This is a genomic window from Bradyrhizobium sp. Kon69 (assembly GCF_055807515.1).
Genome location: NZ_JBVVOS010000006.1, coordinates 113,459 through 278,379, shown reverse-complemented (window position 1 = coordinate 278,379; position 164,921 = coordinate 113,459). Strand labels below are relative to the sequence as shown.

Below are 164,921 nucleotides of genomic sequence, written 5' to 3'. Positions count from 1 at the left end.
GGCTATTACGTCAATCTCGGCATCGGCATCCCGACGCTGGTCTCGAACTACATCCCGGACGGCATGGACGTCAGCCTCCAGAGCGAGAACGGCATGCTCGGCATGGGCCCGTTCCCCTATGAGGGTGAAGAGGACGCCGATCTCATCAACGCCGGCAAGCAGACCGTCAGCGAGCTGCCGTCGACCTCGTATTTCTCGAGCGCGGATTCCTTCGGCATGATCCGTGGCGGCCACATGGATCTGTCGATCCTCGGTGCCATGCAGGTGGCCCAGAACGGCGATCTCGCCAACTGGATGATCCCGGGCAAGATGGTCAAGGGCATGGGCGGCGCGATGGATCTCGTCGCCGGCGTCAAGCGCGTGGTCGTGGTGATGGAGCATTCGGCCAAGGACGGTCCAAAGCTCCTGAAGCAGTGCAATCTGCCGCTGACCGGCGAGCGCGTGGTCGACATGGTCGTGACCGACCTGGCCGTCTTCACCATCGACAAGCACGGCAATGGCGGCATGGCGCTGATCGAGCTCGCCGACGGCGTCTCGCTCGACGAGGTCAAGGCCAAGACCGACGCCGAATTCCGCGTCGCGCTGAAGAACACGTAAGGTTTTCGCAAAGGGGGCGCGCATGACGATACGGTCTGCGCGTCCCGAAGACGCTGATTTCATCGCACAAACCATCCTGTCATCGCAGCGCGGCTACCGGCCGCGCGGCTGGTTCGACGTTGCGCTCGGTTGGCCTGAAACACAGTGCCGCGATTTCATCGCGCGCGTCGCAGCCGCCCGTGCGGTGTCGATGTGGCACGTCTCGCAATTTCTGGTCGCGGAGATCGATGGCAAGCCTGCTGCCGCCTTGTGTGCGCTACCGGCGGCCGGCACGGGACCAGCGGCCTGGCGTGCGATCGAGGAAGTCGCAGCCGCGTCCGGGCTCGCCGCGGCAGAGCTGGAGGCCATTCGTCAACGTGGCGGCTACACGCGCGCCTGCTGGGTTCAGGGCGGCGAGGGCGACTGGATGATCGAGCATGTCGCGACCGATCCCGCATATCGTGGTCGCGGTCTCGTGCAGTCGCTGATCACCCACGCACTGGACAAGGGGCGGGCGGCTGGATTTGCCCGGGCGACAATATCGTTCCTGATCGGCAACGAGCCCGCCGAGCGCGCTTATGCCAAGGCCGGCTTCGTCTTTGCCGAGGAGAAGCGCGATCCTGCCTTCGAGGCGATCATCGGTGCGCCCGGCTTTCGCATGTTTGCGCGGGCGATCTGAGCACGCCGCGCGAGCGGTGACGATTGAGCGCCGGGCGCGCGCCGCAATCTCGTCATTGCGAGGAGCTCTTGCGACGAAGCAATCCAGACTGTCTCCGCAGAAAGATTCTGGATTGCTTCGCTGCGCTCGCAATGACGGAATATGAGGCGCCGGCGTCGATCTTCCGTCGCGTCCAGATCCGCTACGACCTCGCCGCCCACGTCTTGCTCCACCGCGCCGATACGCTGGCGACCCAGGACGTTTCCTCTCGCACCAGGCGGAAGCCGAGATTGGCGGGCGGCACGCCTTGCGCGCAGCCGCCGGCGCGGGCGTCGCGGATGAAATCGGTGACATAGGCGCGGTGGGCACCTTCGGCGACGCGCACGCCGCAGTTCACGGTCGGTTTGCCGGTATTGCCTGAAACGTCGGTGCGCGAGCGCACGAAGCAGGTCGACGTCCACTCCCAGACATTGCCGGCGAGATCTTCGATGCCGTGCTCGTTCGAACCGAACTTGCCGAACGGATAGGCGGTCGTGTCGAAGAGGTCGCGTTCGGATTCACGCTCGTAGCGGCCGATCCAGCGCTTCGATGGATCGGCTGCGTCCACCGGAAGGCCGTCATCCCTGAATCTTGAGCCGGCCGCAAAAGCCCATTCCGCGTCGCTCGGCAGGCGGTAGCTGTGACCGGTCTTGCGCGAGAGCCAACCCGCATAGGCTTCGGCGTCGTGCCAGCTCACCTGCACCGCGGGTCGATCGGAGGCGACGGCCACGCCGCGATCAAGCGCGCGGCAAGCTCCCTCCTGCACGCAGATCTGATAGTCGGATGACGAGACCTGATGCCGCATGATGTGCAGCGGCTTCTCGAAGCGCATCGCGCGCAGCGGCGCTTCCGCCTGCTGCCCGGCGCGGGTGAAATCGCCGGCCTCGCGATAGGACAGGCTGCCTGGCGCGACCCTGACGATGGCGGGCTCCGTCGCGGTGCCGTGGGTCCGGATGTCCGATACCAGCGGCGCCACTGCGATCGGCCCCGCAAGCCCGGCGGCGCAGGCGAGCAGCAGCTTCAGCTTGAATGCGATCAGCATGGTCATCCCCCAAGGAAGAAGGGGCCGGTCATCACCGGCCCCTCGTCGCGTCTAGTTGGTGTTGGGGGCCGGGATATCGGCAGGGGCCTTCACCTGCGTCATCAGATCGTCGTTCCACTTGCCTTCGACCTTGAAGTGCGCGGTGGCGCCGAGGTCGGCGGCCTCGATCAGATTGTGCGTGACATAGGCGTAGATGCCGGGCTGCATGAACTTGTACAGCGCAGCGCCCGCCGAGCCGCCGCGGATGAACCAGGTCTCGAGCCCGGTCTCCGGCGCGTTGGAGAACTTGCCGGTCTCCCAGACATAGTCGCCATGGCCGCCGATCAGATGCGGACGGCTGTCGCGATTGGCCTGCGAATGCACGATCAGCACGTTCTCGCCGACATTGGCGGTGAGCGCATTCTTGCCGGTGAGCGCGCCGACCTTGCCGTTGAACACGACATGGGAGGGGATCAGCTTCTTCATCACCTCTTCGGTGTCGGTGAAGGCTTCGCCCGGCGATTCATAGGATTTGAAATTGCCCTTGTCGTCGCGCGGCACGTACATGTCCTGCTCGCCGACATAATAGACCTTGTCGTATTTCAGTGCGTGGCCCTTGCCATCGTTGAGGCCGTCGCGCGGCAGCACCATCACGGCGCCGTTCATGCCGGAGACGACATGCCAGGGGATCATCGGGCCGCCCGGTGCGCAATGGTAGACGAACACGCCGGTCTTGGTCGCCTTCCAGCGCAAGACGACCTGCTCGCCGGGATTGACCAGCGTGAGCGCACCGCCGCCGAGCGCACCGGTCGCGGAATGGAAGTCGATGTTGTGCGGCATGGAGTTGGTTGCGGGATTGACCAGCGTCGTTTCGACGTAATCGCCCTCGTGCACGACCATCATCGGACCTGGCATCGAGCCGTTGAAGGTCATCGCCTGGAAAGTGGTGCCCTTCTCGTCGATGACGACCTTCTTCTCCTCGATCGTGAGCGTGAACTCCACGATCTTGGGGCCCTGCTTCGTCGCTTGCTCGTGCGCGTGCACGAAGGGAGGAGCGACCAGCTCGACCTTCTGGCGCGGCAGTTTGAGATCGTCGGCAGCCAAGGCGGGTGTCGCCAGCATCAAGGCGGTGACGGCGGCGCTGATCAATGCGGCTCGGCGGGTGAACATCGGAAGCATCCTTCATCTGAAATGGTCTTGATGACGGAATGCAGTGTGCGCCGATCGCAGCAAGCGTGTTTGCGCTGCGACAAGCTTTTGCCGTATTCGCCTCCGGTAAAATCCTTAGGAGTTTGTCGAAGATCGCATCGCGATACCAAAGACGCGTTGGCGCCCGACGTCAGCCGCCTCGGCCGCAAATCGTTCGCATGTTCAACTGTGTTTGTTGCGAATGGATTGTTGTCGACTAGAGCAACTGGATCGCAATCCAGACCGTGCCCCAGACCGCGAGCGACAGCGCGGCGAGAACCGCGGCCGTGATGACCATTACGCGTACCAGGTGGCTGGCGCCAACGGTGGGCGTGGAGGGAACGGGACGAAAATCGTCGAAGCGCGGGATATGGCCGCGAACGCCGGTGAGCCACAAAACGAGATCGAGCGCGAACAACGCCATAACCTGTCTCCAGAGGGCAATAATCAAATGTCACCATGGCGCCGATCCCGTGCTCGGACTTTGAGCGAGCGCAAGGTAGCGCACCCGAAAACGGGTAATTTCGTGCCATCCGGGATGCGCCGCCCCGCTGCGCAGCATTGATTGACGAATGGGTAAGATATGAGGGCCGATCTTGCGGCGAGCTACGGCGAGGAACGACTGCCGCGCTACACGAGCTACCCGACCGCACCGCATTTCTCGCCGGCGATCGGCGAGGGCGCCTACGCCCAGTGGCTGGCGGAGCTCCCGGCGGCGGCCAGCGCGTCGCTTTATCTGCACGTGCCGTTCTGCCGCGAGATGTGCTGGTATTGCGGCTGCCATACCCAGATCGTTCGTCGAGACGGTCTCATCACGGCCTATCTGCGTACGCTGCGGAGCGAGATCGCGCAGGTGTCCGAGACGATCGGCCGGCGCATCAAGGTCGAGCACATCCATTTCGGTGGCGGCACCCCGACGATCATGGCGCCGGAGGCTTTTGCCGAGTTGATGGCGGCGATGCGCCAATCGTTTTTCGTGCTGCCGTCGGCCGAGATTGCGGTCGAGATCGATCCTCGCACGCTGACGGCCGACATGGTCGAGGCCATGCGGCTCTCCGGGGTCAATCGCGCGAGCCTGGGCGTGCAGAGCTTCGACCCCGTCGTGCAGCGCGCGATCAACCGTGTGCAGAGTTTTGAGCAGACGGCTTCCGTCGTCGACATGCTCCAGCGCGCCGGCATCAACGGGATCAATTTCGATCTGATCTACGGACTGCCGCACCAGACCGTTGCTTCGTGCCTGGATACGGTGCGACGTTCGCTCGAGCTTGGGCCCGACCGCTTCTCGGTGTTCGGCTACGCGCATGTGCCTGCTTTCAAGAAGCACCAGCGCATGATCAACGAGGCCGTGCTGCCCGACGGCCTGGCGCGCCACGACCAGGCCTGCGCGATCGCCAATGCGCTGAAAGAGGCCGGTTATATGCAGATCGGGCTCGATCATTTCGCGCGGCCGGACGATTCCATGGCTGTGGCCTTCGAGCAACGCACGCTGCGGCGCAATTTTCAGGGCTACACCACCGACAAGGGCGAAGTCCTGCTCGGCTTCGGCGCGAGCGCGATCGGACATTTGCCGCAGGGCTATGTCCAGAACGAGGTGCAGATCGGCGCCTATGCGCAGAGCATCGCCGCGGGCCATTTGGCCACCGCGAAAGGCTATGGGCTCACCGACGACGACCGGCTCCGCGCCGACATCATCGAACGCATCATGTGCGAGTTCAGCGCCGATCTCGGCGACATCTGCGCGCGTCATGGCGCGGAGGCCGGGGCAATGCTGAAATCGGCATCGCGTCTGAAGCCGCTGATTTCCGACGGCGTCGTGAGACTGGACGGCGACCGCATCGCAGTCGCAAAGGACTCGCGCTTTCTCGTGCGCAGCGTCGCAGCCGCATTCGACGCGCATCTGGATCCGGCGAAGCAGTTGCACAGCCGGGCGGTGTGAGATCACCTTACCATCATGCCGGAATGACGGGCCAGCTTGCGCTTCGGCAAAGAGACTCTCGCCCGCTCCGCTATCGTGGTTTCGGAACGGAGTTGTTGTCCATGCCTTTTGGATCCGACGATCTGGTCGATGACATCATGCGCACGGCGCCGCACACGATCCGGGTGTTTCTCGCCTTCAGGATGGCTTGCGTGGGCTGTCCGATCGCAACCTTCCACACGGTCGATGACGCCTGCCGCGAGCATGGCATCGATCGCGACAAATTCCTCGCCGCGCTGTGCGACCGCGTGCCGGCGTGAACCGGTCAGGAATTCGCGCGGGCCGCGCGCGGATTCCCGGTTGAGGGGCGCTTTCGCCGTAAGCGGAAGCACCCTTCGCCCCTATTTTCCTTTTTCACCTCTCCCCGCTTGCGGGGAGAGGTCGGATCGCCCTTGCGATCCGGGTGAGGGGGTACAGGTCTCTCGACGATCTCATACGCGGAGAGAGGGCCCCTCACCCCGACCCTCTCCCCGTAAGAACGGGGCGAGGGAGAAGAGCTAAGCCGCGCCGCTGTCGGGGCTCCGCTCCGCCAGCACGACGATCCCATGCGGATCGCGCAGGATGATGCGCTGACGGCCGCTCTCGACCAGCCCCTGCTGTTCCCAGCCGCTCAGGATGCGGCTCACGGTGTGCAGCGTGGTGCCGGTCATCTGCGCGATGTCCTGGCGGCTGATCGGGAAATCGATCTCGATGCCGTGGTCGAGCTTCTTGCCGGATTGTTTGGCGAGGCGCAGCAGCGCATGCGCGACGCGCTGCTCGACCTGCTGGGTCGACATTTCCAGGATCCGGGTGTGGCTCTCCTGGAGCCGCGTGCCGACGGTCTGGAGCGTGTTGGCGGCAAGCGAGGGAAATCGCTCGACCAGTCGCGGCCATGCGGAAGTCGGCCAGATCAGTGCGACGCTGTCGTCGACCGCGATCGCCGTGGCCGGATAGCGCGCGGCTCCGATCGCCATCGCGAGACCGAACGTTTCGCCCGGCGCGACATAGCGCACCACGATCTGCTCGCCGGTCCGTGTGGTCTTGGCCGCGCGAACATGGCCGTGCAGCAGCAGGAAGAACGATTGCGCGTCCGTGCCTTGCTCGAAAATGGCGCTGTTCTTGGGGTAACGCACTGAGCGGGCCTCGCGCAGGATCTCCTCGAGGTCCTCCGGTTTGACACCCCCAAACAGCGGCAAATGCGCAACCAGCGATGTGTCGACTTTGGCCATTCTGCCTCCTTGGCGCTGGAAGTGTGATGACACCTGCAATCGTCAGGGTGTTTGCGATAGCTCAAAAACGAGCCGGCCGGACGGCAGTATTTTTCCAGGCGACGATTTGAATCGACTGGAGTTGACCCATGGCTGGCGTCCGATCCCGCAACTTTGAGGGCTGGCCGCTGTTTGCGAACAGCTTTCGGCCCTTTTTCCTGCTTGCCGCCATCCAGGCAGGGCTTTCGATCCTGGCTTGGCTGCCGATGTTCTACGGCGAATTGTCGGTGACGTCGGCTTTTGCGCCGCGCGACTGGCACGTCCATGAGATGCTCTACGGCTTCTTGCCGGCGGTGATCACGGGATTCCTGTTCACGGCGATCCCGAACTGGACCGGGCGGCTGCCGATCCAGGGGACGTCTCAGGGCGCGCTGCTGGCGGTCTGGATCGCTGGCCGGGTCGCGGTGACGCTGTCTGCCGATATCGGCTGGCTGTTTGCACTTGCCGTCGATGCCGCCTTCCTGACATTGGTCGTCGCCGCTGCAACGCGCGAGGTCATCGCCGGCGGCAACTGGCGCAACCTTCCTGTGGTGGTGCTGGTGCTCGTGCTGCTCGCCGGCAATGTCGCCTTCCACCTCGAAGCGCATTATGCGGGTGGGGCCGATGTCGGCATCCGCCTCGGCATCGGCGTGGTCGTTGTGATGATCTCGCTGATCGGCGGCCGCATCATCCCAAGCTTCACCCGCAACTGGTTGGTCAAGTTCAACCCTGGCCGTCTCCCGGTGCCATTCGGTCGCTTCGACGGTCTGGTGATCGGCTGCAGCGCGCTGGCGCTTGTCTCATGGATCGTCGCGCCGTTGAGTACGGTCACCGGGGCGGCCATGGCGCTCGTCGGCGGGCTCCATTTGGTGCGGCTTGCGCGCTGGGCCGGTGACCGGACCTTCCGCGAGCGGCTGCTCCTGCTTCTCCATGTCGGCTATGTCTTCGTGCCGCTCGGCTTCCTCCTGCATGCTTTTGCCGTCTTCGGCACGTTGCCGCCGAGCGCGGGCATCCACGCCTGGACGGCGGGTGCGGCCGGAACCATGACGCTCGCGGTGATGACCCGTGCGAGTCTCGGCCATACCGGACAGGCGCTGACGGCTTCGCCGGCGACACAAGCCATCTATGCCGCGATCATCGTCGCGGCGCTGGCGCGGGTCGCGGCGGTGGTTTGGCCTGCGTACGGCGATGCGTTGCTGCACCTTGCCGCCTGCGGCTGGATCGTTGCGTTCCTCGGCTTTGCCATCGCGTTCGGTCCGCTGCTTGCCGGCAGCCGTCGCCGTGCCCTCGCCATCATGGGCGTGCCCGTCCCGGCACGCTGAATTCAAGCCGCGGTCGCCGCGGTCGGTGATTCCAATGGCCGGACGCCTTTGCGCCACGCGGTGATGGTGCAGCCGAAGCGGCCGCGAAACCAGCGGGCCATGGCGCTCTGTGCGGAGAAGCCGAGCTGCTGGGCGATCTCCGCCAGCGGCCGGCCGGGGTCGTCGATCAGCTCGACCACGAGATCGGCGCGCTGCGCGTCGTGAATGGCCGAGAAGCTGGTGCCGGCTTCGGCGAGGTGGCGGTGGATGGTGCGGCGGGTGCAGGCGAGGTGCTCGGCGACGCGCTCGACCGTGCAGTCGCCGCCGGCGAGCAGGAGACGCACGACCTCGTCGACCTTCTCCTCCCAGCTTGCCGGCCGCGTCTCGATCGCCTCGATCCGCTTGCGCAGATAGCTCGCAATCAGCGGATGCGCGCTCGGGATCCGGCGCTCCATGTCGTGTGCCGACAACAGGATCGAATCGTCCTCCGCATTGAAGGTCACACGGCAGCCGTAGAACTCGCGGTAGCGCTTGCGGTCGAGCGGCGGTGGGTAATGCAGGTGCACTTCCTGCGGCCGCCAATCGCTGCCGAACAGCGACTGGATGATGCGATGGACGCTGCCGAGCGCCATGTCGATCGACTGGCGCGGCGCGGTCGGCTGTCGGCCGCGCAGGTGCAGCGTGACGGTGACGGTCTGCTTGTCGCGGGTGACGTCCAGCTTCATGCCGTCGTGATGGATCGGGATGAAGCGCGAGAAGGCTTCGATGGCTTCACCAACGGTCGCCTGTTCGCGCACGATCAAGCCGACCGCGCCGAAATTGGTCAGCCCGCCGCGCTCAGCAAGCCGCAAGCCGAAATCTTCGGCTCCGGACGCCTCTGCCGACAATTCGAGCAGACGCCGCAGACCGGTGACGGCAATGGGCGTGTCGGGCTTGTCGAGGCAGGCCAGAGGCAGCCTGACCTTGCGCATCATTTGTTTGGGGTCGAGCCCGACCGACCGGGCGACCTCCGGGTAATAGCTCAAGCCTGCGCTACGAATGAGGTCGGTCATGCGACCCGTTCCTGCCAGCCATCCCGCAGATGTCCCGAAATGTAAAGTTTATGTCCCGATCCGTCAAATCCGGGAACCGGGTGGAACATACATAAGTGAAACCGAAGCACGGGCGTGAATGCCGTGCATATGACGGCGCGGCGCGACGAGGCCCCGCTGCCGTCTCGGACCATTTGACCAAAGACATTGCTGGATCGGAATTATGCCGGGGAACATGCTTTCCAAGGGTGAGGTATTCGTCATCGACACCGATGCCGCCTCCCGCGAACAATTGTCCACCGCGCTCCAACAGAGCGCATACCACGTGATCTGCTTCGCCGACGGCGCGTCTCTGCTCTCGGAGGCCAAGGCGCGGATGCCGGCCTGCGTGCTGCTGGAGATGCCGCCCTATCGCTCCGGTCTCGACGTGCTCAAGCGCCTGCGCGAGGAAAACTGCATGGCGCCGGTGCTGGTGACCGCGACAAACGGCAGCATCGCCATGGCGGTCGATGCCATCAGGAGCGGCGCGGCCGACTTCATCGAGAAGCCGTTCCGCACCCGCGACATCGTCGATCGGATCGATGCCGCCATCGACGAGTTCGCACAGCCCGGCTCCAGCCGGCAGCGCTGGCTGCCCGGCTGCGAACCCCTGACCGCGCGCGAAGGCGACGTGCTCGAGCATCTCGCCGCCGGCCTGACCAACAAGGAGATCGCCCGGCGCATGCATCTGAGCGCACGGACGGTCGAAGGCTATCGCGCCGGCATTCTGAGGAAGGCGGGCGCCAAGAACGTCACCGATCTGCTCCGCCGCATCTTCGGGCAGGGCTCGCTCGCGCAGGATTAACGGCTCCGTCGCGGCCTGACGACACGTTCCGCGGCCATGGTGCCGCCGCGGCGGCGCCCCACGGAAACCCCAATCGAACCAGTTCCTTCCCTGCCGCGTCCAAACATGTTGGCGAGGCATTGGATCGTACGCCCGGCTGGCGGCGGCGATGACTTGGAGGAGGGACTTGATGCGCATCACCGCAAGATGTTTGACGACGACGAGCCTGGTTCTGGTGACCACGGCATTCGCGTCGTCGTCATGGGCCGCCGAATTGGACGCCACATCGGCCATCGATACCGTCACCGTTTACCCCGATGGCGCGACCGTAACCCGAATCATCGCGGTGGACCTGCCGTCTGGTGATTCGACGCTCATTGCCAAGGACTTCCCGCTTGGTCTCGACACCTCCTCGATCCGCGTGGAGGGTGAGGGGGGAGCGAAGCTCACCATCGGCACGATCGATGCGCGAACGCCGCGTGCGGCGCCGGTCAATCTGCCGGAGCTGGACAAGCGCATCGAGGCGCTGAACGACCAGCGCGCCGACCTGCAAGGCGCGATCGACTCGGCCAACGCGCGGCGCAAATTCGCGGAGCATTTTGCGGAAGCCTCGCCCGCCGCCATCGGCGACAAGGGCGAAGCGCGGCCGATTGCCGAATGGCGCACGGCCTTTGCCACCGTCGGCGAGGAAATTGCGAGCGCCGACACCGCCGTTCGCGACGCCACGCGCAAGATGCGCGAGATCGATCGGCAGATCGGCCAGCTCGAAGTCGAGCGCAAGGCCAAGCCGCCGAGCAAGCTCGAAGTCCGCATGGACATCGCCGCGCCGGCAGCAACCAAGGCGACGTTGAGGGTCACCTACAATGTGCGCAATGCGCGCTGGCTGCCTCTCTACGACGCCCGCCTCGACACCGGCGCGAAGGATCGCAAACCGCAGATCGAGCTTGTTCGCCGCGCCGAGGTCACGCAATCGACCGGCGAGGACTGGTCGAACGTCGCGCTCGGTGTCTCCACGGTCCGCATCGGCCGCGGCGGCAGCGCGCCGGAGCTGAATTCGCTGGTCGCGCAGTATCCGCAAGTGCCGAGGCCGCGGGCGCTGGGTTCGCTTTCCGATTCGGCAATGCCTGCGGCGGCGCCGATGCAGCGTAAGATGGAAGCTCCGGCCTATGCCAGCCGATCCAGGGAAGATCTTGCCGAACGCGCCGAAGAACAGCAGGCCGTTGCCGAAATCGGCGACTTCCAGGCCACCTACAAAATTCCCGGCCGCATCAGCCTCGGCGCCGCCGAGGGCGCCAAGAGCCTGCGCATCGCCTCGATGACCGTGCCCGCCGATCTCATGGTGCGCGCGGCACCGGTGATGGACCCCACCGCCTTCCTCGAAGCCAGCTTCAAGCAGACCGACGACACGAGTCTGTTGCCGGGCAAAGTCGCAATCTATCGCGATGGGACTTTCGTCGGTCGCGGCAAGCTCTCGGCTTCGGCCAAGGACGATATCGTGCGGCTCGGCTTCGGCGCCGACGACAAGGTCCGGATCGAGCGCGCGGTGCTCAAGCGCAACGAAGGGTCGGCAGGCCTCCTGGTCACGACGTCGAAGACCGACGAGCGATCGTTCAAGACGACGATCCGCAACGGTCACGACTTCCCGATCAAGGTCGCGATCGAGGATCAGTTGCCGGTCAGCGAGAACGAGGACATCCTCGTCGAGATGTTGCCTGCGACCACGCCGCCGACCGCAAGCAACATTCGGGACCGGCGCGGTGTGCTGGAATGGTCGTTCGACGCCAAGCCCGGCGAGGTCAAGGACATCAATTTCGCCTGGCGCGTTCGCTGGCCGAAGGACAAGAGCATGGTGATCGTGCCGGCGGGTTAGAGAGTTATTCACCTCTCCTCGCTCGCGGGGAGAGGTCGGCGCGAAGCGCCGGGTGAGGGGGACTCACAGGCCTGTCAGGTGCTTACTGCCCGAACGACTTCTCCCTTTGGGGGATAATGGTGATGACGGCTCATAAATCACCGCAGGCGTTCGATTAGTTTTGGGGGAAGCCTAACGTCGCACAATGTATATTGTCAGACCCGACGCACAACTTGATAAGCAGAAGGGGACTAGACAATAGCGGAGCTAGCTGATGGAAACAGTTGAACTGAAGCTTGTTGCAAAACTGCTCGCTGCTCACGGCTATAGGAACAATACACCCATCGAGGACATACACGCAGGCCGTTGGCCAAAGAACACCAAAGGCGAGTATGCCGATCCTTCCGAAGTCATCGTGACAACCATCGACGGTGGAGACAAGATATCGTGGACTGAATGTTCGCGGATCAGCGACGACGAAATGAGGGAGATTAATAAGTCTGTCGTCAACAACATCTACTCGATTTTGTCGCTGCTAGCTGAGTTCGGTCATTTACCCATGCAGCCGCCCCACAATTGGGATGAGCCGAAGCATGCGCGTTGGTACAATCTCATTCGGAAACGACTACGAGCTACTTCGCGGCCGCCCTCGGCTCGCTAATCCGATCGGCCGGCGGACCGATATGTTGGCGAAGCATAAAAATGACGATCAGTACGATAAGGGCCAGGCGAGGTCCCAGCCATGCTGTCGATGAATTGGAGCCAGCTCATTGCAGGTTCAAGCTCGGCGCTGAAAGGATACGTGACCAGTACGTGTGAGAACATTGGCGCTCACGTGAGCGATATTATGCTCAGCTAGTGCAATCGCGCGCCATAGTACTACAGGCGAACCGGGGAGAGGGAACGAGAGAGTGGAGTTACTCCTTTACCGCGCCCGTCAGCGACGACACGTAGTAATCGACGAACAGCGAGTAGAAGATCGCAACCGGCAGCGAGCCGAGCAGCGATCCCGCCATCAGCGCGCCCCACTGGTAGACGTCGCCGGTGACGAGCTCGGTCAGGATCGCGACCGGCACCGTCTTGTTGGCGCCGCTCTGGATGAAGGCCAGCGCGTAGATGAACTCGTTCCAGGACAGCGTGAAGGAGAAGATGCCGGCCGAGATCAGGCCGGGCACCGCCAGTGGCAGTGTGATCCGGCGCAGGATCTGGAGCCGCGTGGCGCCGTCCACCAGCGCGCATTCCTCGAGCTCGTAGGGGATCGACTTGAAATAACCGATCAGGAGCCAGGTGCAGAACGGCACCAGGAAGGTCGGGTAGACCAGGATCAGCGCCAGCGGTGAATCGAATAGACCGAACTGCACGACCACGGTTGCGAGCGGAATGAACAGGATCGACGGCGGCACGAGATACGCGAGATAGATGCCGAGGCCGACATAGGGACTGCCGCGGAAGCGCAGGCGTTCGATCGCATAGGCGGCCAGCGTGCTCGCGATCAGCGACAGCGTGGTCGCGCCGACCGCAACCAGCATCGTCGTCCATAGCCAGCGCGGATAGGCGGTATTGAACAAGAGGTGCTTGATGTGCGCCAGCGTCGGCGAGGAGATCCAGAATGGGTTGTGCTCCTTGTAGTTCATCAGCTCCGCGTTCGGCTTGAACGACGTGATCGCCATCCAGTAGAACGGAAACAGCAGGATCAGCACGAAGCACCCGAGCGGCAGATAGATCATCATCAGCCGCCGCAGCCCGGAATCCCAGGCCATGGTGTCCGGCGGTGTGGTGGCGACGGCGGCCGGTTGGGCGGCGGTATCAGTCATTGCTCTCTCCCTGCTGCCATTTGCGGCGCGCCAGGCCGAAATAAGAGAACAGCGTCGCGAACACGAGGAACGGGATCATCGACACCGCAATCGCCGCGCCCTCGCCGAGCTCGCCACCGGCAATGCCGCGCTGGAAGGCCAGCGTTGCCAGCAAATGGGTCGAGTTGCCCGGGCCGCCACGGGTGATGGCGTAGACCAGCTGGAAGTCGGTGAAAGTGAAGATGATCGAGAAGGTCATGACGATGGCGAGGATCGGCATCATCATCGGGAAGGTGATGTAGCGGAACCGCTGCCAGGCGCTGGCGCCGTCGAGCATTGCGGCCTCGTAGAGCGAGGGCGAAATGGTCTGCAGACCGGCCAGCAGCGAGATCGCGACGAAGGGAATGCCGCGCCAGATGTTGGCGGCGATCAGCGAGAAGCGCGCCGGCCAGGGCGAGCCGAGAAAGTCGATATTGGTCGTGCGCCAGTGCAGCACGTCGACCAGCAGGTAGGAGATGATCGAGAATTGCGGATCGTAGATCCACCAGAACGCCAGCGCCGAGAGCACCGTCGGCACGATCCAGGGCATCAGGATGATCGCACGCAACAGGCTCTTGAACGGGAAATGGTTGTTGAGCAGCAGTGCGAGCCAGAAGCCCAGCGCGAACTTCCCGAAGGTCGCGATCCCCGTGTAGACCACGCTGTAGAACACCGCGTTCCACCACAGGGAATCGGTGAGCAGATACTGGAAGTTCTCCAGACCGACGAAGACGCCTTTTCTGCCGATCGTGGTGTCGGTGAAGGCGAGCCAGATGCCGAGGCCGAGCGGATAGGTCAGGAACACCGTGAGCAGCCCGATCGCGGGTGCGAGGCACATTACGATCAGGAACGGCTTGTAGTCGAACAGGCGCACCAGCCAGGAGGGCTGCCGTCGTGCGAGGGCGAGAGTGGGAAGTGTGGTCACGGACATCGGGTCGTTGTCCTGTCGTTGAATGTCGCCACACCGTCATTGCGAGCGAAGCGAAGCAATCCAGTCTGTTTCCGCGGCTGCAGTCTGGATTGCTTCGTCGCTACGCTCCTCGCAATGACGGCCGTCTTGTGCTCTGGCCTTACTTCTGCCGCCGGAAGTACCGCTTGCAGCGCTGCTCGGCTTCCGCGGCCGCGGCTTCCGGTGTGGCAGCGCCGGTCGCGACGGATGCGAACATCTGAATCAGCACGTAGTCGGCGCTCACGGCACCGGTCGCGGTCGAGATCGGGCCCGCATAGCCGTCGTAATAGGTGCTGTTCATGGTGTCCTTGAACAGCTTCACCTTGGGGTCCTGCGACCACACGGCGGCCTCGGCATAGGCGGCCAGCGGCTGGGACCAGTAGCCGGAATTGGCGTTGAGCCAAGGTTCGTACTGGTCCTTTTCCAGCATGTATTGCAGGAAGGCCTTTGCGGCGTTGGGGTACTGGCTGTGCTTGAACACCATGGCGTTCAGCGTCAGGCCCGCCATCGGCGACACCTTGGCCAAGCCCTTCGGCAGCAACTGATGCTCGCTGTCGTCGGCGATCGCCTTGGTCGCCGGATCGTTCTTCAGCGAAAAATACAGCGAGACGCCGTTGGCGGTCAGCGCGATCTCCTGCGCCGCGTAGGCGCGGTTGTTGCTGACGTCATTCCAGGACGTCGTGCCGGCGATGAAAGTCGGGTAGAGCTGCTTGACCCAGTTCAGCGCGGCGATCGTCTCCTTGCTGTTGATGATGACGTTGCCCTCTTCGTCCAGCAGGGCCGCGTTGTGCGACCATAGCGCCCAGCTTGCGAACCCGTTGCCGTCTCCCTTGGCATTGCCGAGGGCGAAGCCCGCCGGCTTGCCGGCCTTCTGGAGCTTCTGGCACAGGTCGAGGATTCCGGCATGGTCTTCCGGCACCTTGTCGAAACCGACCGATTGCAGGATCGACTTGCGATAGATCACGGGACCCGCGGTGGCTCCGAACGGCAGCCCGATCCAAATGGGGCTCTTGTTCTTCTTGCCGTAGCGCTGCGCCAGCGGCAGCCAGCCGCCGTAGCGTTTGCCGAGATAATCGGCGACGTCGGTCAGTTCGACCAGCTTGTCGACATAGATGTGCGGTGCGTCGGAAAAGCCGATGATGATGTCGGGACCGGCGCCGGAATTCGAGGTCACCGCGGTCTGCTGGTTGATGTCCTCCCAGCCGACGAAATCGACCTTGACCTCGACGCCGGTCTCCTTGGTGAATTTTGCCGCATTGGCGCGGAACACGTCCTCGTCGGCCTGGACGAAACGGACCGGTCGCAGCATGCGCAGGGATGCGCCTTTCTCGATCGGCAGTTTCGGTGTGGGGACGTCCGCGGCCTTGATCGCGGATTGCGCATTTGCCGGAGCACCGGTTGCCGCGATTGCCGCAGCGGACAGGCCCAGCGCCAAGGCATCACGACGTGTGATGTCGTTCCTCATCGGTTCCTCCCTATGTGTTTCCCTTCCCGGCGTTGATCGCCGGTGAAGGGTCGTTTTCAGTCTTTTGCCGGTTGCCGGCGCGCCTTCGCGGCCGTCCCGCCTAGCTGTTCGGGCCGCGGTCCATGCTGACAGGCTGCCAGCGGCGGAGCGCGGTGTCTTGCAGCACCGACGGATTGACGCAGCTTACCGGCCACATGCCCTGAAGCACCAGTGACAATTCGTAGCCCACCCGGCGCTTGCGCGCCTCGTCAAACCGTGCCGAGGCGGAGGCGACATGGGCGGTCAGGGTGACGTTTTCCATGCCGAGCAACGGATTGTTGTGCGAGGGCGGCTCCTTCTCCAGCACGTCGAGGGCGGCATGGGCGATCCAGCCCTCCTGCAGCGCCTTGATCAGGCTTTCCTCGTCCACGGTGGCGCCGCGGCCCGTGTTGATGAAGACCGAGCCCTTCTTCATCTGGCGGAAGTGCTTCTCGGTGAGCATGTGATGCACCTCGGGCCGGGCGGGGGCGTGCATCGAGACGAAGTCGGATTGCGACAACACCTCGTTCAGCGTCGCCGGAATCACGCCGTGGTCGGACATCAGCGTTTCCTGGATGAAGGGATCGTAGGCCATCATCCGCAGGCCGAACGGAGCTGCGCGTTTCGCCACTGCACGCGCGACGCGGCCGAACGAGATGAAGCCGAGCGTCTGGCCCATCAGCCGCGGAATCTTCGACAACGCCGGCCTGCCCTCGGCCCAGCGGCCGCTGCGCACCATCCGGTCCTGCTCGACCAGCCGGCGGAAGCCCGCGAGCAGCAGCATCATGGCGTGGTCTGCGACCTCCTCGATGAAGGTGTCGGGGATGTTGGTGACGGGAATGCCGCGCGCGGTCGCGGCCTTGATGTCGACGCTGTCGACGCCGACCGAGCCGAGCGTAATGACCTTGCAGCTCTCCAGCGCGTCGATGATGGTCTTGGTGATCGGGATGCCCTTGGCGTAGATGGCGTCCGCCGTCTTGGCGACGGCGATGAACCCGGCCTCGTCGGCCGGCGCCTCGACGATCTCGGCGTCGATCGGATCGAGCGCCTCACGCTCGTAGGAATAATCGCTGCTCGCGACCGTGAAGCTCGCGCCCTTTGGCGTCACCACCCTGTATGTCGGCATATCCTGCTCCCGATTTGGTTTCTTGTTGTGACCCGGACTTTGCGCGGGCCTTTGCGTCTTTTACGCGAAATCGGGGCGGTTGCGTACAATCGGCGGTTGCCGTCGCGTCGATTGTGCGACGGCCCCGACGTTTCCTCCGGGCTTTTACGGGGCGCTCCGTAACAGGTTGCTAAGGGCTCGCCACTAAAAGTTGATTCAATTGCGATCGATTCCCTCGCGCGTCCTTATCCCTTTGTTGCCGGAGCATCCCGTGAAATTGAGCAATATGAAGATCGCCCCCAAGCTCGGCATCCTTGTCGGCGTCACTTTGTTCGGCTTGTGCATCTCCGGGGTTCTTTCCGGCTATCTGATGAAGCAGGAGATGGTGAACGCGCGCATCGAGCAGGCCAAGGCCATCGTCGACATGGGCCGCAACTATGCGGTGGCGCTGAAGAAGCGGGTGGATGCGGGCGAGATGACGAAGGACGCCGCGATGGCTGATCTTCGCCGCTACGGCAACGCGATGACCTATGACAAAGGCGCCGGTTATCTCTTCGGAACATCCTATGACGGTATCACGCAGCTGGCGCCAGATCCGAAGCAGATCGGCAGCAACCGCATGGAAGTTCTGACCAATGGCCGCAAACTGTCTTGGGAGCTGATGAACGGTGCGAAGGCTAACGGTTCGATCCTTTTGACCTATGAATACGCGAAACCGGGCCAGGAAGGCTTGATCCGGAAGATGGGCTATGCGGTGGCCGTTCCCGAACTCGAGATGTATCTCGGCACCGGCGCCTATCTCGACGACATCGACGCAAAGATGGGCCCGGTCTACTGGCTGCTCGGTCTTGCCATGTTCGGCATCGTGATCGTCGCCGGAAGCGTCGCCTGGCTGCTCGGCCGCAGCATCAGCGGTCCGCTGGTTCTGCTCGGCGCCCGCATGAAGGATCTCGCCGAGGGCAAGCTCGACGGCGACATTCCCGGCGTCGGCCGTGGCGACGAGGTCGGCGCAATGGCGTCGACCGTCCAGATCTTCAAGGACAACGCACTGCGCATTCGCGACCTCGAGAAGACCGAAGCCGATGCCAAGGATCGTGTCGCGGCGGAACGTCGCAGCGCGATGGAGGGCATCGCCAGCGACTTCGAACGCAGCGTCAACGGCATCGTCCGCTCGGTCTCCTCGGCCGCGACGGGCATGCAAGCCACGGCTCAATCGATGACCGCGACCGCCAGCGACGCCTCTTCGCGTGCGGCGACGGTCGGCGCGGCCTCGCAGAGAGCGTCGGGCAATGTCGGCACGGTTGCCGCCGCCGCCGAAGAGCTGTCGAGCTCGGTTGCGGAGATCTCCCGCCAGGTCACCCGCTCGACCGAAGTGGCGAGCCGTGCCGTCAACGACGCCGAGCGCACCAATGCCACGGTGCAGGAGCTCTCCACCGGCGCCGAGAAGATCGGCGAGGTGGTCAAGCTGATCCACTCGATCGCGGCACAGACCAATCTGCTCGCCCTCAACGCCACCATCGAGGCGGCGCGTGCCGGTGAATCCGGCCGCGGCTTCGCCGTCGTCGCTTCCGAGGTCAAGGCGCTTGCCAACCAGACCGCCAAGGCCACCGAGGAAATCTCCGCCCAGGTCGCGGCGATGCAGACCTCGACCAGCGATGCGGTCGCCGCCATCGGCGGCATCACCCAGACCATCGCCGAGATGAGCGAGATCACCGCGGGCATTTCCGCGTCGATCGAGCAGCAGGGCGAGGCGACCCGCGAGATCGCCCGCAACATCCAGTCGGTCGCGGCCGGCTCGAGCGAGATCAACGCCAATATCGGCAGCGTCACCTCGGCCGCGGAAGCGACCGGCACGGCGGCAAGCGACGTGCTCACCAACGCCCGCGAGCTCGACAGCCAGTCCGGCGCGCTGCGCAGTGCAGTCGACGGCTTCCTCGCCAAGATGCGCGCGGCGTAAGTTCTTGCACTGAATTTGTAGGGTGGGCAAAGACGCGAAGCGTCGTGCCCACCTTTTTCTTTTTGAGTTCGCGGTAATTTCTCGGTGGGCACGCTTCGCTTTGCCCACCCTACGAGACCGCCCTACTGCTTCTCGATCCCCGCCTCGCGGATCAGCTTCTCCCACAACACCAGCTGTTCGTTCACGAACGTGCCGAGCTGCTCCGGCGTGCCCGAAAACGCGTCCATGCCGAGGGTGGCGAGCTGGGCCTTGATCTCCGGCTTCTCGACGATCTTCCGGATCTCGGCGTTGAGCCGCGTCACGATCTCCTTGGGCATGCCGGCGGGGCCGAAATAGCCCTGCCACGACGAGATGTCGAAGTCCGGCACGCCGGCCTCCTGCATCGAGGGCAGGTTCGGCACCAGCGAGGAGCGGTCCTTGGTCGTGACGGCGAGCGCGCGTAGCGCGTTGCCCTGGACATGCGGCAGGCCGGTCAGGATGTCCACGAACATCATCGAGACGCGACCACCCATGACGTCGTTGAGCGCCGGCGGCGAGCTCTTGTAGGGCACGTGCAGGAGGTCGAGCCCGGTATTGTGCGCGAAGGTCGCACCCGACACGATCGCCGAGGACGAGCCCGAGGCGTAGCTCAGCTTGCCCGGATTGGCCTTGCCGTAGGCGATGAGTTCGCCGACGGTCTTGGCCGGCACCTCCGGGTGGATCACCAGCATGAAGGGCAGGTCGCCGGTGCGCGCGATCGGGGTGAAGTCCTTGACCGGATCGTAGGTCAGGCTTTTGAGCAGATAGGGATTGGCCGAATGCGTGGTGTTGGTGGTCACCAGCAGCGTGTAGCCGTCGGGCGCGGCGCGCGCGACATAGGTGGCGGCGATCATGCCGTTGGCGCCCGCCTTGTTCTCGATGACGATGCCGACGCCGAGTGCCTGCGACAAATGCTGCGAGATCAGCCGCGTCGTGGTGTCGGTGCCGCTGCCGGCCGCGAACGGCAGCACCAGCGTGATGTTGCGGCTCGGATAATTGTCGGCCTGCGCAGCGGACGCGGCGGCGAGACAAAGGACGGCCGTGCCGATGGCACGCAGGTTTCGGTTCAACGCTGAAAGCATGTCGGTTCGTTCCCTCTTTTTTCGTTGGCGGGGAACCTAGCGTCTCCTCGTCGAAATCGGAAGGCGCGAGTTTGTCGCCTCGTCTCGCGGCGCGGAATTACTTCACCGCAGAGCCCTGGCGCGAGGCGATCACGACGCCGGCGAGCACCAGCAGGTAGCCGATCAGGTGGAATGGCTGGATCTTTTCGCCGAGCAGCAGGATCGCCATCGCCGAGCCGAACACCGGCACCAGATGGAAGAACGGCGCGGCGCGGTTCGGGCCGATCAGCGCCACGCCCCGGTTGAAGAACAGATAGGCCAGCGTCGAGGGAAAGATCAGGATGTAGCCCAGCGTGGCCAGCGTCACCGCGTCGAGCTGCAGGACGCGGCCGCTCCAGGCTTCCCAGATCGCGGTCGGCAGCAGCATCGTCGCGCCGCAGCAGGTGGTGAAGGAGAGAAAGGAGAGTTGGTGGATCTTCGGCCGCCGCGGGATGAAGGCGGAGTAGATCCCGAACGCCACCAGCGAGGAGGCGAACATGATGTCGCCTCTGTTGAAGCTGATGCTTGCGAGCGCGGCGAGATCGCCGCGCAGGATGATGATCAGCACGCCGAGAAGCGAGATCCCGATGCCGGCGAGCTGCGCACCGGTCAGCCGCACGCCGAACAGCACCAGCGACCACAGCGCCACGAACAGCGGCCCGGCCGACTGGATCAGCAGCGCGTTCAGCGCTTCCGTGTACTGCATCGCCCAATACGAGATCGCGTTGTTGAAGGCAAAGCCCACCAGCGACAGGAACAGCATCAGCGGCAGGCTCTTGCGCAGATTCGGCCAGTCGCGCTTCAAATGCGGCCAGGCGAACGGCAGCAGGATCAGGAACACGCCGAACCAGCGGATCGTGGTCACCGTCAGCGGCGGCACATGCGCGCCGACGTGGCGCGCGAGCACGATGTTGCCGGCCCAGAACAGCGAGCTCAGGCTAAGCAGCAGATAAGGCTGGTTGTTGAGCCAACTGGCTGGATTGGAGGCCGGTGGCGCGGGCGGAGCGATCGTCATTGGCGTTGGTTAGAAGCTTGCGCCGGATTTATGTCGTGACACAAGACACGCGGCCGCAATGCTACAATGCAGGCATGACCAGAGGAGGCGGCATTGGCGGTTAGTATGTTGAACATCGATGGCCTGGAGCGGCTCGATCGGCATGCACCGGTGGTGATGCTGAACCTGATGCGCTTCCACGCGCGCTCCGGCGACGGCGACGGTTCCGGCTGGGACGCCTATTTGCGCTACAGTGCGGTCACGGTGCCGATGATCAAGGCGCGCGGCGGTACGCTGCTCTGGACCGGCGACGCCAAGGCGGTCGCGCTCGGCCCGCAGCAGGGCAACAACTGGGATTTCGCGGCGCTGGTCTATTATCCCACCGTCACGGCTTTCGTCGACATGATGACGTCGGAGGCCTACGAGACTGAGGCCGATCCGCACCGCGTTAACGCCTGCGCCGAGCACGTCATCATTGCGATGAACGAAGCGTACAGCAAGTTCAAGACGAAATAGCGCCGCCTGCCGCCGTTTTACTTCAGTCCGTCTGCAGCCGCGTGACACGCCTTCTGCAGCAAGCGACAGACCTCCTCCGTCGACCGCTGTCGGCTCAACACCGCAAACGTCGGATAGCTCGTCAGCACGAAGATCAAATCGACCGTGTCCCGCATGGCGCGCTTTGCCGCGTGCTTGCCGACGATCCGCGACAGCAGCGCGGTCAGCAGTTCCCGGCGGCGCTCGTTACGCTCGATCAGCGCCTCGCCGAATTCCGGATCGGTCGCGATGGCCTGGTTGAGTCCGCCGATGGCGGGATCGCGCCCCCAGAACGTACAGAAGATTTCGATGACGCGGTCGAGCGCGGCGCGCGGATCCGCCATCGTCATCACCCCGGCCAGTTCGAACAGTCCGCCCTGGTGCGCGATGTCGTCGAACACGGCCTCCAGCAATCCCCGCCGCGATCCGAACTGGTTGTAGACGGTCAACCGCGTGACGCCGGCCGCCTTCGCGACGACGTCGAGGGAGAAGTTCGCAATGCTCGCGTCCTCGCGCAGGAGCCGCGCGCCGGCGGCGATGATGCGCTCGCGCGTCGCCGCCGCCGCGGAAGCCCGTGCGGAGCTCACATAACTGCGCTTAGGCATCGCCTCGCCATTCTGTTGACGTATTGACTATACATGTAGTATATCTAATTTAGAAGCCGGTTCGGAGCTTGCCATGCAGACTGCCCTCGTGATCGCCTTGTCACTTCATGTGTTGTCGTCCGTGTTCTGGGCGGGATCAAGCTTTGCGCTGGCCCGCATCGGCGGAGTTGGCGGTGAGCAACTGGTCTTTCCACAACTCGGCGCGGCGACGATTGCCATCCTGACCGGCGGCTATCTCGGGCATCTCGTTCATTCCCACAGCTTCGGCACGACCGAACAGGTGCTCGCGGTTGGTGCTGTCTGCGCACTGATCGCGGCCGGTGTTCAGGCTGTCATCGGGCCCCGTGCGCTCGTGGCCTTGCGTCGTGGCGCCGGCAAGCCGGAGGACCTCCGTGCACGTATCGCCGCCGCCCAACGTGCGGCGGCGGGCCTGCTGGGCATCGCCGCGCTCTGCATGGGCGCCGCGCGCTACATTTGAATGCAGTTTCGGGGAGGAGTGTTGAGAGCTCTCCGTTCCCAATGACAGACCCTGGCGCGGCTTGCAGTCGCTTTCGAAGGAAAAGCAATGTCCAAGATGATTCTCGTCAACCTGCCTGTACGCGACCTCGCCGCCTCGACGGCGTTCTACGTAGCGCTGGGTGGCGCGGTGAACCCTCAATTCTCCGGCGCAAATTCGACCTCGCTCATGTTCACGGACGCGATCGGCGTGATGCTGCTGACCCACGACCAGTATCGTGAATTCACCCAACGCGAGATCGGCGACGCGCGGCGCCACAGCCAGGCTATGTTCGCCCTGACGGTCGACGACCGCGATGCCGTCGATGCAACGCTGGCCCGCGCGGTGGCTGCGGGCGGTCGCGCCGATCCCAATCCGGCGCAGGATCTCGGCTTCATGTACAACCGACACATTGAAGACCCGGATGGATATGTTTGGGAGATGGTATGGATGAACGCGTCGGCAAACGCTTGATCGCGGGCGATCGAACCGGGCCCCAAGCCTAGCTCGCCTGCTTCCGTGACGCCACGAACACCCCGGCCAGCACCAGCGCGAAGCCGATGAAGTGGAACGCCTGCGGGTGCTCGCCCAGAAATGCCATTGCCATGATCGAGCCGAACACCGGCACGACATGGAAGAAGGGCGCGGCGCGGTTGGCGCCGATCAGCCGGACACCGCGATTGAAGCAGAGATAGGCGAGCGTCGAGGGGAACACCGCGACATAGAACAGGGTCAGGAGGTTCGGCCCGTCGAGCTTCATCACGGGACGCGCGGACAACTCCCAGATCTCCAGCGGAATGAGACAAGCAGCGCCGCAGCCGAACGTGAAGGCGAGGAACGACAGGCCGTGCATCGGCGGTCGCTTCAAGGTCAGCACCGAATAGAGCGCGAAGATGATCAGCGCGACGATGAAGATGAGGTCGCCCTTGTTGAAATCGATGTTCGACAGCGTGGTGAGATCGCCATGCAGCAGGATGATCAGCACGCCGCACATCGACAGCAGCACGCCGAAGGCCTGCGCCGCGGTGAGCCTGATGCCGAGGATGGCGAGCGACCACAGCGCCACGACGAGCGGCGCGGCTGACTGAAGTAGCAACGTGTTGAGCGCCTGCGTATGCTCGAGCGCCCAATATTGCAGCGTGTTGAAGGCGCCGATGCCGGTGATCGAGAGCGTGACCATCAGGCCGATCTTGCCGCGGATCGCGGGCCAGTCCTGCGCAAGGTGTTTCCAGGCGAACGGCAGCACCAGCAGGAAGGCGAAGAACCAGCGCAGGAACGACAGCGTCACCGGCGGGATGTGACCGGCGGCGAGCCGTCCGACGATGGCATTGCCGGCCCAGCACAGCGCAGTGATGCTGAGCAGCAGATAAGGCTGGTTGGCGATCCAGTTCTGGGCCGACGTGGCAGCGCCGGTGGTCTCGTCGGTGGCGGACATTGGAGTGTTGTGGCCCCGCGTCATGCGCCAAGCCTCCAGCCCGGCGGCACCCGGGCCGGTTCGGACCCGGCCCGTTCAAAGACACGGAAATCGAGGTTGCATCAACGGGGGCCGGATGCATCGCGACCATGCAGCGGCGGAAGCAGCCTCTCACGCTTTGGTCGAAGCATTGCACCGGTCGCGAAGGTTTCTGGATTTTCAGGGATATCAAAGGGTTGGAGTGCGCTCACGGCCTCGAAAAAGTCCCGTTCTTGCTTGCCTAGAGGGGCTGCATCCTTTATCCGGTTGGCTGCCTCGCGTTCGAGCGGCCCCGGCCGTGATTGGGCTGGGCGCATCTAACAGATTGCATAGGGATTACCCGCGAATGGCCAATGTTGTCGTCGTCGGCGCCCAGTGGGGCGACGAAGGAAAGGGCAAGATCGTCGACTGGTTGTCGGAGCAGGCGGACATCGTCGTCCGTTTCCAGGGCGGCCATAACGCCGGCCACACGCTGGTGATCAACGGCAAGACCTACAAGCTGGCGCTGCTGCCCTCGGGCGTGCTGCGCGAGCAGAAGCTGTCGGTGATCGGCAACGGCGTCGTGTTCGATCCCACCGCCTTCCTCGACGAGGTCACCAAGCTGCGGTCGCAGGGCGTCGCGGTCAGCCCGGACAATCTGCGGGTCGCCGAGAACGTCACGCTGATCCTGCCGCTGCACCGCGAGCTCGACGCGCATCGCGAATCCGCCAATGCGGCGACCGCGATCGGCACCACCCGACGCGGCATCGGCCCGGCCTACGAGGACAAGGTCGGCCGCCGCGCCATCCGCCTGATGGACCTCGCCGATCTCGACACGCTGCCGCACAAGATCGACCGGCTGCTGGCGCATCACAATGCATTGCGCCGCGGCCTCGGCCTGCCGGAGTTCGACGGCAAGGAGATCCTGAAGGAATTGACTGCGCTCGCGCCGCAGCTCCTGCCCTATGCCGAGACGGTGTGGCGGTTGCTCGACATCAAGCGGCGCGAGGGCAAGCGCATGCTGTTCGAGGGCGCGCAAGGCGCGCTGCTCGACGTCGATCACGGCACATACCCTTACGTCACCTCGTCCAACACGGTGGCGGCGCAGGCGGCGACCGGGTCGGGCCTCGGCCCCGCCGCGGTCGGCTATGTGCTCGGCCTCTGCAAGGCCTATACGACCCGCGTCGGCCAGGGCCCGTTCCCGACCGAGCAGGACAACCCGACCGGCCGCAAGATCGGCGAGCGCGGCCGCGAGTTCGGTACCAATACCGGACGGCCCCGCCGCTGCGGCTGGTTCGATGCGGTTCTGGTTCGCCAGGCGGTCCGGACCTGCGGCATCAACGGTCTGGCGCTGACCAAGCTCGACATTCTCGACGGCTTCGACACGATCGAGGTCTGCACCGGCTACAAGCTCGACGGCAAGGAGATCGATCATTTCCCGGCGGGCGAGGGCGCCCAGGCCCGGGTCGAGCCGATCTACGAGACCATCGAAGGCTGGAAGGAGCCGACCGCCAATGCGCGGTCCTGGGCCCAGCTGCCGGCCCAGGCGATCAAATATGTCCGCCGGATCGAGGAATTGGTGGGGTGCCCGGTCGCACTGCTTTCCACCAGCCCCGAACGCGAGGATACTATCCTGGTACAAAATCCGTTTGAGGCTTAACGATCTCTTACCGGGACGCGCGTATAATTGAGTAGAAATGGCTGATTACTATCCGCTGATCGCCCGCGCTATTGCCGCCCTGGACCCCAACGCTCCCGGCGAGAGCCGTCGCGCGCTTTACGAGCGGGCGCGCACGGCGCTGATCGCGCAGCTCCGCAGCGTGCAGCCGCCGCTCTCCGAATCCGAGATCACGCGCGAGCGGCTCTCGCTGGAAGAGGCCGTCCGCAAGGTCGAATCAGAGGCTGCCCAGCGTGCCCGCGAGGCCTCGCGCCCCGGTGGCGGCGCCCGCAGCAGCGGCAGCGGCGATGCCTTCCGCCGCGCCAGCACCCGCGCCACTGAGGGCAATGCGCCCGCGCCCCAAACTTCTGCCCCGCCGCGCGCCCGTCCGGCTCCGCCGCCGCCGCGCGCCGACCGGCCCTCCTTCAACGTCGATGACCAGGGTAACGCCCCGCGTGCGCCGCGGGCTCCGCGTTTCGACGCGCCGCGGCAGCCGGGTCCGTCGGCACCGCCGGCGATGCCGGAGCCTCCGCCGGCCGGACGTGATCGCGCCGGTGGGCGCCGTCCGCCGGACATGGGACCTCCGCCGCCGCTGCCGCCGGCACCGGGCGTGCGCGGCTTCCGCGACATCACGGCCGACGCCAACGATCTCGGCGGCGCCGCCGCGCAGGCCAACCGCGCCGCGCGCCGCACCTACGCTAACGTGCCTTCGCCCTCGCCGGAATTCGACCGGCTCGAGCCGAGCCTGGAAAATCGCGCAGCCGGGACGGACGCGCCCTACTCCTACGACGAATCGATCGAGGAGGCCGAGCGCTACGCGCCGCAGTCGCAGCCGCCGTCGCAGCGTCCGCACATCCCCGTTCTCGACCGCGAACCCAAGAAGAAGCGCGCCCGCACCGGCTCCGTGTTTCCGTTCAAGAGCGCGATCGCCGTCGGCATCGCGCTGATCCTGGTCGGTGCCGGCATCCTCTGGGGCAAGCAGCTGGTCCAGACCGCGACCAACCTGTTGAAGTCTTCGCCGACGCAGGTGGTGGAGGCGCCCAGGGATTCGTCGCAGCCGCAGAGCAGGCCCAAGATTCCGGATCGCGTCGGCCAGCCCTCGGCCAGCGACCAGCCGGTCGCGCCGGTGGCGCAGAAGGTCGTGCTCTATGACGAGGATCCATCCGATCCGAAGGGCAAGCAATATGTCGGCTCGGTGGTGTGGCGGCTCGAGCCGATCAAGGCGTCGGGCAACCAGAAGGCCGACGTCGCCGTGCGCGCCGACATCGAGATCCCCGACCGCAAGTTCAAGATGACGATGTCGTTCCGCCGCAACACCGACTCCTCGCTGCCGGCGAGCCACACCGCGGAGCTGACCTTCGTCCTGCCGGCGGACTTTTCGGGCGGCGGCGTCGCCAACGTGCCGGGCATCCTGATGAAGTCGAACGAGCAGGCACGCGGCACGCCGCTCGCAGGCCTCGCGGTCAAAGTCACCGACGGCTTCTTCCTGGTCGGCCTCTCCAACGTCGACGCCGACCGCAGCCGGAATGTCCAGCTCCTGAAGGAGCGCTCCTGGTTCGACGTGCCCCTGGTCTACGCCAACCAGCGCCGCGCCATCATCGCCATCGAGAAGGGCGCTCCCGGCGAGCGCGCCTTCAACGACGCCTTCGCGCAGTGGGGCGATTAGATCTCTAAACCGTGAGACCTCGGCCCGCATGGTTCGAGACGCCCGCCTTGGCGGGCTCCTCACCATGAGGGCTTGATATCTCGCCGCGAAACGAGACCTCATCCTGAGGGCCCGCCCCTTGGGCGGGCGTCTCGAAGGATGCCGCAGCTACGCTCTCTCTACTGCGCCGTCGCTTCCCGCTTGCGCGATGTCGCGGCGGCGTGCTCGCGGTCCATCACGGCGCGGCAGCCGGGGCTGACCTGAGCTTTCTTCTGCACCATGCAGGCCCTGATCCTGGGGATGTCGGGGATCTCGCTCGAGCACAGCCGCATGGCATCGCCGGAGCACATCTGCTGCGCTTCGGACGAGAAGGAAAGGCCGGGCGATGTCTGGAATGCGATGGCTGCGGTTGTGACGGCGAAGAGAGTTGCGATGGTCTGGTAGCGTGTCATGCGGAATGCGTCCCCGAGTTCCGTGGGTTGAGCCACTTGGTTTTGGGGCGCCGCACGCGGCTTGATCTGCCGCATGTCACAGCCTTCACGCCGGGACCTCAATCCCGGATGTGGTCGCTCGATCTCTCGTGATGTTCGAATCGAAAAGTGCTGCGCCGCCCGAATCAAGTATGCGCCATTGTCACGCGGCTGCAATGGCAGGCGAAAAGGAATTCGCAATTGTTGCGCGCACGTCACGCACAATGCGACTCGCGTGCGATCAGATCAATCGATCGGAGGATACGCTCGCTTGTTCCGTATCGCTTGCGCCAAGCGCTGCGTGCTCCTCGACCGCCGTAACGCCCTTTGCCGTGAGCTCGAACAGATCGCCGTCCTTCATCACGTAACCGTCGGCGATCAGCTCGCCTATCTTGCCGTGCCGGTCGTCGGCAAACGCGATGGACTGGCTGATGTCCCTGAGAATCGAGAGCTGTTCGTCGCGCAACATGGCTTCACTCTCCATTATCCGGGGATGGTTCCGGTCCTCACATGCCGTGGCTCTGAAACACCTTGCTGCAAGACCGCGACAGCTTGGCCCGGTTGGCTTGCAAGCAGCCTTGCACCGCCATGTCGTTGCCGAGGTCCTTGCGGCAGAAGCGCGAGGCGTCCCGCGAACAGGCCTTCTGCTCCTGCGGCGTACCCATATGGCCTTGCGCGAAAGCGGGCGCGTTCGAGAGGCCGCTGACGGCCGTCAGCGCGATCGTCGCCAGGAAGAACAGTTTGCGGGACATCGGCGGCTCCAAATCTGACAGGTGAGTTTCAAGTCCGTCGCTATGCCGCTTGTTCCCAGCGCGGAGCCCGCACCTCCCGCTATTCAAGGTTCCCGCGGCGCTGCTATAACGGGGCGAAGGATGAGGGTGCCTGATGAAACGCTATCTTGTGTTTGCGCTGGTCGGCCCGTTCGTGGGCGGGTTCCTGCTGCTGCTGACGACGACCTATCAGTCCGGCTATTGGACCCAGACCAATCTCGCTGAGGTCGGCAAGCTGTTCGCGGTGTTCTTCAAGTCCCTGCAATACAGCTATCTGTTCGGCTTCCTGCCCTCGCTGATGATCGGTGCGGTCGACGATATCCTGGTCCACATCCGCCGGATCGGCCCGGTGCTGCGGATGCTGCTGGTCGGCGTGTTCGCCTTCATCCTGGCCTCGCTGACCTACAGCTCGCGCGGGCCGGATTCGGGCGCGGTGCAGTTCATCCTGTACGGCCTCGTCGGGTTCGTGCCGGCGGTGATTTCATCCTGGCTCGTGCATAGATATGTCCCGGAGCCCCAGCCGGCGGCAGCACAGACTTGAGGGCGCGACCTTCGATCACGCCGCAGCAACCTCCGCCGCGCTGGCGCGTTCCCTACAGGCCATGACCATGTCCGATGACGATATCCTTGCTCCACGTCGCTCCCGTTCGGGAAGCCGCCCGGGTGCGGCCTCTTCGGGCACCGAGGGGCGTGGACCGATCATCGATCAGGACGGTCGCGAGATCCGGCCCGAAACGCTGGAGCAGGGCTTTCGCGAGTTTCGCTTCGAGTTCGGGAAGGACAGTCCCTTCGCCGGCAACCCGTTTGGCAATCTGACGCGCGAGCAGCGGATCGCGCGGATCGAGGCAATCGCAAAGCTGCTCGACGTCGCCTTCGTGCTGCCCGGAACCAATATCCGCTATGGCATCGACGGCTTGATCGGACTGATCCCCGTCGTCGGCGACATCATCACCACCGCGATCTCGCTCTGGCTGGTGCGAGAGGCGAGGGCGCTCGGGGCGCCCTGGTACATCACCGCGCGCATGCTCGGCAATGTCGCCCTCGACGGCGTTGTGGGAATTGTGCCGTTCGCGGGCGACGCCTTCGACGTCATGTTCCGTGCCAACATGCGCAACGTGCGCCTGCTTCGCCGCTGGCTCGACAAGCAGCCTCGCATCTGACACTCCCCAAGTCTGACACTCCCCAAGACTGACACTGCCCAAAACGCAAAAAGCGCGACGGCCTTTCGGCCATCGCGCTTTCAGCGCACATCGGAGCGCGTTACGAAAATTTATGCCGCGTCGGCGGCGTCGGTGCTAGCTTCCACCGGCTTGCGGTGGCGGGGCAGCGGGAAGGCTTCGCTCTCATACAGCGAGCGGATGCCGTTCTGGTCGAAGCGCGCTTCCTCGACCTGGAGATAGGCGCCGTTCAGCGAGTCCGTCGGCAACTGCTCCATCGCGAACTGGACGGCTTCGGCCGCGGTGCCGAACCGGCGATAGGTGAAGCCTGCACGCTTCTTCTTGCGGATCGCAGCGGGGAAGAGTTCGGCGGAAGTGTTGAAGTTGAACGGACGCAGTGGACGCATGGTCAAAGACCTCGTGATCTCTCTGGGGCTTTAAGCGCGTGGGGTTGGGACGGGCAGAGGCCACCATTGAGTGGGCGCCGCACATGTCATTTTCGTCCTCTAATATAGCCCGTTTTGACAAAATTGCGACCCCCGCGATGCGAGATGATGAATCCGCGCATGGCAGCTCCGCAACTGGGAAAGTTACAATAATATCAGAGGTTTGAATGGTTTATAGCTTGCCAAGGAGCAGCAGCACGAGCAGCACCACCAGGACAAGGCCGCCGATCCCCATGCCGGAATGACCCATTCCGTAGCCGTAGCCACCGACGCGGCCCGACAGGCCGCCGACGAGATAAATGATCACCAGGATGATCAGGATGGTCCCAAGCGTCATGGCATCCTCCCTGGCGGCCGCCGCAACGCCATGGCCGGCCGCACCACCAGGGAAGAAAAGCACATCGCGCCGCCGGGTTCCATGACGGAACCCGGCGGCGCGCAAGGTTTATTTGGGTTCGAGCTTCAGCGCGGCGGAATTGATGCAGTAACGCAAGCCCGTCGGCCCAGGGCCGTCGGGGAAGACATGGCCGAGATGGCCGCTGCACTTGGCGCACAGCACCTCGGTGCGGATCATGCCGTGGGTGACGTCACGCTCCTCGTCGATATGGCCCTCGACGGCGGGCTGGGTGAAGCTCGGCCAGCCGCAGCCGGAATCGAACTTCGCGTCGGACTCGAACAGCACATTGCCGCAGCCGGCGCAGGTATAGGTGCCGGCGCGGTGGTCGTGCTCATATTCGCCGGAGAAGGGACGCTCGGTCGCCTTCTCGCGCAGCACTGCGTATTGCATCGGCGACAACTCGCTGCGCCATTGCTCTTCGCTCTTGATGACCTTGTCGTCCGTGGTTTTCGTCTTGGTGTCGGGCATGGGTCTCCCGTTCGATGATCTTGTTTTCGATGATCTTGTTCAGTGATCTTGCGATCAGTTGGTGGCCTTGCTGGCGCTCACCAGCGTCGGCTTCTCGATATAGTTATCCGCGAATAGCTTTTTGAGGTTCTCGACCTTCGGAAGGTCGTTGTAGGCGATGTAGGGCTGGTTCGGGTGCAGCGTCAGATAATCCTGGTGATAGGCCTCCGCCGGATAGAACGCCTCCAGCGCGCCGACCTTGGTCGCGATCGGCTTATTGAAGACCTTGGCGCCGTTGAGCTGGGCGATATAGGCCTCGGCCACCTTCTTCTGCTCGTCTGAGGTGGTGAAGATCGCCGAGCGATATTGCGTACCGGAGTCGGGGCCCTGCCGGTTGAGCTGGGTCGGGTCGTGCGCCACCGAGAAGTAGATCTGGAGGATCTTGCCGTAGGAGATCTTCTTGGGGTCGTATTTGATCTCGACCGATTCCGCGTGGCCGGTCCGGCCACTCGAGACGGTCTGGTAGTCGGCTGTCGCCTTGGTGCCGCCGGCGTAGCCGGAGACCGCGTTGACGACGCCTGCGGTGTGCTGGAACACGCCCTGCACGCCCCAGAAGCAGCCGCCGGCGATCACGGCGGTCTGGATCCCGCTGGCGGGGGTCGCATCAACGGTGGGAGCGGGGATCACGACCGCATCCTCTGCGGCCCGGGTCGGCGCGGCAAAGGCCAGCGTCAGGGCGGTGGTTGCGGCGAGCAGGGACAGGATGGCAGGTCGGCGCATGGCGATCCTCTTTCCGAAGGTCTGACAGTCTAGGGCGGTTGGGGCCGGGCGAACAGCCTGCCCGGCATTTTCGGATAGTCGAGATACGGGCCGGCCGGGCGATTGTTACGGCCGGACGGACACGAGTCTGTGAAACGCGCCGCCCCGAGCGGCCCGGCTTGGCGAGGACAGGAACTCCGGGCTAGATGAACCGGCACGATCGGTGATCGACCTAAAGAATGATGGCTGGAGCTGACCTGACACCATGCTGCGCGTCGCATCCCTGACCCTCGTCGCCCTGCTCGCCATCCTGGCCGGCTGGAGCTCGATCGCGGCGGCCGATCCGAAACCCGGCGACGACCTCGCCATTTGCCGCGACCGCCAGGCGGATGCGCAGGCGAGGGCGCAAGCCTGCGACAATTTGCTCAACGCCGACCGGCTCACCGGCAAGGACAAGGCCATCGCGCTCTCCGTGCGCGGCAATACGCTGATCAACAAGCGCGACTACGTCCACGCCATCGAGACCTTGTCCATCGCCGTCGATCTCGATCCCGACAACGTCGTCACGCTCAATTTGCGCGGCCTCGCCTATGAGCGGACGGGCCAGGACGACCATGCGATGACGGACTACAACCTCGCGCTCCAGAAGCGCCCGACCTACGGTGTCCCCTACAACAACCGCGGCATCATCCAGTTGCGCCGGGGGGCGCTGCAAAGCGCGCTCGACGATTTCAATCTGTCGATCAAATATGCGCCAAAATTCCTACTCGGCTACACCAACCGCGCCCGCGTGCGCACGCTGATGCAGGATTTTGACGGCGCGATCGCCGATTTCGCGGAGGCCGAGAAGATCGAACCGGGCGCGCAGCAGATCACCGCCAACCGCTGCATCACCTACGGCATGATGGGCAAGTACGACCAGGCCTTCGCCGACTGCAACGGCCTGATCGAGAAGCAGCCGAAGAACGCGTACGCGATCAACAATCGCGCCGACGTCAACATGTTGAAGGGCGATTTCGAAGCGGCGCTGAAGGACTACAATACGGCGATCCAGATCAACCCGAACAATGTCCGCGCACATTCGGGTCGCGGCCAGATCTACGAGCGCAAGAAGGACCTCGCCCAGGCCCGTGCCGACTATCGTGCGGCGGCCTATTCGTTGACGAAGTTCGACGAGCTCGACGTCGCGCGTGCCCGCGCGATCGCGCAGGAGCGATTGGCCGCGCTGACCCCGCAGGCGCCGCCCGGATCCACCGGGCGCCGCGTGGCGCTCGTGATCGGGAACGGCGCCTACAAGAACGTCCACGCCTTGCCCAATCCGCCACGCGACTCGAAAATGATCGCAGCCGCGCTGCGCGATGTCGGCTTCCAGACCGTGATATCCGTCAGCGATCTCACCCGCGACAAGTTCTTCGAAGCGTTGCAGACGTTTGCGGCCGAGGCAGAGAAGGCCGATTGGGCGGTGGTCTATTACGCCGGCCATGGTTTCGAGATCGGCGGCGTCAATTATCTCGTTCCCGTCGATGCCAAGCTCGCCGCCGACAGGGACGCCGAGACCCAGGCGGTTGCGCTGGAGCAGGTGATCGCGGCGGTGGGCGCTGCGCGAAAAGTGCGGCTGGTGATGCTGGATGCCTGCCGCGACAATCCGTTCGCGCCGACCATGCAGCGCACGCTGTCGCTCAAGCTGGTGGACAAGGGCTTTTCCAACATCGAGCCCGGCGCCGGCTTCATGGTGGTCTACGCCGCCAAGCACGGCGAGACCGCGATGGACGGCGACGGCGGCGCCGACAGCCCGTTCGCCACCGCGCTCGCCCGCGAAATCAAGATGCCGCGCGTCGAGATCCGAAAGCTGTTCGACATCGTCCGCGACGACGTCTGGCTTGTGACCAAGCACCTGCAGCAGCCGTTTTCCTACGGCTCGCCGCCGGGAAGAGAGGATTTTTATTTTGTTGTGGGGAAGTGAGGGCCGGGCTCGAATTCGTAGCCCGCATGAGCGTAGCGACATGCGGGTCCTTCTGTCCCGGATATCGCTTCGCTCATCCGGGCTACGGCAGCCTCACACCACAATGCTCAGCCGCTTCGCCGCTCGCGTAATGCCCGTGTACAGCCACCGCGCGCGGCTCTCCTGAAACGCAAAACTCTCGTCGAACAGCACGACGTCGTCCCATTGCGAGCCCTGCGATTTGTGCACGGTCAGCACGTAGCCGTAGTCGAACTCGTCATAGGGCTTGCGCTGCTCCCAGGCGATCGCCTCGACGCCGCCCTCGAAGCAATCGGCACGCACCGAGACCTTGGTCACCTTGTGGCCGAGATCCTCGTCCGGCGACAGCCGCATGCTGAGAATGCGGGATTTCGAGCGCGAGGTGTTGCGCGACTTGACGCGCCACAGCCCGCCGTTGAACAGGCCTTTCTTGCGGTTGTTGCGCAGGCAGACCAGCTTGTCGCCGGCGACGGGGAAGACGTCTTCGATGTTCTGGCGCTGACGCACGCGCATATTGTACGCGCGCCGCGTGTTGTTGCGGCCCACCAGGACCTGGTCGGCGGCCATGACGCGATCAGGATCGAGCTCCTTGCGCGACACCACCTCGCTCTCGCCGTAACGGCCGATGTCGAGCTCGCGGCCCTCGCGGACGTCCATCGACATCCGCACGATCGGGTCGTCCTGGGCCTGGCGGTGCACCTCGGTCAGCATCGCATCGGGCTCGGTATTGGTGAAGAAGCCGCCGCCCTGGATCGGGGGCAGCTGCGCGGGATCGCCCAGCACCAGCAGCGGGCAGTCGAACGACATCAGGTCGCGGCCCAATTCGGCGTCGACCATCGAGCATTCGTCGATCACGATCAGCTTGGCTTTGGATGCCGGGGCGTCGTCCCACAGCTCGAAGCTCGGTTGTTCCTCGCCGGATTCGCGGGTGCGGTAGATCAGCGAATGGATGGTGGAGGCTTCGTCGCAACCCTTGTTGCGCATGACCAGCGCCGCCTTGCCGGTGAAGGCGGCGAACTTCACCTCGCCGTCGACGCCGTCGGCGATGTGCCGCGCCAGCGTGGTCTTGCCGGTGCCGGCATAGCCGAACAGGCGGAACACCGGCGGCGTGCCGTTGCGGCCGGGCTTGGCCTTGAGCCAGTCGCCAACGGCCTTGAGCGCGGCATCCTGATGCGGAGTGAATGTGGCCATGTCTGTCTTGAGGAGGGGGCGAAACGGAGCGATTCGCCGGCCCCAAAACTAACCATTCGCACCGCCGGTTCAAGCCGGGCGGGGCGGCCTATTGCCAGCCGGGAACGCCGCGCATGTCGGGCAGATGGTGGGCAATGCCCTTGTGGCAGTCGATGCAGGTCTTTTCCTTGGTGAACAGGAAGCGCTGATGCGCGACCGAGGCCCGCGGCGACTGCTTGGTGATGTCCATGGAATCGGCGCTGTGGCAGTTGCGGCATTCCAGCGAATCGTTGGACTTGAAGCGTGCCCATTCATGCGCGGCGAGCTCGAGCCGGTGATCCTGGAATTTCTCGCGGGTGTCGATCGTGCCGAAGATCTTGCCCCAGACCTCCTTGGAGGCCTGCATCTTGCGCGCGATCTTGTCGGTCCAGTTGTGCGGCACGTGGCAATCCGGACAGGTCGCGCGCACGCCGGAGCGGTTGGCGAAGTGGATGGTCGACTTCAGCTCGGCATAGACGTTGTCCTTCATCTCGTGGCAGCCGGTGCAAAATTTTTCGGTGTTGGTCAATTCCAGTGCGGTGTTGAAGCCGCCCCAGAAGATCACGCCGGCCATGAAGCCCGCCAGCACCAGCACGCCGAGCCCGAACACCGAGCTCGGACGGATCAGCACCTGCCAGAGCTCGCGCGCAAAGTCCAAGCTTCGCGCGACGAAGCCGCGTTTGGCCTTCATTCCCTCGTCGGGCTCATCAGCGGTCGTCGTCATCGGCGGCCACCGGGGCTTGCGCGCGACAGCAGCGTGTCGATGTCGGTGAAGTCGTTGCTGACGGGCGGTGTCGCGGTGTTCTGCGGCACGTGACATTCCGTGCAGAAGAAGCGGCGCGGCGAGATCGAAGCCAGGAACTGGCCGTCGCGATCCATGAAGTGGGTGATCGAGACCATCGGCGCCTGCGATTCCGCGATGCGCGCCCGTGCATGGCAGGACAGGCACTTGTTGCCGTTGAGGTCGATCTGGTAGCCGTCGATCGTATGCGGAATGACAGGCGGCTGTTCCGGATAGTTGCGCACTTCCCTTTCGGAGGTGTTGCGGTTCGGCAGCATCGGCGGCGCCGGCCCTTCGTCGTTGAGCGGCGTCGGGCCGCGCAGGCCTGACGTCACCGTCTGCGCGGTCAGCGAACTCGCGCCGGCTGCGATCACGACTGCGAGCAGCGCTACTCCAAATCGTTTCATCATGACACGTTCACCCGCTCGATGCGCACGGCGCACTTCTTGTAATCGGTTTGCAGCGAGATCGGATCGGTGGCATCCAGCGTCACCTTGTTGATCAGCTTGGATTCGTCGAACCACGGCACGAATACGAGGCCACGCGGCGGCCGGTCGCGGCCGCGAGTCTCGACGCGGACACGGATGAAGCCGCGGCGGGAGACCACCTTCACCTCGTCGCCGCGGCGGATCTTCGCCTCCTGCGCGTCGTCAGGATGCATGAAGCACACGGCCTCGGGGAACGCCTTATAGAGTTCGGGCACCCGGCGCGTCATGGTGCCGGAATGCCAATGCTCCAGCACGCGACCGGTCGACAGCCAGAACGGATATTCGTTGTCGGGGGATTCGGCCGCCGGCTCGTAAGGAAGTGCGAAGATGCGCCCCTTGCCGTCCGGATAGCCGTAGAACTGCACGTCCGTGCCCTGCTTGACGTAGGGATCGCTGCCTTCGCGGAAACGCCATTTCGTCTCCTGGCCGTTGACGACGGGCCAGCGCAGGCCACGCTCGCGGTGATAGACATCGAACGGCGCGAGGTCGTGGCCGTGGCCGCGGCCGAACGCGGCGTATTCCTCGAACAGGCCCTTCTGCACGTAGAAGCCGAATGCCTTGGACTCCTCGTTGGCGTAGCCTTCCTCGATCTCCGAACTCGGGAATTTATCGACCTGGCCGTTCTTGTAGAGCACGTCGAACAGCGTCTTGCCGCGCACGTCCGGCTTCTTGGCGATCAGCTCCTCCGGCCAGACCTCCTCGATCTTGAAGCGCTTGGAGAACTCCATGAGCTGCCAGAGGTCGGACTTGGACTCGCCGGGTGCAGTGACCAGCTGATGCCAAAATTGCGTGCGTCGCTCGGCGTTGCCGTAGGCGCCTTCCTTCTCCACCCACATTGCGGTCGGCAGGATCAAATCGGCGGCGAGCGCTGTCACCGACGGATAGGCGTCCGAGACCACGATGAAATTGTCGGGATTGCGGAAGCCTGGATAAGTCTCCTCGTTGGCGTTGGGACCGGCCTGGAGGTTGTTGTTGACCTGCACCCAATAGGCGTTGATCAGGCCGTCCTTCAGCATCCGGCTTTGCAGCACGGCGTGGGCGCCGGGCTTGTCGGGAATGGTGCCCTCGGGCAGCTGCCAGATGTGCTCGGCCTTGGTGCGGTGCTCTTTGTTGGTGACGACCATGTCGGCCGGCAGGCGGTGCGAGAACGTGCCGACCTCACGCGCGGTGCCGCAGGCCGAGGGCTGGCCGGTCAGCGAGAACGGGCTGTTGCCGGGCGAGGAGATCTTTCCGGTCAGAAGGTGAATGTTATAGACGAGGTTGTTGCACCAGACGCCGCGGGTGTGCTGGTTGAAGCCCATGGTCCAGAACGAGACCACCTTGGTCTTGGGGTCGGCATAGAGTTCGGCCAGCGCCTCCAGCCGGTTGAGCGGCACGCCCGACATCTCCGCCGCCTTCTCCAGCGTGTACTCGGAGACGAACTTGACGTACTCGTCGTAGCTCATCTCGGTGGAATCATTGGCCTTCGCCGCGCCCGTCGCCTTCTTCTGCAGCGGATGCTCCGGCCTCAAACCATAACCAATGTCGGTCTGGCCGCGCCTGAAGATGGTATGCGCGGCAACGAAGTCCTTGTTGACCCGGCCCGTCTTGATGATGTGGTTGGCGATGGCGTTGAGAATGTAGAGATCGGTCTGCGGTTTGAACACCATGCCGATGTCGGCGAGGTCGAACGAGCGGTGCTCGAAGGTCGAGAGCACGGCGACGCGGACATGCGGTGCGGAGAGCCGCCGGTCGGCGAGGCGCGTCCACAGGATCGGATGCATCTCCGCCATGTTGGAGCCCCACAGCACGAAGGCGTCGGTGGCCTCGATGTCGTCATAGCAGCCGGCCGGCTCGTCGATGCCGAAGGTGCGCATCATGCCGGCGACGGCCGAGGCCATGCAGTGGCGCGCATTGGGATCGATATTGTTGGTGCGGAAGCCGGCCTTGAACAGCTTCACGGCCGCATAGCCTTCCCAGACCGTCCACTGGCCGGAGCCGAACATGGCGACGCCGTTCGGCCCGCGCTTCTTGATCGCCTCCTTCCACTTCACCTCCATGATGTCGAAGGCTTCCGTCCAGGAGATGGGCGTGAATTCGCCGTTCTTGTCGTATTTGCCGGCCGTCTTGCGCAGCATCGGCTGCGTCAGGCGGTCGTGGCCGTACATGATCTTGGAGAGGAAATAGCCCTTGACGCAGTTGAGGCCGCGATTGACCTCGGCCTTGATGTCGCCGTGGGTGGCGACGACGCGATTGTTCTTGGTCGCGACCATCACGGAGCAGCCGGTACCGCAGAAGCGGCAGGCGGCCTTGTCCCATTTCAGTTCGGCCACGTCGCGCTCGGCGACGAGGTTCGCGGCGAGCGCCGGTGCCGGCATGCCCGCAGCGGCGGCCGCGATGGCGGCGGCCTCGAGCTTCAGCATCTGGCGGCGGTCGAGCTTTGGCGATGTCATGACGACTCTCCCGGCCTTAAGCCGTTTCGATGGCGTGAAAGACCAGCGCCGCCGAATAGACGTCGGGCAGCGACTGGATGGTGTTGAGCAGGGTGCCGAGGCTGCCGGAATCAGGCGCCTCGGTCACGACGATGAGCTTGCCACGCGGGTCGCGGCCGTGGATCTCGCAGCCGGCAAGGGCGGTGATCGCGGCTTCCAGCTGGTCCAGACGCTCGGGGCGCGCCTGCACGATGATGCTGGCGATTTCGCAACCGGGCGGCGCGACGATGCGGTCGGCGCTGAGCACCCGGCCGGTGATCAATGCGCGGCGGTTGAGTTTGGATTCGGCCATGATGCCTGTCTTTCGCTTTAAGGGATCAATGCTGGGAGGGCGGCGGGCCGGGAGGGCCGGCGAACATCTGGTAGATCCAGACGCCGAGCCCGTAGGAGCCGACCGTTCCGACCGCGAGGACGGGCATCACGATTGCGGTCAGGAAGAGGAAAGCGAAAATCTCCATGCGCTTACGGCGCACGCGCGAAGTCGCGTCGTCAGGGGCCGACATATTCGGTCTCGTCTGAAATGTGGGGATTGGGACGGCATCCGGGCCGTTGCCTTGCCGCACCTTAGATGCAGCAGGGCCACTGACGCCTTGATCTGGATCAATCCGTCCAGTTGCGATGCTGGCTGCCGCCAGACCACAAGCACAAGTTTGGGTTGTGCCCGTGCGAAGGCGATGCGACAATTTGGCATCGAACGGGGATACGAGCTGTGACCGCGACGGGGCTGACGGCGATCGATCTCGGACTTCGCGGCGCGGCGAGCGGCGTGTTCCTGTTGATCGTTCTCGTGGCCTTGCTGCGTCGTGCGACCGGCCAACAGGCTTTGCTGGGCATCGCGATGTGCGCAGGCGGCATGTTCTATGCGATCGCGACGGCGCCCAACCTCCCCAAAACGGCTTGGTGGTGGGTGTTGCCGATCCTGTCCGCGCAGCCTGCGGTCTTCTGGCTGTGGGCGCGCGCGGCGTTCGACGACGATTTTGTGCTGAGGCGTTGGCACGGCGCTCTGTGGCTGAGCATCGTGGCTTTCGGGTTTGCGATCACGCTGGGCTGGGCGAACTGGCCCGCTTTGGCCGGCGCAGGCGGGCGAGTCCTGGCTTTGGCCACCCTCGTGCTGGCCCTCGCTGCCGCGATTCAGACGGTCAAGACCTGGCGCGCCGATCTGGTCGCGCGGCGACGCCGACTGCGGCTGGCGATGCTTGCGATCAATGTCGTGCTTATCGCGACCGTCGCCGTCGCCGGCTTCGCCGCAATTCCCGTCGCGGTTCCCGGTGCGCCCGGCAGTCTTCCGACCGCGCTCGGGCTGTTCGTGGTGGCCATGCTTGCCGCCATCGGCCTGTTCAGCGCGCCGGCGATGGCCGTCGATGAGGCCACGGCCGCGATCGCATCCGGCGAGACGGGAAGGCAAGCCCGGGTCGCCGATCGCGCCGCCGCGGGGCGGGTGGTCGTCGACCCGATCCTGCTCCGGCGCCTTGATCATCTGATGACGGTGGAGCGAACCTACCGCCAGGAAGGCCTTGCGATCGGAGCGCTCGCGGCGCGGCTCGATGTTCCCGAGCACCGGCTGCGCCAGGCGATCAATGAAGGGCTGGGCTATCGCAACTTCAATGCTTTCCTCAATCGCTACCGCATCGAGGACGCCAGGCTGGCGCTGTCCGACGTGATGCAACGGGAGGTCCCGGTGCTGACCATCGCCATGGATGCGGGCTTCCAGTCAATCGGGCCTTTCAATCGCGCGTTCAAGGCGGAGACCGGCATGACTCCGACCGAATTCCGGCGTGAGGCGCTGAGCAGGCCCGACAGCGCCGAACTCAGCCAGCCGCGCCGCGAAATCGGCTAGCCGATTTTTGGATCAGGCGAGAACGCGCTGTGCCGATTGGTTAGACCGTCCAGCATAAACTCCCATCCAGCCGGAACGAGCCTATCCATGTCCCACCCGACCGCCGCCGCCCCTGTATCGGAGAGGCTCCATGCTCTCGACGCAGTCAGGGGTAGCGCCCTGCTGCTCGGCATCGTCCTGCACGCGACATTGTCGTTTGTGCCGGCCTCGCCCCGGTTCTGGATCATCCAGGATACCCATCCAAGTGTCGCTCTGGGCCTGCTGTCCTTTACGATCCACGTCTTCCGGATGACGACCTTCTTCCTGATGGCCGGCTTCTTTGCCCGCATGAGCTTTCAGCGCCGGGGGAGTTGGGGCTTCGTCAGCGACAGGCTGCAGCGGATCGGCCTGCCGTTGGTGATCGGCTGGCCGCTCGTGTTCATGCCGATCGCTCTGATCGTGATCTGGGCATCTCACTTTCCAAATGGCGGTCCGATCCACCCCACGTCCGGCTGGCTGCCGGCATTGCCCAAGTTCCCCCTGACCCACCTCTGGTTTCTGTATGTGCTGCTGGAGCTCTATGTCGCGATGCTGCTGCTGCGCGGTGCAATGGTCTGGCTTGATGCATCAGGTTCGCTACGCACAGTGTTTGACCGTGTCTTCGCGCGGATCATGCGAAATTCGCTGGCTCCCCTGGTTCTGGCAATCCCGATCGGCATCGCCTTCTGCCTCGACCCACGATGGATCAACGTGATGGGCGTGAGGACGCCGGATCAATCGCTCATCACCAATGCGCAGGCCTGGATCGGCTTCGGCACCGCATTCGGCGTCGGCTGGCTCCTGCATCGGCAGATCGATCTGTTGCGGCTCATCGAGCGACGCTGGCTGACGCATGTCCTGCTCGCGCTCGGCCTGATCCTGGTCAGCTTCGCGTTGTCAGGCGTGATGCTGTCGTCGCCTGTCGCACCGAAACTGCCGGTCAGCTTCGCCACGCTCAGGCTGATCTCCGCCATCCTCTATGCACCGGCGATTTGGGTGTCCACATTCGCGGTCCTCGGCCTCGCCCTCCGCTTCATGTCAGGCTTCAGTCGGACGTGGCGCTACCTCGCGGATGCATCCTACTGGCTCTATCTGATCCACCTGCCGATCGTGATGGCGCTGCAGGTCGCGCTGTCGCAGCTCGACTGGCCCGGGCTGATCAAGTTCGCGATCATTCTGATCGTCGCGCTTCCTCCGATGCTGGCGAGCTATCATCTGCTGGTCCGCTTCACCTTGATCGGTGTGGTCCTCAATGGCCGCCGCGCCGAAAAGCACCTTCTCCCGCAAGGCGGAATTGCGACTGCGTAGACAGCGCCGCCCCACCCATTAAGATGCCCGCAACAAAAATATGAGCGGCAAAAACACTTGGGAGAGGCGTCATGAAGTTCGGCATCTTCTATGAGCTGCAACTGCCACGTCCCTGGGTGGCAGGCGACGAACTCAGCCTCTACCAGAACGCGCTCTCGCAGATGGAACTCGCAGACCAGCTCGGCTACGACCACGCCTGGGTCGTCGAGCACCACTTTCTCGAAGAATACTCGCACTCGCCCTCGCCGGAATCGTTTCTCGCAGCCGCAAGCCAGCGCACCAGGAACATTCGGCTCGGCCACGGCATCCTCCAGCTCACCACCAACCATCCGGCGCGGGTCGCCGAGCGCATCGCGGTGCTCGACCTGCTCTCCAACGGCCGCTGCGAATTCGGCATGGGCGAGAGCGCATCCATCACCGAGCTCACACCGTTCGGCCGCGACATGGAGACCAAGAAAGAGGTGTTCGAGGAAGCCGTCGCCGCGATCTTCCCGATGTTCAAGGACGCGGGCAGCGAGCATCACGGCAAATATTTCGACATCCCCTTGCGCAACGTCGTGCCGAAACCGGTGCAGAAGCCGCATCCGCCGCTGTGGATGGCCTGCTCGCAATTGCCGACCATCGAACGCGCGGGACGGCACGGCTTTGGCGCGCTCGGTTTCCAGTTCGTTAGCGCGGATGCCGCGCACGCCTGGGTGCACGCCTATTACAACGCCATGACCAAGCGTCTCGCCAAGCTCGCCGACTACGAGATCAATCCGAACATGGCGCTGGTGTCGTTCTTCATGTGCGCGAAGACGGACGAGGAGGCCCGCGCCCGTGCCGACGGCGCCACCTTCTTCCAGTTCGCGTTGCGCTTCTACGGCGCCTCGCAGAACCGCCAGCGTCCGGCGCCCTACACCGTCAACATGTGGGACGAGTACAACAAGTGGAAACGCGACAATCCGGAGGCGCAGGAGGCCGCGCTGCGCGGCGGTTTGATCGGCTCGCCCGAGACCATCCGCAGGAAGCTGAAGCGGTTCCAGGGCTCGCACATCGACCAGGTCATCCTGCTGAACCAGGCGGGCAAGAACAGCCACGAGCACATCTGCGAATCGCTGGAGCTGTTCGGCCGCGAGGTGATGCCGGAATTCCAGAACGATCCGGCGCAGGCGGCGTGGAAGCAAGGCGTCATGAGCGGCGAGATCAAGCTCGAGGAAATCGACACCGAGGCGTTCACCGACCGCTACGGCAAGCTCGCCGTCAGCGTGGCGCCGGCAAAGGCGGCGGCGGGGTAAGGTGTTGTCACATCCCGCAACAAGCGATCCCGGAGTGCTCATGACAAAACACCGGATCTACACCACCAGCTTCGCAAGCGTTTACCCGCTTTACGTTGCGAAGGCGGAGAAGAAAGGACGCACCAAAGCAGAGGTCGATCAGGTCATCTCCTGGTTGACAGGCTATGGTCAGAAGGAGCTGGAAGCCCAACTGGAACAGCGGACGGACTTCGAAACCTTCTTTGCGAAAGCCCCCAAGATCAATCCTTCGCGAGCCCTGATCAAAGGCGTGGTTTGCGGCGTCCGGGTCGAGGATGTCAAAGAGCCGACGATGCGAGAGATCCGCTACCTGGACAAGCTGATCGATGAGCTGGCCAAGGGAAAAGCAATGGACAAGATTTTGCGGACAAGTGCTGACTGAGGGGTCATCCTTCGTCCGCCTGGCTTGGCGACGTTACGGCAGATATCCGGCGACACCCGCCTTCCGCTGCGCGGCCATTGCTGATAAATTTCGTCAAAAGGCGATGGGGAGAAAACGATGCGCCCTCACGGGACGCCCGCAAATCCGGCAACCGGCGATGTCACGCCCGCGGTGCTCGCCATCGGTCGCCCGGATTTCCCTGATATCCTGATCGATACACTGCGCCGGCAGGCCGGGGTCGGGCATTGCATGGTGTTCGCGCTGAGCCGCGCGGGCGCTGCACACTGCCTGCTCGACGCCGGCAACATCCCGATCGGCGGCGATCTCGGCGCCGCCTATGCCGGGCAGTTCCACCAATCCGATCCCAACCGCGATGCGCTGTTCGAAGGCGAGGGCCGCGCGACGCTCGTGCTGCCCGCCTTCGCGCCGCGCATGTACGGCGCCCGCTACCGCAAAATGTTCTTTGTGGATTCCGGCATCGTCGACAAATGCGCGACCGCGATCTGGGTCGACGACACCTGCTTCTACGTCAATTTCTATCGCATCGCCGTCCAGGGCCGCTTCAGCGACGCCCAGCGTGCGCGGCTTGAGGCCATCGCACCCGCCATCAGTGCGAGCGTGGCGCGCCATTTCCAGCACGGCTCGGCGGCGACGACCGAGCAGTCTCTCGCCGCGCTCTTCGCGACGCGCGCGCCGCTCGCCAGCCTCACCCCGCGCGAGCAGGACGTTTGCCGGCGCATCCTCTCCGGCTTCAGCTCCGAGGCGATCTCGCAGGCGCTCGGCATCAGCCTGCATTCGACGCTGACGTACCGCAAGCGCGCCTATGAGCGGCTCGGCATCTCGTCACAGAGCGAGCTGTTTGCGATCGTGCTGCGCCTGCTCGCCGGCCCGCGCGGCCTGAACTGAAGCTGTCCCAATCGCTGGGGACAGACGGCGCCTCCTGAAGCCGCTAACGTTGGCGGTGATCAGCAATGGAGCGAAGCTTGAGCACCGCGCCGCGCATCGACATCGACCCGGCCTCATTCTGGGCCGACCCCTACCCGATGCTCGCGACAATGCGCAAGGAGGCGCCAATCGCCTTCGTGCCGCAGCTCGGCTCGACGCTGCTGACGAGCCGCGACGATATCTCGATCTCCGAGAAGCAGATCGACGTGTTCTCCTCGCACCAGCCCGCGGGCCTGATGAACCGGCTGATGGGCCACAACATGATGCGCAAGGATGGCGAGGCGCACCAGGTCGAGCGCCGCGCGATGTTTCCGACGGTGTCGCCGAAGACGGTGAAGGCCCACTGGGCCGCGCTGTTCCAGGCCCATGCCGACCGCATCATCGACGCGATCGAGCCCGGGCGGATCGATTTCATGCGCGACTTCGCGTTGCCGTTCTCCGGCGAATGCCTGAAGTCGATCACCGGCCTCACCAATATCGGCTTTGCGGATATGGACGCCTGGTCACAGGGCATGATCGAGGGCATCGCCAATTACAGCGGCGACGCAGCCGTCGAGGCGCGTTGCCATGCGGCGACATCGGGCATCGATGCGGCGATCGACGACATCCTGCCGGTGATGCGCAAGCATCCCGACCAGAGCATCCTCGGCGTGCTGCTCGCCTCGGGCATGGCGATGGAGAGCGTGCGCGCCAACGTGAAACTCGCGATCTCCGGTGGCCAAAACGAGCCGCGCAAGGCGATCGCCGGCACGGTGTGGGCGTTGCTGAGCCATCCCGACCAGCTCGATCTCGTGCGCAAGGGCGAGGTGACGTGGCTGCAGGCCTTCGAGGAATATGCCCGCTGGATCTCGCCGATCGGCATGTCGCCGCGACGCATCGCAAAGCCGTGGACCATCCGCGACGTCGCGTTCGAAACCGATGAGCGGGTGTTCCTCATGTTCGGCTCCGCCAACCGCGACGAGAAGCATTTTGAGCGCGCCGACCAGTTCGACGTGCGGCGTGATACGGCCAAGAGCGTCGCGTTCGGCGCCGGCCCGCATTTCTGCGCCGGTGCCTGGGCCTCGCGCGCCATGATCGCCGACGTCGCACTGCCGACCTTGTTCGCCCGTGCCGGCCGGCTCGAGATCGCCGACGACGAACCGGTGCGGATCGGCGGCTGGGCCTTTCGCGGGCTGCAAAATCTGCCGGTGAGGTGGCTGCATTAGGCCGGCAGGGACCGGTCCATCCGCAACGCCGCCATGATGCCATCCTGCTCCTGTTTTGCCCGACGAGTCAAAGCAATTTCGGATAAGGCGTAAGTCATTGTTTTCGCACGCCCCGGCTACTGTGCATGGGGTTGTTTTCGCGATTTTTTTTATTCTCGGTCTGGCGCGTGCGTTTTTCACATTCGCGTGCGGAAAAATATCCCCTGCATTCGCTCAATGGATTGAAAGATTAATCATGCGCTCTGCCACGCCTGCAGTGCTTGCATCGCTATTTTTCCGCGCGTCTCGACACCTCCGATAAGCCGCACCATCATTCCCGAACACGAATGAGGGACGGCCGCACGCGGCCGGGAGTGTCGGATGCAACGTCGGGACTTTCTCAAACTATCCGTTGGAACTGCGGCAGTCGCCGCATTCGCTTCGCATGCCAACGCGCAAGCAGCGTCACAAGGCGCTGTGAAGGAAATTCGTATCGGCTACCAGAAGACCGGCGTGCTGGTTATCACGCGTCAGCAGGCCGCCCTGGAAAAACATTTCGCGCCCTTGGGCATCGACGTGAAATGGGTCGAGTTCTCGTCGGGACCTCCGATGATGGAGGCGATGAATGTCGGCAGCGTCGATTTCGGCGCGGTCGGCGATTCCCCGCCGGTGTTCGCCCAGGCCGCGGGCGCGGCGATCGTCTATGCCGCCGGCCAGCCCATCACCAACGGGCAGGGCATTCTGGTGCCGAAGGACTCGCCGATCCGCGGCATCGCTGACCTGAAGGGCAAGCGCGTCGGCTTCACCAAGGGCTCCAGCGCCCACAACATGGTGGTGCAGACGCTGGAGAAAGCGGGCCTCACCTATGCCGACATCACGCCGGTCTATCTGACGCCGCCGGATGCCGGGCCGGCCTTTGCTAATGGCAGCATCGAGGCATGGGCGATCTGGGATCCTTACTTCGCGATCGGCGAGACCAAGCAGGGCGGCCGCATCCTGATCAATGCGCGCGAAATCACCAAGACCAATTCCTTCTTCATCGCCAACCGCGATTTCGCGAGGAATCACGGCGCCATCCTGCAACAGATCATCGATGTGACGACCGCCGCCGGTCAATGGGCCGAACAGCACCGCGACGAGGTCGCGAAATCGCTCGCCGCGATCACCGGCGTCCCGTTGGACATCCAGACCCTCGCCGCCAATCGCGCGAATTTCGTGGTCGGCCCGGTCACCGACGACGTCGTCACGACGCAGCAGGGCGTCGCCGACCGCTTCCACAAGCTCGGCCTGATCCCGAAGCCGATCGTGATCCGCGACATCGTCTGGCGCAACCCGGCAGCCTGATCGTGCCCACCAGCCTTCCCATTAAAAAGGGTTTGAACATGAGGCGTATCATCCAGCGTCTGATCGCGGCCATCGTGCTGTCGATCGGTATCGTCGCCGCCGCGGTCGGCACCTCCTACGGTCAGGACAAGGTGGTCCGCATCGGCTACCAGAAATACGGCAAGCTGGTGCTGCTCAAGAGCAAGGGCACGCTGGAGCCGAAGTTAGCTGCCGAGGGCTACAAGGTGGTGTGGACCGAATTCCCCTCCGGTCCGCCGCTGCTCGAAGCGCTCAATGTCGGCGCGATCGATTTCGGCAACACCGGCGAAGCCCCGCCGATCTTCGCGCAGGCCGCCGGCGCGCCGATCCAGTATGTCGCCTACGAGCCGCCGGCGCCGAAGGGCGAGGCGATCCTGGTGCCGAAAGACAGCCCGCTGAAATCGGTCGCCGACCTCAAAGGCAAGAAGGTCGCGCTCAACAAGGGCTCCAATGTCCATTACCTCCTGGTCAAGGCGCTGGAGAAAGCCGGCGTCAAATATTCCGAGATCGAGCCGGTGTTTCTGGCGCCAGCTGATGCGCGCGCCGCGTTCGAGCGCGGCGCGGTCGATGCCTGGGTGATCTGGGACCCGTTCCAGGCCGCCGCGGAAGCCGCCACCGGTGCTCGCACGCTCGCTGACGGCACCGACATCGTCGCCAACTACCAGTTCTATTTTTCCTCGAAGAAATTCCTCGAAGCCAATCCTGACATTGTCGACGCCGTGCTGGCCGAGCTGAGCGCGGTCGATGATTGGGCCAAGGGCGACATCCACGCGGTTGCCGAGCAGCTGGCGCCGTCGATCGGCCTGTCAGTTCCGGTGGTCGAGGTCGCGCTGAAGCGCCAATCCTACGGCATCAAGCCGCTGACCGATGCCGTCATCGCCGATCAGCAACAGGTTGCGGACGCGTTCTTCGCGCTCAACCTGATCCCCAAATCCATCAAGATTTCCGACGTGGCGCGGAGGCCAGGTTCATGAGCCAATCCAAGAGCAACATCCTCTGGTTCCTGCCGACCCACGGCGACGGCCGTTATCTCGGCACCGGCATCGGCGGCCGCGAGGTCAATTTCAACTATCTGCGCCAGATCGCGCAGGCCGCCGACCAGCTCGGCTATTTCGGCGTGCTGCTGCCGACCGGGCGGTCTTGCGAGGATTCCTGGATCGTCGCCTCCTCGGTCGCGCCGTTCACCGAGCGGCTGCGCTATCTCGTGGCGGTCAGGCCCGGCCTGCAATCGCCGAGCGTGGCCGCGCGCATGACCGCGACGCTCGACCGCATCACCAACGGCCGGCTCCTGGTCAACGTCGTCACCGGCGGCGATCCCGTCGAGAACAAGGGCGACGGCATCTTCCTCGCTCATGACGAGCGCTACGAGGTGACCCGCGAGTTCCTCAGCGTCTATAGCGAGCTGCTCGCCGGCAAGACCGTCAACGTCGAGGGCAAGCACATTCATGTCGAAGGCGGCAAGCTGCTGTTTCCTCCGGTTCAGTCGCCGCGTCCGCCGCTCTATTTCGGCGGCTCGTCGGATGCCGGCATCGATGTCGCCGTCGACACCGTCGACAAATATCTGACCTGGGGCGAGCCGCCGGCCTTGGTCGCGGAGAAGATCGCGAAGGTGAGGGAGGTCGCCGCTGCGCGTGGTCGAAAACTATCCTTCGGCATCCGGCTCCACGTGATTGTCCGCGACACCAATGACGCGGCCTGGCGTGCGGCCACCGAGCTGATCAAGCATGTCAGCGACGAGACCATCGCGACCGCGCAGAAGAACTTTGCGCGGATGGATTCGGTCGGCCAGCAGCGCATGGCGCAGCTCCATGGCGGCAAGCGCGACAGGCTCGAGATCGCCCCGAACCTGTGGGCCGGTGTCGGTCTCGTGCGTGGCGGCGCCGGCACGGCGCTGGTCGGCGACGCCCAGACGGTCGCGGCCCGCATCAAGGAGTATCAGGACATTGGCATCGATACCTTCATCATGTCGGGCTACCCGCATCTGGAGGAAGCCTATCGTTTCGCCGAGCTGGTGTTCCCGCTGCTCTCGCTGGAGCAGCCCAGCAACGTGACCAGGCTTCACTTCAACGGTGGCCCTTTTGGTGAAACGGTCGGCAGCGATTATCGTCCGCAGCAGCAGATGTCGCAATCATGAGCCTGATCGACAGCGTTTCACTCCCGCGCAGTTTGCGCCTGCCGCGCGTCGACGGCCTGATCCAGTGGATCGTGCCGCTCGCCATCATCGCGATCTGGCAGGTTGCCAGCGTCACTGGCTTCGTGCCGACGCGGGTGTTGCCAGCGCCGAGCGACGTCTTGCTTGCGGGCTGGAAGCTGCTGCTGTCCGGCGAGCTCGTGCGCAACATCTGGGTCTCGTTCTGGCGCGCCTCGATCGGCTTCCTGATCGGCGGCAGCATCGGCTTCGCCTTCGGCCTCGCCAACGGCCTGTCACAGCTATCGTCAAAGCTCACCGACACCACGTTGCAGATGGTGCGCAACGTGCCGCATCTGGCGCTGATCCCGCTCGTCATTTTGTGGTTCGGCATCGACGAAAGCGCGAAGCTGTTTTTGGTCGCGCTCGGCGTGTTCTTCCCGATCTACCTCAACACGCTGCACGGTATCCGCACCGTCGACCCGCAGCTGATCGAGATGGGGCGGATCTACGGCATGACTGACGGCGAGCTGTTCCGCCGCGTGATCTTCCCGGGCGCGCTGCCTTCGATCTTCGTCGGCATCCGGTTCGCACTCGGCATCATGTGGCTGACCCTGATCGTCGCCGAGACCATCGCGGCGTCCTCGGGCCTCGGCTACATGGCGATGCAGGCGCGCGAGTTCATGCTGATCGACGTCGTGGTGCTCTCGATCCTGATCTACGCGCTGCTCGGCAAGCTCGCTGACAGCGCCTCCCGCGTGCTGGAGCGCCTGACGCTCTCCTGGCACCCCGCTTATTGGAAACGCTGAGCAAACATACTGGGAATCACATGCAGACAGCCCTTCGTACCTCCCTTCCGGACACCGAACTCGCCCCCCGCGCCAACTTCGCGCCACACGCCCGCGTGGTGCGCGAGGAGCGCCCGGTGCAAACGAGCGGCCTGCCGCTCAGCATCCGTGGCCTGCGCAAATCCTACGGCGACAACGAGGTGCTGCGCGGCATCGACCTGCACATCCCGCCCGGCCAGTTCGTTGCCATCGTGGGCAAGAGCGGCTGTGGCAAGAGCACGCTGCTGCGCCTCATCGCGGGTCTGGAGAAGTTCGACGCCGGCAGCATCTCGCTCGGCGACGCCGTGAAGCCCGAGGATATTCGCGTGATGTTCCAGGAGCCGCGGCTGTTGCCTTGGGCCCGCGTTCTCTCCAATGTCGAGGTCGGCCTCGGCCGCGATCGCGCCTCGTCCGACGCGCATTCGCGCGCGGAGAAGGCGCTGACCGAAGTCGGACTGACCGACAAGCGCGACCAGTGGCCCTCGGTGCTGTCGGGTGGCCAGAAGCAGCGCGTAGCCCTTGCCCGCGCGCTGGTCTCGCGTCCCCGTGTGCTCGCCTTCGACGAGCCGCTTGGTGCGCTGGACGCGTTGACCCGCATCTCGATGCAGCGGTTGCTGGAGCGCGTCTGGCGCGACCAGGGCTTTACCGCGATCCTGGTGACCCACGATGTCGCCGAGGCGGTCGCGCTGGCCGACCGGGTGCTGGTGATCGAGGACGGGCGGATCGCCCACGACGTTGTGGTTAACACGGCCCGGCCGCGCGAACGTGGCTCGGCCGAGCTCGCGGGCCTCGAAGGCTCGATCCTGAGCCACCTTTTGTCGGCGGACGATCGTACCTAGATAGAGAGGGACCCCCGCTTCGGGGAGTATGCCATGAATGTAGTGCCCCGCGATCTCATGACTGAAATCCCCGTTTCGCCCGCCGATTTCCGCGGCGCCATGCGCCACCTCACCGGCGGCGTCAGCGTCATCACCGCCGGACGGGGCAAGGACATCACCGGCATGACGGTCACCTCGGTCAGCTCGTTCTCGGTCGATCCGCCGACGCTGATCGTCAGCATCAACCGCGACGCCTCCTCCTTCCCGCTGATCCGGCGCCACGGCGCCTTCGGCGTGAACATCCTCGCGGCCGATCAGCTCGATATCGCCGAGCGCTTTGCCGGCAAGGGCGGGCTCAAGGGTGCCGATCGTTTCGCGGGCGCCAGATGGGTGACGGCGGTCTCCGGTGTTCCGCTGCTGGTTGGCGCATTGTCCGCTGTCGATTGCGAGGTCGAGGAGATCTTCGAGCGCCATTCGCACGGCATCGTCATCGGGCGTGTCAGAGACGTCAGGAATTCGACCCGCAATGCTGCGCTGGCCTATTGGCACGGCCAGTACGTGGCGGTGGATCAGGACGAAGACGCACTCCGGCTTGCGGACGTCAGCGTTCCCACCCAGGTCCGGCGCGGCATTTGACCGCCGCCGCCCCCAGACCGTGCAGGCTGGCCTTTTCCCCGTCATCGCTCTAGAAGCGCTGCCTGAGCCTCCCGCCGGGACAGCAATGGAGCGCAATGATGAAACGCGTCGCGACCTGGGCCTTCTACGCGGTCGGCGCGCTCGCGATCGCCTATCTCGCGCTCTATGCCTATGCGATGTTCAGCGGCCATCCGATCGTGCCGGGCGACCCCATCCAGATCTTCCGCAGGCCGGATGCGCCGAGCTATTCGTGAGATTCGGGCGGTCTCGTAGGGTGGGCAAAGGCGCACTTGCGCCGTGCCCACCCTCTTTCCGCGTCCGCGAAAGAGCTGGTGGGCACGCTACGCTTTGCCCACCCTACGGCACCTGTTTTCACCCCCGCAAAATCGCCAGCGCCAGCGCCTGCGCGCGCGGCACGATGCTGTCGAGCTCGAGATATTCCTCCGGCGTGTGCGCGAGCCCGCCGACGGGGCCGAGGCCGCAGATGGTCGGCGTTCCGACCGCGGCGGTGAAGCCGGAATCGGCGCAGCCGCCGGAGAATTCGCCTTCAAGCGTGGTGAGGCCGGCCTGCTTTGCGGCGGCCTGATAGTTCTCGAACAGCGCCTTTGAATCGGCGCTCTGCACCACCGGCACGAACTCGCCCTTGACCGTCAGCGTCGCGCTGGTGCCAGGCACGTAAGGTGTCGCGATGATGGTCTCGATCGCGGCCATCACCCTCGCGCGATCGGCGGGATCGACATAACGCAGGTCGATCTGCCCTTCCGCGTAAGGCGCCGTGGTGTTGACGGACTGCCCGCCCGAGACCAGGCCGACATTGAGCGTGATGCCCTTTTCGAGATCGGTCAGCGCGTGGATCTGCACGATCTTGTGCGCGAGCTCGCCGATCGCGCTGACGCCGGCGGCGAAATTGGCGCCGGAATGCGCGGCTTTGCCGGTGATGGCGAAATGCATGAAGATGCCGCCCTTGCGGCCGGTGACGATATTGCCGGTCGGACGGCCCGGCTCGGAATTGAACACGGCGCGCGCGGCGCGTCCTTCGCGCTCGATCACCGGCCGCGAGGAGGGCGAGCCGATCTCCTCGTCCGAGGTGATCAGCAGCTTGATCGGGTGCGGATTGCCGCCGAATTTGTGGAAGGCGGTTGCCACGAATATGTTCATGACGACGCCGGACTTCATGTCCGCAACGCCGGGACCATAGGCGCGCTTGTCTTGAATCGTGAACGGACGCCGTCCGGCCTCGCCCTTGCCGAACACGGTGTCGCGATGTCCCATCAACAGCACCGGCTTCTCGTTGCTGCCGGGCTTTGCCACCTCGGCGTGGATCGCATCGCCGAAAGTACCGTGGCTTTCGCGCCGGAACGGAATGCCGTGCTCGGCAAAATGCCGCTCGAACCGCGCCCCGACCGCATCGACGCCTTCCTTGTCATAGGATCCGGAATCGATGTTCACGACATCGCGCAGCAGGTCGATCATCGCCTGCCGCTGCGTCGCCAGCCAGTCCGTGATTTGAGCTTGAGACATGTTGACCCTCGCGTGGTTCTCACGCGGGGTTATAGGGCCTGGCGCCGGTGTGACCTAGTCGGAGAACGCGGTGCGGCCATGTCGCCGGTCCACGGCATTGGACGCACCGTGCCTCCCATATCGTCCCGGCTTTCGCCAGAACGAAGTTGAGCGTGTGGCAACCGGCTAACGGCTCGGCTCCGCCATCGCTTCCACACCGCGAAGCTGCGTGGCGACGGTCAGCGCGCCGATCTTCCGGCCCATCTCCTTGCCGATCTCGGTCGAGAACCGATAGTGAAAGCCGGCCCAGATACGGGCGTTGGAGACTTCGTCGCTATAGTCCTGGAGCCGCGTCCATTTGCGGGTGACGCCTGGTGCCGTGGGGCTGGTCACCGAGAACTCGCCGAAATCTCCAACGATGGTCTGGAGCACGGTCGAAATCGCTGCCGACGTAATGCAGTGAGCACAGGGATATTCCGGATGCATCGGCGTGTCCCCCAGCGGCAGCCAGGATGCGTCGCGAGGCGTCGCTGCGTTCGACGTCAGGTCGGCGTTGCGTATGGCCGTGATCGGCCGCCAGAAATTGTAGTGGTACTTCGCGTCGAAAACGGCGACGAAGGCGTCGTTGCCGGCAATTGACGTCAGCGCGTACAGTCGGGCGCAGTCGACGAGATCCATGCCCTTGGCCGTTGCCGCCTGCCTCACGATCGGATTGTAGGTGCGGGCACCGACAAAGAACCAGAATCGACCGACCGTGGTTTGCTCGGGCGTCCGGGTCGCACTCGTTCGGCTGCCGACCTCACGGATTTCGTTGACGTCCCGGGTCCACACCTCTGAACCAAGCGCCGGCGGCGGGCCGGGGCGATACTGAGATCCGGACGTCATGACCCAGGGCGTCGTCGCGCCCGCGATCGAGAACAGCGGGACGGTCGTCGGAACGTAGGCACCCGCCGTCGTCAGGGGCCGGTAAGTTTCAAGGGCGGCGCTACCATCGTTGGCACGAAGTGCGATGATCTGCATCGCGGCCTCCTTGCCGAGGCCGATGCCCGCGATCTTGGACTCGCCGTCGGCGATCGGCACCAGAGAACTCGTCAGCGCCGCATCCAGCTCCGGCTTGAGGTCCGGATAGAGCGACAGCAGCACGTCGTGAGCCGCAACTGCGGCCGCAGCTTCCCGCGACGTCGAACGATCCGCGGATAGGGCAAGCTTGTAAGGCGCGTACCGGCGATCGATCGCGTTGACCGCCTCGAACATCGCGACGTGCATCATGGATAGGGCACGGCTGTGGGGCGCTGGAAGGATTTGCTTTTCAGTGGCGATCGCGTCGGCCTTTGCATTCCAATCCATAATCACATCGGCGCGCGCAAGCGGCGCCGAGGCCGCGATCAGCGTTACAATCAAAGAGAGGCGGAAGGTGGTCCACGACGAGTTCTTCATGGGATGCCCTTTCGATGTAAAGGACGTTTCGCGAGACCAATGCGGCTCTGCCCGACATCACGTCGCGCGGCTCCAGGACTCTAACCATCTTGTTGTGGTTTGATTGTGAACTGCTTCACGCGGCGGAAGAGCAGCTCCGAATGGGTCGGCGTGGCTTACCGTTCGCACTGAGTAATGGATCCTGACTTTCGCGGAAGCCACGGATTGTGGTGACTGTTTTGCGTTCTTCTCAAAGAAAAATGCCCGGGACCAGCCCGGGCATTCGTTTCTCTCAGTCAGCGTAGAGCGCCTACGCTCCCACCATCGGCATGCGCGGATATTCACCCGGCGTTCCCGCTGGCGTGATCGGAATGCCGCCGTCGGAATATTCGTTGAGCTTGTTGCGCAGCGTACGGATTGAGATGCCCAGGATATTGGCGGCATGGGTCCGGTTGCCGAGGCAGTGCTTCAGCGTCTCCAGGATCAGGTCGCGTTCCACATCGGCGACGGTGCGGCCGACCAGGGCCCGCGTCACCTGCTCGGCGGCCATGGTGGCATGGGCCACGGCCGGCACGGTCTTGGCGAGGTCGAGGCGGTCGCCGTCGGGCGTGAGGATCGCATCGGCGCCGATCTCGTCGCCCTGCGCCATCAGCACCGAACGGTGCATGGTGTTTTCGAGTTCGCGGACGTTGCCCTGCCAGCGGTTGGTGGAGAGCACGCGGCGCGCTTCCGCCGAGATCGGCCGCACCGGCACGCCGTTGGCTTCGGCGTATTTCTTCACGAAGTGCTGGGCGAGCTCGAGAATGTCGGCGGGACGGTCGCGCAGGGGCGGGATCTTCAGATTCACGACGTTGAGCCGGAACAAGAGGTCCTCGCGGAACGTGCCCTCGCGCACGGCCTCGACCAGGTTGCGGTTCGAGGTCGCGATGATGCGGATGTCCACCGGGACGGGCTTGGTGCCGCCGACACGGTCGATCACGCGCTCCTGGATGGCGCGGAGCAGTTTCGATTGCAGGCGGACGTCCATCTCCGAGATTTCGTCGAGCAGCAGCGTGCCGCCGGTTGCCTCCTCGAACTTGCCGATACGGCGGGCGATCGCGCCGGTGAAGGCGCCCTTCTCGTGGCCGAACAGCTCGGACTCCAGCAGATGCTCGGGGATCGCGGCGCAGTTGATCGAGATGAACGGGCGCTTGGCACGTGCCGAGCGGGTGTGGACGTAGCGGGCCAGCACTTCCTTGCCTGTCCCGGACTCGCCGGTGATCATCACCGAGGCGTCCGAGCCCGCGATCTGCTGCGCGAGCTTGATCACCTTGGCCATCGCCTCGTCGCGATAGACCAGCTCGCGGGAATCGTTGGCGACGGCAGCCAGCACCGCCGCGATCAGTTCCGGGTCCGGCGGCAGCGGGATGTATTCCTTGGCGCCGGCATGGATTGCGGCAACCGCGGCGCGGGCGTCGTTGGTGATGCCGCAGGCGACGATCGGGGCGTGGATGTGCTCGGCCTCCAGACGCATCACGAGGTCGCGGATGTCGAGGGCGACGTCCACGAGCAGCAGGTCGGCGCCCTTGCCGCCGCGCAGCACGCGCATCGCCTGTTCGTTATCCTCGGCGTGGGTCACGGTGGCGCCGTTCGCCATCGCGATCTTGGTGGCGGTGGTGAGCTGGCCCTTCAATGTGCCAACGATGAGAAGCCGCATGTCAGTCTCCTGTCCGTCTTGTCGCGCTGCCGCGCGTCGTCGCTTTAGGCGCGTTCAGTCTTGATGATTTCAGTCATGGTCACGCCGAGCTTGTCCTCCACCAGGACGACTTCGCCGCGGGCGACCAGCTTGTTGTTGACGTAGATGTCGATGGCCTCGCCGACGCGCCGGTCGAGCTCGAGCACGGTCCCGGGTCCGAGCTTCAACAGCTCGCTGACGTCCATCTTGGAGCGGCCGAGCACGGCCGAGACCTGCACCGGCACGTCGAACACGGCCTCGAGGTCGGCGGCGGCGCGCGTCGCGTATTCGTCCTCGTTGTAGCCGACGTCGGTGCCGGTAGGCGGCATCGGGCCGTTGAGATCGGGCAGCGGGACCTGTCCGTCAGTGTCGCTCATGGTTTAACTCCCCCTGCGGGACGCAACGTAGCGCCCCACCATTTCGTCGATCTTGGCCGCGATGGCGGCGCGCTCCAGCACGACGCCGCCATCGGCCCATTCGATCCGGCAGTCGCCGGTGGCAATCTCGGGCTCGGCCAGAATCACCAGCCGGCCTTCGAAGCCGTTCTGCCTGGCCAGCCGTTCGATGTTCTCGCGCGCGGCATCGTAGAGTGCGTCGTTGATGCGGACGACGAGATGCGGCGTCGCGACCAGATGCGAGAAGCAGTCCTTGACCAGCGCGACGATCTCGCCGAGCGGCTCGGCGGCGACCAGATCGGCGCACAGCTTGCGCGCCACCGCGACCGCGACGTCGACCGCCTCGGTCTCCATCTTGGATTCGATGTTGCCGATGCCCGAAGCGATGCCCCGGATGGCGATGTTGATCTCTTCCATGGCGAGCGCGACACGGCGGTCGCTCTCGGCCTTGGCCTCGCGCTGGCCGGCGGCGAAGCCGTCCTGATAGGCGCGCGCCTCGGCTTCCGCGACCTTCTGGGCGATCTCGGCCGCGGTTGCGGCCTTCTCGCGCGTCCGGTCGGGCGCCGCGAAGTCGTTGTCGAACAGGAATTTTGCCGGAGCGGCCATCAGTACACCAGCTCGTCGTCGGCGCGGTTCTTGGTCAGCATGATCTCGCCCTTGGCGGCGAGATCCTTGGCGAGGTTGACCAGCAGCGCCTGGGCCTCGTCGACGTCGCGCAGGCGGACCGGGCCCATCGCCGCCATGTCGTCCTGGAGCATTTTGGCTGCACGCGAGGACATGTTGCCGAAGAAGAAGTTGCGGACGTCCTCGTTGGCGCTCTTGAGCGCGACGCCGAGCTTGTCCTTGTCGACGTTGCGCATCAGGGTCTGCGCGGAGCCGGAATCCAGCTTCACGAGGTCGTCGAAGGTGAACATCAGCGCCTTGATGCGCTCGGCCGATTCGCGGTTGTCCTCTTCCAGCGAGGTGATGAAGCGGGTTTCGGTCTGGCGGTCGAAATTGTTGAAGATTTCCGCCATCACCTCATGGGCGTCGCGTCGGCGGGTCTGTGACAAATTGGACATGAATTCGGTGCGCAGCGTCTTCTCCACGCTCTCGATCACCTCCTTCTGCACCGCCTCCATCTTCAGCATGCGGTTGACGACGTCGAGCGCCAGATCCTCTGGGAAGATGCCGAGCACGCGCGCGGCGTGTTCCGGCTTCAACTTCGACAGCACGACCGCGATGGTCTGCGGATATTCATTCTTGAGGTAGTTGGCGAGCACCTCTTCCTGCACGTTGGAGAGCTTCTCCCACATGTTACGGCCGGCCGGGCCGCGGATTTCGTCCATGATACCGTTGACGCGCTCGGGGGCCAAATATTGCTGGAGCAGCCGCTCGGTGGCGTCGAAATTGCCCATCAGCGCGCCGGAGGCCGACATCCGCGAGACGAATTCGAGCAGCATGTCCTCCACGGTATCGACCTCGACGGTGCCGAGCGTCGACATTTCCAGCGAGAGCTGCCGTACCTCGTCGTCGTCGAGCAAGCCCCAGATCTTGCCGCCATATTGCTCGCCGAGCGCCAGCATCAGGATCGCGGCGCGCTTCGGCCCCGCCACCGCTTCGGTCTTCGCGCCCCCGCGGCTGCCGGCACGCTGACCGAGTGTGGAGATCACACTGGTGATGTCGTTGGAATTGGCGTTTTGCAGGGCGGCGGCCATATCAGATCACTTCTCGATTATTTCGTGGGTTCGGTCAGCCATTGGCGGATGATGGCGACGGTCTCGTTGGGATTGCGCTCGGCGAGTTCGCCGACGCGATGGACGGATTGGGCATGGACCTGGCCCTGGACGGTGGCGACGTCGATCGCGCTCGCAGCGCCGCTCGGCAGGAGCGGCTGGCTGGCGGGCGCGGCCTCGTCGCTCGCCGGACCGGTGAGGACGCCGGAGATGGCGGCCGCGACTTCATCCGATGCCAGGATGCGCTTGACCAGCGGCCGGATGACCAGGAACAGCACGACCAAACCGAGCAGCATCATCACGCCAAGCTCGACGAAGTACATGACGTCGTCCTTGGTGAACTGGAGCATGCCGAGCAAGCCGCTCGGCTCCGCGATCGGGGTGGTGGAGGGGGCGTCGGCAAAGCGCAGATTGACGACCTCGACCTGGTCGCCGCGCTTCTGGTCGAAGCCGATCGCCGATCGCACCAGCGTGGCGATGCGGTCGAGCTGCTCCTTGGTGCGGTCCTGGTAGGCCAGATCGCCCTTCTCGTTCTTGGAGTAGATGCCGTCGACCAGCACCGCGACCGAGATGCGGTTGACCCGGCCGGCCTCGGTCACCTCGGTCTTGGTGGTGCGGGAGATCTCGTAATTGTTGGTCTCTTCGCTCTTCTTGCTCTGGTCCTTGGCCGCAACGCCGCCGTTCTGCTGGTTGCCCGGCAACTCGTTGTTGACGGTGACCTGGCCGTTGTTGTCGGCGGTCATGCTCTGCTCTTCGCGGGTCTGGCTCGAGCGCAGCACGCGGCCTTCGGGGTCGTACTTGTCCGAAGTCTGGGTGATCTTGTTGAAGTCGAAATCGGCGGAGAGCTGGACCCGGGCGCGTCCCGTCCCCACCACGGAGGAGACGATGTCCTCGACCTGCTTGCGCATCCGCTTCTCGAAGGCGGTGCGGCGCTCGTCGCCCATCGCCTGCTCCGGATCGGTCTGGGCGCCGTCGGCGAGCAGCTGCCCGGTCTCGTCGACGATCGAGACCCGCTGCGGCTTCAGCCCGTTCACGGCCGAGGCCACGAGGTGGCGGATGGCGCGGATCTGCTGGGCTTCCAGCGCGCCGCGGACCCGAACCACGATCGAGGCCGACGGCTCCGGCGCCTCGCGCGAGAACAGCGGGCGCTCGGGCAGCACCAAATGGACGCGGGCGGCCTGGATGCGGTCGATGGCGCGGATCGTGCGGGCGAGCTCGCCTTCCAGCGCGCGGAGATGGTTGATGTTCTGGACGAAAGAGGTGGTGCCGAGCGCATCCGACTTGTCGAACACCTCGTAGCCGACGCCGCCGCCCTTGGGCAGGCCGCCCTCGGCGAGCTTCATCCGCAGGCGGGTGACCTTGTCCTTGGGCACCATGATGATGGTGCCCTCGTTGCGCAGCTCGAACTGGATGCCCTGGCGCTCCAGGTCCTTGATGATGCCCGAGGAGTCCTCGACGCTGAGGTCGGTGAACAGCGTCGTCATCTGCGGCGTGGTGACGCGCATGATGACGAACGCAAAGAAGCCGACGAGCGCGGCGGTGACCGCGATCATCGCCCCGAACCGGGCGGCTCCAATACCCTTCAGAAAGTCCGCAAGACCTTGCAAGCAACCGCCCCGACAGATTCGGCTGCTTTCACAGGAAAGGCCGACTGGGCAATTATTGCCTAGGTGATGGTTTCGATATGGTTAACGAAGGTTAAGAGCTGCGACAAAAGTAGCGCCAAAACGAAGCATGAAAAAAATCGGCCTCGCAAGGCGAGGCCGATTTTCGTCAAAAGCCGCAGATTTCCGGATTGCCTACTGGCGATATTGCTGGATACGGGTGGTGCGAAGTCCCGCCAGACCATGCTGGTCGATCGAAAACTGCCAGGAGAGGAATTCGTCAACCGTCAGGGTATAACGGCTGCAGGCCTCCTCGAGGGAGAGAAGACCGCCACGGACTGCGGCGACGACCTCGGCCTTGCGGCGGATGACCCAGCGTTTGGTGCCGGGTGCAGGCAGATCCGCAATCGTCAACGGACTACCGTCCGGCCCGATGACGTATTTTACCCTCGGGCGATGGGGTTCTGTCATGGCGTACTCACAAACTCTCAACCACTGAACTCACTCAGGAACCCTACGCCCGCCGGCTTAAAAATCCGCTAAGCCTAAGGCTTCAATACAATTCTCGTTGAAAATGGCTGGAACGCAGCCGTCTCGACCGGCGGGACGGTGCGTCCAGGCGGGCCGAGGGGGTGTTCGTAAATACTTTACTAAACGAACGAGGCCTGCGCGCGGCGCTGCGAGGCCCTCAACTGTCGTCCCGGCGAAGGCCGGGACCAATTACCCCAGGGAGTAGTCGCTACGACGACTCGGGGTTACTCCCTCGAACCAAAACGACTTTCGGTGGCAATGGGTCCTGGCTTTCGCCAGGACGACATGGAATGTGTGGTTCGCGCGCAGCCTTTAATTACTAGCCGTCGCGATGATGCTCTTGACCTGGCTCAGGGTGTAGCTGGCGCCGTCGATGGTCAGCAGCGGCGGCGACTGGGTGAGATCGACGGATGAGACCGTGCCCTGCACCTGCGCGGCAATGCCGACATTGTTGTTGGCGACATCCTTGCCCGTGGCCGAGATCGTGTACTTGCCGTCAGGCCATTGCGTGCCGTCATTGCCCTGACCGTTCCAGGTGAACGGAACGTCGGTGCCCGCGCCGGCGGTGTATTTGCCGGTGAACACGGTCTGGCCGCTGGCATTGGCGACGGTGATGTCGACGGTGGCGTCGCTGGGCACGTTGAGATGCCAGGTTGCCGACGAGTTCGTCATGCTTGCGGTCGTGCCGTCGACCAGGGCGGTCTTGCCGACGAAGCCGAGCGCCTGGGTCGCCTGCGTGGTCTGTTGCAGGGTGACGAGCTGGGACAGCGAATCGTTGGTCTTGAGCTGCTGCTCGACGCCGGCGAACTGCACCAGCTGCTGCGTGAACTGGTTGGTGTCGAGCGGATCGAGCGGGTTCTGGTTCTGCAGCTGCGTCGTCAGCAGCGTCAGGAAGGTCTGGAAGTTGCCGGCGAGCGTCGCGCCGGTGCTCGAGCCCAGGCTTGGGTTCGACGAGGATTTCGGCAGGTCGGTCGTGCCGGAGACGACGGAGGGGGCGGTGGCGGCATTCGTGGTGGTCATGATCGAATACTCCTCACACTCTGATATCGACGCCGCTGCTCGATCCGAGCATGCGGCCGTAGCTGCGCCCGACCGGGGTCGCGGGAACTGCGTCCTCGTCGCTGACGATCAGCCGGCGGGCATTGCCGCCATTGTCGTTGTTCTGGCCGGAGTTCTGGCCCGACGAGTTCTGGTCGCGCAGGCTGAAGGACAGCCCGTTGCTGCCGGTCTTGAGGCCGGCATCGTCGAGCGCGCGCTGCAATTGCGGCGCGTCCTGCCGCAGCATCTGCAGCGTCTCCGGCTTCTCGACGGTGAGATGCGAGGTGACCTGGCCGTTGCGGTCGACATTGATACGGACGTCGATGCGGCCGAGGTCGAGCGGATCGAGGCTGATGTCGAACCGGGTCTTGCCCGCGCGTGCGGCGGCGGCAATTTCGATCGGCACGCCGCTGATCGGTATGGCATTGGCATTCGCCGCGGTCGCCGTGAGCGTCGCGGTCGAAGCGGCCGCGGCCGAACTCGTATTGGTCAGCGGCGCTTGAATGGCGGAGGCCGCCTGCGCGCTGGTGTCGGTGGTGGGGATAGCGGCCTGCGTGCCCGCATGGGCATGCGGTGTTGCCGTCGCCGGTGCGGCATCGGCGGTGCGGTCGGACGTCCCGGCCTTGGTGTCGGCCGCGTTCGCGTCGATCGGCGGCTTGTCGGCTTGCGGATGCGCCGCGGTGGCGGACGCTGCCGTCGCTGGGGTCTGCGCGGTGTTCGTCTTGCCGGTGTCCTGGCCGATATTGGAGACGTCGCTCGCGCCTTGCGCAATGGCTGCGGCCTTGAACGAGGTTTTTGGCGTGCCCTGGTCGACGGCGGCGATCAGGCCGCCGTTGGTCTTGGCGTCGGTCGCGGTCGAATCGGTTGTGCCGGTCGTGCCGGTCGCTGCATCGGCCAGCGTCGCCGAAGTGTCGGCATCGACCTTGGCGCTTGCGGTCTTGGCGCTCTTGTCGCCCGGCGTCGCGGTATCGGTCTTGGTGCCGGCGATCTGCGCCGCGATGGATGCGCTGGCGGCGATGCCGGCGGCGGCAATCATCAGCGGCGAGGAGGCGGGTCCGGCGGCCTGGTTCGCAGCCGCGTTCGGGTCGACCGGCACGGCGACCACGAGTGCGTTCGGATCGGGCAAGGCCGCTTGCGTCGCGTCAATCTGCGCGGCGGCGGCGGTATCGACGGCGGCGGTGAGGCCATCGCTGCCGTCGGCCTTGTCCCCCTTGCTCTCGTCGGATTTGTCTGCCGATTTGGCGTCGGACGCCTTCGGCTTGTCCTTGGTCTTGCTATCAGCCTTGGCCGCATCAGCGGTCGAGTCGTTCTTGGCGTCGCTCTTGGCGTCGTTCCTGGCGTCGTTTTTGGCGGACGCGGAATTGTCGGCGTCGTCGCTGGCCTTGCTCCGCGAGGACGGGTCGCTCGCCGCGCGATCGCGCGGGCTCTTGTCCGAGGCGGAGGACGACGAATCGGGCCGCCGCGGGGTGTCCTGTGCGGAGGACGCCGCGCTGTCGCTGATCGCCTGGGTGTTGCTGTCCACCAGCGAGCCAAAGGAATCGTTGGCGGAGCTGTCTTTCGGCGCTTGCGACCGGGCAGGCTTTTGCTGCGCGCTTGGGACTTGCACGCTTGCCACGACATCTGACGTACGACCGACCACAGGCAACCCCTTGAAACATCTTCGCCATGAGAGGTAGCAAGGAGCGGGCCAGCCCCGCGCAGAGGTGTTTTATCTATTAAAATCAATCATTTGGAAATTTTGAGCCCCGCCGCGGGGCCCTCCGCGACCCCGCCATTTCTGCCTCCCCGGCAAGAATTGCCGTAGCCTGGCCGCCCCCGTGATTGCTTCACCGGAAGGCCGCCTATATTAAAGAGACAGCTCTCAGCCGCTTTCGACCGGGCAGGCCGCGCCATTCGGGAACTCTCAGTTCCCGCGGGTCGCCGTTGTCCCGCCGGAAGCACCCAGCGGATCGCCCAACGCCGCCGTCCATAACGCTTTAAGGCCCATGCTCAACAGTCTGGATCTCGAAGGCCGTCCTGAGGATACCAGGGTCGTCGTTGCCATGTCGGGCGGCGTCGATTCCTCGACGACGGCTGCGCTGTTGAAGGCCGAAGGCTACGACGTCGTCGGCATCACGCTGCAGCTCTACGACCATGGTGCGGCGACCCATCGCAAGGGCGCCTGCTGCGCCGGCCAGGACATCCACGACGCCCGTGACGTCGCGGCCAAGCTCGGCATTCCCCATTACGTGCTCGACTACGAGGATCGCTTTCGCGAATCCGTCATCGACAATTTCGCCGACAGCTACGCGCTCGGCGAGACGCCGGTGCCGTGCATCGAGTGCAACCGCTCGGTCAAGTTCCGCGACCTCTTGAAGACCGCGCGCGAACTCGGCGCCACCGCGCTCGCCACCGGCCATTACGTCGCCTCGCGCCGCCGCGACGACGGCTCGCGCGCGCTGGTGTGTGCCGCCGACGCCGATCGCGACCAGAGCTACTTCCTGTTCGCCACCACGCAGGAGCAGCTCGATTATCTGCGCTTTCCGCTCGGCGACATGACCAAGCCGGAGACGCGCGAGCTGGCGCGGCGCTTCGGTCTCGCGGTTGCCGACAAGCACGACAGCCAGGACATCTGCTTCGTGCCCACCGGCCGCTACACCGACATCATCACCCGCCTGCGGCCGAACGCGATGGACCCCGGCGACATCGTCGATCTCGACGGCCGCGTGCTCGGCCGTCACAACGGCATCGCCAATTTCACCATCGGCCAGCGCCGCGGCCTCGGCATCGCAGCCGCCGCGCCGCTGTTCGTGGTGCGGCTGGAGGCCGCCAACCGCCGCGTCGTCGTCGGCCCGCGCGAGGCGCTGAAGATGCACCGCATCGTGTTGCGCGACGTCAACTGGATCGGCGATGGCGACATCGACCGCGCCATCGGCAATGGCCTCGAAATGTTCGTGCGCGTGCGCTCGACCCGCGCGCCCCAGCCGGCGTGGCTGCGCGGCGCGAACGGCCATTACGAGGTCGAGCTCGTCGCCGGCGAAGAGGGCGTTTCGCCGGGACAGGCCTGCGTGTTCTACGACGCACCTGGCGGCCAGGCCCGCGTGCTCGGCGGCGGCTTCATTCAAAGCGCCGCCGCGAAGGCCGCAAGCAGCACGACGAGGCCGCTCGCAGAAGCGGTCCGCGGCTAGAAAAATATATAGGGCAGGGGCATGGCAGCAGACATCTCGCGGGCCGGGGTCGAGAAGGCCTATGGCCGCTGGGCGCCGGTCTACGATCTCGTGTTCGGCAAGGTGTTCGACGCCGGAAGGCAGTCGACCATCGCCGAGGCCGACCGCATCGGCGGCCGCATCCTCGACGTCGGCGTCGGCACCGGGCTGTCGCTCTCCGATTATGCGCGCACCACGAAGATCTGCGGCGTCGACATCTCCGAGCCGATGCTGCGCAAGGCGCAATCGCGCGTGCGGAGCTTGCGGCTCTCCAATGTCGAAGTGCTCTCGGTGATGGATGCGAAAAACCTCGCCTTCCCCGAAAACTTCTTCGACGCGGTGGTTGCGCAATACGTCATCACCGCGGTGCCCGATCCCGAAGGCACGCTCGACGAGTTCGTGCGCGTCTTGAAACCCGGCGGCGAGCTGATTCTGGTCAACCACATCGGCGCCGAAAAGGGTTTGCGAAAACTCTCCGAGCTTGCCTTTGCCCCGCTGGCCCGCCGTCTCGGCTGGCGCCCGGAGTTTCCGTGGGCCCGCCTGGTCGACTGGGCCGCCAAACACGGCGGCGTCACCCTGGCCGAGCGCCGCCCGATGCCGCCGATGGGGCACTTTTCGCTGATCCGCTACCTCAAATCGTGATCGGTGGCGCGGAACACGCGGGCTGACCCGCGCGTTTCCCTTCCATGCGCACCACATCAAACATCATTCTGGCCAGCCTCCTGATCGCCGCCTCCGGCAGCGCGATCGCGCAGGCCCCGCCCGCCCCGGCGACGCCGCCGCAACAAACCGCGCCGCCATCCCCGCAGCACGCGACCAATTGCACGCCGCAGGATCGCCCGAACCGCTCGGCCGACGGCACCACCACCGGCCAGTCCCGGGAACCGCTCGGCGACAAATTGGCAAAATCGGACGGCGTGCTCTGCCCGCCCTCCGGCGTCGACCCCGAGATGCACGCCCCGGCGCCCAGCACGAACGGCGCCATGCCCGTCATCCCGCCCCCCGGCAGCCCCGGCGGCGACCCGACGGTGCGGCCGAAATAGGGCCGTTCTTCCTTCGCCTCTCCCCGCCCGCGGGGAGAGGCGAAATCCGCGCAAAGCGCGAATTTCGGGTGAGGGGGACTCTCCACGAGTCTGGTGCGGAAAAGGGGTGAATTCGGCTCCGAAATCTCTAACTTTTCCACCCTCCCACGCCTTGTCGCGCCGAAGCCGTGGCGAAGGCGGATTGACAGCCCGCCGCCCCCTTCCTTATATGCCGCGCGTTCGCGAGATCGGCATGTTTCGGCCCTCGCGACCCTGTGGCGGGGTAGCTCAGCTGGTTAGAGCACGGGAATCATAATCCTGGGGTCGGGGGTTCGAGTCCCTCTCCCGCTACCACCTTTCCCCACACTCCCGTTACTCGGTTGGGGTAGGCGGCTTCTCCGAGCAGGGCATTTAGGCGCCCGGCTATCTCGACCGTTACTCCGCCTGATCTGGCTGGATCCCGAAACACCGTGACCGTATCGACAAGGTCTCGAATGGCTTCTGCGGCCTCCGCGTCGCGGGTTGCGACACTTTTTCCCAATGCGTCTTCCAGCCGATTGAGCTGTTCCTCATACCGGTTCAGGACAGCCGGATGCAGCGCGACTTCTTTTGGGATAGTTGGTTCGTTCTGCAGCGCTTGGATTATCCGCTTTCGTTCGGCGTCCAAAGCAGTCGACCGTGGTCCGAGAACAGAGGGATCGCCGTGCCCTTTTGCGATCGCATCTACCAGTCGTTCGATTTCCCTGTTGATTTGACCAAGCTGCTGCTCAAGGCGTTGCCGTTTTGCATTTGATGTTGCCGTGAGGCGCTTCCGCTCCTCGAGATATGTCCTTACGTACTCCGCAATAACCTTCGGCGCGCGCAATTCGGCCTTCAGTCCGCTGAGAACCGCACTTTCGACGGTGTCCAAATAGAAAGTCTTGGCATCAGGACACATGCCGCTCTCGGTCGCAGTCGAGCAGCGAATGCGAACACGCCCCGATTTGTCCCGCCCATTCGTTGCCATGCCCGAGCCGCATGAACCGCAGCGGAGCAAGCCAGACAGCATTCGACGGGGACGACGTTGATGACTCGGATGCGTGCAACTGCGCTCCTGTTTGCGCTGCTGAGCAGCCCTGAACAATTCTGAATCGATAATTGCAAGATGGGGCACTTCGGCTACCTGCCAATCGCTCCTTGCATTTGGTCGCGACAGTCGCTTTCCCGTGTCGGGGTCTTTCACCATCCTGACTTTGTTCCAGACGAGACGGCCGACATAGAGCTCGTTCTGCAAAATTCCGGCAGCTCTCTCACGATTGCCGTTGATGGTTGATGCATTCCATGCGCGTCCTCGCGGAGCAGAAACCCTTTCCTTGTTCAAATCGTGGGCAATTTCGCGAGGCGTTCGGCCACTCACGTATTCCTGGAAGATGCGTCGGATGACTTGTGCTTCGGCCTCGAGGATCACACGTTCACCGCTTCTTCCCGCGACTGCGGCGTATCCGACGTCAGGCCGCCGCCGGCCAAACCTTGCTTGACCCGTCCCGCTAGAGAACGATCAGCGAAGAATTCCTCGCACTCGCCGATATCGTTGACAAAGCTGAGGTCAACTTGATCTCGTCGAAGTGGAAAATGCTGCAGATGGCCGAGTGACTGTTTCTCGGTGCCGAAGCATTGAGCGCAACGCGAGCGGCCATTATCCTCCCCTGTCGAAGTAGGGATTGTCGCCGCTGGCGCCGGCAGAGACGTTCGCAGCCCTTCCGAGATGACTCTTAAGTCTTCCAAGTGCCTCGGCCGACCAATTTCGGAGATTGGCCACGGCAACCCATGCATCGACATAGTGTTCTGGCGCGTAGACATGGCCATAACCGAAGGGCGTGCCGGTTGCGACCCCCATGTCAACGGCGATCTGCAGCATGGTCACGACCGGATACCACCGCAGTTCAGGCGAAACGTCCGGTCCGCGCGGTGCATTCATCCAGGCTGGGTGCCGGTAGGCATACCGATAGTCAAAGAACACAATCGGGTCACTTGCATATTGCAGGAAGACGACGCGCATCGGCCCCCATGGCGTATCCGGGGCGACCGTCGGCCCGTTCTGGTTCATAAACCGCACGAAACGTCCGTCACGAAATTCGGGCAGCCAGGCGGGAGAGGCAACATTGCGATTCGCGGTGATCGAGCGCCAGATCCGGCTGGTGAAGGGTGAGCCGCTCCAGAGAGCCCCGGCGATCGGATCGCCGATTGTTTCGAACAGCTCAGCGGAGTTTTGCGAATTCATGGCGCCGAGGCTCAGGCCATGCAGGTAAAGTCTTGGGCGCCGATCCTTCGGTAGCGCCGTCCAATGTCCGTAGATGGCGGCAAACAGGGAGCGTGCGGATTCGGTCCCGTATTCCGGTTGAAACAGCAGGGACAGGGGACTGTTGAGATAGGAATACTGCACGGCAACGCTGGCAACGTCGCCATCGGTGAGATATTCGATCGCATCCATTGCAGCCGGGTCGATCCAGCCGGTTCCCGTCGGAGTAATGATGATGAGAACGGAGCGATCGAAGCCTCCTTGGCGCTTGAGCTCGTCCAACGCCAGTTCCGCGCGCCCACGCGCGGTGTCTGCGCCGCGCAATCCGACATAGACGCGGAGCGGATCCTGGGCAGGACGGCCGGTGAATGCGCCGATCTGGGCGGCGGTCGGTCCGGAAGCCACGAACTCTCGTCCAGCACGGCCGAGCTCATTCCATTTCACTAGCGACGCTGCGCTCCCCGTTCGGCTGGCTTCCGCTGGCTGTGGTCGCTCCGATTCAAGCAGGGCATCAAATTCCCGAAACGAGGAATCCAACGCGCTGAAGGCGGCACGGATGAGCAGATTGTCGGCGATCGACCAGATCAGCAGGACAGCGACGAGAAGGCCGACGAAGTTCGCGATCTTTCTCGGAATGAACCGCCGGATGCGGCCGGAGACAAAACTGGTTGCCAGCTTGAACGATTGCGTCAGCCAAAACAGCGCGAAAAATGTAATGAGCGCGATCGCGGAGACTTTGGCAGGATGCGCGGTTTCAACCAGCTCCATGTTCATGGCGATACGGATCGAATTCTGCCATTCCGCCGCCCACCAGAGAGACAGGATGATCGTCACGAAGCAGCCGACAGCGACCGCCATGTTGGCCGTCGATCGAATTTGGGGCGATGGCTCGGGGAGTTCGAGATAGCGCCATAGCCAGCGCCAGAGCACACCTAGCTCGTAACCGATCGCAAAGCAGGTGCCGGCAAGGGCTCCCTGGATCAAGTAGCTTCTTGGGACGAGCGTCGGCGTAAGTGCGGCTGCGAAGAACAATGCTCCCAACGCCAATCCGACGCCTGACAGAGATACCACGTACCGCCAAACAATCTGCGCGGGACTCTTGACGATCTTCATTTCGCCCTCTTTCCGATGCGGGCTTGTGATCGGGAAGCCGCAGCGGCAATTGAACCTGCGCGGACGTGAATTGCGGGAGCGAGCAAAGCCGGCAGCGCGCGCGAAACATCCCGCCCAGTCACGAGAGGGTCATTTCGGACCAACGTCCTTATAGATGATGCCATCCTTCATGATGACCAAGAATTTTTTCTCCGGATCCGCGATGAGGCGAATGTCGTCCAAGGGATCGCCGTCCACAAGAAGGAGATCCGCCAACGCGCCTTCTTCGACTACTCCGAGCTTGCCGGGATAGGGGTTGCGCGCACCGGAGAGGGCGAGCAACTCTCCGTTTGCCGAAGTCGCCATTGCCAATGCTTCCGCTGGAGTGAACCAACGTGTGAGATCCACGATGCCCTGACCCTGATGCTCGGCCAACGCCTTGGAGAAGAGAATATCAGTCCCGAACGCCGTCTTGATCTTATATTTTTTTACAAACCCGTACGTAGTGTCGGTGCCCGCAACCACTTGGCGCATCTGCGCTTGTTGCGCGGCAGGAAGCATGGCTGCGCCGCCAAGGTCCACGAACGGCTGTGTGCTCAGCCAGATCTTCTCCTCCGCAAGGAGACGTGCGGTCGGCTCATCCATCAAATGACCATGCTCGATCACCTTGACGCCTGCAGCAATGGAGCGGCGAATGGCGTTTGGCGTATAGGCGTGCGTCGCCACATAGGTTCCCCAATCGGTAGCTGTTTCGACGGCCGCCCGCAGTTCAGCTTCACTGAAGGTGGTCACATCGAGTGGACTGAAAGGCGAGGCAACGCCGCCGCCTGCCGTCAGCTTGATCTGCGATGCGCCCTGCATGAGCTGTTCGCGCGTGCGCTTGCGAACCTCGTCGGGACTATCTGCGATCATGCTTCCACCAAGCTGCTCGACGCGGCTCGTTCCGACGAGACTTTGCGGCAGCTCCCAGAGCTCACGGAAGTCGCCGTGGCCGCCGGTGACTGTGATGACGGCCCCCGACGGATAGATGCGAGGGCCTGCAACGACCCCCTCATCGATGGCGCGCTTCAGCGCGAAAGCTGGACCGCCCATGTCCCTTACCGTGGTGAACCCGCGCATCAGCGTAGCAGTGGCTTCCGCACCCGCGAGCAGCATCGTGTAACCCAAGTCGCTCGAAAGCAATTGAGCAGGGGTTGGACGAACCATCGTCGCATGCCAATGCATGTCGCTGAGCCCGGGCATCAGCACGCGTCCGCCGCCTGCTACAATGCGGGTGTCCGGGGAACGATCGACCGGAATGGGAGCGATCGCAATACGCTCGATTGTGTTGCCTCGGATGAGCACATTCGACGGAGCTGAGAGGGTCTGGTTCTTCCCGTCGAAAATGCGCACGTTCTCAAAAACCGTCACGGCAGAGCGCTCCTGCGCCAGCCCAGGACCGAGAGCGGCGCATGACGCAAGAATGGTCGCCACGCGCGCGGCTTTTTGCATCCGCACAACGACTTCGGAAAGCATGTCGTTACCTCCTGCTCTGTGGGCCTAACGGTCGCTCTGGCCTCGAAGTTCAGCCCTATTGATCGCTTTGCGGACAGCGGCTGGGGCGAAATATCCGGCCGCGACGAGGACCACGGTCGAGAAGGGCGGTCAGCCAGCCTTTTCGATTGCTTGCCATTGCCTAGACCGTCTCATCGATCGGTGATGTCGGCCCACGGGTTGCTTTGGACTTCCCCTTTGCCCGCTCGCGCAGGCGCTGAAACGCCACGTAGAGCATCGGCACCACGAAGATCCCAACAGAGCTCGCCGCAAGCATGCCTGCGAACACGGCTGTGCCGACGGCCCTGCGGCTGAGCTCGGCGGCGCCGGTCGCAATCACAAGCGGCAGGAGACCAAGGATGAAGGCAACGGAAGTCATCATCACTGCGCGGAAACGCATATGTGCGCCCTGGATCGCGGCTTGCTCGAGCGCCACGCCCGCCTCACGCTGCTCCTTCGCAAACTCGACGATCAGGATGCCGTTTTTGGCGGCGAGTGCGATCAGCACCACGAGCCCGATCTGACCGTACAGATCGAGATTGAGGCCAGCGACCTTGATGCCGACATAGGAGCCGAGCACGCCGACCAGGACCGACAACAGGACCGGGATCGGGATAATCGTGCTCTCATAGAGCGCGACCAGGAACAAATACGCGAACAGCACGGCAAGCGTGAGCACAATTCCGGTCTGGCCGGCGGCCTGTTGCTCCTGATAGGCGGTGCCGGTCCAGTCGAAACCGTAGCCGGCAGGCAGTACGGCATGAGAGACGTCGGCCATCGCTGTGAGGGCGGTACCTGAGGAGACACCGGGCGCCGGGCTACCGTTCACCGTCACCGAGCGATAATTGTTGTAGCGGGTGATCACCTGAGGTCCGGTCACGATCTTGATCCCGGCGAGCGACCTGATCGGCACCATTTGGCCGTTGGCGTTGCGCACGTAGATTTGCCAGATGTCCGAAATATCGGCGCGATCGAGCGCTTCGCCCTGAACGTTAACCTGCCAGGTGCGGCCAAATCGATTGAAGTTGTTGACGTAGATGCCGCCGAGCGTCGCCTGTAGGGCCGTGAAGATGTCGCTGATTGTCACTCCGAGCGTCTGGGACTTGCGACGGTCGATATCGAGATAGATCGACGGATTGGTCGCAGTGAAGGTTGAAAAGACGCGCGTGAGCCGTGGGTCGGCGTTGGCAGCGCCGATCAGCGCACCCGTGACGCCGGAGATTTGGGCTGGGCTCTGTCCTTCCAATGCCTGGAGTTGGTATTCGAACCCGCCGCCGGTGGAGAGCCCGATGATCGGCGGCAGATTGAACGGCAGGACATTCGCCTGCCGGATTTGCGCGCCGGCGGCGAAGATTTGCCCGATCAGCCCTTGCGCGGAATCAGTTGCAGCCTTGCGATCGGCAAACGGCTTCAGGCGCGTGACCACAAGTGCGCTGTTCGGTTCGGATGCGCCGTCGAGCAGGGAAAAGCCGATGATGGCAAGGACGTGATCGACGGCGGGCATCTGCTTCAGTATATGTTCGAGCTGTTGGGTGACTTCGCTGGTTCGTGCCACCGACGCGCCGTCTGGCAGTTGTACCGAGGTGAAGAAGGCTCCCTGATCTTCCTCGGGCAGGAAACCCGTCGGGGTGATCAGCGACATGCCGAAGATTCCGGCGCCGAATAGGGCAATCAGCAAGAGGGAGAGCCCCGCCTTCCGCACCAAGCGGCGCACGCCGCTGCTGTAGCGGTCCCGCAACCAGTCGATGCCGCCAAGCACACGACCGATCAAGCCACGCCGCGGCCCGGTGTGGCGCAGGAACAGAGCGCACAGCGCCGGCGACAGCGTCAGTGCATTCAGTGCCGAGATCATCATCGCGGCGCTGATTGTCACCGCAAACTGGCGAAACAGCGTGCCGGAAATGCCGGGAATGAAAGCGATCGGCACGAAGACGGAGAGCAGCACCAGCGTGATCGCGATGATCGGCGCCGTGATCTGCGTCATAGCCTTCTTGCTGGCCTCGGCGGGAGAAAGCGAGGGCTCGTCCTCCATGACCCGCTCGACATTCTCAACGACCACGATAGCGTCGTCCACCACGATGCCGATGGCGAGCACCATGGCGAGCAGGGACACCGTGTTGGCCGAATATCCGAGCAACAGCAGCACGGCGAAGGTGCCGACCAGGCTCACGGGAACGGCAACGGCCGGGATCACGGTGGCCCGGAGATTGCCGAGGAACAGGTATACCACGATCACGACCAGCACGAAGGCCTCGCCTAGCGTCTGCAACACTTCCGCGATGGTGGCGCGCACGAAGCTCGTTGAATCGTATTGTACTAGGTAGCTCAGCCCCGTGGGAAAATGCTGCGACAGCCGCTGCATCGTCGCTGTCACTGCCTGTGCGGTGGTCACGGCGTTGGCACCTGGTGACAGATAGATCGCGATCGGCACGGCCGCACGTCCGTCGATCCGCGCTTCGCTGTCGAGATTTTGCGCGCCCATCTCGACGCGGGCAACGTCGCCCACGAGCAGCGATGAACCGTCCGGATTGGCCCGCAGCACGATTTGGGTGAATTGATCGACGGTGGCGAGCCTGCCCAGGGTCTGCACATTGAACTGGAACTGCTGGTCGTCGCTGATCGGGCGCGCGCCGATGCGGCCGACCGGGGCCTGGACGCTCTGCGTACGGATCGCGGCAATGACGTCTGACGGCGTGAGGTTGAGGCTGGTGAGCCGCTGCGTGTCAAACCAGATCCGCATCGAGTAGTTCATCTTCGCGAACAGGTTCGCCTGGCCGACCCCTGGCGTGCTGGCGATCGCATCAAGCACGTTGATGATTGCATAGTTGGTGATGAAGAGCGGGTCCTGTTGGCCATTTCCGCTATAGAGTACGAGGAACTGCAGGATCGACGAGGAGCGCTTGTGCACCGTCACGCCCTGCTGCTGTACTTCGGTGGGCAATTGCGACAGAGCACTCTGCACGCGGTTGTTGACGTTGATGGTATTGATGTCGGGGTTGGTACCGAGCGCGAACGAAACCGTCAGTGTGTAGCTGCCGTCATTGGCGCTAGTCGATTTCATGTAGAGTGCGCGGTCGCTTCCAATGATCTGCGCCTCCAGCGGCTGGGCGACACTACTCTCTACAACCTCGGCGGACGCGCCCGGGAAGATGCCGGCGACCGTGACCTGTGGCGGCACGATGTCTGGAAATTGCGCCACCGGGATTTGCGCCAGCGCCAGTGCGCCGGCAATCGTGATGATGAACGCGATCACCATCGAAAGCCGCGGACGATCGATGAAGAGGGCGGACATCATGGTTTGTTATCCGCCGGACGAGCCTTGCCGGCGGGGCCGTAATCGGTTTGGGGAGCCGTGCCATCTGCGGCGGCTTTCATGCTCGACAGGATCAGCGCGCTGGCCGGTCCTGGCGACACCGTCTGGCCGGGACGAACCCGCTGCAGGCCTTCGACAATCACCTTGTCGCCGGCCGCAAGTCCGGCGATCACCGCCGCGACAGTCGGGGTCGATTGCCCGAGCTGGATGCGACGCTGTTCGGCTTCGTTGTCGGCGCCGACAGCGAGAACATAGTTGCCCTGCTGATCGGAGAGCACGGCCGAGCGAGGGATCACCAGCACCTCGACCGGCTGAACGCCCTCCAGCACCACGGTCACGAACTCGCCATCGGTCAACTCGTGAACGGAGACACCGGCCGCCGAGGGCGCCCGCAGGATCGGATTGGCGATCTCGCCTCGCACGGTGATCGTATCAGTGCTCTGGGCGATGGTATTGTCGACGAAGTTCAGCTTGCCGGTTTTTTCGTACATTCGCCCGTTCGGCAGTCGCAGCCTGATGACCACGGCTTCCAGACCGCCTTGCGGCGCGTATCTTTCGCGCAGCTCCAGTCCCTGACGCACCGGCACGGGAAAGGTGACGTACATCGGGTCTTGGCTGACGATTCTGGTCAGTACCCCCGAGCTTGGACTGACGACGTTGCCCACCGTCACCGCCGTGCGTCCGATCTTGCCGGCGATCGGCGCGCTGATCACTGTGTAATCGAGATTGATCTGAGAGGCCTGGACCCCGGCTTGCGCGGCTCGCACCTGGGCTTCGAGGCTGCGCTGGCTCGCTATTGCTGCGTCGTAGGTGGACTGTTGCCCGGCAGGGCCTCCGAGCAAGGTCCGCGCGCGTTCGGTCGTCAGCTTGGCATTCTCGAGTGTGGCCTCAAGCTGGGACACCTGCGCCTGTTTCGATGCGAGATCCGATTCGAAGGGGCCACGCTCAAGCCGATAGAGCTCATCGCCTTTGCTGATTTCGGCGCCTTCCTCGAACAGGCGCCGTTCCAGAAATGCAGTGACGCGAGCGACGAGGTTGACCCGATTAATCGCCTCGATCCGCCCGAGAAATTCAGTGCTCTCGGTGATCGGCCGCTTGCCCGCTTCCACGATGCCGACCGCGGGTGGCGCGGCCGAAGTCGATTGGGTTTGGGCCGATCCGCCGGCGGTGACCATCAGGAGAGTTGCCCCCAGCAGCCTGATCGAGACGCTAGCAAAGTTCATTGTCCGCTCCTTACAACGGATCTGGAGCCGGGTCAGTGCTTCACCGGCGCCTCGCTACTCCCGCCGCATGCGATTGCTGCGCGCGGGTTCGTCGTAGCCCTTGCGGCGGCTGTAGAACATCAGCCCGATCAGTCCGCAGCCGGTGACCAGCATCAGGATTGCAGCGCCTCCCAGGATGACGTTGCGGTAAAGCGGCATGGACGGCGTTGCCTGCCATACCGCCACGCAATACCAGGTTGCCGCAACGAGAAGAGCTGCCAGAAAGGTCCCAACGACCCATCGATTGGTGATGCGCAAGGCTGCCTCCTTCGTCTGATTGGGACTAGTGCCGGCGTCGCGGCGAATCTGTCGACCGCGGATTGCGCGAGGACGCGTTGTTAGCGCCACCGCCATCCGCAACGGCGACGACCGCGATGCCACCAGCACACCCAGCGACGCCGGCGCGGCCGACCCCATCCCCGACGACGAGACGGCGGTCCCCATTGTGCTTGCGTCGGGAGGTCTGGTTGCTCGCTCGGCCGGCCGAGATCGTGAGCAATAGGCATTGCTTCCGCGGCCTCAATGAAACGAGCCCCGATGGCGCCGATCGCCACGGCAGCGACGGCATTCTGAGCAAAGCCAAGGAAAGCCCGACGGCTCGGTGTGTCCATCATGTTTCTTCTCCTTTGTTAGGCGGTTCGCCGCGCCGCCTGAAGCGCGTAAAGCAGCCAGGCGAGGCCGTGCGAAATCAGGTCGACGCCAAGCAGAAATCCGAGGGCCCAGACGCTGATGGTCGGAAAGCCGAATAGAATCAGCACGCCGGCGAGCAGCCCAAAAATGCCCGAGATCAGCATCATCCATCCGTTCTGCCGCCAATGGGCGAAGCTCAGCACGCATCGAATGACGCCTGAGGCGAACAGCACCGCGCCGAGGAGGTAGGTGAGGATCAGGGCACCCGAGGCGGGCTGGGTAAGCAGCACAAGGCCGAAGGCGGCGTAGAGCGCGCCGAGCAGGATCTGCCATAGGAACCCACCCCATCCCTTGGTCCAGAATGCATGGATGATCTCGAACGCCCCGGCCGCGATGGCCATCAGCCCGATGAACTTGACGCTGATGATGGTTGCGAACGCCACGTCGCTGAGAGCTGCGAAACCGGCGGCGATCATCACGATTCCGAGAAGGGCACAGACCCACAGCGGAGGGGCGCCCAAAGTCTCGATATCGGAGCGGTCATCATAAACTGTCATCCCATCCTCCTGGTCTGCGTGATCGTCGGCACGCTTGGGACGCTAGCGTCGAACCTCCGCTATCGACATCCGACGAAACCCTGAGCGATGGGGCGGGAATGTTCTCGTGGGCCACGAGCGGAGCGATTGTGTGCTCGATCGCCTTTGCAAGCTATCGCTGGCCGCGCGGACCCAGCGTCAGGTTAGTGACGCCGGCGGCCAGGTTGATCCCGATCGATCGCTCGATCGACAGGGGTTGCAACATCACGCTCCGTCGCGAGCCACCGATCAGGACGTTCGCGCCGAGCCCGGGGCCGAACGCAAAGCTGCCGCTCGCGCCGACATAGTTGCCGCGCAAGGTGGCGGATCCGATCCGCGAGTTTTTGGCGAGCACGGCCCAAGACAAGGTGCCTGCGCTGGTCACGCCGATATCAAGGCCGACACGCCGGATTCGTCCCTCATAGATGAACTGCCTCGGCGGATTTCTCGCAAAGAATGTGCAGCGCAACGACTGCACCGATCCGAGCACAAGCCCGACGCGCGGGTTGCTGAAGCACAGGAGCCGGCCGACCCTAAACGTCTCGGCGCGCGCAGGTGGGGTGGCGGCGCACAGCAGTGCGGATGCGCCGAAGACTGCAACAAGTCGTATCATTCGCAGGCCTCCACTTGACTGTTGGTATCGGAGGGCGCGCTCCTCGGTCGGCTGTCCTGGCGGAGCCAGAATGTGATGCCGAGTCCAATCAGCAGCACTGCGCCCAGCAGGAAGAAAAAGACTGACTGCTTCAGCCAGGATATCGCCGGGACGGCAATGCCCATGGCAAGGCCGAGGAAAGAGATCTGCAGCGATAGAAGGCTGACGCCAGCGAGGAACGTGCCGAGCGCAAGCAAAGTCAGCAGGACAAGGCCGGTCGCCGGGGTCGGAAGCAATTGCTGGACGCCCGAGACCAGAATGATGTTCATCGTGACCAGCACGGCGACCCAATGCAGCGCCTGGGTCCAGATCAAGCGGAGCCGGGCCTCCTTGCCTTGGGTTTCCGGCCATTTGGTGACGACGCACACGATGCAGATGGCAAGCGCCAGGAATTCCCAGTAGCCGACGAGAGGTTGGCGGGAAACGCTGGTATAGGCAACGCCCGCGATGGCAAGCACCAGCGCCACGACATAAGGAAGCTGCTGCCACAGGAATTGAGCCATTGTCGATTGAGGCGAGGGAGGATCGGTACCCTCCTGCCGTGGCGCACCGCTCTGGTTCATAGGCTCCTCACTCACGATTCACCGCTGTTGAACGTCTGCTTGAACTCGTCGCCGAGGTAGTCCTCGACATAGAATCGGATGATTGCGACACGGCCGATCGCCACCAGGGGCATGGCGAGCGCGATGCCGAGGACGCCGAACAGCGCACCGAGCAGGACGATGGCGACCAACGTCCAGGCAGGAGGGATCTCGACGGCCTGACGCTGGATCAGCGGACCGATCAAATAGCCTTCGACCGACTGGATGATCGAGTAAATGAGGACGGCCCAGATCAGCACGGAACTGCCGAGCGGCATTGCGACCAGTGCGATCGGTATTCCGGCTACGATCGGTCCGACATAGGGGATGAAATTCGAAAGGCCCGCCTGCAGTCCGAGCACGAAGGGGCCGGGCAGCCCGATGAGATAGAGCGCGGCCCAGACCCACAACGTCATGAGTACGACGCGGATGAACTGCCCGACGAGCCACAGCCGCATGACATTGCCCATCTCGTCCATGACCGTTCTCGTCCGCTGGCGCTGGGCGGGCTTCACCAGCATGATCAGGCTTTCACGGTGGCTGGTTGGGTCTAGACCAAAGAGGATCCCGAGGAACAGGACCACCAGGACACCGGTCAGAAGGCTCGACGCTCCGCCAAGCAGGAACTGAGCATGGCTGAGAAGCCGGCCTTGATCCGAGAACAGCCACTGCGCAAAGTCGCGGCCCCATTCCGGACCGAGCAGATCCACGCCATATGACAGAAGATGCTCCTGCAGGATGTCGAGCTGGTTGTCCATGACCTTCAGCAAGAGGCGCGTCTGCTCCGGCAGCTTGCCCGCGCCCCAGATCAGTCCAAATCCCGACAGAGCGGAGAACAGCAACAGAACCAGCGTCAGCCGCGAGGCGCGATTGAGCGGGAGGACGGCCGCCAGGGCTCTTGCGCAAGCATCCAGAAACGCGGCGAACAACACGCCTGCAAAGATCAGCAGGAGACTGGAGACTGTCTGCCACACCAGAAACAGCAAGACGCAGGCGGCCACCAGGCCGAGCCCGGTTGCGAGAATGCCGCGCCGTGTGCCGTTCTCCGGCACGACGGCGGAGTCATCGCGTGGAGCGATCCCGCAGAGTCTCTCCGGTGCTGTTCTGGACTCTTTCATGGTATCGGTTCAATCGCCGTCGCCTGTGGCACCTAGGTCCGGACGCGCCGGCTGCCAAAGTGCGGATGCTTTCCTCCGCGATGACGCCAGTAGCGGTGCTTCGTCGGGTTCGTATTGGTGTTGGGAGCTGTCTTCTCCGGTGGCGACGCGCCGGCGCCGCTTTGGGCAGAGACGCCGGTCTCAGTCAACTGGGCCAGCGACACGGTTGGAAAGGCGCAGACCGCCACCGATCCGCACATGATCAAGGCGCCACAGATGGCCCGTGTGCTCATATTCGCCTCCATGCAACTAGGGACAAAGAATCAAATCGATATGACTCCGATTGCGAGTGCGTAAACGCCGGCGCACGCGGCAATCGTGATCGCTGCAAAAAGCATAGCTTCGAATGGCCTGAAGATCGCTTCCTTGCGCTCGCGTTTTGCAAGCAGGAACAGCAGAGTGCCGGGTACATAGAGGATGGACGACAGCAAGAGAAATTTCGGTCCGCCGGCGTAGATCATGCCAGCTGCATAGATCGTTGCGATAGCCGATCGGATCCAGTCGGTGGTGCGAGCGCGCTCGCCCGCGCGGTAGGTATCGCCCGACCAGGCAAGCTTTAAGCCGTACGCCGCAACAAAGAAATACGGGATCAGCGTCATCGCGCTCGTCATCTTCAACGCGAGTGTGAACGCGTACTCCGCAAACCAGGCGACCAGCAGAAAGATCTGGATGACGCAATTTGTGAGCCAGAGCGCGCCGGCAGGGACCTTGTGCGCATTCACCCTGGCAAGAAAGGAAGGCATGGTGCGGTGGATCGCCGCTGAATGCAGGATCTCGGCCGCCAGCAGTGACCAAGATAGGTAGTTGCCGAGAACCGAGATCAGGAGCGCCAGGCTGATGAATACGCCGCCCCAGCGGCCGACAATCGCTTCCATCACGCCAGCCATGGATGGCGTCGGAAGATCGGCCAGTTCAGCCCTCGGCAACACGCCGTAGGACAAGAGCGTCACGAGAACGAGTAGGCCGAGCACCGTCAGAAACCCGGCGAGGGTTGCGAATCCGACGTCGGCACGACGCCGAGCGTAGCGGGAGTAGACGCTCGCGCCTTCAATTCCGACGAAAACGAACACGGTCAGCAGCATCGTGCCGCGAACCTGAGAAGACACACTCGACGCATCCGACTGCTCCGTTCCGTGGAAATTAACGGCGAACAGATCGCCATTAAAAGCAATGACGGCAGTGCCAATGAACAGCAAAATCGGGATGATCTTTGTGTAGGTCGCAATCGTATTGAGCGTGGCTGCGCTCTTGATGCCGCGCAGCAGCAAAATGTGCACTCCCCACAGCAGGACAGACGCCGAAGCGATCGCCATCGGAGTTGTCCCGTCGCCGAACACGGGAAAAAACTGCCCGAGCGTTGCCTTGATCAAGACGAGACAGGCGACGTCTGCAAGACAGCAACCGATCCAGTACCCGACGGCTGAAGCAAAGCCGATGTAGTCGCCAAATCCGGCTCTGGCATAGGCATAGATCCCGGCATCGAGGTCGGGCTTGCGGTGTGACAACGTCTGGAACACGAAAGCCAGCATCAGCATGCCGCTGCCCGCGATAGCCCAGGCGATCATTGCTCCAAGCGCACCAGTGGTTCGTCCGAACGCTGCAGGTAGTGCGAAAATGCCGGACCCCACCATCGAGCCGATCACGAGCGCGATGAGAGCATTCCGCGAGAGTTTCTGGTCGGCCGCATTCGGCGGGGGAGCCATGACGGGATGGCCTTCCAATCCGGGATGCGACGGGCACTGATGCCCGCCGCATTGGAGAGGACCCTAGACGTGGCTCTCCCCTTCGCACATCCGGGATTCTCTGTAGGCAGCGAGGGCAGGAAATTGACGTACTGTAAGGTTGGGCATCGCCCTCAAGTGTTTGGGGGAGGGGCAGTCGCGATTTGACCGGGACCGGATGATGGCCCGGAAGCGGCCGCCAAAAGCACGACGCTGAAACGGCAGAACTCGCCGGCCTTCGCGAGCTCAGCCGCTATGCATCGGGCATGCAGGGACGCTGCGTCCTGATCGGCGAGCTCGCATCCAGTCCTATCGGGCGAGAGACCGTATTTGTCGACGATATGAAAGTAGAAGCGCATACTGGCCGGATTAGGCCGGATCGCGGCCGTTTTCCAAGTGACAAACGCGTAACGCGTCTCCGCCCAAAGGAGGACACTTCCGGCGGTTTCGATTACCGGTTCGTAATCACCGTGCTCAGGTGCGCAGTAAAAAGCTGTGCGATAGGGTGATTGTCCTTGCCAACTCTCGGGTGATTGTCCGATGCCGTCTACTGATACCCAGAGATAGCATGACCTGATTAGCGAGCTCTGGCAGGAGACAGGCAATGTCGAACTATGATCCGAACGTGACGATGGCGGGAGCGGGCGGCGGCGCGGCAATCGCGGTCAATGCTGGACTGCGTAGCTACATGCTGCGCATCTACAACTATATGGCTGCCGGCATCGGCCTAACGGCCGTTGTCGCGTGGCTCACCTATCAGCTCACCAGTCCTGCCCTGCTGCAGAGCCCGTTGATGTGGGTCTTCATACTGGCGCCGCTGGGTTTGGTCTTCTTCATCGGCTCGCGGATCAATACGCTGTCGGTGTCGACCGCGCGTCTGCTGTTCTTCATCTATGCGGCGCTGGTCGGCGTGTCGCTCTCGACGCTGCTCCACATCTACACCAGCGCCTCGATTTCGCGCGTCTTCTTCATCACCGCGGCGACGTTCGGGGCGCTCAGCGTCTTTGGCTATACCACAAGCCGCGACCTATCCGGTCTCGGCACCTTCCTGTTCATGGGCCTTATCGGGATCATCATCGCCACCCTGGTGAATCTGTTCCTGCAATCCAGCGGGCTTGACTGGCTGATCTCGATTGTGGGCGTCGGCGTGTTTGCCGGGCTGACGGCCTACGACACGCAACGGATCAAGGCGATGCATGACAGCCGGGACGACGAAACAACCAGGGGCCGCAAGTCGGTGATTTCAGCGCTGTCGCTGTATCTCAACTTTATCAACCTGTTCATGATGCTGCTGCGTCTGGTCGGAAATCGCCGCTAAGTAGCTTCAGGCCGCCGGCCGCTCCGCGGCGTTTGCGAGTGCGTCGCGCAGAGCCTGTTCTTTGGCGTCGTCCAGGGACGTCTTCAGCACGGTCCCTCCGGCGTCCTTGATCTCCTTCAAGACCTTGTCCGCAGTCATATTCTTGATCAGCACGAACAAGGCGGCGTTGCCCGTGTGAAGTGATACTGATAATTCCTTCATGAAGGAGTCGTCGATGCCGAAATCGGACAGTGCGCCGCCAAGTGCGCCGGAAGCTGCGCCGACGGCGACACCGAGGATCGGATTGAGGAAGATCATGCCGATCAGAAGTCCCCAGAAACCGCCGGTCACCGCCCCCATCGACGTCGTGTTGACGAGCTGATTGAGCTTGATGCCGCCGGAATCCGTCTTCACGGCGATCACTGCGTCGCTGATGGTGATCAGATATTCCTTCTGCAGCTTGAGCAGCCGCTGACGCACTTCCTCGGCCTTCGCCTCGGATGGATACACGATCGCTACTAGATCTGACATGCAAACCTCCTGCTGGATCAAGCTCCGCCGCAGCCAAGACGATGCGCCAACCGGTGCAACCGTGCCACTGGCGGAACGCGCTGTTGAACACTAGCCTTCGATCGGTCGGCTTGGGATCGGAGAAAACCCTGAGGCGCGGGGATGGATGTTCCTGATCGTTGTTGCTGGAGGGGCGCCTGAGGCTGACCTTATCCCGGCCGAAAGGTGTGCCCCCCAACCATCAGCGCGCCAAACAGCAGCGCCAGGATGAGGAGGAACACGCTGGCCGCAGGCCACTGGCAGAGAACGTGATTGGCCCTCTCTAGGCAACCAACGGACCTATGGCAGCTGCGTTGAAATAGACCGAGTATGCTGGCGACCATTTTCCAGCGCATCAAATAGGCATCCGGATGCGGCCAGGGAGCGATCAGGATCGCCAGCACAACGCCGCCCAGGACGGAGGAGAGTGTTTTGGTGAGAGTCTCGACCGCAAAGAAACCTGACACCGAACCGTGCGAGACGGCTAGATAGGAATCCCAAGGCAACAGGCCGAGCGATAGCGAGCACAGGGCCAGCACAAGCGCCGCGATGTTCCGGACGTGTAGTGCAGGACCGGTCGATGCAATCCGCCCGTCCGTAGGCACCAGCGCGTGAGCCAGGACCAAGACAACGTAGGCCGCTGTAAGCATTCCGCCCGCCTCGAGCACGACCGCCCACCACCACTGCCCCCTTTCGGCTGCGGCACGAAGCAACAGCTCTTTTGCCAGCGACGCACCGCTCGGCTGTACGCCTACCAACGCGATGCCGGCGAGAGCAAAAGCTAAGACGCTCAACGGCATCGTTCTCACCAGACCATGCAAGTCTGTGAGGCGATCATGACCCAGCCTCGCATAGATCGATCCGGCAGCCATGAACATCGCCGCTTTGGCCGTGGCATGGGAGACGGCCTGCAGCAGACCGCCTGACAAAGCGTTGCCGTCCTCTAGCCTGCCCGAAGCCTCGAACGCGAGCGGAAACATCAGGAAGAGATATCCGAGCTGTGCTACGGTCGAATAGGCGACCAAGAGCTTCAGCCGTTGCTGGCGAAGAGCGAGAACGCTGCCGAAAATGATCGCCGATGCTCCCAGAGCGGCGAGCAGCTGCGTGGCTGGCAAACCAGGCAGCGCGGGCATCACCTTGAACCAGAGCCGCACGATGATGAAGAAAGATCCCTTCACGACAAGGCCAGACAGGATGGCGCTGGCGGCCGCCGGCGCGCCCGCGTGGGCGGGGGGCAGCCAGAGATGTAGGGGAAACAGTGCGGTTTTGGCCAGAAGACCCGCCGTCATCAATGCCGCCGCGAGGAATGAGGCGGGTTCTGCCTGGATCCGATGCGACAGCAGCGCGATATCCAGCGTACCATAGCCGCCATAGAGGAGCGCCGTGCCCAGCAGGTAGAGCACGGAGCCGAGCAATGCGAACAGCAGGTACCGTATCGCAGCTCGGAGCGTATCCGGATGGCCTTCCAGCGAGACCAGCGGCACTGCGGCGAACGTCAGCAATTCCAGGGCGACGTAAAGCGTGAAGAGGTCTCCGCCGACAAAGATCGTGTCCAGCGCCGCCCAGATCGCCAGCAGCAGGATCCAGAATGCGAATGGCGCGCGCGTCGCCGTATCCTTGAAATCAGCATGGGCATAGACGGCGACCGCGCAGATCACGACCGCGGTCGCCGCGAGCATCACCGCAGACACTCCGTCCGCGCGCAGAGCCACCCCCAATGGCGGCGGCCAAGCGCCCAGCAGGTAAACGAGAGGCCCTGCGCTCTGCCTAAGGGCCACCAGAATCGTCACCGCGATCGCCAGCCCCAGCGGGATTATCGCGTACGCGACCAGCCTGACGTATCGGTCACCAAGAACGAAGGCCAGCACAACGCCGATAAGGGGCATGGCAATCGACAGCACCAGCAGGAAACCGCTCGGAGTTGTTATGGCCTCGAGCCCGGGGGCAGGGGGCAGCATCAGCTACCGGCCCGATCTGCGTCATCGCCTGGGGCGGCACGACTGCTCGGCTCCAGAAAGGCGGTCGTCTGGAACAGCCGCAGCAGGATCGCAATCGCCAGAGCCGTCGCTGAAAACGCGACGACAATGCCGGTGATCACTAAGGCCTGCGGCACCGGATCGTTGCCTATCCCTGCCGCCGCACCGCGCCGCCCGACGACGCCGAACAGGAGAAACACGCCGCTGCCCAGCAAATTGAAGGCGATGATCTTCCGCAGCGGCCGCGGGTCCGTGATCAGACCGTAGAGTCCAAGACTGGCCACCGCAGCAGCGCACAGTCCGAACACAGTCACGGTGCTCATGGTCGTGCGCTCCGTTCTGGTGCGCCCGCGAGCAGCAGGCCAAGCGTTGCCGCGATCGTCAAAGTCATCGTGACCTCGATGCCGAGTATCAGCGGCTTGGCCAGCGCCGGCGGATAGGAAAGGAATGCGTCGCCAAACAGAAGTCCGACGAGGCCAACAACAAGGAATAGGCCGGGCCCGGCGACGAGGATCAGCCTTATCCAGCGAAGGCTCACGGATGGCGTGTCCGCCAGACCCGTCATGATGGCCAGCAGCCACATGGACGCGAGGATCGCGCCGCCCTGAAACGCACCGCCGGGCTGGTCGGCGCCGGCCCAGAGGACATGAATCCCGACGACGATGCCAATCGGGGGCAACAGGCGCGCAAGAAAGACGAGGACGCCGCGTGGATCGGCTTTGTGGCGCGGCCCGGGACGACCGCCCCAGGCAAAGTCGGATGCAAGTGACCAAACGCCGACGACGGCCAGCAGCAGTACGATTTTCTCGAGCATGGTATCCATCGTACGGAACGCCATCAGCACGTTCGTGACCGGATTGGACAGACTTGTCGCCCCGGCCTTTGCAACAGCCGCCGGAGCAAGCGTCGGAGCAGGATCGGGCAGCACCAGGACCGCACCGGCCAAGGCTGCGGCCATCAACACCGACAGCGCTGCCGCGCTCGCTCGCAGCAGCGTGCCCGGCGTTTTCTCCGCCATCAGGTCGGCATCACGCAATCGCGCCGCCGCACCCAGCAGCAACACGCCACCGAGCCCTCCGCCGATTGCGGCCTCGGTCAGCGCGACATCGACGGCGTCGAGACGTACCCAGACAAGTGCCACCAGCAGTCCATAGGCGACGAATCCGACCGTGGCCGAAAAAGTCTCAGGCACGACGATCGTCCAGACGCCAAGTCCCAGAACGACCGCAGCGAGCACAATTTCGAAGACCGTTGCAATGCTCATCGGTTCAATTGGCCATGGCGCGCCGCGCGCGCAATCAGTTGGGAGACTGTGGCGCCGGCGAGCAGGCCAAGCAGCCAGATGCCGACCAGCTTCAACCCGTCGCGAAGGCCCGCAGCTTGCGGGAGCAGTCCGAGCACGACGAGACCGAGGCCGAGATTGTCCGCCTTCGTGAGCGCGTGCAGACGTGTCAGGGTGTCGGGAAAGCGAAGCAGGCCGACCGTGCCGGCCAGGAAGAAGAACGCGCCGGCTGAGACGGCCGCAACTGTCATCATGTCGCGTGCGAGGCTCATTTGTCCTCCGCTGATGTGATCCCATCAGCTTCGAAGCGCGAAAGTCCCTTCTTGACGAACGCGATGGAGGCGAAGGTGGCGAGCAGTGCCAAGGTCAAGGCCACGTCGATTGCCGCGGGTGAGCCCGCCACAGTGCCGAGCAGCAGCAGCGCGGCAATACCTCCGGTCCCGATCAACTGCGTCGCCATCATGCGGTCGGCGTCTCCTGGACCTCGCAGGATAGACACCAGGCCAAGCGCCAGCATGGCCAGGATGAAGCCGACTGCGGCCGTCAGGAACTCAGTCATTGTACAGCGCTCGGACCAGAGCAGCCTCCTCTTCGGCAAGCTCGGCGACCACGGGATGTTCGATATTCAGACAGTGATAGAGGATCTGCGCGTCATCTTCTGCGGCCGGCACGGTGCCCGGTAGCAGGCTCGTCAGCGTTGCAAACACGTTACGACGAATGCCGCGGGGAAGACGGGTTGGATATGCGATAAACCCCGGGTGTAGCGGCAGCCGGGGGTCGAGTGCCCGCCTCGCGACGTCCACTCCGGCAACAATGGAGTGATATAGGAAGAGCAATGTCAGTCGCGAGATGGCGCCAGGTGAGCGCCGCGATCTGCCAGGTTCCAGCCAATGCAAGCTCGTCCACGTTGCCGCTGCGACGGCGACTGCCGCGGCAGGAATGTCATCGAGAGCGGCGCCGGAAAGTACCAACCAGAGGCAGAGGAACGAAGCCGCGCGGGACGTCGCGCTCCACCAGGACGCGCGGGCTGTGGCGCCCGTGAGCGCATCTGGCTTTCCCGCCGACCCTCTCACAGGCGATTCCTCGATTGGCGACGGATGGCGCCGTCCCGTGCGGTGCTTCGAAAATCCGGCATCGTGTATTGACTGGCGGGTGTCCGGCGGCACGACTGTCGGTGTCTGCAGCCGGGTATCCTTCGACGTGCGGATGCGTGAGTTGGCGTAGCGATACAGCAGCATCCACACCGGCTCGAATGGCGTCCACGAGCGGATCGTTCGACGCCATCGTTTTGGATGGCCCTTCGCTGCCCTGCTACGCAACTAGCGCGACGCCTGCCGGGGGAAGCAGGTGCCGCCCCTCCCGCTTCGGGACGCCTGGCACTGATCTTGGGTGGAGTACCTGCAGTTCACATGCCCCTTGAACTTGGAGCACCATTGGTTTTGCTCGGTCTGCGCTGATGCAGTCTGTGGCATGATGGCCAGCATTCCCGAGACCGCCATTGCAACTAGGATAAATCTCCGCATTCGAAAATCCTCCGGGTTCATCGGGCTGACAGGCCCGATCGCTTTAGCTGACCCTGACGATGCGCTCTCGATACGACCTGCGATATTGGGTCTTTGCCCGATTAGGCGGCAGGAATTCCCCGGAGCGCTCCATAAGGCGCCGTTTCATATATCGCCGGCGTTTCGCCTGCGACTGCGGCCCGCGGTCGCGATTGCATCCGGACGCACCAAGTAGATTTGCCGATGTGTGTGGCCCCTCCTTTGGGCAAGAATATCAGGGACGACACCGTAGATCGCGAGATGTGAAAGGGCGACCTGCCTGATCTAACGTCTGGAATCGAGGAGGGCATGGCGATGCGCGGTAGGCGAACCACATCTCGGCAAGTCTTCGCAGTGACGTTGATCGCCTCCGTGTTCGCACCGTTTCTGGTAGCCTGCGGCCGCCAAGCGGAAACGAAGGAGCTGCCCCCGCGTCCGGTTCGGACCACGACGGTCGAGAAGCGCGATAGCCTGGTGCCGTTGATTTTTACAGGCCGCATCGAGGCCGAGGACGAAGTGGCCGTCGCCTTTCGGATATCCGGACGCTTGCGGGCGAGCCATGCGAAACTCGGAGACAGGGTTGAGGCCGGACAGTTGCTGGCACAACTGGAGTCCCAGAACGAGCTGAGCACATTGCGGCAGGCAAAAGCGGCTCTTTCCGCTGCGCGGGGCCAGTTGACGCAGGCACGCAACCACTACGAACGCCAGGAAACGCTGTTGGCCCAGGGGTGGACCACCCGTGCCAATTTCGAGGCGGCGACGCAGGCACGACAGGCCGCGCAGTCGCAGGTCGAGGCGGCGGAGGCGCAAGTCGACTCCGCGCACGACCTCGTCAGCTTTACGGAGCTGCGGGCCGATGCGCCCGGCAAAATCACCGCGACAGGTCCCTCTGATGGCGAGGTCGTTCAGGCCGGGCAAATGATCGCGAGGATCGCGAGGCAGGACGGCCGTGACGCAGTCTTCGACGTTCCGGCTCAAATGATCAGATCGACGCCGGCCGACGTGCAGGTCATGGTCAGCCTGACAGATGACGCGAAGCTCACGGCACAGGGCCGCGTCCGCCAGGTCGCGGCGCAGGCCGACCCCGTCACCCGCACGTTCGAGGTCAAGGTCGGTCTAACGGATCCGCCACCAGCCATGCGGCTCGGCGCCACCGTAAACGGCCGCGTCGAGTTGGGTTCCGGACCGGTGATCGATGTACCCGCTACCGCCTTAACAAGAATAAATCAGCAGCCGGCCGTCTGGATCCTTGATCCCCAGACGAACATCATATCGGCGCGTAATGTCGACATCCTGCGTTTCGACCAGACCGACGTCATCGTCTCGCAGGGACTGAATGCCGGCGACATCGTTGTCACCGCGGGCGTCCAAGCGCTCCATCCGGGCCAGAAGGTGCGCGTGCTCGGATCAGAGCCATGACCGGGTTTAACCTCTCCGGATGGGCGCTCAGGCACCGCTCGCTCGTCGTCTATGTGATGATCGTTGCCGCGATCGCAGGTTATCTCGCGTATTTCCGCCTTGGCCGGAGCGAAGATCCTTCGTTTACGATCAAGACGATGGTCGTGCAGGCTGCCTGGCCGGGGGCAACGGCCGAAGAGACGATGAAACAGGTGACCGAGCGACTCGAGCGGCGATTGCAGGAAACGCCCCATCTTGAGTTCCTGCGCAGCTTCACTCGCGCCGGTCTCGTCACTATCTTCGTGAACCTGAAGGGAAGCGCCAACAGCAGGGAGGTCGCCGATACCTGGTATGAGGTGAGGAAGAACATCGGCGACATGCGCCACACGCTTCCCGCTGGCGTTGTCGGCCCCGGCTTCAACGACGATTTTGGTGACACGTTCGGGATCGTCTACGGCTTTAGCAGCGACGGCTTCACGCAGCGAGAGTTGCGAGATTACGTCGAGAATGTCCGTGCGCGCTTGCTTCAGGTTCCTGACGTGTCGAAGATCGAGCTACTGGGTGCCCAGGACGAGGTGATCTTCGTCGAGTTCTCCAAGCAGGACCTTGCGACCTTGCAGGTCGATCGGGCGGCTCTGCTCGGTGCGCTGCAAGCTCAGAATATTGTCCGGCCGGCGGGGACAATCCAGACCGGCAAGGAAACCATTTCCGTTCGAGTGTCCGGCGGCTTTGGGTCGGAGCAGGACATCGCCGGTGTCAATTTCGTCGCAGGCGGGCGCACGATCCGGCTGAGCGACATTGCGAAAGTGCGGCGTGGCTACGTGGATCCGCCGCAGCCGATGTTCCGGGTCAACGGCCAGCCGGCAATCGGGCTTGCTATCGCAATGCGTGATGGCGGCGACATTCTTGCGCTTGGCAGAAATATCAAGGCGGCGATGGCCCAGATGACCGCCAATCTCCCGATTGGAATCGAGCCCGCGCTCGTCGCCGACCAGGCTGCGGTGGTCGATAGTGCGATCAGCGAATTCATGACCTCGCTACTACAGGCCGTCGCAATCATTCTAGTGGTGAGTTTCATCAGCCTCGGAATTCGTCCGGGCCTCATCATCGCGCTTGCCATTCCGCTGACCCTAGCCGTCGTGTTCCCGATCATGGAGATCGCCCGCATCGACATGCAACGAATATCGTTGGGCGCGCTGATCATCGCGCTGGCACTCTTGGTCGATGATGCGATGACGACCACGGACGCCACCCTCAACCGGCTTGCCCAAGGCGACAGCAAAATCGATGCAGCGACCTTCGCCTACCGCAGCCACGCCTTTGCTATGCTTGCAGGGACTCTGGTGACGATCGCAGGCTTCATCCCGGTTGGCTTCGCCGCGAGTTCGGCCGGCGAGTATACATTTTCGCTGTTTGCGGTAGTCGCGATCGCTCTCCTGGTGTCGTGGCTCGTTGCTGTGATCTTTACGCCATTGCTGGGTATGATCATTCTCGTTCCGCCGGGACAGGAGAGCTCGGACGCGCCAGGCAGGATATTCCGCTTCTATCGCGCGTTTCTCACGCTGGCGATGCGCGCCAAGTGGCTCACGATCGCCACCTCGCTGGTGCTCTTTATCGCGTCGGTTCTTGCGCTTCCCCTGATTCCGCAGCAGTTCTTCCCATCGTCAGATCGACCTGAACTGCTGGTGGACCTCAGTTTGCCCCAGAATGCATCGATCCATGCGAGCGAGCTGGCAGCCAGGCGCTTGGATGCCGCATTGACCGGCGATCCGGACGTCGATCATTGGAGTACCAACGTGGGGCGCGGCGCCATCCGTTTCTATCTTCCGCTCAATGTCGAGCTTCCAAACGATTCGTTCACGCAGGCGGTTGTCGTGGCGAAGGACGTCGCAGCGCGCGAGCGTCTGCGCGTGAGGCTGGAACGTTTGCTCGCGGAGGAAGTTCCCGCCGCCGTCTCGTCGGTTTCGCCGCTCGGTCTTGGCCCACCTGTGGGATGGCCGCTGCAATATCGCGTCAGCGGACCGGATGTCGAACGGGTACGTGAGATTGCGCTCAAGCTTGGGCAAATCATTGCCTCCGAGCCCAGGGCCAAGGGCGTCAATTTCGATTGGATGGAGCCGGAACGCCAGCTCCGCATCCAGGTCGATCAGGACGAAGCGCGACGTCTCGGACTGAGCTCGCAAGCGATATCGAGCGTGCTGAACACGGTGATATCCGGCGCAATCGTCACGCAGGTCCGCGACGACATCTATCTGGTCAATGTGGTGGCCCGGGCGGTCGATGAGCAGCGCATCTCGCTGTCCAACCTGCGTACGCTTCAGGTGCCTTTGCCCAGCGGCAGGACGGTATCTCTCAGTCAGTTTGCGACATTCGCGTATCACCAGGAGCATCCGCTGATCTGGCGGCGCGACCGCATTCCGACGCTGACGGTGCGCGCCGATATTGGCGGCGGATCACTGCCGGCTGCGCTGGTGGACGCTCTGTCGCCCGCAATAGGCGAGTTGAGGAAGACGCTGCCGGCGTCCTACGAGGTGGCCGTGGGCGGAACCGTTGAAGAGAGCCGGAACTCGCAGGCGTCGGTGCTTGCTGTGGTGCCGATGATGCTGTTCGTCATGCTCACGGTCCTGATGATCCAGTTGCAGAGCTTTCCGAGACTGCTGATGGTCATAAGCGTGGCGCCACTCGGGATGATCGGTGTTGTCGCCGCACTGTTGCTTTCCGGCAGACCGGTGGGCTTTGTCACTATCCTCGGAATTCTCGCTTTGCTCGGCATGATCAGCAAGAACGCGGTGATTCTGATCAGCCAGATCGACGCAGAACGGGCACAGGGCAAGAGCCCGTGGGACGCAGCGGTCGATGCCAGCAGCTCCCGGTTTCGTCCCATCATGTTGACGGCGGTGTCGACCGTGCTCGGCATGATCCCGATCGCTCCCACCGTATTCTGGGGCCCGATGGCCGTCGCAATCATGGGCGGTCTGCTGGTTGCAACCGTTTTGACGCTGGTCTTGCTGCCGACATTGTATGTGAGCTGGTTCGGAGAGAAGGGGCGGGTAGGGACTTCCGCTCAATCGGTCGGCTAAGCCGCTGGTTTCCGGCGAGGGGAATCCTGTCCCGGGATTAGGAGTTCACCTGATATTCCGGGCTCCGCCCGCGGTGCATGGTGAAGTGCCGGCAAGTCGATCGGCCAGGATGCTGCGCACCCGCACTATCGCGAGGTCTTCACATGACTGGGACGCCGTCAGTCCAGAAGCTCTCCCTGTTCGCGTTGACCGCGATGGTGGTCGGATCGATGGTTGGCTCGGGCATCTTCTCGCTCCCGAGAACATTCGGCATCGCCACTGGTCCGTTCGGAGCGGTCTTCGCCTGGTGTATAGCCGGCGGCGGCATGTACACGCTCGCGCGGGTGTTCCAAACGCTGGCTGAACGAAAGCCAGAGCTCGATGCTGGTGTCTATGCCTATGCGAAGGAGGGATTTGGTGATTATCCTGGTTTCCTATCGGCGTTCGGATACTGGATCGGCAGCTGCATCGGCAACGTATCCTATTGGGTCCTTATCAAGTCGACCTTGGGCGCCTTCTTTCCTGTCTTTGGAGACGGGAATACGGTCACCGCTATCATCGTCGCCTCGATAGGAATCTGGCTGTTTCACTTCATGATTCTTCGCGGCGTGCAGCAAGCCGCGGCGATCAACACCATCGTCACGATTGCGAAGATCGTGCCGATCCTGGTCTTCATTGCTATCCTGATCTTTGCGTTCAAAGCTGATCTTTTCCGCGCCAATTTCTGGGGCGGTGAGGGGATGCCGGACAAGAGTCTGTTCGACCAGATTCGCGCGACCATGCTGGTGACGGTGTTTGTCTTTCTCGGCATCGAGGGTGCCAGCGTCTACTCGCGCTATGCCAAGGAACGCGCACATGTCGGCGCGGCGACCATTTTAGGATTTGCGATCGTTACGACCCTGATGGTGCTCGTGACCATGCTGCCATATGCCGCGCTGCCCCGCGCCGAGATCGCCGGCATGCGACAGCCGTCCATGGCAACGGTATTGGAGGCGGTGGTCGGCCATTGGGGCGCGATCTTCGTCAGCATCGGACTCCTGGTTTCGGTATTGGGCGCCTATCTCGCCTGGTCGCTAATCTGCGCTGAGGTGCTCTCCGCCGCCGGACGAACGAAGGATATGCCGGCTTTGTTCGGCACCGAAAATGCGAACAAGGTGCCGGCTGCGGCGCTCTGGCTCACCAATGTGATCGTTCAGCTCTTCGTCATCAGCACCTATTGGTCGCAGGATGCATTCGCGCTGATGCTCAATCTCACGAGCGTGATGTCACTCATTCCGTTCTTCCTCGTCGCAGCCTACGGGCTCCTGCTCGTCCGTCGCGGCGAGACCTATGAGAAAAGCAGTCGTGATCGCAAGCGCGACATGATCTTTGCCGGCGTCGCCTTGGTCTATACGCTGTTCCTGATCTATGCCGCCGGGATGAAGTTCCTGCTGCTGTCCTTGATCCTCTACGCGCCAGGCACTGCGCTCTATTTCTGGGCGCGCCTGGAACTGAAGGCGCGGGTCTTTACAGCCATCGAGTGGGGCCTCTTCATTGCAGCCGCCCTTGGCGCTGCTGTTGGAATACACGGACTGGCCACCGGCTACATCACCATCTAGGCAGGCAACTCCCGGGAGAACTCCCATGGCAAAGCAGACATCGGACACCTCGGCTCCCTTCGGCGTTCATTCAGAGGTCGGCCAGTTGAGGAAGGTGATGGTCTGCTCGCCAGGGCGGGCCCATCAGCGCCTTACGCCCTCCAATTGCGATACTCTGCTGTTCGATGACGTGCTGTGGGTGGATAATGCCAAGCGCGACCATTTCGACTTTGTTCAGAAAATGCGTGACCGCGGGATCGAAGTCGTCGAGATGCACAATCTGCTCGCCGAGACGGTCGCGATCCCCGAGGCCAGGAAGTGGATCCTGGACAACCAGGTTGTTGCCGATCAGGTCGGTCTCGGTCTGATCGACGAGCTGCGCGGCTATTTGGAAAGTCTCAATCCGCGCGACTTGGCGGAAACGCTGATCGGCGGAGTATCGACTCACGACTTTCCGGATGCCCATGGCGGCGAGATGCTCAAGCTGGTGCGCGAAGCAGCCGGGATGACCGAGTATTTGCTACCGCCGCTTCCCAACACCTTGTACACTCGGGACACCACATGCTGGATCTACGGCGGCGTCACGTTGAATTCGCTCTACTGGCCAGCGCGGCACGAAGAGCCGATCCTCGCCACAGCCATCTACAAGTTCCATCCGGATTTCGCCGGCAAGGTCAACGTCTGGTGGGGCGATCCGACGCGCGATCACGGCCTCGCGACGCTGGAAGGCGGCGACGTGATGCCGATCGGCAAGGGCAACGTTCTGATCGGATTGAGTGAGCGCACCTCGCGGCAGGCGATCAGCCAGGTTGCCGCAGCCTTGTTCCAGAGAAAAGCGGCCGAACGCGTGATTGTGGCGGCCATGCCGAAGCTGCGCGCGGCGATGCATCTCGATACCGTCTTCACGTTCGCAGATCGGGATTGCGTCCTGCTCTATCCGGACATCGTCAACAACATCGCGGCCTTTTCCTACCGGCCAGCCGACAATTCCGCCGGCCTCGATCTACGCAGGGATGAAAAGCCGTTCGTGGATGTCGTGGCCGAAGCGCTCGGCCTGAAGAAGTTGCGCGTGATTGAGACCGGCGGCAACGCGTATATGCGCGAGCGGACCCAGTGGGATAGCGGTGCGAACCTGGTCTGCGCCTCTCCGGGCGTGGTGTTCGCTTATGACCGCAACACATACACCAACACCTTGCTGCGCAAGGAGGGGATCGAGGTGATCACCATTGTCGGTGCAGAGCTGGGACGCGGTCGGGGAGGCGGTCATTGCATGACCTGCCCAATCACCAGGGACACGGTGGATTATTAGCCGACCTGCGGCCGCTCCGGCCCTGAAGAAGGGCGTTCACGGCCGCGTGGCATTCGGCTGTTGCTGGTTAGCATCCGGAGTTCCATCCAGACGTCGTCTGTCGCCTCAATCAGAGATTTAATTCCTGATCATTAACACGCCACAATCACCACCCAAGTTGAGGTGATTCCAGGTGTACGCAGAAGCCATCGGGGGACACCATGCGCGCGCTGACGATTCTTTGGCTGGTCGTTGGATTGTTTGGGGCGGACAGCGCTTGGGCGGCGGATGTTCATCTCACCGAACTAAAGGCGAGCGGTCCTGTGCCGTATTATTCCGCTCCGTCATGGAGTGTCGTTGGTTCCGTCGCGCCAACCTTCACTGACAATGCCTTATTCAGCCGAAACAACCGCAGGTCGGACTTTTATTATGAGCCCGACGTCAGCCTCAGGTTGGATGGGAACCTCACAAACGACCTGTCGTACCGGCTCTATGCTCGCGCCCAATACGAGGCCTTTGCGACCGAGAAGGACGGCAACGCCGCAGTGGCGCGAATGGGAGCGCGCTTGACCGAGAATTGGGACGGCTGGCGCTTCTCGGCTATTTATGAGAACCGGTACGATTTCGACGGTGTCTATCGCGATCTTGCTTTCACGTCCCACGACGTGATGGGCTCGGTAACGCGCGACTTCCGCGTGAACAATGTCACGCTGTCGCCACTGTTGCTCCTGACCTACCGGTTTTCCGATCTTGCGGAAGCCCGCCGCTGGCGCTTTGACGCGGTGCTGGGTATCGAAGTCAAGCTGGACCCGAAATGGTCGATTGTGAGCACGCCATTGTTCGAAGCCTTTTGGTTCTCGGACGGGCTGAACAGAGGCCGACAGGATCAGATCTACTCAGCGGACGTCGGGCTGAGGTATAGTTTCGCCAGCAACGTGTCGATCACGACCAGTGTATTGTACGAGGCGCGAACATCGAACGTTCCGGAGCGGCGATACAGGGATCTCAGGGTTGGTCCCCGACTTGATTTCGCGTTTTGAAGGGCTCGGAAGATGACGAGATGCGGGTGTGTATTGGTGGGAATCATCGTTGGTCTAACGGCCGCCTCCGTGGCTTCTGCGGATCCCCGCGATTCTGTTGACCGGAGCCAGCGCCTGGATACCGATGCGCTGAGGGATGATGTCGGCGTTAACCGCCTCCAGGTGCCGTCTCATCCGCTGGTGCTTTCGCCGCCTCAACAACCCGCTCCAAGCGCGAAGGCAGGAACGAAAAAGAAATCCAACGCGAGCGGAGTTGGAGCCTGGTAGCGCACGGACGCAAGTGCGGCCGGATTGCCGTGGCAGTACCCGAGAACGACTTCACGAGTCTCGGAAGCCGCTGATTGCGCATTGGGGAGCTGTTGTCGACACAAGCAGCTCATGAAGGCTTTCTGCGATACTTTAGCATCTGTTGCATTTCATTTGAATCCAGTGCTGCCGAGTCTGGAATGAGTTGCATATTTGATCACCTCCAGGTTCCACTTGGATCCGCGATTTTAAACCGTGACGATTGCTACCTCTGGTGCAGTCAATCAGACGGTGTATAATCGGCGTGCGCCGCAAGGGCGTCCGTACTCTGATTGACAATGGACGCCTCGCGCGCGGCGCAGGACGGCGAGTCTCGATGTTGAGCTGCAATGTCGGATGTTGCCGCAGCAAAGTGAGTGCGTACCGTGAAGCTCCGTAGCTTTCCCGCCCGCGAATCAATTCGAAACAGCAGTACAGGGTGGTTGCCGCTCGGGTTTGAAGAAGCCAGCGACCGCCTGTACTGGATGTATTCACCGGATTTTCTTTTCGTCGTGCGCCCTTTGCCTGGCGGACGCTTCGTCTATGAGGTGATCAATCCGGCCTTCGAGTCGCGTCTTGGCATTTCGGCCGACGACGTCCGGGAGATGGACGTGTCCAAGTGCATGAGCAGAGACGACGCCAGATCTACCCGCGAAGCTCTCCGCGCCTGTCTCGCAGAAGGAGCGGAAGTGAAGATTCGCCACCGTCTCGCATTTGCGGGCCCGCTGCAAAATATGGAAACGACGATTGTTCCCGTCGTGGATCCGGCCGGCAGTGGCGCGAACCGGCTGATCGGGAGCCATCGTCGCGTGCACAATAGCGCACCCGAAGCCGCGACCGACGGAGCGGACAACGCGTATGTCGACCTCGATTTGGCCTCCATCCAGGAAGGAATCCAGCAACGGATTGCTTCCGATCTCCACGATTCGACTTGTCAGCATTTGATTGCCGCGAGCCTCGGCCTGATGCGGATCCGGCGAAGCATCAGCGATACGGTCGACGCCGAACGGCTTTGCGATGACATCGATGCGTCAATCGACGAGGCCCTCAGAGAGATTCGTGCCTTCTCGTATCTGCTGCACCCCCGAACTCTGACGGTCGACAGGCTTAAAGCTGCGATAGAAAACTACGCCGATGGATTTGCGGTTCGGACCTCATTGCGGGTCACGAGCAGGATCGTGCCCGACGTCGATCGTCTCCCGTACGAGAAGCAGCGGACATTGCTGCGGATCGTCCAGGAAGCGCTCACGAACATATTTCGCCATGCGCAAGCGACAGAAGTGAGCATCGTCATCGACGCGGTCGATAACCAATTTCGATTGACGGTCAGCGACAACGGGCGGGGGTTTGGCGCAGACAACGGCAAGCAGCGAGCAAAGGCGACATCAATCGGCGTCGGGATTCCGGCGATGAAGGCAAGGCTCGAGCAGATTGGAGGGACGCTGGACATCAGATCCGATCCGGCGTCACGGCGCCCCGGCACCATCTTGCGCGCGGTACTTCCGCGTGAGCTCACGACGAATGCGGATAGCCGGCGAAGGGCAACGACCTCCGTGAGGGTCCGCGCAGGGGCCCACTGAGAGAAGAAGAAGAAGGGTTACCGGTGGCGGGTGGCTACTGCGTAACGACATTGGAGTGCTCTGCCATGAAACGCATTCTTATCGCGGATGATCACGAAGCGGTGCGATCGGGCTTGCGAGCGGTGCTCGAACAGCGGGCCGATTGGGAAGTCGTTGCCGAGGCGAACGACGGCAGCAAGGCATTGACGGCGGCAATCGAAAGCCGGCCGCATGTGGCCATCATCGACTTCTCCATGCCGCGGATGACCGGCGTGGAGGTCGCACGGCGGATCAGGGACTATCCGTTGCAGACGGAGGTGTTGATCTTCACGGTCCACAAGTCGGGTCTGCTGGCGCAGCAGGCGTTTGAGGCAGGCGCCCGCGCGTTTCTGGCGAAGTCGGATGCTAACAGATTGCTGTTGGCGGCCGTCGACGCACTTCTGGCGCACAAGCGGTTCTGCAGCGAAAGCTGTCGAGACGAGCTCGATCACGGCGGCGAGGGCGCGGACGGGCGCCGGAGGCTTACGCCACGCGAGCAGCTTGTGGTCAAACTGGTGGCGGAGGGTTACAGCAACAAAGGCATTAGCGCGATCCTGAACCTCAGCGTCAAGACGACTGAAGCTCATCGAGCGGCCGCGATGCGCAAGCTGGAGGTGAACTCAACCGCAGGTTTGGTTCGGTACGCTGTTCGTTCGCATCTGGTCGAGGCGTGACAGCATATGATGTTCTTGAGGACCGCCACGTCGGTACATTCGCGGTGGCAGGCTCAGGGTTTTGCAGGATGGCGCTTAGAACCATGAGCGGCATGATCGTCTGACCTTGCCGCACTGAGCGTCTCCAGGGGTGCGGCCGGAATCGAGAACGGCGCCATGAAACGCATCTTGATTGCGGATGATCATGCGGTCGTACGTTCGGGACTTCGCGCGATTGTCGAAACGCAGTCCAACTGGATCGTCGCCGGCGAAGCGACGAACGGTGAACAAGCAGTCAGTTTGGCTGTCGAGACGAGATCGGACGCCGTGATCGTCGATTACTCGATGCCGCTCATGAACGGTTTGGAGGTCAGCCGGCGGCTGAAGGCACTCGATCTGCATACGGAAGTGCTGATCTTGACGATGCATGAGGACGAGGAACTGCTGACTGAAGCTATTCTGGCGGGCGTCCGCGGTTTTTTGTTCAAGTCGGATGCTAAGAAGCATCTGATTTCCGCAATCGAAGCGTTGCTCGACGGCAGGCCCTACTTCACCAGTGCTCTGGTGGAGAAGCTGCTCCACGACTATCAGCTCAACAAGCAGGGCAGGTCAGACATCCTACTAACGTCGCGCGAGCAGAGCGTGGTCCAGTTGATTGCGGAAGGGCACACCAACAGATCCATAAGTGACCTGTTGCAGTTGAGCGTAAAGACCGTCGAGACCCATCGTGCATCGGCCATGCGCAAGCTAGGGATGTCCTCCACGGCCGAACTAGTCCGCTATGCCATTCGGAAGAAGCTCGTGGCGCCCTAAGGGATTCCGCCGTTGTCCTGAATGCCCGAGTTCGGTGGGTGGCTGTCCGCTTGGGCTGCTTTGCTGTTCCATTCGCAGGCAAATCCAATGTGAGCCGGCCAGCGGCCGTGGCCTGAGCACGACGCCTGCGCGGCCAACGCAACCTGCTGGATATCAACTTACTGGCAGTACACGCCCCGCCTTTGCTGGCGTGCGATTGAATCCGAGACACGCAAGCCCCAACAGGACGCTAGTGGCAATCCCGGCAACTGTCGCTGACTTGATCCAAAGACGCTTCCTCGGATGCATGGCGAACCTCCTCAGCGCTGCTGATAACGGGATTCGCATCAGGCGCGGCTGAACATTGCATGAGCCTCGCGGATCGCTGACGTTGACTTTAGATCGGGGAAGATCCTGCCCCATTAAACAAGAGGAAGCCTGATCGTGAACGTTGCCCCGCCGTGATCTCGATTTTTTGCGGCTATTACCCCTTGGTGCGCTTCAACAATAGTGTGGGCGATGGACAGGCCCATGCCCATGCCTTCCGCTTTGCTAGTAAAGAAGGGTTCGAAGACTTCCTTTAATTCGTCTTTTGGAATGCCCGATCCGCGATCCGACACGGACAGCTCGGCAGAGCCCTCGGCGCGCGAGGTCTGAATGCTGATGATGCGGCTTTCGCTCGGAGTGTCCTTCATCGCCTCGATCGCGTTCACGACAAGGTTAAGAATGACTTGTTGAAGTTGGATGCGGTCGCCCAGGATCGGAAGCGCCTCCGGCATGATCTGTTCAATCAGCTCCACTTTTCGTCCAACGGCCAGCATCGAAAGAAATGCAATGGTCTCACGAACAAGATCATTGAGATCCAGTTTTTTCAGCTCGAAAGGTGCCTTCTTAAGGAGACTCCTCATCCTCCGGATGACTTCGCTGGCGCGCCGGTCATCGCGCAAGATGTCGTCAACAATCTCGGCCAGCCCCGCAATGTCAGGGTTCTCAGATTTTAAGATCAACTGCGCGGTCTCGGCATTAGTCAGAATGGACCCGAGCGGCTGGTTGATTTCGTGCGCGATTGTTGCTGTCAGTTCGCCAGCCGTCGAGAAGCGATTAACATGGGCCAGTTCGGCCATGCGTTGCCGGGACTGCACTTCCGCCAAATGACGTCGATGATGCTCGCGAAGCAGGGTCGATATAAGCCCGCCTTGCAAAAGTATAACGCCGGTGATCAACGAGATCTGCCACCAATACCGTTCCCACACCGACGGCTCGCGGAAGTAGATGGTGCTGCCAGGCGGCAGACGGCTCTCGGAAATTCCCCAGCGCTGCATTTGTCGCCAGTCGAACATAGGCGCTGCCGGGACGACGAATGTCGGCTTGATGTCGCCGGCCCTTTCACCGTCAAGAATGCGGAGGGCGACCTCCGCAGCCTTCTTGCCCTGTCCGGCAATGACCTGCATTGGACCGCCGACGATGCCCTTACCGAAAAAGATCGAATCGTGGAAAAAGATCGGTGCGTTGGCGGCGTCAAAAAGCCGTGAGAACGCGCTGTTGCCTTCATAGGCCACTCCCGCCGCATCGATAGTCAAGCCAAGCCAAAAAATGGCGCTGTGTGGCGGGAGGTTGGCCGCGTCTTTGAGCATATCCTCAAAGGAAAGCTCATCGTACCACCGAAACTGCACGCGGTCGGCAAACAGCGCGGTGGATTTGGCCAACTCGTTCCGCCAAAATGTTTCGCCCGGCGAAGCTCCCACAACAATGGCGATAGTCTTTGTTTGGGGCAGGACGCGCACGACGTTATCAAAAAACGCGACGTCGTTGTTGGCAACCGCCACCACCGTGTCGTATTCGGTCAGCTTGTCGAGGTCCACCCGGCGACGCTCTACCAACGTGAAGAGCATAGGGGTTGTTGGAAAAAGGTCCTTCCGGTGCGCCTGCACGAAATTCGCGGCGGGCGAGCCGATAGCGATGATTAGGTCGGGCTGCTGATCATGGTTGAGCGCACGAAGGTAGTCGACAAATGCTGCGTCTGATTTGTCGCTGGCCGTCCGGGCATTCAGAAGCGAATGGTCCTGAAAGGTCACGAAAGGACGTTGGCTTATTCCGGCGCGAAGGGCCTCGGAATAGTCGGTCCACGGCTGGAAGCGAAGACCGTATGAATGCAGCATTAGAATGCGTTTCGGCGTTGGACCAGCCGCTTGACTTTGACACGGGGTCGCCAGCAACCATGCAGTGCCCAGCGCAGCGGTGAAGGTCCGCGCAAAAAAAGGTCGCCATGGTACCGCCAAGCGCATAGTGCTCCGTTCTCCGATTGAATAGGAACCGTAATGGCTCGACCAGACGATTGACAGCCGAAAGAGGGCTACCAGAAAGTCGGATCTGGAGCGAATTTGACCTCGGCCACCAACGAAGGCCTGACCCAGGTCGTGTTCGCCTCGTCCTTCACTCTGGCAGGAAAGGGTGATTTGGCGGCCCTCAACTTCACGAGCTTGGCATGGATGTCTTCCAGGACCTTATGGTTGAAGCCAGTACCGACATGACTGATGTAGCGCCAAGCGTCATCTTCGCGCACGGCGAGGACCAGGGCGCCGAAGAGGTAATGCGCGGTCCATTCCTCTGGGTATGTTGTAATCAAGCGTGGTTTACCGTGCCGTTGGCGGGGCAGCCCTAGATATGCGAAGCAGGATAGGTCGAGAGCTGCAGCGGTCACGGACATTGCATCAGAGAATCCGGCCAGATCCTCAGCGGCTGACAAAGAACTGGAGGTCGCAGTTGTTGTCGCGGAAATCGGTCCTGAGAAGCAGGCGGCCGTTGCTCGATACGAAGAGGCGAAGCTTTCAGTCCGACGGCAGGTAGAGCCTCATGAGACACCGATCCAGCAAGTTGTGGCCGAAAATTATGGTGCCGAACATGATCAATTGGCTCAGGCTGTGGCGCGATTATTTGGATTTGGAGCGACGAGTGCTCAGTTACGTGAGGTCGTGGAATCTGCGCTGACTGATCTGCTCGATTCTGGTCGCGTGCGTTTAGACGGTCGATTGGTTGCCCAAGTGCAAGACGGGTCTTCGTGAGGCGCCGGCCAGGTTGCATTGCGCGAAGTCCGTTCTCTGGTGGGGCGAAGGCGCGCATCTATTCGATGGGCGCAGGGTACTTCTCGCCCGTCGGGCAAAACACCCGCCACCCCGTCAACCCCTCCCCGCGCAAATATTCCACTTTACCGAAATTCGGTTTTGACGTATTTGTCGGTCATCCCGGCTCATCCTTGAGGGGCGATCTCGTTGTCGTCTTGATTGCGAGCCGGGCTTGCGATGGACGCGGCAGCGTCGGCACGAGATGGTGCGGGCAGGGCGGGTAGTCCCTGTGAGCCCGCAACCGCGTGCGGACGAGCGGCGCTGCTAGGCTTCGTCTCGCCTGTAAGTTTCCGGCTCGGCCGACAGGGCTGGAAAAACTGCGGCGAAATGGCGGGCCGCGCGTACGGCAAAACCGTGTGGTCCTGGCCGTCGTTGCTACGGTCAAGCTGTCGCGGAGGTGTGTGCGAGCCCAACCGGGCAGACAGCATCATCCAATTCGCGGGGCGAGGGAGGCCAGAAGGAAAGTTCGGCTCCCGGGAGAGCACGGCATAAGCCGTCCGACCATCGCGCAGGGAAGGCCGAGTGATTGGCTACACCTGTATGCTGCTGTGCGGTTTTCCTGCGTGTGCTTTTCGCGCAGCGGACCGCGGGTGCCAGCCGGCACCCGGCCTTCCCTGCGCCCTCTTGGACAAGAGGGTGGAATGACGAAGCAAAGCTCGGGCGATTTGCGCCGCGAGGATGCGGCGGTGCGTCCGCCTACTTCTTGTCCCTAACGCTAGGGACAGACACGTGGCTGCGATCCGCTTAGCATGATCCGCCTGGTTACTCGGGACCGCGGGACGCCTTCTGGGCAGCGACGGCGCCTCCTGGGGAGCACTGCAAGCTCGCCGATGTACCCGGCGGAGGCATCAAAGCGGACGGGGAGGAACAGGGCATGAAGATCGGTTTCGCGCGAGCCTCGCTTCTTGTGGCATGCGTCCTTTATGGACATGCTGCTCACGCGGACATCAAGATTGGAATCGTGATTTCGGCAAGTGGCCCGGGATCCGCACTGGGCCAACCGCAGCTCAAGACGGTTGCAGCTCTTCCGAAAGAGATCGGTGGAGAGAAGGTCACCTATATCGTCCTGGACGACGAGTCGGATTCGACCAAAGGAGTCCAGAACGCACGCCGGCTGGTGATCCAGGACAAGGTCGACGTGCTGGTCGGCTCCTCTCTGACCCCGGTGACCATGCCGATGCTGGATGTCGCGCTTGAATCGAGGACGCCGCTGTTGTCGCTCGCTGCCGCTACTGCCATCGTCCAACCGATGGATGAGAAGCGCGCCTGGGCCTTCAAGGTCGTTCCCAATGACGATCTCATGGCGGCCGCCATCCTCAAGCATATCGCGACATCAGGCGTGAAGACGCTCGGCTATATCGGCGTTTCGGATGGCTACGGCGAGGGCTACTACAAGGAGGTGAGCCGCCTCGCGCCCGCGTTGGGGCTGACCGTCACCACACATGAGGTCTATGCACGCGCCGACACCAGCGTCACCGGTCAGGCGCTGAAGGTGATGTCGACCAATCCCGACGCCGTCTTCATCGCGTCCGCAGGAACTCCGGCGGTCTTGCCGCAGCAGGCGCTCCGCGAGCGCGGATACGCCGGGAAGATATTTCAGACACACGGCGTGGCCAGTGAGGAGTTCATCAAGCTCGGTGGCGCGAACGTCGAAGGTGCCGTATTCGCGGGCGAGGCTTTTACCATTGCCGCCGATCTTCCCACGGGAGATCCGTTCCGTCGCTCGACGGAGGAGTTCGTGACCGCGTATGAAGCGGCGAACGGGCAAAAGCCCAACATGTTCGCTGCTCACCTCTGGGATGTCGTCGCGCTGATCGGAAAAGCCGCACCGGATGCGCTGAAGACGGCAAAGCCCGGCACAACCGAATTTCGCGCGGCGCTGCGGGACGCACTCGAACGTGGCCAGAACATCTATCTCAACAATGGGCTGTCGAACATGAGCAAGGCCGATCACAACGGCTATGATGAACGCTCGGCCTTCCTGATCAAGGTCGAAGGCGGGAAGTTCCGCCTGGCAAAGTAGCGGCGCGCCGATCAGTTTTGTACGAGCGCGGTGGCGGGACACCATGCCTGCGCCGATCTGGTCCGGTCGTCCGTTTTGGGGATCCAGAGATGGCTGATCGGGGATGGGTCGTTCCATGCCGGGGGCGTCCAACAGGGCGCGACCTGATCCCGATCAGAAAAATCGATTTTCGATTTTCTATTGACCCCTCCGCGTTGCCTTGCCATCATTCGACCCATGGGTCCGCTTCAGTTTCATATGACCGGAAGCCCCGGGGATGGTCCGCGCAGCCTGACATCTGCGTTGCACGAGCGCTTGCGCGCCGACATCCTGGCGACGCGGCTGCTTCCGGGGCAGAAGCTGCATATCGCCGGCCTCGCCAAGCAGTTTTCCGTGAGCCTCGCCGCCGTACGTGAGGCACTTTCCCGACTGGTCGCCGACGGGCTCGTGCTGGCGTCCGACCAGCGTGGCTTCCGGGTGAGCCCGGTGTCGCTCGCCGATCTCGCCGACGTGACGCAGACCCGGATCGACATCGAGGGCCTTGCGCTCCGTCGCTCGATCGAGCGGGGCGACGATGCCTGGCTTGCCTCGGTGAAATCCGCCTGGGCGGACCTGAAGGCCGTTCCCTATCGCTATCCCGACGATCCGACGGTGCATTATGAGGAGTGGGTGGTCCGCCATCGCATCTTCCATCGTGCACTGGTCAATGCCTGCGGCTCGCCGTGGCTGCTCGGCTTCCGTGACGTGCTGCACGAGCAGAGCGAGCGATATCGCCGCCTCTCGATCCGCAGGGAGGTCGGCAAGCCGCGCGATGTTGAGGCTGAACACAAATCGATCGTCGCTGCCGTCGTCAAACGTGACGCGGATGCGGCGGTTCGCGCATTGGCAAAGCACTTCGGCATCACCAAAGAGTTTGTCGAGCTCGCCGCGCCTCGCATTGCGGAGGTGAACGGCGCGAACTGACAATCCGGAAAAATCCGGCACAGAAAAACAGAGACCGGGAGGAAACAGATCATGAAAATAACTCGCCGCAAGGCGCTATTGGCGTCGCTCTTCGCAGCCGGCGTGCTCGCCGGCCCTGCCACCGCCGCCGAAACCATTCGCGTCGGCCTGCCGACCAAGACCTACTGGCCGACGACGATCGCCGAGACGGCCGTACGGCAAAAATTGTTCGAGAAGGAAGGCATCCAGGCCGAACTGACGATCTACCGCAGCGGTGCAGAGACGTTCGAAGGCATGGCTGCGGGCGCGGCCGATATCATACTCGATCCGCCCTCGCTGGTCTCCGCGGGACGCAAGAAGGGTGTGATGTCACGGATCGTGGCCAATGCCGCGATGGGAAATTTTGGCTGGCAGTTGATGGTCCCGGCCAAGTCGACGCTCGACGTCAAGGGCCTCAACGGCAAGAAGGTCGCAATCACCGCCGCCGGCTCCGGTTCCGACCTGCTCGCGCTGTGGACACTCCAGGACAAGAAGATCGATTTCACCCGCGTCCCGGTTGGGGGCGGCGGTCTGGTGCCGAACCTCCTGGCAGGCAACGTCGAGGCCGCCGTGGTCTATTCGCCGCTGAGCTTCCAGATCGCGAAGTCGGGCGAAGCCAAGTCGATCCTCGATTACGCCACGGCGGTGCCGCCGAACCTCACGGCAGGCTGGATCGTGCTCGACAAATTGGCGGAGACAAAGCCTCAGCTGGTCCAGAAGGCGGTGAACGCCCTCTATGGCGCGGTTGCGTTCATGCGCGCCAACCGCGACGTGACCGTCAAGCTGATCGCCGAGCTCTACGAGATGCCGGCCGAGATCGCCGCCCTGGAATACGACAACACGATCATGAAGCTCGAGACCAGCGGCGACATGGGCGCACCTGACGTGAACGCGGCCGTGCAGCTGTCGCTGGACCTCGCCAAGCTCGGCGGGCTCAAGGACATCGTGCCGGTCGAGGACGTGATCTCGACCAGATTCAAGCCGGTTCCGACCAGGCCGTGACGATGCAGAACTCGCTCGCCATCAAGCTCGCGCGGATCGCGATCGTCATCGCGGTCCTGGCGCTGTGGGAGTTGCTGTCGCGCACCGGCATCGTCAATCCGCGCCTGCTGCCCTCGGCGTCCGACACGTTTGCGACATTAGGCGACCTCCTGCAGCGCGCCGCCGTGCGGAAAGACCTGATGGTGACGGCGACCGAAGTGCTGGCTGCGTTCGCGCTGGCCGTCCCCTTCGGTGCCGTGATCGGCTTCCTGGTTGCGGAGAACCGCTACTTCGCCGACGTGGCCAAGCCGCTGCTGTTCTTCGCCTTCAGCATCCCGAAGTCGATCTTCCTGCCGATGTTCATCCTCGTATTCGGCGTCGGCTTCGCCCAGAAGGTCGGCTTTGGATTCTTCTCCACGATCTTCATCGTGATCATGTCGACGACCACGGCGGTGGAGTCGGTCAAGGTCGAGCATCTCACGGTGGCGCGCTCCTATGGTGCAACTCCGATGCAGACCGCGTTCCGGGTCTATCTGCCGAGCATGCTGCCGGTGCTGCTGGAGGCCCTGCGGATCTCCATGATCTTCAACCTCACCGGGGTGATCCTTGCCGAGATGTACGCCTCGCGCGACGGCATCGGCCACCAGATCGCGACCTGGGGCGAGAACTTCCAGATGAAGCAGCTTCTCGCCGGCGTCGTGATGGTCGCCGCGATCGCAATGACCTTCAACGAACTTGTCAGATGGGTGGAAACGCGATGCAGCCATTGGCGAACGTGACCCCGTTGAAGCCTCCCGCGCGCGCCGGCGCGATCGAGGTGAAGAATGTCGGCCAGGTCTTCAAGACCAGGTCTCAGGACGTGGTCGCCCTGGAAGACGTTTCGCTCGATATCAAGCCGGGTCGCTTCGTCGTGCTGGTCGGCCCGAGCGGTTGCGGCAAGTCGACGCTTCTGATGATGATGGCGGGCCTGCGCCAGCAGACCTCGGGCACGATCACGATCAATGGCGCGCCGATTCCGCAGCCCGATCCGGACAGGGTCGGCGTGGTGTTCCAGGAGGCGAGCCTGTTTCCCTGGTTGACGGCCGAAGACAATGTCGAGTTTCCGCTGGCCCTGCGTGGCGTGCCCAAGGCGGAGCGCCGCGCCAAGGCGCAGGATGCGCTCACGCTGGTCGGCCTCGACGGATTCGGCAGGCGCCATCCGCACGAGCTCTCGGGCGGCATGAAGCAGCGCGTCTCGATCGCGCGCGGGCTGGTGCAGGACCCGCCGGTGCTGCTGATGGACGAGCCGTTCGCAGCGCTCGACGAGCAGACCCGCATGACCATGGGTGACGAGCTGCTACGCATCTGGGCGGCGACAGGCAAGACCGTCGTCTTCGTCACGCACAGCCTCACCGAAGCGGTCTATCTCGCCGACGAGGTGATCGTGATGTCGGCGCGGCCCGGCCGCATCGTCGATCATCTCCAGGTCCAGCTGCCGCGGCCCCGCACCTACGAGATGCTGAGCGGCGATGCCTTCGGGAGCTTGCGCGACCGCATCTGGCGGCATATCCGCAAATCGGCGTGAGGCGGAGATGAGCGCCGAGATGACTGCGAAGAAGATGACCGCGAAGATAAGTGCGAAGACGCTGCGACATCTGATCGTGGTCGGCCTGATCGCGCTGTGGGAGCTGCTGCCGCGCACAGGTCTCATTCCCGAGCTGTTCCTGCCGTCCCTGTCATCGACGCTGATCGCCGGATGGACCGAGGCACCCGAATACGGTCATGCGCTCGCGGTGACGCTTTACGAAGTCGTGGTCTCCATGGCCTTCGCCTGCGGCGGCGGCATCCTGCTTGGCGCTATCGTCGGCAGCCTGCCGCGTCCGCGAGTCCTGATCATGCCGATGGTGTCGAGCCTCTATGCCGTGCCGCTCGTGATCCTCTATCCCGTCTTCACGGTGTGGCTCGGCATCGGCTCCGAATCCAAGATCGCCTTCGCCTCGATTTACGGCTTCCTGCCAACGATGCTGGCCACCGCCGCCGGCATCCAGACCATCGACCCTCAACTGCTGCTCGCGGCACGCAGCATGGGCGCCACGCTGAGCCAGCGGCTGGTTCGCGTCATCATTCCCGCGGCGATTCCGACAGTGCTGTCGGGGCTCCGCGTGGGAGGCGCGCTGGTGATCGTTGGCGTCGCCGTCTCGGAGATGCTGATCTCCTCGGCCGGCATCGGTTATCTGATCTCGCGCTACCGCACGATCCTCGACAGTCCGCACGTGTTCGCCGGCGTCCTCCTCGTGCTGTTCATGGCGATCGCCTTCAATGCCGCGATCCGGGGGATCGAGCGCAAGGCGGCGATCTGGCAGACCGGCACGCGCGCTGGTCAGGCAAACGACGATCTCGCATCGGGCGCGATGCAGCCGGCGACCTAGGAAATTTCGCGTGTTCGATCTCACCCTGACATTCGACAACGGCCCCGATCCCAACGTGACGCCGCGCGTGCTCGACATTCTCGGAGAGCGCGGCATCAAGACCACGTTTTTCGTCATCGGCGAGAAGCTCGCCGATCCCGCGCGGCATGGCCTTGCCATGCGAGCGCACGGGGAGGGGCACTGGATCGGCAATCACACCTTCACCCACAGCGTCCCGCTCGGTGAGCAGCCGGATCGCGATACAGCGAAGAGCGAAATTGGCCGCACACAGGCCGCGATCGGTGATCTCGCCCATCCACAGCGCTGGTTCCGGCCGTTCGGTGGCGGCGGCAATCTTGATACGCGGCTGCTGAAACCATCCGTCGTCGACTATCTCACCCGCAACAAGCACAGCTGCGTGCTCTGGAATGCGATCCCCCGCGACTGGGACGATCCCGACGGCTGGAGCGAGCGCGCCGCTGTCCAGTGCAGCCGGCAGCTCTGGACGCTGATGGTCCTGCACGATCTTCCAACCGGTGCGATGGACCATCTGGAGCAGTTCCTCGACCGCGCGGAGGCGGCCGGTGCCCGCTTCCGCCAGGATTTCCCACCGCAATGCGTTCCGATCCGCAACGGCGCGATCGCACTTCCGATCAACGACTATGTTTCCTCCATCGAAGAGAGCGTTTGACTGATGAAAATCGCAAGTTTCACGATCGCTGGCACCGCGAGCTTTGGCATTGTCACCGACAACGGCGTCATCGATGCCGGCAAGCGTCTCAAGGCCTATCCGACGCTGAAGATGCTGCTTGCCAAGGGATCGCTCGACGAACTGAAGAAGCTTGCCGGCGAGAAGCCCGACTACGCGCTGCAGGACGTCACGCTGCTGCCGACGGTCCCCGATCCCGACAAGATTTTCTGCATCGGCGTCAACTACGCCACGCATCTCGCCGAGAGCGGCCATCCCACTCCGCCACACCCGATGATCTTCACCCGCTTCGCCAACAGCCAGGTCGGACATGGCCAGCCGATGATCCGGCCGCTCGAATCCGAGCGCTTCGACTATGAGGGCGAGATGGCGGTTGTCATGGGCAAGGCCGGCCGCCGCATCTCGCGCGAAGCCGCGTTGAGCCATGTCGCCGGTTATGCCTGCTACAATGACGGCAGCATCCGCGACTGGCAGCGCCACACCTCGCAATTCGCGCCCGGCAAGAATTTCGCCGGCACAGGCGGCTTTGGGCCCTGGATGGTCACGACCGACGAATTGACCGACGTCAGTAGGCAGACCTTGATCACCCGGCTCAACGGCGTCGAGGTGCAGAAGGCCCCGATCTCCGATCTCGTCTTCGATGTGCCTGCGTTGATTGCCTATTGCTCGACCTTCACCGAGCTCGCGCCAGGCGACGTCATCGTCACAGGCACGACCGGCGGTGTCGGCGCTTATCGTAATCCGCCGCTATGGATGAAGGGCGGCGACGTTGTGGAGATCGAGATCTCCGGGATCGGGATTCTCCGCAATCCCGTCAAGGACGAAGTGCCGGCTGAGGCGACGCGCGCAGCTTGATTTGGCTGCGCTCGACGACAAAAAGAAGGAGATCCCTATGCCGATGCCAACGCATATCCTCCCGACCACGGTGGTCGGAAGTTATCCGCAACCGGAATGGCTGGTGAATCGCGCCATGCTGTCGAAGGTGGTGCCGCGCACGCGCCTGCACGACATGTGGCGGCTGCCAGCGGAACATCTGGAGGAGGCCCAGGACGATGCGACGATCGTCGCGATCCGCGACATGGAGCGCGCCGGCATCGATATCGTGACCGATGGCGAAATCCGCCGCGAGAGCTACTCCAACCGCTTCGCCACGGCGCTCGACGGGATCGACGGAGACAATCCCGCGATGATCGTTGCGCGCACCGGCAACACCCAGACCCCGGTGCCGCGCGTCGTCGGCCCGGTGAAACGCAAGGGACCGGTCGAGCTGCACGACATGCAGTTCCTGCGCAGGAATACCGATCGTGCAGCGAAGATCACCCTGCCGGGTCCGTTCACCATGAGCCAGCAGGCCAAGAACGAGTTCTACAAGGACGACGAAGAGCTCGCGATGGCCTTGGCGGAGGCCGTCAATGCCGAAGCACTCGATCTGCAAAGAGCAGGCGCAGACGTGATCCAGCTCGACGAGCCCTGGGTGCGGAACAATCCGGATTCCGCCAAGCGCTACGCCGTCAAGGCGATCAACCGCGCTTTGAAGGGCATCACGGTGCCGACGGTCGTGCATCTCTGTTTCGGCTATGCGGCGGTCGTGCCAGGCTCGAACAAGCCGGCCGGCTATTCGTTCCTCGCCGAGCTCGACGATACGACTGCCGACCAGATCTCGATCGAGGCGGCGCAGCCGAAACTCGACCTCGGTGTTCTGAAGGACCTCTCGTCAAAGAAGATCATGCTCGGTGTGCTCGACCTCGCAGACCCCCAGATCGAGAGCGTCGACACGGTCGCCGACCGCATTCGCAACGGCCTGAAATATGTGTCGCCCGATCGTCTCGTTCCGGCGCCCGATTGCGGCATGAAATACATGCCACGCGCCGTCGCGTTCGGGAAATTGAAGGCCATGTGCGATGCGGCGGCCAAGGTTCGGCAGGAGCTTGGTTGACGAGGTTCGATCCGTTCGCCAGCAAATGCACGATCTGCTCTGGTCCGCCTCAGACCCAGCCGCCATCGACGATGTAGTGCTGGGCTGTGCAGGCGGAGGCCTCGTCGGAAGCGAGGAAGATGGTGAACTTCGCGACCTCGTCCGGCACGAGCTTGCGCTTCAGGCATTGTCGTTGCATCAGCTCGACCTCGCCCTCTGGCGTCATCCATTTATCGAGCTGGCGCTCGGTCATGATCCATCCCGGCGCGATTGCGTTCACGCGGATGTTGTAGGCGCCGTAATCGCGCGCCAGAGAGCGCGTGAGACCGATCACGCCTGATTTGCTGGCGGTGTAGGCGGCCATGCCGCCTTGTCCGGCAATCCACGACACCGAGCCGAAATTGACGATGGCGCCGGCGTTCGCCGCCTTCATGTCCGGCAACACGGCCTGCGCAGCAAAGAACTGGTGCTTCAAGTTGACCGCGATACGGTTGTCCCAATATTCCGGGGTCATTTCCTCGGTGCTGTGCCGTTCGTCATGCGCGGCATTGTTGACGAGGATGTTGATTGCGCCGTGCATGTTGCGCGCCTCCGCGACGCCGGCACGTAACGCGGCGATATCGGTCAAGTCGACACGCATGAAACGCGCGCTAAGACCTTGATCCGACAGCTCGCGTGCCAGGGATTGGCCCTCGTCGACTTTGATGTCGAAGAACACGACATTGGATTTCTGCTGGGCGAAGCGCCGCACGATCGCAGCGCCAATTCCGGATGCGCCCCCGGTGACGAGAACGACCTTGCCGGCGAGGTCGGAATAAACGGCAGCCATGGATATCCCTCGATTTGCATTGGGGCAGCGCGACGCGCCGCCCGACTCTCGCGCGCACCTTAGCGATCTCCTTCGTGAGGTGCATAGATCAGAATTTCAGTTGCGTACCTCAAAAATCGAAGGCAGGATTGCACCAAGAATAAGAGCCGTTGGGAGGAATGTGATGAGACTGCTCGGGAAACTGGGACTGGCCGTTGTCGCATGCCTGTTCGGAGCGAAACTCGCTGCGGCCGATACGACGGTGAAATGGCTGCACATCGAGGCCAACCCGGCCCAGGTCAAAATCTGGGAGGAGGTCGCGCGCGCCTATGAGGGGTCGCATCCGGGCGTCAAGGTCGAGATGCAGTTCCTAGAGAACGAGGCCTACAAGGCCAAGCTGCCGACCATCCTCCAATCCAAAGACCGGCCCAACATCATCTACAGCTGGGCGGGCGGTGTCCTGAAGACGCAGATCGAGGCCGGCGTGCTCGACGACATCACCGATTCTGTGAAGGGTTACAGCGACAGTCTCACACCCGCGGCGCTCGCCGCCTTCACCAGCAACGGCCGCGTTTATGGTCTGCCCACCGCGCTCTCGCAGGTCGGCTTCCTCTGCAACAAGGAGCTGATGGCCAAGGCGAAGGTCGATCCTGCCGGGATCAAGAGCTGGGACGATCTGCTTGCTGCCGTGAAGGCGTTGAAATCCGCCGGCGTGACCCCGATCGTGGTCGGCGGGGCCGACAAATGGCCGCTGCACTTCTACTGGACCCATCTTGCGGTGCGCATCGGCGGCAAGGCGGCGTTCGATGCGGCGCTGCGCGGCGAGAACGGCGGCTTTGCCGGGGAAACCTTCCAGAAATCCGGCGAGCTGTTCAAGCAGCTCGTGGATCTCCAGCCGTTCCAGAATGGCTTCCTGGGTTTCAAGAATCCGCAGGCGGTCGGCTATTTTGGCGACGGCAAGGCGGCGATGACGCTCGCGATCAGCACAGTCTATCATCTGCAGCGCGCGCTCGCCGCCGACAAGGTTGGATTGAACGAGGACAAGATGTGCTGGTTCGACTTCCCGGTCGTGACCGGCGGCAAGGGGGCGCCCACCGATACACTCGGCGGCATCACCGGTTGGCTGATTACGAAAGGCTCCCCGAAGGAGGCTGTCGATTTCCTGAAATACTTCGTCTCCAAAGAGGTGCAGACGCGGCTTGCCGCCGGCAACTTCATCATCCCGGTGGTGCAGGGCGCGGACGCAGGGCTGAACAACAGCTTCATGAAGCTGATCGCCGCCAATCTGGCGAAGTCGAACTACCACCAGAACTTCTATGACCAGAGCCTGGGTCCGTCGGTCGGCCGCGTCGTCAACGACGTCACGGCCGAAATCGCCGGCGGCAGCATGAGCCCGCAAGAGGCTGCCAAGGCGATCGAAACTGCGTGGAAGCAGGGCAACTGACGGTGGCGCGGCGGACCGCGAGCGTGTCGGCGATCGGCGCTGCTGGCGAGATGGTGCCCCAGGTCACGGTCCGTGGCCCGAGTTGGGACGGCAGGCTGACGGTGCTCATCCTGTTCCTGCCGCCGGCGCTGCTGTTGTTCACGTTGTTCGTTGTGCTGCCGATCGGCGAAGCAGCCTGGTATTCGGGCTTCAACTGGAACGGGTTCGGCAGGCCGACCAACTGGATTGGCTTGGACAATTACCGCTTCGTGCTGGAGACCCGCGCCTTCTGGCTCGCGCTGCGTAACAACGGGCTGATCATCGCTGTTTCGCTCGCCATCCAGCTGCCGCTTGCGCTCACGCTGGCCTTGATGCTCGCCGAACGCTTTCGCGGGGCGGTGGCGCTGCGCATGCTGTTCTTCATGCCCTATATCCTGGCGGAGATCGCAACCGGGCTGATCTTCAGCTTCGTCTATGATGGCGACTACGGCCTTGTGGCTTCGATCTGGCGCAGCTTCGGCGCCGAGCCTCCGCATCTGCTTGCCTCGACCGATACGGCCATGCTGGCGGTTCTGATCGTGATCGTCTGGAAGTACTTTGGCTTCCACATGATGCTGTTCATCGCAGCGCTCCAGGGCCTCGACAAGAGCCTGGTCGAGGCGGCGCGTATCGACGGCGCGTCCCGATCGCAAGCCTTGCGGCATGTGGTCATCCCGTTGCTCTATCCAACGATAAGGCTCTCCGTGTTCTTCGCCATCGTTGGCTCGCTGCAGCTGTTCGATCTCGTCATGCCGCTGACGCGCGGTGGGCCAGCGGATTCCTCGAACACGATGGTGAGCTTTCTCTACAACAACGGCATCTCGCGCATGCGGGTTGGCTACGGCAGCGCCATCGGTGTCATTTTGTTTGCGATCTGCGTGACCTTTGCCTTCACGTACAAGCGATGGTTCATGCGCGATGAGTAACGCCAAGGCCATCCGCGCGCCGTTCGATCCCTCAATGCTGTTCAAGATGGTGTTCCTGGCCGTCGTTGCCATCATCGTAGTGGTACCGCTGCTTGCGACCTTGTTCGGTGGCTTCAAATCGCTCGGCGAACTGCGCGTCAATCCGTTCGGCCTGCCACGTCACTGGGAGTGGCAGAACTATGCTGATATCCTGTTCTCTGCACGCTACTGGCAACTCTTGCGCAACTCGCTGATCATCTCGACCCTCACGGTGGCCCTGACCCTGATCGTCGCCTCTATGGCGGCGTTCACCTTTGCCCATGTCAGGTTCTATGGCAGCTCGATGCTGCTGAGCTACCTGACGCTGGGCTTGCTGTTTCCAGCCGCGACAGCGGTGCTGCCGCTCTTCATCAAGGTGCGCGATCTCGGATTGCTCGATACATATTTTGGCGTTGCCCTGCCGCAGACGGCCTTCGGTCTGGCGATGAGCGTGCTGCTGCTGCGGCGTTTCTTCAAGGACATCCCGTACGAACTTCTGGAGGCCGCGCTGGTCGACGGCTGCAGCTATATCAAATTCTTCCGCTATGTGACCTTGCCTTTGTCCCGGCCGATCCTGGCGACCGTCGGTACCATCACCTTCGTCAACAGCTGGAATGCCTATCTGCTGCCGCTGGTGATGCTCAACACCGACGCGCTCTATCCCTGGCCGCTCGGTATCATGGTTTATCAGGGCGAGTATTCGTCCGAGTGGCATCTGATCCTGGCCTTCATCACGCTGACCATCCTGCCGACGATCGTTCTCTTCCTCCTGGCGCAGAAACACATCGTCGCAGGCCTCACCGCAGGCGCGGTCAAGGGATGAACGGTACCTCACGGAGATCACAATGAGAAAAGTCGGCATCGGCATCATCGGCTGCGGCAATATCAGCACAGCGTATCTGAAGGCGGCCCAGCGTTTCCCGGTGATGGACATCAGGGCGCTCGCCGACATGCGCAGCGACGTCGCGGAGCGGCAAGGCGCCGCCTTTGGGCTGCCGGCGATGCGGGTTGACCAACTGCTCAAGCGAGACGACGTCGAGATCGTCATCAATCTGACCGTGCCGCTCGCCCACACCGATGTCAGCCTGGCGGTGCTGAACGCCGGCAAGCACGTTCATTCCGAGAAGCCGCTCGGCATCAACGTCACGGAAGCCCGCAAGGTGATGGACCTCGCCGCGCAGAAGGGCCTTCGCGTCGGCTGCGCGCCCGATACGTTCCTTGGCGGTGGGCACCAGACCGCGCGCAAGCTGATCGACGATGGCGCGATCGGCACGCCAGTGGCTGGCAGCGCGTTCTTCGGCTGCCCCGGCCACGAACGCTGGCATCCGGCGCCGGGTTTCTACTATTTGCGTGGCGGCGGGCCGATGCTCGACATGGGCCCGTATTACATCACCGATCTCGTGCAGCTGCTCGGCCCGGTGGCGAGCGTGATGGGCTCGTCCGCGCGCCCGAAATCCGAGCGGCTGGTCACCAGCCAGCCGATGAACGGAACACTGATCCCGGTAGAAGTTGCAACCCATGTCGCCGGCACGCTCGAATTCGAGAGCGGGGCGGTCGTCTCGATCGCGATGAGCTTTGATGTGCCCAAGCACCGGCACGCGCCAATCGAGATCTATGGCGACAAAGGCAGCATGCTGGTGCCGGACCCGAACCGCTTCGGTGGCGAAGTACAGGTCGCCAAGACCGGCGGCGACTGGGAGCCGGTGCCGCTAACCCACGGTCATGTCGATGGCGAGTTCCGTTCCATCGGCGTCGCCGACATGGCCTCCGCGATCCTGAACAACCGGCCGCATCGTGCCAGCGGGGCGCTCGCTTTCCACGTGCTGGAGGTGATGGAGGCGTTCCAGATCTCTGCCGACGAAGGCCGGCGCGTCAAGATCGAGAGCCGCGTCGAGCGGCCGGCGATGCTGCCGGCCGGGCGTGAAACGGGACAGATCGACTAAGGACAGAAACATGCGCAAGGCAATGATTGTATGGGGCGGTTGGCCGGGGCACGATCCCGATCTCTGTGCTTCGATGATCCGTGGTTGGCTGAAGGCGGAAGGCTTCGAGGTGCGGATCGAAACCACCACCACCGCGTTCGCCGATCCCGCGATCCACGACCTGTCGCTGATCATCCCGATCTATACCATGTCGACAATCGAGAAGGCGGAAGCGCTCAATCTGTGCGCTGCGGTCCGTAGCGGCGTCGGGCTCGCCGGTCATCATGGCGGCATGGGCGACGCATTCCGCGATTCCGTCGATTACCAGTTCCTGTGCGGCGGGCAGTGGGTTGCGCATCCCGGCAACATCATCGACTACAAGGTCGACTTGACGAAGCCGGATGATCCCATCATGAAGGGCCTGAAGAGCTTCGAGCATCGTTCCGAGCAGTACTACATGCATATCGACCCCGCCAACGAGGTGTTGGCGACGACGACCTTCACCGGCGAGCACGCGCCCTGGATCGAGGGCGTGGTAATGCCCGTAGTCTGGAAGAAGCGATACGGCGCGGGCAGGGTGTTCTACTCCTCGCTCGGCCACCGTGCTTACGAGCTCGACGTACCGGAGATCCGGACGTTGATGACCCGTGGCCTGCTGTGGGCCGCGCGCGAATGACTGCTGGTGCGAGCCAGCCAGTAATTCGTGCCACGCTTGAGGACGTTGCGCGCACGGCGGGTGTTTCGCTCGCCACGGTCGACCGCGTCGTCAACCGGCGCGAGGGCGTGCGCGCCAAGACCGTGGCGCGGGTCGAGGCCGCGGTGGCAAAACTCGGCTATCGAGCCGACGTCGCGGCCGCTCGGCTTGCCCGGGGGCAGACGTTCCGCTTTGCTTTCGTGCTGCCGACCGGCAGCAACAGCTTCATGACCAACCTGACCGAGCAGGTCCAGCGCACCGCGGACTGGCTCGCCGGCCAGCGCGGCTTCGTTGATATCCTCCGTGTTGACGTGTTCGATCCGGACATCCTCGCCGCCGCGCTGGAAAGTCTCTCGCCGGCGTATCAGGGCGTCGCCGTGATCGCGCTCGATCATCCCAGGGTGCGCGCGGCCATCGACGAACTCACCGCGCGCGGGGTTGCTGTGGTGACCCTCGTGTCGGACGCGCCGAGCTCGCGCCGCCTGCACTATGTCGGCATCGACAACCCGGCGGCAGGCCGCACGGCTGCAACGCTGATGGGACGGTTCCTCACTGGTCGCGAGGGGACGGTTGCCGTGATCGCGGGGTCGTTGTCGCTGCGCGATCACACCGAGCGGCAATTCGGTTTCCACCAGATCCTGTCCAGCGAATATCCGAACCTGCTCGCGCTACCGGTGATCGAGGGCCGCGACGACAGCGAGCGCACGCGGGAGCTCACTGCGGCGCTGCTCGCGCGGCAGCCCGATCTGCGCGGCATATACTGCTGCGGCGCCGGCAACCGTGGCATCGCCGATGCGCTCGAGTCCTCGGGACGGGCGCGTGAGGTGGTCTGGATTGCCCACGAGCTGACTCAATACACGCGGCGTTTCCTGGTCCGCGGCACGCTCGATGCCATCATCAACCAGGATCCCGGCCACGAGGCCCGGTCCGCAGCGCGAGTCCTGCTCGCGCATTGTTCGGGTGAGCCCATCAGCCCCGACCAGGAGCGCATCCGCATCGACATTTTTTTGCGAGACAATCTGCCGTAACTTCGACTCGCTTGCGGAGCGCATCAGAAGCTCGCGGCCATTGCTGCCAGGCGTTGATGGGCTCGTTCGCGGGCCGCCTCAATGGGCTGTTGTGGTCCGGTGGTTGGTCCGATTGGAATGAAACGGACATCGTTGATCCCGACAAAACGCAAAATTTCGCGCAGGTAAGGCGTTGCCATGTCGATGCGCCCGCGGTTCATGCCGGTGGCGAAATCGCTGCCACTGGCAATGATGACGATGGTCGGCCGGTCCTTCAGCAACGGGATGTATCCAAGGGATGGGTCGAACCGAAAGGTGAGCCCGGGCTGGACGATGACGTCGAAGAATTGCTTGAGCTTATAGGGAATGCTGAAGTTCCACATCGGCGTCGAAATCAGCACCCGCTCGGCGAGCGCTAAGCGCAGCGCCATCCGCTCGGCTTCCGCGAAACTGTCCCGCTGCACGTCGTTGAAGGCTTGCGCCTTCATCCGTGCATATTTGGCTTCGAGAATGGGGCCTGAAAACTCCGGTAGGCGGTCGCGCCAAAGATCCATGACGTCCACGTCCCAATCGGGCTGAGTTCGGCGAAAGCCGTCAAGGAAAACGTGGGCGCCGGCGCTTGACCAGGAGTCGTCGCGGGGCGAGCAGGACAGGTGCAGGAGCTTCGCCACCGCTCATCCCAGCGCTTTGATGACCGCATCGACCTTGGTCACGACGGCGACATTCTGCATGGCGAAGTTGATCGATGCAGCGTGCCAATCCGCGTTCATGGTCGAGCAGCAATCCTCGGGGACGATCATGAAATAGCCCTTGTCGGCACCGGTCCGCGCCGTGTGCTCGACCGACATGTTGGTCCAGGCGCCGGTGTTGATGATCATATCGCGACCGGTGGCTTTCAGAATCGTTTCGAGCCTGGTGCCTTCCCAGGCGCTCATTCGCACCTTCTCGACCACGAAATCGCCGGGCCGTGGTTCGAGACCTGACACCGGTGCCGCCCCCCAGCTTCCGCGCACCATCGCCTTGCTGTCGACAAGACCCTCGAACAGCGGCGCATTCAGAGTCACGCCGGGCGCGCCGGGCTCGACGACGAACCAGACATGGATGATGGCGACGCCGCGGGCGCGCGCGGTTTCTGCCAGGCGGCGAACGTTCTCGACGACATGCTGCTGCTTCGCGTGACCCGGAGCGCCGGAATCGGCGAATGCACCACCGTCCATGATGACGTCGTTCTGGAGGTCCTGGATGATCATGGCACAGCGTCGCGGGTCGATCTGCATCTCGCCGTCGGCAAGGACGGGTGCAGCGGAAGCAGAGCCGGGAGCCGCTGTGCCGCCGCCTCGCTTGCCGCTCATATAGGGCTCGTGGCGCGGTCCCACCTTGGTGGGAATGGCATAGACCGAGTGCGTCGAAGTCAGGTACAGCGTACGGAAATCCGGACCGCCCCAGGTAAGGTTCGCCACGAGCTCAGGAAGGCGGAGCTTGCCCAGCAGCTCGCTCCGCGGCGAATACACCCAGACCCCGCCGGGTGCCGTAACCCAGACGTTGCCGTGCTGGTCGCACTTCATGCCGTCGGGCAAGCCGGGTTCGAGCTCGGAGCGGATGCCGCTCGCGAACACACGCGCACTCGACAGCGAGCCGTCGCCGTTGACGTCGAATACGCGGATCAGTGCCTGCACGGTGTCGTTGACATAGAGCAGTTTCTCGTCGGGCGAAAAGCACAGCCCGTTCGGCTGGTCGAACAGATTGCGCTCGACGACGAGCTTCGGCTCGGCGCCGAGCGCGACGCGATAGACGCCCTGGAAGCCGAGCTGCCGTGGCCGCTCGACGCCATAGACCGGCATGCGGCCGTACCAGGGATCCGAGAAATAGATCGCCCCGGAGGAGTGCACGCAGACGTCGTTGGGGCTGTTGAGCTCCTGTCCCCCAAAGTGCGAGGCCAGCACCTCGCGCCGCTCGTCCGGCCGCTCGCGGATCAACGACGATGTCGCGTGCTCGCAAACGATCAAATTGAGCTCGGCGTCATAGGTCATGCCGTTGCACTTGTTCGAGGGACGCTTGACCTCGGCGACGCCGCGCCGCGCATCCCAGCGCCGGCGTACGTCGCCCGGCATGTCCGAGAACAGCAGATAATGATCGACCGGATGCCAGATCGGTCCCTCCGTGAAGTCAAAACCGGTGCCGATCTGCGCGACCGGTGCGTAAGGATCGATCAGGGTCTCGAATTCGGAGCGCAGGGTGACGTGCGTCATCGGTCGATCCTCTGGCCTCTAGGCCGGAAACCAGTTGCGCTGAGGCAGGGACTGCACAATCGGTCCGGGGACCTGGTCGTGCAGCCGGCCGACGACGTTGCCGCCTTCGATCTTGGCGGGACGGTCGTGGACCGGCAGCAGATAGCGCGAATTGCTGAGCAGCTTCTTGATGGCGGCCTTCTCGGCGCGCTTGGTGGTGCCGTGATTGCCGGTGGTGCGTGGCTCCCAGTCGTGGATCTCGTTGAAGGGCGTCACGATCTGGTCGTTGAAATCATAGATCACGTCGCCGCAGATCGTGGCGATGCCGTCGGCGGTTTCGACGATAATGTTCATCGAGCCCTCGGTATGCGCATTCGCGGCGTCGCAGTAGACGCCCGGCATCAGCTCGATGGGACCTGTGATCTCGAGGTCGAGAAAGCGCAGCGCACTCTTGGTGTGCAAGCGGTCGATCAGGTGCTTGATATCGGGTGCCGGATATTGCGGATGCATCAGGCCGGACACGGAATACTCGAGCTCGCGGCGGTTGAGGACGACGGTCGTGTTCATCGGAAACAGATCGTCCTTGCCGGCGTGGTCGATATGCAGATGGGTGTGGCAGACGAAACGCACATCGCCCATCCGCACGCCGTGCCGCGCAAGCTGGTTCTCGATCATGTGCTCGTGATACTGCAGGCCGCGCATCCCCAGCGTTTCCATGATCTGGTTGGAGCGATAACCCGTATCGACCACGACAGGATATTTGCCGCCGAGGATCAGGAAGCCGAGGGTGAGGACACGGCGGGTGCGGCCGCAGTCGTGGCCGAGAACCAGAAAACTCGATTCCAGCTCGATATCGCCATAGTCCAGGATCTTGATTTCCAGCGGCATTCCGTCCCTCCCTGTGTCCGTTCTTGTTCGTTTCCTCGGCGCTCAGAGCCGATAGACGCGCATCGCAGTGGTTCTGAAAATGGCTTCGCGCTGATCATCTCGCAGCGGCGCCGCGGCGGCACGGAACGCATCGATCAGCTCGCGATAGCTGGTCCACAATTTCTCGATCGGAAAATTAGAGCCGAACAGGCAGCGTCCGGCGCCGAAGCTCGCAATCGTATCGATCAGGACGGATGCGATATGCGCGGGGTCGTTGCGGTGGATGAAGGTTCCGAGCCCCGACAGTTTCGACACGACGTTCGGGCATGCGGCGAGACAGGCCATCCCGGCGCGCCACGCGGCGCGGCCTGCAGGTGAAAGGTCCTCCAGCATGCCGGCGTGTTGGAGAATAAAGGTCACCTTGGGGCAGGATTCCGCAAGGTGTGCGGCGTCCGGCATCTGCGGCGTGAACACCTGAAGGTCAAAGCTCCAGCCATAGTCCGCAAGGCGAGCGATATTGCGCTGGATCACGGGATCGGCGCAGAGATCCGGCCGCGCGGCAAAGCGATAAAGCGGGTTCTTGTGCCAATGCAGTTGCATGCGAACGCCGCGCACCAGGGCATAGCGCTTCAGGCGGTCGAGCTGTGGACGCACGTCGTCCACTGAAAAATCGGCGTAAGCCACGATGGCATGCGGCCAGCCGTGCTCCTCGGCGGTTTGCTGCACCCAGGCGGCCTCGTCCTCGAAGCGGTCATTGGCCCAGTTGGTCTGGACATAGACTGAGCGGGTAACCGCGCTGCCTTCGATGTCGCCGAGATATTCCTCGATCGGGTAATCGCGCCGGATCGGCTCGTACGGACCGAAGATGCGCGGCTGCATCGGACCCGCCAGCCAGGGCAGGTCGGCCTGACGCCAGATATGATGGTGCCCATCGACGATGTCCGTCACGCAACTCTCCTTTGTCCCAGCGCCAGCACATGCGCGACGATCGACGCGCTCGATCCGCCATCGACGAGGTCGTCGACGAAGCGCCCGATCGCGACCAGCGCTTCGGTCTGCGGACGAAAGCCGGGACCGGACGCGAGCGGCGTCAGCCAGCTCACGCGCCACGCACGGCGCGAAAGTTTCGCGACCGCATCGCGCAACGTATCGGGTTCGTCCCGCTCCAGGCCATCGGAAACGATGATTACGGCGGCGCCCCGCGCGTATCCACCGAAGCGGGGCACGGCGAGAAAGGCCTGAAGCGCGTCGCCGATTCGGGTGCCGCCGTCCCAGTCGCTAACCACATAGGCTGCGGCCTTGAGCGCCTGCTCTCGGCGTTTGAGACGCAACGGGCGGGTGATGCGGGTCAGCCGCGTGCCGAACGTGAAGACCTCGACGTTGGGCGCCGCCTGCACCAGCGTGTGCGCGAACTTCATATTCTCTTCGGTGCGGGTCTTCATCGAGCCGGAGACGTCAATCAGAAGCAACACCTTGCGTGGGCGTTGTCGCCGCTTCAAACGTCCCAGCCGGAGGATTTCGCCGTCGCTGCGAACGGAGTCGCGCAAGGTGCGGCGCAAATCCGCGTAGGGCCCGCTGCGTGCCCGCATGCGGCGATGGCCGCGCCGCTTCGGCAGGCGCCTGGGCGCCTCGCGGGACAGCCGGCGCAGCGCATCGGTGGTCGAGAGCTGCGCAAAGCGGCGCTCGACCAGCGCTTCGGCGCGCGCAGCTGCGAGACCGGACTCGTTGGCCTCGTCCGACAGCAGCGGCTCGTCGTTTCCACGGGCCTCCTCTTGCAGCCGAACTGTCTCGTCGTCCTCACCGTCATCGACGCGCTCGATGGCGTCGTTTCCGCGAAAGTGCAGATCGAACAGCCGGTCGAACGTTGCGCGACGCTCCGGGGGAGGGGCCAGTGTTGCGAGGGCTGCCTGCCGAATGTCCTCCAGGCTGCGGGGGCCGAGCAACTGGATCGCGGCCAGGAACGAGGTCGTCTGTTCCGGTGCGACGGCAAACCTGTTCGTTCGCAACAACCCGACGAAGGTGACGAAGACGCGCGCAGCGCGCGGCAGTTCGGGGTCGGCGCTCATGCAGAGGCCTCCGCCAGCAGGGCGTCAAGGCGCGGCGAGATGAAGTGCAGATCCTCCTCGTCTTTCAAGGCGACGCCGATCGAGCGCCTGAAGGCATCGGGCCAGCGCGCGCCGCCCTTGTGCAGCAGCGTGGCGGCCTCAGCCCAGTCGACGGCCTCGGCGATCCCAGGCGCCTTGCTGAGCGGCTCGCGGCGCAGCTTCTCGACGGCCGCGACGACGGCCCGCGCGGTCCCCTCGGCGACGCTGGAGGCCCGCATCATCACGATGCGCGCTTCGCGCTCGGCCGAGGGATAGTCGATCCAGTGATAGACGCACCGCCTCCGCAACGCTTCATGAAGATCCCGGGTGCGGTTTGAGGTCAGGACGACAACCGGGCGCTCCGAGGCGCGCACCGTGCCGCGCTCCGGAATCGAGATCTGGAAATCGGACAGGAATTCGAGCAGGAAGGCTTCGAATTCCTGGTCGGCGCGATCGATTTCATCGATCAGCAGCACAGTCGAGTCAGGCGCGCGCAGTGTCGCCAGCATCGGTCGCTCGATCAGAAACGTTTCGCCGTAGATGTCGATGCTCTCATCGCCGGCCTGGCGGATGGCGAGCATCTGGCGCGGATAGTTCCATTCGTAGAGTGCGGCGGACGCGTCGATGCCTTCGTAGCATTGCAGGCGGATCAGGCGGCGGCCGAGGACGGCGGCAATAGCTTTGGCGGCCTCTGTCTTGCCGACGCCCGGCGCGCCCTCGAGCAGCAATGGCTTGCCCAGCGCCAGCCCGAGATAGGCGGCGGTCGCCAGCCCCTCGTCGGCGAGGTAATAGGCGGCCCGAAGCGCCTTCTCCAGTGCCTCGGGGCTGTCGATGCCGACGATGTTGCTGCGGACGGCCATCGCGACCTCAGCGCCGCGCCTGAGGGCGCGCGCCGCCCTCGGCCTTGATCGCGCGCAGCACCTTCTCCGGCGTAATCGGCAGATCGTCGATGCGGACGCCGACAGCGTTGAAGATGGCGTTCGCAACGGCCGGCAATACCGGATTCGCGCACATTTCGCCGGGGCCCTTGGCGCCGAAGGGGCCATCGGGAGCGGGGCGTTCCAACACGGCGATGTCGTGCGGGCAGATGTCGCCAGGACCGGGCATGACATATTCGACGAAGTCGCGGGGGCCGTGGACTGGATCGGGATAATAGGGCTCAGGCGTCTCGTAGAGCGCGTGACTGACGCCCATCCAGGCGCCGCCGACGAGCTGTTGCTCGACCAGGCGCGGGTTGAGCGCACGGCCGAGCTCATAGGCGGAGTCCATGCGGATCATCGTGACCTCGCCGGTCTCGTCGTCGACCTCGACTTCGGCGACGAGACAGGCATGGGCGTAGCAGGTCGCAGGCGACATCTCGCCGGTCTCGGGATCGACATTGGACAGAGGAACCAGGAAGATGCCACGGCCGGCGATGGTCTTGCCTTGCTTGAACTGCGCGGCGATGGCGACGTCCTTGGTGGAGATCGAGCGGTGCGGCGCGCCCTTGACGTGGATGTTGCCACGCCCGTCGGTTTCGAGATCGGCGGCGTTGACCTCGAGTTCCTCTGCGGCGGCCTCCATCATCACGCCGCGCGCCTCGCGCGCCGCCGCCATCACGGCATTGCCGACGCGATGGGTGCCGCGCGAGGCGAACGAACCCATGCAATGCGGGCCGGTATCGGAATCGGCGGTGTCGACATAAACATCCTCGACGGGTACGCCGAGCGTCTCTGCGCAAATCTGCCGCGTGACCGACTTCATGCCCTGGCCGAGATCGATCGAGGATAGCGCCACGGTGAATTTACCGCTTGGATTGGAATGAACCAGGGCCTGGCTGGGATCGCCGCCGAGGTTCATGCCGATGGGATAATTGATCGATGCGATGCCGCGTCCGCGATGTCGGGTCATCTCAACGCCTCCTGGTGCCGAACACGGATGAGAATCGACCCGCCCCATGCGAGGGCGATGCTGGTCGCGGTGACGGCGGCGGGGAGGGCGCGGGCGGTGGGGGCTCGCGCGGCGGTTCGCGCGACGCGGCCGTCGGCAGGCGATCATAGCTCGTGCGCTGCTGCGCTGGAGCGGTCGTCCTCGCCGGGTTCTCGGCAGGTGTCCGCGGGATGGTGGCACGGCTGCCGCCGCCGTCCTTGCGGGAAGAGGCGCGCTTGAACTCGTCGCGGATCGGCCATTTGGCTTTCTCCGCGGCGACCTGGACGCACTCGATCAGCGCCGTGTTCTTGGCCTCGCGCCGATGCGCCTTCATGTCACCGTCACGATAGGCATTGAGGATGCGGAACTCCATGGGATCCATGCCGACGAGGTTCGCGAGCTTGTCCATCTGGCACTCGATCGCAAAATCCATCGCGGTGACGCCGAAGCCCCGCATAGCGGTTGCCGGCGTGCGGTTGGTGAAGACGCAGTAGACGTCGCCATAGACGTTCGGGATGGTGTAGGGCCCGGGCAGATGGGCTGCGCATTTCACCGCGGCATAGCTGGAGAGCCGCGTATATGCGCCGCTGTCGAAATATGCGCGGATCTTTCGCGCGACGACGCGGCCGTCGCGCATCACGCCGTCCTTGATGTAGATGCGCTCGGCGCCGCGCGGCGGGCCGTATTGCATCTCTTCCTCGCGTCCGAACACGTAGCGCACCGGACGCCCCGTCAGCATCGCACCCAGGATGCATAAAGGTTCGGTCAGCGTGTCCACCTTGCCGCCAAAGCCGCCGCCGACGGTGCCACCAATGAAATGGAAGGTGTTGGAGGGGACGTCGAGGATCTTGGCGCAGGTGTCAACCGAGAAGAACAGCGCCTGCGTCGACGTATAGACGACATAGCGCCCGTTGGTGTCGGGCGCCGCGATCGACCCGTTGGTTTCGGTCGGCGCGTGCTCGATGGGCGACATCTGGTAGCGCTGTTCGAGCACGTGATCGGCGGTCGCGAGTGCCGCATCGGCATCGCCGAAGCGGAGCTTTTGGTGGTCGTATGTATCGTGATAAATGAAGGCATTCTTCGGATAGGTATCGTTGACGACGGGTGCACCAGCCTTCAGCGCATCTTCTACGTCGAACACGGCCGGCAGCGGTTCATAGTCGATCCGCACCTTTGCGATCGCCTCGAAGGCCTCGCGCTCGCTGTCGGCGACGATGGCCAGGATCGGCTCCCCCTTGTAGCGGACCTTGTCGACGGCCAGCGACGGCTCGTCGTCCTTGCCGAAATTGATCAGGCTCAAGAGCGTATTGAGATTGCGGGGTACGTCGGAGCCGCGGATGATCCGGCGCACGCCGGATGAGCGCTCGGCGTCAGCGGTGTCGATCCGCCGAATTCTTGCATGCGAATGGGTCGAGCGAACGACTTTCAGGTGCAGCATGCCCTGGAGCTTGTGGTCGTTGAAATAGCTCGAGGTACCCGTGACATGGCCGAGCATGTCCTGGCGCTGTGTGCCCTTGCCGATCTCCTTGAGATTGTCGTCGCGCTCGTCGGCGAAGATGTCTTTGCGCAGTTCCAGCATGATCTGGTCCTTCAGGCGCTTACCCGGCCGCCGGAGGCGGCGAGGATGGCGTTGATGATCGGCTCGTAGCCGGTGCAGCGGCAGATGTTGCCGGAGATCGCCTCGACGATCTCGGCGCGACTCGGGGAGGGATTGCGGTCGAGCAGTGCCTTGGCAGCCATCAGCATGCCCGGCGTGCAATAGCCGCACTGGGCGGCAAAATTCTCGGCGAAGGCGCGCTGCAGCGGATGGAGGTTCGGTCCCTGCTTCAGGCTATCCAGCGTCTCGACGGAGCGGCCTGCAACGGTCTCGGCCAGCGTCAGACAGGAGAGATGAAGCTCGCCGTCGATCAGGACGCTGCAGGTGCCGCAGCCTCCTTGGCCGCAGCCGAACTTCGGCGTCATGTCACCGATCAATTCGCGGAGCGCGACGAGCAGGTTGGTGCCGCCATCGACGAAAATGGCAACATCGGTGCCGTTGTGACGAAATTGCAGGGCAGTCTTGGCCATACGAGCTATTCCTGACCCAAAAGAAGACGACGCAGATGGACGCCGACGATCTCGCGACGGTACCAGGCGCTGCCGAGCGCGTTGTCGGACGGCGATGTTCCCTCCGCAGCTGCGGAGGCTGCGGCCGCAACGGTCGCGGCATCGAGGGCGCGGCCTTCGAGAGCGCGTTCGGCCGCCCGCGCACGTATTTGCGTCGGCGCCATCGATCCCAACGCGATTCGTGCTCCGGCGATCCGTCCGCCGCTGATGGGCAGATGTGCGGCGAGCGTGATGACGGAGCCGCCCTTGGGCTTGATCCGTGCGATCTTGCGGTAGCGGAAAGCCTCCGGGCTTGTCGGTCGCGTGCAGGACACCGACAGCACGAGCGTGCCCGCCTGCCTTTCGCGCGACTGCAAAAACTCCTCAATTGGAATGTCGCGCGATCCAAAGCCGCCTTGCAGGGCCACGGTGGCATCGAGCGCAAGCAGGGCGACGGTGAAATCGCCATAGGGGTTGGGTGCGAACAGATTGCCGCCGACCGTACCCATGTTGCGCACCGCCGGGCCACCGATCGAGCGCGCAGGGGCGTGCAGGAAAGCGAGGTCGCGCTCGCCTAGAATCCGGGCGAAAGTGACGCCAGCACCCAAGGTGATCCGCGGACCGGCTGGGTCAATCCGGGTCAAGGCTTGGTCGTTGGCGCGCACGACGGTTGAGACCGAGATGTCGCCTTCGTTCAGTGCGCGCATCACCAGCGTGCCGCCGCCGAGATAGCGCGCGTTGCGGTCGGACGACAGCGCGGCGGCGGCCTCGCTCGAGCTCGTGAAGGTCTTCACCGTCACAGTCATGTTGACACAGCCTCCTTGAGGTGCCGGCGGATCGCGTCGAATCCTGCCTGGTAGATATCTTCCGCGACCATGTGGGTGATCCGGTCCCTGTCCTCCGGCCGTGTCGAGAAGCGGGATTCCCAGTGCCAGAAGGTGCGGTCGCCGTCCGTCACGGGCAGCAGGCGGACGTGGGCTACGTAGTTGAACATCGGGACCGGCGTATCGAGCAGGCAATAGCTGAAGGTCTGCTCCAGATCCGACAGCGTCAGCAATTGCTCGCGCAGCTCGGAGCCGTCCTGCAGCTTGAAGCGCCTGACACAGCCGATCTTGTCCGAAGCCTGCGCGCGCTCGATCGTGGAGGTCGCGACCGCCGGATGCCAATGATCGTGCCCGTTGAAATCGCGCAGCACCGCCCACACGGAGCCGGTCGGCGAATCCAGGATCGTGCTCTTGATGATATGCGGCACGGCGCTCAGCCTCCGAACTGGCGTTTGAGGGCATCGAAGCCGCCCTGGAACACGCCGCCCCCGATATTCGCGACGAGCTCCGCCTCCCGCTCGGGTGCGCAGTCGAACTCGGCGGTCCATTCCATGAAGGTCTGGTCGCCATCCGTGACCGGCGTCAGCCGAAGCGTCGCGACGTAGTCCTCGACCCCCATCGGGGATTCGAGGATCGAGTAGGTGCAGAACATGTCGTAATCGGACAGGCCGAGCAGCTTTTCCCGGATACGATCGCCGTTGCGCAGGCGAAAATCCCTGACGCAGCCGATCTTGTCGGAGGGCTCGCCGCCCTCGATGCGGCTTTCCGCAATCGCGGGATGCCAGTTCGGCAGACCGTTGAAGTCGCGCACCCGCGCCCAGACGCGATCGTTGCGTGCGCTGACGACGGTTGAGACGTAGACCCGGGCCATGGTGCCACCTCAGCTCTTCTTCCGGGGGCTGCGCTCGGGGGGCGGCTCGCCGTCGGGCGAGGGCGCAGCAGCTGGCTTCTCGCCACCGCCGCCGCCGCCGCCCTTGCGTGCGGAGTCCTTGATGCCCTGCATGTCGCGGGCTTCCCGGATCAGGCCTGGCATCTTGGCGAGGCTACCGCCTTCGACGCCGATGTCCGCCAAAAGCGAGTCGATCAGCGGCGCCTGGACACGGTAGCGCAGCGCCGAGTCGATCACCTCGTCGGTGGCGCTGCGGCCGCCATTGCCGCCATGGCCGTTGCCGTTGAGGCCGTCGACCTGGAGGATGCGGATGCCCTCGATTTTCTCCATCGGCTTGACGCTCTCGCGGACGATGCCTTCGATGCGGTCGAGCAGCTTTCTACGGAACAGCGAGTAGCGCGCCTGGTCGGTCAGCACGTTCTCGGCCTCATTGAGCATCCGCTGCGCCTCGGCCTCGACTGCAGCGCGGATCCGTTCGGCTTCCGCGGCAATTCGCGTTTCCTCGGCCTGCTTCTCGGCGATCAGGATCTCCACGGTCTTGCGACGCTTCGCGATCTCGCTCTCGCGCGCGGTAATGACGCGCTCGGTGGCTTCAGTGGCATGCACCCGCGCTTCCTCGGCCGAGGCCTTGGCTGCGGATTCCTCCAGCGACTTCAGGTGGATGGCAATCGCCTTCTCCATCAGAACGGTCTCGACCTCCTTCTCGCGATTGATTTCAAGCTTGCGCAGCTCGCGCTCACGGCCGACGCGGGCCTCGTCGAGACCGCGATCGGAGGCGATGCGGGAACGTTCGACCTCTTCGCGCGCGGCAATCTCGGCTTCCTGGAGCGATTGGACGCGAGCGACTTCGAGCTGTTCAATCGAACGGCGGCGTTCGATCCGCGCCGCCTCCAGCGCATGCTCGCGCGAGACGTCGGTGGTCTCGACCTCCTTGCGCGCGACAATCTCGGCCTGCCTGACCTGGCGGTCGGCGTCGATGCGCTCGGATTTCTTGGTCGAGAGCGCGATGACGCGGTCCTCATCCGCGATCTCGATCGCCCTCTTGTGCTCGATGTTGAGGACTTCGCGCTTCCTGGAGGAGGTGATGCGCTCGGCTTCGAGCGCGAGATCGACGCCGATGCGCTGGCGCTCGATGGTGTCGCGACGCTTCAGCTCGGCGGCCTCGAGCACGGCTGTGCGCTCGATCTCGAGCGCGCGCGTGTCGCGCTCGGCCTGGATACGCTCGGCTGCAACGGACTTCTCTTGCGCGATCCGGGCGGCTTCGATGGCTTCGCGTGAGGCAATGTCGGCTTCCTCGACGGCGCGGTTGCGGGCGATCTCCAGGGAACGCACGCGTTCTTGCTGGGTGATGCGAGCAGCTTCCGTGGCTTCGCGCGCGGTGACCTCTGCGACTTCCAGCGTCTGGTTGCGTTCGATCTCCAACTGCCGGGTATTCTGCTCGACTGCGATGCGCTCGACGGCGAGCCTGTGCTCGCGGGCGATGCGCGCCGCCTCGACCGCGCGCTGGGCCTCGATCTCGGCTTCCTGGATGTTACGCACCTGCTGGATCTCCAGCGCACGGGTGCGCTCATCGGATGCGATGCGCTCGACATTGACAATCATGGTCTGGGCGATGCGTGCCTTTTCGGTCGCCTCTCGGGCGGCAATCTCGGCTTCGTCCACGGCGCGGGTCCGGTCGATCTCGCGGCGCCGGGTCTCCTCTTCGTTGGCGATGCGAGCGTCGGTCACGACGCGGTCCTGCTGGATACGCGCTTTCTCGATCGCCTCGCGGGCGGTGATCTCGGCTTCCTCGACGGTCTGCATCCGCTCGATTTCGCGCTGGCGCACCTCGCGCTCGGAAGCGATGCGGCTGGTATCGATCGAGCGCTGGTTGGCGATCCGGGCCTTCTCGATTTCCTCCCGTGCGAGCAGCTCCTTCTCTTCGATGGTGCGGGTGCGCTCGATCTCCCGCTGGCGGGTCTCACGCTCCGAGGCGATGCGGGCTTCGGCGATCGCCTGGTCGTTGGCGATTCGCGCCTTCTCGATGGTTTCGCGGGCGGAAATCTGGGCCTGCTCGGCTTCGGTCTCGCGCAGGGCCCGCTCGCGCGCGACCTCGGTGCGTTGCAGGGCGCGGCGCATCTCGATGTCACGCTCCTGTTCGAGGCGCGCCGTTTCGCTTTCGCGCTCGATCTCGAGCGCCTGCCGCTCGGCCTCCAGGTTGCGAGAGCGGATCTTGATCATCGAATCCTGCTCGATGTCATTGCGCAGCTTGCGCTTGGCCTCGATGTCCTCCATCAATCGGGTCAGACCTTCGGCGTCGAAACGGTTCGAGGGGTTGAAGAATTCGAGATCGGTCTGGTCGAGATCGGTGATCGCGACTGACTCCAGCTCGAGTCCGTTCTGGGCAAGTGCCTCTGCCGCGTTCGCCTTGAGGCGGGCGACGTACTCGCCGCGCTGCTCGTGCATCTGCTCGAGGGTCATCTCCGAGGCAACGGACCGAATGGCCGAGATGAATTTGCCGGCGAGGAGGGCGTGGAGCTGTTCGGGCTCCATGGTACGGCGGCCGAGCGTGGCGGCCGCGATAGACACGGCTTCCCGGGTCGCCTGCACTCGGACATAAAAATCGGCTTCGATGTCGACGCGCATGCGGTCACGGGTGATCACGGCGTCCTGGCGGGAGCGCACGATGCCCATCGGCTGCACGTTCATGTTGACCGGCGTGTAGTCGTGGATGAACGGCAGCACGAAGGCGCCGCCGTTGATCACAACGCGCTCGCCGAGCAGGCCGGTCCGAACGAATGAGGTCTCCTTGGACGAGCGGTGATAGAGCCAGTTCACGATGTAGACGCCGACCACGATCACCACGACGGCGACGATCAGCCAAAGGATCAATTCACCGACCAGAGTCCCTGACATGTTTCTCTCCCTCGACCTTTCGGCGTTATCGCGCGCCGATCGCCTTGAATTTGCGAACCTGATCCGTCAGCGCCCGTTCGACCGGCAGCCGCTCCATCGAGGAGGCGCCGTAGAAGCCGTGGCAATTGCGTGTGTTCCTCATGATGAAATCGGCATCGTCCGGATCGGAGATCGGTCCGCCGTGAGCGAGCACCAGAATGTCCGGATTGACGCCGAGCGCGGCGGAGGCCCAGGTGTCGATCTGCGCTGGGCAATCCGTCAGTTTGAGTGCGGTCTGCGCGCCGATGGTGCCCCCGGTCGTCAGGCCCAGATGACAGACGATGATATCCGCGCCCGCGATCGCCATCGCGGCAGCTTCCTTCTCGCTAAAGACGTAGGGCGTCGTCAGCAGGTCCTTCTCGCGCGCCTTTGCGATCATGTCGATCTCGAGCGCATAAGACATGCCGGTCTCTTCGAGATTGGCGCGGAACACGCCGTCGATAAGGCCGACGGTCGGAAAGTTCTGCACACCGGCGAAGCCGAGCGCTTTCAATTGGTCCAGGAAAAGATCCATGTCGCGGAACGGATCCGTGCCATTGACGCCGGCGAGCACTGGCGTCCTGGTCACGACGGGCAGCACTTCGCCGGCCATCTCCAGCACGATGGCGTTGGCGTCGCCGTAAGCCATCAATCCCGCGAGCGAGCCTCGGCCGGCCATGCGGTAGCGGCCGGAATTGTAGATGACGATGAGATCGACACCGCCAGCCTCCTCGCATTTGGCCGAAAGGCCGGTGCCGGCGCCGCCGCCGACGATGGGCTCGCCGCGCCTTGCCATGTCGCGGAAGCGCTTCAACAGTGCAGCGCGTTCAAACCGGGCCATCGGTCACCTCGCTAGTCTCCGGCGCGCCCCGGTGCGCCCGAACAATGTTCGGAACGCGCTGACAATGGTGGAGGCGAACTCGGGATCATTGATGTTCTTGGGAACGCGGATGAGCTGACGGTTGGCGGTCTGCCGCACGTTCCGTTCCAGCGTTCGGAACAGCGCCGCATCGGCGTCCGGATCCCAGAATGGCTGTCCTCGTGCGTCGAGCGCGGAGACGCCGCCCTCGGGCAGGAAGAAGCGCAACGGGCCATCCATCCGGTTGAGCCGATCGGAGATCCAGTGCCCCATGCGCTCGTTCTCCTCCGCCGTGGTCCGCATTAAGGTAACCTGCGGGTTGTGGACGTGGAATTTCCTGCCGCGGTAGCGCTCCGGGATGGTCTCGGGCGCGCCGAAATTCACCATGTCCAGCGCGCCCACCGAGCCGACAAAAGGCACCCGGCTGCGGATGATGGCGCCAAAGCGGTCGTCGGTGGCCGGGAACACGCCACCCATCAGGAGGTCCCCGACCTCCGTGGTCGTGAGGTCGATGACGCCTGCGAGTTGCCCGGAATCGACGAGTGCCTCCATTGAACGTCCTCCGACGCCGGTGGCGTGGAAAACCAGGCACTCGAAATCCTCGCGCAAGTCGGCCGCGATCTTCTGCACCGCCGGCGTGGTGACACCGAACATGGTGATGCCGACCGACGGCAATCCGCTGTCGTCGCGATCCTTCCGTGCATGCTGATCTAGGCGCGCCTTGACCATGCCGGCGAGCGCGTTGGCGCCGTTGGCCAGCACGGCGCGCGAGATCGAGTTGAGGCCCTGAACGTCGGTGACCGAATGCATCATGGTGATGTCCGCGGGGCCGACATAGGGCCCGACGTCGCCAGAGGCGACGGACGAGACGATGAGCTTCGGCACCCCGACAGGAAGCATCCGCATACCGGGCGCGACCAGCGACGCTGCGCCCGAGCCGCCCGCCGAAATCACGCCGGCAACATTGTTTTGGCGCCGCAGCCAGCTGGCGAAGGCCTCGGCCATCGCGGTGACGGCGGCGCCGCGGTCGGGTCCGAATACCGCCGATCCGCCGCGACCATGGTTCAAGGCGATCTCCTGGGCGGACACGTCGCTGGCCGCGTGCCTGCCGCTGGTGGAGACATCGACCAATCGGGTTCGCAGGCCGGTCCCGGCGATGATGTCGCGGATGAAGCGGAGCTCGGCGCCCTTGGTGTCGAGCGTACCGACGACGAGCACGACCGGAGAGCCCTGCGTTTGCGCCGCGACCGGTTCGTGCCGGCGTCGTGCCGTCTCGTCGAGACGCATCACCTGTGTCGAGAACGTGCGGGCCGCGGCCTCGATGCGGGCGATCGGCACCGGTTGCGACCAGCGTGTCGGCGGCGTCGGGTTGGACATGTAGATGCGGATCGCGCCGCCTGGCCGCGTCTGCTGCGGAGAAGGCTTCGGTTCCGTATCCGCCGGCGGCACGTCGAGATCGAGCTCGAGTCCGGCGTGCATTCCGACACCGAGCAGGCGCTGCTGCAGTTCGCGATCGGCAGCAAGCCGCACCGAATCGATGATGCGGTTGACGCGGCCGTTGACCATGATCGCGACGTTACGCGACACGGCCGTCGCGACGCCGATATTCTGCTCGATCACGAGCACGGACATCTCGCCGTCCTCGCCAAGCCGTAGCAGCATCTCCTCGACCTGGGCCACAATGACCGGCGCGAGCCCCTCGGTGGGCTCGTCCATGATCAGGAGCCGCGGGTTGGTGAGCAACGCGCGGGAGATCGCAAGCATCTGTTGCTCGCCGCCGGAGAGCTGGCCGCCGCCGTGATCTTTGCGCTCGGCCAGCCGCGGAAACGTCTTGTAGATGCGCTCGACCGTCCAGGCGCCGCGGCGCAAGCCGGCGGCAAGCTGCAGATGCTCGTCGACACTGAGTGAACGCCACAGCCGCCGTCCCTGCGGAACGTAGCCGACGCCGAGTCGGGCTATGTGGGCGGGCGGCTGCCGGGTGATGTCATCGCCGCGGATGCGGATCGAGCCGCCGCTGACCGGCACCAGCCCCATGATGGCCTTGCATAGCGTGGTCTTGCCCATGCCGTTGCGGCCGACGACCGAGAACACGCCAGCCTCGAGCGTCAGGTCCACGCCCTGCAGCGCATGCGAATGGCCGTAATAGACGTCCAGGCCGCGGACTTCGAGCGCGGCGGCGGTACGGCGGACCTCATTCATGGCCGCCTCCGAGGTAAAGCTCCTGCACTTCGGGATCGGACTCGATCTCCTGCGGACGGCCTTCCTTGAAGATCCGCCCGTTGTGCATCATTGTGACGCTCTCGACGACGCGCAGGGCCACGTCCATGTCGTGCTCGATGATGATGTAACCGATATGCGCGGGCAGGGAGGTCAATATCTCGATCAGCTCTGCACGCTCGGTCGGCGACAGTCCCGCGGCGGGTTCATCGAACAGGACGAATCGCGGCGCGCCGGCAAGCGCAAGTGCAATCTCGAGCTGGCGCTGCTGGCCATGCGCGAGCTCGGCAACGCGCTGATCCTTCACGCCTGAGAGATGGACGGCCTGCACCAGATTTTCGGCCGCGTGCATCAACGCATCGTTCTGACCGGGGCGGAGAAACGAGAAGCGCCCCCGTGAGACACCACGGCAGGCGAGGTAGACATTGTCTTGAACGGTGAGGCCTGGAAACAGCGCGGAAATCTGGTAAGTCCGACGCAGGCCACGGCGGATGCGCTCATAAGGCGGGAAGTGCGTGACGTCCTCGCCGAAGAAGCGGATGGTTCCGGAAGAAGGTGGGAAGTCGCCGGTGATGCAGTTGAACAGCGTGGTCTTGCCGGCGCCGTTGGAGCCGAGCACGGCGCGCCGTTCGCCGGGGCGGACGGTAATGGTGATGTCGGTGAGTGCCGCGAGCGCGCCGAACAGACGTGTCACGCCGCGCAGCTCCAGCGCCGCGCCGGCGCCCACGACAGAGAGGCGCTGCGCGACGCTATCCATGGCGGGATCCTTGAGTGGATCCTTGGGTGGATCCTTGGCCAGGTTCTCGGCCAGGTTCTCGGCGATGTCGTCCACTTGAACTTGCCGCGCCGGAGCGTTGGCGGCGCCGCCAGCTCTGCCAGAGCCCGATGACGCCGTCCGAGGACCAGAACACGATCGCGAGGAAGCCGAGGCCGATCAGGAGGCGAAAGCGGTTGCCGTCGAGCCCCAGCTTGACCAGGAAGTCGAGTGCGAAGGTGCGCAGCAGCACGAAGATCAGCGCGCCGATAAAGGGTCCGACGGGGCGCGTGATGCCGCCGACGATCGCGATGATGAGGATATCGATGCAGGCTCCAACGCTCACGGATCCCGGCGAAATCTGCCGGTAGTTCCAGACCTGGAGTACCCCAGCCAACGCCGCGACGAAGGACGCGAAGGCGTAGGCCGCAACGCGATGCGCATTGACGTTGAAGCCGAGCGCCGCCATGCGGCGCGGATTGTCGCGTACGCCTTGCAGCGCGAGGCCGAACGGTGCGCGGGAGATGTAGTCCACGGCGAAGTAGCACAGCGCGGCTACCGCGAGGACGATATAATAGAAGGGAATGTCGGCACGCCAGTTGACGCCCCAGAAATGCGGCGTGGCAACGGTATTGATGCCGGTATGGCCGTTGAAAATCGCCCAGTTCTGGTTGGTGAAATAATAGAACGCCGCGCCGATCGCGAGCGTGATCATGATGGTGTAGATGCCCTCGGTGCGCACCGCCAGCGCGCCGCCGAGCGTGCCGAAGATGGTCGCGAGCGCGAGCGCCATCGGCACCGCAAGCCACCACGGCCATCCCAGGCTGATATTGGCGTTGCCGCTGACGCCAAACACCGCGACCATATAGGCGGAGAAACCGGCGATGGTGAGCTGCATCAGGCTGACCATGCCGCCATAGCCGGCAAGAAACATCAGACTCAGCGCCATGGTTCCGAGGATCAGCGTGGTCGCAAAGATCTCGATCAGGAAGAAGCCGTTGGCGATCAGGGGCATGATCAGGAGAATGGCCGCGACGGTCCAGGCCGCCGGATTGTCGATCTCCGGCCATCCGCGCAATCTGGAGCGTTGCACAGCAGCGGTGGGACGAACCGGGACGCGGGCGTCGTGAGCGAGGGACATGTCAGCGCCTCGCCAACAGGCCCTGCGGCCGAATTGCCAGCACCAGAACCATGATCAGGAAGGTCACGACGATGGCGTACGTTGGGATGTAGACCGAGCCGAGCTGCTCGGCGAGACCGATGATAAGCGCGCCCAGCGCAGCCCCCGGGATCGAGCCCATGCCGCCGACGATCACGACGACGAGGGAGGCGAGCAGGAAGCGGATGTCCTCGCCGGGCGAGAGCGACTGGAACGTTCCGCCGACGACGCCGGCGACGCCGGCGAGGCCGGCGCCGAGCGCAAACACCACCACGAAAACGAGTTGGATCCGCACCCCGGTTGCAGCCAGGATGTCGCGATCGTCGACGCCGGCGCGGATGATCATGCCGATCCGCGTGCGGTGGAGCGCCAGCCACATCGCCACGCCGATCACGACGGAGGCGGCGAAGATCACGAGTCGGACCATGGGATAGCGGAGATAGACCGGCTCGCCTGAGGATTTGACCGCGGTGACCAGCGGAAGCTCCACGGGTCCGATCAGCCAGTTCGGCGTCTGGATCTGATAGAAATCGCCGCCGCAGGCCCACAGCATCAAATCGGCGAACACGATCGAGAGACCGATCGTCACCATGGTCTGGCGCAGGTCCTGGCCCTCCATGCGGCGGAAGACGAGGACCTGGAGCAGGACGCCGACCAGCGCCGTCAGGATGAAAGCGACGATGAAGCTGAGGACCCATGAGCCGGTCGCGGCGCTGATGGCGTAGCCGACATAGCCGCCGAACAAATAGAGCGAGCCGTGCGCGAGGTTAACGTTGCGCATCAGGCCGAAGATCAGCGTAAAACCGCTGGCGACGAGGAAATAGAGACCGCCGAGTGTGATGCCGTTGAAGAGCGCGTTGAGGAAGACCCGCTTGCGGCCGAACGCATCTTCAACGCTCTGCGGCCACACTGCGAAAATCAGCCAAAGCGCCACCGCGATCGCGATGATGACGATCAGGGCCCAGGCGGGATGGCGTTCGACAAAGCGGGTCATGATCGCCGCTCCGTCTTCACGTCACCCCATCTCTCACCCCACAGGCGGGGCGGAGAGGCACGCAGACCGTTGCCGGCCGCAAGCCCTGCCATGAACGTGCGCTCCCTATCGCGCGCGATCCTCTTTCGGGACCGCGTTTTGGCGCATCCTAATGCGGCTGTAAGGGAGGCGCTTGATCGTGAGTATCTTTTCGCGTGGCCTCAGGCGCGCAAAACCTTGGCCGCGCGGCGATAATCGGTCGGCGCCATGCCGACATTGGCAGCGAAGAAGCGGGTGAATCCGCTCTGCGACGAGAAGCCGAGATCGAAGCCGATGTCGGCGATCGGCGCTTCGCTCGCCACCAGCGCTTCCAGCGCCTGCTCCATCATCAGCGTGTTGAGATAGAGGTGTGGCGTGACGCCGGTCTGGGTGCGGAAGAGCCGGTAGAAATGCGGCCGGGACAGGCCGGATTCGCGCGCGATGGTGTCGAGCTCGATCTCGGCGCCAGGACTCTCCGACATCATCTTGATGCACTTGCGCACGCGAAAATCCGTGACAGAACCGTTTGCGCGCGGGTCGCGCGCGGTCGCGGCCTGTTGCCAGCTTTCGTCATAACAGATGTCGATCAGGCTTCTCAGCTCGCCATCGAGGCTGTTGAGCGAGGGAGCACCGCACACGAGGGCGGCTGCGTGCCTGATGTGCTTGTCCAGCGCAACGGACCGCGTGAACTGGGTGCGGCCGAAGCGCAGGCGGTCGGCGCCGGGCGCATCGGGCGCAAACCACTCGGCATTGACGTAGAGCACGAAGAAAACGGCGCCGCCTTCGAGATCGGACGGCAGGAAATTATGCGGCTCCCACGGATTGACCGCGACGACGGAACCTTCGGTGAGCTCGTAACGTCCGTCGCTGACATCGATGCATGCGGAACGCCCGCCGACATGGAAGATCAAATGACCTTCGCGATGTGCGTGGATGTTGAAAGGGCGGTTCAACTGATAGACCGTCGCCCGACCAAAGCGGCCGTGGAAGACGGCGAGCGCCCGGCTCATGCCTCTCCTCCCAAAAGCTCTTGTATTTTTTTGTAGCGTTCAACAACCGGGGAGAGAATGCAAGGGCGCACGTGTCGCGCTTCTGGCAAATCTCTCCCCGGCCGGTCATCGTTCGCGAACGAGACTAGGTCAGTATTTCTTACATTCCGGTACTGTGCGGCTCGGCAAACCGATTTTGGCGAACACCGCGGGATCGTAGCCCAGCGTTTGGTTGACGTTCGGGATCACGTTCACGACCTTTGAGAACAGCGCGCCCTTGCCGTCGTCGACGACCTCGGTGACGAAGTTGGTGCCGATCGCCTGGCGGTTGGAGTCCAGCTTGATCTTTCCGTTGGGTGCGTCGAGTTCGATCTTGGCAAGGGCCTCCTTGTACTTGGCTTGATTGTTGGAGAGGTCTCCGTTGACCTGACGCAGCGCCAGGATCAGCGCCATTGTCGAGCCATAATAGTTGGTGGCGAGCAGCGACGGGCTCGGGAAGCGCTTGTTGGGCGGGAAGGCGTCCTGATAGTCCTTCACGAACTTCTGCCAACTCGGGTTCTCCCAGGTGTCGGCCTGGCCGCTCGCGGCCAGCGTGCCGATCAGGGCATTCTTGGCGTTTCCCTTGGACGACAGGATTGTCTGGTCGATCATGATCGAGCCGCCCATCAGATGCGCCTTGCCGCCGGCCTGCTGGTACTGATTCAGGAAGTTGACGGCGTCGGCGCCGCCGAGGCCGAGATAGATTGCATCGACGTCGTCGGGCAGTGCGGCGATAACCGAGGCAAAGTCCTTGGTGCCGAGCGGCACCCATTGCCGGTTGGTGACCTGTCCGCCAGCACCGCAGAACTCGAGCACGAGGCCGAACACCTGCGTATAGATGAACGAGTAGTCTTCGCCGACGGTCGCGATCTTGCGATACTTCTTTTGGTCATAAGCGTACTTGCCCAGGCCCACCTGCCACTGCGCGCCGTCCATGTTGTAGCGGAAAAAGTTCGGAGCGGGATCGACATAGGTCGTTTCCTGGGCACCCGATGCGGCGTTGATGAAGGTCAGTTCGGGATGGGTCTTTGCAAAATTTTTGACCGCGATGCCTTCGTCTCCGGACAGCGGTGACAGCAGGATCTGTACCTTGTCCTGCTCGATCAGCTTGCGCACGGCTCGTACAGCGGAGTCCGGCGTTGCGTCGGTCGAGGCGATGACAAATTCGAGTTCCTTATCGCCGACCTTCTTGCCGAGCACGTTGAGGGCCGTCTGGAAGCCGCGAATACCGTCCTCGCCGAGCACGGTGTAGGTGCCTTCGAGCGTCGCGGTGACGCCGACCTTGATCTTCTCCTGTGCGAAGGCGGTGCCCGAAAGTAACAGGCTGCTCAACGCGATCAGTCCTAGACTGCCTTTCAACATTGCTCTCCTCCCAGGGCGTTCTTGTCGCTGTTTTTCACCGCGCTTGACGCATCCGCCGCGCGATGCGGCGTTCGGACAAGGCCAACGGTTCTTGAAAGGGAGGCTATCCGAACTCGGATGCAGCGCACGTGCCGGAGCCGTGCGCGGCTTAACAGGCAGTCTCATTTTGAATGTTGCGTCGCGATTAACATCGCGGTGCAACAGGCGTCAGGCCTCCCGAATTGGCACCCGCCAGCCGCATGGCGGTTGCGACTGCGGCCGCGTGAATGGGATCGCTCGAATAGAGGGGAAATCAATCGTAGGCGTTGCGTGATTTCGCCGCGCGCGGCACTCGCTGCTTATACGTTGTGGCAGGCGATCGTCCGACCGTCCGCACCGACAGATCGAAGTTGTGGCACATCGACGAGACAGCGATCGCTGGCCATTGGACAGCGGGGCGCATAGGCACAGCCGCGCGGCCGCGTGAAGAGGCTTGGCGGTTCACCGATTTCGATCCCGCCCAGGATCCGTTTCGATGGATCGGGCTTCGGAATTGCCGCCACCAACGCGCGAGTATAGGAGTGGAGCGGATGATCCAGCACCGTCCGCGTCCCGGCCTGCTCCACGATCCGGCCCATATACATGACAGCAACGCGGCTGGTGATCTGTCCAATCACGCCAAGGTCGTGCGAGATGAAGAGCATCGACAGTCTCAGCTGGTCACGCAGATCCGTCATCAGATTGAGCACTTGGGCCTGCACGGAAACGTCGAGGGCCGAGACCGGCTCGTCGGCGACGATGATGGACGGGGTGGGAAGAATGGCGCGTGCGATTCCGACCCGCTGCCGCTGCCCGCCACTCAGCTCGTAGGGATAGCGAGCTGCGAAAGACGGGTTCAACCCGACGGCCGTCAAGGTGGCAGCTATGGCCGCGCTGCGCTCGGCGCGGTTCTTGAAGAAGCCGCTGATGTCGGCCGCCTCCGCCACCGAATCTCCAATTGTGCGCCGCGGGTTGAGCGATGCATTGGGATCCTGGAAGACCATTCGGACGCTCAGACGCTTCTCACGGAGGCCGGAGCCGCCGGCTCCGATCAATTCGGTTCCCTTCAATTTGATGTTGCCGCTGTCGGGCTGGACCAGCCCGACGAGGGTGCGGCCCAGCGTGGTCTTGCCGCAGCCGGACTCGCCGACAATCCCGAGGACCTCGCCTTCGGCCAGCGACAGCGATACACCGTCCACCGCCTGCACCCGGTATTTCCGACCGGCTCGCCTGGCACTGAACGAGACCATCATGTCCCGGACGTCGAGGATGGCATTGCCGCTCATGGCAGCTCCCCGCGGGCAAGCGGAAATGCACAGAGCACCTCGTGCCCTTGGGAGGCCTCCAGGCGAGGCGGGGTTGCCACGCGACACTCATCGCGCACCGCTGCGCAACGCAAGGCAAACACGCAGCCAGCAGCGACCGAACCTGGCAGCGGCGGCTGACCAGAAATTGTAGGCAGCCGGCGCGCGCCGGAATTTCGCGACGGCATGCAATCCATCAGTCCGCGGGTGTAATGGTGACGCGGTTCGCCGAACAGCGCATCGACTGAAGCGGTTTCCACGATCCGGCCGGCGTACATGACAGCCACGCGATCGGCGAGCTGCGCAATGACTCCCATGTCGTGGGTGATGAATAATATCGCCATATCGAGCCGATTGCAGAGCTCGCGCAACAGCCCGAGAATCTGAACCTGTATGGTGACATCCAGCGCGGTGGTCGGTTCATCGGCGACCAGCACCTGTGGCCTGCAGGCCAGCGCAATCGCGATCATGACCCGCTGGCGTTGGCCTCCGGACAACTGATGCGGATACGCGGACAGCTGCATTTTGGGGTCGGGCATGCGTACCAGTTCGAGCAGTTCACGCGCACGGGAGAGAGCCGCCGCGCCCGAAATTCCCTCATGCACGCGCACGGCTTCGGCGATCTGATCGCCGATCCGACGAACCGGGTTGAGTGAGGTCATCGGCTCCTGAAAGATCATTGCCATGCGGCCGTGGCCGGCTTCGACACGTTGCCAGGGCTGCAGCTGCGTTACGTCGCAGCCCTCCAACAGGACCCGCCCGGCCCGGACCCGGGGACCGGGCTGCGGCAGCAATCCCATGACCGCAAGCGAGGTCATGCTCTTTCCACAACCGGACTCGCCGACGAGACCGAGGATCTCGCCCTTGGCCAAGCCGAAGGACACGCCCGCGACGATGTCCACCGGCGCGGTTTCCGGCCCCACCGACACCGTAAGGTCGCAAACTGTCAGCACGGCCCTAACCCTTCTCACCGAAGACTTGACGGAACCGCGGATCGAGTCGATCGCGCAATGCATCGCCGACCAGGTTCAGAGAAAACGCCGTCGCCACGATCATCATGCCCGGGAAGAAGAGCAGCCACGGCGCGCGCGTGATGAAGGTCCGCGATTCCGCCAGCATATTGCCCCAGCTCGGAATGTCCGGCGGGGCGCCGAGGCCCAGGAAGTCGAGTGAAGCCGCGCCGAGCTGCGCGAAGGCGAAGACGAAGCTGGCCTGCACGAGAAGTGGTGAGACCAGGTTCGGCAAGATGTGCCGACTGATGAGCCAGGCCGCTCCGGCGCCCATGCTGCGCGACGCCTCGACATAGGTTTCCGCGCGCAAGCGCAGTGTCAGTCCATAGACGATCCGGGTCGTCGTCGTCATGTAGCCGATCCCGATGGCCAGAATGACGGTGGCCACACTCGGGCTCAAGATGACAATCAGGCCGAGTGCGAGAAGCAGAGTCGGGAAGGCCATCAGCACGTCGACCATGCGCATCAGCAGATGACCCAGCCGCGGGAACAGAGCGGAAAGTACGCCGGCCGGAACGCCGGTCGCGAGAGCGAAGACGACCACGCCCGAGCCGATCAGAAGTGCCATGCGTGCTGAATGAATGGTGCGCGAGAGGGTATCCCGGCCGAATTGGTCGGTGCCGAACCAGTGGGTCACGTTCGGGGGCGTCAGGCGGATCAGGGGATCGATGGCATACGGATCGTAAGGCGAGAGCCATGGTGCGAAGACCGCGGCGAGCACGGTCGCCAGAAGGACCCCGAGCCCGGCCATCGCGATCGGGCGGGCGAGGAACGGCTTGAGCCACAATGTCACGCTGTTGCTGCTCATTGGAGTTCGACCCGCGGATCGAGCAGACGATAGCTCAGATCGACGATCAGATTGATCAGGAGATAAACCACCACGATGACCAGGATGACGCCCTGGATCACAGGGTAGTCTCGACGAAGGATCGACTGAACGACGAGGCGGCCGATGCCGGGCAGCGCAAACACAGTTTCGGTCACCACCGCTTCGGACAGCAGCGCGGCGAAGGTGAAGCCGAATGCGGACACGACTGCCAGGAGTGCATTGCGCCAGATGTGGCGGCGCACGACCTGCCACGGCCGGATTCCCTTTGCACGCGCCGTGCGCACGTAGTCCTCCCGGGAGACGTCGAGCATGCTGGCGCGCGTCAGCCGCAGGATCAAAGCGGCATTCGGAGCCGCAAGCGCCAGGCTTGGGAGGACGAGATAGCGGAGATTGACGACACCACCTTCGAAGATCGATGGATAACCGGAGCTCGGAAACCAACCGAGCCAGGCGGCAAAGATCAGGATCAGATAGAGCCCGACCCAGAACGTGGGTATCGAGGCCATCAGCATCGCCCCGCCGGACAATCCCTGATCGAGCCACGTGCCGTGCCGGACCGCCGCGATCATGCCGATCGGCACCCCGATGACCGCAACCCAGATCATCGTCATGGTGGCGAGCAAGGTGCTGGTCTCGGCGCCATCGGCAATCACCGACAGCACGGGCGCCTGGAAGAAGATCGACCGCCCGAGGTCACCCTCGAGCACGTGGCCGGCCCAAGTGAGATATTGCAGAATGATCGGTTGGTCGAGACCGAGCTGGTGACGCAGGGCGTCGATCTGGTCGGGAGTCGCGGTGTCACCGAGCAGAACATAAATCGGGTCACCCGGCACGATATGGATGAACGCGAAGATGATGATGGACGCTGCCAGCAGCGTCACCGCCGTCGTTCCTGCGCGCTTGAATGCGTAAGACCACATGTGATTGGGCGCCTGGTCAGCGGCAACGATGCGCGCCGGCGCCGGCGCTCGACAGTCTTCGCGGCGTCATTGCCCGTCCTTATTTCGTCGACACATTCCAGAACACGGGACCGTTTGGGTTGAGCCCCTTGAGCTTGGGAGAAGCAATGTCATAGGTGTAGGCGTCCCCTACTTTCATCACCGGTACCTGCTCGTAGATCAGCGACTGGATCTTGCCCCAAGTCGACTTCCGCGCAGCTGGATCGGTCGTGTTGATCAACTCGGCCCGAAGCGAGCCGATCTCGGGGCTGTCCCACCAGCCGGGATAGCTCGCATTCAAGAACGTGAGCAGCAGCGGGTCGGGGGCGAAGGAATGGTGGGTGACGAAGATGTCCCATTGTTCCGGCTGGCCGCGCATCTTCAGAAGGGTCGCCCAATCGACGACCATCATCTGAACATTGATGCCGGCATCGGCCAGCTGGCGGGTGAAGACGGAGGCTTCGTCATAGTGTGCCTGGTAGTTCGTCGAGACCAGCAGGCGGATCGGCGTCCCCGTGTAGTCCGCCTCCTTTGCGAGCTCCTTGGCCTTCTTCGGGTCGTGCGCACTATAATTTGAGGCGCCTTCCGTCGAGTACCAGGGTGTGCCGTTGGGAAAGATCGATCCTTCGGCATTCCACAGGTCCTTGGGACCGAAGGCGACGCGCAGCGCCTGCGACTTGTCCAACGCGATCTGGATGGCGCGGCGGAGCTTGTAGTTGTCCTTCAGAATCCCCTGCTTCGAGTTCATGAAGAAAAGGCCGAAGATCGGCGCGTTGGTACGCTGCACCTGGACCGATGGATCTTTGCTCAGGGACTCGTACAGATCACCGGAGATCATTTCCGCATAGTCGTAGTCGCCCGCCTGCACGCCGCTTACGCGCGTGCCGACGTCGGGCACCGGAATGAACCGGATCTTGTCGAAGCTCGCAACGCGGGCGCCGGCGAAGCCGTCGCCCTTTTCCTTCACCGGCTTGTAGCCGTCGAACCTCTCCACCTCGACATAGCGGTTCGGCCGCCACTCCACGAACTTGTAAGGCCCGGTGCCGATATAGTCCTTTTGCTCGATCGGCCGGTTCCCCGCTTTGGCGGCTATGTCTTCCGGATAGATCGCAAGACCGCCATTGACGTCCGCAATGAGAGCCTTCCAGGCGCCGTTCGGCGCGGACAATTTCAGCGTGACTTCATACTTTCCAGTCGCCTCGACCGAGGTCGCCGCCGCCATCAGGAGCTTGCCGCGCGCACCGAAACTGCCCCATCGCGTCATCGAGGCGGCCACGTCCTTGGCGGTCATCTCCTTGCCGTTGTGGAAGAGGACACCTTCGCGGAGCTTGATGACGATGGTCCGACCGCCGTCTTCCGTGCGATCGCTCTCGGCCAGCATCGGACGCGGCGTATAGGTCGAGTCCAGCGCATACAGGGTCTCGAAGATGTGGCGGCCGATGACCGATGCGACGTCGGCTGTCGTCAGCATGACGTCGAGCGGCGGCGGTTCTCCGATGGTGGCTTCGCGCAGCAGGGTGGCGGCATTGGCCTGCGCAAACAAGAATGACGCGGTAACCAGCCCCACGACGCCACGCATCAAGACACTTGGACCGTATCTCATGATCGCCCTCCCGCCTTGTTGAACCGCCTGCTTCCCGGAGCAGGGGATGTGCCTCTCAGCTGCTTGGGCTGACGGCACGCTATTGCTTGTTTGAAAGTTACATACACAATTTAGCAATTATCAAGCGGAAAATGCTGTTCTTGATGGGGCGGGCCGATATACGTTTGGTCGATGCTGAAGGTTTCTTACGGCAGCTTCTTGCCAAGAGCGCAGGTTGATCTGACCTGGGGAAGGGCGGGCAATGGCGCGTGCAAAGCGAAATCATCCGGCGGGAGCCGTTGGCGCAGCAATCTCGAAGCCGCCCGGCGACGACAATGTCGTGGCCGGCGACATCATCTCCCTCATCAGGCAGAGCGCTCCAAGCCTCAGCCCGTCCGAGCAGCGCGTTGCCACGGTGCTGCTGGCCGATATGGAATTTGCCGTTCACGCCAGCAATTCCGAGCTGGCCCGTCGGGCGCGCGTCAGCGAGCCGACAGTAACCCGGTTCAGCCGCTCCGTCGGTTGCCGGGGCGTCCGCGACCTCAAGGTGAGGCTGGCTCAAGCAATGGCGGTTGGGCGGATTTACGTTGAGCCTCCCCCGCATGTCGGGACCGATCTGGCGCGCCCCGCGCTCTGGCGGTCGGTGTTTCAGGAAATTCGTCGTGCAATTGCCGCTGCCGAGGAGGGACTTCGCAAGGAGGATATCGAGAGGGCTGCCGAAGCTATCTCCCGCTGTTCGAAGCTTGCAGCGTTCGGGGTGGGGGGCGGTTCCACTCTTGCGGCGGCGGAAGTTCAGAACCGGTTCTTTCGTCTTGGGATCGCCGTCTCGCATGCCTCCGATCCGAGCTTGATGCGCATGATCGCCGCGACCTTCGGGCGGGATGACGTCGTCGTTGCCATCTCGACCACCGGTGCAGCGAACGAAGTGATCGAGGCAGCCAGTATCGCCAAGCAATACGGCGCCTTGGTCGTCGCAATTACCAAGCCGCAAAGCAGGCTGGCCTCGATCGCCGATATTGCACTTGGGGTACACGTGCCCGAAGCGCCAGACGCGCTTAAGCCGACGGCGTCGCGCTATGCATTTCTCGCCACCATCGATCTGCTCGCAGCGTCAACCGCCTATTGCAAGCCGCTCGAAGCCCAGGCACGCATGCGGCGGATTAAATACGAGTTGCTGAAGGGAAGCGACGGGGACGCCAAAGGGCCGCTGGGAGACTGAAAAATCTCCCAGTGGCCCAACGAGGATTTGGCCGGTACATCGCCGCTCGCATGTGGCAACGCCCATCGCGCTCCGAAACCTGAACCGCACATCCTGCCGAAAAAATTATCTGGCAGGATGCGATGTTCGGAGCCGGCAACGAGGGCTATCAGCGGCAGACGTAGCTGCCATTGACCAGAACGCGGACACATCCGGTACCGACCGCGGCTGCACCGACTGCCGCGCCGCCGACGACCGCGCGCCTGGTGGTGCGCCGTGCTACGCCGGCGACTGATACGGGTGTCAAGGGCCGCCCGACTCGTGCTTCGGCCCGGCCGAGCGAGAGCGAAAGGCCTTCCTCCGCCGACCAGTCGATCGAGCCGGACACTCCGAGGGCGACCACGGCAACCGCGAGTGATAGCTTTGTGATTAAACCACGCTTCATGACAGTCTCCGCCTGTGAGAGTGAATTTGGATCGCCCCATGGACTGGCGCTCGGACCATTGATCAAGATCAAGGAACCGTCGAAATCGTGAATCTGTTAAGCGAAGGCGAACCACCAGAACGATTCAGTCGGGCCGGGGTACATGCGTCGCCCTTTTCGCCTCTTTCTTACTTCTGTATGCAGAGCGGCCTCAGTGTCTCGTCGCTGCTGCGCGCTTTCGCGTATTCCATCAGCGCCGTCCGGGCTGCTTCGCAACGCTCTGCGCTTGAAAACTCTTGTGTCGATATGACGGCGCCATTCGCGACGCCGAGCCAGCTGATGACGACCAGAACATAGGTCATGATATCCTCCCCCTCAGCCGTCGATCTCCTGAGCGCAGATTAGCGCGACAGGCGGCTTAATGGGCGCCGCCCATCGCGCCATCATGAAGCTCTATTGGCACACGTACATGATGCCATCGCCGCCCTTCACCAACGAGCCTGGGACGCAACCGATGCCGTTGCGTGCCGCATAATCGGTCCAGCCGCTATAGCCGTAGCTCCACGGTCCGCCGAAGTAATAGGCTCGCACGGCGTACCAGGGCAGACTCTCGTTAGTGTAGTAGTGTCCGCGATTATAGGGAGTGACGTACAACCTCGTCGCCGCTTGCGCCTTGTCGAGCCCCAGCGAAATTCCGTCTTGGTCGTTCCAGCCGATGGCCAACGTCGTTCCGCATACGAGGGCGGCAACGGCAATCTTCCTTGCGCTCGTTGATTTCATGGACCTTCTCCAAAAATGAACTTCAACGTCACAACACCAACGCAGCACCAGGGCGGCGGCTTGCTTTAGATCAAGGGGTTCAAACAAATCGCATCTGCTTCGTCTTCGACTTTGCCGGGTCAAGTTCGAATCAAGTTAGGTGAATCTCGACGACGACGCTGTGATGTCCGATAAGTGCAGCGCGCGAGAACGCATCGGAAGCGAGCTGTCACGTGGGATCTCGGCCCTCTCTACACTGGAGCCAAGTATGCAATCGTGCGAACGCTTCTCGCTGGAATGCGTCATGCAGTCGGCGACAAGCTCCGAGACGGCATGACGCCTCTTGATCCGCTCTTCATCATCTCTGCCGTTTCGTTCGTGGGCTCGTGTTGCGCCTCGACCAATTTGGTGAACGCGAAGAACAATCGGGCGGTGATGCCACCCTTCAATCGGTGCTCATCATGAAGCCTCTCGGCCGCCAAGCGTGACCAGCTTCTTGCCTCGGCCATCCAGACCCTTTGGTTTACCGGATCCTGCCTTGCAAGCCTCCGGCAAAGTGCTGCGCGCGAACTCAGTTCGAATTGACTCATCATCGGCCCTCCCTGCCAGAAGCTCGATGTACGCAGTGGGAATTCTGCGTTGCGTGCCACATCTCCGCAATTGCCCTTCCGGTCATTGTACCAAGGGGCATGTCACGGCCGCTGACCAAGTCGCGCGATACTACGCGAGGCGGCGTTGCGAAAATTCGATTCGTTGATCTGGCTCAAGCGACGCCGCGTTCGAACACGGTGAACATTAGCCTGCTGCAGCGTGCGTGCGCTTACCAGTGAAGCGCGGCCCATGCATCAGCAAGTGCTTCACCAGGGGCGCGCCGCGGCGGAAGCAACGGCGGCTCGATTTAGGCAGCCATGCCCATGCAGGTTGCATTTCTTCGCCAATCCTGCCGCCGTGGCCCGTTGCTTGCCAGACGAAGATCTGCGGCGGCAACGGCGCCGACAATGCCCATCTCGCGATATCTGTTCTATGTCGGCGGTGCGTTGCTTGCGATGCTCTTCGTTGCGGACGCCCTGGTGCAGGATCGGCCTGCCATCCACGGTGGAGCTGCGCGCTCCGCCACCATCCGCATCCATTCCGATTGGAAATTGCCCGAGCGGGTCGTTCTCGACACCAGCCTGCCCACGATTGTCGCAACCGACATCGCCAAGGTCGAGCTTGGTGTCCTGCCAGGCGCCGACCTCCCACAGACGCGCGTGCGCGAGGCCTTTGCTCAGCTAGGACCGCTCGATGCCGAACGACCGCCAGCGCGTCCGTCGACAAAGGCTGATGTGAAGCCGCAGCGTCAAAACAAAAGTGCGAGGAGGCACATCGAAAAAAATATCCGGCTCGTCGCACGGCCGCCGCAGTACGGCTGGTTTGGCAACCAGGTTTGGTGAGCGTCTCCGATCGCATCTTCGGAGTGGGGCGTCCGCCATCGATACTAGCAACGAGTGCACGTCGAGGCATTGCCCAATCAAATGTCCTTGAAGATCGGGAGTAACTGACATGAGTGAAACGTCAAGGTCTGAACGAATCGATCGTCGCGGGGCTCTTTCATTGCTGGGATGGGCCGCTGTACTCGGATTGGCGGCATCCGGCACGGTGCTGTTCGGAACAGAAGCGCGGGCGCAGACGATCGGCATGGAGCGACGCCAGGAGAGGCGCGGAGGCCGCCACGAGCGGCGTCAGGAACGGCGCACGGGCCGGACTGAACGCCGTCAGGAAAGGCGTACAGGGCGCACGGAGCGCCGTGAAGAACGCCGCAACTAGGACGCCGACATGATCTCACCGGTCATTGTTCGGCGGCAGATGTCCGCTTGATCGCGATCCGGAAACTGGCGGATGCCGCAGACCTGGTACGTCACGTTCGAGGTGCACAAGCGTGGGACCTTGCCGAAGCGGCGAAGTCCACGGGAGACGCGCACATTCGAAAGCGAACCCGAGGCGCGGGCTTTCGCGCGAGAGAAATTCAATGAGGGATTGATCGTGTTCGCAGGCACGCTCAATCCGTTCTTGCCGCGACGGCTGATTCCCTCGAGCGACATTCCGTCCTGGATAGAGCAAGAGCGAGGCGACGAGGTTGGCGGCCACGATGCCAAGCGCGACCCTGAGAAATAGGCAGGAGGTCTTGGTGCTTCATGCCGAGTCTCGTTCGAAATGTCTTGAGTGTTGCCATTATGGCACGTGGAGTTGGTGCTCTCGCCCGTAGAGTTTCAGCTGGAAGTTGGGGGATGATCGCAGTGCAACAAGCCGCCGTTCGAGCAATCAAAAAGCGGCCGGCAAGGAGAGAGCATGATGAAAAGACTTCTGCTGACAACAATTGGCTTGGTGGCGCTGGCCATGGGTCCTGCAATGGGACCCGCCATGGCTGCCGACATGGCCGTGAAGGCGCCGCCTCCGGCACCGATTATTCCGATCTACAATTGGACGGGGTTCTACATCGGCGGCAATGGTGGCTGGGCGCAGAACCACAACTGCGTGGATTTCCTTGACGCAGCTGGAGTCGCTGTCGCTTCCGGCTGCCGCGATCGGTCCGGTGGCGTCATCGGTGGCCAGCTCGGTTACCGCTGGCAGGCCAGCCAGTGGGTGTTTGGTCTGGAGGCTCAGGGCGATTGGGCGGATCTCAGCAACCAGCGCGTCAGCCTGATCAATCCGACGCTGTCCACGCGCAGCAAGACCAGTGCCATCGGCCTCTTCACCGGCCAGATTGGCTACGCCTGGAACGCGTCACTGCTCTACGTGAAGGGCGGCGCGGCGATCACGGACAACCGCTTCAGCATTCTTGATACTCCCTCCGGCACCGAGCTCCTCGCGCAAAGCGCAACCCGCTGGGGTGGTGTCATTGGTGTAGGCTTCGAGTATGGCTTCACGCCGAACTGGTCGGTGGGGCTCGAGTACGACCATCTCTTCATGGGGCACCGGAATAATTCGTTCACGGTCGCTGATCCCCGGCTTGCCGCCTTTGTAAACGATCGGATCACCCAGGACGTGGATATGCTCACCGTGCGCTTCAACTACCGGTTTGGCTGGGGCAGCAATCCGGTCGTCGCGAGGTACTGAACTCTCCCGATCTGATGTCTTCAGGGGGCCGGCAGCAACGCCGGCCCTCATTTTTGCGCTTTGTCGCGTCGTATCCTCAGCGCCTGCCCACGCGATCGACCGGACCGCCGCGATTGATCGGAGTGCAGGGACGCACCGCTTCTGGTGCGGCAGCGCGCGCGACGGTACGCACTCCGAGGACTACCCCCGGTCTCACGACGCAATGCGCGGGGTAGTTCACAATATTGGCAGTATACGGCCGCGTTGGCGCTTTCAGGGCTCGCGAAGATGAGCCCTGGCGCCAAGAGCGCGTTCTCAGGAGAATCCGAGGCAGATTCTACCAGCCGGAATAGTAGCTCCGCCTCGCGTAGTAGCCGCCATAACCGCCATAGCTTCCGTAGGCGCTGTAGGCACTGGGCGGACAATAATCATGGCCGTATCCTCCGCCGTAAGAGGAGTATCCGCCGCCGTAGGAGGGATATGCACCATAGTAGCCGGAGCTTGCGATCGCGCCACCAACGACAGCGCCGGCGACCACTGCGCCGGCGCCCCAGCCACGGTAGCCTCGATATCCGTAACCTCTGTAGCCATAGCCGACGCCGCGATACCCCAAACCACGATAGCCCAATCCCGCTCCGCGATAGCCTCCGCCCCATCCGCCACGATAACCCAAGCCTCCGTAGCGCACTTTCACCACGTCACTATCAAGCGTGGCTCTCATCGCACCGACGTTGGTGGGCAAGGGCGCCGCTTCGCTTCCGGGGACAGAAATCATGGCGCTCACGACAGTAAGAATTGCTGCAAATGCCGCTTTGATGAACCTCATCATGTCCTCCACGTGGTTGAAACCTCGACTGACCGGCTAGGAAGAGATTCCGTCGCGCCGGCGGCATGACCGTGCACATGAAATGTTGTGATCGCTAAAAGTGTTTCAGGCCGAGCGTGAGCTGAACCCGTGCGGACCTCAGCCGTAGGAGGGCCGTGACGCTTGATCTGGATCAAGCCAGCTGAGTGAGAGCAGGGGCTAGTTCGCCTCAGCATGCGCGGCATGACTGAAGGCGCGTCCGTGAAAACACTCCGTCAGATATTCTCCGGAGACGAGATCATCCAGCTTTTGATCCGGCTCGGATTGCTCGGGCTGCTGCTCGTCTGGGCGCTCCTCCTGGTCCGTCCATTCATCCCCATATTGGCCTGGAGTGTCGTGCTTGCTGCTGCGCTGAACCCGGTTTTTCGGCGCCTCAGCGACATTCTCGGTGGGCGGCCGAAGCTTGCGGCGACGATCCTCACGCTCGTCAACCTGGCTGTGGTGATCGGACCGGCGACCTGGCTGGGCATGGGCGCGGTCGACGGGATCACCGATCTTGCCGCCCAGGTGACGGCCGGTGAATTGCATGTGCCTTCGCCGCCGCAGTCGCTCAAGGAGTGGCCAGTCATCGGGCCTCAGCTCTTCGATCTCTGGGATCAGGCGACGACCAACCTCCGGTCGCTCTTGCGCGCGGTCGTGCCCTATTTGAAGCCATTCGCGACCACCTTGCTTGGGTTTGCCGGCAATGCCGGTGTGGGAACGGTCAAGTTTCTGCTGTCGGTGGCGGTGGCCGGCGTGCTGTTTCCGTATGGACCCCAGCTCGTGGCCGCAGGGCGCAGCTTTCTGTCGCGCATCGTGCCGGACCAAAGCGAGCATTTTCTGGACTTGGCGGGAGCCACGATCCGTGCGGTGGCTCAAGGCGTGATAGGCGTTGCTATCATCCAAGCCTTGCTGGCGGGAATAGGTTTCAAGCTCGCCGGCATCGCCAGCGCGGGCCTTCTTGCCTTCGTGGTGCTGTTGCTGTCGATCGTGCAGATCGGCGGGACCATCGTCATCCTGCCGGTTATCATCTGGATCTGGACCGACAAGGAATTTCCGATCGCGCTCCTACTGACGGTGTTTCTCGTGATCGTATCGGTTCTCGACAATATCCTGAAACCGCTTGTCATGGGGCGCGGCCTGACCACGCCGGCGCTCGTGATCCTGATCGGGGTGATCGGAGGGACCCTCTTCCACGGGATCATCGGCCTCTTCATCGGACCTATCATTCTATCTGTGGTCTGGGAGCTGACGGTGGCCTGGATTCGTGCCGAACGTGCTGTGCCGGCGAAACTGGCGATCGAGCGTTGACCTAAATGAGTTCGACCGAGCTCTTCAGCCAAAGCGATACGACAACGAGGTCGGAATCTGGTGGTGGAAATGTCTGGCCCGCCTGGTGCCGTTGCAGTGACCGCCGGTATTGATGCAGGGATTCGGCATGCTCCAACGAGTGCGACGTGAGCGCCATGGATACCATCCTTGTCATCAATGCCGGCTCTTCTGATCTCCGATTCCAGATCTACTCTGTCGAAGGAGAAGGCAGGCTACGGCAGCGGCTCAAGGGGCGGTTGGACGGCATCGGGCGCTGTCCGCGCCTGCGGGCGAGCAAGGCTGGCGGCGGTCCGCTCGCCAATCGCGCTTACCCAGTCGAAGCAGTGCAGGATATTGCGGCCGCGATGGACATTGCCGGCGCCTGGTTGCGGGATGAGCTTCATATCCACCCCATTGCAGTCGGGCACCGCGTCGCGCACGGCGCTGCGGAGCATGATCGGCCGGTCCTCATCGATCACGAAGTCCTGGCGTGCCTGGAGCGGTTGACCGCGTTGGCGCCGTTTGACCTACCGCACAATCTGGCGCCTATCCGTTCGATCCTGGTGAATTTCCTGGCGCTCCCGCAGGTCGCCTGCTTCGACACCGCATTTCACCGAACGCATGCCGCGGCCGCCGATGATTATGTCATTCCTCGTCAGCTCTATGCCGAGGGCGTGCGGCGCTACGGATTTCATGGTCTCACTTACGAATATATTGCGAAGGCCTTGCCTAGGATTGCGCCGGAAATCGCGATGAAACGGGTGATAGTCGCGCGTCTCGGGAGCGAGGCATCGATGTGCGCGCTCAGCGGTGGACTGAGCGTAGAGAGCACAATGGCCTTCACCGCGCTTGACGGATTGCCGATGGACGTGCGAGCGGGGCAAATCGATCCGAAAGTCGTGGGGCGCGGTGATATGCGTCAGCTCGAAGCAAGTAAGGACGCGAGCGCGAAGTTCGCCATCGATCATTTCGCTTATCGAATCGGTCTCAACGCGGGCATGCTCGCAGCTGCGCTGCAGGGTCTTGACGCGTTCGTCTTCACGGCAGAGGTTGGCGACAACTCCGCATCGCTCCGTTCGCGCGTGGCGGAGCAGCTCGCATGGCTCGGTGTCAAGCTCGATGCGAAAGAGAACGCGCTGCAATCGCGGCTGATATCGTCTCCAGCGAGCCGCATCCCAGTCTACATCGTGCCCTCCGACGAGGATCTCATGATCGCCAGGCACACGCTGGCGCTGCTGATGAAGGGTGGCTCGAGGGTGGCAAGCTGAGCGTCATGATCGGGGCTCTTGGCGGCCGCAGTGCCGAGCGTACACGCCCGCGGCACGTTGATCTGCGTCAAACGCCCGCATCATACCGCGGGCCGGATGGCAGGGCTGACCAAACCAAACCCCGGCAGCGTCTGAGGGAGCTCGCAATGGCGGTCCAATTCCTGCTCGGTACCTTGATCAGCGTGATCAACATCATGATTCATGCGCTGGTGACCGTTGCGGCCATCGACATCGCTCGTACCGCTGGCTTGAAGCATACGGCGCGGCCCCGGTCGCACCTGATGGCCGTGATGGTCACCACTGCTGTCATTTTGATGGTCGCGCACACCGTCGAGGTTCTCATTTGGGCGCTCGCCTATGCGATGGTCGGCGCGGCGCCTCCGGGGAGCGATCTGCTATATTTCACCTTCGTGAACTACACCACGCTCGGCTATGGGGACATCACGCCCGTGGCGGGCTGGCGGCTGACCGGACCTATGACAGCAATGAACGGCATCCTGATGTTTGGTTGGTCGACCGCGGTTCTTTTCGAGGTCCTGCGCAAGACGGTTGAACATCTCGCGGCGATTGCGGCCCCTAAGTCTAGTTCTGGAGATCGAGGCTAGCGAGCTTCAGCCTGTCCAGCAGCACGATCTGGCGCTGAGTGTTTCCGATGAAGCCGAGGATACCGAGCTCATGCAACCGCGATAGTGCGCGGGAGACGGTTTCCAGCGTTAATCCGAGATAGTCGGCGATATCACGCCGCGACATCGGCAGCGCCATGATCCCGGCGGCGGTCAGCCGCTTGTCCATCTCGATCAGGAAGGCTGCGACCCGCTCCAGCGAAGTCTTGCGACCGAGCAGCAGCATGTGGTCTTCCGCATGCTGAAGGTTGGTCGTAGTCATGCTCAGCAGGTTACGAGCCACCACGGCGTCGTCCTGCGCGACCAGCTCGAGACTTTGGCGCCTCACCAAACGAACCGTGGTGTCGACGATCGCTTCCGTCGTGAACCTGTGCGCGCTGCCGTTTTCCAGCCCGAAGATGTCGCCCGCAAGATGAAATGCGCCGATCTGGCGTCGGCCGTCCGACAGCAGCTTGTAGCTCCGCACAGCGCCCTTCTTCACCTGATAGACGTACTCTGCGGGCTCCTTTTCACCGTAGACTTCGGAGCCCTTCTTATAGGTAAATTCGTTTAGACTGATGATCGGATTTGAATCGGTGTTTAACCCCAGCTCACGGAGCGAATGAAGCCGCGAGGAGGCGTCGGCAGCGGTGCGAACGAACATGGCCAACTCCCGAACTAATGGTGACGCGGTATTTCCATCGCGGGAATAAGGAGCCGCCGAAAATCCGCTTCCCGCGACGGTTGTTTAGGCGATAATTGGGGTTTTCAACCATTGTCTGTAGGTGCATTGTACCAAGGTACAGGAGGGGTTCGATGCGCTGACTGAGAACCCGTCAGAGTGTCTGTCAGATGATGCGGCAATATGCCGACAGCGGACGCTTCGTTCCCGGTTGTGGCATCCCAATTGGGCTGCTTTGCTCAGGCATCGACGGCACGTCTGGTCTTTCTGCATTTGAAGTACCCATCGAGGGGAAAAAAACTTGTCCGGCTTCGTATATGTCGTGGACGACGATGCATCCTTCCGGATGGCGATTCAGCGTCGGCTCAAACTGGCTGGGTATGAAGTTGTGACCTACGCGTCCGCCCAGCAGTTGCTGGATGATCCGCCAGCGTCCGACCATCCGGGATGTATCTTGCTTGATGTGCAGCTTCCTGGCCTGAGCGGGCCGGAGTTGCAAAGCTCGCTCGTCCAACGCCGTTCGCCGCTGCCGATCGTCTTCCTGACCGGACATGCCGATACCGCGACGACGGTTCGTGCCATCAAGGCCGGCGCGGAGGATGTCCTTATCAAGCCGGTATCGTCTGAGCAGTTGATCGATGCGATAGAGCGGGCAATGGCTCAACAGGAGGTGGCGCGGAGCCAACAGAGCAAGCTCGATTCGCTTCGTTCTCGCTTGACGTCTCTGTCGCGGCGCGAACGACAAGTGTTCGACCTGATCGTACGCGGTAAAATCAACAAGCAGATCGCCTATGAGCTCGGAACGACCGAACGCACAGTGAAGGCGCACCGCCACCAAGTGATGACAAAGATGCAGGTACTATCGTTTGCCGAACTGGTGTCCGCTGCCGAGCGGCTCGGCCTGCTGGATTCGGCAAAGGTGTAATGCAGGCCGGTTTTCGTGCGCTTCTTCAGGTCCGTGATCAGACCTGTACGATGGGACAATATGAAATGCTATTGACATAATTCGCCCTGGGCCGCCTACATACCGGCGTCGTTAGCCGTCGGATTAGCGCAGGAACCTTTGCCGCGTAGCGTCGTTGCGACGCGAGTACCAGGTTTCCAATCAGAAAGACGGGCCCATTGTTTGCACGTAAGTCGATTTACGTCGTGGATGATGATTTATCAATGCGCCGAAGCTTGGAGCGGCTGCTTCGAATGCACGGCTTTGATGCTGTTGCTTTTGATTCGGCCGCTGCGCTGCTTAATTATGGCTGCATCGAAGAGGCGTGCTGCATCGTTCTGGATATCAATCTGAACGGAGAGTCGGGTATCTCACTCCGCCGCAGGCTCGCGAGCGAATGTGCCAGTGTCCCCGTTATCTACATTACCGGCAACGACTGCCAGGCAAATCAGGCTGCCGCGGTTCAGTCCGGATGCGCCGCCTATCTGACCAAGCCCTTCGCAGCAAGCGCACTCATCGATTCCATCGAACGCGCCTGCGCCGACCATGGCTGACCTCGCCGCTGCTCACTCCTCGATGTCCTGCTCCAGGGTCTGTGCGGGCGCGCCGTTGTGAACCGAACCAAACTTCGCCAGCGGCAGCGATGTTGTCAGAGACAAAAGGTTGGAATCGGTGACCTCGAGCACCAGCGCCTTGCCGGCTTCCATGTCCTCGATGAACTTGGGATCGGCGGCGTCGGCGGCGATACAGGCATTGCTCAGGCACCAGGTGTAGGGCAACGACCGGGAATTTCCCTGATCGACGGTCAGCTTGGCAGGCCGTTGCAGATACATGCCGACGGGGACAAACACTTGTAGCCGGGCAGTGCGGTCGCCGTCGCGCTCGATCAGATCTACGCGCACCGCCATCTGGCCCGTTGCAAACTTGCCGGTGATCGAGGTCCGACACAGCATCGCCGCACCGCCGGGCTTGACGCAAAGCTTCCGCCAGTCGCCATAGGTGATGTCCTTGGCTTCGCGCTGTCCGCGAGGCGCGATTTCGGCGGACTTTGCCTCTGGAGCCGGCTTGGGCGCGGCTGCATTCTGCGCCGAAGCTGGTCCGGCAAGAGCCGCCGCGAACAATATCGACACGCAGACGAGCGCACGCCCAGACGAAAGCACTGAAGTTGCGTCAATCATGTACTGCCTCCACGCCAGCCTCCGCGGCTATTTCTGTGCGTCAAGGAATTGCTCGACGAGTGGCGACCACGTCGCAATCGTATCGGGCGAGCCGATGAAGAAGTGCCCTTCGTTGCCAAAGGGCGGCATCAGATGATATTCGGCCCTGCCGCCGGCAGCGGTGAAGGCGTCGTGCATGCGCTTCGACAAGGCCGGACCGAAAAACGTGTCGTTCTCGATATAGAACCACAGCATTGGTACCCGCGAGGTTCGGCCGAAATCGGCAGTTGCTTCGACCAGCTTGTCCGGTGCGCAATTGTTGTTGGGTTTGCCGTCGACGCGCCCGCCGCGTCCTGCGGCGAAGGTGATGATTGCCTTCACCTGCGGCGGGTTTGCGCTCGAGAGCGCAATGGAAGCCCAACCGCCGGCGGACTGTCCGATGACGATCATGTCCTTCGGCAGAACGCGTTTCTCGGCCACCATGTAGTCGATGATCCAGAGATCAACTTGCGCAACGGCACGTCCGGCGTCGTGAAAGTTGGGACTAGTACAGCTTCCGACCTTGGAGAAGAACGGCCCGTAGAGACCGTGCTCTGGAATGTCGATGGCGGCTGCGCCGTAGCCGGTGCCGACGGGTGCCACCACGAGGTAGCCGCGCCTGGCAAACCACTTGGCGGCGTCGCGGAACTCCACCAGCGGGAAGAAGCTGCGATCGACGGGCTTGAGCGACACGCCGTGGTTCATGATCGCCAGCGGGAAGGGGCCTTCGCCGACGGGCCGGACAACATAGGCGAACATCGGCAGCGGGAGTGGCAGGGCCCAAACCTCTTCCTGGATCCGAACATTGTCGTCGGCGCGTACAGGGGCAAGAAAGCAGGCCAAGATGCTCAGTGCTCCTGCCAGGTAGGTCGCTGTTGAAGCATGGCGGAGATTCACGCGCGCCTCCTTCAACCGGCGAAAGTGCTGGCGACGATGATCGGTCCAAGCACGGTCAGGACGACGTTGCCAACAGCGTAAGGCACGGCCACGCCGAGCACCGGCGTCTGGCTTTCTGCAACTTCGCAGGCCCCGGTCACCGCGGCGTCGACAGTCATGGCGCCGGCCAGCGCGCCGCAAATGATGACCGGGTTCATGCGGAGCACGCGATGGGCAAACAGGGTCGTCACGATCAGCGGCACCAACGTGACCACCAGGCCCATGCCCACCAGCAGCATGCCGTGCGACTGGATTGCAACCCAGGCCGCGTGGCCGTTGCCGAGCCCGATCGCGGCGATGAAGCCGCCGAGCCCGAGGTCGCTCAGCGTTTGCTGCGCGGCGGGCGGCATTGCACCCATCGTCGGCCGGCGCGAGCGTAGCCAGCCGCAGAAAAGTCCCGCTATCAAGGCACCGCCGCCGCCGCCCAGAGTCAGGGGCACTGAGCCGATCTTGACGCTCGCGAGACCGGCGAGCAGACCTATGGCAATGCCTGCGGCAAGGAATGCGATGTCGGTGCGGTCTTCGGCGCTCAGGATCTGTCCAACCTGCGACGCGGCGCGCTCGATGTTGCGGGTGCTGCCGACCAGCGTCATGACGTCACCGACATAGACGCGGGTGTCCGCGCTCAGGGGGACCTCGCGTCCCATCCGCGTCAAGGTGCGCAGGAATACGCCGCGCGCGGCGTCGCCGACGCGTTCAGCCATGTCCTTGACGGAGCGGCCGTGGAGTTTGCGATTGTCAACGAGGACGTCGACCACATTGCCTGGAAGAGCCTTCAGGATCTCATCGGCATCGATTTCTGTGCCAACGATCGGCTTTGCGGCGACAATGGCCGCCGTGCGACCCGCGATGACGATGTCGTCGCTCGCTTCAAGCACCGTGTCGCGATGCGGCTCGACGTCAGCTCCCCCGCGTACGATCCGCTCGATCACGCTGCGGCTGCCGATCTCGTCTTCGACGGCGCCGACGGTCCGACCGGCCGCGGCCGACACTCGATAGGCGCGGGCCTGGAACTTGCGATAATGCAGATTCTCAGTTTGTGGCGGGTTGCCACCCGAAAGCTCCGCCTCGAGCTTTGCAGCTTCCGCTTTCAGATCGATCCGCATCAATTTCGGCGCGACAAACGGCACGTACAGGAGCGTGAGAATATAGCCGAGCACGTAGGTGACGGCGTAGCCGGCGGCGATATTGGCGTCCTGCTGCTGCAGCACGTCCTTGGCCAGTCCGAGCTGGGCTAGTGCGCCAGATGCGGTGCCGATGACCGACGATTGTGTCAGGGCTCCCGCAGCAAGACCGGAAGCGGTGCCGGGACCGAGCGCGAACACATGGGCAAATACGAGAACGATGACGAGGCCGGTGCCGCCAAGCACGAGTGCGAGCGCAACCTGCGCCAGGGTCCGGATGCTCAACGAAGCAAAGAACTCGGGTCCGGACCGGTAGCCGATCGTGAACACGAACAGGCTGAAGAGAATGACCCTGAGCAGGGACGGAAACGTGAAGGTGCCAAGCTGCCCGATCAGAACGGCAACGATGAGCGTGCACGCGGTGGTGCCGATCGAAAAACCGCGAATCCGGACGCGGCCAAGAATGGTGCCCAGCGCGACCGACAGCAGCAGAAAAATTTCCGGAGCGGCGGAGATGATCCATCTGACCGTGCTCATGGTGCAGGCCCTCCAGCGATTTGCGCTAAATCTGGTTCGTCAAACCCGGCGATGCTTGATTCAGATCAACCCCTGCCGGGGTTAAGCCGCTCCCAGTTGAGCCGCATGACTTGACGTGGGGACATGAGTACGATGGATACCGCCGTTGCTTCGTCGATACGCCGCGACGAAACGGCGCCGATTGCGCTGCTGCTTGCCTTCGCCGGCGGCTATATCGACGCCTATACATGGATCATCCACGGCGTGATGGCCAATGCCCAGACCGCAAACCTTGTGCTGTTGTGGGTTTATGGCTCGATCGGAAATTGGACGAAGGCGCTGCACTTTGTTCCGCCGATCCTTGCATTCGCCGCCGGTATTCTGGTCGCTGCATGGCTGCGCCGGGCAACCGGAGCACGCGCCAGCGCGATCGGTACGCTGATCGAAATCCTGCTGCTGGTCACCATCGCCATCCTGCACAACCGCTTGCCGGATCTCGCCGGAACACTCGGCATTTCCTTCGTCGCCGCCGTGCAGAGCGCGGTCTTCACGAGGGTCGAGGGCGTGCTCTACAGCTCCGTCATGATCACGGGCAACATGCGGCAGGCGATTGAAGGGCTGTTCGCTGCGGCCGCCGGCGATGGGACGCTCCGTCCCCCCGGCATTTTCGCCACCTTATGCGTCACCTTTGGTCTAGGGGCGGCTGTGGGCGCCTTCGCGACCAAGCAAATCCCGAATCTGGCGCTCGGTCTCCCCGTGATTGCACTGCTGGTCGTGCTTTTGCTCTGCGAAGCCTCAAGCGAGGAGGGTAGGCTCTGATGTCTTCCGGGCGGAAATGGCGCTGGCTCTTCCTGTTTCCGCCCGCAACCTGGCTGGCGCAGTATCACCGCGCCTGGCTGCGTTCGGACGCCATCGCCGGCATTACGCTTGCGGCTTACGCCATTCCGGTGTCGCTGGCCTATGCCACGCTGGCGGGCCTGCCGCCCCAGATCGGAATCTACGGCTACATGCTCGGCGGCATCGGCTATGCGCTGCTCGGGTCGTCGCGCCAGCTTGCAATAGGTCCGACCTCGGCGATCTCGTTGATGATTGCGGCGACCGTCGGGACGCTGGCCGGCGGAGACGCGGCGAAATACGCCGAGATCGCGAGCCTGGCCGCCTGCGCGGTGGCGCTGCTTTGTCTGATCGCGTGGTTGTTCAAGCTCAGCGTTCTCGTCCGTCTGGTGAGCGACAGCATTCTGGTCGGTTTCAAGGCCGGCGCGGGCCTCACGATCATCATGAGCCAGTTGCCGAGCCTGTTCGGCGTCGCCGGAGGCGGTCACAATTTCTTTGATCGCGCCATCAAGCTCGCCGGCCAGCTCGGCGGCATCAATTGGCTGGTGCTGGCGATCGGAGCCATCGCCCTCTTGTCCTTGCTTGTGGGAGAGCGGTGGCTGCGGGGAAAGCCGGTCGGGCTCACGATCATGGCGCTATCGATCATGCTGGCGACACTGCTCGGCTTTCCGTCGCTTGGCGTGCCGGTGACCGGCAAAATTCCCGAGGGATTGCCGGCGTTGGGATTGCCCAGCTTTGGTCTATTGGAGCCGGACGAACTGTTCCCGTTGGCTGCGGGGTGCGTGCTGTTGGCCTATATCGAAGGTGTGTCCGCCGCGCGCAGCTTTGCAGCCAAGCATGGCTATGCCCTTGATGTCCGGCAGGAGTTTTTGGGGCTCGGCGCGGCCAACCTCGTCACCGCGTTTGGCCACGGCTACCCAGTGGCCGGCGGGCTGTCGCAATCTGCGGTCAACGACAATGCAGGGGCGCGGACGCCACTGGCGCTGATGATTTGTTCGGTGACGCTGGCGCTGTGCCTGCTGTTCTTCACGGGAGCCCTGACGAATCTGCCCAAGGCGGTGCTGGCGGCGATCGTCTTTGCTGCCGTCTACAGACTGGTGGATATCCGCGCGCTGTTGCGGATGTGGCAAGTCAGCCGCATCGACTTTTACGCTGCGGCGATTGCGCTGGTGTCCGTGTTGCTCCTGGGGATCTTGCAAGGCGTCCTGCTGGCCGCGATTGCGTCGATTGTCCTGCTCCTGGCGCGGGCCTCACGTCCGAATGTCGCTTTCCTCGGCCAGCTTCCGGGCACCGGCCGTTACTCCGACGATGCGAGGCACGAAGGCGTTGAGCCATTGGTCGGCATCATCGCCTTTCGACCGGAAGCTTCGCTGCTTTACATCAATGCTGAAACCATCCTGGACACGGTTTCGGATGCCTTGCTGAAGGCAGCCGATATCAAGCTGGTGGTCTGCGATCTCTCCGCTTCACCCTACATCGATTTGGCAGGGGCCCGCATGTTGCACGACCTTTACGACAAACTCGCCTCGGCGCATATCGCCTTCTGCATCGTCGGCGCGCACGCACAATTGCGCGATCTGCTGCGGGCGGAGGGATTGGCGGAAAAGACCGACAGTGCGGCTTGGCTCCGCTCGGTCGACAGCGTGCTCGGTGAGAACAAGCAATCGTCTGATCCGATATCGCTATTGCCCAGCCAGCTCTGATCCGATCTCCCGCCCGAAGTCGGTCGCGCGCAGCCACTTCTGGGGATATTGCATCGCGAGGTGCATCGCACCTTCTCCAAGATGCGCGTCCGTTGACTTGGATCAATAGACCGACGCGAGCGGGCATCACGATCCCGGCTGAGACGTCGCAAAAAGATCCGGAGAAAGACATGTCCAAGGACGCCAAGGCTGCAGAAAAGCGCATCGATCAGTTCATTTCCGGGCCTGGCGGCCGGGCGGACGACTGGCGCGATCTGGTTGAAGCGGCCAAGGTATGGGCGCGCGGGGGCGACCGCGCCAAGTATGATGCGGCGCTGGCCGATCTCTCCGTCATAGAGGAGTTTCACGGCTATCCCGGGCTGCAATTGATGGCGGCGCTGCGGGAGGCCGCCTCAGGGGGGGATGCGGCGGGTTCACTGAGCCTTGCGACGCGCATCACGCAGGCCCTGATGACGAGATCCTTCCGCCAGCATGCCGGCGATTGGGATCCCGAGGACGACGGCAGTGGCGATGCGCCCGAGCTTGTGTCCTCGACTTTCGGCTCACATGCAGCCCGACGGCCCTATTTCGAAACGCTGGTCGTCACCGGCGTCTCCTCCGACAAATGGCCAGCACTCGCCGCCGAATGGCGCAAGCTGCGGCGCCCGGTCGATTCTTTCGTCTATGAGCCGGTGATCGTCGGCAGCCTTGAAGACGCCTTCTGCGCGACGATGCTCAACCCCAATATCGCCGCCGTCGTCATCAACGAAGGGTTCGGCCTGCGCTCGCGTCACGATGCGCCGATACTCCGCACCATGACCGCCGCCGCGGGTATCAATGACGAGGCGGACACGTCCGCGCTCCGGCTAGCGCACGTCATCAAGCGGGTACGTCCCGAGCTCGACATCTATCTGATGTCGAATCGCGACGTGGAGACAATGGCTGGGAACCCCGAAGCCAATGTGGTTCGGCGGATATTTTACTCCATCGAAGAGCTCCTCGAGCTCCATCTCTCCATCCTCGAAGGGATCCAGGATCGCTTCGACACACCGTTCTTCGACAATCTCAAGAAATACGCGCAACGCCCGATCGGGACTTTCCATGCGCTGCCGATCGCTCGCGGCAAATCTGTCTTCAGGTCGGACTGGATCCGCGACATGGGCGAATTCTACGGCCTGAACCTGTTCCTGGCCGAAAGCAGCGCGACCACCGGCGGTCTCGACAGCCTGCTGGAGCCGACAGGCACCATCAAGAGAGCGCAAGACAAGGCGGCACGCGCGCTCGGCGCCGATCGCGTGTTCTTCGTGACCAACGGCACCTCGACATCCAACAAGATGGCGGTGCAGGCGCTGCTCGGGCCGGGCGACATCGCGATCGTGGATCGTAATTGCCACAAGTCGCACCATTACGGCATGGTTCTGGCCGGCGCCCAACCGATCTATGTCGAAGCGTTCCCGATGACCGAGTATTCGATGTACGGCGCGGTGCCGCTGCAGACCATCAAGCAGGCCCTGCTGAATGCGAGGGCCGATGGCCGGCTGGACCGCGTCAAGATGCTGGACCTGACCAACTGCACCTTTGACGGCCACATCTACAACACCCGCCGGGTGATGGAGGAATGCCTCGCAATCAAGCCCGATCTGATCTTCCTGTGGGATGAGGCCTGGTTCGGCTTTGCACGCTTCTCGCCGTTCCTGCGGCGGCGGACAGCGATGGGCGCCGCGAACGAGATCGAGGCCTGGATGCACGATCCAAAATCCGTCGCGGCTTACGAGAAGCAGCAGGCCGACCTCGGCAAGAACCCGTCGGACGAGGTGCTGCTCAAGACCCGACTGATCCCGGACCCGCGCCAGATACGCTTGCG

At 63.3% G+C, this 164,921-nt stretch carries 161 protein-coding genes, 1 tRNA gene and 2 pseudogenes (1 of these 164 cut by a window edge); 71 read left to right on the top strand and 93 right to left on the bottom strand.

From position 1 onward, the window contains the following. The coding region (locus AC0L3U_RS11205; protein WP_473361784.1) for a 3-oxoacid CoA-transferase subunit B at positions 1-597 on the top strand (597 nt) is incomplete at its 5' end. Positions 598-619: 22 nt separating this feature from the next. Then, positions 620-1,255 carry a GNAT family N-acetyltransferase gene (locus AC0L3U_RS11200; RefSeq protein ID WP_473361783.1) on the top strand — a complete coding sequence of 212 codons (636 nt, stop codon included), beginning with the start codon at positions 620-622 and terminating at the stop codon, positions 1,253-1,255. Between the two features lie 181 nt (positions 1,256-1,436). Here AC0L3U_RS11200 and AC0L3U_RS11195 read toward each other — a convergent pair whose 3' ends face one another. From AC0L3U_RS11195 to AC0L3U_RS11185, 3 genes are all read right to left on the bottom strand, one after another. After that, positions 1,437-2,315 carry an SUMF1/EgtB/PvdO family nonheme iron enzyme gene (locus AC0L3U_RS11195; RefSeq protein ID WP_473361782.1) on the bottom strand — a complete coding sequence of 293 codons (879 nt, stop codon included), beginning with the start codon at positions 2,313-2,315 and terminating at the stop codon, positions 1,437-1,439. Positions 2,316-2,366: 51 nt separating this feature from the next. Beyond that, entirely contained in the window at positions 2,367-3,464 is a 1,098-nt protein-coding gene (nirK, locus tag AC0L3U_RS11190; protein WP_473361781.1) for a copper-containing nitrite reductase, read from the bottom strand. Positions 3,465-3,699: 235 nt separating this feature from the next. Beyond that, entirely contained in the window at positions 3,700-3,906 is a 207-nt protein-coding gene (locus AC0L3U_RS11185; protein ID WP_473361780.1) for a hypothetical protein, read from the bottom strand. Positions 3,907-4,065: 159 nt separating this feature from the next. Here AC0L3U_RS11185 and hemN point away from each other — a divergent pair, with 159 nt between their 5' ends. Further along, positions 4,066-5,418, top strand: a complete 1,353-nt coding sequence (gene hemN / locus AC0L3U_RS11180) for an oxygen-independent coproporphyrinogen III oxidase (protein ID WP_473361779.1) — start codon at positions 4,066-4,068, stop codon at positions 5,416-5,418. Positions 5,419-5,519: 101 nt separating this feature from the next. Further along, entirely contained in the window at positions 5,520-5,717 is a 198-nt protein-coding gene (locus AC0L3U_RS11175; protein ID WP_007596228.1) for a DUF1858 domain-containing protein, read from the top strand. Between the two features lie 237 nt (positions 5,718-5,954). On the opposite strand, the gene AC0L3U_RS11170 is transcribed toward AC0L3U_RS11175, so the two are convergent. Continuing rightward, positions 5,955-6,665 carry a Crp/Fnr family transcriptional regulator gene (locus AC0L3U_RS11170; RefSeq protein ID WP_473361778.1) on the bottom strand — a complete coding sequence of 237 codons (711 nt, stop codon included), beginning with the start codon at positions 6,663-6,665 and terminating at the stop codon, positions 5,955-5,957. A gap of 128 nt (positions 6,666-6,793) precedes the next feature. Here AC0L3U_RS11170 and AC0L3U_RS11165 point away from each other — a divergent pair, with 128 nt between their 5' ends. Next, positions 6,794-8,005, top strand: a complete 1,212-nt coding sequence (locus tag AC0L3U_RS11165; protein ID WP_473361777.1) for an NnrS family protein — start codon at positions 6,794-6,796, stop codon at positions 8,003-8,005. 2 nt (positions 8,006-8,007) lie between these two features. Here AC0L3U_RS11165 and AC0L3U_RS11160 read toward each other — a convergent pair whose 3' ends face one another. Next, on the bottom strand, positions 8,008-9,036 hold the full coding sequence (locus AC0L3U_RS11160; protein ID WP_473361776.1) for an AraC family transcriptional regulator: 1,029 nt from the start codon (positions 9,034-9,036) through the stop codon (positions 8,008-8,010). A gap of 202 nt (positions 9,037-9,238) precedes the next feature. On the opposite strand from AC0L3U_RS11160, the gene AC0L3U_RS11155 reads away from it, so the two are divergent. The 3 genes from AC0L3U_RS11155 (at position 9,239) to AC0L3U_RS11145 (ending at position 12,348) form a co-directional block, all read left to right on the top strand. Beyond that, the gene (locus AC0L3U_RS11155) at positions 9,239-9,859 is read left to right on the top strand and encodes a response regulator transcription factor (RefSeq protein WP_473361775.1); all 621 of its coding nucleotides are present in this window, start codon (positions 9,239-9,241) and stop codon (positions 9,857-9,859) included. 169 nt (positions 9,860-10,028) lie between these two features. After that, positions 10,029-11,708, top strand: coding sequence for a mucoidy inhibitor MuiA family protein (locus tag AC0L3U_RS11150; protein WP_473361774.1), 1,680 nt, complete (start codon positions 10,029-10,031; stop codon positions 11,706-11,708). A gap of 253 nt (positions 11,709-11,961) precedes the next feature. After that, entirely contained in the window at positions 11,962-12,348 is a 387-nt protein-coding gene (locus AC0L3U_RS11145) for a hypothetical protein (protein ID WP_473361773.1), read from the top strand. A gap of 256 nt (positions 12,349-12,604) precedes the next feature. On the opposite strand, the gene AC0L3U_RS11140 is transcribed toward AC0L3U_RS11145, so the two are convergent. The 4 genes from AC0L3U_RS11140 to AC0L3U_RS11125 form a co-directional block, all read right to left on the bottom strand. Further along, positions 12,605-13,501, bottom strand: a complete 897-nt coding sequence (locus AC0L3U_RS11140) for a carbohydrate ABC transporter permease (protein WP_456768077.1) — start codon at positions 13,499-13,501, stop codon at positions 12,605-12,607. After that, positions 13,494-14,450, bottom strand: a complete 957-nt coding sequence (locus AC0L3U_RS11135; protein WP_027519956.1) for a carbohydrate ABC transporter permease — start codon at positions 14,448-14,450, stop codon at positions 13,494-13,496. Before AC0L3U_RS11135 ends, AC0L3U_RS11140 begins: the two co-directional genes overlap by 8 nt. 139 nt (positions 14,451-14,589) lie before the next feature. Beyond that, positions 14,590-15,933: an ABC transporter substrate-binding protein gene (locus AC0L3U_RS11130; RefSeq protein ID WP_247358299.1), complete on the bottom strand. Its 1,344-nt coding sequence runs from the start codon at positions 15,931-15,933 to the stop codon at positions 14,590-14,592. 100 nt (positions 15,934-16,033) lie between these two features. After that, positions 16,034-17,077 (bottom strand): C-terminal binding protein, encoded by a 1,044-nt coding sequence (locus tag AC0L3U_RS11125; RefSeq protein ID WP_473361772.1) that lies wholly within the window; start codon positions 17,075-17,077, stop codon positions 16,034-16,036. Between the two features lie 250 nt (positions 17,078-17,327). On the opposite strand from AC0L3U_RS11125, the gene AC0L3U_RS11120 reads away from it, so the two are divergent. Then, complete coding sequence (locus tag AC0L3U_RS11120) at positions 17,328-19,013, top strand: methyl-accepting chemotaxis protein (RefSeq protein WP_473361771.1); 1,686 nt, start codon at positions 17,328-17,330, stop codon at positions 19,011-19,013. Positions 19,014-19,135: 122 nt separating this feature from the next. Here AC0L3U_RS11120 and AC0L3U_RS11115 read toward each other — a convergent pair whose 3' ends face one another. Together AC0L3U_RS11115 and AC0L3U_RS11110 are read right to left on the bottom strand one after the other, a co-directional pair. Next, a complete protein-coding gene (locus tag AC0L3U_RS11115) occupies positions 19,136-20,113 on the bottom strand; it encodes a Bug family tripartite tricarboxylate transporter substrate binding protein (protein ID WP_473361770.1) in 978 nt (325 codons plus the stop codon). Between the two features lie 97 nt (positions 20,114-20,210). Next, on the bottom strand, positions 20,211-21,146 hold the full coding sequence (locus AC0L3U_RS11110) for a DMT family transporter (protein WP_473361769.1): 936 nt from the start codon (positions 21,144-21,146) through the stop codon (positions 20,211-20,213). Positions 21,147-21,251: 105 nt separating this feature from the next. Between AC0L3U_RS11110 and AC0L3U_RS11105 the strand changes: the two genes are divergently transcribed. After that, positions 21,252-21,641, top strand: a complete 390-nt coding sequence (locus tag AC0L3U_RS11105) for a DUF1330 domain-containing protein (protein WP_473361768.1) — start codon at positions 21,252-21,254, stop codon at positions 21,639-21,641. 17 nt (positions 21,642-21,658) lie between these two features. Here the strand turns inward: AC0L3U_RS11105 and AC0L3U_RS11100 are convergent, their stop codons facing one another. Then, positions 21,659-22,264: a TetR/AcrR family transcriptional regulator gene (locus AC0L3U_RS11100; protein WP_473361767.1), complete on the bottom strand. Its 606-nt coding sequence runs from the start codon at positions 22,262-22,264 to the stop codon at positions 21,659-21,661. Between the two features lie 73 nt (positions 22,265-22,337). On the opposite strand from AC0L3U_RS11100, the gene AC0L3U_RS11095 reads away from it, so the two are divergent. Continuing rightward, positions 22,338-22,742, top strand: coding sequence for a hypothetical protein (locus tag AC0L3U_RS11095; RefSeq protein WP_456768083.1), 405 nt, complete (start codon positions 22,338-22,340; stop codon positions 22,740-22,742). Between the two features lie 87 nt (positions 22,743-22,829). Continuing rightward, entirely contained in the window at positions 22,830-23,234 is a 405-nt protein-coding gene (locus AC0L3U_RS11090) for a VOC family protein (RefSeq protein WP_473361766.1), read from the top strand. A gap of 28 nt (positions 23,235-23,262) precedes the next feature. Here AC0L3U_RS11090 and AC0L3U_RS11085 read toward each other — a convergent pair whose 3' ends face one another. Next, positions 23,263-24,195 carry a DMT family transporter gene (locus AC0L3U_RS11085; protein WP_473361796.1) on the bottom strand — a complete coding sequence of 311 codons (933 nt, stop codon included), beginning with the start codon at positions 24,193-24,195 and terminating at the stop codon, positions 23,263-23,265. 364 nt (positions 24,196-24,559) lie between these two features. On the opposite strand from AC0L3U_RS11085, the gene AC0L3U_RS11080 reads away from it, so the two are divergent. Together AC0L3U_RS11080 and AC0L3U_RS11075 are read left to right on the top strand one after the other, a co-directional pair. Further along, the gene (locus AC0L3U_RS11080) at positions 24,560-25,852 is read left to right on the top strand and encodes an adenylosuccinate synthase (protein ID WP_354059838.1); all 1,293 of its coding nucleotides are present in this window, start codon (positions 24,560-24,562) and stop codon (positions 25,850-25,852) included. Positions 25,853-25,889: 37 nt separating this feature from the next. Beyond that, positions 25,890-27,515 (top strand): hypothetical protein, encoded by a 1,626-nt coding sequence (locus AC0L3U_RS11075; protein ID WP_473361765.1) that lies wholly within the window; start codon positions 25,890-25,892, stop codon positions 27,513-27,515. Positions 27,516-27,673: 158 nt separating this feature from the next. Here AC0L3U_RS11075 and AC0L3U_RS11070 read toward each other — a convergent pair whose 3' ends face one another. The 3 genes from AC0L3U_RS11070 to AC0L3U_RS11060 form a co-directional block, all read right to left on the bottom strand. Beyond that, complete coding sequence (locus tag AC0L3U_RS11070; protein WP_027519942.1) at positions 27,674-27,946, bottom strand: hypothetical protein; 273 nt, start codon at positions 27,944-27,946, stop codon at positions 27,674-27,676. Between the two features lie 259 nt (positions 27,947-28,205). After that, positions 28,206-28,433 (bottom strand): hypothetical protein, encoded by a 228-nt coding sequence (locus AC0L3U_RS11065; RefSeq protein WP_473294535.1) that lies wholly within the window; start codon positions 28,431-28,433, stop codon positions 28,206-28,208. Positions 28,434-28,470: 37 nt separating this feature from the next. Further along, a complete protein-coding gene (locus AC0L3U_RS11060) occupies positions 28,471-28,716 on the bottom strand; it encodes a hypothetical protein (protein ID WP_473347590.1) in 246 nt (81 codons plus the stop codon). Positions 28,717-28,849: 133 nt separating this feature from the next. On the opposite strand from AC0L3U_RS11060, the gene AC0L3U_RS11055 reads away from it, so the two are divergent. Continuing rightward, positions 28,850-29,275, top strand: coding sequence for a DUF5413 family protein (locus AC0L3U_RS11055; RefSeq protein WP_473347591.1), 426 nt, complete (start codon positions 28,850-28,852; stop codon positions 29,273-29,275). A gap of 61 nt (positions 29,276-29,336) precedes the next feature. Further along, complete coding sequence (locus AC0L3U_RS11050; RefSeq protein WP_473294537.1) at positions 29,337-29,894, top strand: DUF4112 domain-containing protein; 558 nt, start codon at positions 29,337-29,339, stop codon at positions 29,892-29,894. A 110-nt stretch (positions 29,895-30,004) separates the two neighbouring features. On the opposite strand, the gene AC0L3U_RS11045 is transcribed toward AC0L3U_RS11050, so the two are convergent. The 4 genes from AC0L3U_RS11045 to msrA all read right to left on the bottom strand — a co-directional run bounded on the left by AC0L3U_RS11045 (position 30,005) and on the right by msrA (position 31,961). Then, positions 30,005-30,298, bottom strand: a complete 294-nt coding sequence (locus AC0L3U_RS11045; RefSeq protein WP_007596188.1) for a hypothetical protein — start codon at positions 30,296-30,298, stop codon at positions 30,005-30,007. A 211-nt stretch (positions 30,299-30,509) separates the two neighbouring features. Continuing rightward, entirely contained in the window at positions 30,510-30,674 is a 165-nt protein-coding gene (locus AC0L3U_RS11040) for a DUF3309 family protein (protein WP_081747975.1), read from the bottom strand. A gap of 108 nt (positions 30,675-30,782) precedes the next feature. Beyond that, positions 30,783-31,202 carry a peptide-methionine (R)-S-oxide reductase MsrB gene (msrB, locus tag AC0L3U_RS11035; RefSeq protein WP_473361764.1) on the bottom strand — a complete coding sequence of 140 codons (420 nt, stop codon included), beginning with the start codon at positions 31,200-31,202 and terminating at the stop codon, positions 30,783-30,785. Between the two features lie 54 nt (positions 31,203-31,256). Next, entirely contained in the window at positions 31,257-31,961 is a 705-nt protein-coding gene (gene msrA / locus AC0L3U_RS11030; protein WP_473361763.1) for a peptide-methionine (S)-S-oxide reductase MsrA, read from the bottom strand. Positions 31,962-32,205: 244 nt separating this feature from the next. Here msrA and AC0L3U_RS11025 point away from each other — a divergent pair, with 244 nt between their 5' ends. Next, a complete protein-coding gene (locus AC0L3U_RS11025; RefSeq protein WP_473361762.1) occupies positions 32,206-33,903 on the top strand; it encodes a tetratricopeptide repeat protein in 1,698 nt (565 codons plus the stop codon). A gap of 93 nt (positions 33,904-33,996) precedes the next feature. Here the strand turns inward: AC0L3U_RS11025 and AC0L3U_RS11020 are convergent, their stop codons facing one another. The 6 genes from AC0L3U_RS11020 to napE form a co-directional block, all read right to left on the bottom strand. Beyond that, the gene (locus AC0L3U_RS11020) at positions 33,997-35,112 is read right to left on the bottom strand and encodes an ATP-dependent DNA helicase (RefSeq protein ID WP_007596183.1); all 1,116 of its coding nucleotides are present in this window, start codon (positions 35,110-35,112) and stop codon (positions 33,997-33,999) included. Positions 35,113-35,200: 88 nt separating this feature from the next. Beyond that, positions 35,201-35,854: a NapC/NirT family cytochrome c gene (locus tag AC0L3U_RS11015; RefSeq protein ID WP_027570412.1), complete on the bottom strand. Its 654-nt coding sequence runs from the start codon at positions 35,852-35,854 to the stop codon at positions 35,201-35,203. Further along, positions 35,851-36,321 (bottom strand): nitrate reductase cytochrome c-type subunit, encoded by a 471-nt coding sequence (locus AC0L3U_RS11010; protein WP_473361761.1) that lies wholly within the window; start codon positions 36,319-36,321, stop codon positions 35,851-35,853. The genes AC0L3U_RS11015 and AC0L3U_RS11010 overlap by 4 nt, the downstream gene beginning before the upstream one ends. Further along, positions 36,318-38,831 carry a nitrate reductase catalytic subunit NapA gene (napA, locus tag AC0L3U_RS11005; protein WP_473361760.1) on the bottom strand — a complete coding sequence of 838 codons (2,514 nt, stop codon included), beginning with the start codon at positions 38,829-38,831 and terminating at the stop codon, positions 36,318-36,320. The genes AC0L3U_RS11010 and napA overlap by 4 nt, the downstream gene beginning before the upstream one ends. Positions 38,832-38,847: 16 nt before the next feature. Continuing rightward, positions 38,848-39,162, bottom strand: coding sequence for a chaperone NapD (locus tag AC0L3U_RS11000; RefSeq protein WP_473361759.1), 315 nt, complete (start codon positions 39,160-39,162; stop codon positions 38,848-38,850). Positions 39,163-39,187: 25 nt separating this feature from the next. Continuing rightward, complete coding sequence (gene napE / locus AC0L3U_RS10995) at positions 39,188-39,373, bottom strand: periplasmic nitrate reductase, NapE protein (protein WP_063994830.1); 186 nt, start codon at positions 39,371-39,373, stop codon at positions 39,188-39,190. A gap of 206 nt (positions 39,374-39,579) precedes the next feature. Here napE and AC0L3U_RS10990 point away from each other — a divergent pair, with 206 nt between their 5' ends. The 13 genes from AC0L3U_RS10990 to AC0L3U_RS10930 all read left to right on the top strand — a co-directional run bounded on the left by AC0L3U_RS10990 (position 39,580) and on the right by AC0L3U_RS10930 (position 51,864). Next, positions 39,580-40,707 (top strand): AraC family transcriptional regulator, encoded by a 1,128-nt coding sequence (locus AC0L3U_RS10990; RefSeq protein ID WP_456768094.1) that lies wholly within the window; start codon positions 39,580-39,582, stop codon positions 40,705-40,707. Between the two features lie 87 nt (positions 40,708-40,794). Next, positions 40,795-42,033 carry an acyltransferase family protein gene (locus AC0L3U_RS10985; protein WP_473361758.1) on the top strand — a complete coding sequence of 413 codons (1,239 nt, stop codon included), beginning with the start codon at positions 40,795-40,797 and terminating at the stop codon, positions 42,031-42,033. A gap of 71 nt (positions 42,034-42,104) precedes the next feature. Beyond that, a complete protein-coding gene (locus AC0L3U_RS10980; RefSeq protein ID WP_473361757.1) occupies positions 42,105-43,310 on the top strand; it encodes an LLM class flavin-dependent oxidoreductase in 1,206 nt (401 codons plus the stop codon). A 40-nt stretch (positions 43,311-43,350) separates the two neighbouring features. After that, a complete protein-coding gene (locus AC0L3U_RS10975) occupies positions 43,351-43,710 on the top strand; it encodes a DUF2200 domain-containing protein (RefSeq protein WP_473361756.1) in 360 nt (119 codons plus the stop codon). 117 nt (positions 43,711-43,827) lie between these two features. After that, entirely contained in the window at positions 43,828-44,616 is a 789-nt protein-coding gene (locus tag AC0L3U_RS10970; protein ID WP_473361755.1) for a helix-turn-helix transcriptional regulator, read from the top strand. 77 nt (positions 44,617-44,693) lie between these two features. Then, a complete protein-coding gene (locus tag AC0L3U_RS10965; RefSeq protein WP_473361754.1) occupies positions 44,694-45,860 on the top strand; it encodes a cytochrome P450 in 1,167 nt (388 codons plus the stop codon). A 360-nt stretch (positions 45,861-46,220) separates the two neighbouring features. Continuing rightward, positions 46,221-47,183, top strand: coding sequence for a sulfonate ABC transporter substrate-binding protein (locus AC0L3U_RS10960; protein ID WP_473361753.1), 963 nt, complete (start codon positions 46,221-46,223; stop codon positions 47,181-47,183). A 38-nt stretch (positions 47,184-47,221) separates the two neighbouring features. After that, on the top strand, positions 47,222-48,175 hold the full coding sequence (locus AC0L3U_RS10955) for a sulfonate ABC transporter substrate-binding protein (protein WP_473361752.1): 954 nt from the start codon (positions 47,222-47,224) through the stop codon (positions 48,173-48,175). After that, the gene (gene ssuD, locus AC0L3U_RS10950) at positions 48,172-49,335 is read left to right on the top strand and encodes an FMNH2-dependent alkanesulfonate monooxygenase (protein WP_473361751.1); all 1,164 of its coding nucleotides are present in this window, start codon (positions 48,172-48,174) and stop codon (positions 49,333-49,335) included. The genes AC0L3U_RS10955 and ssuD overlap by 4 nt, the downstream gene beginning before the upstream one ends. Then, the gene (gene ssuC, locus AC0L3U_RS10945) at positions 49,332-50,138 is read left to right on the top strand and encodes an aliphatic sulfonate ABC transporter permease SsuC (RefSeq protein ID WP_473347608.1); all 807 of its coding nucleotides are present in this window, start codon (positions 49,332-49,334) and stop codon (positions 50,136-50,138) included. The genes ssuD and ssuC overlap by 4 nt, the downstream gene beginning before the upstream one ends. A gap of 20 nt (positions 50,139-50,158) precedes the next feature. Further along, complete coding sequence (locus AC0L3U_RS10940) at positions 50,159-50,995, top strand: ATP-binding cassette domain-containing protein (RefSeq protein WP_473361750.1); 837 nt, start codon at positions 50,159-50,161, stop codon at positions 50,993-50,995. Positions 50,996-51,028: 33 nt separating this feature from the next. After that, positions 51,029-51,610: a flavin reductase family protein gene (locus AC0L3U_RS10935; RefSeq protein ID WP_473361749.1), complete on the top strand. Its 582-nt coding sequence runs from the start codon at positions 51,029-51,031 to the stop codon at positions 51,608-51,610. A gap of 95 nt (positions 51,611-51,705) precedes the next feature. Next, a complete protein-coding gene (locus AC0L3U_RS10930; RefSeq protein WP_018453881.1) occupies positions 51,706-51,864 on the top strand; it encodes a hypothetical protein in 159 nt (52 codons plus the stop codon). A 118-nt stretch (positions 51,865-51,982) separates the two neighbouring features. Here the strand turns inward: AC0L3U_RS10930 and AC0L3U_RS10925 are convergent, their stop codons facing one another. From AC0L3U_RS10925 to AC0L3U_RS10880, 10 genes are all read right to left on the bottom strand, one after another. Beyond that, positions 51,983-53,131, bottom strand: a complete 1,149-nt coding sequence (locus AC0L3U_RS10925; RefSeq protein ID WP_473361748.1) for a M20 family metallopeptidase — start codon at positions 53,129-53,131, stop codon at positions 51,983-51,985. Between the two features lie 165 nt (positions 53,132-53,296). Then, positions 53,297-54,547, bottom strand: coding sequence for a vanadium-dependent haloperoxidase (locus tag AC0L3U_RS10920; protein ID WP_473361747.1), 1,251 nt, complete (start codon positions 54,545-54,547; stop codon positions 53,297-53,299). Positions 54,548-54,836: 289 nt separating this feature from the next. Then, a complete protein-coding gene (gene flbD, locus AC0L3U_RS10915; RefSeq protein ID WP_473361746.1) occupies positions 54,837-56,222 on the bottom strand; it encodes a sigma-54-dependent transcriptional regulator FlbD in 1,386 nt (461 codons plus the stop codon). 44 nt (positions 56,223-56,266) lie between these two features. Next, a complete protein-coding gene (gene fliN / locus AC0L3U_RS10910; protein ID WP_007596160.1) occupies positions 56,267-56,617 on the bottom strand; it encodes a flagellar motor switch protein FliN in 351 nt (116 codons plus the stop codon). Positions 56,618-56,620: 3 nt separating this feature from the next. Further along, positions 56,621-57,241, bottom strand: coding sequence for a FliH/SctL family protein (locus tag AC0L3U_RS10905; RefSeq protein WP_007614077.1), 621 nt, complete (start codon positions 57,239-57,241; stop codon positions 56,621-56,623). Further along, a complete protein-coding gene (gene fliG, locus AC0L3U_RS10900; RefSeq protein WP_456768111.1) occupies positions 57,241-58,332 on the bottom strand; it encodes a flagellar motor switch protein FliG in 1,092 nt (363 codons plus the stop codon). The genes AC0L3U_RS10905 and fliG overlap by 1 nt, the downstream gene beginning before the upstream one ends. Before the next feature lie 17 nt (positions 58,333-58,349). Beyond that, complete coding sequence (gene fliF / locus AC0L3U_RS10895; protein ID WP_456768112.1) at positions 58,350-59,957, bottom strand: flagellar basal-body MS-ring/collar protein FliF; 1,608 nt, start codon at positions 59,955-59,957, stop codon at positions 58,350-58,352. Between the two features lie 192 nt (positions 59,958-60,149). Further along, the gene (gene sciP / locus AC0L3U_RS10890) at positions 60,150-60,425 is read right to left on the bottom strand and encodes a CtrA inhibitor SciP (RefSeq protein WP_002714638.1); all 276 of its coding nucleotides are present in this window, start codon (positions 60,423-60,425) and stop codon (positions 60,150-60,152) included. A gap of 372 nt (positions 60,426-60,797) precedes the next feature. Continuing rightward, positions 60,798-61,505, bottom strand: coding sequence for a flagellar hook assembly protein FlgD (locus AC0L3U_RS10885; RefSeq protein ID WP_456768113.1), 708 nt, complete (start codon positions 61,503-61,505; stop codon positions 60,798-60,800). 13 nt (positions 61,506-61,518) lie between these two features. Continuing rightward, positions 61,519-63,162 (bottom strand): flagellar hook-length control protein FliK, encoded by a 1,644-nt coding sequence (locus tag AC0L3U_RS10880; protein WP_473361745.1) that lies wholly within the window; start codon positions 63,160-63,162, stop codon positions 61,519-61,521. A gap of 346 nt (positions 63,163-63,508) precedes the next feature. On the opposite strand from AC0L3U_RS10880, the gene mnmA reads away from it, so the two are divergent. The 5 genes from mnmA to AC0L3U_RS10855 all read left to right on the top strand — a co-directional run bounded on the left by mnmA (position 63,509) and on the right by AC0L3U_RS10855 (position 66,523). Beyond that, a complete protein-coding gene (mnmA, locus tag AC0L3U_RS10875; protein ID WP_018453891.1) occupies positions 63,509-64,690 on the top strand; it encodes a tRNA 2-thiouridine(34) synthase MnmA in 1,182 nt (393 codons plus the stop codon). Positions 64,691-64,711: 21 nt separating this feature from the next. Then, positions 64,712-65,350, top strand: coding sequence for a class I SAM-dependent methyltransferase (locus AC0L3U_RS10870; protein WP_007614059.1), 639 nt, complete (start codon positions 64,712-64,714; stop codon positions 65,348-65,350). Between the two features lie 44 nt (positions 65,351-65,394). Further along, positions 65,395-65,751 carry a hypothetical protein gene (locus AC0L3U_RS10865; protein WP_007596151.1) on the top strand — a complete coding sequence of 119 codons (357 nt, stop codon included), beginning with the start codon at positions 65,395-65,397 and terminating at the stop codon, positions 65,749-65,751. 256 nt (positions 65,752-66,007) lie between these two features. Beyond that, positions 66,008-66,084, top strand: a tRNA-Met gene (locus AC0L3U_RS10860). Positions 66,085-66,322: 238 nt separating this feature from the next. Next, entirely contained in the window at positions 66,323-66,523 is a 201-nt protein-coding gene (locus AC0L3U_RS10855; RefSeq protein WP_473361744.1) for a hypothetical protein, read from the top strand. Between the two features lie 141 nt (positions 66,524-66,664). Here the strand turns inward: AC0L3U_RS10855 and AC0L3U_RS10850 are convergent. The 13 genes and pseudogenes from AC0L3U_RS10850 to AC0L3U_RS10790 form a co-directional block, all read right to left on the bottom strand. Then, positions 66,665-67,126, bottom strand: a pseudogene (locus tag AC0L3U_RS10850) (recombinase family protein); the annotation flags it as partial. A 279-nt stretch (positions 67,127-67,405) separates the two neighbouring features. Next, positions 67,406-69,121 carry an alpha/beta hydrolase gene (locus AC0L3U_RS10845; protein WP_473361743.1) on the bottom strand — a complete coding sequence of 572 codons (1,716 nt, stop codon included), beginning with the start codon at positions 69,119-69,121 and terminating at the stop codon, positions 67,406-67,408. Positions 69,122-69,250: 129 nt separating this feature from the next. Beyond that, positions 69,251-70,615, bottom strand: coding sequence for a metal-dependent hydrolase family protein (locus AC0L3U_RS10840; protein WP_473361742.1), 1,365 nt, complete (start codon positions 70,613-70,615; stop codon positions 69,251-69,253). 160 nt (positions 70,616-70,775) lie between these two features. Continuing rightward, on the bottom strand, positions 70,776-73,928 hold the full coding sequence (locus AC0L3U_RS10835) for an efflux RND transporter permease subunit (protein WP_473361741.1): 3,153 nt from the start codon (positions 73,926-73,928) through the stop codon (positions 70,776-70,778). Then, positions 73,925-75,169 (bottom strand): efflux RND transporter periplasmic adaptor subunit, encoded by a 1,245-nt coding sequence (locus tag AC0L3U_RS10830; protein WP_473361740.1) that lies wholly within the window; start codon positions 75,167-75,169, stop codon positions 73,925-73,927. The genes AC0L3U_RS10835 and AC0L3U_RS10830 overlap by 4 nt, the downstream gene beginning before the upstream one ends. A 54-nt stretch (positions 75,170-75,223) precedes the next feature. Next, on the bottom strand, positions 75,224-75,466 hold the full coding sequence (locus AC0L3U_RS10825) for a hypothetical protein (RefSeq protein WP_473361739.1): 243 nt from the start codon (positions 75,464-75,466) through the stop codon (positions 75,224-75,226). Between the two features lie 80 nt (positions 75,467-75,546). Next, complete coding sequence (locus AC0L3U_RS10820) at positions 75,547-75,819, bottom strand: twin-arginine translocation signal domain-containing protein (RefSeq protein WP_473361795.1); 273 nt, start codon at positions 75,817-75,819, stop codon at positions 75,547-75,549. Between the two features lie 18 nt (positions 75,820-75,837). Next, positions 75,838-76,395, bottom strand: a complete 558-nt coding sequence (locus AC0L3U_RS10815) for an HdeD family acid-resistance protein (RefSeq protein WP_473361738.1) — start codon at positions 76,393-76,395, stop codon at positions 75,838-75,840. A 151-nt stretch (positions 76,396-76,546) separates the two neighbouring features. Further along, entirely contained in the window at positions 76,547-77,032 is a 486-nt protein-coding gene (locus AC0L3U_RS10810) for a DUF992 domain-containing protein (protein WP_279662928.1), read from the bottom strand. Continuing rightward, positions 77,023-77,628, bottom strand: a complete 606-nt coding sequence (locus AC0L3U_RS10805) for a hypothetical protein (RefSeq protein ID WP_473361737.1) — start codon at positions 77,626-77,628, stop codon at positions 77,023-77,025. Before AC0L3U_RS10805 ends, AC0L3U_RS10810 begins: the two co-directional genes overlap by 10 nt. A gap of 11 nt (positions 77,629-77,639) precedes the next feature. Further along, positions 77,640-78,764 carry an AI-2E family transporter gene (locus AC0L3U_RS10800; RefSeq protein ID WP_473361736.1) on the bottom strand — a complete coding sequence of 375 codons (1,125 nt, stop codon included), beginning with the start codon at positions 78,762-78,764 and terminating at the stop codon, positions 77,640-77,642. Between the two features lie 302 nt (positions 78,765-79,066). After that, positions 79,067-80,506 carry a basic amino acid/polyamine antiporter gene (locus AC0L3U_RS10795; RefSeq protein ID WP_473361735.1) on the bottom strand — a complete coding sequence of 480 codons (1,440 nt, stop codon included), beginning with the start codon at positions 80,504-80,506 and terminating at the stop codon, positions 79,067-79,069. Positions 80,507-80,658: 152 nt separating this feature from the next. Further along, positions 80,659-80,883 (bottom strand): DUF6894 family protein, encoded by a 225-nt coding sequence (locus AC0L3U_RS10790; RefSeq protein WP_473361734.1) that lies wholly within the window; start codon positions 80,881-80,883, stop codon positions 80,659-80,661. A 245-nt stretch (positions 80,884-81,128) separates the two neighbouring features. On the opposite strand from AC0L3U_RS10790, the gene AC0L3U_RS10785 reads away from it, so the two are divergent. After that, positions 81,129-81,842 (top strand): Bax inhibitor-1/YccA family protein, encoded by a 714-nt coding sequence (locus AC0L3U_RS10785; protein WP_473361733.1) that lies wholly within the window; start codon positions 81,129-81,131, stop codon positions 81,840-81,842. A 6-nt stretch (positions 81,843-81,848) separates the two neighbouring features. On the opposite strand, the gene AC0L3U_RS10780 is transcribed toward AC0L3U_RS10785, so the two are convergent. The 8 genes from AC0L3U_RS10780 to AC0L3U_RS10745 all read right to left on the bottom strand — a co-directional run bounded on the left by AC0L3U_RS10780 (position 81,849) and on the right by AC0L3U_RS10745 (position 87,151). Then, entirely contained in the window at positions 81,849-82,352 is a 504-nt protein-coding gene (locus tag AC0L3U_RS10780; RefSeq protein ID WP_473361732.1) for a DUF1269 domain-containing protein, read from the bottom strand. A gap of 188 nt (positions 82,353-82,540) precedes the next feature. Beyond that, a complete protein-coding gene (locus tag AC0L3U_RS10775) occupies positions 82,541-84,328 on the bottom strand; it encodes a complex I subunit 5 family protein (RefSeq protein WP_473361731.1) in 1,788 nt (595 codons plus the stop codon). Then, positions 84,328-84,669 (bottom strand): NADH-quinone oxidoreductase subunit K, encoded by a 342-nt coding sequence (locus tag AC0L3U_RS10770; protein WP_473361730.1) that lies wholly within the window; start codon positions 84,667-84,669, stop codon positions 84,328-84,330. The genes AC0L3U_RS10775 and AC0L3U_RS10770 overlap by 1 nt, the downstream gene beginning before the upstream one ends. Next, positions 84,666-85,610, bottom strand: a complete 945-nt coding sequence (locus tag AC0L3U_RS10765) for an MnhB domain-containing protein (protein WP_473361729.1) — start codon at positions 85,608-85,610, stop codon at positions 84,666-84,668. Before AC0L3U_RS10765 ends, AC0L3U_RS10770 begins: the two co-directional genes overlap by 4 nt. Continuing rightward, on the bottom strand, positions 85,607-85,900 hold the full coding sequence (locus AC0L3U_RS10760) for a monovalent cation/H(+) antiporter subunit G (RefSeq protein WP_219683137.1): 294 nt from the start codon (positions 85,898-85,900) through the stop codon (positions 85,607-85,609). Before AC0L3U_RS10760 ends, AC0L3U_RS10765 begins: the two co-directional genes overlap by 4 nt. Continuing rightward, positions 85,897-86,187: an MrpF/PhaF family protein gene (locus tag AC0L3U_RS10755; RefSeq protein WP_473361728.1), complete on the bottom strand. Its 291-nt coding sequence runs from the start codon at positions 86,185-86,187 to the stop codon at positions 85,897-85,899. Before AC0L3U_RS10755 ends, AC0L3U_RS10760 begins: the two co-directional genes overlap by 4 nt. Next, positions 86,180-86,866 carry a Na+/H+ antiporter subunit E gene (locus AC0L3U_RS10750; protein WP_473361727.1) on the bottom strand — a complete coding sequence of 229 codons (687 nt, stop codon included), beginning with the start codon at positions 86,864-86,866 and terminating at the stop codon, positions 86,180-86,182. Before AC0L3U_RS10750 ends, AC0L3U_RS10755 begins: the two co-directional genes overlap by 8 nt. A gap of 81 nt (positions 86,867-86,947) precedes the next feature. Then, complete coding sequence (locus AC0L3U_RS10745; RefSeq protein ID WP_007601212.1) at positions 86,948-87,151, bottom strand: DUF3551 domain-containing protein; 204 nt, start codon at positions 87,149-87,151, stop codon at positions 86,948-86,950. A gap of 333 nt (positions 87,152-87,484) precedes the next feature. Between AC0L3U_RS10745 and AC0L3U_RS10740 the strand changes: the two genes are divergently transcribed. The 8 genes from AC0L3U_RS10740 to AC0L3U_RS10705 all read left to right on the top strand — a co-directional run bounded on the left by AC0L3U_RS10740 (position 87,485) and on the right by AC0L3U_RS10705 (position 98,880). Next, a complete protein-coding gene (locus AC0L3U_RS10740) occupies positions 87,485-88,588 on the top strand; it encodes an efflux RND transporter periplasmic adaptor subunit (protein WP_473361794.1) in 1,104 nt (367 codons plus the stop codon). Beyond that, entirely contained in the window at positions 88,585-91,647 is a 3,063-nt protein-coding gene (locus tag AC0L3U_RS10735; RefSeq protein ID WP_473361726.1) for an efflux RND transporter permease subunit, read from the top strand. Before AC0L3U_RS10740 ends, AC0L3U_RS10735 begins: the two co-directional genes overlap by 4 nt. Positions 91,648-91,790: 143 nt before the next feature. After that, the gene (locus tag AC0L3U_RS10730) at positions 91,791-93,224 is read left to right on the top strand and encodes a basic amino acid/polyamine antiporter (RefSeq protein WP_473361725.1); all 1,434 of its coding nucleotides are present in this window, start codon (positions 91,791-91,793) and stop codon (positions 93,222-93,224) included. A 25-nt stretch (positions 93,225-93,249) separates the two neighbouring features. Beyond that, positions 93,250-94,512 carry an arginine deiminase gene (arcA, locus tag AC0L3U_RS10725; protein ID WP_473361793.1) on the top strand — a complete coding sequence of 421 codons (1,263 nt, stop codon included), beginning with the start codon at positions 93,250-93,252 and terminating at the stop codon, positions 94,510-94,512. A 200-nt stretch (positions 94,513-94,712) separates the two neighbouring features. Continuing rightward, positions 94,713-95,531: an outer membrane beta-barrel protein gene (locus AC0L3U_RS10720; RefSeq protein ID WP_473361724.1), complete on the top strand. Its 819-nt coding sequence runs from the start codon at positions 94,713-94,715 to the stop codon at positions 95,529-95,531. Between the two features lie 671 nt (positions 95,532-96,202). Beyond that, positions 96,203-97,396 carry a sensor histidine kinase gene (locus tag AC0L3U_RS10715; RefSeq protein ID WP_473361723.1) on the top strand — a complete coding sequence of 398 codons (1,194 nt, stop codon included), beginning with the start codon at positions 96,203-96,205 and terminating at the stop codon, positions 97,394-97,396. 65 nt (positions 97,397-97,461) lie between these two features. Further along, on the top strand, positions 97,462-98,088 hold the full coding sequence (locus AC0L3U_RS10710; RefSeq protein WP_473361722.1) for a response regulator transcription factor: 627 nt from the start codon (positions 97,462-97,464) through the stop codon (positions 98,086-98,088). Between the two features lie 156 nt (positions 98,089-98,244). Beyond that, positions 98,245-98,880: a response regulator gene (locus AC0L3U_RS10705; protein ID WP_473361721.1), complete on the top strand. Its 636-nt coding sequence runs from the start codon at positions 98,245-98,247 to the stop codon at positions 98,878-98,880. 401 nt (positions 98,881-99,281) lie between these two features. On the opposite strand, the gene AC0L3U_RS10700 is transcribed toward AC0L3U_RS10705, so the two are convergent. Next, a complete protein-coding gene (locus AC0L3U_RS10700) occupies positions 99,282-101,018 on the bottom strand; it encodes a sensor histidine kinase (RefSeq protein ID WP_473361720.1) in 1,737 nt (578 codons plus the stop codon). Between the two features lie 215 nt (positions 101,019-101,233). Then, positions 101,234-101,443, bottom strand: a pseudogene (locus AC0L3U_RS10695) (ATP dependent DNA ligase); the annotation flags it as partial. Between the two features lie 1,412 nt (positions 101,444-102,855). On the opposite strand from AC0L3U_RS10695, the gene AC0L3U_RS10690 reads away from it, so the two are divergent. The 9 genes from AC0L3U_RS10690 (at position 102,856) to AC0L3U_RS10650 (ending at position 110,977) form a co-directional block, all read left to right on the top strand. After that, positions 102,856-104,004 carry an ABC transporter substrate-binding protein gene (locus AC0L3U_RS10690; protein WP_473361719.1) on the top strand — a complete coding sequence of 383 codons (1,149 nt, stop codon included), beginning with the start codon at positions 102,856-102,858 and terminating at the stop codon, positions 104,002-104,004. 237 nt (positions 104,005-104,241) lie between these two features. Further along, a complete protein-coding gene (locus AC0L3U_RS10685; protein WP_473287449.1) occupies positions 104,242-104,946 on the top strand; it encodes a GntR family transcriptional regulator in 705 nt (234 codons plus the stop codon). Positions 104,947-104,997: 51 nt separating this feature from the next. Beyond that, positions 104,998-105,966 (top strand): ABC transporter substrate-binding protein, encoded by a 969-nt coding sequence (locus tag AC0L3U_RS10680; RefSeq protein WP_473361718.1) that lies wholly within the window; start codon positions 104,998-105,000, stop codon positions 105,964-105,966. A gap of 2 nt (positions 105,967-105,968) precedes the next feature. Further along, on the top strand, positions 105,969-106,724 hold the full coding sequence (locus AC0L3U_RS10675) for an ABC transporter permease (RefSeq protein ID WP_247433352.1): 756 nt from the start codon (positions 105,969-105,971) through the stop codon (positions 106,722-106,724). Next, a complete protein-coding gene (locus tag AC0L3U_RS10670; RefSeq protein ID WP_456764975.1) occupies positions 106,703-107,509 on the top strand; it encodes an ABC transporter ATP-binding protein in 807 nt (268 codons plus the stop codon). The genes AC0L3U_RS10675 and AC0L3U_RS10670 overlap by 22 nt, the downstream gene beginning before the upstream one ends. A gap of 7 nt (positions 107,510-107,516) precedes the next feature. Next, the gene (locus tag AC0L3U_RS10665) at positions 107,517-108,353 is read left to right on the top strand and encodes an ABC transporter permease (protein ID WP_473361717.1); all 837 of its coding nucleotides are present in this window, start codon (positions 107,517-107,519) and stop codon (positions 108,351-108,353) included. A 10-nt stretch (positions 108,354-108,363) separates the two neighbouring features. Further along, complete coding sequence (locus tag AC0L3U_RS10660; RefSeq protein ID WP_473361716.1) at positions 108,364-109,023, top strand: polysaccharide deacetylase family protein; 660 nt, start codon at positions 108,364-108,366, stop codon at positions 109,021-109,023. 3 nt (positions 109,024-109,026) lie between these two features. Continuing rightward, the gene (locus AC0L3U_RS10655) at positions 109,027-109,896 is read left to right on the top strand and encodes a fumarylacetoacetate hydrolase family protein (protein WP_473361715.1); all 870 of its coding nucleotides are present in this window, start codon (positions 109,027-109,029) and stop codon (positions 109,894-109,896) included. 37 nt (positions 109,897-109,933) lie between these two features. Next, positions 109,934-110,977 (top strand): uroporphyrinogen decarboxylase family protein, encoded by a 1,044-nt coding sequence (locus tag AC0L3U_RS10650; RefSeq protein WP_473287444.1) that lies wholly within the window; start codon positions 109,934-109,936, stop codon positions 110,975-110,977. A gap of 49 nt (positions 110,978-111,026) precedes the next feature. On the opposite strand, the gene AC0L3U_RS10645 is transcribed toward AC0L3U_RS10650, so the two are convergent. Next, on the bottom strand, positions 111,027-111,785 hold the full coding sequence (locus AC0L3U_RS10645) for an SDR family NAD(P)-dependent oxidoreductase (RefSeq protein WP_473361714.1): 759 nt from the start codon (positions 111,783-111,785) through the stop codon (positions 111,027-111,029). 163 nt (positions 111,786-111,948) lie between these two features. Between AC0L3U_RS10645 and AC0L3U_RS10640 the strand changes: the two genes are divergently transcribed. From AC0L3U_RS10640 to AC0L3U_RS10615, 6 genes are read left to right on the top strand one after another with little or no spacing between them, the layout of a single operon-like run. After that, positions 111,949-113,208 carry an extracellular solute-binding protein gene (locus tag AC0L3U_RS10640; RefSeq protein WP_473361713.1) on the top strand — a complete coding sequence of 420 codons (1,260 nt, stop codon included), beginning with the start codon at positions 111,949-111,951 and terminating at the stop codon, positions 113,206-113,208. A 2-nt stretch (positions 113,209-113,210) separates the two neighbouring features. Beyond that, positions 113,211-114,152, top strand: a complete 942-nt coding sequence (locus tag AC0L3U_RS10635) for a carbohydrate ABC transporter permease (protein WP_473361792.1) — start codon at positions 113,211-113,213, stop codon at positions 114,150-114,152. Further along, positions 114,145-114,993, top strand: a complete 849-nt coding sequence (locus tag AC0L3U_RS10630) for a carbohydrate ABC transporter permease (RefSeq protein WP_473361712.1) — start codon at positions 114,145-114,147, stop codon at positions 114,991-114,993. Before AC0L3U_RS10635 ends, AC0L3U_RS10630 begins: the two co-directional genes overlap by 8 nt. Before the next feature lie 22 nt (positions 114,994-115,015). Beyond that, positions 115,016-116,113 (top strand): Gfo/Idh/MocA family protein, encoded by a 1,098-nt coding sequence (locus tag AC0L3U_RS10625; RefSeq protein ID WP_473361711.1) that lies wholly within the window; start codon positions 115,016-115,018, stop codon positions 116,111-116,113. A 10-nt stretch (positions 116,114-116,123) separates the two neighbouring features. After that, on the top strand, positions 116,124-116,768 hold the full coding sequence (locus AC0L3U_RS10620) for a ThuA domain-containing protein (protein ID WP_473361710.1): 645 nt from the start codon (positions 116,124-116,126) through the stop codon (positions 116,766-116,768). Next, the gene (locus AC0L3U_RS10615; protein WP_473361709.1) at positions 116,765-117,814 is read left to right on the top strand and encodes a LacI family DNA-binding transcriptional regulator; all 1,050 of its coding nucleotides are present in this window, start codon (positions 116,765-116,767) and stop codon (positions 117,812-117,814) included. Before AC0L3U_RS10620 ends, AC0L3U_RS10615 begins: the two co-directional genes overlap by 4 nt. A 23-nt stretch (positions 117,815-117,837) precedes the next feature. Here AC0L3U_RS10615 and AC0L3U_RS10610 read toward each other — a convergent pair whose 3' ends face one another. The 25 genes from AC0L3U_RS10610 to AC0L3U_RS10490 form a co-directional block, all read right to left on the bottom strand. After that, positions 117,838-118,464, bottom strand: coding sequence for an FMN-dependent NADH-azoreductase (locus AC0L3U_RS10610; RefSeq protein WP_473361708.1), 627 nt, complete (start codon positions 118,462-118,464; stop codon positions 117,838-117,840). A 3-nt stretch (positions 118,465-118,467) separates the two neighbouring features. Further along, a complete protein-coding gene (locus tag AC0L3U_RS10605) occupies positions 118,468-120,042 on the bottom strand; it encodes an isochorismatase family protein (RefSeq protein ID WP_473361707.1) in 1,575 nt (524 codons plus the stop codon). An 18-nt stretch (positions 120,043-120,060) separates the two neighbouring features. Continuing rightward, the gene (locus AC0L3U_RS10600; RefSeq protein ID WP_027569306.1) at positions 120,061-120,909 is read right to left on the bottom strand and encodes an MBL fold metallo-hydrolase; all 849 of its coding nucleotides are present in this window, start codon (positions 120,907-120,909) and stop codon (positions 120,061-120,063) included. 42 nt (positions 120,910-120,951) lie between these two features. Further along, positions 120,952-121,836, bottom strand: coding sequence for an amidohydrolase family protein (locus tag AC0L3U_RS10595; RefSeq protein WP_473361706.1), 885 nt, complete (start codon positions 121,834-121,836; stop codon positions 120,952-120,954). Further along, complete coding sequence (locus AC0L3U_RS10590) at positions 121,833-122,954, bottom strand: vWA domain-containing protein (RefSeq protein ID WP_473361705.1); 1,122 nt, start codon at positions 122,952-122,954, stop codon at positions 121,833-121,835. Before AC0L3U_RS10590 ends, AC0L3U_RS10595 begins: the two co-directional genes overlap by 4 nt. Further along, positions 122,951-123,832 carry an AAA family ATPase gene (locus AC0L3U_RS10585; RefSeq protein ID WP_027569309.1) on the bottom strand — a complete coding sequence of 294 codons (882 nt, stop codon included), beginning with the start codon at positions 123,830-123,832 and terminating at the stop codon, positions 122,951-122,953. The genes AC0L3U_RS10590 and AC0L3U_RS10585 overlap by 4 nt, the downstream gene beginning before the upstream one ends. Before the next feature lie 7 nt (positions 123,833-123,839). Continuing rightward, entirely contained in the window at positions 123,840-124,862 is a 1,023-nt protein-coding gene (locus AC0L3U_RS10580) for a xanthine dehydrogenase family protein molybdopterin-binding subunit (protein ID WP_473361704.1), read from the bottom strand. A gap of 1 nt (position 124,863) precedes the next feature. Beyond that, positions 124,864-126,459, bottom strand: a complete 1,596-nt coding sequence (locus AC0L3U_RS10575; protein ID WP_473361703.1) for a xanthine dehydrogenase family protein molybdopterin-binding subunit — start codon at positions 126,457-126,459, stop codon at positions 124,864-124,866. An 11-nt stretch (positions 126,460-126,470) separates the two neighbouring features. Further along, positions 126,471-126,947: a (2Fe-2S)-binding protein gene (locus AC0L3U_RS10570; protein WP_473361702.1), complete on the bottom strand. Its 477-nt coding sequence runs from the start codon at positions 126,945-126,947 to the stop codon at positions 126,471-126,473. A 5-nt stretch (positions 126,948-126,952) separates the two neighbouring features. Then, positions 126,953-127,771 carry an FAD binding domain-containing protein gene (locus AC0L3U_RS10565; RefSeq protein ID WP_473361701.1) on the bottom strand — a complete coding sequence of 273 codons (819 nt, stop codon included), beginning with the start codon at positions 127,769-127,771 and terminating at the stop codon, positions 126,953-126,955. Beyond that, positions 127,768-128,217 carry an SRPBCC family protein gene (locus AC0L3U_RS10560; protein ID WP_473361700.1) on the bottom strand — a complete coding sequence of 150 codons (450 nt, stop codon included), beginning with the start codon at positions 128,215-128,217 and terminating at the stop codon, positions 127,768-127,770. The genes AC0L3U_RS10565 and AC0L3U_RS10560 overlap by 4 nt, the downstream gene beginning before the upstream one ends. A 5-nt stretch (positions 128,218-128,222) precedes the next feature. Beyond that, on the bottom strand, positions 128,223-128,660 hold the full coding sequence (locus tag AC0L3U_RS10555; RefSeq protein WP_473361699.1) for an SRPBCC family protein: 438 nt from the start codon (positions 128,658-128,660) through the stop codon (positions 128,223-128,225). Between the two features lie 9 nt (positions 128,661-128,669). Continuing rightward, positions 128,670-131,573: a flotillin family protein gene (locus AC0L3U_RS10550; protein ID WP_473361698.1), complete on the bottom strand. Its 2,904-nt coding sequence runs from the start codon at positions 131,571-131,573 to the stop codon at positions 128,670-128,672. 25 nt (positions 131,574-131,598) lie between these two features. Further along, complete coding sequence (locus tag AC0L3U_RS10545; protein WP_473361697.1) at positions 131,599-132,432, bottom strand: phosphoenolpyruvate hydrolase family protein; 834 nt, start codon at positions 132,430-132,432, stop codon at positions 131,599-131,601. A gap of 3 nt (positions 132,433-132,435) precedes the next feature. After that, positions 132,436-134,649, bottom strand: a complete 2,214-nt coding sequence (locus tag AC0L3U_RS10540; RefSeq protein WP_473361696.1) for a Tm-1-like ATP-binding domain-containing protein — start codon at positions 134,647-134,649, stop codon at positions 132,436-132,438. Continuing rightward, positions 134,642-135,424, bottom strand: coding sequence for an ABC transporter ATP-binding protein (locus AC0L3U_RS10535; RefSeq protein WP_007593014.1), 783 nt, complete (start codon positions 135,422-135,424; stop codon positions 134,642-134,644). The genes AC0L3U_RS10540 and AC0L3U_RS10535 overlap by 8 nt, the downstream gene beginning before the upstream one ends. Continuing rightward, positions 135,417-136,562 carry a branched-chain amino acid ABC transporter permease gene (locus tag AC0L3U_RS10530; RefSeq protein WP_473361695.1) on the bottom strand — a complete coding sequence of 382 codons (1,146 nt, stop codon included), beginning with the start codon at positions 136,560-136,562 and terminating at the stop codon, positions 135,417-135,419. Before AC0L3U_RS10530 ends, AC0L3U_RS10535 begins: the two co-directional genes overlap by 8 nt. Before the next feature lies 1 nt (position 136,563). Then, positions 136,564-137,574 (bottom strand): branched-chain amino acid ABC transporter permease, encoded by a 1,011-nt coding sequence (locus tag AC0L3U_RS10525; RefSeq protein WP_473361694.1) that lies wholly within the window; start codon positions 137,572-137,574, stop codon positions 136,564-136,566. 200 nt (positions 137,575-137,774) lie between these two features. Continuing rightward, entirely contained in the window at positions 137,775-138,602 is an 828-nt protein-coding gene (locus AC0L3U_RS10520) for an AraC family transcriptional regulator (RefSeq protein WP_027569321.1), read from the bottom strand. Between the two features lie 129 nt (positions 138,603-138,731). Further along, on the bottom strand, positions 138,732-139,982 hold the full coding sequence (locus AC0L3U_RS10515) for an ABC transporter substrate-binding protein (protein ID WP_007593010.1): 1,251 nt from the start codon (positions 139,980-139,982) through the stop codon (positions 138,732-138,734). Between the two features lie 338 nt (positions 139,983-140,320). Further along, complete coding sequence (locus AC0L3U_RS10510; protein ID WP_473361693.1) at positions 140,321-141,286, bottom strand: ABC transporter ATP-binding protein; 966 nt, start codon at positions 141,284-141,286, stop codon at positions 140,321-140,323. Continuing rightward, positions 141,283-142,257, bottom strand: coding sequence for an ABC transporter ATP-binding protein (locus AC0L3U_RS10505; protein ID WP_473361692.1), 975 nt, complete (start codon positions 142,255-142,257; stop codon positions 141,283-141,285). The genes AC0L3U_RS10510 and AC0L3U_RS10505 overlap by 4 nt, the downstream gene beginning before the upstream one ends. Before the next feature lie 4 nt (positions 142,258-142,261). Continuing rightward, the gene (locus AC0L3U_RS10500) at positions 142,262-143,122 is read right to left on the bottom strand and encodes an ABC transporter permease (RefSeq protein ID WP_473361691.1); all 861 of its coding nucleotides are present in this window, start codon (positions 143,120-143,122) and stop codon (positions 142,262-142,264) included. Next, positions 143,119-144,063 carry an ABC transporter permease gene (locus AC0L3U_RS10495; RefSeq protein ID WP_007608695.1) on the bottom strand — a complete coding sequence of 315 codons (945 nt, stop codon included), beginning with the start codon at positions 144,061-144,063 and terminating at the stop codon, positions 143,119-143,121. The genes AC0L3U_RS10500 and AC0L3U_RS10495 overlap by 4 nt, the downstream gene beginning before the upstream one ends. Before the next feature lie 79 nt (positions 144,064-144,142). After that, positions 144,143-145,684, bottom strand: coding sequence for an ABC transporter substrate-binding protein (locus AC0L3U_RS10490; RefSeq protein WP_473361690.1), 1,542 nt, complete (start codon positions 145,682-145,684; stop codon positions 144,143-144,145). A gap of 241 nt (positions 145,685-145,925) precedes the next feature. Between AC0L3U_RS10490 and AC0L3U_RS10485 the strand changes: the two genes are divergently transcribed. Continuing rightward, the gene (locus tag AC0L3U_RS10485; protein WP_473361689.1) at positions 145,926-146,882 is read left to right on the top strand and encodes a MurR/RpiR family transcriptional regulator; all 957 of its coding nucleotides are present in this window, start codon (positions 145,926-145,928) and stop codon (positions 146,880-146,882) included. 148 nt (positions 146,883-147,030) lie between these two features. Here the strand turns inward: AC0L3U_RS10485 and AC0L3U_RS10480 are convergent, their stop codons facing one another. From AC0L3U_RS10480 to AC0L3U_RS10470, 3 genes are all read right to left on the bottom strand, one after another. Continuing rightward, a complete protein-coding gene (locus AC0L3U_RS10480) occupies positions 147,031-147,306 on the bottom strand; it encodes a hypothetical protein (RefSeq protein ID WP_473361688.1) in 276 nt (91 codons plus the stop codon). Positions 147,307-147,473: 167 nt separating this feature from the next. After that, positions 147,474-147,647: a hypothetical protein gene (locus AC0L3U_RS10475; RefSeq protein ID WP_007592998.1), complete on the bottom strand. Its 174-nt coding sequence runs from the start codon at positions 147,645-147,647 to the stop codon at positions 147,474-147,476. 91 nt (positions 147,648-147,738) lie between these two features. Next, on the bottom strand, positions 147,739-148,065 hold the full coding sequence (locus AC0L3U_RS10470; protein ID WP_456764944.1) for a hypothetical protein: 327 nt from the start codon (positions 148,063-148,065) through the stop codon (positions 147,739-147,741). Positions 148,066-148,952: 887 nt separating this feature from the next. On the opposite strand from AC0L3U_RS10470, the gene AC0L3U_RS10465 reads away from it, so the two are divergent. From AC0L3U_RS10465 to AC0L3U_RS10455, 3 genes are all read left to right on the top strand, one after another. Continuing rightward, complete coding sequence (locus AC0L3U_RS10465) at positions 148,953-149,477, top strand: hypothetical protein (RefSeq protein ID WP_473361687.1); 525 nt, start codon at positions 148,953-148,955, stop codon at positions 149,475-149,477. 445 nt (positions 149,478-149,922) lie between these two features. Continuing rightward, positions 149,923-150,198 carry a hypothetical protein gene (locus tag AC0L3U_RS10460; RefSeq protein WP_473361686.1) on the top strand — a complete coding sequence of 92 codons (276 nt, stop codon included), beginning with the start codon at positions 149,923-149,925 and terminating at the stop codon, positions 150,196-150,198. A gap of 174 nt (positions 150,199-150,372) precedes the next feature. Next, the gene (locus AC0L3U_RS10455) at positions 150,373-151,140 is read left to right on the top strand and encodes an outer membrane protein (RefSeq protein WP_473361685.1); all 768 of its coding nucleotides are present in this window, start codon (positions 150,373-150,375) and stop codon (positions 151,138-151,140) included. Positions 151,141-151,456: 316 nt separating this feature from the next. On the opposite strand, the gene AC0L3U_RS10450 is transcribed toward AC0L3U_RS10455, so the two are convergent. Beyond that, positions 151,457-151,747 carry a hypothetical protein gene (locus AC0L3U_RS10450; RefSeq protein WP_473361684.1) on the bottom strand — a complete coding sequence of 97 codons (291 nt, stop codon included), beginning with the start codon at positions 151,745-151,747 and terminating at the stop codon, positions 151,457-151,459. A 411-nt stretch (positions 151,748-152,158) separates the two neighbouring features. On the opposite strand from AC0L3U_RS10450, the gene AC0L3U_RS10445 reads away from it, so the two are divergent. From AC0L3U_RS10445 to AC0L3U_RS10435, 3 genes are all read left to right on the top strand, one after another. Next, positions 152,159-153,274: an AI-2E family transporter gene (locus tag AC0L3U_RS10445; protein ID WP_473346715.1), complete on the top strand. Its 1,116-nt coding sequence runs from the start codon at positions 152,159-152,161 to the stop codon at positions 153,272-153,274. A 155-nt stretch (positions 153,275-153,429) separates the two neighbouring features. Next, complete coding sequence (locus AC0L3U_RS10440) at positions 153,430-154,542, top strand: acetate/propionate family kinase (protein ID WP_473287413.1); 1,113 nt, start codon at positions 153,430-153,432, stop codon at positions 154,540-154,542. 146 nt (positions 154,543-154,688) lie between these two features. Continuing rightward, complete coding sequence (locus AC0L3U_RS10435) at positions 154,689-155,147, top strand: potassium channel family protein (protein ID WP_473287412.1); 459 nt, start codon at positions 154,689-154,691, stop codon at positions 155,145-155,147. On the opposite strand, the gene AC0L3U_RS10430 is transcribed toward AC0L3U_RS10435, so the two are convergent. After that, positions 155,125-155,808, bottom strand: a complete 684-nt coding sequence (locus AC0L3U_RS10430; protein WP_456764936.1) for a helix-turn-helix domain-containing protein — start codon at positions 155,806-155,808, stop codon at positions 155,125-155,127. The two genes, AC0L3U_RS10435 and AC0L3U_RS10430, sit on opposite strands and share 23 nt — an antisense overlap. Before the next feature lie 319 nt (positions 155,809-156,127). On the opposite strand from AC0L3U_RS10430, the gene AC0L3U_RS10425 reads away from it, so the two are divergent. Both AC0L3U_RS10425 and AC0L3U_RS10420 read left to right on the top strand, forming a co-directional pair. Next, positions 156,128-156,751: a response regulator transcription factor gene (locus tag AC0L3U_RS10425; protein WP_473361683.1), complete on the top strand. Its 624-nt coding sequence runs from the start codon at positions 156,128-156,130 to the stop codon at positions 156,749-156,751. Positions 156,752-156,948: 197 nt separating this feature from the next. Next, complete coding sequence (locus AC0L3U_RS10420) at positions 156,949-157,323, top strand: response regulator (RefSeq protein ID WP_473361682.1); 375 nt, start codon at positions 156,949-156,951, stop codon at positions 157,321-157,323. A gap of 12 nt (positions 157,324-157,335) precedes the next feature. Here the strand turns inward: AC0L3U_RS10420 and AC0L3U_RS10415 are convergent, their stop codons facing one another. The 3 genes from AC0L3U_RS10415 to AC0L3U_RS10405 are packed head-to-tail and all read right to left on the bottom strand — an operon-like array spanning position 157,336 to position 160,562. Next, on the bottom strand, positions 157,336-157,947 hold the full coding sequence (locus tag AC0L3U_RS10415; protein ID WP_473361681.1) for an invasion associated locus B family protein: 612 nt from the start codon (positions 157,945-157,947) through the stop codon (positions 157,336-157,338). Positions 157,948-157,974: 27 nt separating this feature from the next. After that, positions 157,975-158,817, bottom strand: a complete 843-nt coding sequence (locus tag AC0L3U_RS10410) for an alpha/beta hydrolase family protein (protein ID WP_473361791.1) — start codon at positions 158,815-158,817, stop codon at positions 157,975-157,977. Between the two features lie 56 nt (positions 158,818-158,873). Beyond that, positions 158,874-160,562, bottom strand: coding sequence for an aspartate-alanine antiporter-like transporter (locus AC0L3U_RS10405; protein WP_473361680.1), 1,689 nt, complete (start codon positions 160,560-160,562; stop codon positions 158,874-158,876). A 123-nt stretch (positions 160,563-160,685) separates the two neighbouring features. Here AC0L3U_RS10405 and AC0L3U_RS10400 point away from each other — a divergent pair, with 123 nt between their 5' ends. The 3 genes from AC0L3U_RS10400 to AC0L3U_RS10390 form a co-directional block, all read left to right on the top strand. Next, positions 160,686-161,360, top strand: coding sequence for a YoaK family protein (locus AC0L3U_RS10400; protein ID WP_473361679.1), 675 nt, complete (start codon positions 160,686-160,688; stop codon positions 161,358-161,360). Next, positions 161,360-163,078 carry a SulP family inorganic anion transporter gene (locus AC0L3U_RS10395; protein ID WP_473361678.1) on the top strand — a complete coding sequence of 573 codons (1,719 nt, stop codon included), beginning with the start codon at positions 161,360-161,362 and terminating at the stop codon, positions 163,076-163,078. Before AC0L3U_RS10400 ends, AC0L3U_RS10395 begins: the two co-directional genes overlap by 1 nt. A 170-nt stretch (positions 163,079-163,248) precedes the next feature. Beyond that, positions 163,249-164,921 carry the 5' portion of a decarboxylase gene (locus AC0L3U_RS10390; RefSeq protein ID WP_473361677.1) on the top strand. It continues 1,081 nt past the right edge of the window, so only the first 1,673 of its 2,754 coding nucleotides appear in the window; it begins with the start codon at positions 163,249-163,251; the stop codon falls past the right edge of the window.

Excerpts from the sequence above, each read along its gene's own strand:
- AC0L3U_RS10495 (WP_007608695.1), bottom strand. The coding sequence starts at position 144,063 with ATGTGGTCTTACGCATTCAAGCGCGCAGGAACGACGGCGGTGACGCTG.
- AC0L3U_RS10770 (WP_473361730.1), bottom strand. The coding sequence starts at position 84,669 with ATGAGCACCGTGACTGTGTTCGGACTGTGCGCTGCTGCGGTGGCCAGT.
- hemN (WP_473361779.1), top strand. The coding sequence starts at position 4,066 with ATGAGGGCCGATCTTGCGGCGAGCTACGGCGAGGAACGACTGCCGCGC.
- AC0L3U_RS10935 (WP_473361749.1), top strand. The coding sequence starts at position 51,029 with ATGAATGTAGTGCCCCGCGATCTCATGACTGAAATCCCCGTTTCGCCC.
- AC0L3U_RS10975 (WP_473361756.1), top strand. The coding sequence starts at position 43,351 with ATGACAAAACACCGGATCTACACCACCAGCTTCGCAAGCGTTTACCCG.
- AC0L3U_RS10730 (WP_473361725.1), top strand. The coding sequence starts at position 91,791 with ATGACTGGGACGCCGTCAGTCCAGAAGCTCTCCCTGTTCGCGTTGACC.
- AC0L3U_RS11040 (WP_081747975.1), bottom strand. The coding sequence starts at position 30,674 with ATGACGCTTGGGACCATCCTGATCATCCTGGTGATCATTTATCTCGTC.
- AC0L3U_RS10710 (WP_473361722.1), top strand. The coding sequence starts at position 97,462 with ATGAAACGCATTCTTATCGCGGATGATCACGAAGCGGTGCGATCGGGC.
- AC0L3U_RS11020 (WP_007596183.1), bottom strand. The coding sequence starts at position 35,112 with ATGGCCACATTCACTCCGCATCAGGATGCCGCGCTCAAGGCCGTTGGC.
- AC0L3U_RS10845 (WP_473361743.1), bottom strand. The coding sequence starts at position 69,121 with ATGAAGATCGTCAAGAGTCCCGCGCAGATTGTTTGGCGGTACGTGGTA.
- msrB (WP_473361764.1), bottom strand. The coding sequence starts at position 31,202 with ATGCCCGACACCAAGACGAAAACCACGGACGACAAGGTCATCAAGAGC.
- AC0L3U_RS10960 (WP_473361753.1), top strand. The coding sequence starts at position 46,221 with ATGCAACGTCGGGACTTTCTCAAACTATCCGTTGGAACTGCGGCAGTC.
- AC0L3U_RS10815 (WP_473361738.1), bottom strand. The coding sequence starts at position 76,395 with ATGACAGTTTATGATGACCGCTCCGATATCGAGACTTTGGGCGCCCCT.
- AC0L3U_RS10970 (WP_473361755.1), top strand. The coding sequence starts at position 43,828 with ATGCGCCCTCACGGGACGCCCGCAAATCCGGCAACCGGCGATGTCACG.
- AC0L3U_RS10795 (WP_473361735.1), bottom strand. The coding sequence starts at position 80,506 with ATGGCTCCCCCGCCGAATGCGGCCGACCAGAAACTCTCGCGGAATGCT.
- nirK (WP_473361781.1), bottom strand. The coding sequence starts at position 3,464 with ATGTTCACCCGCCGAGCCGCATTGATCAGCGCCGCCGTCACCGCCTTG.
- AC0L3U_RS10735 (WP_473361726.1), top strand. The coding sequence starts at position 88,585 with ATGACCGGGTTTAACCTCTCCGGATGGGCGCTCAGGCACCGCTCGCTC.
- AC0L3U_RS10785 (WP_473361733.1), top strand. The coding sequence starts at position 81,129 with ATGTCGAACTATGATCCGAACGTGACGATGGCGGGAGCGGGCGGCGGC.
- AC0L3U_RS10555 (WP_473361699.1), bottom strand. The coding sequence starts at position 128,660 with ATGGCCCGGGTCTACGTCTCAACCGTCGTCAGCGCACGCAACGATCGC.
- AC0L3U_RS11100 (WP_473361767.1), bottom strand. The coding sequence starts at position 22,264 with ATGCCTAAGCGCAGTTATGTGAGCTCCGCACGGGCTTCCGCGGCGGCG.
- AC0L3U_RS10510 (WP_473361693.1), bottom strand. The coding sequence starts at position 141,286 with ATGAGCGGCAATGCCATCCTCGACGTCCGGGACATGATGGTCTCGTTC.
- AC0L3U_RS11025 (WP_473361762.1), top strand. The coding sequence starts at position 32,206 with ATGCTGCGCGTCGCATCCCTGACCCTCGTCGCCCTGCTCGCCATCCTG.
- AC0L3U_RS11045 (WP_007596188.1), bottom strand. The coding sequence starts at position 30,298 with ATGCGTCCACTGCGTCCGTTCAACTTCAACACTTCCGCCGAACTCTTC.
- AC0L3U_RS11015 (WP_027570412.1), bottom strand. The coding sequence starts at position 35,854 with ATGACGACGACCGCTGATGAGCCCGACGAGGGAATGAAGGCCAAACGC.
- AC0L3U_RS11160 (WP_473361776.1), bottom strand. The coding sequence starts at position 9,036 with ATGACCGACCTCATTCGTAGCGCAGGCTTGAGCTATTACCCGGAGGTC.
- AC0L3U_RS11175 (WP_007596228.1), top strand. The coding sequence starts at position 5,520 with ATGCCTTTTGGATCCGACGATCTGGTCGATGACATCATGCGCACGGCG.
- AC0L3U_RS10455 (WP_473361685.1), top strand. The coding sequence starts at position 150,373 with ATGATGAAAAGACTTCTGCTGACAACAATTGGCTTGGTGGCGCTGGCC.
- AC0L3U_RS10465 (WP_473361687.1), top strand. The coding sequence starts at position 148,953 with ATGCCCATGCAGGTTGCATTTCTTCGCCAATCCTGCCGCCGTGGCCCG.
- AC0L3U_RS11060 (WP_473347590.1), bottom strand. The coding sequence starts at position 28,716 with ATGTCCCGCAAACTGTTCTTCCTGGCGACGATCGCGCTGACGGCCGTC.
- AC0L3U_RS11130 (WP_247358299.1), bottom strand. The coding sequence starts at position 15,933 with ATGAGGAACGACATCACACGTCGTGATGCCTTGGCGCTGGGCCTGTCC.
- AC0L3U_RS11070 (WP_027519942.1), bottom strand. The coding sequence starts at position 27,946 with ATGACACGCTACCAGACCATCGCAACTCTCTTCGCCGTCACAACCGCA.
- msrA (WP_473361763.1), bottom strand. The coding sequence starts at position 31,961 with ATGCGCCGACCTGCCATCCTGTCCCTGCTCGCCGCAACCACCGCCCTG.
- fliN (WP_007596160.1), bottom strand. The coding sequence starts at position 56,617 with ATGAGCGACACTGACGGACAGGTCCCGCTGCCCGATCTCAACGGCCCG.
- AC0L3U_RS11065 (WP_473294535.1), bottom strand. The coding sequence starts at position 28,433 with ATGTTGCGCGACGAACAGCTCTCGATTCTCAGGGACATCAGCCAGTCC.
- AC0L3U_RS10525 (WP_473361694.1), bottom strand. The coding sequence starts at position 137,574 with ATGACCCGCTTTGTCGAACGCCATCCCGCCTGGGCCCTGATCGTCATC.
- AC0L3U_RS10585 (WP_027569309.1), bottom strand. The coding sequence starts at position 123,832 with ATGGCCGTCCGCAGCAACATCGTCGGCATCGACAGCCCCGAGGCACTG.
- AC0L3U_RS10515 (WP_007593010.1), bottom strand. The coding sequence starts at position 139,982 with ATGTTGAAAGGCAGTCTAGGACTGATCGCGTTGAGCAGCCTGTTACTT.
- AC0L3U_RS10760 (WP_219683137.1), bottom strand. The coding sequence starts at position 85,900 with ATGAGCCTCGCACGCGACATGATGACAGTTGCGGCCGTCTCAGCCGGC.
- AC0L3U_RS10780 (WP_473361732.1), bottom strand. The coding sequence starts at position 82,352 with ATGTCAGATCTAGTAGCGATCGTGTATCCATCCGAGGCGAAGGCCGAG.
- AC0L3U_RS10550 (WP_473361698.1), bottom strand. The coding sequence starts at position 131,573 with ATGTCAGGGACTCTGGTCGGTGAATTGATCCTTTGGCTGATCGTCGCC.
- fliG (WP_456768111.1), bottom strand. The coding sequence starts at position 58,332 with ATGGCCGCCGCCCTGCAAAACGCCAATTCCAACGACATCACCAGTGTG.
- AC0L3U_RS10500 (WP_473361691.1), bottom strand. The coding sequence starts at position 143,122 with ATGAGCAGCAACAGCGTGACATTGTGGCTCAAGCCGTTCCTCGCCCGC.
- AC0L3U_RS10530 (WP_473361695.1), bottom strand. The coding sequence starts at position 136,562 with ATGTCCCTCGCTCACGACGCCCGCGTCCCGGTTCGTCCCACCGCTGCT.
- AC0L3U_RS10665 (WP_473361717.1), top strand. The coding sequence starts at position 107,517 with ATGAGCGCCGAGATGACTGCGAAGAAGATGACCGCGAAGATAAGTGCG.
- AC0L3U_RS10885 (WP_456768113.1), bottom strand. The coding sequence starts at position 61,505 with ATGACCACCACGAATGCCGCCACCGCCCCCTCCGTCGTCTCCGGCACG.
- AC0L3U_RS10980 (WP_473361757.1), top strand. The coding sequence starts at position 42,105 with ATGAAGTTCGGCATCTTCTATGAGCTGCAACTGCCACGTCCCTGGGTG.
- ssuD (WP_473361751.1), top strand. The coding sequence starts at position 48,172 with ATGAGCCAATCCAAGAGCAACATCCTCTGGTTCCTGCCGACCCACGGC.
- AC0L3U_RS10805 (WP_473361737.1), bottom strand. The coding sequence starts at position 77,628 with ATGAACCAGAGCGGTGCGCCACGGCAGGAGGGTACCGATCCTCCCTCG.
- AC0L3U_RS11085 (WP_473361796.1), bottom strand. The coding sequence starts at position 24,195 with ATGTCCGCCACCGACGAGACCACCGGCGCTGCCACGTCGGCCCAGAAC.
- AC0L3U_RS11110 (WP_473361769.1), bottom strand. The coding sequence starts at position 21,146 with ATGACGATCGCTCCGCCCGCGCCACCGGCCTCCAATCCAGCCAGTTGG.
- AC0L3U_RS10480 (WP_473361688.1), bottom strand. The coding sequence starts at position 147,306 with ATGAAGCGTGGTTTAATCACAAAGCTATCACTCGCGGTTGCCGTGGTC.
- AC0L3U_RS10930 (WP_018453881.1), top strand. The coding sequence starts at position 51,706 with ATGATGAAACGCGTCGCGACCTGGGCCTTCTACGCGGTCGGCGCGCTC.
- AC0L3U_RS11055 (WP_473347591.1), top strand. The coding sequence starts at position 28,850 with ATGAAACGCTATCTTGTGTTTGCGCTGGTCGGCCCGTTCGTGGGCGGG.
- arcA (WP_473361793.1), top strand. The coding sequence starts at position 93,250 with ATGGCAAAGCAGACATCGGACACCTCGGCTCCCTTCGGCGTTCATTCA.
- AC0L3U_RS10445 (WP_473346715.1), top strand. The coding sequence starts at position 152,159 with ATGCGCGGCATGACTGAAGGCGCGTCCGTGAAAACACTCCGTCAGATA.
- AC0L3U_RS10590 (WP_473361705.1), bottom strand. The coding sequence starts at position 122,954 with ATGAGCGCCGACCCCGAACTGCCGCGCGCTGCGCGCGTCTTCGTCACC.
- AC0L3U_RS10460 (WP_473361686.1), top strand. The coding sequence starts at position 149,923 with ATGCCGCAGACCTGGTACGTCACGTTCGAGGTGCACAAGCGTGGGACC.
- AC0L3U_RS11090 (WP_473361766.1), top strand. The coding sequence starts at position 22,830 with ATGTCCAAGATGATTCTCGTCAACCTGCCTGTACGCGACCTCGCCGCC.
- AC0L3U_RS11125 (WP_473361772.1), bottom strand. The coding sequence starts at position 17,077 with ATGCCGACATACAGGGTGGTGACGCCAAAGGGCGCGAGCTTCACGGTC.
- AC0L3U_RS10865 (WP_007596151.1), top strand. The coding sequence starts at position 65,395 with ATGCGCACCACATCAAACATCATTCTGGCCAGCCTCCTGATCGCCGCC.
- AC0L3U_RS10855 (WP_473361744.1), top strand. The coding sequence starts at position 66,323 with ATGCAGCGCGACTTCTTTTGGGATAGTTGGTTCGTTCTGCAGCGCTTG.
- AC0L3U_RS10835 (WP_473361741.1), bottom strand. The coding sequence starts at position 73,928 with ATGATGTCCGCCCTCTTCATCGATCGTCCGCGGCTTTCGATGGTGATC.
- AC0L3U_RS10490 (WP_473361690.1), bottom strand. The coding sequence starts at position 145,684 with ATGAGATACGGTCCAAGTGTCTTGATGCGTGGCGTCGTGGGGCTGGTT.
- AC0L3U_RS10800 (WP_473361736.1), bottom strand. The coding sequence starts at position 78,764 with ATGAAAGAGTCCAGAACAGCACCGGAGAGACTCTGCGGGATCGCTCCA.
- AC0L3U_RS10685 (WP_473287449.1), top strand. The coding sequence starts at position 104,242 with ATGACCGGAAGCCCCGGGGATGGTCCGCGCAGCCTGACATCTGCGTTG.
- AC0L3U_RS10670 (WP_456764975.1), top strand. The coding sequence starts at position 106,703 with ATGCAGCCATTGGCGAACGTGACCCCGTTGAAGCCTCCCGCGCGCGCC.
- AC0L3U_RS10430 (WP_456764936.1), bottom strand. The coding sequence starts at position 155,808 with ATGTTCGTTCGCACCGCTGCCGACGCCTCCTCGCGGCTTCATTCGCTC.
- AC0L3U_RS11075 (WP_473361765.1), top strand. The coding sequence starts at position 25,890 with ATGGCTGATTACTATCCGCTGATCGCCCGCGCTATTGCCGCCCTGGAC.
- AC0L3U_RS11095 (WP_456768083.1), top strand. The coding sequence starts at position 22,338 with ATGCAGACTGCCCTCGTGATCGCCTTGTCACTTCATGTGTTGTCGTCC.
- AC0L3U_RS10745 (WP_007601212.1), bottom strand. The coding sequence starts at position 87,151 with ATGCGGAGATTTATCCTAGTTGCAATGGCGGTCTCGGGAATGCTGGCC.
- AC0L3U_RS10830 (WP_473361740.1), bottom strand. The coding sequence starts at position 75,169 with ATGAACTTTGCTAGCGTCTCGATCAGGCTGCTGGGGGCAACTCTCCTG.
- AC0L3U_RS10640 (WP_473361713.1), top strand. The coding sequence starts at position 111,949 with ATGAGACTGCTCGGGAAACTGGGACTGGCCGTTGTCGCATGCCTGTTC.
- AC0L3U_RS10415 (WP_473361681.1), bottom strand. The coding sequence starts at position 157,947 with ATGATTGACGCAACTTCAGTGCTTTCGTCTGGGCGTGCGCTCGTCTGC.
- AC0L3U_RS11185 (WP_473361780.1), bottom strand. The coding sequence starts at position 3,906 with ATGGCGTTGTTCGCGCTCGATCTCGTTTTGTGGCTCACCGGCGTTCGC.
- AC0L3U_RS11165 (WP_473361777.1), top strand. The coding sequence starts at position 6,794 with ATGGCTGGCGTCCGATCCCGCAACTTTGAGGGCTGGCCGCTGTTTGCG.
- mnmA (WP_018453891.1), top strand. The coding sequence starts at position 63,509 with ATGCTCAACAGTCTGGATCTCGAAGGCCGTCCTGAGGATACCAGGGTC.
- AC0L3U_RS10920 (WP_473361747.1), bottom strand. The coding sequence starts at position 54,547 with ATGAAGAACTCGTCGTGGACCACCTTCCGCCTCTCTTTGATTGTAACG.
- AC0L3U_RS10630 (WP_473361712.1), top strand. The coding sequence starts at position 114,145 with ATGAGTAACGCCAAGGCCATCCGCGCGCCGTTCGATCCCTCAATGCTG.
- AC0L3U_RS10570 (WP_473361702.1), bottom strand. The coding sequence starts at position 126,947 with ATGGCCAAGACTGCCCTGCAATTTCGTCACAACGGCACCGATGTTGCC.
- flbD (WP_473361746.1), bottom strand. The coding sequence starts at position 56,222 with ATGCGGCTTCTCATCGTTGGCACATTGAAGGGCCAGCTCACCACCGCC.
- AC0L3U_RS10705 (WP_473361721.1), top strand. The coding sequence starts at position 98,245 with ATGAAACGCATCTTGATTGCGGATGATCATGCGGTCGTACGTTCGGGA.
- AC0L3U_RS10565 (WP_473361701.1), bottom strand. The coding sequence starts at position 127,771 with ATGACTGTGACGGTGAAGACCTTCACGAGCTCGAGCGAGGCCGCCGCC.
- AC0L3U_RS10655 (WP_473361715.1), top strand. The coding sequence starts at position 109,027 with ATGAAAATCGCAAGTTTCACGATCGCTGGCACCGCGAGCTTTGGCATT.
- AC0L3U_RS10755 (WP_473361728.1), bottom strand. The coding sequence starts at position 86,187 with ATGACTGAGTTCCTGACGGCCGCAGTCGGCTTCATCCTGGCCATGCTG.
- AC0L3U_RS10620 (WP_473361710.1), top strand. The coding sequence starts at position 116,124 with ATGCGCAAGGCAATGATTGTATGGGGCGGTTGGCCGGGGCACGATCCC.
- AC0L3U_RS11115 (WP_473361770.1), bottom strand. The coding sequence starts at position 20,113 with ATGCTTTCAGCGTTGAACCGAAACCTGCGTGCCATCGGCACGGCCGTC.
- AC0L3U_RS10955 (WP_473361752.1), top strand. The coding sequence starts at position 47,222 with ATGAGGCGTATCATCCAGCGTCTGATCGCGGCCATCGTGCTGTCGATC.
- AC0L3U_RS11000 (WP_473361759.1), bottom strand. The coding sequence starts at position 39,162 with ATGGCCGAATCCAAACTCAACCGCCGCGCATTGATCACCGGCCGGGTG.
- AC0L3U_RS10485 (WP_473361689.1), top strand. The coding sequence starts at position 145,926 with ATGGCGCGTGCAAAGCGAAATCATCCGGCGGGAGCCGTTGGCGCAGCA.
- AC0L3U_RS10535 (WP_007593014.1), bottom strand. The coding sequence starts at position 135,424 with ATGGATAGCGTCGCGCAGCGCCTCTCTGTCGTGGGCGCCGGCGCGGCG.
- AC0L3U_RS10985 (WP_473361758.1), top strand. The coding sequence starts at position 40,795 with ATGTCCCACCCGACCGCCGCCGCCCCTGTATCGGAGAGGCTCCATGCT.
- AC0L3U_RS11010 (WP_473361761.1), bottom strand. The coding sequence starts at position 36,321 with ATGATGAAACGATTTGGAGTAGCGCTGCTCGCAGTCGTGATCGCAGCC.
- AC0L3U_RS10475 (WP_007592998.1), bottom strand. The coding sequence starts at position 147,647 with ATGACCTATGTTCTGGTCGTCATCAGCTGGCTCGGCGTCGCGAATGGC.
- AC0L3U_RS10690 (WP_473361719.1), top strand. The coding sequence starts at position 102,856 with ATGAAGATCGGTTTCGCGCGAGCCTCGCTTCTTGTGGCATGCGTCCTT.
- ssuC (WP_473347608.1), top strand. The coding sequence starts at position 49,332 with ATGAGCCTGATCGACAGCGTTTCACTCCCGCGCAGTTTGCGCCTGCCG.
- AC0L3U_RS10435 (WP_473287412.1), top strand. The coding sequence starts at position 154,689 with ATGGCGGTCCAATTCCTGCTCGGTACCTTGATCAGCGTGATCAACATC.
- napA (WP_473361760.1), bottom strand. The coding sequence starts at position 38,831 with ATGACATCGCCAAAGCTCGACCGCCGCCAGATGCTGAAGCTCGAGGCC.
- AC0L3U_RS10520 (WP_027569321.1), bottom strand. The coding sequence starts at position 138,602 with ATGAGCCGGGCGCTCGCCGTCTTCCACGGCCGCTTTGGTCGGGCGACG.
- AC0L3U_RS10600 (WP_027569306.1), bottom strand. The coding sequence starts at position 120,909 with ATGCCGCTGGAAATCAAGATCCTGGACTATGGCGATATCGAGCTGGAA.
- sciP (WP_002714638.1), bottom strand. The coding sequence starts at position 60,425 with ATGACAGAACCCCATCGCCCGAGGGTAAAATACGTCATCGGGCCGGAC.
- AC0L3U_RS11145 (WP_473361773.1), top strand. The coding sequence starts at position 11,962 with ATGGAAACAGTTGAACTGAAGCTTGTTGCAAAACTGCTCGCTGCTCAC.
- AC0L3U_RS10750 (WP_473361727.1), bottom strand. The coding sequence starts at position 86,866 with ATGCTGCTGTATCGCTACGCCAACTCACGCATCCGCACGTCGAAGGAT.
- AC0L3U_RS11140 (WP_456768077.1), bottom strand. The coding sequence starts at position 13,501 with ATGACTGATACCGCCGCCCAACCGGCCGCCGTCGCCACCACACCGCCG.
- AC0L3U_RS10775 (WP_473361731.1), bottom strand. The coding sequence starts at position 84,328 with ATGCTGCCCCCTGCCCCCGGGCTCGAGGCCATAACAACTCCGAGCGGT.
- AC0L3U_RS10925 (WP_473361748.1), bottom strand. The coding sequence starts at position 53,131 with ATGTCTCAAGCTCAAATCACGGACTGGCTGGCGACGCAGCGGCAGGCG.
- AC0L3U_RS10400 (WP_473361679.1), top strand. The coding sequence starts at position 160,686 with ATGAGTACGATGGATACCGCCGTTGCTTCGTCGATACGCCGCGACGAA.
- AC0L3U_RS11200 (WP_473361783.1), top strand. The coding sequence starts at position 620 with ATGACGATACGGTCTGCGCGTCCCGAAGACGCTGATTTCATCGCACAA.
- AC0L3U_RS10680 (WP_473361718.1), top strand. The coding sequence starts at position 104,998 with ATGAAAATAACTCGCCGCAAGGCGCTATTGGCGTCGCTCTTCGCAGCC.
- AC0L3U_RS10870 (WP_007614059.1), top strand. The coding sequence starts at position 64,712 with ATGGCAGCAGACATCTCGCGGGCCGGGGTCGAGAAGGCCTATGGCCGC.
- AC0L3U_RS10580 (WP_473361704.1), bottom strand. The coding sequence starts at position 124,862 with ATGACCCGACATCGCGGACGCGGCATCGCATCGATCAATTATCCCATC.
- AC0L3U_RS10650 (WP_473287444.1), top strand. The coding sequence starts at position 109,934 with ATGCCGATGCCAACGCATATCCTCCCGACCACGGTGGTCGGAAGTTAT.
- AC0L3U_RS10405 (WP_473361680.1), bottom strand. The coding sequence starts at position 160,562 with ATGAGCACGGTCAGATGGATCATCTCCGCCGCTCCGGAAATTTTTCTG.
- AC0L3U_RS10625 (WP_473361711.1), top strand. The coding sequence starts at position 115,016 with ATGAGAAAAGTCGGCATCGGCATCATCGGCTGCGGCAATATCAGCACA.
- AC0L3U_RS10470 (WP_456764944.1), bottom strand. The coding sequence starts at position 148,065 with ATGAAATCAACGAGCGCAAGGAAGATTGCCGTTGCCGCCCTCGTATGC.
- AC0L3U_RS10395 (WP_473361678.1), top strand. The coding sequence starts at position 161,360 with ATGTCTTCCGGGCGGAAATGGCGCTGGCTCTTCCTGTTTCCGCCCGCA.
- napE (WP_063994830.1), bottom strand. The coding sequence starts at position 39,373 with ATGTCGGCCCCTGACGACGCGACTTCGCGCGTGCGCCGTAAGCGCATG.
- AC0L3U_RS11135 (WP_027519956.1), bottom strand. The coding sequence starts at position 14,450 with ATGTCCGTGACCACACTTCCCACTCTCGCCCTCGCACGACGGCAGCCC.
- AC0L3U_RS10440 (WP_473287413.1), top strand. The coding sequence starts at position 153,430 with ATGGATACCATCCTTGTCATCAATGCCGGCTCTTCTGATCTCCGATTC.
- AC0L3U_RS11170 (WP_473361778.1), bottom strand. The coding sequence starts at position 6,665 with ATGGCCAAAGTCGACACATCGCTGGTTGCGCATTTGCCGCTGTTTGGG.
- AC0L3U_RS10540 (WP_473361696.1), bottom strand. The coding sequence starts at position 134,649 with ATGAATGAGGTCCGCCGTACCGCCGCCGCGCTCGAAGTCCGCGGCCTG.
- AC0L3U_RS11105 (WP_473361768.1), top strand. The coding sequence starts at position 21,252 with ATGTTGAACATCGATGGCCTGGAGCGGCTCGATCGGCATGCACCGGTG.
- AC0L3U_RS10605 (WP_473361707.1), bottom strand. The coding sequence starts at position 120,042 with ATGACGCACGTCACCCTGCGCTCCGAATTCGAGACCCTGATCGATCCT.
- AC0L3U_RS10790 (WP_473361734.1), bottom strand. The coding sequence starts at position 80,883 with ATGCGCTTCTACTTTCATATCGTCGACAAATACGGTCTCTCGCCCGAT.
- AC0L3U_RS10940 (WP_473361750.1), top strand. The coding sequence starts at position 50,159 with ATGCAGACAGCCCTTCGTACCTCCCTTCCGGACACCGAACTCGCCCCC.
- AC0L3U_RS10545 (WP_473361697.1), bottom strand. The coding sequence starts at position 132,432 with ATGGCCCGGTTTGAACGCGCTGCACTGTTGAAGCGCTTCCGCGACATG.
- AC0L3U_RS10700 (WP_473361720.1), bottom strand. The coding sequence starts at position 101,018 with ATGCTGCATTCATACGGTCTTCGCTTCCAGCCGTGGACCGACTATTCC.
- AC0L3U_RS11080 (WP_354059838.1), top strand. The coding sequence starts at position 24,560 with ATGGCCAATGTTGTCGTCGTCGGCGCCCAGTGGGGCGACGAAGGAAAG.
- AC0L3U_RS10740 (WP_473361794.1), top strand. The coding sequence starts at position 87,485 with ATGCGCGGTAGGCGAACCACATCTCGGCAAGTCTTCGCAGTGACGTTG.
- AC0L3U_RS10675 (WP_247433352.1), top strand. The coding sequence starts at position 105,969 with ATGCAGAACTCGCTCGCCATCAAGCTCGCGCGGATCGCGATCGTCATC.
- AC0L3U_RS10615 (WP_473361709.1), top strand. The coding sequence starts at position 116,765 with ATGACTGCTGGTGCGAGCCAGCCAGTAATTCGTGCCACGCTTGAGGAC.
- AC0L3U_RS10645 (WP_473361714.1), bottom strand. The coding sequence starts at position 111,785 with ATGGCTGCCGTTTATTCCGACCTCGCCGGCAAGGTCGTTCTCGTCACC.
- AC0L3U_RS10575 (WP_473361703.1), bottom strand. The coding sequence starts at position 126,459 with ATGCTGGAACTGCGCAAAGACATCTTCGCCGACGAGCGCGACGACAAT.
- AC0L3U_RS11050 (WP_473294537.1), top strand. The coding sequence starts at position 29,337 with ATGACCATGTCCGATGACGATATCCTTGCTCCACGTCGCTCCCGTTCG.
- AC0L3U_RS11150 (WP_473361774.1), top strand. The coding sequence starts at position 10,029 with ATGCGCATCACCGCAAGATGTTTGACGACGACGAGCCTGGTTCTGGTG.
- AC0L3U_RS11195 (WP_473361782.1), bottom strand. The coding sequence starts at position 2,315 with ATGCTGATCGCATTCAAGCTGAAGCTGCTGCTCGCCTGCGCCGCCGGG.
- AC0L3U_RS10820 (WP_473361795.1), bottom strand. The coding sequence starts at position 75,819 with ATGGACACACCGAGCCGTCGGGCTTTCCTTGGCTTTGCTCAGAATGCC.
- AC0L3U_RS10840 (WP_473361742.1), bottom strand. The coding sequence starts at position 70,615 with ATGCTTTCCGAAGTCGTTGTGCGGATGCAAAAAGCCGCGCGCGTGGCG.
- AC0L3U_RS10765 (WP_473361729.1), bottom strand. The coding sequence starts at position 85,610 with ATGAGCATTGCAACGGTCTTCGAAATTGTGCTCGCTGCGGTCGTTCTG.
- AC0L3U_RS10905 (WP_007614077.1), bottom strand. The coding sequence starts at position 57,241 with ATGGCCGCTCCGGCAAAATTCCTGTTCGACAACGACTTCGCGGCGCCC.
- AC0L3U_RS11155 (WP_473361775.1), top strand. The coding sequence starts at position 9,239 with ATGCCGGGGAACATGCTTTCCAAGGGTGAGGTATTCGTCATCGACACC.
- AC0L3U_RS10720 (WP_473361724.1), top strand. The coding sequence starts at position 94,713 with ATGCGCGCGCTGACGATTCTTTGGCTGGTCGTTGGATTGTTTGGGGCG.